The sequence below is a fragment of the Bradyrhizobium niftali genome, assembly GCF_004571025.1.
GTDB classification, from domain to species: domain Bacteria; phylum Pseudomonadota; class Alphaproteobacteria; order Rhizobiales; family Xanthobacteraceae; genus Bradyrhizobium; species Bradyrhizobium niftali.
On record NZ_SPQT01000017.1, the window covers coordinates 1 to 194,368 of the forward strand.

General features: G+C 64.1%; 181 protein-coding genes and 6 pseudogenes. 111 read left to right on the forward strand and 76 right to left on the reverse strand.

All coding sequences use genetic code 11. The features are described 5' to 3' along the window. Positions 1 to 606: 606 nt before the first annotated feature. Complete coding sequence (locus tag E4K65_RS47510; protein ID WP_167771165.1) at positions 607 to 801, reverse strand: hypothetical protein; 195 nt, start codon at positions 799 to 801, stop codon at positions 607 to 609. A 330-nt stretch (positions 802 to 1,131) separates the two neighbouring features. Between E4K65_RS47510 and E4K65_RS26440 the strand changes: the two genes are divergently transcribed. Then, complete coding sequence (locus tag E4K65_RS26440) at positions 1,132 to 1,317, forward strand: hypothetical protein (protein WP_027545902.1); 186 nt, start codon at positions 1,132 to 1,134, stop codon at positions 1,315 to 1,317. Between the two features lie 175 nt (positions 1,318 to 1,492). Here the strand turns inward: E4K65_RS26440 and E4K65_RS26445 are convergent, their stop codons facing one another. Together E4K65_RS26445 and E4K65_RS26450 are read right to left on the reverse strand one after the other, a co-directional pair. After that, positions 1,493 to 1,666, reverse strand: coding sequence for a DUF3606 domain-containing protein (locus E4K65_RS26445; RefSeq protein WP_135176616.1), 174 nt, complete (start codon positions 1,664 to 1,666; stop codon positions 1,493 to 1,495). 72 nt (positions 1,667 to 1,738) lie between these two features. Continuing rightward, complete coding sequence (locus E4K65_RS26450) at positions 1,739 to 1,930, reverse strand: DUF3606 domain-containing protein (RefSeq protein WP_235885733.1); 192 nt, start codon at positions 1,928 to 1,930, stop codon at positions 1,739 to 1,741. Between the two features lie 533 nt (positions 1,931 to 2,463). Here E4K65_RS26450 and E4K65_RS26455 point away from each other — a divergent pair. Then, complete coding sequence (locus E4K65_RS26455; RefSeq protein ID WP_235885740.1) at positions 2,464 to 3,711, forward strand: NRAMP family divalent metal transporter; 1,248 nt, start codon at positions 2,464 to 2,466, stop codon at positions 3,709 to 3,711. Positions 3,712 to 3,935: 224 nt separating this feature from the next. Further along, positions 3,936 to 5,150: a mandelate racemase/muconate lactonizing enzyme family protein gene (locus E4K65_RS26460; RefSeq protein WP_025576184.1), complete on the forward strand. Its 1,215-nt coding sequence runs from the start codon at positions 3,936 to 3,938 to the stop codon at positions 5,148 to 5,150. Between the two features lie 6 nt (positions 5,151 to 5,156). Here the strand turns inward: E4K65_RS26460 and E4K65_RS26465 are convergent, their stop codons facing one another. From E4K65_RS26465 to rocF, 4 genes are all read right to left on the reverse strand, one after another. After that, positions 5,157 to 5,441 carry a hypothetical protein gene (locus E4K65_RS26465; RefSeq protein ID WP_025576183.1) on the reverse strand — a complete coding sequence of 95 codons (285 nt, stop codon included), beginning with the start codon at positions 5,439 to 5,441 and terminating at the stop codon, positions 5,157 to 5,159. 113 nt (positions 5,442 to 5,554) lie between these two features. Beyond that, the gene (locus E4K65_RS26470; RefSeq protein ID WP_135176618.1) at positions 5,555 to 6,097 is read right to left on the reverse strand and encodes a c-type cytochrome; all 543 of its coding nucleotides are present in this window, start codon (positions 6,095 to 6,097) and stop codon (positions 5,555 to 5,557) included. Then, on the reverse strand, positions 6,084 to 7,355 hold the full coding sequence (soxC, locus tag E4K65_RS26475) for a sulfite dehydrogenase (RefSeq protein WP_135176619.1): 1,272 nt from the start codon (positions 7,353 to 7,355) through the stop codon (positions 6,084 to 6,086). Before soxC ends, E4K65_RS26470 begins: the two co-directional genes overlap by 14 nt. Before the next feature lie 160 nt (positions 7,356 to 7,515). Then, positions 7,516 to 8,493 carry an arginase gene (rocF, locus tag E4K65_RS26480; protein ID WP_027545896.1) on the reverse strand — a complete coding sequence of 326 codons (978 nt, stop codon included), beginning with the start codon at positions 8,491 to 8,493 and terminating at the stop codon, positions 7,516 to 7,518. 270 nt (positions 8,494 to 8,763) lie between these two features. On the opposite strand from rocF, the gene E4K65_RS26485 reads away from it, so the two are divergent. Next, positions 8,764 to 9,024, forward strand: a complete 261-nt coding sequence (locus tag E4K65_RS26485) for a hypothetical protein (RefSeq protein ID WP_135176620.1) — start codon at positions 8,764 to 8,766, stop codon at positions 9,022 to 9,024. A gap of 28 nt (positions 9,025 to 9,052) precedes the next feature. Here the strand turns inward: E4K65_RS26485 and E4K65_RS26490 are convergent, their stop codons facing one another. Together E4K65_RS26490 and E4K65_RS26495 are read right to left on the reverse strand one after the other, a co-directional pair. Next, complete coding sequence (locus E4K65_RS26490) at positions 9,053 to 11,791, reverse strand: EAL domain-containing protein (RefSeq protein WP_167771166.1); 2,739 nt, start codon at positions 11,789 to 11,791, stop codon at positions 9,053 to 9,055. 59 nt (positions 11,792 to 11,850) lie between these two features. Beyond that, positions 11,851 to 13,047, reverse strand: coding sequence for a FecR family protein (locus tag E4K65_RS26495; protein WP_135176622.1), 1,197 nt, complete (start codon positions 13,045 to 13,047; stop codon positions 11,851 to 11,853). A gap of 130 nt (positions 13,048 to 13,177) precedes the next feature. On the opposite strand from E4K65_RS26495, the gene E4K65_RS26500 reads away from it, so the two are divergent. The 3 genes from E4K65_RS26500 (at position 13,178) to E4K65_RS26510 (ending at position 16,553) form a co-directional block, all read left to right on the forward strand. Beyond that, positions 13,178 to 14,974: a ShlB/FhaC/HecB family hemolysin secretion/activation protein gene (locus tag E4K65_RS26500; protein ID WP_135176623.1), complete on the forward strand. Its 1,797-nt coding sequence runs from the start codon at positions 13,178 to 13,180 to the stop codon at positions 14,972 to 14,974. Positions 14,975 to 15,126: 152 nt separating this feature from the next. Then, a complete protein-coding gene (locus E4K65_RS26505; RefSeq protein WP_135176624.1) occupies positions 15,127 to 15,957 on the forward strand; it encodes an alpha/beta fold hydrolase in 831 nt (276 codons plus the stop codon). 281 nt (positions 15,958 to 16,238) lie between these two features. Continuing rightward, positions 16,239 to 16,553 (forward strand): c-type cytochrome, encoded by a 315-nt coding sequence (locus E4K65_RS26510; protein WP_135176625.1) that lies wholly within the window; start codon positions 16,239 to 16,241, stop codon positions 16,551 to 16,553. A 194-nt stretch (positions 16,554 to 16,747) separates the two neighbouring features. On the opposite strand, the gene E4K65_RS26515 is transcribed toward E4K65_RS26510, so the two are convergent. From E4K65_RS26515 to E4K65_RS26525, 3 genes are all read right to left on the reverse strand, one after another. Next, positions 16,748 to 17,089 carry a phasin gene (locus E4K65_RS26515; protein ID WP_135176626.1) on the reverse strand — a complete coding sequence of 114 codons (342 nt, stop codon included), beginning with the start codon at positions 17,087 to 17,089 and terminating at the stop codon, positions 16,748 to 16,750. Positions 17,090 to 17,229: 140 nt separating this feature from the next. Continuing rightward, entirely contained in the window at positions 17,230 to 17,415 is a 186-nt protein-coding gene (locus E4K65_RS47515; RefSeq protein WP_167771167.1) for a hypothetical protein, read from the reverse strand. A gap of 358 nt (positions 17,416 to 17,773) precedes the next feature. Then, on the reverse strand, positions 17,774 to 18,238 hold the full coding sequence (locus E4K65_RS26525; protein ID WP_135176627.1) for a hypothetical protein: 465 nt from the start codon (positions 18,236 to 18,238) through the stop codon (positions 17,774 to 17,776). A 194-nt stretch (positions 18,239 to 18,432) separates the two neighbouring features. Between E4K65_RS26525 and E4K65_RS26530 the strand changes: the two genes are divergently transcribed. Beyond that, positions 18,433 to 18,789 (forward strand): hypothetical protein, encoded by a 357-nt coding sequence (locus E4K65_RS26530; RefSeq protein WP_167771168.1) that lies wholly within the window; start codon positions 18,433 to 18,435, stop codon positions 18,787 to 18,789. Positions 18,790 to 18,835: 46 nt separating this feature from the next. On the opposite strand, the gene E4K65_RS26535 is transcribed toward E4K65_RS26530, so the two are convergent. After that, positions 18,836 to 19,396: a hypothetical protein gene (locus E4K65_RS26535; protein ID WP_135176629.1), complete on the reverse strand. Its 561-nt coding sequence runs from the start codon at positions 19,394 to 19,396 to the stop codon at positions 18,836 to 18,838. Positions 19,397 to 19,442: 46 nt separating this feature from the next. Continuing rightward, complete coding sequence (locus tag E4K65_RS26540) at positions 19,443 to 19,964, reverse strand: GcrA family cell cycle regulator (protein WP_135176630.1); 522 nt, start codon at positions 19,962 to 19,964, stop codon at positions 19,443 to 19,445. Between the two features lie 166 nt (positions 19,965 to 20,130). Between E4K65_RS26540 and E4K65_RS26545 the strand changes: the two genes are divergently transcribed. Together E4K65_RS26545 and E4K65_RS48815 are read left to right on the forward strand one after the other, a co-directional pair. Beyond that, on the forward strand, positions 20,131 to 20,739 hold the full coding sequence (locus tag E4K65_RS26545; protein WP_027545883.1) for a S24 family peptidase: 609 nt from the start codon (positions 20,131 to 20,133) through the stop codon (positions 20,737 to 20,739). Between the two features lie 102 nt (positions 20,740 to 20,841). Beyond that, positions 20,842 to 21,116: pseudogene (locus tag E4K65_RS48815) on the forward strand (hypothetical protein). Positions 21,117 to 21,154: 38 nt separating this feature from the next. Here the strand turns inward: E4K65_RS48815 and E4K65_RS26555 are convergent. Further along, complete coding sequence (locus tag E4K65_RS26555; protein WP_135176631.1) at positions 21,155 to 22,129, reverse strand: quinone oxidoreductase family protein; 975 nt, start codon at positions 22,127 to 22,129, stop codon at positions 21,155 to 21,157. Between the two features lie 224 nt (positions 22,130 to 22,353). Between E4K65_RS26555 and E4K65_RS26560 the strand changes: the two genes are divergently transcribed. The 3 genes from E4K65_RS26560 (at position 22,354) to E4K65_RS26570 (ending at position 25,031) form a co-directional block, all read left to right on the forward strand. Continuing rightward, positions 22,354 to 22,554: a hypothetical protein gene (locus E4K65_RS26560; protein WP_135176632.1), complete on the forward strand. Its 201-nt coding sequence runs from the start codon at positions 22,354 to 22,356 to the stop codon at positions 22,552 to 22,554. A 147-nt stretch (positions 22,555 to 22,701) separates the two neighbouring features. Then, complete coding sequence (locus tag E4K65_RS26565; protein WP_025576438.1) at positions 22,702 to 23,649, forward strand: AAA family ATPase; 948 nt, start codon at positions 22,702 to 22,704, stop codon at positions 23,647 to 23,649. Between the two features lie 5 nt (positions 23,650 to 23,654). After that, on the forward strand, positions 23,655 to 25,031 hold the full coding sequence (locus E4K65_RS26570) for a vWA domain-containing protein (RefSeq protein ID WP_135176634.1): 1,377 nt from the start codon (positions 23,655 to 23,657) through the stop codon (positions 25,029 to 25,031). 26 nt (positions 25,032 to 25,057) lie between these two features. Here E4K65_RS26570 and E4K65_RS47520 read toward each other — a convergent pair whose 3' ends face one another. Continuing rightward, positions 25,058 to 25,240, reverse strand: coding sequence for a hypothetical protein (locus E4K65_RS47520; protein WP_025576443.1), 183 nt, complete (start codon positions 25,238 to 25,240; stop codon positions 25,058 to 25,060). Positions 25,241 to 25,593: 353 nt separating this feature from the next. On the opposite strand from E4K65_RS47520, the gene E4K65_RS26580 reads away from it, so the two are divergent. After that, on the forward strand, positions 25,594 to 25,815 hold the full coding sequence (locus E4K65_RS26580) for a hypothetical protein (RefSeq protein WP_025576445.1): 222 nt from the start codon (positions 25,594 to 25,596) through the stop codon (positions 25,813 to 25,815). A 10-nt stretch (positions 25,816 to 25,825) separates the two neighbouring features. Here the strand turns inward: E4K65_RS26580 and E4K65_RS26585 are convergent, their stop codons facing one another. From E4K65_RS26585 to E4K65_RS26595, 3 genes are read right to left on the reverse strand one after another with little or no spacing between them, the layout of a single operon-like run. Continuing rightward, a complete protein-coding gene (locus tag E4K65_RS26585; protein ID WP_025576446.1) occupies positions 25,826 to 27,217 on the reverse strand; it encodes an NCS2 family permease in 1,392 nt (463 codons plus the stop codon). A 12-nt stretch (positions 27,218 to 27,229) separates the two neighbouring features. Continuing rightward, positions 27,230 to 29,095: an adenine deaminase gene (locus tag E4K65_RS26590; protein ID WP_167771169.1), complete on the reverse strand. Its 1,866-nt coding sequence runs from the start codon at positions 29,093 to 29,095 to the stop codon at positions 27,230 to 27,232. Positions 29,096 to 29,103: 8 nt separating this feature from the next. Then, positions 29,104 to 29,772 (reverse strand): TetR/AcrR family transcriptional regulator, encoded by a 669-nt coding sequence (locus E4K65_RS26595; protein ID WP_025576448.1) that lies wholly within the window; start codon positions 29,770 to 29,772, stop codon positions 29,104 to 29,106. Positions 29,773 to 29,969: 197 nt separating this feature from the next. On the opposite strand from E4K65_RS26595, the gene E4K65_RS26600 reads away from it, so the two are divergent. Then, a complete protein-coding gene (locus E4K65_RS26600) occupies positions 29,970 to 30,983 on the forward strand; it encodes a formamidase (protein WP_135176636.1) in 1,014 nt (337 codons plus the stop codon). A gap of 87 nt (positions 30,984 to 31,070) precedes the next feature. Further along, positions 31,071 to 32,390: a dicarboxylate/amino acid:cation symporter gene (locus E4K65_RS26605; RefSeq protein WP_135176637.1), complete on the forward strand. Its 1,320-nt coding sequence runs from the start codon at positions 31,071 to 31,073 to the stop codon at positions 32,388 to 32,390. A 10-nt stretch (positions 32,391 to 32,400) separates the two neighbouring features. Here the strand turns inward: E4K65_RS26605 and E4K65_RS26610 are convergent, their stop codons facing one another. Next, positions 32,401 to 33,606: a hypothetical protein gene (locus tag E4K65_RS26610; RefSeq protein WP_235885735.1), complete on the reverse strand. Its 1,206-nt coding sequence runs from the start codon at positions 33,604 to 33,606 to the stop codon at positions 32,401 to 32,403. 3 nt (positions 33,607 to 33,609) lie between these two features. Between E4K65_RS26610 and E4K65_RS48820 the strand changes: the two genes are divergently transcribed. Next, complete coding sequence (locus E4K65_RS48820; RefSeq protein WP_235885737.1) at positions 33,610 to 33,750, forward strand: hypothetical protein; 141 nt, start codon at positions 33,610 to 33,612, stop codon at positions 33,748 to 33,750. Between the two features lie 121 nt (positions 33,751 to 33,871). On the opposite strand, the gene E4K65_RS26615 is transcribed toward E4K65_RS48820, so the two are convergent. Then, positions 33,872 to 35,146 carry an allantoate amidohydrolase gene (locus E4K65_RS26615; RefSeq protein WP_167771194.1) on the reverse strand — a complete coding sequence of 425 codons (1,275 nt, stop codon included), beginning with the start codon at positions 35,144 to 35,146 and terminating at the stop codon, positions 33,872 to 33,874. A gap of 410 nt (positions 35,147 to 35,556) precedes the next feature. On the opposite strand from E4K65_RS26615, the gene E4K65_RS26620 reads away from it, so the two are divergent. The 6 genes from E4K65_RS26620 to E4K65_RS26645 all read left to right on the forward strand — a co-directional run bounded on the left by E4K65_RS26620 (position 35,557) and on the right by E4K65_RS26645 (position 41,484). After that, complete coding sequence (locus E4K65_RS26620) at positions 35,557 to 36,669, forward strand: BMP family ABC transporter substrate-binding protein (RefSeq protein WP_135176640.1); 1,113 nt, start codon at positions 35,557 to 35,559, stop codon at positions 36,667 to 36,669. Beyond that, positions 36,666 to 37,778: an ABC transporter permease gene (locus tag E4K65_RS26625; RefSeq protein WP_135176641.1), complete on the forward strand. Its 1,113-nt coding sequence runs from the start codon at positions 36,666 to 36,668 to the stop codon at positions 37,776 to 37,778. The genes E4K65_RS26620 and E4K65_RS26625 overlap by 4 nt, the downstream gene beginning before the upstream one ends. Further along, complete coding sequence (locus E4K65_RS26630; RefSeq protein WP_007612833.1) at positions 37,778 to 38,704, forward strand: ABC transporter permease; 927 nt, start codon at positions 37,778 to 37,780, stop codon at positions 38,702 to 38,704. The genes E4K65_RS26625 and E4K65_RS26630 overlap by 1 nt, the downstream gene beginning before the upstream one ends. 11 nt (positions 38,705 to 38,715) lie before the next feature. Then, positions 38,716 to 39,399 carry a biuret amidohydrolase gene (gene biuH, locus E4K65_RS26635; RefSeq protein ID WP_135176642.1) on the forward strand — a complete coding sequence of 228 codons (684 nt, stop codon included), beginning with the start codon at positions 38,716 to 38,718 and terminating at the stop codon, positions 39,397 to 39,399. Further along, positions 39,396 to 40,928 carry an ABC transporter ATP-binding protein gene (locus E4K65_RS26640; protein ID WP_135176643.1) on the forward strand — a complete coding sequence of 511 codons (1,533 nt, stop codon included), beginning with the start codon at positions 39,396 to 39,398 and terminating at the stop codon, positions 40,926 to 40,928. The genes biuH and E4K65_RS26640 overlap by 4 nt, the downstream gene beginning before the upstream one ends. A 70-nt stretch (positions 40,929 to 40,998) precedes the next feature. Further along, entirely contained in the window at positions 40,999 to 41,484 is a 486-nt protein-coding gene (locus E4K65_RS26645) for a nucleoside deaminase (protein WP_135176644.1), read from the forward strand. A 178-nt stretch (positions 41,485 to 41,662) separates the two neighbouring features. On the opposite strand, the gene E4K65_RS26650 is transcribed toward E4K65_RS26645, so the two are convergent. Continuing rightward, positions 41,663 to 42,769 carry a hypothetical protein gene (locus tag E4K65_RS26650; RefSeq protein ID WP_135176645.1) on the reverse strand — a complete coding sequence of 369 codons (1,107 nt, stop codon included), beginning with the start codon at positions 42,767 to 42,769 and terminating at the stop codon, positions 41,663 to 41,665. A gap of 582 nt (positions 42,770 to 43,351) precedes the next feature. Between E4K65_RS26650 and E4K65_RS26655 the strand changes: the two genes are divergently transcribed. The 4 genes from E4K65_RS26655 (at position 43,352) to E4K65_RS26670 (ending at position 48,057) form a co-directional block, all read left to right on the forward strand. Further along, positions 43,352 to 44,923, forward strand: a complete 1,572-nt coding sequence (locus tag E4K65_RS26655; RefSeq protein WP_135176646.1) for an ABC transporter ATP-binding protein — start codon at positions 43,352 to 43,354, stop codon at positions 44,921 to 44,923. Further along, complete coding sequence (locus E4K65_RS26660) at positions 44,907 to 45,998, forward strand: ABC transporter permease (RefSeq protein WP_135176647.1); 1,092 nt, start codon at positions 44,907 to 44,909, stop codon at positions 45,996 to 45,998. Before E4K65_RS26655 ends, E4K65_RS26660 begins: the two co-directional genes overlap by 17 nt. Next, the gene (locus E4K65_RS26665) at positions 45,985 to 46,902 is read left to right on the forward strand and encodes an ABC transporter permease (protein WP_135176648.1); all 918 of its coding nucleotides are present in this window, start codon (positions 45,985 to 45,987) and stop codon (positions 46,900 to 46,902) included. The genes E4K65_RS26660 and E4K65_RS26665 overlap by 14 nt, the downstream gene beginning before the upstream one ends. Positions 46,903 to 46,980: 78 nt before the next feature. Next, positions 46,981 to 48,057, forward strand: coding sequence for a BMP family ABC transporter substrate-binding protein (locus E4K65_RS26670; protein WP_027545861.1), 1,077 nt, complete (start codon positions 46,981 to 46,983; stop codon positions 48,055 to 48,057). Positions 48,058 to 48,163: 106 nt separating this feature from the next. Here E4K65_RS26670 and E4K65_RS26675 read toward each other — a convergent pair whose 3' ends face one another. Further along, positions 48,164 to 49,513, reverse strand: coding sequence for an 8-oxoguanine deaminase (locus E4K65_RS26675; RefSeq protein ID WP_167771171.1), 1,350 nt, complete (start codon positions 49,511 to 49,513; stop codon positions 48,164 to 48,166). A gap of 153 nt (positions 49,514 to 49,666) precedes the next feature. Here E4K65_RS26675 and E4K65_RS26680 point away from each other — a divergent pair, with 153 nt between their 5' ends. From E4K65_RS26680 to E4K65_RS26690, 3 genes are read left to right on the forward strand one after another with little or no spacing between them, the layout of a single operon-like run. Next, the gene (locus tag E4K65_RS26680; protein WP_135176650.1) at positions 49,667 to 50,494 is read left to right on the forward strand and encodes an FAD binding domain-containing protein; all 828 of its coding nucleotides are present in this window, start codon (positions 49,667 to 49,669) and stop codon (positions 50,492 to 50,494) included. Next, positions 50,491 to 53,214 carry a molybdopterin-dependent oxidoreductase gene (locus E4K65_RS26685; RefSeq protein ID WP_135176651.1) on the forward strand — a complete coding sequence of 908 codons (2,724 nt, stop codon included), beginning with the start codon at positions 50,491 to 50,493 and terminating at the stop codon, positions 53,212 to 53,214. The genes E4K65_RS26680 and E4K65_RS26685 overlap by 4 nt, the downstream gene beginning before the upstream one ends. 21 nt (positions 53,215 to 53,235) lie before the next feature. Further along, entirely contained in the window at positions 53,236 to 54,633 is a 1,398-nt protein-coding gene (locus E4K65_RS26690) for a nucleobase:cation symporter-2 family protein (RefSeq protein WP_135176652.1), read from the forward strand. Here E4K65_RS26690 and uraD read toward each other — a convergent pair whose 3' ends face one another. The 4 genes from uraD to E4K65_RS26710 form a co-directional block, all read right to left on the reverse strand. Beyond that, positions 54,634 to 55,521, reverse strand: coding sequence for a 2-oxo-4-hydroxy-4-carboxy-5-ureidoimidazoline decarboxylase (uraD, locus tag E4K65_RS26695; RefSeq protein WP_135176653.1), 888 nt, complete (start codon positions 55,519 to 55,521; stop codon positions 54,634 to 54,636). A 6-nt stretch (positions 55,522 to 55,527) separates the two neighbouring features. Beyond that, positions 55,528 to 56,463, reverse strand: a complete 936-nt coding sequence (puuE, locus tag E4K65_RS26700; protein ID WP_135176654.1) for an allantoinase PuuE — start codon at positions 56,461 to 56,463, stop codon at positions 55,528 to 55,530. Beyond that, a complete protein-coding gene (locus tag E4K65_RS26705; protein WP_008134648.1) occupies positions 56,464 to 56,877 on the reverse strand; it encodes a DUF3830 family protein in 414 nt (137 codons plus the stop codon). Positions 56,878 to 56,967: 90 nt separating this feature from the next. Continuing rightward, positions 56,968 to 57,246 carry a hypothetical protein gene (locus tag E4K65_RS26710; protein ID WP_167771172.1) on the reverse strand — a complete coding sequence of 93 codons (279 nt, stop codon included), beginning with the start codon at positions 57,244 to 57,246 and terminating at the stop codon, positions 56,968 to 56,970. A gap of 221 nt (positions 57,247 to 57,467) precedes the next feature. On the opposite strand from E4K65_RS26710, the gene E4K65_RS26715 reads away from it, so the two are divergent. Further along, the gene (locus E4K65_RS26715; RefSeq protein ID WP_167771173.1) at positions 57,468 to 57,686 is read left to right on the forward strand and encodes a hypothetical protein; all 219 of its coding nucleotides are present in this window, start codon (positions 57,468 to 57,470) and stop codon (positions 57,684 to 57,686) included. Between the two features lie 1,406 nt (positions 57,687 to 59,092). Here E4K65_RS26715 and E4K65_RS26735 read toward each other — a convergent pair. Then, on the reverse strand, positions 59,093 to 59,494 hold the full coding sequence (locus E4K65_RS26735; RefSeq protein WP_167771174.1) for a hypothetical protein: 402 nt from the start codon (positions 59,492 to 59,494) through the stop codon (positions 59,093 to 59,095). 295 nt (positions 59,495 to 59,789) lie between these two features. Between E4K65_RS26735 and E4K65_RS26740 the strand changes: the two genes are divergently transcribed. Further along, positions 59,790 to 60,038 (forward strand): DUF2798 domain-containing protein, encoded by a 249-nt coding sequence (locus E4K65_RS26740; RefSeq protein WP_027546509.1) that lies wholly within the window; start codon positions 59,790 to 59,792, stop codon positions 60,036 to 60,038. Between the two features lie 26 nt (positions 60,039 to 60,064). On the opposite strand, the gene E4K65_RS26745 is transcribed toward E4K65_RS26740, so the two are convergent. The 3 genes and pseudogenes from E4K65_RS26745 to E4K65_RS26755 all read right to left on the reverse strand — a co-directional run bounded on the left by E4K65_RS26745 (position 60,065) and on the right by E4K65_RS26755 (position 63,177). Continuing rightward, positions 60,065 to 61,852: a chloride channel protein gene (locus E4K65_RS26745; protein ID WP_135176659.1), complete on the reverse strand. Its 1,788-nt coding sequence runs from the start codon at positions 61,850 to 61,852 to the stop codon at positions 60,065 to 60,067. Between the two features lie 12 nt (positions 61,853 to 61,864). Beyond that, positions 61,865 to 62,518, reverse strand: a complete 654-nt coding sequence (locus E4K65_RS26750; RefSeq protein ID WP_209312092.1) for an L-fuculose-phosphate aldolase — start codon at positions 62,516 to 62,518, stop codon at positions 61,865 to 61,867. Positions 62,519 to 62,687: 169 nt separating this feature from the next. Next, positions 62,688 to 63,177, reverse strand: a pseudogene (locus tag E4K65_RS26755) (MarC family protein). A gap of 146 nt (positions 63,178 to 63,323) precedes the next feature. Between E4K65_RS26755 and E4K65_RS26760 the strand changes: the two are divergent. The 4 genes from E4K65_RS26760 to E4K65_RS47525 all read left to right on the forward strand — a co-directional run bounded on the left by E4K65_RS26760 (position 63,324) and on the right by E4K65_RS47525 (position 67,024). Beyond that, a complete protein-coding gene (locus E4K65_RS26760) occupies positions 63,324 to 63,893 on the forward strand; it encodes a YciE/YciF ferroxidase family protein (RefSeq protein ID WP_135176660.1) in 570 nt (189 codons plus the stop codon). Positions 63,894 to 64,080: 187 nt separating this feature from the next. Next, positions 64,081 to 64,464, forward strand: coding sequence for an Hsp20/alpha crystallin family protein (locus E4K65_RS26765; RefSeq protein WP_092188000.1), 384 nt, complete (start codon positions 64,081 to 64,083; stop codon positions 64,462 to 64,464). An 8-nt stretch (positions 64,465 to 64,472) separates the two neighbouring features. Beyond that, entirely contained in the window at positions 64,473 to 66,863 is a 2,391-nt protein-coding gene (lon, locus tag E4K65_RS26770) for an endopeptidase La (RefSeq protein ID WP_135176661.1), read from the forward strand. Between the two features lie 5 nt (positions 66,864 to 66,868). After that, positions 66,869 to 67,024: a hypothetical protein gene (locus E4K65_RS47525; RefSeq protein WP_167771175.1), complete on the forward strand. Its 156-nt coding sequence runs from the start codon at positions 66,869 to 66,871 to the stop codon at positions 67,022 to 67,024. A 70-nt stretch (positions 67,025 to 67,094) separates the two neighbouring features. On the opposite strand, the gene E4K65_RS26775 is transcribed toward E4K65_RS47525, so the two are convergent. The 3 genes from E4K65_RS26775 to E4K65_RS26785 all read right to left on the reverse strand — a co-directional run bounded on the left by E4K65_RS26775 (position 67,095) and on the right by E4K65_RS26785 (position 70,660). Continuing rightward, the gene (locus tag E4K65_RS26775) at positions 67,095 to 67,397 is read right to left on the reverse strand and encodes an HU family DNA-binding protein (protein WP_008139488.1); all 303 of its coding nucleotides are present in this window, start codon (positions 67,395 to 67,397) and stop codon (positions 67,095 to 67,097) included. A gap of 345 nt (positions 67,398 to 67,742) precedes the next feature. Further along, complete coding sequence (locus tag E4K65_RS26780) at positions 67,743 to 68,975, reverse strand: acetyl-CoA C-acetyltransferase (protein ID WP_135176662.1); 1,233 nt, start codon at positions 68,973 to 68,975, stop codon at positions 67,743 to 67,745. A 224-nt stretch (positions 68,976 to 69,199) separates the two neighbouring features. Further along, positions 69,200 to 70,660, reverse strand: a complete 1,461-nt coding sequence (locus E4K65_RS26785) for a GH1 family beta-glucosidase (protein ID WP_135176663.1) — start codon at positions 70,658 to 70,660, stop codon at positions 69,200 to 69,202. A 445-nt stretch (positions 70,661 to 71,105) separates the two neighbouring features. On the opposite strand from E4K65_RS26785, the gene E4K65_RS26790 reads away from it, so the two are divergent. From E4K65_RS26790 to E4K65_RS26800, 3 genes are read left to right on the forward strand one after another with little or no spacing between them, the layout of a single operon-like run. After that, a complete protein-coding gene (locus E4K65_RS26790; RefSeq protein WP_135176664.1) occupies positions 71,106 to 72,059 on the forward strand; it encodes a sugar-binding protein in 954 nt (317 codons plus the stop codon). A 29-nt stretch (positions 72,060 to 72,088) separates the two neighbouring features. Further along, on the forward strand, positions 72,089 to 73,606 hold the full coding sequence (locus E4K65_RS26795; RefSeq protein ID WP_135176665.1) for a sugar ABC transporter ATP-binding protein: 1,518 nt from the start codon (positions 72,089 to 72,091) through the stop codon (positions 73,604 to 73,606). Continuing rightward, a complete protein-coding gene (locus tag E4K65_RS26800) occupies positions 73,603 to 74,628 on the forward strand; it encodes an ABC transporter permease (RefSeq protein ID WP_135176666.1) in 1,026 nt (341 codons plus the stop codon). The genes E4K65_RS26795 and E4K65_RS26800 overlap by 4 nt, the downstream gene beginning before the upstream one ends. Positions 74,629 to 74,719: 91 nt before the next feature. Here the strand turns inward: E4K65_RS26800 and E4K65_RS26805 are convergent. Next, a pseudogene (locus E4K65_RS26805) lies at positions 74,720 to 74,989 on the reverse strand (family 1 glycosylhydrolase); the annotation flags it as partial. 630 nt (positions 74,990 to 75,619) lie between these two features. Here E4K65_RS26805 and E4K65_RS26810 point away from each other — a divergent pair. The 4 genes from E4K65_RS26810 to E4K65_RS26825 all read left to right on the forward strand — a co-directional run bounded on the left by E4K65_RS26810 (position 75,620) and on the right by E4K65_RS26825 (position 80,029). Then, positions 75,620 to 76,387, forward strand: coding sequence for a M48 family metalloprotease (locus E4K65_RS26810; protein ID WP_167771176.1), 768 nt, complete (start codon positions 75,620 to 75,622; stop codon positions 76,385 to 76,387). 536 nt (positions 76,388 to 76,923) lie between these two features. Further along, entirely contained in the window at positions 76,924 to 77,709 is a 786-nt protein-coding gene (locus E4K65_RS26815) for a hypothetical protein (RefSeq protein WP_135176668.1), read from the forward strand. Between the two features lie 69 nt (positions 77,710 to 77,778). Continuing rightward, positions 77,779 to 78,237, forward strand: a complete 459-nt coding sequence (locus E4K65_RS26820) for a hypothetical protein (protein WP_135176669.1) — start codon at positions 77,779 to 77,781, stop codon at positions 78,235 to 78,237. Between the two features lie 19 nt (positions 78,238 to 78,256). Beyond that, entirely contained in the window at positions 78,257 to 80,029 is a 1,773-nt protein-coding gene (locus E4K65_RS26825) for a S8 family serine peptidase (RefSeq protein WP_135176670.1), read from the forward strand. Positions 80,030 to 80,166: 137 nt separating this feature from the next. Here the strand turns inward: E4K65_RS26825 and E4K65_RS26830 are convergent, their stop codons facing one another. The 6 genes from E4K65_RS26830 to E4K65_RS26845 all read right to left on the reverse strand — a co-directional run bounded on the left by E4K65_RS26830 (position 80,167) and on the right by E4K65_RS26845 (position 85,736). Continuing rightward, on the reverse strand, positions 80,167 to 80,574 hold the full coding sequence (locus E4K65_RS26830; protein ID WP_135176671.1) for a hypothetical protein: 408 nt from the start codon (positions 80,572 to 80,574) through the stop codon (positions 80,167 to 80,169). A 60-nt stretch (positions 80,575 to 80,634) separates the two neighbouring features. Next, positions 80,635 to 80,802, reverse strand: a complete 168-nt coding sequence (locus tag E4K65_RS47530) for a hypothetical protein (protein WP_165448169.1) — start codon at positions 80,800 to 80,802, stop codon at positions 80,635 to 80,637. A gap of 289 nt (positions 80,803 to 81,091) precedes the next feature. Beyond that, positions 81,092 to 81,325 carry a hypothetical protein gene (locus E4K65_RS47535; protein ID WP_027546492.1) on the reverse strand — a complete coding sequence of 78 codons (234 nt, stop codon included), beginning with the start codon at positions 81,323 to 81,325 and terminating at the stop codon, positions 81,092 to 81,094. Beyond that, positions 81,322 to 81,621: a hypothetical protein gene (locus tag E4K65_RS47540; protein WP_027546491.1), complete on the reverse strand. Its 300-nt coding sequence runs from the start codon at positions 81,619 to 81,621 to the stop codon at positions 81,322 to 81,324. The genes E4K65_RS47535 and E4K65_RS47540 overlap by 4 nt, the downstream gene beginning before the upstream one ends. A 135-nt stretch (positions 81,622 to 81,756) precedes the next feature. Further along, entirely contained in the window at positions 81,757 to 84,228 is a 2,472-nt protein-coding gene (locus E4K65_RS26840) for a TonB-dependent receptor (protein WP_135176672.1), read from the reverse strand. A 149-nt stretch (positions 84,229 to 84,377) separates the two neighbouring features. Further along, positions 84,378 to 85,736, reverse strand: coding sequence for a histidine kinase (locus E4K65_RS26845; protein ID WP_167771177.1), 1,359 nt, complete (start codon positions 85,734 to 85,736; stop codon positions 84,378 to 84,380). A 210-nt stretch (positions 85,737 to 85,946) separates the two neighbouring features. Between E4K65_RS26845 and E4K65_RS26850 the strand changes: the two genes are divergently transcribed. Then, positions 85,947 to 86,567, forward strand: coding sequence for a response regulator (locus tag E4K65_RS26850; RefSeq protein ID WP_092188016.1), 621 nt, complete (start codon positions 85,947 to 85,949; stop codon positions 86,565 to 86,567). A gap of 78 nt (positions 86,568 to 86,645) precedes the next feature. Further along, positions 86,646 to 87,491, forward strand: coding sequence for an S-formylglutathione hydrolase (gene fghA / locus E4K65_RS26855; protein WP_135176674.1), 846 nt, complete (start codon positions 86,646 to 86,648; stop codon positions 87,489 to 87,491). Between the two features lie 42 nt (positions 87,492 to 87,533). On the opposite strand, the gene E4K65_RS26860 is transcribed toward fghA, so the two are convergent. After that, on the reverse strand, positions 87,534 to 88,103 hold the full coding sequence (locus E4K65_RS26860) for a DUF3280 domain-containing protein (RefSeq protein WP_135176675.1): 570 nt from the start codon (positions 88,101 to 88,103) through the stop codon (positions 87,534 to 87,536). Between the two features lie 59 nt (positions 88,104 to 88,162). On the opposite strand from E4K65_RS26860, the gene E4K65_RS26865 reads away from it, so the two are divergent. The 6 genes from E4K65_RS26865 to E4K65_RS26890 all read left to right on the forward strand — a co-directional run bounded on the left by E4K65_RS26865 (position 88,163) and on the right by E4K65_RS26890 (position 93,019). Further along, positions 88,163 to 89,344, forward strand: a complete 1,182-nt coding sequence (locus E4K65_RS26865) for an ABC transporter substrate-binding protein (RefSeq protein ID WP_135176676.1) — start codon at positions 88,163 to 88,165, stop codon at positions 89,342 to 89,344. A gap of 8 nt (positions 89,345 to 89,352) precedes the next feature. Next, complete coding sequence (locus E4K65_RS26870; protein WP_167771179.1) at positions 89,353 to 90,321, forward strand: YVTN family beta-propeller repeat protein; 969 nt, start codon at positions 89,353 to 89,355, stop codon at positions 90,319 to 90,321. After that, the gene (locus tag E4K65_RS26875; RefSeq protein ID WP_135176678.1) at positions 90,318 to 91,127 is read left to right on the forward strand and encodes an ABC transporter ATP-binding protein; all 810 of its coding nucleotides are present in this window, start codon (positions 90,318 to 90,320) and stop codon (positions 91,125 to 91,127) included. The genes E4K65_RS26870 and E4K65_RS26875 overlap by 4 nt, the downstream gene beginning before the upstream one ends. Next, complete coding sequence (locus E4K65_RS26880; protein WP_135176679.1) at positions 91,124 to 91,972, forward strand: ABC transporter permease; 849 nt, start codon at positions 91,124 to 91,126, stop codon at positions 91,970 to 91,972. The genes E4K65_RS26875 and E4K65_RS26880 overlap by 4 nt, the downstream gene beginning before the upstream one ends. Next, positions 91,969 to 92,583, forward strand: coding sequence for a hypothetical protein (locus tag E4K65_RS26885; RefSeq protein ID WP_135176680.1), 615 nt, complete (start codon positions 91,969 to 91,971; stop codon positions 92,581 to 92,583). Before E4K65_RS26880 ends, E4K65_RS26885 begins: the two co-directional genes overlap by 4 nt. Before the next feature lie 136 nt (positions 92,584 to 92,719). Beyond that, positions 92,720 to 93,019, forward strand: coding sequence for a copper-binding protein (locus E4K65_RS26890; protein WP_135176681.1), 300 nt, complete (start codon positions 92,720 to 92,722; stop codon positions 93,017 to 93,019). Between the two features lie 318 nt (positions 93,020 to 93,337). Here E4K65_RS26890 and E4K65_RS26895 read toward each other — a convergent pair whose 3' ends face one another. Both E4K65_RS26895 and E4K65_RS26900 read right to left on the reverse strand, forming a co-directional pair. Further along, positions 93,338 to 93,892 carry a PQQ-dependent catabolism-associated CXXCW motif protein gene (locus E4K65_RS26895; protein WP_135176682.1) on the reverse strand — a complete coding sequence of 185 codons (555 nt, stop codon included), beginning with the start codon at positions 93,890 to 93,892 and terminating at the stop codon, positions 93,338 to 93,340. Further along, positions 93,889 to 94,770, reverse strand: coding sequence for a substrate-binding domain-containing protein (locus E4K65_RS26900; protein WP_135176683.1), 882 nt, complete (start codon positions 94,768 to 94,770; stop codon positions 93,889 to 93,891). Before E4K65_RS26900 ends, E4K65_RS26895 begins: the two co-directional genes overlap by 4 nt. A 129-nt stretch (positions 94,771 to 94,899) precedes the next feature. Between E4K65_RS26900 and E4K65_RS26905 the strand changes: the two genes are divergently transcribed. Next, positions 94,900 to 95,826, forward strand: a complete 927-nt coding sequence (locus E4K65_RS26905; protein ID WP_135176684.1) for a quinoprotein relay system zinc metallohydrolase 2 — start codon at positions 94,900 to 94,902, stop codon at positions 95,824 to 95,826. A gap of 70 nt (positions 95,827 to 95,896) precedes the next feature. After that, positions 95,897 to 96,715 carry a quinoprotein dehydrogenase-associated SoxYZ-like carrier gene (locus E4K65_RS26910; RefSeq protein WP_167771180.1) on the forward strand — a complete coding sequence of 273 codons (819 nt, stop codon included), beginning with the start codon at positions 95,897 to 95,899 and terminating at the stop codon, positions 96,713 to 96,715. Positions 96,716 to 96,966: 251 nt separating this feature from the next. On the opposite strand, the gene E4K65_RS26915 is transcribed toward E4K65_RS26910, so the two are convergent. Continuing rightward, positions 96,967 to 97,326, reverse strand: a complete 360-nt coding sequence (locus E4K65_RS26915; RefSeq protein ID WP_167771181.1) for a hypothetical protein — start codon at positions 97,324 to 97,326, stop codon at positions 96,967 to 96,969. Between the two features lie 87 nt (positions 97,327 to 97,413). Here E4K65_RS26915 and E4K65_RS26920 point away from each other — a divergent pair, with 87 nt between their 5' ends. Genes E4K65_RS26920 through E4K65_RS26940 form a run of 5 tightly spaced genes read left to right on the forward strand, consistent with a single transcriptional unit; the run spans position 97,414 to position 101,097 of the window. Beyond that, positions 97,414 to 98,394 (forward strand): ABC transporter substrate-binding protein, encoded by a 981-nt coding sequence (locus E4K65_RS26920; protein WP_167771195.1) that lies wholly within the window; start codon positions 97,414 to 97,416, stop codon positions 98,392 to 98,394. Between the two features lies 1 nt (position 98,395). Next, entirely contained in the window at positions 98,396 to 99,133 is a 738-nt protein-coding gene (locus E4K65_RS26925) for an ABC transporter permease (protein ID WP_135176688.1), read from the forward strand. Beyond that, positions 99,123 to 99,851, forward strand: coding sequence for an ABC transporter ATP-binding protein (locus E4K65_RS26930; protein ID WP_027546472.1), 729 nt, complete (start codon positions 99,123 to 99,125; stop codon positions 99,849 to 99,851). Before E4K65_RS26925 ends, E4K65_RS26930 begins: the two co-directional genes overlap by 11 nt. Before the next feature lie 47 nt (positions 99,852 to 99,898). After that, positions 99,899 to 100,708 (forward strand): pentapeptide repeat-containing protein, encoded by an 810-nt coding sequence (locus tag E4K65_RS26935; RefSeq protein ID WP_167771182.1) that lies wholly within the window; start codon positions 99,899 to 99,901, stop codon positions 100,706 to 100,708. A 41-nt stretch (positions 100,709 to 100,749) separates the two neighbouring features. Then, the gene (locus tag E4K65_RS26940; protein WP_135176691.1) at positions 100,750 to 101,097 is read left to right on the forward strand and encodes a hypothetical protein; all 348 of its coding nucleotides are present in this window, start codon (positions 100,750 to 100,752) and stop codon (positions 101,095 to 101,097) included. 10 nt (positions 101,098 to 101,107) lie between these two features. Here the strand turns inward: E4K65_RS26940 and E4K65_RS26945 are convergent, their stop codons facing one another. The 4 genes from E4K65_RS26945 to lanM form a co-directional block, all read right to left on the reverse strand. Then, positions 101,108 to 101,317 carry a hypothetical protein gene (locus E4K65_RS26945; RefSeq protein WP_135176692.1) on the reverse strand — a complete coding sequence of 70 codons (210 nt, stop codon included), beginning with the start codon at positions 101,315 to 101,317 and terminating at the stop codon, positions 101,108 to 101,110. Between the two features lie 243 nt (positions 101,318 to 101,560). After that, positions 101,561 to 102,466, reverse strand: coding sequence for a DUF6662 family protein (locus tag E4K65_RS26950; protein WP_135176693.1), 906 nt, complete (start codon positions 102,464 to 102,466; stop codon positions 101,561 to 101,563). 25 nt (positions 102,467 to 102,491) lie between these two features. After that, the gene (pqqA, locus tag E4K65_RS26955; protein ID WP_012029362.1) at positions 102,492 to 102,572 is read right to left on the reverse strand and encodes a pyrroloquinoline quinone precursor peptide PqqA; all 81 of its coding nucleotides are present in this window, start codon (positions 102,570 to 102,572) and stop codon (positions 102,492 to 102,494) included. Positions 102,573 to 102,743: 171 nt separating this feature from the next. Further along, complete coding sequence (lanM, locus tag E4K65_RS26960) at positions 102,744 to 103,136, reverse strand: lanmodulin LanM (protein WP_135176694.1); 393 nt, start codon at positions 103,134 to 103,136, stop codon at positions 102,744 to 102,746. Between the two features lie 342 nt (positions 103,137 to 103,478). Here lanM and E4K65_RS26965 point away from each other — a divergent pair, with 342 nt between their 5' ends. From E4K65_RS26965 to E4K65_RS26990, 6 genes are all read left to right on the forward strand, one after another. Continuing rightward, positions 103,479 to 105,143, forward strand: a complete 1,665-nt coding sequence (locus E4K65_RS26965; RefSeq protein ID WP_135176695.1) for a methanol/ethanol family PQQ-dependent dehydrogenase — start codon at positions 103,479 to 103,481, stop codon at positions 105,141 to 105,143. Between the two features lie 10 nt (positions 105,144 to 105,153). Next, the gene (locus E4K65_RS26970) at positions 105,154 to 105,510 is read left to right on the forward strand and encodes a c-type cytochrome (protein ID WP_135176696.1); all 357 of its coding nucleotides are present in this window, start codon (positions 105,154 to 105,156) and stop codon (positions 105,508 to 105,510) included. Next, positions 105,507 to 106,430, forward strand: coding sequence for a substrate-binding periplasmic protein (locus tag E4K65_RS26975; protein ID WP_135176697.1), 924 nt, complete (start codon positions 105,507 to 105,509; stop codon positions 106,428 to 106,430). Before E4K65_RS26970 ends, E4K65_RS26975 begins: the two co-directional genes overlap by 4 nt. Positions 106,431 to 106,664: 234 nt before the next feature. After that, entirely contained in the window at positions 106,665 to 107,690 is a 1,026-nt protein-coding gene (locus E4K65_RS26980) for an FUSC family protein (protein WP_135176698.1), read from the forward strand. A 101-nt stretch (positions 107,691 to 107,791) separates the two neighbouring features. Further along, a complete protein-coding gene (locus E4K65_RS26985) occupies positions 107,792 to 108,781 on the forward strand; it encodes a Bug family tripartite tricarboxylate transporter substrate binding protein (protein ID WP_135176699.1) in 990 nt (329 codons plus the stop codon). Between the two features lie 147 nt (positions 108,782 to 108,928). Continuing rightward, entirely contained in the window at positions 108,929 to 109,354 is a 426-nt protein-coding gene (locus E4K65_RS26990; protein ID WP_135176700.1) for a hypothetical protein, read from the forward strand. 40 nt (positions 109,355 to 109,394) lie between these two features. Here the strand turns inward: E4K65_RS26990 and E4K65_RS26995 are convergent, their stop codons facing one another. Next, positions 109,395 to 110,363, reverse strand: coding sequence for a helix-turn-helix domain-containing protein (locus tag E4K65_RS26995; protein WP_135176701.1), 969 nt, complete (start codon positions 110,361 to 110,363; stop codon positions 109,395 to 109,397). Positions 110,364 to 110,878: 515 nt separating this feature from the next. Between E4K65_RS26995 and xoxF5 the strand changes: the two genes are divergently transcribed. The 7 genes from xoxF5 to E4K65_RS27035 all read left to right on the forward strand — a co-directional run bounded on the left by xoxF5 (position 110,879) and on the right by E4K65_RS27035 (position 118,842). Continuing rightward, positions 110,879 to 112,690: a lanthanide-dependent methanol dehydrogenase XoxF5 gene (gene xoxF5 / locus E4K65_RS27000; RefSeq protein WP_135176702.1), complete on the forward strand. Its 1,812-nt coding sequence runs from the start codon at positions 110,879 to 110,881 to the stop codon at positions 112,688 to 112,690. A gap of 111 nt (positions 112,691 to 112,801) precedes the next feature. Beyond that, positions 112,802 to 113,293, forward strand: a complete 492-nt coding sequence (locus tag E4K65_RS27005; protein ID WP_027546458.1) for a c-type cytochrome, methanol metabolism-related — start codon at positions 112,802 to 112,804, stop codon at positions 113,291 to 113,293. Positions 113,294 to 113,353: 60 nt separating this feature from the next. Next, the gene (locus E4K65_RS27010) at positions 113,354 to 114,463 is read left to right on the forward strand and encodes an S-(hydroxymethyl)glutathione dehydrogenase/class III alcohol dehydrogenase (RefSeq protein WP_011088955.1); all 1,110 of its coding nucleotides are present in this window, start codon (positions 113,354 to 113,356) and stop codon (positions 114,461 to 114,463) included. Between the two features lie 31 nt (positions 114,464 to 114,494). Beyond that, complete coding sequence (gene gfa / locus E4K65_RS27015) at positions 114,495 to 115,058, forward strand: S-(hydroxymethyl)glutathione synthase (protein ID WP_135176703.1); 564 nt, start codon at positions 114,495 to 114,497, stop codon at positions 115,056 to 115,058. Between the two features lie 653 nt (positions 115,059 to 115,711). Then, positions 115,712 to 116,164 (forward strand): (2Fe-2S)-binding protein, encoded by a 453-nt coding sequence (locus E4K65_RS27025; RefSeq protein WP_027546456.1) that lies wholly within the window; start codon positions 115,712 to 115,714, stop codon positions 116,162 to 116,164. Position 116,165: 1 nt separating this feature from the next. Continuing rightward, on the forward strand, positions 116,166 to 118,478 hold the full coding sequence (locus E4K65_RS27030; RefSeq protein WP_027546455.1) for a xanthine dehydrogenase family protein molybdopterin-binding subunit: 2,313 nt from the start codon (positions 116,166 to 116,168) through the stop codon (positions 118,476 to 118,478). 103 nt (positions 118,479 to 118,581) lie between these two features. Continuing rightward, positions 118,582 to 118,842: a hypothetical protein gene (locus tag E4K65_RS27035; RefSeq protein ID WP_135176704.1), complete on the forward strand. Its 261-nt coding sequence runs from the start codon at positions 118,582 to 118,584 to the stop codon at positions 118,840 to 118,842. A 264-nt stretch (positions 118,843 to 119,106) separates the two neighbouring features. On the opposite strand, the gene E4K65_RS27040 is transcribed toward E4K65_RS27035, so the two are convergent. The 5 genes from E4K65_RS27040 to E4K65_RS27060 form a co-directional block, all read right to left on the reverse strand. After that, the gene (locus E4K65_RS27040) at positions 119,107 to 120,834 is read right to left on the reverse strand and encodes a methanol/ethanol family PQQ-dependent dehydrogenase (protein ID WP_135176705.1); all 1,728 of its coding nucleotides are present in this window, start codon (positions 120,832 to 120,834) and stop codon (positions 119,107 to 119,109) included. A gap of 118 nt (positions 120,835 to 120,952) precedes the next feature. Further along, entirely contained in the window at positions 120,953 to 121,606 is a 654-nt protein-coding gene (locus tag E4K65_RS27045; protein ID WP_135176706.1) for a QcrA and Rieske domain-containing protein, read from the reverse strand. Positions 121,607 to 121,851: 245 nt separating this feature from the next. Then, on the reverse strand, positions 121,852 to 122,316 hold the full coding sequence (locus E4K65_RS27050) for a group III truncated hemoglobin (protein ID WP_135176707.1): 465 nt from the start codon (positions 122,314 to 122,316) through the stop codon (positions 121,852 to 121,854). A 284-nt stretch (positions 122,317 to 122,600) separates the two neighbouring features. Beyond that, a complete protein-coding gene (locus E4K65_RS27055; RefSeq protein ID WP_135176708.1) occupies positions 122,601 to 123,452 on the reverse strand; it encodes a 3-hydroxybutyryl-CoA dehydrogenase in 852 nt (283 codons plus the stop codon). Positions 123,453 to 123,727: 275 nt separating this feature from the next. Beyond that, positions 123,728 to 125,203, reverse strand: a complete 1,476-nt coding sequence (locus tag E4K65_RS27060; protein WP_135176709.1) for an FAD-binding oxidoreductase — start codon at positions 125,201 to 125,203, stop codon at positions 123,728 to 123,730. Between the two features lie 228 nt (positions 125,204 to 125,431). Between E4K65_RS27060 and hisC the strand changes: the two genes are divergently transcribed. The 6 genes from hisC to E4K65_RS27090 all read left to right on the forward strand — a co-directional run bounded on the left by hisC (position 125,432) and on the right by E4K65_RS27090 (position 129,426). Next, a complete protein-coding gene (gene hisC / locus E4K65_RS27065; RefSeq protein ID WP_135176710.1) occupies positions 125,432 to 126,484 on the forward strand; it encodes a histidinol-phosphate transaminase in 1,053 nt (350 codons plus the stop codon). A gap of 69 nt (positions 126,485 to 126,553) precedes the next feature. Further along, complete coding sequence (locus tag E4K65_RS27070; protein WP_135176711.1) at positions 126,554 to 126,898, forward strand: ArsR/SmtB family transcription factor; 345 nt, start codon at positions 126,554 to 126,556, stop codon at positions 126,896 to 126,898. A gap of 11 nt (positions 126,899 to 126,909) precedes the next feature. Further along, positions 126,910 to 127,392 (forward strand): ArsI/CadI family heavy metal resistance metalloenzyme, encoded by a 483-nt coding sequence (locus E4K65_RS27075; protein WP_135176712.1) that lies wholly within the window; start codon positions 126,910 to 126,912, stop codon positions 127,390 to 127,392. Positions 127,393 to 127,409: 17 nt separating this feature from the next. Beyond that, positions 127,410 to 127,820, forward strand: a complete 411-nt coding sequence (gene arsC / locus E4K65_RS27080; protein WP_135176713.1) for an arsenate reductase (glutaredoxin) — start codon at positions 127,410 to 127,412, stop codon at positions 127,818 to 127,820. Next, positions 127,820 to 128,512 carry an aquaporin gene (locus tag E4K65_RS27085; protein ID WP_135176714.1) on the forward strand — a complete coding sequence of 231 codons (693 nt, stop codon included), beginning with the start codon at positions 127,820 to 127,822 and terminating at the stop codon, positions 128,510 to 128,512. The genes arsC and E4K65_RS27085 overlap by 1 nt, the downstream gene beginning before the upstream one ends. Before the next feature lie 215 nt (positions 128,513 to 128,727). Beyond that, complete coding sequence (locus E4K65_RS27090) at positions 128,728 to 129,426, forward strand: ABC transporter permease (RefSeq protein WP_135176715.1); 699 nt, start codon at positions 128,728 to 128,730, stop codon at positions 129,424 to 129,426. Here E4K65_RS27090 and E4K65_RS27095 read toward each other — a convergent pair. Continuing rightward, positions 129,400 to 130,209, reverse strand: a complete 810-nt coding sequence (locus tag E4K65_RS27095) for an ABC transporter substrate-binding protein (protein ID WP_135176716.1) — start codon at positions 130,207 to 130,209, stop codon at positions 129,400 to 129,402. The two genes, E4K65_RS27090 and E4K65_RS27095, sit on opposite strands and share 27 nt — an antisense overlap. 333 nt (positions 130,210 to 130,542) lie before the next feature. Between E4K65_RS27095 and E4K65_RS27100 the strand changes: the two genes are divergently transcribed. The 4 genes from E4K65_RS27100 (at position 130,543) to E4K65_RS27115 (ending at position 135,561) form a co-directional block, all read left to right on the forward strand. Beyond that, on the forward strand, positions 130,543 to 131,826 hold the full coding sequence (locus E4K65_RS27100; protein ID WP_135176763.1) for a hypothetical protein: 1,284 nt from the start codon (positions 130,543 to 130,545) through the stop codon (positions 131,824 to 131,826). A gap of 62 nt (positions 131,827 to 131,888) precedes the next feature. Beyond that, on the forward strand, positions 131,889 to 132,161 hold the full coding sequence (locus E4K65_RS27105) for a TonB-dependent receptor plug domain-containing protein (RefSeq protein ID WP_209312093.1): 273 nt from the start codon (positions 131,889 to 131,891) through the stop codon (positions 132,159 to 132,161). 172 nt (positions 132,162 to 132,333) lie between these two features. Next, the gene (gene blaBJP, locus E4K65_RS27110; RefSeq protein WP_135176718.1) at positions 132,334 to 133,218 is read left to right on the forward strand and encodes a BJP family subclass B3 metallo-beta-lactamase; all 885 of its coding nucleotides are present in this window, start codon (positions 132,334 to 132,336) and stop codon (positions 133,216 to 133,218) included. 327 nt (positions 133,219 to 133,545) lie between these two features. Then, complete coding sequence (locus tag E4K65_RS27115) at positions 133,546 to 135,561, forward strand: putative bifunctional diguanylate cyclase/phosphodiesterase (RefSeq protein WP_167771183.1); 2,016 nt, start codon at positions 133,546 to 133,548, stop codon at positions 135,559 to 135,561. Positions 135,562 to 135,568: 7 nt separating this feature from the next. Here E4K65_RS27115 and hutU read toward each other — a convergent pair whose 3' ends face one another. From hutU to hutI, 3 genes are read right to left on the reverse strand one after another with little or no spacing between them, the layout of a single operon-like run. Then, complete coding sequence (hutU, locus tag E4K65_RS27120) at positions 135,569 to 137,239, reverse strand: urocanate hydratase (RefSeq protein WP_135176719.1); 1,671 nt, start codon at positions 137,237 to 137,239, stop codon at positions 135,569 to 135,571. Between the two features lie 13 nt (positions 137,240 to 137,252). Next, entirely contained in the window at positions 137,253 to 138,812 is a 1,560-nt protein-coding gene (gene hutH / locus E4K65_RS27125; protein WP_135176720.1) for a histidine ammonia-lyase, read from the reverse strand. Continuing rightward, positions 138,809 to 140,023: an imidazolonepropionase gene (gene hutI / locus E4K65_RS27130; protein ID WP_135176721.1), complete on the reverse strand. Its 1,215-nt coding sequence runs from the start codon at positions 140,021 to 140,023 to the stop codon at positions 138,809 to 138,811. The genes hutH and hutI overlap by 4 nt, the downstream gene beginning before the upstream one ends. A gap of 99 nt (positions 140,024 to 140,122) precedes the next feature. Between hutI and E4K65_RS27135 the strand changes: the two genes are divergently transcribed. From E4K65_RS27135 to E4K65_RS27170, 8 genes are all read left to right on the forward strand, one after another. After that, a complete protein-coding gene (locus tag E4K65_RS27135) occupies positions 140,123 to 141,481 on the forward strand; it encodes a formimidoylglutamate deiminase (protein ID WP_135176722.1) in 1,359 nt (452 codons plus the stop codon). Beyond that, positions 141,478 to 142,206 carry a histidine utilization transcriptional repressor HutC gene (gene hutC / locus E4K65_RS27140; RefSeq protein ID WP_027546434.1) on the forward strand — a complete coding sequence of 243 codons (729 nt, stop codon included), beginning with the start codon at positions 141,478 to 141,480 and terminating at the stop codon, positions 142,204 to 142,206. The genes E4K65_RS27135 and hutC overlap by 4 nt, the downstream gene beginning before the upstream one ends. A gap of 110 nt (positions 142,207 to 142,316) precedes the next feature. Then, positions 142,317 to 143,261 carry an ABC transporter substrate-binding protein gene (locus E4K65_RS27145; RefSeq protein ID WP_135176723.1) on the forward strand — a complete coding sequence of 315 codons (945 nt, stop codon included), beginning with the start codon at positions 142,317 to 142,319 and terminating at the stop codon, positions 143,259 to 143,261. A 70-nt stretch (positions 143,262 to 143,331) separates the two neighbouring features. After that, positions 143,332 to 144,105 carry an ABC transporter permease gene (locus E4K65_RS27150; protein ID WP_027546432.1) on the forward strand — a complete coding sequence of 258 codons (774 nt, stop codon included), beginning with the start codon at positions 143,332 to 143,334 and terminating at the stop codon, positions 144,103 to 144,105. Continuing rightward, positions 144,102 to 144,887, forward strand: a complete 786-nt coding sequence (locus E4K65_RS27155) for an ABC transporter ATP-binding protein (protein ID WP_027546431.1) — start codon at positions 144,102 to 144,104, stop codon at positions 144,885 to 144,887. The genes E4K65_RS27150 and E4K65_RS27155 overlap by 4 nt, the downstream gene beginning before the upstream one ends. Continuing rightward, on the forward strand, positions 144,880 to 146,112 hold the full coding sequence (locus tag E4K65_RS27160; protein WP_135176724.1) for a Zn-dependent hydrolase: 1,233 nt from the start codon (positions 144,880 to 144,882) through the stop codon (positions 146,110 to 146,112). The genes E4K65_RS27155 and E4K65_RS27160 overlap by 8 nt, the downstream gene beginning before the upstream one ends. 18 nt (positions 146,113 to 146,130) lie before the next feature. Then, a complete protein-coding gene (locus E4K65_RS27165) occupies positions 146,131 to 146,844 on the forward strand; it encodes a phosphoribosyltransferase (protein ID WP_135176725.1) in 714 nt (237 codons plus the stop codon). Positions 146,845 to 146,989: 145 nt separating this feature from the next. Then, positions 146,990 to 147,916: a catalase family peroxidase gene (locus tag E4K65_RS27170; protein ID WP_135176726.1), complete on the forward strand. Its 927-nt coding sequence runs from the start codon at positions 146,990 to 146,992 to the stop codon at positions 147,914 to 147,916. A gap of 19 nt (positions 147,917 to 147,935) precedes the next feature. On the opposite strand, the gene E4K65_RS27175 is transcribed toward E4K65_RS27170, so the two are convergent. Beyond that, positions 147,936 to 148,868, reverse strand: coding sequence for a helix-turn-helix domain-containing protein (locus E4K65_RS27175; protein WP_135176727.1), 933 nt, complete (start codon positions 148,866 to 148,868; stop codon positions 147,936 to 147,938). 259 nt (positions 148,869 to 149,127) lie between these two features. Then, positions 149,128 to 149,325: pseudogene (locus E4K65_RS27180) on the reverse strand (BamA/TamA family outer membrane protein); the annotation flags it as partial. A gap of 284 nt (positions 149,326 to 149,609) precedes the next feature. Here E4K65_RS27180 and E4K65_RS27185 point away from each other — a divergent pair. From E4K65_RS27185 to E4K65_RS27235, 9 genes are all read left to right on the forward strand, one after another. After that, positions 149,610 to 151,820 (forward strand): TonB-dependent siderophore receptor, encoded by a 2,211-nt coding sequence (locus E4K65_RS27185; protein ID WP_135176765.1) that lies wholly within the window; start codon positions 149,610 to 149,612, stop codon positions 151,818 to 151,820. Between the two features lie 1,158 nt (positions 151,821 to 152,978). Then, positions 152,979 to 154,385, forward strand: a complete 1,407-nt coding sequence (locus E4K65_RS27200) for a tyrosine-type recombinase/integrase (RefSeq protein ID WP_167771184.1) — start codon at positions 152,979 to 152,981, stop codon at positions 154,383 to 154,385. Positions 154,386 to 154,603: 218 nt separating this feature from the next. Next, a complete protein-coding gene (locus E4K65_RS27205; protein WP_135176731.1) occupies positions 154,604 to 155,383 on the forward strand; it encodes an outer membrane protein in 780 nt (259 codons plus the stop codon). 65 nt (positions 155,384 to 155,448) lie between these two features. Continuing rightward, the gene (locus E4K65_RS27210) at positions 155,449 to 155,754 is read left to right on the forward strand and encodes an addiction module antidote protein (RefSeq protein ID WP_167771185.1); all 306 of its coding nucleotides are present in this window, start codon (positions 155,449 to 155,451) and stop codon (positions 155,752 to 155,754) included. Continuing rightward, complete coding sequence (locus tag E4K65_RS27215; protein ID WP_135176733.1) at positions 155,720 to 156,061, forward strand: hypothetical protein; 342 nt, start codon at positions 155,720 to 155,722, stop codon at positions 156,059 to 156,061. The genes E4K65_RS27210 and E4K65_RS27215 overlap by 35 nt, the downstream gene beginning before the upstream one ends. Positions 156,062 to 156,345: 284 nt before the next feature. After that, positions 156,346 to 156,588, forward strand: a complete 243-nt coding sequence (locus E4K65_RS50045; RefSeq protein ID WP_135176735.1) for a DUF6894 family protein — start codon at positions 156,346 to 156,348, stop codon at positions 156,586 to 156,588. A 49-nt stretch (positions 156,589 to 156,637) separates the two neighbouring features. Further along, positions 156,638 to 156,778, forward strand: a complete 141-nt coding sequence (locus tag E4K65_RS47545; RefSeq protein WP_167771186.1) for a hypothetical protein — start codon at positions 156,638 to 156,640, stop codon at positions 156,776 to 156,778. A gap of 73 nt (positions 156,779 to 156,851) precedes the next feature. Then, a complete protein-coding gene (locus E4K65_RS47550; protein ID WP_167771187.1) occupies positions 156,852 to 157,112 on the forward strand; it encodes a hypothetical protein in 261 nt (86 codons plus the stop codon). 243 nt (positions 157,113 to 157,355) lie between these two features. Continuing rightward, on the forward strand, positions 157,356 to 157,739 hold the full coding sequence (locus E4K65_RS27235; RefSeq protein WP_135176736.1) for a PRC-barrel domain-containing protein: 384 nt from the start codon (positions 157,356 to 157,358) through the stop codon (positions 157,737 to 157,739). Between the two features lie 261 nt (positions 157,740 to 158,000). On the opposite strand, the gene E4K65_RS27240 is transcribed toward E4K65_RS27235, so the two are convergent. From E4K65_RS27240 to E4K65_RS27250, 3 genes are all read right to left on the reverse strand, one after another. Continuing rightward, positions 158,001 to 158,984 carry an ABC transporter substrate-binding protein gene (locus E4K65_RS27240; RefSeq protein WP_167771188.1) on the reverse strand — a complete coding sequence of 328 codons (984 nt, stop codon included), beginning with the start codon at positions 158,982 to 158,984 and terminating at the stop codon, positions 158,001 to 158,003. Positions 158,985 to 159,201: 217 nt separating this feature from the next. Next, a complete protein-coding gene (locus E4K65_RS27245) occupies positions 159,202 to 159,444 on the reverse strand; it encodes a cold-shock protein (protein ID WP_135176738.1) in 243 nt (80 codons plus the stop codon). Positions 159,445 to 159,709: 265 nt separating this feature from the next. Beyond that, a complete protein-coding gene (locus tag E4K65_RS27250; RefSeq protein ID WP_135176766.1) occupies positions 159,710 to 162,292 on the reverse strand; it encodes an autotransporter family protein in 2,583 nt (860 codons plus the stop codon). A 1,638-nt stretch (positions 162,293 to 163,930) separates the two neighbouring features. On the opposite strand from E4K65_RS27250, the gene E4K65_RS47555 reads away from it, so the two are divergent. From E4K65_RS47555 to E4K65_RS47560, 5 genes and pseudogenes are all read left to right on the forward strand, one after another. Then, positions 163,931 to 164,092 carry a hypothetical protein gene (locus tag E4K65_RS47555; protein WP_167771163.1) on the forward strand — a complete coding sequence of 54 codons (162 nt, stop codon included), beginning with the start codon at positions 163,931 to 163,933 and terminating at the stop codon, positions 164,090 to 164,092. A 67-nt stretch (positions 164,093 to 164,159) separates the two neighbouring features. Continuing rightward, the gene (locus E4K65_RS27260; RefSeq protein ID WP_135176739.1) at positions 164,160 to 164,420 is read left to right on the forward strand and encodes a hypothetical protein; all 261 of its coding nucleotides are present in this window, start codon (positions 164,160 to 164,162) and stop codon (positions 164,418 to 164,420) included. Positions 164,421 to 164,501: 81 nt separating this feature from the next. Next, positions 164,502 to 164,698 (forward strand): annotated as a pseudogene (locus E4K65_RS48835) (SOS response-associated peptidase); the annotation flags it as partial. 257 nt (positions 164,699 to 164,955) lie between these two features. Then, complete coding sequence (locus E4K65_RS27270) at positions 164,956 to 165,162, forward strand: hypothetical protein (RefSeq protein WP_135176740.1); 207 nt, start codon at positions 164,956 to 164,958, stop codon at positions 165,160 to 165,162. Between the two features lie 550 nt (positions 165,163 to 165,712). Continuing rightward, on the forward strand, positions 165,713 to 165,862 hold the full coding sequence (locus E4K65_RS47560; RefSeq protein WP_167771164.1) for a hypothetical protein: 150 nt from the start codon (positions 165,713 to 165,715) through the stop codon (positions 165,860 to 165,862). A gap of 667 nt (positions 165,863 to 166,529) precedes the next feature. On the opposite strand, the gene E4K65_RS27280 is transcribed toward E4K65_RS47560, so the two are convergent. Beyond that, positions 166,530 to 166,997 (reverse strand): SgcJ/EcaC family oxidoreductase, encoded by a 468-nt coding sequence (locus E4K65_RS27280; protein WP_167771189.1) that lies wholly within the window; start codon positions 166,995 to 166,997, stop codon positions 166,530 to 166,532. A 1,491-nt stretch (positions 166,998 to 168,488) separates the two neighbouring features. On the opposite strand from E4K65_RS27280, the gene E4K65_RS27285 reads away from it, so the two are divergent. Then, positions 168,489 to 169,169, forward strand: a complete 681-nt coding sequence (locus E4K65_RS27285; protein ID WP_135176743.1) for a helix-turn-helix domain-containing protein — start codon at positions 168,489 to 168,491, stop codon at positions 169,167 to 169,169. A gap of 384 nt (positions 169,170 to 169,553) precedes the next feature. Here E4K65_RS27285 and E4K65_RS27290 read toward each other — a convergent pair whose 3' ends face one another. Both E4K65_RS27290 and E4K65_RS49800 read right to left on the reverse strand, forming a co-directional pair. Next, positions 169,554 to 170,372, reverse strand: coding sequence for an alpha/beta fold hydrolase (locus E4K65_RS27290; RefSeq protein WP_135176744.1), 819 nt, complete (start codon positions 170,370 to 170,372; stop codon positions 169,554 to 169,556). A 275-nt stretch (positions 170,373 to 170,647) separates the two neighbouring features. Then, positions 170,648 to 170,746 (reverse strand): annotated as a pseudogene (locus E4K65_RS49800) (alpha/beta hydrolase); the annotation flags it as partial. A gap of 759 nt (positions 170,747 to 171,505) precedes the next feature. Between E4K65_RS49800 and E4K65_RS27300 the strand changes: the two are divergent. After that, on the forward strand, positions 171,506 to 172,006 hold the full coding sequence (locus tag E4K65_RS27300; protein ID WP_135176745.1) for a hypothetical protein: 501 nt from the start codon (positions 171,506 to 171,508) through the stop codon (positions 172,004 to 172,006). A gap of 366 nt (positions 172,007 to 172,372) precedes the next feature. Here E4K65_RS27300 and E4K65_RS27305 read toward each other — a convergent pair whose 3' ends face one another. Continuing rightward, positions 172,373 to 172,576: a hypothetical protein gene (locus E4K65_RS27305; protein WP_135176746.1), complete on the reverse strand. Its 204-nt coding sequence runs from the start codon at positions 172,574 to 172,576 to the stop codon at positions 172,373 to 172,375. A 1,461-nt stretch (positions 172,577 to 174,037) separates the two neighbouring features. Beyond that, positions 174,038 to 174,553 carry a GNAT family N-acetyltransferase gene (locus tag E4K65_RS27310; RefSeq protein ID WP_135176747.1) on the reverse strand — a complete coding sequence of 172 codons (516 nt, stop codon included), beginning with the start codon at positions 174,551 to 174,553 and terminating at the stop codon, positions 174,038 to 174,040. A 738-nt stretch (positions 174,554 to 175,291) separates the two neighbouring features. Here E4K65_RS27310 and E4K65_RS27315 point away from each other — a divergent pair. Next, on the forward strand, positions 175,292 to 176,452 hold the full coding sequence (locus tag E4K65_RS27315; protein ID WP_135176748.1) for an MFS transporter: 1,161 nt from the start codon (positions 175,292 to 175,294) through the stop codon (positions 176,450 to 176,452). Between the two features lie 2 nt (positions 176,453 to 176,454). Here E4K65_RS27315 and E4K65_RS27320 read toward each other — a convergent pair whose 3' ends face one another. After that, positions 176,455 to 177,444, reverse strand: a complete 990-nt coding sequence (locus E4K65_RS27320) for a Bug family tripartite tricarboxylate transporter substrate binding protein (RefSeq protein WP_135176749.1) — start codon at positions 177,442 to 177,444, stop codon at positions 176,455 to 176,457. Positions 177,445 to 177,738: 294 nt separating this feature from the next. On the opposite strand from E4K65_RS27320, the gene E4K65_RS27325 reads away from it, so the two are divergent. After that, a complete protein-coding gene (locus tag E4K65_RS27325; RefSeq protein WP_135176750.1) occupies positions 177,739 to 180,573 on the forward strand; it encodes an ATP-binding protein in 2,835 nt (944 codons plus the stop codon). Between the two features lie 45 nt (positions 180,574 to 180,618). Here E4K65_RS27325 and msrA read toward each other — a convergent pair whose 3' ends face one another. From msrA to E4K65_RS27345, 4 genes are all read right to left on the reverse strand, one after another. Beyond that, the gene (gene msrA, locus E4K65_RS27330) at positions 180,619 to 181,134 is read right to left on the reverse strand and encodes a peptide-methionine (S)-S-oxide reductase MsrA (RefSeq protein ID WP_135176751.1); all 516 of its coding nucleotides are present in this window, start codon (positions 181,132 to 181,134) and stop codon (positions 180,619 to 180,621) included. Between the two features lie 180 nt (positions 181,135 to 181,314). After that, entirely contained in the window at positions 181,315 to 181,737 is a 423-nt protein-coding gene (locus E4K65_RS27335) for an OsmC family protein (protein ID WP_135176752.1), read from the reverse strand. A gap of 128 nt (positions 181,738 to 181,865) precedes the next feature. Next, a complete protein-coding gene (locus tag E4K65_RS27340; protein ID WP_135176753.1) occupies positions 181,866 to 182,555 on the reverse strand; it encodes a VOC family protein in 690 nt (229 codons plus the stop codon). 152 nt (positions 182,556 to 182,707) lie between these two features. Next, on the reverse strand, positions 182,708 to 183,373 hold the full coding sequence (locus E4K65_RS27345; RefSeq protein WP_135176754.1) for a sensor histidine kinase: 666 nt from the start codon (positions 183,371 to 183,373) through the stop codon (positions 182,708 to 182,710). A 326-nt stretch (positions 183,374 to 183,699) separates the two neighbouring features. Here E4K65_RS27345 and E4K65_RS27350 point away from each other — a divergent pair, with 326 nt between their 5' ends. From E4K65_RS27350 to E4K65_RS27360, 3 genes are all read left to right on the forward strand, one after another. Further along, positions 183,700 to 186,543: an ATP-binding protein gene (locus tag E4K65_RS27350; RefSeq protein WP_135176755.1), complete on the forward strand. Its 2,844-nt coding sequence runs from the start codon at positions 183,700 to 183,702 to the stop codon at positions 186,541 to 186,543. A 118-nt stretch (positions 186,544 to 186,661) separates the two neighbouring features. Next, positions 186,662 to 187,369 carry a hypothetical protein gene (locus tag E4K65_RS27355; RefSeq protein WP_135176756.1) on the forward strand — a complete coding sequence of 236 codons (708 nt, stop codon included), beginning with the start codon at positions 186,662 to 186,664 and terminating at the stop codon, positions 187,367 to 187,369. Between the two features lie 350 nt (positions 187,370 to 187,719). Then, the gene (locus E4K65_RS27360; RefSeq protein ID WP_167771191.1) at positions 187,720 to 188,706 is read left to right on the forward strand and encodes a helix-turn-helix domain-containing protein; all 987 of its coding nucleotides are present in this window, start codon (positions 187,720 to 187,722) and stop codon (positions 188,704 to 188,706) included. A 204-nt stretch (positions 188,707 to 188,910) separates the two neighbouring features. On the opposite strand, the gene E4K65_RS27365 is transcribed toward E4K65_RS27360, so the two are convergent. Together E4K65_RS27365 and E4K65_RS27370 are read right to left on the reverse strand one after the other, a co-directional pair. After that, positions 188,911 to 189,411: a Dps family protein gene (locus E4K65_RS27365; protein ID WP_135176758.1), complete on the reverse strand. Its 501-nt coding sequence runs from the start codon at positions 189,409 to 189,411 to the stop codon at positions 188,911 to 188,913. A 382-nt stretch (positions 189,412 to 189,793) separates the two neighbouring features. Beyond that, on the reverse strand, positions 189,794 to 192,115 hold the full coding sequence (locus E4K65_RS27370) for a molybdopterin guanine dinucleotide-containing S/N-oxide reductase (RefSeq protein ID WP_167771192.1): 2,322 nt from the start codon (positions 192,113 to 192,115) through the stop codon (positions 189,794 to 189,796). Between the two features lie 433 nt (positions 192,116 to 192,548). Between E4K65_RS27370 and E4K65_RS27375 the strand changes: the two genes are divergently transcribed. Further along, positions 192,549 to 192,767, forward strand: coding sequence for a hypothetical protein (locus E4K65_RS27375; RefSeq protein WP_027546172.1), 219 nt, complete (start codon positions 192,549 to 192,551; stop codon positions 192,765 to 192,767). The last annotated feature ends 1,601 nt before the right edge of the window (positions 192,768 to 194,368 follow it).

A 194,368-nucleotide genomic window follows, 5' to 3' on the forward strand; every position in this document is an offset into this window, starting at 1 on the left:
ACAGGAACTGCGAGGTAGGAGGAGCATGCGATGACGTAACCCCATCAACAGGTTCCAGCCGAGGTCTGCGAGAGGATGAGACGAGATGGAGGTTCGGTCTTCCCGGCGCATGCGAACACTGGTGACCCAAATGGCCCAATCGAGGCCTGTCCGCTAATGAGAACGCACGCGCGCTGATATCCATGATGGCCCGGAGAAAATGCTCCAATCAAAGGCCGGATACATTGATGCAAGACCACTCACCACCTGATCGACGAACCTCTTGCTACGCACGGCCGGACCATACATGTGGGTCAAAGCTGGGCGTCGCAGTCGCAACGGCCAAGTCCGCAAGTGTGGGAAGCGGCCACGCGGGCCTCTTTGGAAAGGCCCGATGCTGCCATCATGCCAGTGCTTTGCCCGACGGAGCAACTTTGTTCAAATGCAGAAATGAAATCTCTTCGCGCCAGCGAAGGGACATGCTCTCCGCAAGGGCGCAATCGCGGGATTGCGGTGACAGTGCACTCAATCACCTGCTCGTCAGGCGCAAAACCTGTTCGCAATAGCAAGTTAAGTGTACGGTCACCGTAATCAAAGAGGTGAGACAAACCGTCAACGATAGCGCTCTCACTGCCTCTGGATGATGTCGGGCGAGTTGGTTGGCTGCGGTGGCGACGCGTCTTGGACCTGCGCAAGGTAGGCCTTGTCGTAATACGCCAAGGCGAGGATATGCATGGCCCTCGCTTTTTCTGGGTCGGCTTCTGCCAGTGCCATCCGGGACGCAATTTCGGCTTGCTTCAAATAGTACTCGGCGGTCGGCACGATGGTTTCTCCCCCAACGACGCCCTCTAACGCATGGAATTGCAACTTGTTCCCGGGATAGATTCAAATTTCCGAGGCGGGCTTACCTAATCTGCCCAGCGTCAAAAGCCGGCGTCGCAGTCGCAGCATCTAAAGTCCGCAAGGGTCAGAAGCGGCCCTGCGGGGCTCTCTGGGAAATGCCCGATGTTGCCATCATGCCAGTGTTTTGCCCGACGGCGCAACTTTATTCAAATGCAGCAAATCGGATTTGGCGGAACGAAATCTGTTCGCGCCAGGATGGGACATGCCCTCCCATGAGGGCGCAACCGGAAAGGTTCGGAGAGAACGTCGATGTACTACGTCGCCGCCGCATTGCTGGGGTTGTCGGGACTGTTCTATTCCGCGAGCCATCACGAGCTCGGCCAGTTCGGCGCGGACGTGTGCCGCTACGGCGGCGCGTTCTGCGACAATCCCGTGGTCGTCTTCACCGGCGCGGCGCTGGCCGCGGCCTGGGGCATGTTCGTCAGCATCAAGTAGCCGGACGCCGCCTCACGTCTCGTTGTTCTCATAGCGCTCGCGCACGATGCTGTCGGCGACATGCCGCTCGGTGCGGCTGCGGTAGCGGTTGCGCAGCACGCCATAGATCAGCGCCGCCAGCAGGACGAAGGCGCCGATGAAGACGACGGCTTCCAGGCCCCTCCGGCTATATCAGCTACACCGCGAGCTCCTTGCGGACGGCCGCGGCCGAATTGCCGACCTTGTCGACGGCCTTTTGCAACTCCTCTTTCGACACGCCGAGCGCATGGGTCCAGTATTTGACCTCGAAGGCCTCGTCCATGTTGATCTTGCTGCGGTCCGGCTGCGCGCGCTTCGTCAGATTGTCCATCGCCCAATTCCTCGCTTCCTGAAAACGGGAAACGTCGTCATCGGCACGCCGTTCCTAAATCCGGCCGGCGGCTTACGCCTCCAGCTTGCCGGGTCTCGCGGCGGCCACTTCCTTGACGAGGGCCGAGATCGAATTGCCTGATTTCCGAAGCGCATCGGCGAACTGATCGGGCGACAGCTTAAGGCGCTTGCGCAGGGTCTTGACCTGCACCTTGTCGCTCAAGTCGAGCGAATTGCGAAGATTGACCGGCTTGAGCCTGTTCATGTGCGTCTCTGCTGCCGAGGGGATGGGGCCGAACTGCGACAAAGCGAACATGACGCGCCGCCGTCGCGATGGTGACCGTCCCGCTCCTCGCGAAGAGGCGTCGCCACAAAGTCAACATGCGCGGCGAAGCGGCGTTCCTCCGCGTCCGGAATTATCGCTCAAAGGGAATGAACACCTCGCGGGTGCCGGAGAAGGCGTCAGCCCACCAGTGTGCGGTCCGTTTCGAACGGAGCTGCACAGGCGCAAAAGAAAAGCCCGCCACCGGTCACGGCGCGGGCTCGACGATGTCTGTGATGGTGCCACTCTGGAGATGTTTTGCCCGGCGCGTCAAACAAGACGGCGCAGCATCGGCTTCGGCGGACGGCACGACTCCGGCCACCGCAGGAACTTTGCGGCCATGAACGCGCTTAAGATCTGGATTCTTAAGACTTGGATTCTTAAAGATCTGGATTCGCAATTCCGGAAGGTCCGCCCTGAAACACCGCCCCGCCAAGAACGACAGCGCCGACGCACCGACGAAGTTCGCGCCGACGCTGCTGCAACGACTGGGCCCCGGCCTCGTCACCGGGGCGGCGGACGACGATCCCTCCGGCATCGCCACCTATTCGCAGGCCGGCGCACAATTCGGCTACGGGCTGCTCTGGACGGTGTTTCTGACCACGCCGTTCATGATCGCCATTCAACTCGTCAGCGCGCAGATCGGCCGGGTTACCGGAAAAGGGCTTGCCGCCAACGTGATGCGGATCGCGCCGCGCTGGGCGGTGCTGGCGCTCGTCGGCCTACTGGTCGCCGCGAACACCTTCAACATCGCCGCCGACATCGCCGCGATGGCCGAGGCGCTCTCGCTCGTCATCGGCGGTCTCAACCACGAGCACGCGCTGATCTTCGCGGCGGGCTCGACCCTGCTCCAGGTGTTCCTGCCCTATCGCCGCTATTCGCCGGTGCTGAAATTCCTCACCTTGGCGCTGTTCGCCTATGTCGCGACCGCCTTCACCGTGAAGATCCCGTGGAGCACGGCGTTGCTCGCCGCGGTGTGGCCGAAGGCGAATGTCAGCGCCGACTATTTCATGATGGTGGTCGCCGTGCTCGGCACCACCATCAGCCCCTATCTGTTCTTCTGGCAGGCCTCGCAGGAAGTCGAGGAGATGAACCAGGGCAAGCGCGACAAGCCGCTGCGCGAGGAGACGCGGCGCGGCGGCGATCCCGAGCTCGCGCGCATCAAGGCCGACACCACGCTCGGCATGCTGCTGTCGAACGGCATCGCCTTCTTCATCATCCTGACCACGGCGTCGGTGCTGAACGCCAACGGCGTCACCCGCATCAGTTCGGCGACCGAAGCGGCCGAGGCGCTGCGGCCGCTCGCCGGCGACTTCACCTTCGCCTTGTTCGCGCTCGGCATCATCGGCACGGGCCTGCTCGCGATCCCGGTGCTGGCGGGCTCGGCCGCTTACGGGGTTGCGGAGATCTTCGGCTGGCGCGCCACGCTCGAGGCAAAGCCCGAGAAGGCGGTCGGCTTCTACACCATCATCGCGGCCGCGACCGCGATCGGCTTCGGCCTCGGCTTCACCGGCATCGACTCGATCCACATGCTGGTCTGGAGCGCCGTGCTCAACGGCATCGTCGCCGTTCCGATCATGGCGATGATGATGCTGATCGTCTCGAGCCGCACGATCATGGGCCGTTTCAGGGCCCGGTCGTGGCTGGTCGCGCTGGGCTGGCTCGGCACCGCGCTGATGGCGCTGGCCGTCCTCGCTCTGCTCGGCTCGTCGGCGATGGGCTGACTAACCTTGCGACAATGCCGCCGAAATCTGCGATGCGACGACGAAGGCCGCAAACACGGCCGGCACGCTGATGAACCGCAAAAACTGGTCTATCGAAAGCAGATCATAGCTGTCCCCACCTGCTGCGGGCTTCACGCCGGTCCGTGGTTGGCTTAACAGTTGGCCAGGGTCGGGCCTGCGATTGGCCACAAGAAAAGAAGCCCGACCAGACGACAGGGAGCGACATGACCAAATCATCAAAAGCAACAAGCCTTGAAATCCTCGCCTGCGATGCCGGCTGGAGAAACTACCACTTCGTCAAGCTGACGACCGACGACGGCGTCGTCGGCTGGAGCGAGTTCGATGAAGGGTTTGGCTCACCCGGTGTTGGCGCGGCGATCCAGCGCCTGTCCACCCGCATCATCGGGCAGAATATCTTCCAGCATGAGCGCATCTACGCCGAGCTGTTCGCCGCCACGCGTCCCGCGGCCGGCGGGGTGGTAGCGCAAGCGCTCGGGGCGATCGAGAACGCCCTGCTCGATGCCAAGGCGAAGTCTCTCGGCGTGCCCTGCTATGAGCTGCTCGGCGGCAAAATCCGTGACCGCGTCCGGGTGTATTGGTCGCATTGCGCGACGTGGCGGATCAATCATCCGTCCTGGTACAAGCCGCCGATCGAAAGCCTCGACGGCGTCAAGGCGATGGGCCGCGAGGTGCGCGAGAAGAAGTTCACCGCGCTCAAGACCAACATCTTCTCCTACGACGACGGCAAGCCGACCGGCTGGCGGCCCGGCTTCGGCTCGCCCTTCGCACCCGAGATCAACGTCGACCGCAAGATCCTGCGCGACCTGCGCATGCATCTGGAAGCGATCCGCGACGGCGCGGGCCCCGACGTCGACATCCTGCTCGACTGCAACTTCAACGCCAAGACCGAGGGTTACCTGAAGATCCTGCGCACCATCGCGGACCTCGACATGTTCTGGATCGAGATCGATAGTTTCAATCCGGAGGCGCTCGGCTACATCCGCAGGCAGAGCCCGCATCCGATCTCGTCCTGCGAGACCCTGCTGGGCCTGCGTGAATTCCTGCCCTATTTCCATGAGCAGGCGATGGACGTCGCGATCATCGACACGCCCTGGAACGGCGTCTGGCAGTCGATGAAGATCGCAGCCGCCGCAGAAGCGTTCGAGGTCAACGTCGCCCCGCACAACTTCTACGGCCATCTCTGCTCGTTGATGAACGCGCATTTCTGCGCGGTCGTTCCGAACCTGCGCATCATGGAGATCGACATCGATCGCCTGTCCTGGGATCGCGAGCTGTTCACGCACGAGCCGGAAATCCAGAATGGCCATCTGATCATTCCGGATCGGCCCGGCTGGGGCACCGAGCCGAACGAGGAGGCGCTGCGCGCGCATCCGCCGAAGACGAGCGGGGGGCTTCTCAACTATGGTCGCAAGAGCTGACGAGAACTACGGCGTCACGGGATTGACGGTCGGGGACGTCTTCGGTCCCGGCCGCTCCGGCTCGACCGGCGATTTCGGTTCGGTGGGAAGCACCTTGGCGCCGGCAGCATGTGCCGCCTCACCTGTGGTCGCATACATCGCGACATGGGCCGGCTGCGTCTTGGCCCGGCTCCACGGCCCGTGATCCACGATCAGCATCGCAGCAATCGTCAAGGCGGCCACGATCAACGCGATCACGCCGGGATGACGAAGCGCCGTGGACATGGAGTTAGCGAAGCGATCAGCTGCCATCGAAGGATCCGTGCTTTTTCCTCTCGCAGGTTAATTCAATGACGTCCCGCGAGTTCCAGCTTCGCCGAAGCAAGTTCCAAGCCAGCGCAGGGGAACCTCGCCCCCGCGCCCGTTCACTTTTTGACGTCGGGCCGCGCATCGCCGACAAACCTGTCGCGGTTCGGCATCTTCACGGCCGCAAGCGATTTCGCGTCGAGCGTCGCGTCCGCTCCAACCAGCCCGTTCAGGTTCAGGACATAGGCGGAAACCGCATAGACATCCTCATCGCTCAGCGACTGCGGCGCATTCTGCGGCATGGCGCGACGGATATAATCGAACAGCGTCGGCGCATAAGGCCAATAGCTGCCGACAGTACGAATGGGCTTGGCCGCTCCGATCGTGCCTTGACCGCCGGCAAGCCGATCACCCAGGCCGCCCTCGCCTTTCTCGCCGTGACACGAGGCACATTGCTCGGCGAACACTTCACGGCCACGGCTGACTGAACCCCTCCCCTTCGGCAGATTGCTGCCGTCGCGCCCGATATCGATATTCCAACCCGCGATCTCGGCGGGCGTCGCCGGCCGACCGATACCATAAGGGCTTTGCGCCTGCGCTCCGCTCCCACAGGCACACAGCACGATTGCTAATGCGATACCGCACATCTCACGCAAGCGCATTGGTCACCTCGCCGTCCGCCGCGATGCGCCAGGGCCAGATCGCATTGTTGTGGTAGAAATAATTCTCGCCGCGCACCGCGAGCAGTTCGGCCAGCGTCGGCTGCACATAGCCGGTCTCGTCAATGGCGCGGCTCTGGATCACAGCGGGCTTGCCGTCCCATTGCCACGGCAAGCGGAAGCGTGTCAGGGCACGCGTCAGCACCGGCTCTTGCAATCGCGCGTCCTGCCAGTTCCTCCCGTCGTCGACGGACACCTCGACGCGGGCGATCTTGCCGTGCCCGCTCCAGGCGATGCCGGTGACCTCGTGGAAGCCGGGCGCGCTCAGACGCTGACCGCCGGATGGACGGGTGATGATCGACTTCGCTTCCATGTAGAAGGAGAACTCCCGTGCCGTGCCGTCAGGCAGGAGATCGGTGTATTTCGAAGTCTCCTCGCGCGAATACACGGGCTCGGCAGTCACATGCAGGCGGCGCAGCCATTTCACGCTCATGTTGCCTTCGAAGCCCGGCAGGAACAGCCGCAGCGGATATCCTTGCTGCGGACGCAGCCGCTCGCCGTTCTGGCTGTAGACCAGCATGGCGTCCTCGAGGCATTTCTCGATCGGAATGCTGCGCGTCAGCGCGGCCGCGTCGGCGCCCTCGGCAACCACCCATTTGGCCTCCGGCTTCAACCCCGCCTCCTGAAGCACCAGCTTCAGGCTGACGCCGGTCCATTCCGCGCAGCTCACCAGGCCGACGAGGTCCGATGCCGTCTTGCCATAGGGTTTGGTGTAACCGGGATTGCCGGAGCACTCGAGAAAGTGGATGCGCGACTCCGACGGGAAGCGCCGCAGATCGTCGATGGTGAAGATCAGGGGCCGTTCGACAAGGCCGTGAAGCATCAACCGGTGCTGCGCCGGATCAATGGTCGGGACGCCGCCATGATGCCGCTCATAGAACAGCCCGTTCGGCGTGATGATGCCGTCGAGCTCCTGCAGGGGCGTCCGGCTGGACGCCGAGATATATTGCTTGAGAGTCTTCGAGATGTTCTTGACGACGCCCTCCTCGAAGGGCGATGGCGCACCATAGAGCTGGCCTCCCGTCGGCTCGCCCGGCGCCTTCATCCATTCGGGAATGCCGGGAGGAAGGTTATTCGTCTCTGCCCCCGCGGCCGCGCCCGCGCCAAGAAGGGCGCCGCTCGCCACTGCGGTGCCGCCTTTCAGGAAGCGACGGCGTGTTGTTGGCGCAGATTTATCGTCGACGTCGATCGGGCTGCTCATTGCGGATCCTCGGCTGAAGCTCGACCCGCATGAAACCCTCGGCGAACTGCATTTGCAATTCGCAGCTGTTTCAAAAGCAGTCGATTTCGATCACGACTGATCTAAATCCGCCCGCAGTGACAGCAGTTCCCTTCTTTGCAATGCACAAACGGCGCGCACGTCACTCGCCCGGCGCGATCGCATTGCTTGGCGTCGGCCGGTCGGTGATCTGCTGTCCGAACAGGCTACCGATCAGCTCGACCGCGGTGCGCGCGGTTCGACCACGTTCGTCCAGGAATGGATTGAGCTCAACGATGTCGACCGACCCCACCACGCCGGAATCGTGCAGCAGCTCCATGATCAGATGTGCTTCGCGATAGGTCGCGCCACCCGGCACCGTGGTGCCGACCCCAGGCGCCACGCATGGATCGAGGAAATCGACATCGAAGCTGACATGCAGCACGCCATTGCTCGCCTTGACCCGCTCGATGACACGGCGGATCAGCACGGCGACGCCAAACTCGTCGATCTGGCGCATGTCGACAACCCTGATCCGGCGCGCGCGCATCAGCTCCTTTTCGAGCTTGTCGATTGACCGCGCGCCAAACAGATCGAGCCTGTCGGGATCGATCGACGCACGCGGGTCATCGCCGAGCAGGCCATCGAGGCCCGGCTCGCCACACAGAAACGCGGCCGACATGCCATGCATGTTCGCCGTGATCGTCGTCTCCGGCGTGTTGTAGTCGGCATGCGCATCGAGCCAGAGCACGAACAGCTCGCGTCCGCGCTCCTGCCAATGGCGCGCCATGGCATTGACCGAGCCCATTGATAGCGTGTGATCGCCGCCGAGGAAGATCGGGAGCGCACCGGTTTTCGCGATCTCATAACCTCTGCCGCTCAGCACGCGTGTCCAGCGCTGGATTTCACGGTAATGATTGGCTTTTTCTGGCGGCCTGTCGGCGAGGTCTCTGACCTCGGCCACGGAGAGATCGCCGTAGTCGACGACCTCGAAGTCCAGGCTCTCGAGCAGCGTCGCAAGGCCGGCGGTGCGCAGCGCCGCCGGGCCCATCAGTGTGCCGCGCTGCGAGGCCCCCATGTCGATGGGCGCGCCGAGCAAGGCGATGCGCCGGGCTCGATCCGGCATGGTCCGATCGGTCACGGCAGCCTCCTGACATCCACAAGGTGGTGCCAGCCTAACAGAGATTCGGACCCGTCGTTTCACGGGTATTTCCGGTGCAAAGACGCCGCGCGAGAAACCGTCCTGGAACTAAATCCCCTGCCCCGCATTTCCCCTGCAAGGCCGGCACCCGCCGTACATCACGGCGCCTGTCGCGGATAGCCAAAGGTCTTCGGACCCGCTAACGAGCGCTCGCGCGGATAGCCAAAGGTGCCGGCCTCATTCACTTCGTCAAGAGCGGAGTTCGCGAATTTGAGCACCGAAATTCCGCAGCCCCCGTCCCAGCCCGGCATGGCCGAGCGCGCCATCGACGCCGCGACCGACGTCTCCCACACGATCGGTGAGGTCGCGGGCGGCTTACGCGCCGCCGTCGACCGCTTGACCCATGTCATCGACGAAGCTCGAAAGCCGGGTAAACCGCTCGCGACGGTCGCCGCAATCACACGTGAAGCGCCGCTCGCGAGCCTGTTCGTCGCCTTCCTGTTCGGCGTTGCCATCGCCCGCCGGCGTTAGCAATCACAACCCGCGTGACGTGAGCCAGCTAGGCCGCGCTGACGGATTGAGGCTGCGCCAGGAACTGCCGTTCGAAGGCATCCGCGGGCATCGGCCGACCGAAGAAATAGCCCTGCCCTTCCTTGCATCCCATGCTGATGAGGAAATCGGCCGTAGCCCGGTTCTCGATACCTTCGGCCACGACGCTGAGCCCGAGCTGCTTGCTGAGGCCGATGGTCGAACCGACGATCGCGGCATCGTCGGAATCGGTAAGCAGATCGAGCACGAACGACCGGTCGATCTTGAGCCCGTCGAGCGGAAACTTCTTCAGATAGCTCAGGCTTGCGTAGCCGGTGCCGAAATCGTCGAACAGGACGCGGACGCCGAGCTCCTGGATCCGCTTGAACATGTCGAGCACGCGGCCCTCGTCATGGAGGAGGATATCTTCGGTGACCTCGAGCTCGAGCAACGCCGGCGTCAGCCCCGTCGCGTCGAGCAAGGCCGCGACCGCATGCGCGAGATCGCCGGAGTGCAACTGCGACGGCGAGAGGTTGATCGCGACGCGCACGCTGTTGCCGGACAATTCCCACGCACGCGCCTGCCGGCAGGCCGTCTCCATCACCCAGTTCGCGATCCGCTCGGACAGCGCTGAGGTATTGACCACCGGCATGAACTCCCCGGGGGAGACGTAGCCGCGCACGGGATGCCGCCAACGGATGAGCGCTTCCGCCCCGACCAGGTCGCCGTCGACCAGGCGAACCTGCGGCTGGTAGAACAGTTCGAACTCGCCGTGGTCCGCGGCAAGCGCCAGCTCGCTCTCGAGCGTCAAGCGGTTCTCCAGCTCCTGCCTGATCGCACTCTCGAAGATCACGTGGCTGCCGCGTCGCGTCGCCTTGGCGCGGCTCAGCGCGAGATGGCCGTTGCTCAGGAGGTCGTCCGCGTTGTATCCACCGTCGGGATAGACGGCGACGCCGATGCTGATCCGGACGCGGTGCTGCCGTGTGCCCGTTGCAAGCGGCGCTTCGAACGCAAGCGCGATCCGCTCGGCGAATTCCACAATCGGCTCGCCAGCCTCCGCGCAATCGAGCGCAATGGCGAATTCGTCGCCGCTGAGCCGGGCGACGACCGCTTTGCCATCGGCTTCGGACCGGAGCCGCTCGGCGACGGCCCGCAGCACGAGGTCGCCGGCCGAATGTCCAAGCATGTCGTTGATCTGCTGGAAGCCGTCGAGCCCCAGCACGAGCAGCGCGACGCCGGATGACCGCCGCTCGGCTGCTGCGATCAGGCTGGCAAGGCCGGCATGCAGCATATTGCGGTTGGCAAGCCCGGTCAGCGCGTCGTGTTCGGCAAGATATCTGACGCGTTCGACCTCGCGCTTACGGACCGAGATGTCGCGCAGGATCGCTCCATACTGGAAGCCGTCCGTTCCCTGCCAGCCCGAGAAGCTCGCTTCGACGGGGAAGGTTTCGCCATTCTTGCGCCGGCCCTCGAACTCGACGACGACCGCCCCGCCGGGGACGAGGAGGGCCTGGCGCGCGACATCGCGCATGGACGGCCTTGCGGCGCCGTCCGCCGGCGCGGCGCACAGGGTGTCGAACGGGCGGCCGATGATCTCGGCAGGCATATAGCCGAAGATCGCGCTCGCGCCGGGATTCCAGACCGTGATCCGGTGATCTGCGTCGGTGCAGACGAGACCGTCGCCGAGCGACATGGCGATACGATGAAAGCGGCTCTCGGCGATACGTCCCAGGAGACCGCGGAAATCGATCTCGTCCAGCGCGATCGCGGTCAGATAGGCGATGATCGCAATGTGGAATAGCGATGTGTCGACGACGAAGGGCCATCTTGCCTGCACAAGGGCCGCGGTCAGTTCGACCGCCGCCCCGGCTGCGATGAGGACCGCAACTCGATATCCCGATGCCAAGCGGCGCCACGAATACATCATCAGCAGGCAGATCACACCCAGGCCGAGGATCATGCCGGCATCGGACGTCCAGCGCAGCATCCGGTGCTGGAGGATCGATTCCGCGGCCAGCGCCTGCAGGACGGGCCCCGAGACGATGCCGCCATTTGGAACGCTGAACCGATCACCCAGCTCGAGCGCAGTCGCACCGACGATGATCTTCTTGTCTCTCAGCTTGTCGAGTGTGGCGGCATCGCCGTGCAGCACGTCGGCATAGGAGACACGCGGAATGGAGGCTGCTCGAATACTGAAGTCGATAAGGAAGGGGGACCGCCGACTGGCGTCCTGCCCAGCCAGCACGACGGCCATCGACGGCATCAACGCGTCGCCAAGCTTCTCGCCGACCGGATAACGGCGAACGAGCCCGTCGGATTCAACCGCGACATTGACGACGGCGGGCCACGACTGGTTGCTGAACGGCTTCAGGGGGCGATTGATGTGAGCCGCGCCACCATTGGGCGCCGGCTGCCTGAAGGACGGGAGGATCGTCGAGCCGCCGACCTCTCGAAGCGCCTTGACGAACGCCTCGTCGGAGGCCGGATCCGACGGCGTGCTGAAATCGACATCGAAGGCCACGTCCTGCGCACCGGCACTTTCGAGTTTGTGCAACAGCTCCGCGTGGAGCCGGCGCGGCCAGGGCCATACCCCGATCTGGTCGATCGAGGGCGCGTCGATGGCCACCACGACGACATTGCCGCTGGCGGCACGCGATTGCCAGGCGAATCGCAAATCGGTGAGCGCGTTGCGAAGCGCACCATGCCATCCCGTGGACAGCACGACCGCCAGCGCGATCACGACAAGAATATGCGGCCTGTAGCGTTTCACCCGATCCTCCTGCACACCCGCTTCGGCGAGTGCGCCCCCTCATCCCCTAGGAAATCGCCTTAGTGTCTGTTGTGACCGTAGGCATTTCCGTGGCCGTGGCTGCCGTTACCGCCGCCGTTGTTGCCTTTGCCGTTACCGGTGGCACCGTTGTTGTCGTGACCGTTGCTGTCCTTGCTATCCCCGTTGCCGCCCTTTCCGGAGCTTCCTCCGAACGCATCGTTGGTCGCCCCAGCGGTGGTCGCAACGGTCGTCGTCGCACTTGACGACGAGGATGTGGCACCGGCCGCAGATGCGCTGCTGCTCACGGAGCTGTTGGCAGCCGTGGTCGTCGTGCTCGCCTTCGTATCGCTCCAGACCGTCTCGGTACCGGTGTTCGCGTTGCGCACGCGCCCCGGTGCAATTGCGTCGTGGGCGAGCCCGTGCGTGACCTTATGGACGTTCAGCCTGACCTCGCCGAGCGAGCTCGAGATGCGCACGACACCGGCCCTGGGTGGCTGACCTCCGGCCGTCAGGTGCGATGGCTTCGGCGCACCGTTTGCCTTGGTCCCCTTGTCGATCGGACCGAGCGCATGGATCGCATGGCCGCTCGCCGCATTGCGCGGCGCCGACAGTCCCGATTTCGGCACAGGAATTCGCTCGATCGTCGAGGCCCGCGGCTTGCCATGTTCGATCGGGTTGAACGTCCCCGCACCGCTCAGGCTGAGGCCGGGCTTGCCATGCTCGAAGGCGATGGCCGCTTGTCCGGGCATGACCTGAGCGATCTGTCCCGTCTTGAAGTCGGAGACTTCGACCTGGCCGCGGAGCACGCCGACCCGGGTGCTGCCCGCATTCACGGTGACGCTGAACTGCGTTCCCTTGACCACGGCGGCGAGATAGGGCGTCTCGACCTCGAAATGCTTGACGTTGCGCTTCTCCACCTCGAGCAGGATCGAACCTGCTTGCTGGATGATGGTGGTCGAGAGACCCTCCTTCGTCTCGGCCGGCAAGCCGACCACCGAGTTGGGAGAGATCAGGATCGTTTCCTCGCCACGGACAAGCAGCACGCGCCCGTTACGTCCGGTGCGAATGGTGTCGCCGGGCTTGAGCGCGTCTTGCTGATTCAACGACACTTGCTGCGCGCCGTTGGTGGCGACCCAGACCTCGCCTGCGGCTTTGCTGACTGACCAGACGCCATCCTCCGCAGCGAGCGCACCGGAAGCCATTCCCAGGCTCAGCACCGCCGCGAAGGCGCACCACATTCCAATTCTGCCGAGCATGCCGATCCTCAGTCCGCGTTACAGCCAGACCTGAGGCGTATCCGAAATCACTCAAGAGAGAATTAGCGGGAACTGGCGAGCCGAGCGGCCGCATTAACCAATCATTGACCATAAAAAACTAAGAAAAATCATGCGACTAACGGACCCTTACCACCCTATGAGCAAATCTCCGTCAAACTACGGAGAGGGGTTCGCGGCGCGTGCTGAGAAGCGGTTCCTCGTTACCGCGCTGGTGCTGTTGGCACCTATTTTCACGGGAGCTCCGCAATCATTCGCACAACAGGCGAACCAGCCGGGTTTTGATCCGCGCCAGCCTGAGAAATACTTTGAAAACCAAACCGAGCGGGAAACGCTGAGCCGGCCTCCGGTCAAGCTACCGACGGTCGGCCAGCCCAACACCGGCGGCGATACCAAGCCTCAATTCGTGCTGCGCGGCATTAATGTCACCGGGGCCCACATCGTCTCCCGTGATCGCATCGCCGCGGTCTATCAGCCTTACCTCCGCAAGAAGGTCTCACAGGCGGACCTCGCCGCGATCGCCGGTGCGATCAGCGACCTCTACCGCGCCGATGGATTCCATCTGAGCAGGGCCGTCGTGCCGCCGCAGGACATTGCCGACGGCATGGTCCGGATCCAGGTGATCGAGGGCGCCATCGTGCAGGCTGAACTGAAAGGCGACGGCGCCGAGCAGTTCGGCGTGAGGCCGATGCTGGAGCCGGTTCTGGCCGAGCAGCCATCGCGCCTGGCAACGCTCGAACGCCAGCTTTTCCTGATCAGCGGCAGGCCGGGCGTCCGGATCGCCGATACCGCGTTGGAGGAGCTCGGCGGTGCGACCGGCCGCTTCCGCCTCACCGTTTATTTGAAAACCTGGCACGTGTTCACATCGTTCGGCCTGGACAATCTCGGCTCGTCCTCGGTCGGCCCTTGGCAGACCTATGCGACCGGCGCGTTCAATTCCTACCTCACGCCTGGCGACACGCTGGCGGTCAACCTGTCGACCATTGCCAACGACCCGCGCCAGCTTGGCTTCGCACGGCTGTCCTACGACGCGCCTGTCGGCGTCGACGGCGTGCGCCTCGGCGCGTCCGTCCTCTACAGCGCGGTCCGGCCGGGCGATGCCCGCCGCCTCGACAGCGACATCACGACGACCGAAGCTTTCGAGGTGCGGGCAAGCACCGTGCCCTTCATGTCGCAATCGTCGGCACTGACACTTACCGTGGCTGGGGCCTTCAGCAACGTGTCCGAGCACGATCTTTACGGACCCTGGTACAACGACCACATCCGGACCGCGAGCCTGACCGCCGACTACCGGCTCCAGGACCGCTTCGGCGGCACCAATTTCGCAACCCTGACCTACCGTCAGGGCCTCGACGTCTTCGACGCATCGCATTTCGACGACGATCTGTTGTCGCGCGACGGTGCCTCATCGAACTTCTCGGTGCTGAATCTCTGGTTCACGCGCTACCAGACGCTCAACGGCGCCTGGTCGCTCAAGCTCGCGGCGGCGAGCCAGACGGCATCGCGGCCGCTGTTCACCTCGCAGCAGTTCTATCTCGGCGGCCCGGCCTTCGGCCGGGGCTACGGCGCAGCCGAGATCAGCGGCGACAACGGTCTTGCCGGCTCGCTCGAGCTGCGCTTCGACCAGAAGCTCAATTTCCGCTACTGGACCGGCTACCAGCTCTACGCCTTCGGCGACGCCGGCGCAGTCTGGAACGACGGCTACCGGCTGAGCGACGGCCTGTCGCTGACATCGGCCGGAATCGGCGCGCGATTCTTCCTGTGGGACGATCTCCAGGCCGACCTCGGGGTGGCCGTCCCCTTGAGCTACCGGGCGCCAGACAACGAGCGCCGCAGCCCGCGTTTCCTGTTCACGCTGTCGAGCGCATTCCGGCTCTGCCCCGAACGCGGCAGGAGCGGCTGCCTCTAGCTGCAAACCCCTCATGCCGCGTACCCGGCATGCGGCCCTTTTCCGGCCTTGCTCACAGACTTGCCTAAATTTAATCCCGTAACCTGGTCACGATCGCTCGATCCGGGGGCTTCCAATGACCATCTTCAGTCGAATGTGATCGGGACGGAACCATGAAGAGGGTGTTTGCAATTCTGGCGCTTCTTTGCGTCCTCGGCGTCGGCGAATATTTCGTCGTCAGCCGGTTCGCGATCCGCCATGAGGTTTGGACCCTGTTCGACGCCTCGCGCCAGCGGCCAATCTCGGTCGAAATCGCGGTGCGGCGCGATTACGAGACCAAGGCCAATCTCGGTCTCTGGAAGCTGCCGCTCGCCATCATCAGCAACGGCAATACCGTCAAGGCCACCGAGTATTCCTTCCTCGCCAACGGGCTCGCGGCGCGGGGCTATCTCGTCGCCAGCATCCAGCAGGACCTGCCCAGCGATCCGCCGCTAATGACCCATGTCGGCCAGCAATTTGTCGGCCGGCGCGAAGTCTATATCCGCTGCGAGGCCAACATCCTCTTCACCCTGGGCGAACTGAAGAGGCGGCAGGAGAACGCCGACTACGACCACATCACCCTCGTCGGTCATTCCAACGGCGGCGACGTGTCCATGTATGTCGCCCATCAGCACCCGGAGCTGGTGTCGAAAGTGATCACACTCGACAATCTTCGGGTGCCCTTCGTGCTCAGCGACAACTTGAAGATCCTGTCGTTCCGCTCGAAGGATCCGCATTTCCTGACCGACCCAGGCGTGCTGCCGACGCCGGAAGAGGCCAAGGCGCGCGGCATCGACATCGTCCACACCGGTGCGCAGCACACCGAGATGAGCGATCGCGGACCCGACGCGGTCAAGGAGAAGATCCAGGCGACGCTCGACCGCTTCCTGCGTGACAGCGCCAGCAGCGCGCTCGCGCCGGCCGAAACGAAAAGTCCGATGATCATGAACCCCGGCGACTATTAACTAGCCGGGGACGCCTTGCGGCAGATCAAGGCGGCTCCGGGCCGGCCACGATAGACACGGTCTCACAATCTCGGAGAGGCACGTGTCGCACTACATCGAAAGCCTTGATACGAAACGGCTGGGCCTGCCGGCGACAAGGACGCCCGGATTCGTGCGGCATCTCTATCGTTCGACCCGCAGGCTGCTGCGGTCGATCATCGCCCGCATCGATCTCTCCCAATTTCCGGGATCATGCTGCGGATGAGCATGGTGGCCGCAAGCGAACGCATGAGGGTTGCCCGATGCACCAGCATTTGAGACGAATTTGCCTGCTGCTTGCCGTGGCCTCGAATTCCTCATCCGCTCTCGCCGCCGATGCCGGTCACGGTGCCGACCTGGCCAAGCGCTGGTGCGCAAGTTGCCATGTCGTGGCCAATGGCCAGGCGGAAGCCAGCGCCGACGTCCCTTCCTTCGCATCCGTTGCGCGCCGGCCGGACTTCAGTCCGGAGAAGCTCGCCTTCTTCCTGCTCGACCCGCATCCGAAGATGCCGAGCTTTCCCTTGAGCCGGATCGAAGCCGGCGACATCGCGGCCTATATCGGATCGCTGCGTCCATAGAGCGCCGGCCAATCGCGAAACTTGTCACAAAATGCAAATCCCTGCCGGAGGACCGACAGGGATCAGCAGAAAGGATGATGGACGGCGAATGAGAAACCATTCGGTGGCCCATCATGGACCTGCGCCAGCATCGAAATCCGGATCTCCATGCGGCGCAAGATCAATTTGTAGGCACGCAGCGCACAGACCGGGAATCAGGATTTGCCCTTGCCTGACTGCATGAGACTGCCGGTCATCTGGCGCATGTGGTCTCCGGCGCTGGTGAACTGGCTGCGCAGGAAGTCAGACTGGATTCGCATCGCTTCCTGAAGGTCGGTGGCATGAACGAGCTTGCGCGCATGCTCGAACGCCGACTTCATGTTCTGCTCGGTGAAAGCGAGCGCCTGCTTCGACACTTCCGTCCCTGCTCCGGGAACGGATGACATCGATTTGGTGGCGGCATCGAAAAACATGCCGAAAGCCTGTTCCGCCTGGTCGATCGTCTTCTCGGCCAAGTCGCGCAGTTCGGCCGGAACTTCGAGCTTCGGTTCGATCATGGTCATACTCCTCCCTTTTTCTTAGCTAAATACCACACTTGCCGGACCGCATTCCAGCGGCGAACCCGGGGGCAAACGTCCCCCGGCGGTCCGGCTTGGGCAGGAAAACGAAGGAAAAGGCGTTGGGACGTACGCCCGGCTCAGGACAGGGGGTGTTCGGAAAGGGTTTCTTCGGTGGCGAGGTCTTCAACGAGCTTGATGACCTCGAAGCGCTGGCGAGGCGCGAGCTTCAAAAAAGCGCGGAGCAGGCGCAGGCTTTCGACCGTGCCGCTCGCAGGCGCGCCGAGCTTGAGGTGCAGTTCAGCCGCGAAGTTGAGGTTCTTCATCTCGCACCCATCACAAGCATCGGCCTTCCTGATCGTCCCACTCGAGAGCCGAACACCATAACCGGGTGCCATGGAGAGGACGAACTCTCGGTTGGGGGGTCCGGCGGGCTAGCACGCTCGGGCTCAACCGAACAGGTTGTAGTTATGCCAAGAAACAACCCTTCCGGCAAGCCCGACCAACGGCTTAGCGATGCTTCGTCTGCATCGCACCACCGCGATTCCGGATAACAGGAATATGGACCGCCGTCACCCACCTGCGTCAAGAAGCGGCATCAGTCACGCACACGGCCCTGATTGCTGTCAACCAGCACAGCATTTCGCCTTGGTTCCGGCATGAATGGGCATTGACGCAGGCGATCTAACGCTTCTTCAGCGTATACACGTAATTGTTGAGTCCCACCTCGGCGGTTGTATCGTCGACGAAATGAACGTCGATCTCGCAGCCGGTCTCCAAAGTCCTGATCGGGACGCCAGCGAAGCCGAGCGAGGCGGCAAGCGCCTTGGGATCGGCCTTCTTGTCGGCACGTTGCATCTCGTCGAATGCGCCCTGGAAGATCATGTCGGGGCCATAATCCGTCACCTTGTACTGCGGCCTGGCGCAGGCAAACGGGCGCGGCCCCGAGATTTCCTTCGCCTTCAGGACGACTGTCTTGCCCATCAGCCGCGCCCGCTCCGTGTCGTCAGGCTTGCGTTGCGCATCGGCCCATGGCGCGACCACGGCAGCCGCAAATGTCCAGCTTCCGATGTAGAAGGGATCTGCCGCCGCGACGGTGCCTGCGACACCGGCAGACACAAGAAGGCAAACAATGCGGGCGAATTTCATCTGACGTATCCCCTCGAGCCCACTTTGGACTCGCTTCTTCGCATCAAGGTTCATCGCTCCCGACATGTTGCCGCCGATGAACCATCGTTCAAGATCGGACGACCAAGCGTTGCGATACGGCCACGCAGATCACGGGCGCCATGGCTGACGGACTCAACCGATTCGGGCGCGCGTCAGCACCAAAGGACGACGGCATGCTTTCTCGCTGCGATCTCATCAAGGGCGCCGCGGTTGCGCTCTTCACCCTCTCGATACAAGGCGCATGGGCGCAGGAGGCCAAGATGAATCTGTTCAAGATCGTCACCATCAAGGACGAAATTGTCGTCGGACTGTCGGCGGAGGAGCTCCAGGCGCTCGGCGGCAATGATGCGAGCGCGGTTGCGCACGCGCTGGCGCAGAAGGGTGACCTCACCGTCTGGCAATACAACGTGCATCGCGGCCCGAACGGCGAATTGCAGCAGGCACCGACCGCCAGGATCGGGCTTTTGGCCAACGCCTCGCTGCGTGTCGAGCCCTACACGACGCCTTACCAGATTGTACCGCATCCGTAAGCAGCAGACCGGCCCGCCGGCGGCCGAGACCGCCGGCGGGCCGCAATCATCTGCGCTGGTCTGCACGCTGCGTCCCCGCCTCCGTCGCGAAGCCGTAGATCAGCGCCAGCCGGTCCAGGCATTCGCGAAACCGCCGCGCAAAATAGTCGTTCCAGCGCTGCGTGCGGACGGCGCGACGCTGCCCGATCTGATCCATGGTCAGCCCCAGCACCAGCACGTCGTGCACCAGAGCGGCGCCGTCGGTGCCGAGTTCGCGCTCGATCCGGTTCAGCCGCAGCACCGCCTGTCGCTGGCTCTCGGTGACGGGCTCGCGCGTGCGGGCGCCATCGACATATTCGTGGGTTGGGTCCATCGCCTGACGCTCCCAATCGTTCTGGAAGGCGCGCCCGCCGCGGTATTGTGCCTCGTCGATCTGGTGGTGCGAGTGCAGGCGGCCGAGCGGATCGCTACGGATCGACCGGATTGCCATGATCTTCTCGCCGGGATCGAGCGCCAGCGGATTGTCGATCTCGACCTCCGCCACTTCCGCATTGAATGGCACCTCGCGCGACCGCCGGTCGTAGATCTGTGCCAGTTTGTAGGATCTATTGCGTCGGACACGTCCCACTCGGATACTCCTTGCAAGATTGACGATTGAACGGGCGAGCGCACTCTCAGGCGGCGGAGACCAGCCTCAGCACGACGGGACCCGCGACACGGGCGGACGCAGCCCCGGAGCGGCGCGTCAGGCGCGCATGCGGCGCGCAATAGCTGGAGGCCGGCTGGCGCGGGTGGCCGCAGAAGGCGATCTCCTCCCCGTCCTTGTCACCTCCATAGGGGTAACGGCAGTCGGCCGGCGCAAGATCGACCAGCTGGACGAGGCGCGGCTGAACGCCGACACAGCGCAACTTGGCCCGCGCGGGCTTCAGTGCAGACTTCGGCGGCAGATTTAACGCCGGCCGTCGCGGCGAAAGCAGACCGGTCTCGCCCGGCAGCGCAGGCACGATCGACGGGCTCGTCACCCGTTCCGGCGCAACGAGCCCGAGCCGCTTGGCGCGGCCAGCCACTGCGCTGCGCGTATAAGCCGTTCCAAACCTTGCGTTAATCCGTCTTCCGATCTCCGCATAAGATATTCCCTTGAGAAAATAGTCGCGAAGCGCGTCGGAGTGCTCCGACGGCCAATGACCCGGTTCCATGCTGCTGTCCTGTGATGCACCTCGTCCGATCGCACGACCGGGAGGCGAGACACACATTCCGGTATTCCGAAGCGAGAGTCAAGCCGTAATTCTGATATTCATAATTGCATCAATTCCGAATTTCGGATTACAAGAGGCGAGACGATGGGCAATCGAGGGAATCACCATGTTGGACGTTGCAATGATCGAGCGGGGCCTGGAGAAGACGGGCAAAAGCAAGGGGGGCCTGGCGGCAGCGATGGGCGTGCGCCCCGGCGCGGTCTCGGAGATTCTTGGTGGCGAGCGCCTGGTGAAGGCCTCGGAGATCATTCCGATCATGGAATATCTCGAGCTCAATCTCGCGCCGATCATGGGGCGCGTGGGTGCCGGCGCCGTGATTGAGCCGGACTACGAGCAGGTTCCTCCGGAGGGTCTCGGCGACATCGCGTTGCCCTTCCCGATCATGGAAGAGACGATTGCATTCGAGATCGTCGGCGATTCGATGCTGCCAAAATACGAGAGCGGCGACGTGATCGTGGTCTACAAGGACCAGCGTCATCCGCTGTCGAGCTTCTACGGCGAAGAGGCCGTGGTCCGGCTCAAGACCGGCGAACGCTATTTGAAGACCATCGAGCGGGGCAAATCCCCTTCCGTCGTCAATCTCACCAGCTTCAACGCCAAGCCGATCGTCGGCGTCAAGCTCGACTGGGTCGGGGAGATCTGCCTCTCCATGCCCAAGGGTCAGCTCGAACGGCTGCGCGCCAAGTCGGCGCGCCCCCGCAAGAAGGGCAAATAGGTCGCCGATTTCCGATTTTTGGAAATCGAACTTGACTTAATTCTGTTTTTCGGAAATACTCTGCCGCGCTCCCGACCATTGGGGCGCGGCAGGATCGTCTCCATGCAGTATTTCGTCGTAATGATCGACTACGGGCGGCGCGGCCGCGAGGCCGTCGTCGATCCTGAAATCACGAGGCGCGAGGTCATCGCCCGCGTTGCCTCGGTGAATACCAGAACATCTCGTTCATCCACGAGATCGCGGAGAGTTCGGTCGAGGACGTCACCGAGGCCATCCTGACCGAGGCCACCCTTCCCCACGTTCCGCCTGAAGATGTCGACCTCCAGGCGATCGGCCTCGATCACGTCCGCGACCTGCGCAAGCACGAACGGACGTGACGCAGACCCGGAGGTCTGCGTCAGCGTCCGGCAGAGCATCACACCAGGAGCACGGTCGATCCCGTCGTCTTGCGTGCCGCGAGATCGGCATGCGCCTTGGCCGCGTCCTTCAGCGGATAGGTCTGGTGCACCTCGATCTTGACCGCGCCGGACTTGACGACGTCGAACAGCTCGCCCGCCATCGCCACCAGGCTCTCGCGCTTGGCGGCATAGGTGAACAGCGTCGGACGGGTGACGTAGAGCGAGCCCTTCTGGGCGAGCAGGCCGAGATTGAGTGGCTCGACCGCGCCGGAGGACTGGCCGAACAGCGCAGCGACGCCGAGCGGCGCGAGGCAGTCCAGCGATTTCAGGAACGTGTCCTTGCCGACGGAGTCGTAGACCACCGGCACCTTCTTGCCGCCGGTGATCTCGTCGACGCGTTTCACGAAATCCTCGCGCGTGTAAATGATGACATGGTCGCAGCCATGCGCCTTGGCCAGCTTTGCCTTCTCGTCGTTGCTGACGGTGCCGATCACGGTCGCGCCGAGATGCTTGGCCCATTGGCTCAGGATCAGGCCAACACCACCGGCCGCGGCATGGAGCAGGATCGTGTCGCCGGCCTTCACCCGATAGGTCTGCCGGATCAGATATTGCGTCGTCAGCCCCTTCAGCATCATCGCCGCCGCCGTCTTGTCGTCGACGCCGTCAGGCAGCTTCAGCAGACGGTCGGCGGGGATCAGCCGCGCCTCGGAATAGGCGCCGAGCGGCGAGGCGCCATAGGCGACGCGATCGCCCGGCTTCAGATCGGTGACACCTGGCCCGATCTCCTCGACAATGCCCGCCGCCTCGCTGCCGAGCCCGCTCGGCAGCTGCGCCGGATAAAGACCCGAACGGTTGTAGATGTCGACGAAGTTGAGACCGACGGCGGTGTGGCGGATGCGCGCCTCGCCCGGTCCGGGCTTGGCGACACTGACCTCCTCCCAGACCAGGACTTCCGGCCCGCCGGTCTTGTGAAAGCGAATGGCATGCGTCATGGGGTTGCTCCCTTATCGTTGCAGTGAAGGTCCGAGAACCGGATCGGCCTGTGAAATAGGCATTTCATCTGCCCGTTACAGTACAGAGACGTAACAAGAATGTCACAGCGAACGACAAATGCCCGCCGTTCCGCCTCTGTTCGAAAGAGTTGATGACGGCCTCGGAGCAACCGGCAGTAGCTTTTGCGCGGGGTTTGGTGGTCGCCTGCGAAGGAGAAACCGAGATGCCGGCTTATGTACAGCATCATCAGGATGTCGAGATCGCGCCCGTGAATTGCCCCACCTGCATGGGGTTCCTGCCGATGTATGTGCGCGAGGTCGAACCGCATTGGAGCCTTGCCAAGATCGACTTCGTCTATGAATGCGCCGATTGCGGCGCCGAGGTCCGGCAGACGATCCGGAAGCCGGGGCCGCTGCGGCACTGACCGCGCGATCGGCAGACCGCTCAAGTATTTGCGCTAAGCGGAAAAAACGCCGTTCACGCGGATCTGATGTCTCCCAAAGGAGGCTTGTTCTTTGCCTGGAACGCAGGCAGAACAGGCTTCAAGCAAGACCTTTGGGAGCGCCCATTCGTGGCTGAACAGAAGCCCTCGACCGCGATCGAGGCAGTGGAGAGCGGCCTCGCCGCGCAGGGTTATATCGCGAGCCGCCAGATCGCGACTGCCGTCTATTTGTCGCAGCAGATCGAGAAGCCGATCCTGGTCGAGGGCCCTGCGGGCGTCGGCAAGACCGAGCTTGCCAAGGCGATCGCCGCCTGGCGCGGCATGAAGATGATCCGCCTACAATGCTACGAGGGCCTCGACGAGGCCAAGGCGCTCTATGAGTGGAAATACGCCAAGCAGCTTCTCTATACGCAGATCCTCAAGGACAAGCTCGGCGAGGTGCTCGGCGGCGCGCAGACGCTGCACGCTGCGCTCGATCAGCTCCACGATTTCGGCGACGTGTTCTTCTCCAAGGAGTTCGTCGAGCCGCGGCCGCTGCTCCAGGCGCTGGAGCAGCCGGGCGGTTGCGTGCTGCTGATCGACGAGATCGACAAATCGGACGCCGAGTTTGAATCGCTGCTGCTGGAAATCCTTTCGGACTTCCAGGTCACGATCCCCGAACTCGGCACCGTCTCCGCCATCACACCGCCGACGGTGATCCTCACCTCCAACAGCGAGCGCGACCTGGGCGATGCCCTGAAGCGGCGCTGCCTGCATCTGCATATCGGCTTCCCCGAGCAGCGGCTGGAGGAGCGCATCGTCGAGAGCCGCGTGCCCGGCATCTCGCAGACGCTGCGCCGGCAGATGGTCGGATTCATCCACGAGATCCGCTCGCTGGATTTGAAGAAGCTGCCCTCGGTCAGCGAGACCATCGATTGGGCGCGCGTGCTGGTGCTGCTTCAGGCTTCCGAGCTCGACACCGAGATCGTCAAGGACACGCTCAACGTGCTCCTGAAATACGAAGCCGATATCGAGGCGGCCCAGCCCCAGATCACGACCTTCATTGCCAAGGCAGCACGATCCAACGTCTTCGGTTGACGCCGATGCGCGAGAACATCCATCGTTTCTTTCGGGCAGCACGTGGCGCCGGCGTACACGTCTCGCCCGCCGAAAGCATCGATGCGATGCGCGCGGTTGCGCAGGTCGGTTTTTCAGACCGAACCATCCTGCGCGACACCCTGCTTCTGACGCTCGCCAAATCGCAGGACGAGAAACTCGCGCTCGGCGACTGCTTCGACCTGTTCTTCAGCCAGCCGGAGCCGCGGCAGGAGCAGCCTGAGGGCGCTGACGAGGATCCGTCGCAGGATACGGATCAAGCCCCCTCTTCCGCCGCGGCCGGTGATGCGGGCGGCGGTTCGCCGCAAGAGGAACTGGGCCCGCTCGCGCAGATGCTGCTGTCGCAGGATCGCAATGCGACCGCGGCCGCGATCGCCAGCGCGGCCGGCGCCGCGTCCCTGTCCGACATCCGCTATTCCACGCAGCGCGGCATCTTCTCCAGCCGCATCCTCGACGCCATGGGCCTTCAGCGCCTGCGCGACGACCTCGACCAGCTGACCGCAACCAATCCCGCGCTGGCCGAGCGCCTGCGCGCCGCGCTCGACGCCCTGCGCGAAGCGGTCCGCGACACCGTCTCGCAGGGGCTTGCGCTCTATGCCCGCGAAGAAGCCGAGAACCTCCGCAACGATATCCTGCGCAATGCGCCGCTTGCGCGCATCGAGCGGCGCCAGGTCGCCGAGATGCGCGCCCTCATCCACCAGATCGCGCGCCGCCTGCGCGAGCGCTATTCCAAGCCACGCAAGCGCCAGCGCCGCGGGCATCTCGACGTCCGCCGCACGCTGCGTCGCAACGCGGCCTGGGGCGGTGTGCCCTTCCTCACGGCGTGGAAGCGCAAGCATCGCGACCGGCCGAAAATCGTTGCGCTCTGCGACGTCTCCGGCTCGGTCGCGCAGGTCTCCGATTTCTTCCTGCTCCTGATCCACTCGCTGCACGAGGTGGTCGACGACGTCCGCTCCTTTGCCTTCTCCTCGCACCTGATCGAGGTCAGCGACATCCTGGAAGCGAAATCGCCGGAAGAGGCGATGGCTGAGATCATGTCCAAAGTCGGCTTCGGCTCATCCGACTACGGCTCGTCGCTGGTCGATTTCGAGAAGGATTTCATGAGCGCGCTGACGCCGCAGACGACGGTGATCGTGCTCGGCGATGCCCGCAGCAACAATCTCGATCCGCGCGCCGACATCCTGCGCCGGATCTCCGAGCGCTCGAAGCGGCTGGTCTGGCTCAATCCCGAGGGGCGACTCGCCTGGGGCTTTGGCGATTCCGAGATGCCGCGCTATGCGACCTTTTGCAGCGTGGTGCGCCAATGCGCCACGGCGCAGCAGCTCGAGCGCGCAGTGTCCGACATCGTGGCGACTTATCAGTAGACGGCGATCACATCCGTCGTCTGGCGTCAGGCGGCAGCCAACTCGGCCTGGACGAGGTTGCACTCTCGAAAGTGATAGGCGATTTCGTCGAGCGCGCGCTGCTCCCATTCCTGGGCCTGCGCGAGCCAGAACATCCGGCGCTCCGAATCCAGCGCGGCGCGCTCCCGGCAAAGAAATTCCTGACTGCGAATTTCCACCAGCCTGTTCATGCACTCACACCCCTGCTGTGTGAAGCCAATCCCCTGCGAATCAACCTAGCAGAGTCCCGTACCCCTCGCCTCACGATTTCTGTGCATATCGCGACGCAGAATGGGACAGCAATCCTTCCCGTGCACTGCGGTAGCTTTCACCCCACGATCAAGAGCCAATCATCAATTAGTGATCGCGGGTCGGGACGATATTCGTGCGCGAACGATCTTAACTCTTGTGGCGCAACGAAGTGCGGCAATTCGTGAAGAGAAGTTCTAAACCGCCCACCGAATTCCCGACTCATTGTCGTCGCATGGTCTTCATGCAGCGCCGTTAACAGAGGCGCGCGAACGGTACGATCGCTTGAGGCAACATGAGCAACGATTTCGACTTCGATCTTTCACCCGGCCAGTGGGAAGCGCTGAAGGCGCTTCGCAACCCGGTGTCGAACGGTCGCCTCGCGAAGGCTTATGTCGTCGAAAGCCTCGTCAAGCTCGGCCTCGTCGTCGTCGATGACGGCGCGCCCGCAATGACACCGGCCGGCCGCAAGGCGCTGGTGCGCGGATCGTGCAAATTGCTGGATCTCGCGGCGTAGCGCCCGCGCATCAAAAGATCTGGGCGATCACGATCGCGTAAGCGACGAACACGACGCCGAGCCCCCACACCATCGCCGGAATCTGCGACCGCCGGCCGACAGCCACTTCCAGGGCGATATAGCTCAGCGTGCCCAGGGCCATTCCGTTGATGAGGTTGTTGGTCAGAACGGTGACGAGCAGCGTCAGCACGATCGGAACTGCGTTGCCGAGATCGGTCATGTCGATGCGGGCAAGCCCCTGCATCATCAGCACACCGACCAGCACCAGCGCGGGCGCAGTCGCTTGTGGCGGGATGATGACGAAGACCGGCCAGAAGAACAGCGCGAGAAAGAAGAGTCCCGCAACGGTCAGCGAAGTCAGTCCCGTGCGGCCACCAGCCTGCACGCCGGTGATGGACTCGATGTACGCCGTGACGACGGAGGTGCCGAGCAGCGGGCCGACGATGGATGCCGTCGCATCGGTTGCAAATGCGGCGGTGGCGTTCGGGATCGAGCCATCGGGCTTGCGCAGATTGGCGGCGCCTGTGACGCCGATCAGCGTGCCAAGCGTCGAGAAGAACTCGGCACACAGGAAATAGAACAGCAGCGGCAGCGCCACCACGAAATGGCTGAAGAGATAGCCGAAGTCGAGCGCCATGAAGGTGCTGCTCGGCCAGCGGGGCCATGACATGATCGCCGAAGGCACCGACGTCACCATCTTGCCGTTGCCGCCGGGAACGAAGAAGCCGATCAGGGTGAGTACCGCGATCGACAGGATCAGCGCCGCCGGCACCCGGCGCGCCACCAGCACCGGCGTGAGCAGGAGGCCAAACAGCGTCAGCAGCACCGGCGGGCTGCGCAGCGATCCCATCGCGATGTAGGTCGACGGGTTCTGGACCACGAAGCCGGCGCCGCGCAACGCAATGAAGACGATGAGCGTGCCGACGGCCGCCTGGATGCCGATCTTCAGCGCCTCCGGCACGTCCTTCGCGACTTTCTCGCGCAGCTTCGACAGGCTGAGGATCAGGAACAGAACGCCGGTGAAGGCGACCATGGCGAGCGCGCCCTGCCAGGGCATGCCCATCTGCTTGACGATGACATAGGTGAAGATGACGTTCGATCCCATCGCCGGCGCAACAGCGAGCGGCAGATTGGCCCACAGCCCCATCATCACCGAGCCGACAATCGCGGCGAGTGCCGTGGCGCTGACCAGATCGGCACGATCCATTCCGGCGTTGGACATGATCGCCGGGTTCACGGCGATGATATAGGCCATCGCCGCGAACGTCGTCGCGCCGGCCATCACCTCGCGGCCGACGCTCGTGCCACGTTCGGTGAGGCCGAAGATGCGATCGAGCGGTCCAGCGGCTGCGCGCGGCGCCGGCTCCGTGGAGGCGGCTTGCGGCTTCGTCATCTCGTTCATCCCAATCCTCCCCTACCAGACCACCGGGTGTGCTTCGCCGGTCTGCACGTTGATGAAGCCGAGCGGCGCCTGCTCACACGGCGCCACCAGCACCCAGCTCCAGGGCGCGCAGGTCAGCGTCGCGAACATCAGCCGCTCGGGGAATCCCGGATACCAGCGAGGCCGGTAGGTCGGCTCATACATCCAGTCGACCTTGCGTCCCTCCGCGTAGAGCGCCTGCATCTCGGCATCGAGCGCTTGCGCCGAGCGGCAGCTCATCAGCCCGCCGACCTCGAAGCGCACGGTTGCAACCAGCTCGCCCTCGCGCACCAGCGCCCATCCGCCCTGAAGTTCGATCAGCGCGTTCACCGCCTTCGCCATCGCCGCGTCGGACGAGCCGACCACCCAGATATTGTGCTTGTCGTGCGCCACCGAGCAGGCAACTGCCGTCTCCGGCGTGCGCGGTCCACAACCGCGCCAGAACATCTTTGCGATGCGCCCGTCGCCCGAAAAGCGGTCGACGATCGCAAATTTGGTGATGGCCTCGCTCTCGTCGCGCTGCACGGCACCGTCGCGCACCGGCAGTTCGAGGGTGTAGAATTCGGGATGCCAATGGAAGGGACGGATCACGGCCGCCCTCATCGTGGTACGGCCGGGCTCGGCCCGCAGCTCGAAATCCTGAGGCTTGATCGAGCGCTTGATGTTGACCGTCTTCGTTGCCCAGTCCGGCCAGAGGATCTCGGGCACTTGGCCGAGGTAACGCTTGCCCTCGGAGATCTGGGCGCCATCGGCCCACACTTCGGCGATCGTGAGTTTGGCAACATCCGAGAGCAGCACCACGTCGCCGAAACGGCCTGGAGCCAGGCTGCCGACGAACGGCGTGAGGCGCATGTGGCGCGCCGGATTGATGGTGAGACACTGGATGGCGATTTCCGGCGCAAGGCCGGCCTCGATCGCGACCCGCGCATTGTGGTCGCTGGCGCCGAGCTCGAGCGTGTGGCTGGCACTGCGGTCATCCGTCGTGAACGCGATCTGCGACCAGTCCTGCAGACCCTTCGCGAGCAGCCATTTGACGATCTCGTCCATGGCATAGACGCGCAGCTCGACGAACAGGCCGCGGGTGAGCTTGTCCCAGGTTTCCTCCGGAGTCTGCACTTCGTGGTCGGACGCGAGCCCGGCCGCGGCAAAGGCGTTGATGGAGGGTAGATCCCGCAAGCCAGAGGCATGGCCTTCGACGACGCCGCGCGCCGCGAATGTCGCCTCGATCATGCCCCAGAGCCGCTTGTAGGACGGATTGTCGGGATTCCAGACCGCTGGCCAGTCCATGACCTCGTCGAGCCCGGTCACCATCAGGCTCTCGCTCATGAAGCGCGCCTGCTCATCGCGGCCATACCAGCCGCCGCCCCATTCATAGGCCGTGGGCGGCACCGCCGAGCCGGGCTGCGGAAAGATCTTGAGCGGCGAGCCGCGGCGACGCGCTTCGAACCAGAACTCGAGATTGCGCGCACCGTTGACGTTGGAGAACTCGTGGCTTGCCTCGCAGGTCCAGGTATTGCCATGCGGCAGCACCAGCGCGGCCTCCCATTCCGGCGTCAGGTGCGAGCTTTCGATATGCTTGTGCACCTCGCCGAAGCCGGGCACGGCGGCAAGATCCGGCCGATGCACGCGCTCGCGGACCTCGCCGGGATAGTCGCCGGCAGGCCCGACCCAGGCGATACGCCGGCCCTTGAAGACGATCTCCTGATCCTCGCTCCAGGTGCGGCTGTGCACATCGAGCAACCTGCCGACCCGCAAGGAGCGATCGGCCGGGCGGTGGCCGAGCGCCGTCAGCACCAGGTCCTGGCGGATGCGAACCTCGTCGGGCGCGTTGATCAGGAGGTCGTCGGGGATCGCATTCATGGCCTGCCTCACTCTACGCCGGTACGTTCGCGGATCGTGGTTCGCTTCCGCGGAGATTTGCCGGCCTTGCCGCTGCGCGCCGCGGCGGCATCGCGCTGCCGGACGTCCTTCAGGAGGGTCGTGAGCGCCCACTCGATGGCATCGGCGATCTCGCCGCTGGTCATGCCGAAATCCTCACGCATCGCATTCCAGGCCAGCACGTTGTTGAGATAGGACGCGAGCGCCTCCGCCTGACGGACCTCCTTCGCAGGGAGATGCTGCACCAGCGGCGCCATCGCCTTGCGATGCTGGTCGATCAGGTGCCGCCGGAAGCCGGCGCGCACCCGGCGGCCGGCCCGCGTCATCGCAATGGCGCGCGCCAGATGCGGATGGCGGTCGAACCGCTTGCACAGCTTGCGGAAGATCTCCGGCAGCTCGTCGGGCGAGGTGAAGGGAATGTAGCTGAAGACATTGTCCTCGATCCACTCGCCGGCCGCAGCAAACAGTTCCGCGCGGGTCTTGAAGTGCCGATAGATGGTTCGTTCAGCCACCTTCGCGCGCTTGGCCACTGCCGCCATGGAAATATCGTCGGCCGCCTCGTCCTCCAGCGTCTCGACGAAAGCCGCAACGATGCGCTGCCGCGTCATCTCGGCGTACTCGTCGCGAAGATTGGCGATATGTCGCTTTGCTGTACTCATGTCAGAAGTCTGACATCAGGCAATTTGGAGGGTCAAGCCGAGATTTGAGGCACGCCGCGCCGCAGCAATGGGCGTCGGCTCGCCCGGCCGCCCGCCTGAAAAATGGACTTTTGCGCGTCGTCAAAATCGGATTTGCTCTTCCACGAAACGATCGCACGCAACGGCGCGGCGCTCTGGTTCCAGCAAGGGAGCTGATCATGAACGGGCTTGGTGGGCTGAACAAATCGCCTGAGGGCGTGGTCATCGGGCTGGTGCAGTTGCAACTGCCGAACGTCGTCACTCGGGCCGATCTGGCAAGGCAGACCGAGCGTATCGTCTGGATGGTCGGCAAGGCGCGCCGCAACCTTTCCACCATGGATCTGGTGGTGTTCCCCGAATACTCGCTGCACGGCCTCTCGATGGACACCAATCCCGAGATCATGTGCCGGCTCGACGGGCCCGAAGTCACGGCCTTCAAGCAGGCTTGCGTCGACAACGGGATCTGGGGCTGCTTCTCCATCATGGAGTTCAACCCGCACGGCAATCCCTATAACTCCGGCCTGATCATCGACGATCACGGCGAGATCAAGCTGTACTACCGCAAGCTCCATCCCTGGATTCCGGTCGAGCCGTGGGAGCCCGGCGACATCGGCATTCCCGTGATCGAGGGGCCGAAAGGCGCCAGGATCGCACTGATCATCTGCCACGACGGCATGTTCCCGGAGATGGCGCGGGAATGCGCCTACAAGGGCGCCGAGATCATGATCCGCACCGCCGGCTACACCGCGCCGATCCGCGAAGCCTGGCGCTTCACCAACCAGGCCAATTCGTTCCAGAATCTGATGGTGACGGCGAATGTCTGCATGTGCGGCAGCGATGGCTCGTTCGATTCCATGGGCGAAGGCATGATCGTCAATTTCGACGGCACGGTGCTGGCGCACGGCACCACCGGTCGCGCCGACGAGATCATCACCGCTGAGGTGCGGCCCGACCTCGTGCGCGAGGCGCGGATCAATTGGGGCGTCGAGAACAACATCTACCAGCTCTGGCACCGCGGCTATGTCGCCGTGAAGGGCGGCGCGATGGACTGCCCCTATACCTTCATGCAGGACATGGTCGCCGGCACCTTCCGCCTGCCGTGGGAAGACCAGGTCAAGGTCACCGACGGCAGCTCCTGTGGCTTCCCGGTACCGACGCGGATGTTCGGCAAGACGGCGAAGGCGGCGGAATAGGGCCGTTTTCGGCGCCGACCGCGACATTCTGGCACGGTAGTTGCTCCTTTTTGACGTCCAAGACGCGTCAAATTGGGGGAGTTCACCATGTCGAGCATTGCCGCGGCCCCGGCCGCCGAGCGCAAGCCGCTTTACGCCTCGCTGTTCGTCCAGGTCCTGGCCGCGCTGGCGCTTGGCGTCATCCTGGGGATGGCGGTCCCGGACTTCGCCATCGGGCTCAAGATCCTCAGCGACGCCTTCCTGAAGCTGATCTCGATGATCGTGGCGCCGATCGTGTTCTGCGTCGTCGTCCACGGCATTGCCGGCGCCGGCGACCTCAAGAAGGTCGGCCGGGTCGGCGTCAAGGCGCTGGTCTATTTCGAGATCATGACGACGGTCGCACTCGTGGTCGGCCTGCTGCTCGCCTACCTCTTCGGCCCCGGCCACGGCATGAACATCGATCCCTCGACGCTCGACGCCAAGGCGCTCAACACCTACGCCGACAACGCCCACAAGCTGTCCGGCGGCGGCATCGGCGCCTTTCTGATGAACGTGATCCCGACCACCTCCTTCGATGCGCTGTCGCGCAACGACGTGCTTCAGGTGCTGTTCTTCGCGGTCCTGTTCGGCGTCGGTCTTGCGCTCGTCGGCGGCGAGAAGGGCGCGCTCGTCACCTCCATCATCGACGCGGCCTCCACCGTGCTGTTCCGCGTCATGGGGCTTATCGTCCGTGTCGCTCCACTTGGCGTGCTCGGCGCAGTCGCCTACACCGTCGGCAAATACGGCGTTGGCTCGCTGAAGCAGCTCGTCTCACTGGTGATGCTGTTCTACGTCTCGGTCGGCATCTTCGTGCTCGGCGTGCTCGGGGGCGTGATGGCGCTCGCCGGAATCAACATCCTCAAATTCCTTGCCTACCTGCGCGAGGAGCTCACCATCGTGCTCGCGACGGCGTCGTCGGACGCGGTGCTGCCCCAGATCATGAAGAAGCTGGAGCGGATGGGGGTGAAGGATTCCGTGGTCGGCCTCGTGATTCCGACCGGCTATTCCTTCAACCTCGACGCCTTCTCGATCTACCTCACGCTGGCCGTCGTGTTCATCGCGCAAGCGACCAATACGCCGCTGTCCTTCGGCGATCTCCTCTTGGTGCTCGGCGTGTCCCTGATCACCTCAAAGGGCGCGCACGGCGTACCGGGCTCGGCCATCGTGATCCTGGCCGCGACGCTCAATGCGGTGCCGAGCATTCCGGCGATCGGCCTCGTGCTGGTGCTCTCGGTCGACTGGTTCATCGGCATGGCCCGCGCGCTCGGCAACCTCGTCGGCAACTGCGTTGCGACGGTCGTGGTGGCGGCCTGGGAAGGCGACCTCGACCGCGCCAAGGCGGTCAAGGTGCTCGAAGGCGGCGAGCTGGTGGACGTGACGGCGGGATAGCGCCTGCGGATCAGTCATTCCACTGGAGGAGCGGCGTTCCATACGCCCTCCTCCAGACGGACAGGAAGCGCGGAAACCAGGAGTGGGCGACGGCGCCCTTGTAAGCCCAGGTGCGATATTTCAGGCCATGTTCCGAGATCAGCTCCTGATAACCGCCGTGGACCTCGGTCGCGGTCCGGATGTCCTTCAATATTCCCTGGGCGCAGGCCCGATAGGTATCGCCTCCCGAGACTTCATCATAGTCCAGCATGCGATCGGCAAATTCGACGTTGAACGTCGGCCAGGACGAACGCCCCTGATAGGCGGGAGCTGCGATCTTGTGGATCATCTTGTTCCGGGGATTATCTGCCGACACCAGGAAATGAAACGTGCTGGGGATGCGGAAACGCGGTTCGGCAATGATCAGATCCGTCGTGGCCGCAAACAGCGCGCGCTCGCTGGCCTCGCTCATATCCCAAAATCCGCGATGCACGCCGACGAAGTCGAGGGCGACCGATGACACCGGCGAGCTCGCGGGGCCATCCAGGGAGTGCCTGATATAGCCGCCCTTGCCGAACAGGCGGAGCAGGTCCTTCTTGTATTGCGCGAGGTCGCGTCCGAGCAGCCGCTTCAGCTCGTTCTCGTCGACGACCCCGAGCTGCACGGCCCACCCGAACGTCGTGTAGACGCAGGCGTTGGTGACGAAACGCCGTCGTTCGGCACGCGTGTCCGTCGCCGCAGACCGAGGGCCACTGGCATCACACAACAGATACCTGGTGCCGTCAGCGTCGAATGGCTCTAGCTCGCTTGCAAGCTTCAGGATCGCACGCTTCAGGTCTGTGCCATACTCGGCCAGCAACAAGCGGCCGGCATGGGCGCATTGTGACATCGCCAGATAGGACGACGCTCTCTCCTCGGCGGAGATCATCTGCCGGAGACCGGCGAGAATGCCGAGCAGCGTGTCCGACGGGCGCGAGAAATAGTTCACGCCGAGATACCGCGCGCGTCCCGCCGGGACGATGGTCGTCGTGACGACGTTGGCACGAACCGCCTCCAGCAACAGGCGGACGCTCCTTTCGAGCAGACGCACCCGCCGCACCGCGTCCTGCGAATCCCTGATGGTCTCGGGGTCGAGTACGTCGGGGTAGAACCAGGCGAAGTCACGCGGGTAATAGGCAGAGGCGTGCGGTGCGCCGGTGACCAGGAAAGCCTCTGTCACCGAAAAGGCGCTGTCCATCGAGTGTCGGTAAAGGTCTTCGATGGCCGACAACGAATGATGCGACTTTCTCAGGAAACGATCACCGAGGAAGTTGACCGCCTGAAGGGCATTGGCGACAAAGGTCGCAGCGACACCCTGGTAAAACCGATTTCCGCGATGTGACGGCAAGGAGATATCGCTATTCATTCGTGCCTGGTGTCTCGTGATTTCCGGCGATGGCCGGTCACCACTCTCAGGATGACTGATTCGTATCTCGCCCTGATGACATGCGGGCTCCCGAAAGTCAGATCGCGCCGGCGCGATCCTCCCGCGGCCTGAAATTCTCGATCACCCTGAGCAGCACCCGGGCGCCGGCGTCGGCGTCGGCGAGCTCGACATGCTCGTCCGGGTGATGGCTGACGCCGCCGCGGCAGCGGACGAAGATCATGCCGACATCGGCGATGTCGATCATGGCCATGCCGTCATGCCCGGCCCCGCTCGGCAGCTCGAACACGGAAACGCCTTCCGCGGCGATCGCCTGCGCGATCTGGTCCTTCAGCCAGGGCGCGCAGGGTACGGTGCGGTTCTCGTGGGTGACATCGAGCTGCAGCGCCAACTGCCGGCGCTTTGCAATCGCCTCGATCTGCCTGACGACGTCGGCGACCGCGCGCTTGCGGTGCATGTCGGTCGGCGCACGCATGTCGATGGTGAAGGACACCTCGCCCGGAATGACGTTGGTCGCGCCGGGCCTCGCCTGGATGTAGCCGACGGTGCCGACCAGGCCGCTCTCGTCGGTCCGGCAGAACTGCTCGATCGCGCCGATGCATTCGGCAGCTCCGGTGAGCGCGTCGCGGCGCAGCGCCATCGGCACGGTGCCGGCATGACCGGCCATGCCGTTCAGTCGTGCGGCCAGCCGTGTCGCGCCCGCAATCGCGGTGACCACGCCGACGGGCAGGTTCTGGGCTTCCAGCACCGGACCCTGCTCGATGTGCAATTCGAGATAGGCGAGCAGCTCGCGCCGGGCCCGCGCGGCCGCGCCGATATGATCGGGATCGAGGCCAAACCTGACCAGCGCATCGCGCATCGACACGCCATCGCGATCGCGCGTGTTGAGAACACTCTCGTCGAAAGTGCCGGCCACCGCGCGGCTGCCAAGCAGCGTCGAGGCGAAGCGCACCCCCTCCTCGTCGGCAAAGCCGATGACCTCGATCGCGAACGGCAGTCGCTTGCCGCGGCGGTTGAGATCGGCGACGCAGGCGATGGCCGTGATCACACCCAGCGGCCCATCCCATTTGCCGGCGTCGCGCACGGTGTCGTAGTGCGAGCCGAGCATCAGGCAGGGCGCCCCCGGCCGCTCGCCCTCATAGCGGCCGCAGACATTGCCGATCGCATCGAGATGCGCGCTCATGCCGGCCTCGCGCATCCAGCCGAGGATGAGATCCGCAGCCGCGCGCAGCTCCTTGCTGAGATAGATGCGGGTGAGCTTGTCGGTCTCTTCCGAAATCGCAGCGAGCTCGTTGATGCGGCGAACGATCTCCTTGCCGAGCGATGCATCTTGAACGGCGGTGGCAGCACCCATCTCGGTCGAGCTTTCCATCTTCTGGGACCGCGGCGGCGGCGGTCCTGGCGACAATCGATACAAGTTCGGTGCCAGCAAAATCGCGCCCGGCGCAGTCCCGATCAGCGCGTGGTTAGCATGAATGCGCCTTGCCGGCAGACCGTCCGACGCCGGTCATACACATGCGAACGCTGGTTAAGACTGCTTAACTCAACTGCATACAACCAGAAAATATTGCCTATAAATTAATCTGCCATTTTTTCCTCAGCAGGAATCTCGAGAGAACCATATCCATTATTTTTCAAATACTTGCCCCTAAATGCACGCTTCGTAGCCTCTGGCACAAAGCTTGCGACAACTTATCCAGGGCTCCGCCAACCCGGCGGTGGCCGCGAGATCAAGGCGGGACATCCGCCCAAGGGGAGCAAGCAATGGATTTTGGCAGGATTTCACGACGTCATTTGTTGCAGGGCGGCGCGGCCCTCACCCTCGGCGCGGCGGCCGGCGCCCGCCCGGCCTTCGCGGCCGACACCACCATCGGCTTCATCTATGTCGGCTCGCGCGACGACTACGGCTACAACCAGGCGCATGCGCAGGGTGCGGCAGCGCTGAAGAAGATTCCCGGCCTCAAGGTCGTCGAGGAAGAGAAGGTGCCGGAGACCGACGCGGTCGAGAAGACGATCGAGTCCATGATCAATCTCGACGGTGCCACCCTGCTCTTCCCGACCTCGTTCGGCTACTACAATCCACACATGGTCAAGATGGCCAACAAGTACCCGAAGCTGCGCTTCGAGCACTGCGGCGGCCTCTGGACCGACAAGGACCCGAAGAACGCCGGCAGCTATTTCGGCTATATCGACGAAGCCCAGTACATCTCCGGCGTCGTCGCCGGCTACACCTCCAAGAGCGGCAAGCTCGGCTTCGTCGCCGCAAAGCCGATCCCGCAGGTGCTGCGCAACATCAACGCCTTCACCCTCGGCGCCAGGCTCGCCAACCCGAAGGCCACGACGCAGGTGATCTTTACCGGTGACTGGTCGATGCCGGTCAAGGAAGCCGAAGCCACCAACAGCCTGATCGACCAGGGCGTGGACGTGCTCACCTGCCACGTCGACGGGCCGAAGACGATGGTCGAGAACGCGGCGCGCCGCGGCGCCTTCGTCTGCGGCTATCACACCAACCAGTCGCCGCTTGCGCCGAAGGCGTATCTCACCGGCGCCGAGTGGAACTGGGAAGCGCTCTATCCGAAGTTCGTCAAGATGATCGCCGCCGGCGAGAGCATCCCGAACTTCTTTCGCGGCGGCCTCAAGGAAGAGATCGTCAAGACCTCGCCCTATGGCGAAGCCGTCTCCGCCGAGGCGCGCAAGCATGCCGACGACGTCAAGGCCAAGTTCTTGTCGGCCGAAGGCTACACGATCTTCAAGGGAGGCCTCGTCGACAACAAGGGCAAGACGGCGATCCCTGCCGGCACCGATCGCGGCCAGAAGGATCCCGAACTGGAGAAGATGGACTATCTCGTCGAAGGCGTGATCGGAGCGACTTCGTGACCACGGAAGCGGCGGATTCTGCCGAGGTGGCCGGGACAATTGCCCCGGCCGCCGACCCCGGCTTTCTCCAACGCCACGGCGGCACGATCGAATATGTCCTGATCCCGGGCGCGGCGCTCGCCGGCGCGCTGGTGGTCTTCGGCATCTTCGTCGCGATGTTCGGCAAGAATCCGCTCGACCTCTATTTCTACATGTACTACGGCGCCTTCGGCACCTGGTTCTCCTGGCAGAACACGCTGACGCGTGCTGCGCCGCTGATCCTCACCGCGCTCTGCACCGCGCTGCCCGCGCAGCTCGGCATGGTCATCATCGGCGGCGAAGGCGCGCTGCTGATCGGCGCGCTGTCCGCGACGAGTGCTGCGCTCGCACTCCAAGGCATGCCGCCGCTCGTCGTGCAGATCGCGATGATCATCGCCGGCGTGATCGGCGGCGGATTGTGGATCATGCTGTCCGGTGCGCTGCGGCAGTATCGCGGCGTCAACGAGACCATCTCGAGCCTGCTGCTCGTCTATATCGCGCTCGCGATCCTCAACCATCTCGTCGAGGGGGCGATGCGCGATCCTGCCAGCCTCAACAAGCCCTCGACCCGCGAGATCGGCGCCGCCAACATGATCGGCAGCATTCCCGGCACCGACGTGCATTGGGGCCTCGTCTTCGGCCTGATCGCCGCGATCGCCGCCTACATCCTGATCTACCACACCGTGTTCGGCTTCGCCGCGCGGGTCGCCGGCGGCAACATCCGCGCCGCGAAGATCGTCGGCCTCGGCGTCAGCAAGCTGATCCTGACCGTTTGCTTCCTCGCCGGCGGTGCGGCAGGCCTTGCCGGCATGGTCGAGGTCGCCGCCGTGCAGGGGCGCACCAACGCCAATCTCGCGGCCGGCTATGGCTTCACCGGCATTCTCGTCGCGTTCCTCGCGCGGCAAAATCCGCTCGCCATCATCCCCGTCGCGATCCTGCTCGGCGGCATCAGCGCCAGCGGCGGCCTGTTGCAGCGTCGCCTGGGACTGCCCGACGCGTCCGTGCTGGTGCTCCAGGGCATCATCTTCGTCTTCGTGCTGGCCAGCGATGCGCTCTACGGCCGCATCGGTTTTCTGAAAGGCAAGTCCTGATGGCAGACGGATCGATCGGACTCTGGACCGTCCCGCTCGCCGTGCTCGGCGGCGCCATTCGCGTCTCCACCCCGTTCCTGTTCGTGAGTCTCGGCGAATGCATCACCGAGCGCTCGGGCCGCATCAATCTCGGCCTCGAAGGCACGCTGGTGATGGGCGCGATGAGTGCCTACGGCATCTCCTACCTCACGGGATCACCGTGGCTGGGCGTGCTCGCCGCCGGCATCACCGGCGCGCTGCTGGGCGCACTGCACGCCGGCATCTGCTCGCTGCCGCGCGTCAACGACGTCGCGGTCGGCATCGCCTTGATGCTGTTCGGAACCGGGCTTGCCTTCTATCTCGGCAAGCCGCTGATCGAGCCCACCGCACCGCGACTACCCGCAATCGATTTCGGCTGGTGGAGCGACATCCCGCAGGTGCGCGCGGCGCTACGCGTCAATGTCCTGTTCCTGATCGGCGTCGCGCTCGCGCCGATCCTGTACTGGGCCTTCCGCACCACGCGCTGGGGCCTCTTGATCCGCACCGCCGGCGAAAGCTCGGACGCCGCACGCGCCATGGGCCACTCGGTGCTGCTGATCCGCCTGCGTGCCACCATGGTCGGCGGCTTTCTCGCCGGCATCGGCGGCTCGTTCCTGTCGCTGTTCTATCCCGGCAGCTGGAACGAGGGCCTGTCCTCCGGACAGGGCATCACGGCCGTCGCGCTCGTCATCTTCGCGCGCTGGGATCCCTTGCTGTGCCTGTGGGCCTCGCTCGCCTTCGGCGGCGCCGCGGCGCTGGGACCGGCGCTGCAATCGGTCGGCGTCACCTCCGGCTATCACCTCTTCAACGCCGCGCCCTACATCCTGACGCTGGCGATCATGATCATCACCTGCTCGCCGAAACGCACACTGACCGGAGCCCCGGCCGAATTGTCGATCACCCGCTAGAGAGCGAAGTCATGCCCGAGCGCTACATCAAGTCCGAGCCCTACGCCTGGCCTTATAACGGTGACCTCCGCCCCGAGAACACGGCGCTGATCATCATCGACATGCAGACCGATTTCTGCGGCGTCGGCGGCTACGTCGACAAGATGGGCTATGACCTCTCGCTGACGCGGGCACCGATCGAGCCCATCAAGAAGCTGCTCAGCGTCATGCGCGCTCAGGGCTTTCACATCATCCATACCCGCGAGGGCCATCGCCCCGATCTCTCCGACCTTCCCGCCAACAAGCGCTGGCGCTCGCGCCAGATCGGCGCCGGCATCGGCGATCCCGGCCCCTGCGGCCGCATCCTCGTGCGCGGCGAGCCCGGCTGGGACATCATCGAGGAGCTTAGCCCCCTGCCGGGCGAGCCTGTTATCGACAAACCGGGCAAGGGCTCGTTCTGCGCCACCGACCTGGAGCTGATCCTGCGCGTGCGCGGCATCGAGAACATCGTTCTCACGGGCATCACCACCGACGTCTGCGTCCACACCACCATGCGCGAGGCCAACGACCGCGGCTTCGAATGCGTGCTGCTGCACGATTGCTGCGGCGCCACCGACAAGAGCAATCACGATCATGCGCTGAAGATGATCAAGATGCAGGGCGGCGTGTTCGGTGCGGTCTCCACCTCCGACGCCTTCATCGGAGCGATTTCGTGATCATCGGCGAAACGCCCCCGCCCTCAGGTGCGTTCGGCGTCGACGCCATCGCCATGACCATGCGCTTCGGCGATTTCCTCGCGCTCGACAATGTCGAGCTGAAGGTGCGGCCGGGGTCATTCCATGCGCTGCTCGGCGAGAACGGCGCCGGCAAGTCGACGCTCGTCAAATGCATCATGGGCTATTACCACGCAACCGAGGGCGACATCATCGTCGGCGGCCGCGAGCAGGCGATCGCCAACCCGAAGGACGCTCACGCCCTCGGCCTCGGCATGGTCTACCAGCACTTCACGCTGGTGCCAGCCATGACGGTCGCCGAAAACCTCGTGCTGGCCCGCGACAATGTGCCGGCCGTGGTGGACTGGTCGAAGGAGATGAAGGAGCTCGAGGCCTTCCTCGCGCGGATGCCCTTCAAGGTCCCGCTCTCCGCAAAGGTCTCCGACATCTCGGCCGGCGAACGGCAGAAATGCGAGATCCTGAAACAGCTCTATCTGAAGCGCCGCTTCCTGATCCTGGACGAGCCCACCTCGGTGCTAACGCCGGCGGAGGCCGACGAGGTGCTCGGCATGCTCCGCGACATGGTCGTCAGGGGCGAGCTGACGATCCTGATGATCACGCACAAATTCCGCGAGGTCATGGCCTTCGCCGACGAGGTCACGATCCTGCGCCGCGGCAAGCTCGCCGGAGCCGGCAAGGTCGCTGAGCTCACGCCAGACGCGATGGCCCGCACCATGATCGGGGCCGAGGAACTGACCGTGCAGCCGCCACGCACCGGCGAAGCCGGCCAGGCGCGGCTGGAACTGGAAAAAATTCGCGCGCTCGATGACGCCGGCGCCATTGCCGTCCACGACGTTTCCCTGACCGTGCGCGCCGGCGAGATCGTCGGCATCGCCGGCGTCTCCGGCAACGGCCAGCGCCAGCTCGTCGAGGTGCTGGCCGGCCAGCGCGAGGCCGAGAGCGGCGAGATCCGTGTCGCCGGCGATCCCTATCACGCCAGCCGCGAGGAGATGCGGCGCCACAAGATGTCGCTGCTGCCCGAGGAGCCGCTGAAGAACGCCTGTGTCGGCGGCATGAGCGTCGCCGACAACATCGCCTTCCGCGAGTTCGACCGCGCGCCGTTCGCCAGCGGCGGCTGGTGGCTCAATCGCAGCGCCTTCCGCAACGACGCCAGGAAGAAGATCGGGCAGTACAAGATCAAGACCCGCACGCCCGATACGCCGATCTCGGCGCTGTCGGGCGGCAACGTCCAGCGCGCCGTGCTCGCCCGCGAGCTCGGCGGCGACGTCGAGGTGCTGATTGCCGCCAATCCCTGCTTCGGTCTCGACTTCGCGGCGGTGGCGCAGATCCACGCGGAGATCATGGCGGCGCGCAACCGCGGCGCGGCGGTGCTGCTCGTCAGCGAAGACCTCGATGAACTGCTCGAATTGTCCGATCGCCTCGTGGTAATGTTCCACGGCGCGTTCGTGTATGAAGCACGGACCAGCGAGGCCGATCTCACCGTGGTCGGCCGGCACATGGCGGGACACTGACCAATCGTTTGAGCATGATCTTTTCGGAAAACCGCTGCACACTTTTCCGGATCATGCGTTGGGAGGACCGATGGACGGCGCAGACGAACGCGACGAGCACTTTCTGCGTCTGTCCTTTGCGGTCGCCCGCCGTTCCCTCACCCATGGCAACCATCCCTTCGGCTGCATCGTCGTCGATGCGGACGGCAAGGTGCTGATCGAAACCGAGAACGGCTACTTGCCGGACCGTGACGGCACTGCGCATGCCGAGCGCCTTGCGGCTACGCAGGCCTGCCGCTCGCTCGGCCGGGACGTGCTGGCAAAGGCCACGCTCTACTCCTCGGCAGAACCGTGCGCGATGTGCGCCGGGGCGATCTACTGGGCCGGCATCGGCCGCGTCGTCTACGGCCTCAGCGAGCACCGCCTGCGCGGCGTTACCGGCAACCATCCGGAGAACCCGACCCTCGACCTGCCCTGCCGCGCGGTCTTTGCCAGCGGTCAGCGACCGACGGAGGTCGTCGGGCCGCTGCTGGAGGCCGAGGCCGAAGCGCTGCACGACGGCGTGTGGACGAAGTAGCTCGATTTCGTAGGGTGGGTTAGCCGAAGGCGTAACCCACCTCTTCTGTTTCCGCAGACAAGAACCGTGGTGGATTACGCCTTCGGCTAATCCACCCTACATCACAGCACTCCAAAAACGAATGGCGCCGCGCGGGTCATGCGCGGCGCCATCGTTCTAGCTTGGAGACTTCAGTCGATCAGAACTTCACCGTGATGCCGCCGTAGACCGTGGACTCGGTGCAGCTCTTTGTGCTCTGGCCAGTCGGCGCGATCGTGCAGACGCCAGCCATGGCGTTGTGGTCGAGGCCGAACTTGTTCTGCCAGTAGCGGTAGGCAACCCACAGGTCGACGAAGTGCGAGTACTTGTCGCCCCAGACCGCCTTCGAGGCATCGAAGGTCAGGCGGATCGGCTCGCTGTTCAGCTCGGTCTTGGACTTGGTGCTGAAGATGCCTGTGCCCGACAGCGCGGGAAGGCCGTTCGAGTCACCCTTCGGTCCGTACCAGCCGGCGCGACCGCTGATCGACCAGAACTGCATGTTCGGCGGCAGGAAGCCGAGGTCCATGTAGTAGTTGATTTCGACGGCCCAGGTCGGGTTGTAGCTGACATTGCCGTCGGAGTTACAGGTCACGCCGGGGACGCCGGCGCCGAACAGGCCGCACTGGGTGAAGGCGTTGTGGTTCGAGAACTCCCAGTACATCAACGGAGCGACGTTGATGTAGCCCTTGTAGGGAAGGTCGAAGGCGAACTGGAGACCGGCGACGACGTCGCGCTTGGCGGGCGCGAGGAAGTTGTTCTCGGTGTTGGCATCCATGCCGACTTCGAACGAAATGTTGTGCAGCGGCCCCATGGTGAAGGCCTTGGTGTTGAAGATCTCGTTCCAGCCGAAGGTCGAACGGAACAGGCCGTAGATTTCGGTGGCGCCCGCGCAATCGCTGGCGGTGCCGGCGATGTTCACGCCCGGCGCAACGCAAGGCGAGGCAGGGTCGTTATGACCCGACTTGAACATCGAGATGGTGAAGAAGTTGGTGCCGTAGGCCCAGAGGTCGAAGTGGGTGAAGGAGTAGACCTGCTTGGCGGTGGTGCCGTTGATGCTGCCGTCCGGACGGACGCTCCACATGCCGGGGTCGGTACCCTTGGGCATCCACGAGAAGGACACGCGGTTGTCGATCACCAGGAAGAACGGGAGGTCGGCCGCCTTCTTGGCAGCCTTGACCGGCAGATCCGCCGCCTGGGCCAGGCCAGAGGTAGCGAGCGTAGCAAGTGACAGCGCGGCGGCTGCAATTGCCTTGAAGCGAAACGACATCCTGAATACCCCCAAGTTTGGACACGTAAAAATGAACGTCCCTTGGGTGCGACACTTGCGCCGATCTCCCGGGGTGAGAAGCCTCAACTTCTTTCAAGGCATGCCGCTTGTTTCGGCACGCGGCGGCATTTCACTGCGGAATTCCAGGGATTCTCGCGCGCTCCCTTCCGCCGGCCTACGACAAGGCAAGGCGGGCTATTGCCGGACATTCCCGTTTGATTTTGTTCGGCTTTCATGTCGGAGCGAGCGTGCAAGGCATGATGACCGACGGCCATCGTCGCATCGGTCCGCAAATGCATACGCGCGGTGGCGCGACTTTGCTCAACTTCAGGTCAAGCCTGCACAGCCGGTTCCGATTTGGTTTGAACCGTCACAAATTTGCAACAGACGTCACGCGCAAGCCGCGCCCGCAAGGACAGTCGCGAGGCGCTGGAGCACGATCCGCACCGGCCGGAGCGGCGACTCGCCGATATCAACCGCCTGCCGAAGCGTTGAGCAAGGGATGACGCTTTTCACACCTTACGCGGCGGTTCAAACTAGCTCACTATTGAGACACTTCACCCCATGCAAGCGCATCAGCGAATGTTAGATCCGACGCCTAACGGCCTGCATTCTGGCGAGTCCCCGCTGCTTCAGACGCTCGGGCTCACCAAGCGCTATGGGGATTTTCTCGCCAATGATTCCATCGACATCGACATCTGGCCGAAGGAAATCCACGCGCTGCTGGGCGAGAACGGCGCCGGCAAGTCCACGCTGGTCAAGGCGATCTACGGGCTGATCCAGCCCAGCGCCGGCGAGATTCGCTGGCAGGGCCAGCCGATCGTACTGTCCGGTCCGTCGGAAGCTCGCAGCCGCGGCATCGGCATGGTGTTCCAGCATTTCTCGCTGTTCGACAACCTCACCGTCGCCGAGAACGTCGCGCTCGGCCTCGACGGCAAAGAGTCCTTCAAGGACATGTCGGCGCGGCTGGAGCAGGTGTCGAAGACCTATGGACTGCCGCTCGATCCCAAACGCGAGGTCTGGCAATTGTCGGTTGGCGAGCGCCAGCGTATCGAGATCGTTCGCGCGCTGATGCAGGATCCGAAATTCCTGATCCTGGACGAGCCTACCGCCGTGCTGACGCCGCAAGAGGCCGACCAGCTCTTCATCGTGCTGGAGCGGCTCAAGGCCGAAGGCCGTGCCATCCTCTACATCAGCCACAAGTTGGAGGAGGTGAAGCGCCTCTGCGACACCGCCACGATCCTGCGCGGCGGCAAGAAAGTGGACACCTGCAATCCCCGGCTCGAGACCGCCGCCTCGCTCGCGCGCATGATGGTCGGCGGCGAGATCAAGGAAGTCAAAGCGCCCGCCGGCCGCAAGACCACCGTGCCGCGGCTCGTCGTCAACGACCTCACGCTCGCACCGAGCGAAGCGCACGGCGTTCGGCTTGAGCACATCTCGTTCGAGCTGAAGGGCGGCGAGATTCTCGGCGTCGCCGGCGTCGCTGGCAACGGCCAGGACGAGCTGTTCGCCGCGCTTTCCGGCGAGCGGCTGTCCAAGGACCCCGGCACGGTGGTGATCGAGGGCATCGCCGCCGGGCATCTGTCGATCACGCAGCGGCGCAAGCTGGGGGCCGCCTTCGTTCCCGAGGAACGGCTCGGTCACGGCACCGCGCCGCGCATGAAGCTGTCGGAGAACGCGCTGCTGACCGGGCACGCCGCCAGCGGCATGGTCCATCGCGGCTTCATCGACACCGCGGCCACGCTGAAGACCGTCGACCGCGCGACCGAAACGTTCGACGTGCGCAAGGCCAAGCGCGATCCGGAGGCTGCGAGCCTTTCCGGCGGCAATCTGCAAAAGTTCATCGTCGGCCGCGAGATCCTGCGCAATCCGGCGGTGCTGGTGGTGAGCCAGCCCACCTGGGGCGTCGATGCCGGCGCTGCCGCCGTCATCCGCCAGGCGCTGCTCGATCTCGCAACCGCCGGCGCTGCCGTGCTGGTGACCAGCCAGGATCTCGACGAGCTCGCAGAGATCGCCGACCGCATCGCCGTGATGTTCCACGGCCACCTGTCCGCGCCGCTTGCAACAAGCGAGGCGACCCGCGAAAAGCTCGGCCTTCTGATGGGCGGCAGCAGCCTGGAGCCGAAGGAGGCCGCGCATGCAGTTGGTGCTTGAGAAGCGCGCCGAGCGCTCCAACACGATCGCGCTGGTCTCGCCGCTGATCGCGATCGGGCTGACGATCGTCACCATGACCGTCCTGTTCGCGATCCTCGGCAAGAATCCGCTCCTCGCCCTGCATGCCTATTTCATCGCGCCACTCACTGACAGCTATTCGCTCCAGGAGATCGCGGTGAAGGCGACACCGCTGGTGATGATCGCGATCGGCCTGTCGCTCTGTTATCTCGCCAATGCCTGGAACATCGGCGCCGAAGGGCAATTCCTCATCGGCGCGGTCGCCGGAAGCTGGATTGCGGTGAAGACACAAGGCACCGACGCCGGGGCATGGGTGTTGCCGGCCATGCTCGTGCTCGCAGCCGCGGCAGGCGCGCTCTATGCGCTGATCCCGGCGATCTGCAAGGTGAAGTTCGGCGCCAGCGAGATCCTGACCAGCCTGATGCTGGTCTATGTCGCCGATCTCTTTCTCGACTATCTCGTGCGCGGCCCCTGGCGCGATCCGCAAGGCTTCAATTTCCCGACCACCGCCGAATTCGATCCGGTGGCGACGGTCCCGCTGCTGATCGAAGGCGGCCGGCTGCATCTCGGGTCGATCATCGCCCTGCTCGTCGTTGCGGCGGCGGCGATCCTGCTCGGACGAACCATCAAGGGATTCGAAATCCGGGTGGTTGGCGCGGCGCCGCGCGCGGCGCGGTTCGGCGGCTTCAACGCCAACCAGCTGATCATCCTGACCTTCGCGGTGTCCGGCGCGCTGGCCGGCCTTGCCGGCATCATCGAGGTCGCAGGCCCGGTCGGACATCTCCAGCCCGGTATCTCGCCAGGCTACGGTTTTACCGCGATCATCGTCGCTTTCCTCGGCCGGCTGAATCCCCTTGGAATATTAATTGCAGGCCTTTTTCTCGCACTGACCTTTATCGGCGGCGAGCAGGCGCAGATCGCGATGAAGATCCCGTTGGACGTCACCAAGGTATTTCAGGGCATCCTGCTGTTCTACGTGCTCGCCTGCGACTCCCTCATTCTCTACCGCTTCAAGCTGGTCTTCCCGAACCGACAGGTGGCCCGTGGAACTGGTTGAAGCCATCATCCTTGCGGTGCTCGCCGCCTCGACGCCGCTTCTGATCGCGGCGACCGGCGAGCTCGTGACCGAGCGCTCCGGCGTGCTCAATCTCGGCGTCGAAGGCATGATGATCGTCGGCGCGGCCTGCGGCTTTGCCGGCGCCTGGCTGACCGGCTCGATCTTCATCGGCGCGCTGTTCGGCATCGTCGCGGGCACGCTGATGTCGCTGATCTTCGCGCTGATGGCGCTCGGCCTCGCGGTCAACCAGGTCGCAACGGGCCTGGCGCTGACCATCCTCGGCATCGGGCTCTCCGGCCTGATCGGCGCCGGGTTCGTCGGCGAGCGCATCACGCCGGCGGTGCATCTTGCCATTCCCGGCCTCACCGGCATCCCGCTGATCGGCCGCGTGCTGTTCGGCGAGGACGCCTTCGTTTACTTCTCCATCGCGCTCATCATCGGCGTCTGGTGGTTCCTGTACCGCACGCGGGCGGGCTTGATCCTGCGCGCCTGCGGCGACAATCACGTCTCCGCGCACGCGCTCGGCTATCCCGTGCTGCGCATCCGCACTTTCGCCGTGATGTTCGGCGGCGCCTGCGCCGGGCTTGCCGGCGCTTACCTGCCGCTCGCCTACACGCCGTTCTTCATTCCCGGTATGACCGCGGGCCGCGGCTGGATCGCGCTGGCGCTGGTGGTGTTCTCGTCCTGGCGGCCCGGCCGTCTCGTGGTCGGTGCTTATCTGTTCGGCGCGGTGACGATCCTGCAACTGCACGCGCAGGGCTGGGGCGTCGGCATTCCCTCGCAGTTCATGTCGGCGCTGCCTTACCTTGCGACCGTCATCGTCCTGGTCCTGTTGTCCCGGGCGCGCACCGGCGGCTCGACCGCACCCGCTGCGCTCGGCACCGTGTTCGTGCCTGACCGCTGAGTTTTCAATTCCGCGGCGGGCGCGATGGGGCGCGCACGCTGCGGATCGTGGCTTTCCCCGACTATCTGGAGATCGATGATGAGAAAATCACTTCTTGCACTGGCTGCCGGGCTTCTGCTTGCCGGAAGCGTCAGTGCCGCCTCCGCCGCCGACAAGCTGAAGGTCGGCTTCATCTACCTCGGCCCGGTGGGCGACCTCGGCTGGACCTACCAGCACGAACAGGGACGTCTGGCGCTGGTGAAGGAATTGGGCGACAAGATCGAGACCACCACGCTCGAGAACGTCCCTGAAGGTCCCGACGCCGAGCGCGCCATCGAGCAGCTCGTTCGCGCCGGCAACAAGCTGATCTTCACGACGTCGTTCGGATACATGGATCCGACGCTGAAGGTCGCCAAGAAATACCCGAACGTGCATTTCGAGCACGCCACCGGCTACAAGCGCGACAAGAACATGTCGACCTATTCGGCCAAATGGTATCAGGGCCGCTACATCCAGGGCCTGATCGCGGCCAAGATGTCGAAGTCCGGCGTGCTCGGCTATATTGGCTCGTTCCCGATCCCCGAGGTCGTCTCCGGCATCAACGCGACGATCGTCGCGGCGCAGACGATCAACCCGAACATCAAGGTCAAGATCATCTGGGCCAACACCTGGTTCGATCCGGGCAAGGAAGCCGACGCCGCCAAGGCGCTGATCGACCAGGGCGCCGACGTCATCATGCAGCACACGGACTCGCCGGCGGCGATGCAGATCGCCAGCGAACGCGGCAAGCTCGCCTTCGGCCAGGATTCCGAGATGATCAAGTTCGGGCCCAAGACCCAGCTGACCTCGATCCTCGACACCTGGGGCCCCTACTACATCGAGCGCGTCAAGGCCGAGCTCGCCGGCACCTGGAAGTCCGAGGACACCTGGGGCGGCCTCGACAGCCACATGTTCGCGATGGCGCCCTACACCAACATGCCCGACGACGTGAAGAAGATGGCCGAGGATGCCCAGGCCGCGATCACCGCCGGCAAGCTGCATCCGTTCAAATGCCCGATCGTTGGGCAGGACGGCAAGGAGGTCGAGTGCAAGGGCGGCGCCAATCTCGCTGACGGCCAGATCCTTGGCATGAATTTCTACGTCAAGGGCATCGACGACAAGCTGCCGGGCAAGTAGCACGCTTCTTGCATTGCCTGGATCACCTGCTCCTCCCGGAGGAGGTTCGGAGGGGGTAGCCACAAGCACCCGGCACTTGTGGTTGCCCCCTCTTTCTATTTTGCCCCTATCCGGCCTGCATCGCCCGCGCCGCGGAACCGTGGCGGCGGATGAGATCGGCGACATCCAGTCCCGGAATCGCGCCGTCGATGACGGCCCATTGTCCTGCCACCATGACCCGGTCGGCCCGGTGCGCCCCGCACAGCACCAATGCGGCCAGGGGATCGCCATGGCCGGAGAAGCGCAGCTCGTCGAGCCTGAACAGCGCGAGATCGGCCGCCTTGCCGACGGCAATCTCACCGAGTTCCGGCCGGCCGACACAGGCCGCCGAGCCCTTGGTGGCCCAGCGCAGCGCATCCTTGTGGCTGACCTTCGTCACCCCGTAGCGCGCCCGTTGCAGCAGGAACGCGGCCCGTACCTCCTGCATCAGGTTCGACCCGTCGTTCGAGGCCGAGCCGTCCACGCCGATGCCGATCCCGACACCGGCCTCCTCCATCTCGCAGACCGGGCAGCAACCGGATGCCAGAAGCTGATTGCTGCAGGCGCAATGGCTGACGGTCGTCCCGGCCTTGCCGAGCCGCTTCATCTCGTCCGGATTGAAGAAGATTCCGTGGGCGAGCCAGGTCCGCGCATTGAGCCAGCCGCATTGCTCCAGATAGTCGAGCGGACGGCAGCCATACATCTGCTGGCAGAACTTGTTCTCGTCCTCGGTCTCGGCGAGATGGGTGTGCAGGCGCACGTCGAGCTTGTGGGCGAGATCGGCGGTCGCGCGCATCAGGGAGGTCGTGACCGAGAACGGCGAGCAAGGCGCGAGTGCGATCTGCACCATCGCATCCGCACCGCGCTGGTGATGCTTTGCGACCACGCGCGCGCTGTCGGCGAGAATCGTGTCCTCGTCCTGCACGACGCTGTCGGGCGGCAGACCACCGTCGCGCTGCGACAGGTTCATCGAGCCGCGCGTCAACAGCACGCGCATGCCGAGCCGTTTTGCGACTCCGACCTCGATATCGACGGACTCCTCGAGCCCCGCCGGAAACACGTAGTGATGATCGGTCGTGGTGGTGCAGCCCGACAGCAGCAGTTCGGACATCGCCACGGTCACGCCGAGCTCCAGCGCATCAGGCGTCATCCTCGCCCACACCGGATAGAGCGCCTGGAGCCAGGGAAACAGCTCGCGGTCCATCGCCGCCGGCAGCGCCCGCGTCAGCGTCTGGTAGAAATGATGATGGGTGTTGATGAGGCCCGGCAGCACGACGTGTTCGCCCGCGTCGAACACCGCGACATCCGTGGTCGCAGGCACGCCGCCGGCCGGCACGAGCTCGACGATTCGGCCATCCTTCACCACGATCCCGCGCCCGGCGCCGTCGGCGAGGATGGCCAGCGGATCCCTGATCCAGATCGGCTTTGCGTCGCTCATGATCCTGCTTCTCCCCACATCCGCTGACGGCAGACCGGCAAGCCGGAGGCCAGCCCGATCGCGTTCCAGCTGCGACTTCTTGTTGCGACTTGGCTCTGGTCTTGCAAGACTTTCCCTCGGTACAAATCACTCGGTGCAAGCGCTGGCGCAGCCATGGACTTGAATACCATCACAGCCGTAGCCCATCCGCAAACGCGCGCGCAGCTGCCCGTTTGGACGCCAGGTGATGCTTGGCTCGCAGGCGGCACGTGGCTGTTCTCGGAGCCGCAAGCGCAGCTGACACGGCTGATCGATCTCACCGATCTGAAATGGCCGGCGCTGACGATCACCGAGAGCCATCTCGGCATAGCCGCAACTTGCACTGTCGCGCAGATCGATGGGCTCGCCTGTCCGCCCGACTGGCTCGCGGCGCCGCTGATCAACCAGTGCTGCCGCGCCTTCCTTGCTTCGTTCAAGATCTGGAAGACCGCAACCGTCGGCGGCAATCTCTGCATGTCGCTGCCGGCGGGTCCGATGATCTCGCTCACATCAGCGCTCGACGGCGTCTGCACGATCTGGAAGGCCGGCGGCGGCGAACAGAAGATTCCCGTCATCGACTTCGTCACCGGCAACCAGCGCAACCGCCTGACGCCGGGCGACTTGCTGCGGCAGATCGATATCCCGATTGCCGCGCTGAAGCGCCGCACGGCGTTTCGTCAGATCTCGCTCGCCCCGGTCGGCCGCTCGGCAGCGCTCCTGATCGGCAGCCTCGATCCCGATGGCACGCTGGCGTTGACCGTCACCGCATCGACGGTGCGGCCGATCCGGCTCTCCTTCCCCAAACCGCCGGACGCGAACGCGCTTCGCGACGCGATCGTGCAGCAGATCACGGATGATCTTTACCACACCGACATCCACGGCAAGCCGCTCTGGCGCAAGCACATGACGGTGCGGCTCGCCGAGGAGATTCGCGGCGAACTCCTGGGGGCAACGCCCTCATGAGCTTCGAGATCAACGGCAAGACGTTTCCGCAGCAGCCACGCGCCGGCCAGTGCCTGCGCACGTTCCTGCGCGAGCTCGGTCATTTCGGCGTCAAGAAGGGCTGCGATGCCGGCGATTGCGGCGCCTGCACCGTGCTGCTGGACGGCGAGCCGGTGCACAGCTGCCTGATCCCGGCATTCCGCGCCGAGGGGCGCACCGTCACCACGATCGAGGGCCTCGGCGGCGACCACGGCGCGCATCCGCTGCAGCAGGCCTTCCTCGATGCGCAGGGCTTTCAATGCGGCTTCTGCACCGCCGGCATGATCCTGACCTGCGCCGCGCTGAACCAGGCGCAGCGCACCGATCTCGGCGCCGCGCTGAAGGGCAATATCTGCCGCTGCACCGGCTATCGCGCGATCGAGGACGCGCTGCTCGGCAAGATCAATGTCGAGGAGAGCGTCGAGGCCGGTGCCGCCTTCGGCCGCAGCCTTCCGGCGCCAGCAGGTCCCGATGTCGTGCGCGGCAAGGCACGCTACACCTTCGACACGCAGATTGACGGCCTGCTGCACATCAAGCTGCTCCGCTCGCCTCACGCCCACGCCAGGATCACCGCGATCGAAAAGTCCGCGGCGCTCGGCGTTCCCGGCGTGCATGCGGTGCTGACGCATGAGGATGCGCCATCCGTTCTGATCTCGACCGCGCGGCACGAGAAGGACTGGATGGACCCGGAGGACACCCGCATCCTCGACGACGTCGTGCGCTTCATCGGCCAGAAGGTCGCCGCCGTCGTCGCCGACAGCGAGGGCGCTGCCGAGGAGGCTTGCCGGAGGCTCAAGGTCACTTACGAGATCCTGCCTGCGCTGATCGATCCAGAGCAGGCGATGGCGTCCGGCGCGCCGGTCATTCATCCCGACCGGACCACCGAGAACCGGGTCGCCGACGCCCAGCGCAACCTCGCGGCCGAGACCCATGGCGAGTTCGGCGATGTCGCAGCAGCACTCGCCACATCCGCCGTCACCTACGAGGCCACCTTCCACAGTCATCGCGTGCAGCATGCGGCGCTGGAGACCCATGGCGGCCTCGCCTGGCTCGACGCTTCCGGTGTGCTCAACGTCCGCACCTCGACGCAGGTGCCGTTCCTGACCCGGCGCGCGCTGTCCGACATCTTCCAGCTGCCCATGGACAAGGTCCGCGTGTTCTGCGAGCGCGTCGGCGGCGGCTTCGGCGGCAAGCAAGAGATGTTCGTCGAGGACATCCTTGCGCTCGCTGCGCTCAAGACCGGACGGCCCGTGAAGCTCGAGCTCACCCGCGAGGAGCAGTTCATCGCGACCTCGACGCGGCATCCAATGCGGGTCCACATCAAGGCCGGTGCCGATGCCGACGGCATGCTCACCGCACTCCAGCTCGACGTGCTCTCCAACACCGGCGCTTACGGCAATCACGCCGGCCCGGTGATGTTCCACTCGCTGTCGGAGTCCATCGCCGTCTACAATTGCCCAAACAAGCGAGTGGACGGCTACGCCGTCTACACCAACACGGTGCCATCGGGCGCGTTTCGCGGCTATGGCCTGCCGCAAACGTTGATCGCGATCGAGGCCGCGATCGACGAGCTGGCCAGGCAGCTCGGCATCAGCCCCTACGACATGCGCCGGCGCAACATCGTCAAGCCTGGCGACCCCATGCTGTCGCCGCCGCCGTCCGAATTTCACGACGTGCTCTATGGCTCCTACGGGCTCGACCAGTGCCTCGATCTCGTCGAGCGCGCGATGCAGGCCGATGGCCCGCAGCCGGAGCTGTCGCCGGAATGGCTGATCGGCGACGGTGTCGCGCTGACCATGATCGACACGGTGCCGCCGGCCGGCCACATCGCGGACGCCATGATCGCGCTCAACGACGACGGCGGCTTCGACCTCACCGTCGGCACCGCAGAGTTCGGCAACGGCACCAGCACGGTCCACCGCCAGATCGCGGCGACGACGCTTGCGACCACCGTCGACAGGATTCGCCTGCGCCAGTCCGACACCGCCCATGGCGGCCACGACACCGGCGCCTATGGCAGCGCGGGCACTTTCGTCGCCGGCAAGGCGACGCATGCAGCCGCCATGCAGCTTGCGACCGAGCTGAGGGCCGCGGCCGCAGACGCCTGGCTCTGCGACGTCGAAAGCTGCTCGCTCGAGGGCGAGACCGTCGTCAGCGGCGTACGACGGATGTCCTTTGCTGAACTGGCGACGCTTGCACGCGAGCGTGGTCAACCGCTCGAGGCCAGCGGCAATTCCGGCGGCACGCCGCGCTCGGTCGGCTTCAACGTGCAGGGCTTTCGCGTGGCGGTGAACAAGGGCACCGGCGAGCTCAAGATTCTCAGAAGCGTGCAGGCGGCAGATGCCGGCATCGTCGCCAACCCGATGCAGTGCCGCGGCCAGGTCGAGGGCGGCGTCGCGCAGGCGCTTGGCGCTGCGCTCTACGAGGAGATGGTGATCGACGCGACCGGCCGCGTCACCAACCCGAAGTTCCGCGACTACCACCTGCCTTCTTTCGCCGACGTGCCGCGCACCGAGGTCCTCTTCGCCGAGACATCCGACACGGTCGGCCCCCTGGGCGCGAAGTCGATGAGCGAGAGTCCGTACAACCCGGTCGCCGCCGCGCTCGGCAATGCGATTGCAGACGCCACCGGCATCCGCTTCACGGCGCCGCCTTTCAAGCCGGACCGGCTGTTTCCGGCGCTGCACGACAAATTTGGTTAGGCTGTTTCGGGGGATTCATTCATGAGCAGCGAGGTCCATCCCGTCGACGAGGTCCTGCCGGTCCCGCGCCTGCTCGCACTCGGGCTCCAGCACGTGCTGGTGATGTATGCCGGCGCGGTCGCGGTGCCGCTGATCATCGGACGCGCGCTGAAGCTGCCGCCGGAGGACGTTGCCTTCCTGATCAGCGCCGACCTGTTCGCCTGCGGGATCGCGACGCTGGTCCAATGCCTCGGCTTTCCCGGCGTCGGCATCCGCCTGCCGGTGATGATGGGGGTGACGTTCGCCTCGGTCGGACCGATGCTCTCGATGGCGGTCGCACCCGATATCGGCCTGCTCGGCATCTACGGCTCCGTCATCGCCGCCGGCATCTTCGGCATCGTCGCCGCGCCCTTCGTCAGCCGGCTGCTGCCGTTGTTTCCGCCCGTCGTCACCGGCAGCATCATTCTCGTCATCGGCATCTCCTTGATGCGGGTCGGCATCAACTGGGCCGGCGGCGGCCTGCCGACGCTGACGAAGGTGGTCGATGGCGTCGCCGGCAGCTTTCCCAATCCAGCCTATGGGCAATTGCAGGGCCTTGGCATCTCGCTGTTCGTGCTGCTCTTCATCCTCGGCCTGATCAAATGGGGCACCGGCTTCCTCGCCAACGTTTCCGTGCTGCTCGGCATCGTCGCCGGCGCCGTACTCGCAACCATTCTGGGCGTGATGCATTTCGACAAGGTCACTGCCGCCTCCTGGGGCGCGCTGGTGATCCCCTTCCGCTTCGGCATGCCGCAATTTCATCTGGTGCCTGTTGTCACCATGTGCGTCGTCATGATCGTGGTGATGATCGAGTCGCTCGGCATGTTCCTCGCGCTCGGCGACATCACCGGCAAGGCGGTCGACCGCGAAGCCCTGAGCCGGGGCCTGCGCGCTGACGGCGTCGGGACGCTGCTCGGCGGCATCTTCAACACCTTTCCCTACACCTCGTTCTCGCAGAATGTCGGCCTGGTCTCAGTCACCGGCGTGCGCTCGCGCTGGGTGACGGTGACGGGCGGCTGCATCATGCTCGGGCTTGGCCTGCTGCCGAAGCTCGCGGCGCTGGTCGAGGCGGTGCCGCTGGTCGTGCTCGGCGGCGCGGGCCTCGTGATGTTCGGCATGGTCGCGGCAACAGGCGCGCGCATCCTCACCTCGGTCGATTTCCGCACCAACCGCTACAATCTCTTCATCGTCGCGATCTCGATCGGCTTCGGCCTGATCCCGCTCGCCGCGCCCGGATTCTTTCGGAACCTGCCGCATGATCTCCAGCCGTTGCTGGAGTCCGGCATTCTGCTTTGTGCGGTGGTCTCGGTGCTGCTCAATGCTTTCTTCAACGGCTTGAGCGGTGGCGCTGCGGCCGAGACAGATGCAGCGGCAGCCGCATCATCGGCACAACATGTCTAGCTAGCTGCCGCGATAGGTCGCGTAGCTCCAGGGCGTGACCAGCAGCGGCACGTGGTAGTGGTTTTCCGGCTCGCTGATCGCAAAGCGCAGCGGGATCTCGTCGAGGAACGCCGGCTCTGACAGCGGCACGTTGCGCTCGGCGTAATATCTGGCGACGCGAAAGCGAAGCTCGTAGCGGCCGATCGGAAGCGGGCGCCCGCCGATCAGCGGCTGGTCGGTCCGCCCATCAGCATTGGTGACGGTGCGCGCGATGACGCGGCTCTCGCCGAGACTCGCGAGCTCGATCAGCTCCACGGGGATGCCGGGCGCAGGTTTGCCGGCGTGGTTGTCCAGCACATGCGTCGAGAGCCGGCCGTGCACCTTGAGCTTGTCGTCGGCGACGACGAGCTGATCGAGCCGCAGCGCCGAGATGCGGCCAATCTCCTCGATCGCACGTCGCGTCTCGGTCTTGGCAATATTGAGCAGCCGCGTCTCGAAGTCGCGCAGCACGGAATCCTTGGTGTGGCGGCGCACGCAGACGATGTAGGGGAAGCCGAACTTTTCACGGTACGCATTGTTGACGCGCTCGAACGCGGCATATTCGGCGTCCGACAGCCGGTCGAGCCCGGCGCTGTTCTGCTCGTCGGTCGATTCCGCCGTGAGGCCCGCGGCGCGCTGGGTCTTGTTGGCGAGATCGGGATGCGCCCGGATCAGCGCCAGCTGCACGTCGGGTTCGGCGCTCTGGATCGCTGCCATCAGCGCGGTGTGCAACTGGTTGATGCCGGTGAATGGCCGCTGCCCGGCGAGCTTCTCCGCAATCCACGGCGAATATTCGACGACATTGGCGAGCGCCGCGACGAAGCCGGCTTTGTCAGCGGCGTTGAGATCGGCGAGCGGGATTTGCGACATCGTAGCTTACCCGATCTCGAACGCGTCGGCGGCCAGGTGCGCGTGCTTGTCGTGCCAATGCTGCGCGATCTGGAGCCGCGTCGGCACCCAGACGCGCTCGTGCTTGCCGATGTAATCCAGGAAGCGGATCAGCCCCGCGGCGCGACCGGGCCGGCCGGCGAGGCGGCAGTGCAGCCCCACCGACATCATCTTCGGCGCGGCCTCGCCTTCGGCGTAGAGCACGTCGAAGGCGTCCTTCAGATAGGTGAAGAACTGCTCGCCTTCGGCAAAGCCCTGCGGGTTGATGAACCGCATGTCGTTGGCGTCTAACGTATAGGGGATGATGAGCTGCTTGCCCCTGGCGCCCTTGACCCAATAGGGCAGATCATCGGCATAGGAGTCGCAGAGATAGAGGAAGCCACCCTCCTCCATCAGGAGACGGTTGGTGTTGATCGAGGAGCGTCCGGTGTACCAGCCGAGCGGCCGCGATCCGGTCGCCTCAAGGTGGACGCGGATCGCCTCGGCGATCTCGGCGCGCTCCTGCGCCTCGGTCATGTCCTTGTGCTCGATCCATTTCAGGCTGTGGCTCGCGATGTCCCAGCCGGACTCCTTCATCGCGGCAACGATGTCCGGATTGCGCTTCAGCGCGGTGGCGACGCCGAACACGGTGGTCGGCCACTTCCGTTCGTTGAACATCCGCCACAGCCGCCAGAAGCCGGCGCGCGAGCCATATTCGAACATCGATTCGATATTGGCGTGGCGCTGGCCCGGCCAGGGCTGCGCGCCGAGCACGTCGGACAGGAAGGCTTCCGAGGCGCGGTCGCCGTGCAGGATGTTGTTCTCGCCGCCCTCCTCGAAATTGACGACGAACTGCACCGCAACCCGCGCGTTGCCCGGCCATTGCGGATGCGGCGGGTTGCGGCCGTAGCCGCGGAGATCGCGCGGGTAGCGGGTATCAGTCACTCAGACTTCCTCGAAGCGGATCGGCAGCGCGCCCTTCCACAGCACGCTCTTGCCCAGCGTCGCGAGATTCTCCAGCCCCGAGGTCACCGTGATGAAGTGATTGCCGGCGAGCTGGCCCATCTTGCTCGCGAAGCTCACGCCGCCATACGCCATCAAGATCTCGGTCTCGCTGATGCCGCCGGGATAGAGGATGATCTGGCCGGGCGCGGGATAGCTGGTGTGGTTCTCATAGCCGACGCCGAAATCGAGGTCGCCGAGCGGCATCCACACCGCCTCGCCGCTCCAGCGCACGTGGATGATGTGGCTTTCGAACGGCATGGCCTTGCGGAACGCGGCAACGGTCTTGGGCGCCGCTTGCTCCTCGAAGCGGGCATCGAAGGTGTAGTCGCCGGCACGGATAACGAGTTTGCTCATCTCATCTCTCTGGATCGGGGGCTAAAGGCCCCACGGGGAACTTTCAAGCAAAGAGCATTCCATCGGGCTTCGCGCAAGGGGCGCGACACCTCACCTGCGGTCGTAGGACCAGCCGAAAATGCCGCTCCGCCGCGTTTCCGGCTCGGGCTCGGCGACAGGCGGCGGCGCCTCCTTGAGTTCCGCCTGCGGCGGGGGTGGAGGCGGTGCGGGAAGGTTCTCGCATTTCATCGAGTAGACCAGCTTGCCGTCCGCGGTCCGCCCGATCGGCGCGCAGGGGTCCGGATGCGCCGCCGAACTCCTCGGAGTGGGCTTGACCTGCGCCGCAGCCGGCGCCGCGATCAGGAGAAGGACCAGCAGATATTTCGACATCGTTGTCGCCTGAAAACCAATTCGCCCCATTCAACCGGATTGCCGGGGGCAAGTCCATCGGGCCCGACCGGCCTATTGCCGAATATTTAGCCGGGACCAGAAAAATGGCTCGCCGCAACGTGAAGGTGGCGCCGCTGATATTCGCCAGGTCCCATCGCCATGTCAGCCGCGACGACGAACACATTTCTCACAGCCGGAGCGTCGTCACGGGAGAAACAACGATGCAAAAAACTTTCGCCATTCTCGGCGCCACGCTGATTGCCGCCGCCACCATCCAGACCGCCGCTGCGAGCGACCGCCACCACGGCCGCAAGGCACAACCGGCCCCCATCACCCAATCGGTGCGCGACTCCAACGCCGCGCTCTGGCCGTCGCAGCCAACTACGCCCGACTGGTCGCGCTACACCAACGGCGCCATGTCGGCACCGGCGGGACGGTAGAAGGTGGACGATCTCACCATCTCCATCACGGTCACCCCCGCGCAACGCGGGGGTGACCGTGATGAATTGGGACTCGCCGCCTCCACATCGTCATTGCGAGCGGAGCGAAGCAATCCAGAGTCTTTCCACGGAGGGATTCTGGATTGCTTCCGCCTTCGCTAGAGCTTCGGGACAAGTCGCTTCGCTCGCAATGACGGAGCATGAGGCATCGACGTCGTCCTCCAAATACAACTGTCATTCCCAGCCTTGTGCGCACTGGGGCGGGGAATCCAGTACGCTGCAGCTTCTCGATTCAATCACCGCCGTCTCAGAGTACTGGATCGCCCGGTCAAGCCGGGCGATGACGCCGAGTGTTGGGCGAACTGTCTCCACACCGTCATTGCGAGCGGAGCGAAGCAATCCAGAGTCTTTCCACGGAGGGATTCTGGATTGCTTCGCTTCGCTCGCAATGACGGAGCATGAGGCATCGACGTCGTCCTCCAAATACAACTGTCATTCCCCGCGAAGGCGGGGAATCCAGTACGCTGCGATCTCTCGGCTGAACCACAACTGTCTCGGAGTACTGGATCGCCCGGTCAAGCCGGGCGATGACAGCGAGCAGTTGGATGCAGACACGCCTTCGCAGCCTCGCGGCGGATTTCGCCCGAGCTTTGTTTTGTCGCTCCACCCTCTTTGTCCAAGAGGGCGCAGGGAAGGCCGGGTGCTGACCTGGCACCCGCGGTCTGCTGCGCGAGGTGGTGCGAAGAAACCGCACAGCAGCATACAGGTGTAGCCAATCACTCGGCCTTCCCTGCGCAGTGGTTGGACGGCTTATGCCGTGCTCTCCCGGGAGCCGAGTTCGTTCTGGCCTCCCTCGCCTTCGCGGAATTCACCGACGCCGCGCCGGTTGACGCGACTGCCGCCTCCGCCAAGGCTTGACCGTAGCAACGACGGCCAGGACCACACGGTTTTGCCGTACGCACGGCTCGCCATTTCGCCGCAGTCTTCCCAGCCCTGTCGACGGAGCCGGAAACTTACAAACGAGACGAACCTGACAGCGCCGCTCGTCTGGCACGCAGCCTTGGGCTCACGGAGAGCAATCCGCCCTGCCCTTGGCCTCTCGCGCCCGACGCTGCCGCGTCCACCGCAAGCCCGGCTCGCGAAAATGACGACCACATGATCGCCCCTCAAGGATGAGCCGGGATGGGCGACACATACGACAAATCCGAATTTCGGTAAAGCGGAATATATTCATGGAAGGGCATTGACAGGCGGGCGAAACAGGACGGACGGCGGGCCAGCCCGTCCCCGAAGCAACAAAGGGGCGGTGCAAAGCACCGCCCCTTTGGCGAAATCGGTGAACCTTCCCGCGGATCTGACGATGACCTCGGATTGCACTCCGTCCAGGCCAAGGCGAAAACGACCGCCTAGTAGGGCTGATAATAATAGCGCTGGCCGTAGTAGGGACCGCCGCCGTAGTAGCCCGGGCCGCCGTAGTAAGGACGCTGACCATAGTAATAGTTGTCCTCATAGTACTCGCGGCGCCGCTGCTCGGCGATCACCCCGCCGATGATGCCCGCCGCGGCACCCATGACCGCAAGGCCCGCAGCGTTCGGTCCGCGTCGATAGTAGCGACGTCGGGCTGCGCTGAAATCGGTGACGTCGGAGGCGGCCTGCCCCGCCGTGACGACCTTTGCGGACACCGCCTTGGCCGGTCCCGCGGACGCGGCAGCCGAGGGCGATGCAGAGGTTGCGACCAGTGCCAGGCTGGCGACCGCGGCCAGTACAATGCTGCGGCCAGCCGCGGAATTCATCGGTCCATCACTCATTTTGTTTTGACCTTCCTCTGCTCTCGCCCAAATTGACCTATGCAAACGATATATAATGCGCAAACCGCTGAAATGGTTCGTGATCGCGGCAATCTGCCACGCTTTGAACGATTGTAAACCGAACGACCAGATGCAGCTTGAACCACTCAACCTGAGCGGATAATGAACAGCCGCGCCGTTTTTCGGTCGCCGTAAGCGTTTCACGTGAACCAACGCATCAACCGACGCCGTCGGGATCGATGCCATTTGCAGGGTTCAACGTGACTGACGCGTCCTTTTCCGTAAGAGAAATCAGATGATTGCGGTTCGCAAACTGCCGGCGCGCTATGCGCCGATCGTAATGCCTTTTGTGCTGTCCATCCTCATGACGGCCGTGGTGTCGGTCATTTCGACGCTTCGAAGCCTCGGCGCAACGCCGGCCTTCCTCGCGACTTGGCCGGGCGCCTGGGCGCTGTCATGGCTGGTCGCCTTTCCAACGCTGCTGATGGTGTTGCCACTGGTCCGCCGCATCGTGGCGTGCGTCGTTGCTTCTCCGTCTCAGTGAACCGGAAAAGCGCTTGGCATCGCGCTCTACGACAGCGCCCCGAGCACGCCGCGCGTCGCCTTGTCGATCTCCTCGACATAGCGGCGGCGGGCGAAGTTCTCGGTGAGGAAGCCGACCACCTTGCGGCTGTCGGTGGAATCGACCACCGCCAGCATCTCGGCTTCCGCCTCGTCGAACACCGCCATCGCCGACTTCACGTTCATTTCCGGGATCAGCACGATGTCGATCAGACGGGCGAGCTCGATCACCTGGATGTCGTCGGCGATGGTGTCGAGGTCGCTGGAGAACAGATCGGGCAGCAGGACGAGGCCGACATATTCATCCGCATTGTTGACGATGACGATTCCGGGCCGCGAGCCCAGCGCGAATTCGCGCCGGACGGCAGCGATTGTCGTGGTCGACGGGACCTTGCCGACGTCGGAGCGCATCAGGCGCTCGACGGTCAGATTACGCAGCCAGCCGACGTCGTTGGCGCTGCGGATGGTCTCGCCGCGCAGATGCAGGCGCCAGGTCGAGAACGAATGGCCGAACATGAAGCGCACGCAGATCGAGGTGACGATGCAACCGGCGAGCACGACGGCGGTGACGTCGACATTGCGGGTCATCTCGAGCACGAGGAACGACATGGTCAGCGGGCCGCCGACAATGGCGACGCCGAGCGTCGCCATGCCCGTCAGCATCGCGACCAGCGGATCAATCACGAATTCCGGGCTGATGAGCAAAAGGATTCCGGCAAAGAACTTTCCGATCAGGCTGCCGACGAACAACGAGGCAAAGAACAGACCGCCGCGGAAGCCCGAGGCGAGCGAGATCAGGCAGGCCGTCAGCTTCAAAGCGATGATGATCGCGACCAGGCCGATCGTCATGTCGTGAAAGAGGTCGAGCACCATGGCACCGTGGCCGGCCGCCAGCACCTGCGGCGTGACGATGGCAAAGCTGCCGACGATGAGGCCGCCAATCACCGGGCGCAGCCAGACCGGTAGCCAGGCAAACAGGCGCTCGAACATCGAAGACGACCGCATCACGGCGATGCCGACGCCGCTGGTGATGAGGGCGAGACCGATCAGGGCCAGGTACTGCTCGACGCCGACGGCGCTGACCTTCGGTATCTCCAGCGAATACGGCGCGCCGCCGAGCCATTGCGCGGTCAGGGCCCCGGCGAGCGAGGCGGCCAGGATCGGGGCGGCGCTGCTGACCGAATAGACGCCGACGATCAGCTCGCAGGCGTAGAAGGCGCCGGTGATCGGCGCGCCGAACGCCGCGGCGATCGCGGCGGCCGCGCCGCAGCCGACCATCAGGCGCAGATCGTTGCGGCGCAGATTGAAGAACTTGCCGAGCAGCGAGGCGATGCCGGAGCCGATCTGGGTATAGCCGGCCTCGAGGCCGACCGAGGCGCCGCAGCCGTTGGAGATCAGCGTCTGGCTCGATACCACCAGGCTGTCGCGCATCGACAGATTGCCGCCGCGCAGCGCATTGGCCTCGATCGGATCGACCGCGCTGGAGATCTTCATCCGCCGCCGCGACCATTCCATGATGCCGAGCGCCAATCCGCCGAGCGCAGGCGCGATCAGCGCCGCCCAGGGGCTGACCCAGGCGTTGGCCGACAGGCGGACGTCGACGGGAATGCCGTAGATGAGCATATGGGCAATCTGCGCGATCTCGGCCATCAGCGTCACGATGGCGCCGGCCAGCGTGCCGATCACCAGCGCGAGCGGGATCAGGTAGAATTCGTTGCTGCGCAGGAGCGCGCGCAGGCGAACCATGACGCGGTTCGATCCCTTGCGATCGACGAGATGTCTGATCCGCACGAACACCTTCTGCTCGCCCTACCCTTCCGACATGCCGTAGCCGGCCATGCGCTGGCGAACCCGCTCGATCTCGGCGCTAGAGAGCAGCGGCGGTTTCCCGATCTGGAGGCAGCCGTGATATTGCCGCGCCAGGGTCTCGACCTCGACGGCGAGCCACATCGCCTTGTCCAGCGTCTTGCCGATCGCGATCATGCCGTGATGGTCGAGCAGGCAGGCAAGCCGCCCCTCCAGCGCCCGCACCGCGTGTTCCGACAGTTCCTCCGTTCCGAAGGTGGCATAGGGCGCGCAGCGGATGCTGTCGCCGCCTGCGGCCGCGATCATGTAGTGCACGGGCGGGATCTCCATGCCCATGATGGCCAGGATGGTGCAATAGGTCGGATGGGCATGGACCACGGCGTTGACGTCGGGCCGGGCCTTCAGGATGTCGCGGTGGAAGCGCCACTCGCTGGACGGCCTCTGATCGGGCGCGTGCGAGCCGTCCTTCGCCATGAACACGATCTGGTCGGGCGTCATGGCCTCATAGGGCACGCTGGTCGGCGTGACCAGCAGCCCGTCCACATGCCGGACGCTGATATTGCCCGAGGTGCCCTGGTTGATGCCGAGCGCATTCATGCGGCGGCAGGCGTCGATGATGGCCTGTCTCTTGGCGGGCTCGTCCGCGATCATCGACATCTCGATTTCTTCTCGGCTTCTTGGCGATGGGCGTTTGTCAGACCGGAAGTACGTCAAAGCAATATGGCAGCGCAAGCGAAAGCGACCGGATCGCCCGTCGTTTCGCCGGCTGGGCCGCGGCTCCACGAAATAGACCGTGGAATCAACGGATTAACGGATCGTCGCAATCCTACGGCAGGCTCGCCCGGACGGCCGCGATGCCGTTGATCACGAACTGCACGGAATAGGCGGCGAGCAGCATGCCGAGCACGCGCGACAGCACCGCATTTCCGGTGCGCCCGAGGGTGCGGGCGATCAGGCTCGCGGAGAGGAAGCACAGCATGCAGAGCGGACGCGTGCTCCGAGGTCGCCTTGTCGGCCTCGCGGGCCTCGCGATGCGGGCGGTCGCCGAAGATCATCTGGTAGGAGACGCCGAACAGCAGCAGCCCGCCGGCGATCTGGAACGCGGGGATGCCGATCCCGAGCCGCCGCAGCAGCCAGTTTCCGACCAGCGCGATCACCACCAGGATCGAGGCCGCGATCAGCGGCGCGCGCAGCGCGATCGTACGCTTGACCGTGTCGGACATGCCCCCGGTCGCGGCGAGGAAAGCCGGCGCAAGGCCGACGGGATCGACCACCAGCAGCAGCGTCACGAAGGCGGACAGAGCGAAGTCGAGCATGCGGGTGGGTCTCACGCGAGGTGGAGCCGCAATCCATATCGGCTCGAGGCGGCCTTCGCGAGGAACATTTGCCCTCCCAGAGTCTTGGTCGCGCGAGGATTGAGGAGGGCATCGCCTTCCCGTGTCACCTCGAGAGGAGGGTTTTTATGGCCAAACGAACAAAGAAACGTGCGAACGCGAAAAAGACCGCGGCGCGCCGCCCACGTCAGGCGCCGAAGATGCTGAGCGACCTGTTCCTGGAGACGCTGAAGGACATCTATTTCGCCGAGAACAAGATCATCAAGACGCTACCGAAGATGGCGAAGGCGGCGCACTCCAAGCAGCTCTCCGCTGCCTTCAACAAGCATCTGCGCGAGACGCAGGGCCAGGTCAAACGCCTCGATCAGATCTTCAAAATGCTGGGCAAGCCCGCGCGCGGCAAGCCCTGCGAAGCGATCAACGGCATCACCGACGAGGGCGCCGAGATCATGAAGGATTTCAAGAACGCCCCCGCCCTCGACGCTGGCCTGCTCGCCGCGGCTCAAGCCGTCGAGCACTACGAGATCTCCCGCTACGGCACACTACGCACCTGGGCCGAGGAGCTCGGCATGCCGGACGCCGCCAGGCTGCTCCAGGCGACGCTCGATGAGGAAGAGGCGACCGATCGCACGCTGACCGAGCTCGCCACCTCCGTCATCAACCTCGAAGCGGAAGAGGAATACCGCGCCGCCGCCTGATCGGCGCGCCGCGCCTAACTGTTGCCTTCGACGCCGCGGAACATCTCCGCGGCGTCGTGGCGTCTGACTGCAAGGGCCTCCTCGGGTTCGAGGGGACAGGCATGCTCCAAACGCGCGATGCTGGAATTCCGGGGAACCGTCCCCATATGCTGGTCTTCCAAACGCAGCGCCTTTCCCGAGTCTTGCCATGCAACCCAAAAATCCCCTCGACTGGATGCTGTCCGAAGCCCTGGACTCGCTGACCCGCGCCGACCGGCTGCGGCAGCAGTTCGGCCGCCAGGAAGCCTGCTGGGAGCCGCCGATCGACGTGCTCGAAACCGAGCATGAGCTCCTGATCCTGGTCGCGCTTCCCGGCGTCAATCCCGACAATGTCGAGACGGTGATCCATGACGGCGCGCTCGTGATCTCCGGCCAGCGCACGCTTCCGCCGGAGCTTCGCAACGCCCGCATCCACCGGCTCGAGCTACCGCAGGGCCGCTTCGAGCGGCGCATCGCGCTTCCCCTTGGCCGCTACGCCATCAGCCGCTTCGTGATGGACGGCTGCGTCGCGCTGCGCCTCGCCAAATCCTGAGGTCGATCATGGCCACCGAACAGATGAATACCCAGACCAATTCCGAAAACAATTCCGACGTGAAGATTCCCGACGACGCGCTGATCATCATCCCCGTGCGCGAGATGGTGCTGTTTCCCGGCGCCATCGCGCCGATCGCGATCGGCCGGGCGAAGTCCATCGCCGCCGCGCAGCAGGCGCTGCGCGAGCAGCGGCCGGTCGGCATCGTCCTGCAGCGCAGCCCCGAGATCGAGGAGCCCGGGCCGGACGATCTCTACCGGGTCGCGACCATCGCCAACATCGTGCGCTACATCACCGCGCCCGACGGCACGCATCACATCGTCTGCCAGGGCGTGCAGCGCGCGCGCATCCTCGACTTCCTGCCGGGGACGCCGTTCCTGGCCGCGCGCTTCCAGCAGATCCCCGAGCCGACCACGAGTTCGCCCGAGATCGAGGCGCGTGCGCTGAACCTGCAGCGCCAGGCCATCGAGGCGGTCGAGCTGCTGCCGCAGGCGCCGCCCGAGCTGGCCGCGATGTTCCAGGGCACGACAGCGCCCGGCGCGCTGGCGGACCTGGCGACCTCGTTCATGGACATCAAGCCGCAGGACAAGCAGGAGGTGCTGGAGACCATCGATCTCGCCTTGCGGGTCGAGAAGGTGTCGAAGCATCTGGCCGAGCGGCTGGAGGTGCTGCGCATCTCCAACGAGATCGGCCAGCAGACCCGCGCCAGCTTCGACGAGCGGCAGCGCGAGGCGATCCTGCGCGAGCAGATGGCGACCATCCAGCGCCAGCTCGGCGAAGGCGACGGCAAGGCGGCCGAGGTCGCCGAGCTGACCGCTGCCATCGCCAAGGCCAACATGCCGCCGGAGGCGGAGGCACACGCCAAGAAGGAGCTGCGCCGCTACGAGCGCATGCCGGAGGCTGCCGGCGAAGCCGGCATGGTCCGCACCTACCTCGACTGGCTGATCGAGCTGCCCTGGGAGCTGCCCGCGGAGAAGCCGATCGACATCAAGGAAGCGCGCCGCATCTTGGATGCCGATCATTTCGGCCTGGAGAAGATCAAGAGCCGGATCATCGAATATCTGGCGGTGCGCAAGCTCGCCCCGCAGGGCAAGGCGCCGATCCTGTGCTTCGTCGGCCCGCCCGGCGTCGGCAAGACCTCGCTCGGCCAGTCCATCGCACGCGCGATGGATCGCCCGTTCGTGCGCGTCAGTCTCGGCGGCGTGCATGACGAGGCCGAGATCCGCGGCCACCGGCGCACCTATATCGGCGCGCTGCCCGGCAACATCATCCAGGGCATCAAGAAGGCCGGCACGCGGAACTGCGTCATGATGCTGGACGAGATCGACAAGATGGGCCGTGGCGTGCAGGGCGATCCTTCCGCTGCCATGCTGGAGGTGCTCGACCCCGAGCAGAACGGGACGTTCCGGGACAATTACCTGGGCGTGCCCTTCGACCTGTCGCGCGTGGTGTTCATCGCGACCGCCAACATGCTGGACCAGATTCCGGGTCCGCTGCTGGATCGCATGGAGCTGATCAGCCTCGCCGGCTACACCGAGGAGGAGAAGCTGGAGATCGCGCGGCGCTATCTGGTGCGGCGTCAGCTCGAGGCCAACGGCCTGACGGCCGAGCAGGCCGAGATCGAACCGGAGGCGCTGAAGCTGGTCGTCAAGGGCTACACCCGCGAGGCCGGCGTGCGCAATCTTGAGCGCGAGATCGGCAAGGTGTTCCGCCATGCCGCGGTGCAGGTCGCCGAAGGCACGGCCGCCAAGATCGTGGTGAGCCCGAAGGACATCGCCACCGTGCTCGGCCAGCCGCGCTTCGAAGGCGAGATCGCGCAGCGCACCAGCATTCCGGGCGTGGCCACCGGCCTTGCCTGGACGCCGGTCGGCGGTGACATCCTGTTCATCGAGGCCTCGCGCGTGCCGGGCCGCGGCGGGATGATCCTGACCGGCCAGCTCGGCGACGTCATGCGCGAGAGCGTGCAGGCCGCGATGACGCTGGTGAAGAGCAAGGCCAGCCAGCTCGGCATCGATCCACAGCTGTTCGAGAAGAGCGACATCCACGTTCACGTCCCGGCGGGCGCAACCCCGAAGGACGGGCCGAGCGCGGGCGTTGCGATGTTCACGGCGCTGACGTCCCTGCTCACCAACCGCACGGTGCGCAGCGACACCGCGATGACCGGCGAGATCTCGCTGCGCGGCCTGGTGCTGCCGGTCGGCGGCATCAAGGAGAAGGTGGTGGCTGCGGCCGCCGCCGGACTGAAGCGGGTCATGCTGCCGGCGCGCAACAAGCGGGACTACGACGACGTCCCGAAGAGCGCGCGGGACAACCTCGAATTCATCTGGCTGGAGCGCGTCGACGAGGCCATCGCCGCGGCGCTCGAGCCGGCCGAGGCCAAGGTCGAAGCGGCGGAGTGAATGCGATGAAGAAACTGCTGGAAAGAGCGAAGAAATCGCGCAAGACGCAGCGGCTGCGCCAGCTGCTCGATCGCGCCATCGACGGGATTCGCGATGCGCTCGCGGGACCCGAGCCGCGGCTTCAGCCGGTCCCGGTCCGGGGCAGGCGCCGCAAGAGCTGAACCCCTCCGCTTCAGCCCTCGCGGTCGTCGAACATAAAAGGCCCCCTCCTGCGAGGGGGCCTTTGCTTTATCAGGCCACGGCGTCCTTGGCAGCCTTGACCGGGCGGGCGCGGACGATCTTCCGGGCCGGCTTGGCCTTGAACATCATCTCTTCACCCGTGAACGGGTTGGTGCCCTTGCGCGCCTTGGTCGCGGGCTTCTTGATGACCACGAACTTGGCGAAGCCCGGCACCAGGAACAGGCCGTTCTTCTTGAGCTCCTTGTGACCGACGTCGGTCAGCGTCTCCATGACGCTCTTGACGTCGCGCTTGGAAAGCTCGGTGGCGGTCGCAATCTTTTCGATCAACTGCGATTTGGACATTTGGGCTGGCATCGTGTCTCCTCTGATTCGTTGCCGGTTGCATATTAGACCAACCGGCGAAGGCCTAGAGCCTTCTGCACAGTTTTGTCGCGATTTTACGGGCTTTTTTGGCCCTCTGTGGCAAAAAACCCTGCTTTTTAGCTACTTCCGGAGCGGGAGGAGCCTCTGGCAGCGGATTTTACCTTGTTTCAAAGGCCCGCACGCAGCCTTGCTAAAGCTGATTCGCTGCTTTCGACAAGCGACGACCGGCCTCTTTGTGCAAGGCCGGTCGCGATTCACCCTGAAAAATAAGGCTAGATTGCATCGCCGAGACGATCCGACCTCTCCCCGCAAGCGGGGAGAGGTGAAGAAAGAAGGTTAGATGCGCTCGATGACGATGGCCGGCGCCATGCCGCCGGCGGCGCACATGGTGACGAGGCCGCGCTTGAGGTCGCGCCGTTCGAGCTCGTCGAGCACGGTGCCGATCAGGATCGAGCCGGTCGCGCCGATGGGATGGCCGAGCGCGATCGAGCCGCCATTGACGTTGACCTTGGCGCGGTCGAGCTTGAGGTCGCGGATGTATTTCTCCGCCACCACCGCGAAGGCCTCATTGATCTCGAACAGGTCGATGTCGTCGATGGTCAGCCCCGCCTTCGCCAGCACCTTGCGCGTCGCCGGCACCGGCGCGTTCAGCATCAAGGTCGGCGAGTCCCCCATGTTTGCCATCGCCACCACGCGGGCGCGCGGCTTGAGGCCGTGCGCCTTGGCGTAGGCGGGCGAGGCCAGCAGGATCGCGGCGGCGCCGTCGACGACGCCGGACGAATTGCCGGCATGGTGCACGAAGTCGATGTCGAGGTCCGGATATTTCTGCAGGATCAGGCTGCGATAGGTGGTGCCCTTGTCGTCGAGCGCATAGTCGGCAACGGCGGGGAAAGCCGGCTTCAGGCTGCTGAGGCCTTCCATCGTGGTCTGCGGCCGCGGATACTCTTCGTGGTCGAGCGCAAGGCTGCCGTCTTCGCGATGAACGGGCACGAGGCTCTTCTTGAAGTGCCCGTTCGCCATCGCATGCGCGGCGCGCTTCTGGCTCTCCAGCCCGAGCGCGTCGACGTCCCGCCGGGTGATGCCTTCCATGGTCGCGATCGCATCGGCGCAGACGCCCTGATGCGACTGCGGATGCCGCGCGCGCAGGCGCAGATTGCCGCCATCCATCATCATCGGACCGCCACCGCGGCGGCCCTCCATCGACATCATCTCGCAGCCGCCGGCGATGACGAGGTCTTCGGCGCCCGCCATGATCGAGCTTGCGGCCATGTTGACGCTGGTGATGCCGCTTCCGCAGAAGCGATCGAGCGTCACTGCGCTGGCGCGCACGTCGTAGCCGGCATCGAGCGCCGACATGCGGCCGAGATCGCCGCTTTGGGTGGCGACCTGCGCGCTGCAGCCCCAGACGATGTCGTCGACGTCGGCCGTATTGATGCCGGTGCGATCGGCGAGCGCGCGCAGCACGGTTGCGCCCAGTTGCTGCGGATGAATGCCCGAGAGCGCTCCCTTGCCGGCCTTGCCGACGCCCCGCGGTGTCCTGCAAGCATCGATGATCAGCGCATCAGCCATTGGCGTTGTCCTCTTGTTATGAGTGTTGAGGACGGTTTTGAATAACGGGAAGAGTGGAGTCAATGCGGGACCTTTGCGCCCCTCACCCGGATTTTCCGCTGCGCGAAAGCCTCTGCGACGTCATGGCCGGGCTTGTCCCGGCCATCCACGCCTCGCCGCACGGCACGAAGAACGTGGATGCCCGGGACAAGCCCGGGCATGACGACCTCTACACGAGGGAGCAATCACACCCCCGCCGCGTTCCTTGCGATCACGTTGCGGTAGTAGCTCGCGCTGAGCTTTGCCGTGCGGACCTGGGTGTCGAAATTGACGTGATAGAGCCCGAAGCGCTTGCTGAGCCCGAACACCCATTCGAAGTTGTCCATCAGGCTCCAGAGGAAATAGCCGCGCACCGGCACGCCTTCGGCGGTGGCGCGCTGGAGCTGGGCGAGATAGTTGCGCAGGTACATGATGCGGTCGGTGTCGTAGATCTTGCCGTCGGGCGTCACCACGTCGTCGCCGGAGGTGCCGTTCTCGCTGATATAGATCGCATCCGTCTTCCATATCTTGGCAGCCAGCTTCGGCACCCAGTAGATCGTCTCCGGCGCGACGCGGAGCCAATCCGAGTTCATGTGCGGGAAGGATTTCGGGATCGGCAGCGGCATGAAGCCGGCGCCCTGGTCGGACGGCACCACATAGTGCTGCGGCGCGTAGATGTTGAGGCCGAGGAAGTCGACCGGCGAGGAGATGATCTTCAGCTCGGCATCGGTGTATTTCGGCGCATTGGCGCCCGCGTATTTCAGGAACGCGTCGGTGTAGCTGCCGGTCATGATGACGTTGAGATAGCCGGCGTTCATCTCGCGCAGCGCGATCTCGGCGGCACGGACGTGCTCGGGCGTGTCGATCGCGGGAACGCAGACGTCGATGTTCTCGGCCGGCCCGACCCTCGTGCCGCGGCGGCCATGGGCGCGCACCGCCTGCACCGCAAGCCCGTGCGCGAGCGCGCTGTTGTGCCTGACCTGGTTGACCTCTGCTTGCGGCAGCGTCACGCCGGGCGCATCGATGCCGATACCATAGCCGAAGTGCACGAAGCGGCCGCTCTCGTTCAGCGTGAACACATTCTTGACGCGATCGGTCAAACGCTCGGCGACATAGGCGGCATAGTCGCCGAAGATCTTGCAGGTCTCCGTCGAGCGCCAGCCGCCAAAGCGGTCCTGGAGCGATTGCGGCAGGTCCCAGTGATAGAGCGTCATCCACGGCTCGATGCCGTTCTTCAGCAGCTCATCGACGAGGCGATTGTAGAAGTCGAGCCCTGCAGGATTCGGCTTGCCGTCGCCGTCGGGAAACACCCGCGGCCAGGCGATCGAGAAGCGGTAGGCCTTGCAGCCGAGCTCCTTGATGAGCGCGATATCGTCCTTGTAGCGGTGATAGTGCTCGTTGGCGCGATCGCCGGTCGAGCCGTCCTCGATCTTGCCGGGGATGCGGACGAACCTGTCCCAGATCGAGGCCCCTCGCCCGTCCTCGTTGACCGCGCCCTCGACCTGATAGGACGAGGTCGCCGTGCCCCAGACAAAGCCTGCCGGAAAGCCGCTGTCGCGCGAGGCCGCAGCCGCCGGCTTGGCGTCGGCGACTAAGGGATTTGCTACCCCGGCAGCGGACAGCCCCGCGATTTTCGCAAACTGGCGACGCGAGACCTTGTCCGACATTGATATTGCCCCGAGATGATTGATGCGGCGGCACAATGACGGCACGCAACCGGTTTGAAAAGCGCCGGCGCCGAAGCTTGAGGATGCAGAATTGCGCTGCCGGTGTCGCGACATGCCGGGTCGTCCAGGGTTCCCTGACAATTCCCTGACTTCAAATATTGCGATGCAACCATATGCGGCTGCGCCCCCTTGCCTGCACGATGGTCGGCGGTGCGGCGCCGAGCACTGCGGTCCCCCGTCGCGTATTCCGCCTTCAATTTGCACGCGTGGTGGGCTTCTGCTACGCTGAGGTACGCGCCTCATTTCACCTCGCGGATTGCCCGTTGACGGGCCACCGCCGCAAAAGAAGCGGATGGCGGCCGTTCCGCGTGCACCGTGGAGAGGGGGCATGCGCTCAAGCAGAGTTGGCCTGCATCAAGGGCCGGCCACCTAAGGGAGGATGGTAATGAAGCGACTCTTGGTTGCAGGTGTATCTGTTGCTTTCGCAATTGCACTGGGTACCGGCTCGGCCGTCGCGGCGGACAAGAAGGTACTGGCCTTCGTCGTCAACGGCGCGTCCGACTTCTGGAAGATCGCCGAGGCCGGCGTGAAGAAAGCCCAGGGCGAGCTGCCCAATTACGACCTCCAGCTCAAATATCCGGAGCAGGCGGCGGCTGCCGTCCAGCAGCGCATGATGGACGACCTCGTCGCGGCTGGCGCTGCCGGCATCATGGTCAGCGCGGTCGATCCGAAGAATCAGGTCGAGCATCTCAACAAGATCGCCTCGCAGGCGTTGCTGTTCACCACTGACAGCGACGCGCCGAACTCGAAGCGCATCGCCTATATCGGCTCTTCCAACGTCGATCTCGGCAAGGACGCCGGCAAGCTCATGCTCAAGGCGCTGCCGAACGGCGGCAAGTGCGTCGGCTTCGTCGGCCTTCCCGGCGCCGACAATGCCCGCGAGCGCATCGAGGGCGTCAAGGAGACGATCAAGGGCTCCAAGGTCGAGCTCGTCGACGTCCGCGGCGACGAGATCGACCAGACCCGCGCCAAGCGCAACGTCGAGGACATCCTCGCCGCCATGCCGGACATCAGCTGCATGGTGGGCTTCTACTCCTACAACACGCCGCGTATCTACGAAGTGCTGAAGGAGGCCGGCAAGCTCAACAAGATCCAGATCATCGGCTTCGACGAGGATCCGATCACGCTCGGCGGCGTCAAGGAAGGCGCCATCTCCGGCACGGTCGTGCAGCAGCCATTCGAGTGGGGCTATCAGGGCATGAAGCTGATGGCGAAGTACATCGAGGGCGACAAGTCCGGCGTGCCCGCCAACGGCATCATCATCGTTCCCGGCAAGGTCATCGACAAAACCAATGTCGACGACTTCATGGCCTCGATGAAGACGATGCTCAAGAAGTAGGAGACGTGCGGCGTTGCCCGCAAGCGTCAATGCCTGAGCCGTTTCTCGAACTGGTCGATATCAGCAAGAGCTATCCCGGCGTGGTCGCACTCGACCACGTCGGCCTTGCCGTGTCGCCGGGCGAGGTGATCGCGCTGATCGGCGAAAATGGCGCCGGCAAGTCCACCTTGATGCGGGTGCTCGGCGGCGTCGTCGAACCGAGCGGCGGCACGATCCGCGTCGATGGCGCCGAGCGGAGCGCGCTCACGGTGGCTGAGGCGATCGCCGCGGGCATCGCCTTCGTCCATCAGGAGCTCAATCTCTTCGACAATCTCGACGTCGCCGGCAACGTGTTCATCGGCCGCGAGCCCGTGCATGGCGGGCCGCTGCGGCTGATTGACCGCAAGGCGCTCTACGCAAGGACGCAGCCGCTGCTGGACCGCCTGGGGACTGATTTCGCACCGGACGCGCTGCTTGCCGATCTGTCGCTGGCACAGCGCCAGCTCGTCGAGATCATGAAGGCACTGTCGCTCGAGGCGCGCCTTGTCATCATGGACGAGCCGACCTCGAGCCTCACGCTGTCCGAGACCGATCGGCTGATGCGGGTCATCGCCGGCCTCAAGGCCGACGGGGTCAGCATCATTTTCATCACCCACCGCCTCAACGAGGTGATGCAATGCGCCGACCGCGCGGTGGTCCTGCGCGACGGGCGCATGGTCGGTGCGCTGACCCGTGCCGAGCTATCTCCTGCGGCGATGATCCGTCTGATGATCGGACGCGACCTTAAATCACTCTACGTACCGCCGGCCGCCCCGCCGGGCGAGGCTGTGCTCGACATAGTCGAGGCCGTCACCGACACCTATCCGGAGCGCCCGGTGAGCCTGTCGCTTCGCCGCGGCGAGATCTTGGGGCTGGCAGGCCTGGTCGGCTCCGGCCGCACCGAGCTGGCGCGGGTGATCTTTGGTGTCGATCCCTTGCGCGGCGGCGTGATCAGGCTCGAAGGCGACCCAATCCGGGTCGCGAGCCCGCGCGCGGCGATCGACCACGGCATCTACCTGATCCCGGAGGACCGCAAGGGCTGCGGGCTCTTGCTCGACGTATCCATCGCCGAAAACATCTCGTTGCCGGACTTGTCGTCCTATCTGCGCTTCTTCCTGGTCAACACCGCGCAGGAGACCGAGAATGCGCGGACGCAACGCGAGCGGCTGAATATCCGGGCGCCCGACGTCGGAACCACCGTCGGCTCGTTGTCCGGCGGAAATCAGCAGAAGGTCGTGCTCGCCAAATGGCTGTCGATGCGTCCGAAGGTCCTGATCTTCGACGAGCCGACGCGCGGCGTCGACGTCGGCGCCAAGCAGGAGATCTACGAGATGCTGCGCCGTCTGGCCGACGCCGGCGTCGCGATCCTGATGATTTCGAGCGACATGGAGGAGGTGATCGGGGTCAGCGACCGGATCGCCGTCATGCACGAGGGCGCGATCTCGGGCTTCCTTGATCGCAGCCAGTTCAGCGAACACAATGTGCTCCAGTTGGCCGTCGGCCACGCGGTTGAGATGAGGGTGCCTTGAACAAGAAAGATCTGAGCCTTCTGGTCCTGATCCTCGTCGTCGGAGCGGTCGTGGCCTTCATCAATCCGCGCTTCCTCTATGTCGGCAATCTCTCCAATACTTTGAACCAGGTCGGGATGTTCGGCATCTTCTCGATCGCAGAGGCCTTCGTCATCATCATCGGCGGGATCGAGCTCTCGGTCGGATCGGTGATCGCGCTGCTCGGCGTTATCTTCATCGATCTCATCGTCAATCACGACGTCAACTGGGTCATCGCCGTCGCCGCGGTCATCGCAGGCGGCCTCGTCATCGGCCTCGTGCACGGTGCGCTGGTCACCCGTATGCACATCCAGCCCTTCGTGGTGACGCTGTGCGGTCTTTTGATCTATCGGGGTGCCGCGCGCTACTACACCGAGGATGCGACCGCGGGCTTCGGCTTCGGCGCCAGCTTCCCGACCCTGGAATGGCTGACCGCGGGCCGCACCAACGTGCTGGGCTTTCCGCTGCCGCACAGCGTGATAGCGCTCGTCATCGTCGCCGGCGTGGCCTGGGTGCTGCTGCACCGCTCGGTGTTCGGCCGATATCTCTACGCGGTCGGCAAGAACGAGGAGGCGGCGCGCTATTCCGGCATCCGCTCGGAGCGCGTGATGATTTCGGCCTATGTCATCTGCGGAGGACTGACCGCGTTTGCCGCCATCCTGTTCGCGATGTACACCCGCTCGATCTCGCCGGCCGTGCACGGCTCCTTCTACGAGCTCTATGCCATCGCCGCGGCCGTGCTCGGCGGCTGCTCCTTGCGCGGCGGCGAAGGCTCGATCATCGGCGTCGTGCTCGGCACCGTGCTGCTCCAGGTGCTGCAAAACCTGGTCAATCTGCTCGGCATCCCGAGCTCTCTGAACTTCGCAGTGATGGGCGCGGTGATTCTGATCGGCGTGCTCGCCGATCAGTATCTTGTGCAGCGACGACACCACGTGAGCCCGGCCAAAGGCCGGGGGCAGACGAGTGTGGCGGCCGCGCCGCTCGAGCGGGTGAAGGTGGAGTGAGGGACGGACGGTCTCGCGCCAGATTGGGCCTACTCTTCAGCATCTCCTGGCAGCTTGCCGCGCAGCGCCGACATGACGCTTCGCGTGGTTTGGCGCGATCGCCGGTCGAGCCGTCCTCGATCTTGCCGGGAATGCGGACGACCCTGTCCCAGATCGAGGCCCCTCGCCCGTCCTCGTTGACCGCGCCCTCGACCTGATAGGACGAGGTCGCCGTGCCCCAGACAAAGCCGACGGGAAAGCCGCTGTCGCGCGAGGCCGCTGCCGCCGGCTTGGCGTCCGCGAGCTCGAGCGGACCTGTCATTCCGGCTGCGGACAGCCCCGCGATTTTCGCGAACTGGCGACGCGAGACCTTGTCCGACATTGATGCTGCTCCACTTCTCTTGGTTTCGGACCGGCACAATGACGAGTTCCGGCCGATTTGAGAAGCAGTGTCCCTGGTTGTCACGACTGCAACCGACGCTCACATCTGTCGTCCCCGACGTGGAGCGCCGATAAGGCGTTATCGAACCAAACCATTGTTTAGCTTGAATGGAACCCGGTTCCCGAGGTCTCATCTAGACGGTTCACACCGAAGCGAATCGGATGCCCCCGTGTGGATACCGGGATTTCCTGTGTTCACGGCATGAAACTCGCATGACATGGCACCGGGATATCCGTAACTTTTGCTTTGAACGCGCACGAGGGGACAAGGGTGATTCACGCTGGCGTAAGCCCGATGGCGTTGCGTGGTGATCGGCACGGCCAAGATGTCGCTGCCGACCTCACGCCGAGCGTTTCGTTCGCTCTGGTGCGCCATGCGCCGCGGGAGATGCTGCGCGTTTTACGGTGTGGCCCTGCCGTCGCCGTGGAGATCCATTGGCCGTCGGGAGAGGCAGGCCTCTTCCTACGATGCCGTATCGAGCTGAGCTCGAGAGACCAGTGGCGGTTACGGCATCGGCGGCACGCCCATCAGACTGTGAACCATCAATCATCTCAATTGGCGATCCTTGCCATGACATTGCTGCTCGCCGTCTGCGGCTGGAGCGTCGGCGGAGCCGAGGGCATGCAGCGGGCGCTGTTGGGAAGCACGCCCCGTCCCGACGAAACGGTCATCTCGCGCGAGAACGTGTATCGCTGGTTCGGCGCCCGCCTGCTGTCCCCTGCGGAGGTGCCGGACCTGTTCGCCGTTCTGACAAAAGTTTGCAGCAGGGCCGGGCTGGTGCGATTACCGGATCTCTACTGTCTGCCGGCACCGCGCGACATGAATGCCTATGCGCTCGGCGGACCGGAACGCAGTGCCATCGTGTTAACCGAAGGCCTGCTACGCGGCATGACGCGCGACGAAGTTGCCGGGATATTGGCCCATGAAGTCGCTCATATCCGCAACAATGATGCCTGGACGATGGGTTGGGCGACAGCGTTGCGACGCGCGATCGATTGGACCTCGCTCGCTGGTCTCGCGTTGCTGCGAACCGGCCATCATCACGGTGGCATGACATCAAGCCGGCCATTGGCGATGCTGCTGAGCGCAGCACCAGCTCTCGGCCAGCTCCTTGGACTTGCTCTGTCGCGAGTTCGCGAACTGGATGCAGATGCAACGGCGCTCGAACTGACCGGCGACTCGCGAGCGCTGATCGCCGCACTCGACAAGCTGGAGCGCCATCACACCGGGTCCGCACCAAGCCGCACGTCCGCATTCGTGCATGATCCGATGCACTTGCTTCGCAGCCATCCCGCCACCTCCGAGCGCGTCGGCACATTGCTCAACCTCGCCTATTAAGCACTCGCTTAAGTGAGCATCTGCGCACATCGGAAGGCTCGCTGACCAGGCAAAGAGTGCTGACGAAGAATCCGCGCGGCTTGAAATTTCTGCGGAGTTTGATCGCCGCCAAAATATCGCCGCGCTTTCGCGAAACTATTTCGACGTGAGTACGTTTTCCGCGTCTCTGCTCATTGCAGCACTGGGGAGAAACCAGCGTAATTGCCAAGCGTTCGAGCGGACGTGAGACATAAATGATAAATGGCTGGCCATCGTGCCAGCGAGGAAAATCCGCTCCCACCTTTTTCGACGGCAATGATTTTGCCGCTCTAAAACATCTCACCGTCGGCTTGTCACCTTGAGGGGACGCATCTCGCGCCTCCCAGGCGGGCGACATTGCCTGCGGCCGAGACTTCCGTGCCAAGCATTCGAACTTGAAGCTCCAACGCCGTCGCACCGGCGTGACGAACCGCTATTGCCAGCGAAGGGGTCGCGCATGCGACCGGCCTTGGCAGAATCTTGGGCTGAGGGCACCACCATCGCAAGGAGACCAAGCGATGACGTATTATGACACCCCGCAACAGAACCAAGCGCAAGGTTCACCATTCGGACAGTCCGGTCCGCAGCAATGGGGACCGGGAGCATTCGGTTCGCAAGGCGGCCAACAGCAAGGCAGCCAACAGCATGGAGGAGGCGGCCTTGGATTGGGCCAGGCGGCCTATGGACAGCAATACGGACAGTTCGGCGGTCAGCCAACCTTTGGCGCGTCTGGATATGGCCCCGGCGGGGGCGGGCAAATGGGCTGGGGTCAGCAGCCGGCTCAGCAGACTTGGGGCGGACAACAGCGCCAGCTTTCGCAGCAGGACGTGAGCGAGGTCGTGCGGCAATTAATACCGGCGCTGCCTCAAATTCTCGCGCAGGCTCAGACTCCGTTCGCAGGAATGGGCTATGCGGCTTACGGCCAGGCGCCGCGGCAGCTAAGTCCGCAAGACGTGAGCGAGGTCGTGCGGCAGATCCTGCCCATCGTGCCGCAGATCGTGGGAATGCTGCAAAACCAGCCCCAAATGCAGCATTCGGCCATGCACGGCGGTCCCGGTCAGGGTCAATTCGGAGGCCCCGGTCAATTCGGTCTTGGCTATCCCACGCAGACTCAGCCAGCGCAGATGTGGGGTTCGCAGTTCGGCGCGCCGCAGTTCCAAGCGGCATTCGGCGGTCAGACGGGCTTGGGCCAGCAGCGACAACTGACGCAGCAAGACGTCGCCGAAATCACCCGCCAGCTGATCGGCGTCATACCCCAGGTCATCGGCAACCTTCAGGCCTACGGCCAGCAGCGCATGATCTGACCGCGCGGTAAGGCGCGACCGCCGCCAAAAGCGGCGGTCGCGCCGCGCATCCTCCGAAGGAGAACCCTCATGTCGGATTCCAATCCCTCCGCGGCATCCGCGTCACATCGCCACTCCTCAGACATTCAGCAGCTCGTAGGCCTGCTCAGCAATTTGATGCCGCTGCTCTTGCGCCTGCAGTCGCAACCGTTCGAGCAGCCGTTCCGAACCATGCCCGGCAACTTCCTGATGCCGAACCCGGTGCTCGATCATCAGGCTGCGGAAAACATGATCGGAGACATGATCGCGGAATCGCTGCGCTCGCTCTCCTCCTATCTCGAGGCCAACGCGGCACAGCATGCGGGCCTGGAAAACTGCGTCTCGATCGTCACCCAGGCAGCCAACAAGTTTACCGAGCGGGATTTTCCGCAGGCCTTCAACCTGATCTATTTCGCCTATCGCGCGATCGAAGCCGCCCGCGCAGCCGATCCCCGCCTTCCGTTACCGCGACAGGCTTCGATCGATCGCACGCAATCTTCTATCCACTGAAATCAACGGAGGCCACGCCATGGCAACAAGTCCAGATGATGCGCGACCGACCTCGAGCGACAATCGACGCAAGCCAGTGCGCACCACTCAATACATGATCGCGCCAGCGGGCGCCGGCATCAGTGCTCAAACGCTGGCCGAACAATTGAATCGGTTCGGCAACATCCTGTGGACCCACGACCAGCGCGGCGTCAGCGGCCCGCCAATTGCGATCGTGCGCATGCCTGACGAAACCGCCGAGGCCCTGCGCCGTTCCACGGGAGGTAGCCTTATCATCGAGCCGGACAGCCATCTGCGAGCAGCATCCTTTGCCGGGCCAACCTCCTCTTTGATCCCGACCACGACGATGACCGCGCTCGGGCCGGACTTGACGGTGACGATCCGGGTCCTCAGTGAAGCCGGAGCGCCTGTGGAACAGGCAATTGTACGGCTCGTTGGCGGGCAGGCGTCAGCTCAAGGACGGACGGACCGTGATGGCAACGTCGATCTTGCGCTGCGCGACGAAGTGCCGGAAACAGTCGCCGCCATTTTCGTCAGCCCACGCTCCGGCCATTGGGGCTTGTGGCAACAGCAGCCCTATATCGAGGCCGATGCGGTGAACACCCTCACCCTGAAACCGTTGCCGCTACCCGGCCGGCTGGATTGGGGCGGCGAAGCGATGCGCTTCGGTCAGGTTCCCGACCACTGCCGTGGAGCCGACGTCAAGATCGCGCTCATCGACAGCGGCGTGACGACCAGCCACAAGCAATTGGCGCACATCAAGCACGGTATCGATGCCCGAAGTGGCGAAGATCGCTTATGGTCGAAGGACGTCACTGGCCACGGCACACCTTGCGCAGGCATCATCAATGCGGCAGCACAGGCAGATTACGGCATCCGCGGCTACGCCCCGGACAGCGAGCTGCATGTTTGCAAGCTTCCCCCAGATGCCCGTTGCAGCGACCTGATCGCGGCGCTCGATGATTGCCTGCAATACGGCATCGACGTGGCGTGCATCGGAGTCGGTTGCGAGCGCGGCTCCGTGCTGGTTGAGCAGCACATTGCCATGGCCAAGCAGCAAGGCGTCAGCATCATCGCTGCCGCCGGCAACTCCGGAGAGGGCATACTGTTTCCGGCCTGTTCTCCGCATGTCGTAGCGGTCGGTGCGGTCGGACAGGTGGGAAGCTTCCCGGAAGACAGTCTCCAGGCGGCGCAGGCCGCAGCCGCCACTGCGGCGGCGGGTGGGTTGTTTGTACCGCCGTTTTCCTGCCGCGGGTCCGAACTCGACCTGTGCGCGCCCGGTGTTGCCGTCATTGCCTGCCAGTCGCCGGACGGCTACGCGGTCTGCGACGGCACCTCGCTTGCAGCGGCTTACGTCGCCGCGCTTGCAGCCTTGATCCTCGCCGACCACGCCGACTTCAAGGGCAGCTTCGCCGCAAAGGATGGCCACCGGGTCGAACGGCTGTTCCAAATTCTGAAGGATACTGCGCAGCCCATTGGCCATCCATGGCAGACCGGGGCCGGGTTGCCGGATGCAGCCCGCGCACTCGGCGTCCGATCCGATCAGCGGCCCCTCGCCATGCCTCTGAATGCCGGATTGCGCGAAATGCGCAACGCTATTCGGCAGCTCGATCGGATTCCATTCAGCGCAAGCCAGGCGATGAGATTCGAGCCGCCGCGCGGCCCGGCCAACGTGACGCGGCTTCCGCTGAATCCGGCCCCTCTGGCGTTCCAGGCTACCGGCGCGGAAACAGCGACGGTGCATGAACTCAGAGCAGCCATGGCGCTCGCGGGTCTAGCGGAAGGACCTTAGGGGATGATCGGGACCCCGCAGTCCTAGAACGTCGCGCCCAAGCCTGCATAAGGGCCCGCGCCGGATGCAGAATTGCGCTGCAAGGGCCGCGACATATGGATGCGGGCGCCCCGGCCAGCCGGCAATGGCTCCCGCGATCAGCGCGAGCGCTTCGGCAGCTTTGGAAGCTTGCTGGGATTGAACGCGGGGACCTGTCCGGCTTGTTCAGGTGCCGGCTGCTGCTGTTCCGTCAGAATGAGCGTTCCCTGCAGGATCATTCCCGGCACTTGTTGTGCCGTCGCCGTGTAAGTCGCGATCTTGCCGGGGCAGTGTCCCTCGATGTCCAGCGTGAGTTCATCATCGATGCCGAAGACCGTCGCACGTCCATCGGTATGACGCTTCGTCAACACGGTTGCGGTGAAGCGATCGCAGTCGACCTTGCAGGAGCCGTGATACGTCATCAGGCTGTCACGGCCCCAGATCTGGCCGTCGGCGACATGGACGATACCGGTCCCCTGATCGAGGGGCGTCTTGTACCACGCCGTGTAGGTGCCATCCTTCAGCATGGGAGGCGTCTCCCTGGTATTCCCCCGCAAACAATCCGCACCATTAGCGCTAAGAAAGCGTTAATCGCGCGGCCCGTGCCAATCCGGTCGGTCCCTGCGCAGCTCGGCTTCAAGGTCCTCGATGATGCTATGAAGCAGACACGCGGCAAGCGGGTCGGTCACTTCCCGTTCCAGATGCCGATAACGCGCGATCCGGGATTCCTGTTCTCTCAACTGGTGCTCTGTCATCAGACGGGCCCTCCGGTAAACCGACGCGGAGACAGCCGAACAGTTTCGTTAAAATTTTCGGATCATTTGCTGTGGTTTCTGAACGGTTAACGCGTGCGGTCGGACGCCGCCATCAGTGCGGCCGCATAGGACGGTTCCCTGGCTGACGGGCTGGGCAGGATGGCCTCCGCCCTGTTGTTGACCGTTGCTCGACATGGGCATCGCTTTCATGCCGCAGGAAATCGTGGCCGACGAGCTCGCAGGCGGCCGGCTGCGCCGCATCCTGAGAGGCCCGAGCGAATGCCTGACCTCACGGCACGTCGCCGGCCTTGCGACTCCCGCCGATGCTGTGCGGCTTGTTGAGGAAGAACTCCCGATTGCCGAGAGCCGCCTCCGCATACTGATCGATCGCGACCTGGATGGCCTCGATGTGCATCCGGCACCAGCCTTCGTAACATGACAGGCGCCGCGCATGATCGAGCGCCTTCAGGAATTCCGGCGGCTCTTGCATGTCGGAGAAGTAGGTCGGCCTCTCGCCCTTCATGCCTGTGCCACCTCTCGCGGCGGGACAAGACGGCGCTTCTCGACATGGCCGCGCGGCGGCGTTGGCCGCCGGCGGGGAATGAAGAGGCTGGCGACGACAATCGGGTCGGTGTCACCAAGCGCGGCCCGCTCCTGGACAAGCCCGCTCATCACGGTGCGCATCTTCATGACCTCGTGGGCCACGAAAGTGCAGTCCTCGTCCCGGTTGATCTGTTCATGCATGATCGCTTCGGCCTCACGCATGCTGACACGTAACGCTCTGATGACTCTGCGGATTTCATTGATGCGGTTGTCCATGGCTCGCTCCTTGGCTGGACGGCCAGCATAAGAACAAATCATGAACATTGTGTCAATCGGCCTAAGGTAGAACGGGCCGATGCCGACACCCATGACAGGCTGGGCGACAGGTAGATCCGCTTCGCCGCGCCGAGCTCAGAACGTCACCCGCATCCCCGCATAGAACGCGCGCGGCCTTGCCGGGCTCAGCGAGCGCGGGTCGGTGAAGGCGTTGCCGCCATTGGTGAAGTTGGGCACGGCACCAGTGTCGAAGAACTGTCCGTAGGTCGCGTAGCGCTTGTCGAAGATGTTGTCGACCTTGCCGTAGAGCTGGATGTTCTTGGTGACCTGGTACGAGGTGTGGAGATTGAACACCGTATAGGACGGCAGTTTCGTGTATTGGTTGGACTCGTCGCCGACGAGATACTGGCCGGAGACGAACAGCGCATTGCCGCCGACTTTCCAGACGTCGGTGACGTTGTAGTCGACGCCCAGCTTGACGCGGTGGCGCGGGATCGCCGGGATCTGGTTGCCGGGCGAGACGTGGATGGTCTCGGTCACAGGGTCCCTGAACGGGCTCTCCGAGCCGAGTTCGAGCGCGTCGAGGAAGCGTGCGTAGACGAAAGCATAGCTCGCCTGGAATTGCAGAGTGGGCGACTTGATGTTGACCTCGGCCTCGAGGCCTTGCCGCCTGGTCCGGCCGACATTGGAGAAGTAGCCGAAGCCGGTGCGTCCGACCGCAGGAACGGCGACGATGTCGTCATAATTGGTGGCACGGAAGCCGCCGATCTTCCATCCGAGCGTGCCGATGTTCAGCTCCTTGCTGCCGCGCAGGCCCGCTTCCACGGTCTTGGACACGACCTGCTTCAATGGCGGATCCGAGACGAGAAACGCCGCGATCAGACAGGGACGGATTGGATCGGCGCAGCCGAGCTCGAGCGGCGTCGGCACGCGATTGGCCTCGGAATAGCCGGCATAGGCGGTCAGCTCGGGCGTGATCTTGTAGGTGCCGCCGATCACCGGATTGAAGCGGGTGAAGGTGTGATCGCCGTTGAGATCGGTGCCGAGCTGGTCCTCCAGCGTGATGCGCGCCACGTTGAAGCGGCCGCCGCCGGTGACGGCGAAGGCATCGGTGATGTTGAACGTGTCCATCGCGTACAGGCCGTTATATTGGTTGACGGTCCGCAGCGAGACGGGACCGGCAACGGGGGCTGGCGTGCCGGTCGCGCCAAGGAAGACGCCGCTGCCGCTGACGACGTAGTTTTCTCCGATCGAACCGATCTCGGCGGTGGCGTCGTAGCGCGTGACGCTGGCGTCATAGGTTGCGCCCACCACGAAGCGGTTGTCGTGCCCGAGCAGCTGATCGGTGTTGGTGGCCTGCCCCGACACGCCGAAGGTGATCGACCGTATCGAGCTGCGGTCGATCTCGCCGAGGATGGTCCCCGAAGGAAACGGATTGGCAAGCTGCACGCCGTTCGTGCCATTCGCCGGCGTCGTATCGTCGCCGAAGCACAGCAGACCGGCGATCGCGCATTCCTGCACGTCGGTCGGGTTGCCATCGACCAGCTTCTGCTCGTACCGGCGCACATGGGCGGTGCCTTCGAGCGTCCAGGTCGGCGTCGCATCGACCTTGCCGGTAAGGTTCAGATAGCCGACGCGGTTGGAGGTGGTCTGCGGCGTCGTGTAGGTCGCGCCCCAATATTTGTCGAGCAACTCGGCCGGAACGGTGGCGCTGGCGCCGAAATCGTTCTTGGCCACCCCCATGTTGGCGTGGAATTCGCTGTCGCCGGCCTTGTAGCCGACATCGCCGTAGAAGCGCCGCACGGTTGATTGCGAGAAGTTGCGGAAACCATTATCGCGCAGGCCTTCGAGCGCGGCGTAGACGCCGTAATTCTTGTCGATCTGCTTGCCCCATTGCGCCGCGCCCTGGATGCGGCCGAACGAGCCGCCCATGACGTCGAGCTCGGCGCCCTGATAGGTGAAGCCGTCCTTCATTTGCAGGTTGAGCGCGCCGCCCAGCGCATTGAGGCCGAAGGCGGGGTTGTTGGTCACGAGCGTCACCGACCTAATCGCGGCGGTCGGGATCAGGTCCCAGTTGACGGCGTCCGAGAAGGCTTCGTTGATGCGGACGCCGTTCTGGTACACGGCAAGGCCCTGCGGCGTGCCCGTCACCGGCGAGGCGACGAAGCCGCGGAATTCGACATCCGGCTGAAACGGATTGCCGGTGACTTCGGTGATGTTGACGCCGGCGATGTTGTCGCGCAGCGCGTCGGTGACGTTGAGCGAGCCGGTTCGCTTGATCTGGTTGGCATCGACCGCGTTGATCGCCGACGGAACCTTGTCGACATCGAGACCCCTGCCGGTGCCCGGCGCGGTCGGGTAGACGTAGATGCGTGTCTTGGGGCGGTTCGACGACGATGCCCCCGCTTGCGCCACCGGCCGCGACGACACGTTGCGCCTTGTCGTCGCGGGCGGCGGTGCCGTCACCTCGACCGGCGGCAGGTTCTGAACGTTGGTCTCCTCGTCCTGGGCGGCCCCGGCAGGGCCCGCAAAGACCAGGCCCGACAGCAGCCCCGTCGAAACCGAGGCCATCCACAAACGACGCTTGAACCAAAGACGCGTGCCCATCCCAGCCTTCCCATCCGTGACCGCCGGCTGTTTTGATTTTTCGCCGTTTGGTCGAGACGAGTGTATTCGGCGGCAGCTCACGCGCCAGCCACAAAAGATCGGGCGATATCCGCACCCGTTTTCCCGACGAAATCGGGAATTTTTCCCGATCAGGTCGCCGCCGTCGGCACCAGCGCCTCGACGGTCAAGCCGCCGTCGCCGGAGACGACGTTGAGCGTGCCGCCCAGCGCCAGAATCCGCTCGCGCATGCCGACGAGGCCGAAGCCCAGCTTCTGGCCCGGCTCCATGCCGCGGCCATTGTCGCTGACCCGCACCCGGGCACAGCAGCGGCCATCGCGCGTGAGCTGCTCTGCCGGCTCGATGACGACATTGACCGCCGTCGCGCCGGCATGGCGGAACACGTTGGTGAGCGCCTCCTGCACGACGCGGTAGATGGTGAGGTCGGCGGTCTCTCCGGTCGCCCCGAGCCCGGACGAGATCGTGGTCTGGATCGTGACGTCGGGATGCGACTCCCGCCACAGCCGCGACAGCGATTCGAGGGCCTGGTCGAGGCCGAGTTCGGCGAGGCCGACGGGACGCAGCCGCTCCAGCACGCGGCGGGTGAACTGCTGCAGCGCGTTGATCTGCTCCAGCAAGGCGCTGCCGTGCTTGCGCACCGCCTCCGCGCTCGGCGCCCGCCCGTCCGCGAGCTTCGCCAGCGCGCTGGCATGCGCGCGAAGCGAGAACAGATACGGCCCGAACTCGTCATGCAGCTCGCGCGCGATCTCCTTGCGCTCCACGTCCTGGAGCGACACCGCGCGCTCGGCAAGGCGCCGCTTGTCCTCGACCGCCTCACCGAGCGTTGCCGCAAGATGGTTGAGCTTGGTGCAGATCGCCGCGAGCTCGGGCGCGCCGCCCGGCGCGACGCGCGCCTCATAGTGCCCGCCCTCGAGCTCGGTCATCGCCTCCGCCAGCGACTGGAGCGGCGCCAGCGCCCGGCCGACCACATTCATCATCACCAGGAACAGCGCGAGCGCGATCACCGAGCCGACCTCGAGCTGGGTCACGATGCCGTCCCAGATCTCGGCGATCTCGTCGTCCGGATGCGAGGTGATCCGCAGCGAGCCGGGCCTGCCATGGATCGAGACGGGCACGCTGACCGCGGTCTGCTCGGGATGAACCAGGCTGACGAACCAGGCCGGCGGCCCGCGCGTATCGTCATCGGCGTCGGGCCGGGGTGGCGTCAGCGGGTTCCCGCCGGAATCGTGAAGCGCGATGCTGACATGGCGCAGCCGGCTGAGATCGCGCGCGATCTGGTTCAGCCTCGCATCCGGATCGGGCGCCTCGTTCAGGTCCGCGACGATCATCTCGATGAATTCGCGCGCGAGCCGGATCACGCTCTGGTCCTCGGCCTGCACCCGCGGCCCCGCCTCCGTGACCTGGCGGCCGATGTTGACGGCGAGCCCCAGCGCCAGCAAAAGCGCCAGCAGCAGGTTGATGCGCGCGCGCAAGGATAGATTTTGCCACATTGGTGTCGCCTGTGCCTCGCGAAGCCTGGCCCGCACCTGTCCGATGACGTTGACAGAGGCGAAGCGCCCGATATCTAATCGAAAGCGTACAGCAATCCCGGCCGGGTTGCATGAGGCGACATGAGACGCGCGTGGTTCTCCTGTCCGGTATCATGCGGCGCAAAACAGGCAGGTTCTATCACGGGGAACGCGCTGTCGCGGGGAACGCCTATGCGCATTCTGATCGTCGACGATCATCCCATCGTGGCCTCCGGCTGCCGTGCCGTGCTGGCCGACGAGGGCGAGATCGAGATCCTGGAGGCCGCCGACGCCGAAGACGGCGAGTGCGTCTTCATCGTCGAGCGCCCCGACCTCTGCGTCATCGACATCAACCTGCCGACCGTCTCCGGCTTCGAGCTGGCGCGCCGCATCCTCGAGCGCGCGCCCGAGGCCCGCATCATCATGTTCAGCATGAACGACGACCCCGCTTTCGCCGCGCGCGCGATCGAGTGCGGCGCCAAGGGCTACGTCTCCAAGACCGGCGACCCCGACGATCTCGTCGAGGCGATCCGCACCGTCGGAGGCGGAGGCACTTACCTTCCGAGCGCGATCGCGCGCAGCATCGCCTTCGCAGGGCCGGCGCTGGCGCAAAGCCCGCTGTCCAAGCTGAACGCGCGCGAGATGGAGATCCTGCGGCTGCTCAGCGCCGGAAAGAGCCTGTCCGAGATCGCCTGGCTGGTGCAGTCGTCCTACAAGACGGTCGCCAACACCTCGTCGATCATGCGCCAGAAGCTCGGGGTCAAGACCTCGGTCGAGCTGGTGCGGCTGGCGATCGACAGCGGCGTCGCCTGACGCGCGGGCGGCCGCCACACATTCGGTCACACGAGCGTTGCAATGTTGATGTGGTTAAGTGCCACTGGAGCTTAGGGCATGACGATTCAGACTGTCTCGACCAACAAATCCTACGGCGGCGTGCAGGGCGTGTACCGCCATGCGAGCCAGGCGACCGGAACCGACATGGTGTTCTCGGTCTACGTTCCCCCGCATGCGGACGGCGCCAAGCTTCCCGTGGTCTGGTATCTGTCCGGCCTCACCTGCACGCATGCCAACGTCACCGAGAAGGGTGAATTCCGCAAAGCCTGCGCCGAGCTCGGCCTGATCTTCGTCGCGCCCGACACCTCACCGCGCGGGCCGGACGTCCCGGGCGATCCCAACAATGCCTATGATTTCGGCCTGGGCGCCGGCTTCTATGTCGACGCGACGCAGGAGCCGTTCGCACGCAACTATCGCATGTGGAGCTACGTCACCGCCGAGCTGCCGAAGCTGGTCGCCGAGAACTTTCCGGTCGATGCCAGGCGGCAGTCGGTGATGGGCCATTCGATGGGCGGCCACGGTGCGCTGACGGTGGCGCTGCGCAATCCGCACCGCTATCGCGCCGCGAGCGCGTTCGCGCCGATCGTGGCACCGTCGCAGGTGCCCTGGGGCATCAAGGCGCTGACCGGCTATCTCGGGCCGAACAAGGACAATTGGCGCGGTCACGACACCGTGGCGCTGATCGAGGACGGCGCGAAATTCTCGGGCTTCCTGGTCGACGTCGGCGATGCCGACAATTTCCTGAAGGAGCAGCTCAAGCCGGAGCTGCTGCAAGCCGCCTGCACGAAAGCGAGCATCCCGCTGACGCTGCGACGGCAGGCCGGCTACGACCACAGCTATTATTTCATCTCGACCTTCATGGGCGATCATCTCAACTGGCATGCGGAGAGATTGAAGGGGTGATGTCTTCTCCCTCTCCCCGCTTGCGGGGAGAGGGAGAAGATCTCACGGCCTGCCGTAATTCGGCGCCAGCAAACGGTTGCGGATCAGGTAGCTCATCGTGCGCGTCCAGGATTCGTCGGTGTTGCCGCGCATGTCGGCGCTCGCCGCCGTGATCATGGCGCCGGTCTTGACGTCGCGCAGGTAGATGTTGAGGTTGATGATCAGGTTCGAGACCTTCTGCACCATGCCGGTGATCTCCAGGTCGGCACCCAGCTGCCCGGCGAGCTTGAGGTCGCAGCCGCCGCAGGCCTGCAGATTGGCGCGACGGGCGGCGTCCCTGACCGGCGCGATGTCGAGCACCTGGAACCGGCCGGAATCAGCCAGCTCCTTGCGCAGCTGCTCGCTGATGCGATCGAGCCGTACCAGCTCCGGCTTGGAGCCGTAGAACTCGCCGGGCAGGCTGGTGTCGATCAGCTCGAAATCGAACACGGCGAGCTTCGGCGGATCGGCGAGCGCGACCGAGCCCGTCAACAGCAAAGCGGCGAAACACAGCAGCGCTCGCATGATCGTGATTCCGCGTCCTCGCGTCGCGAGGACGAAATGCGGGGTTGCATGGCCTGACAAATCGGTCATGCTTTAGCAGAGACAATTCTCCATCGGCGGTCAAGCCGGGGAGGACGTTTGGAGGAAACATGATCCGATGGTTGGTCGGCCTGATCGGCCTGGGTCTTGCTGCGACGAGCGCGTCCGCGGCCGACCCTGTCATGATCGGCGTCGGCTATCTCGGAATCGCCGGCACCAGATCGACGCTGTCGCTGGTCGAGCAGCCCACGGAGAATGACGGCGTTGCGGGCGCGCGCCTCGCCATCGAGGACAACAACACGACGGGAAAATTGCTGGGCCAGCGCTTTGCGCTGGAGGAGCGCCGCATCAGGGAAGGCGAAGATCCGGTCCAGGCTGCGACTGCGCTTGCCGAGAAAAACGGCTTCATCATCGCCGACCTGCCTGCCGACGCGCTGCTGAAGGTCTCGGATGCCTTGCGCGATCGCGGCACGCTGCTGTTCAACGCGGGGGCGATCGACGAGCGGCTGCGCGAGGCCGATTGCCGCGCCAATGTCATCCACACTGCGCCGACGCGCGCGATGCTGGCCGATGCGCTCGGCCAGTATCTGGTGTGGAAGCAGTGGAAGCGCTGGCTGCTGGTGGTCGGCTCGCACGACGAGGACAAGCTGTTCGCCGACGCGCTGAGGCGCACCGCCACGCGGTTCGGCGCCAAGATCGTGCAGGAGCGCACGTTTGAAGACGCCGGCGGTGCGCGCCGCACCGACTCGGGCGTGACGCTGATCCAGCGCCAGATGCCGGTGTTCACGCAGCAGGCGCCGGCTTACGACGTGCTGGTCGCCGCCGACGAGAGCGAGGTGTTCGGCGCCTACCTGCCCTACCGCACCTGGGATCCGCGGCCCGTGGCGGGCTCGGCGGGCCTCGTGCCGCGCAGCTGGGACGCCGCGCAGGACCAATGGGGCGCGATCCAGATGCAGAACCGTTTCATCAAGCTGAATTCGCGGCGGATGACGGCGCTCGACATGCAGGCCTGGACGGCGGTGCGCATGATCGGCGAAGCCACCTCGCGCACCAATTCCGGCGATGTGAAAAAGGTCGCCGATTTCATCAAGGGGCCGGATTTTTCCGTCGCCGCCTTCAAGGGCACGCGGCTGACGCTGCGTGACTGGAATCTCCAGCTGCGCCAGCCGATCCTGCTGGTCGACGGCCGCATGGTGGTGTCAGTGTCGCCGCAGGAAGGTTTTCTGCACCAGGTCTCCGAGCTCGACACGCTCGGCTATGACCGTCCGGAGAGCAAATGCAAATTGAAGTGAGGACACGGATGTCGCGCACGTGGCGTGTTGGGCTTCTCTCCGGACTGGCGCTTGCGGCGGCGCCTGCGCATGCCTTCATCGCCTATGTCTCGAACGAGAAGAGCAACACGGTCTCGGTGATCGACACCGACAGCTGGACGGTGACCAAGACCATCAAGGTCGGCCAGCGCCCGCGCGGCATCGACTTCACCCGCGACGGCAAGTTCGTGATGGTCGCGGTCGGCGACGACGACACCATCCAGGTGATCGACGCCAAGACGCAGAGCATCGTGGACAGCCTGCCCTCCGGCCCCGACCCCGAATTGTTCGCGCAGGATGCCGCCGGCAAGATCCTCTATGTCGCCAACGAGAACGACAACACCGTGACCGTGATCGATCTCGAAAAGCGCGCCCGCCTCGGCGACATCCAGGTCGGCGTCGAGCCCGAGGGCATGACCATCAGCCCCGACGGGAAGATGCTGATCAACACGTCCGAGACGACCAACATGGCGCATTTCATCGACACCACCTCGCGCCAGATCGTCGCCAACGTGCTGGTCGACGCGCGGCCGCGCTTTGCCGAGTTCAAGCACGACGCGTCCGAATTGTGGGTGTCCTCAGAGATCGGCGGTACGGTCTCGATCATCGATCCCAGGAAGCACGAGGTGATCGGCAAGGTCACGTTCGAGATTCCGGGCCTGCGGAAAGAGGCCATCCAGCCGGTCGGCATCGGCATGACCAGGGACGACAAGACCGCCTTCGTCGCACTCGGTCCCGCCAACCGTATCGCCGTGGTCGATGTCGCCTCGCGCAAGGTGACGAAATACCTGCTGGTCGGGCAGCGGGTCTGGCACATGGCGTTCACGCCGGACGAAAAATACCTGCTCACCACCAACGGCGTGTCGAACGATGTTTCCGTGATCGACGTCGCCGCGCAAAAGGTGATCAAGACCATTCAGGTGGGCGAACTGCCCTGGGGCATCACGATCGCGCCATGACCAGTCCCGCTCCCATCGCCGAACCACGCGAGAGCGCGCCGAAGCTAGATCCGGCGGCGGTGCCGGCGCTGTCGATCGACGCTGTCAGCCACGCCTATGGCCAGCGCCGGGCGCTGATGGACGTCTCCTTCAACGTGCAGCCCGCGAGCTTCACCGCGCTGCTCGGCCTCAACGGTGCCGGCAAGAGCACGCTGTTCTCGCTCATCACGCGGCTGTTCGGCATCCAGTCCGGCCGCGTCGGCATTTTCGGTCACGACGTCAGCAAGAGCCCCGGCGAGGCGCTGCGGCTGCTCGGCGTCGTGTTCCAGCCGCGCACGCTCGATCTCGATCTGTCGCTGACGCAGAACCTGCTCTATCACGCAGCCCTGCACGGCATCAGCCGCCGCGAGGCCGCCGCGCGCAGCGCCGAGCTGCTCGGCCGCATCGGCCTCTCCGAGCGCGCCGGCAGCAAGGTGCGCGATCTCTCCGGCGGCCAGATGCGGCGGCTCGAGATCGCACGCGCGCTGCTGCACCGGCCGCGCCTGTTGCTGCTGGACGAGCCGACCGTCGGCCTCGACGTCAAAGCGCGCGCCGACATCATCAGCCACGTCCGCCAGCTCGTCACCGAGCAGGGCATCGGCGTGCTCTGGGCCACGCATCTGTTCGACGAGATCATGGCCGGGGACGATCTCGTGGTGCTGCACCAGGGCAAGGTGCTGGCGCAGGGGCCGATGAGCCGCGTCGTCACCGAAGCCGGCGCACAGGACGTCAACACCGCCTTCATGCGCCTGACCGGCGCGCAAGTCATGCCGGGAGGCGGCGCATGAGCAGCATCACCACCCGCGAGGCGCCGCGCGGCTTCTCGTTCGCCGAGTACATGACCTGCCTCACCGGCATTGTCTGGCGCGAGGGCCTGCGCTTCCTGCATCAGCGCGAACGCTTCGTCTCGGCGCTGGTGCGCCCCTTGGTGTGGCTGTTCATCTTCGCCGCCGGCTTCCGCCAGGTGCTCGGCATCTCCATCATCCCGCCCTACGAGACCTACATCCTCTACGAGGTCTATATCGCGCCGGGGCTGATGGCGATGATCCAGCTCTTCAACGGCATGCAGTCCTCGCTCTCGATGGTCTATGACCGCGAGATGGGCAATATGCGCACGCTGCTCGTGAGCCCGCTGCCGCGCGGCTTCCTGTTGTTCTGCAAGCTGCTCGCGGGCACCGCGGTGTCGCTGCTCCAGGTCTATGCGTTCCTCCTGATCGCGTGGTTCTGGGACATCACCCCGCCATCATCCGGCTACCTCACCGTGCTGCCCGCGCTGATCCTGTCCGGACTGATGCTGGGCTCGCTCGGCATGCTGATCTCCTCCGGCATCAAGCAGCTGGAGAACTTCGCCGGCGTGATGAACTTCGTGATCTTCCCGATGTTCTTTGCATCGTCGGCGCTCTACCCGCTCTGGCGGGTGCAGGAGGGCAGCCCGTATCTGTACTATCTCTGCGAGGCCAATCCGTTCACCCATGCGGTCGAGCTGATCCGTTTCGCGCTGTACGGACAGGTCAACTGGATCTCGCTGGCGGTGGTTGCGAGCTGCACAATCGTCTTCATGATCGGTGCGATTCTGGCCTATGATCCCTCGCGCGGGCTGGCGCGACGGGGCCCTGCGGGAGGCGAAGGATGAAGGTTCGGATCGTGACCATGGCCGTTCTGGCGCTCGCCGCCACGGGGACGGCCGCGCACGCGGCCGATCCGCGCTATCCGGACTGGCCCTGCACGCAGGCGAAAGTGCCGGAGATCTCGCTCGCCGCGGTCTGGGCTGGGCCTGCGCTCGACGATGTCCAGACCAAGTGGAAGGACGATGCCAAGGTCAGCGCGCTGGTCTCAAAGCTGTCGGCGCGCAAGACGCCGCTGGACGAGGCCGAGAAATCGGTGAAGGAATTCCTGGCCGGCTCCGCCACCGACAAGACCACGAACGCAAAGCTCCTCTTCGCCGGCCTGTTCGAGACCCTGAACGCCCAGCGCGCCCAGGTCATGATCGGGCTCGAACGTGTCAGCCGCAAGCAGCGCGACGCCGCCGACAAGATCCGCGAGGAAACGCTGGCGCTCCAGGCCCTCCAGGGGGTGACACCGCGCGACGAGGCCAAGGTCGAGGCGCTCAGCAACGAGCTGATCTGGAAGACGCGCATTTTCGAGGACCGCCACAAGGTGGTGCGGTTCGTGTGCGAGGTTCCGACCTCGATCGACCAGCGCCTGTTCGCGCTCGGCCGCGTGATCCAGCAGGAATTGGAATAGCGTCAATCTCGCTGACGACTCCGCAGAAGTTCCCGCGATCTCATTGCAACTATTAACGTTTGCAACGCTATCTGCCGGAACCAAATCGCTCTAGGATGTCTTGTCGATGTGAATCTCGAAATGCCGGGAGGCCTCGATGGGAACCACCAGATTTATCCTCGCAGGCGCTGCGGTCCTCAGCATGCTCGGATCCAGCGCTTTTGCTGACGACATGACCGGAATGGTCACCAGGATCGACCGTCTCAACGGCACGATCTCGATCCAGCAGACGCAGAAGGGAACGGTCGGCGGCAGCGCAGGCGGCGCCGGCGCGCTCCAGGAGTACAAGACCAAGGACGCCGCGATGCTGGATTCCGTCCATGCCGGCGACAGGGTGAGCTACTCTGCGACGGACAATAACGGCACCGGGACGCTGACCAAGCTGCAGAAGCAGTAGTGTCACCTTCACCTCTCCCCGCTTGCGGGGAGAGGTCGGGTTGCATCGAAGATGCAATCCGGGTGAGGGGGAGCCTCCGCGAGTCCGTCCAGTCGACGTCCGCGCAAAGCTCCACCCACATCGTCATTGCGAGCGGAGCGAAGCAATCCAGAGTCCCTCCGCGGAAACATTCTGGATTGCTTCGCTCCGCTCGCAATGACGAGGAGGAGGCAAAGTGTCTCTCTCTGACACCACTCCCGCGGAGACTCCCCCTCACCCCAACCCTCTCAGCGCGAGCGAAGCTCGTGGCGCCCGCAAGCGGGGCGAGGGAGAACACCTTCATTGATCCGGGCGCGGCTGCGGCTGCGCTTCTTCGGTCGGCAATGCCGCACGCTCCCAGCCGTCGGTGCCATCGGGATACCAGGCGATGTTGGAATAGCCGTACGCCAATGCACGCTTGGCGGCGTTCCAGGACATCCAGCAGTCGGCCAGGCAATAGATCACGAGCAGCGCGGCCTTGTCGCCTCGCGACGCTTGCGCGAGGCCGCGCTGCAAATAATCGTCCATGGCTGGCGGCAAATTCCCGTAGCCGGTATCCGGCAGCCACAGGCTGCCGGGAATGTTTCTGCGCGGCGCATCGCGCCAGACGGTGCCTTCGGGAAGATTCTTCGGCTTCGGCGCGCGCGGCATCACGTCGATGAACGTGCCGCTCTTCGCGCGCCAGATCGCCTCGGCTTCGGCTGTGGTGAGCACGCGCGCGCCGGCGAGCGTCGCCGGCACCGGCGCGCGGTAATTGTCGGTGCGGTAGCCCTCGGGCTCGAACGGCTCCTGCTGCGCCCATGCCGGCGCCGCCAGAACGGCGGCGATCAGCGCAGCGGCAACGCGCCGCCTCATGGCGCCTTCTTGGCCGTCTCCGCGCCGAGTGGCCGGTCGCTCTCGTCCAGCAAGGGAACGCCGAAGTCGAGCAGGATCTTGTTGATCTCGCCCTGGTTCTCCTGGATCAGCTTGTTGAGCTGCCGCTTCCAGTTCTGGTCGGCGGGACGCACGCCCATGCCGATGCGGTAGACCAGCTTCGGACCGGTGGTTTCCTTCACCAGCGGCGTGACGTGGAGCGAGCCGGCCTTCTTGGCATAGAAGCCCGCCATCGGTCCCCACAGCACGCCGGCGTCGATCTTGCCGGCCGAGAGGTCATCGATCATCGCCTGCGCGGAATTGTCGAAGCGCGTATCGATCATCAGCGGATAGGGCTTTGCGTCGCCCATCAGGCCGGCGATCGCCATGTTGGTCGCAGGCGGCGTGCCGGCGACGATGCCGACATGCTTGCCCTTCAACTTCGGGTCCTCAAGCGTGTCGACGTCCTCGAGCCCGCTGCCGGCCTTTGCGACCAGCGCATAGGTCGTGCGGTAATAGGGATTGGTGCCCTGCACGAGGTCGTCGCCTTGCGGGAAGCCCATGATGACGTCGCAGCGATGCGCTCCCAGCGTCATCCGCACGAAGCCTGTGGCCTGCGGGAAGAAGACGTAGTCGAGCTTCTTCCCGAGCTTGTCGGCGAACAGCTTGGCGAGCTTGTTCTCGAACCCCTCGCCCTTCTCGTTTGAGAACGGCAGATTGCGCGGATCGGCGCAGACCCGCAGCACCTTTGGGTCGACCAGCTCGAACGAGAGGTCTCCGGTCTCGCTGGTCTGCGCCATGGCGACGTCGCCCAGCGCACAGGACGCAACCAGACCCCACAGCAAGAACAACCAGCGACGATGTCGTCCGGCCTCCGTCATCGCGCTTCCTCCTCGTTTTGTTTGAATGTTATCCATGCAACGCATGACGCGCCATGTTTTGCCAAACTTTGTGCTGGCTTCCCTTTGTTACAGTGCAATGCAGCAAACCCTTTGAACTGAGGCGGAAAAGTGTCTCACATCGCTTCAAGGATCGCCGCCCTGACCCTGCTCGGGATAGCGACGCTAGCACGCACGGAAGCAGCCGAATTGCCTGTAAGCGAAGTCGCGCCGGGAATCTTCGTACACTCCGGGACCATCGCCCTGATGACGCGCGAGAACGAGGGCGACATCGCCAATGTCGGCTTCATCGTGGGCGCTGATGCGGTTGCCGTAATCGACACCGGCGGCAGCCTCCGCGAAGGCGAGGCGTTGCTGGCGGCCGTGCGGGCCCGCACTGAGAAGCCGATCCGCTACGTCATCAACACCCACGGCCATCCCGACCATGTCTTCGGCAATGCGGCCTTCCTTGCGGAAGGAACCAGCTTCGTTGGCAACAGCAAGCTGCCGCAGGCCCTGGCAGCGCGCGGGCCCTACTATCTCGACAATTTCAGACGCATCATGGGCGGCGAGCTGATCGATCCCGTGAAGATCGTACCGCCCACCCTGCTCGTGTCGGACACGATGACGCTCGATCTTGGATTGCGCCGCCTGACCTTGCGGGCCTGGCCCGCCGCGCACAGCGACAGCGATCTGACGGTGTTCGACGAGACGACCAAAACGCTGTTCACGGGCGACCTCGTCTTTCTCCGCCACATTCCGGTCATGGACGGCAGCATTCGCGGCTGGCTTGCCCTGCTCAAGGAGCTTGAAACGGTTCCGGCAACCCGCGTCGTTCCCGGTCACGGCCCCGTGAGCGATTGGCCTGCGGCGCTCGCCGATGAACGACGTTATCTCACGACGATGCTGTCCGACGTCCGCACACTCAACAAGAAGGGCGCGTCGATCCGAACCGCCGCGGACAAGGCAGCTGAATCGGAACGGACGCACTGGCAGCTGTTCGACGACTACAACGCCCGCAACGCAACCGCAGCATTTTCGGAAATTGAATGGGAGTAGCGGGCGCGCTACGCTATGCCAGGATCAGCTTCGCGGACCCTGACTGCTTCGTCCGCACGGGACCATGACCATGACGGGATGCATACGCCGCCTGCCCCTGATCGCCCTGCTCCTCGGCATCGCCTTCGCCGCGCCGGCGAATGCCGAAGAGGCCTACGATCCCTGGCCGGGCCTGGTGCAGGACATCTTCAGCAACCGCCCGATGAACGACGGCGCCGACGTGATCGGCATCGAGATGCCGTATCGCGCCGAGGATGCGGCCATCGTGCCGGTGACCCTGCGCAGCAAGCTCTCGCCGGGCGATGCCCGCCGCATCCGTTCGATCACGCTGGTCATCGACCGCAACCCGGCACCGATGGCGGCGAAGTTCGAGCTCGGGCCGGATGCCAATGTCAGCGAGATCTCCACGCGCGTGCGGGTCAACAACTACACCGACGTCCACGCGGTGGCCGAGCTCAGCGACGGCCAGCTCTACGTGTCGAAGACCTATGTGAAGGCCTCCGGCGGCTGCTCCGCGCCGGCTGGAAAGAATGTCGAGGAAGCGAAGAACCGGCTTGGGCAGATGCGCTACCGGCAATTCGCGCGCGAGGACGCGCCGGCGAGCCGCGTCCGCGAGGCGCAGATCATGATCGGCCATCCCAACAATTCCGGCCTGCAAATGGACCAGGTCACGCAGCTCTATATTCCCGCCTTCTTCGTCAACCAGTTGAAGCTGACGCAGGACGACAGCCCCGTTCTGTCGATGGAAGGCGGCATCTCGATCTCCGAAGATCCCAATCTGCGCTTCATCTACGTGTCGAACGGCGCCAAGCGCTTCCGCGCGGAAGCCAAGGACACGGATGGGCACGTGTTCCGCAATGAGTGGGACGTGGAGAAGCCGGGGACGTAGTCGCGAGGCTTGCGCTGACTTACCCTCTCCCCTTGTGGGAGAGGGTGGATCGCCGCGTAGCGGCGAGACGGGTGAGGGGTATGCTTCCGCGAGCGACACTCTCAAACGACTGGGCGTGAGGAGAGATACCTCTCATCCGGCGCCATAGCCGATGCGAAGTATCGGTGTTCTCAAGAACGGCGGCCGAAGGCCGCCTTCGCCACCTTCTCCCACAAGGGGAGAAGGGATTGCACCGTCTATGCGGCGCTAAATCAGAAACACCTCACCTCGGCCTCGGCCTGCGCCCGCCTCAAATCATTCACCGCCGAATTCGCCTGCTCCGAGGTGCGAAACTGGACGCCGAGATTGCCGCGGACCTGGGACATGCTGAGCGCGGTCTCGGCGGTGACGTAGCGCTCATAGGTGACGATCGAGGCAACCACGTCGATCGAGCAGGAACATTGCTCGATCGCGGCCCGTGTCTCGCCATTGGCCTTCATGCAGCCATAGACGTACTCCGCACGCGCCGACGTCGGATAGTCGTTGGCCTCCTCGGCGCGCGCCGTGGACACGGCCGCCACCAGCACCGCCAATGCGGCGACAATCGGTCGTAGCTGTCCCGCCAGATTCATGAGCGTCCTCCCGCTGGTTGCGACGAAAGCTATGCTATGCGTATTGTCCTGAAAAGCACTCCCTTCGAGGAAACGGCTCACAAGGTGATGAGAGCACTTGGTCGAACATTGGCGCTCGCGGTGACGCTGGCGCTGACACAGGTCGCAAGCGGCCGCGCCGCGGATAGCATCCGCCTTGCGGTGCAGAAGACCGGAACATTCTCCTGGGAACTGGCCGCGATCCGCGCCAGCGGCCTCGACAAGGACGCCGACCTGTCGCTGGAGGTCACCGAGCTTGCGAGCCCCGAAGCCGGCAAGATCGCGCTCCGCGCCGGCAGCGCCGACATCATCCTGTCGGACTGGCTGTGGGTGTCGCGCGAGCGCGCCCTCGGCGCCAAGCTCACCTTCTACCCCTATTCCAGCGCACTCGGCGCGGTAATGGTGCCCGCGGCCTCGCCGATCAAGACGCTCGCCGACCTCAAGGGCCGCAAGCTCGCCGTCGGTGGCGGCCCGATCGACAAGAGCTGGCTGCTGCTGCAGGCGCGGATGAAGCAGGACGGCATCGACCTGAAGTCGGAAGCGACCATCGTCTATGGCGCGCCGCCTTTGATCGCCGCCAAGGCGCTCGACGGCGAGATGGATGCCAGCCTCAATTTCTGGAATTTCTGCGCCCAGCTCGAGGCCAAGGGCTTTCGCCGCCTCGCCGGCATCGAGGACATCCTTCCCAAGCTGGGCGCCAAGGGAGCAGTCTCCGCGGTCGGCTATGTCTTCGACGAGAGCTGGGCGGCAAGCCATCGCGAGGCGGTGGCGCGCTTCATCGCGATGACCCGCAAGGCCAAGCAATTGCTGGTCACCTCCGACGCGGCCTGGGAGAAGATCGCGCCGCTCACCGGCACGAGCGATGCCGTCATGCTCAAGACCTACCGTGACCGCTATCGCGACGGCATTCCGCGCCGAAGCATCGCCGACGAGGAGGCGGATGCGCGCGTGCTCTATCGCGTGCTGGCCGAGACCGGCGGCCGCGACCTGGTCGGGCCGGCGGCCGAGCTCGATCCCGGCACCTTCTATCACGCAGTCCCCGGAGACTGAGGTGCTGCGTCTTCTCTCGTTTTCCCTGTTCCTCGCGACCTGGTGGATTGCAGCGCTGTTCGTCGGCGGCGCAAAACTGCCCTCCCCGCCTGCCGTGCTCAACGTCATCATCGCGGAAGCGTCGAGCGGCGCGCTGTTCCTGCATCTCGGCGCCACGCTGGCCCGCGTCGCACTCGCCTTCGTGCTGGCGATGTCGCTCGGCAGCGCCATCGGCTACCTGATGGGACGGGTAAAGCTTGCCGACCGGCTCGGCGATCCCTGGCTGATCCTGCTGCTCAACCTGCCGGCGCTGGTCGTGATCGTGCTGGCCTATATCTGGGCCGGTCTGACCGAGGCGGCCGCGATCGCCGCAATCGCCATCAACAAGCTGCCGACCGCCATCGTCACCTTGCGCGAGGGCACGCGCGCGCTCGACCGCTCGCTGGACGAGATGGCGAGCGTGTTCGCGATGCCGCGCTGGCGCGCCTTCCGCCATGTCGTGCTGCCGCAGCTTGCGCCCTATATCGCAGCCTCGGCCCGCTCCGGCCTGTCGCTGGTGTGGAAGATCGTGCTGGTCGCCGAACTCTTGGGACGGCCGAACGGCGTCGGCTTCGAGATCGGGGTCGCCTTCCAGCTGTTCGACACCCCGCGGCTGCTCGCCTACTCCCTGACATTCGCGGCCGTCGTGCTCGTGATCGAGACGGTGCTGGTGCAGCCGTTCGAGGCCCGTGCAACAAGGTGGCGGCCCCGTGCGGCTTGAGGTCGACATCACAGGCAAGGCGTTCAGGAACGCGGCGGGCGGGACGCAGGACGTGCTGGCGCCAATCAAGTTCGCGCTTCAATCCGGCGAGGTCGGCGTGCTGATCGGACCCTCCGGCTGCGGCAAGAGCACGATGCTGCGTATCCTCCTCGGGCTCGACCGCGACTTTCACGGGACCATCGCGCGACCACCGGAGGCGCGGATCGGCATGGTGTTCCAGGAACCGCGGCTGTTGCCGTGGCGCTCGGTCGAGCAGAACGTGCGGTTGGCTGCGCCCGGCATTTCCGATGCGAAGCTGTCGGAGCTGTTCAGGATCCTGGAGCTGGAGGCGCACCGCAGCCACTTTCCCGGCGAATTGTCGCTGGGCCTTGCCCGCCGCGTCGCGCTCGCCCGTGCCTTCGCGGTCGAGCCCGATCTGCTCGTGCTCGACGAGCCCCTCGCCTCGCTCGACGACGCGCTCGCAGGCCGCCTGCGCGACGAGATCGCCACGCTGGTGGCAAGCCGCCCCGTGATGACGCTGCTCGTCACCCACAGTATCGACGACGCGATCCGCCTCGGCGACCGCCTGTTCTTCCTGTCGCCGCGGCCGGCGCGCATCGTGGCCGAGGTGCCTATCGGCATCCCGCGCGACACGCGCGGCGAAGCCGAGATTGCCGCGATCAAGGCCGACCTCGCCCGACGAACTCAAGGCGACCGCGCCGAGCGAGATGTCTCATAGCCGGTCGCCCGGCAGACGTGCTAGACAGGCCGGCGGCGGAGTTGATGATGACGCGGACGGTCGCCCTCGCAACGCTTGGTCTTGCGACGCTTGGCCTCGCACTCGTCGCGATGACGGCGCGCGCGCAGGACATGATGCGTGACGTCGACCTCACCTCCCCCGCGATGGTCTCAGCCGAAATGACCAGGCCGGAGGTCGAGGCCGTGCTGGCCAAAGCGAGCGCCGCGCAGCCTGCCGATTTCACCGGCAAGCGCCTGTCGGGCCTCGATCTGTCGGGGCTGGACCTGTCCAACGCGATTTTCCGCGCCGCGCGGCTCAACAAGACAATACTCCGGGACGCCAGGCTCGACCGTGCGATCCTCGATCAGGCCTGGCTGCTGGATGCGGATCTTACCGGCGCAAGCCTGAAGGGCGCCAATCTGTTCGCGTCGCAAATGGCCCGCGCGCGCCTCGACGGCGCGAACCTGTCGGGAGCGCGCATCGCTGCCGACCTCACCGGCGCAAGCCTGGTCGGCGCCTCGATCGCGGACGCGCATCTTGGCGCCGATATGCGCAACCAGTCGATGGGGCTGATGCGCGCGGTGCTGAGATCCGCCAACCTGGAGCGGCTGAACGCGCGCAACGCCGATTTGTCACGCGTCGATCTTGAATTTGCCTCCCTCAAGGGAGCCGACCTGACCGGTGCGTCGCTCAAAAATGCTCAGCTCGGCGGCGCCGACCTGACCGGAGCCACCGTCACCGACACCGATTTCGATGGCGCTGATCTTACCTCAGCGAAGCTGATCGCGCCGATCGGCCTTGACCGCGCCCGGAATTTCGACAAGGCAAAGAACCGCGAGCGCCTGATCAGACAATAATGGCGTCGCCTTGGGTGGACGATCTTTGGGAGGACGATTTGATGCGTTGGGGTCTGGTGCTGATCACGTTGCTGGCGCTTGCCGGCGAAGCCGCCGCACAAAGCAAGGGCAAGGGCATCCGGCTCTGGAATCTGACCACGGAAACCATCACCGGCTTCCAGCTATCGCCGGTTGGCAAGCCCGAGTTCGGCCCGAACCAGACCTTGAACGACAAGGACAAGGAGGTCGATCACGACGAGCGGCTGCGCATCACCGGCATCGAGCCTGGCCGCTATGACGCCAAGGTCACCTTTCCCAATGCGCGCCAGTGCTTCGTCCTCGGTATCGAGATCAAGGCGGATGCTGTGTTCTCGATCGCCGACAAGGACCTGAAGGACTGCACGAAATAGGACGGCCGCGTCACGCCTTGTCGTTCGCGTGCGGATATTCGCAGCGCCACCGCACCGCCTGCCACTTCGGATGCTCGCCGACCCATTGCGCGATATAGGGTGGCGCGGCCATCGCGCATTGCCGCGGCGACCCCGCATAGTTGAACACCAGATGCTGTTCCTCGCAGGTCGCAGGCGACAGCACCGCACACACGGTCACCACCAGGTCGATCGGGTTCATGCCGGAATCCTCTCGCGGGACGATGGAATTTAGCACGAAAGGTTACGTTTCAAGGAGAAGGAAGTTTCAATCCGGCGTGAGGGATGGATGGGCTGGTTTCCGTGTGACCATCCTTCGAGACGCCCGCTTTGGCGGGCTCCTCAGGATGAGGTCTTGTTGCGAGCCGAAATCTTAGACCCTCATGGTGGGGAGCCCGCCAAAGCGGGCGTCTCGAACCACGAGCCCAAGCACTTTCAACCCACCTTAGAAATTCACCCCGAACACCAGCCGCGCCTGATGGCGCTCGAAATTGACGAGGTCGAGATTGGCGCCCGATCCGGCCGGACGGCCCCAGGCCTGCATGCTCCAGCTTAGTGTCAACCGCGATCGCTCCGAGAGCTGGAAATAGGCGGTCGGGCCGACGAACAGGGCCTGGCCCGAAAACTCGCCGAGACCGATGCCCTCGTACTGCCGGAAGTAGCGCAGCTCGCCGCCGAGCAGCATGTTGGGCCTCACCCGCACGAGGCCGGCGAAGGCCGCGCCGATCGTGGAGCTTTTCTCGGACAGTCCCGCCACCTCGAAGCGCGCCCATTCGGGCTGATAGATCAGGTTGAGGGCGCCGATGGCGAAGTTCGGGATCAGTTCGCGGTCGAAGGCGAGCGTGAAGTCGGTGCCGTACATCCGCCCCTTGGCGCCGCTGGTCTCGTCAATGCGGTCGCCGTGGAGCTCGGCGGCGACGGTCAGGCCAAACGGCGCGTGCTCGCGGTCGAGCAGGCGATAGCGCAGGTCGAGCGACGCGCCCTGGAAATTGAACTGACGGCGATCGTCGATATCGGGGACGCCGGTGATGTCGTGCAGGCTTGCGGTACCACCGACCTCGACGCGGAAGTTCGGCAACGGCACCACCTCGATCTCGACCTCCTGCGCGAGGGCGCGATAGGTGCCGCCGCCCTTGCCGAACCGCCCCGTGGTCTGGGTCTGGAATTCGCGCTCGCCGGGATTGCCGACATCGGTGCCGATCATGAAGCCGAAGATGTGCTCGGTATCGAAGCCCTCCTCGGCGCTGGCACATGCCGGTGCAAGCACGACACCACACGTAACCGCCGTCCAGATTGTGAGGGCTCCAATGCGCATCGCCGACACTACCACGGCTTCGACGGCGTGTGCCATCGAAGCCGTGGCAGGTCCGTCAGTCTTACTTGCGCGCAGCGCAGGCGTACATGTTGATTTCCATGCCGACCGGCACTTCCACGATCTTCGGAGCTTTCCAAGCCATCCGGGGTCTCCCAAGGTATTGAGCGCGACATCGCGCGGGGCAAAACCTAGGGCTGCGTCAGGAGCAGCGCAAGCCTGGAATTGAACGGCAGATACAGCGAACTGTCGCATTTAGCCCGCGAATTTCCCTCTCGGGCAAATCACCTTCGCTCCCAGTCAAGCACTGCCGCTCTCAGCGCAACAGGCGCAGCAGCGCGCGGCCGGCGCGCGAGTTCAATTCCTTCGCATCCAGCGTCCCGTCCTTGTCCGGATTGGCGGCGTTGAAGCGCTGCTCCACCACCGACAGATATTCGTCGAGCGTGAGAGTCCCATCATGATCGGGATCGGCTGCTGCGAGTTCCTTGGCCGTCAATCGTCCGCGCAGCTCGCGGGCATCCAGCGTGCCGTCGCGATCGGGATCGAGCTTGGCGAACAATGCAGCGGCCGCCTTCTTCACCTCGGCAAGATCGAGCGTGCCGTCATTGTCGGTATCGAACATCTTGATCGCGTTGCCGGAGGCCGACCACGCCGGACCGGACAGCAGTGCAATCGTGAGCGCAAGCGCAACAGAGCGACGCGAAATCATCAAAACCTCCCTGACCAAGAGCCCCGATTCGAGCGGGATCGAAACGACATAAGTCCACAAGCAAGCCCCGGTTCAAGTCCGGAATTGCAACCTGCGCGCCGCACAACTCGCGGAACCAGACTGCCCTAACCCGGCGGCCTGCGCTCGGCACCGCTTCATGCCACGGAATTTTTCCAGCGCCTGCGCACAAGTGAGAGGCGCCTGTAAGGTTTCCGTCAGGTGACCGGCACCTGCCGTCTAACATATCGGCGTCTCGATTACGACTTTCGTATTGACGCGTTTTGCATTCCGGCGGAGTGTTGCTGTCGCAGCGTCAAAAGGCGCGCATATTGGGAGGAACGGATGAAACGCTTTGCGATGGCCGCGAGCCTCGTCATGCTTGCATCAACGTATGCAGACGCCCAGACCACCGAGCAATTGGTCAAGGGTGCGACCGATACATCGAACGTTCTCAACTACGGGATGGGCTACAATCTCCAGCGCTTCTCGACCCTGAAGCAGATCAACAAGGACACGGTCAAGAACCTCGTCCCGGTCTGGAACTACTCCTTCAACGACGATCGCAGCGAAGAATCGCAGCCGCTGGTGTACCAGGGCGTGATCTACGTGACCTCGCACAACGCGACCATGGCGGTCGATGCCAAGACCGGCAAGCAGATCTGGAAGAGCAAGATAGAGTATCCCGCCGAGACGCCGCGCATCGTCTGCTGCGGCATCATCAACCGCGGCGCCGCGCTCTACGACGGCAAGGTGTTCCGCACCACCCTCGACGCCAACGTGATCGCGCTCGACGCCAAGGACGGCAAGGAGCTGTGGCGGCAGAAGGCGGCCGACATCAAGGAAGGCTATTCGATGACGGTGGCCCCGCTGGTCGCCGACGGCGTCGTCATCACCGGCATCTCCGGCGCCGAGTTCGGCACCCGCGGCTTCATCGACGGCTGGGATCCGGCGACGGGCAAGCATCTGTGGCGCACCCATTCGATCCCCTCGCCCGACGAGCCCGGTGGCGACACCTGGAAGGGCGACACGTGGAAGCTCGGCGGCGGCTCGACCTGGATCACCGGCTCCTACGATCCCGAGCTGAACACGGTCTATTGGGGCATCGGCAATCCCGGCCCGTTCAACTCGGCGGTGCGCCCCGGCGACAACCTCTACACCTGCTCCGTGCTAGCGATGGATCCCAAGACCGGCAAGATCAAGTGGCACTACCAGTTCTCGCCGAACAATCCGTTCGACTATGACAGCGTGGCCGAAATGGTCCTCGCCGACATGAATGTCGAGGGCAAGCCGACCAAGGTGCTGATGGATGCCAACCGCAACGGCTTCTTCTACGTGCTCGATCGCACCAACGGAAAGCTGCTCGCGGCCAATCCTTACGTGAAGGTGAATTGGGCAACCGGCATCGACATGAAGACGGGTCGCCCCATCGAGACCGACGTTTCGAAGGACGCGCGCGAGGGCAAGAAGGTCACGGTCTATCCGTCGATCCTCGGCGGCAAGAACTGGGAGCCGATGTCGTTCAATCCGCAGACCGGCCTTGCCTACGCCAACACGCTCGCCTTCGGCGGCAGGTACAAGACCGAGCCCGTCACCTTCAAGCAGGGCGAATGGTATCTCGGCATGGACCTCACCGATCTCTGGGAATGGGGTGACGGCCCGCGCGGTCATCTGAAGGCGATCGATCCCATGACCGGCAAGGCCAAGTGGGAAGCGCCAAGCGACATCCCGCGCTTCTCGGGCGTGCTGTCGACCGCGGGCGGCGTCGTGTTCTCGGGCGCGCTGACCGGCGAGTTCGAGGCCTTCGACGCCGACACCGGCAAGAAGCTCTGGCAGTTCCAGACCGGCTCCGGCATCGAGGGGCAGCCGGTGACGTGGCAGCAGGACGGCGTGCAGTATGTTGCCGTCACCAGCGGCTATGGCGGCGTCTACTCGCTGTTCTCCGGCGACGAGCGGCTTGCCAAGGTGCCGCCCGGCGGCTCGCTGTGGGTCTTTGCAGTCAAGCAGTAACCACGGCACGATGCTGAAGGACGAAGCTCACAAGACGGTGGCGACCATCGCCACCGTCGCGGTGCTGACGGTCGCGCTTGCGGCGACCGTTCGTGCCGCGGACGACGCAGCCGGCAATCCCGTGCAGGCACAGATCGACCTTGGCAAGTCGACCTATGCTTCAAAGTGCTCGCACTGCCACGGTCCCAACATGATGAACTCCGGCACCATCACGCCGGACCTGCGCGCCTTTCCCGACGACAAGACGCGCTTCATCACCACCGTGAAGAACGGCAAGAACAACAAGATGCCGCCCTGGGGCGATATCCTCAGCGACGACGAGATCGGTGATCTCTGGGTCTTCATCTCGAGCCGGAGGAAGCCATGAGGCGCTGGCTCGCCGCCTGGAGCCTCGCCGCGATCCTCGCGGCCAGTGCTGCGCATGCGGCCGATGATCCCTTGAATGTCTGTCTCGACGAGGATCGGCCCCCGCTCTCGGTGCATCACAAGGGCAAGCCGGACTCCGGCTTCGACGTGCTGCTGGCGCAGGCGATCGCGGAGCGGATGGGGCGACCGCTGAAGATCCAGTGGTTCGAGAGCAAGCTGGATGAGGATTCCAGCCCGCAGCTCGAGGCCAATGCGCTGCTCTCCGACGGACGCTGCTCGCTGGTCGGCGGCTACGCGCTGACGACGGATTCCCTCGTCAAACCAGGCATGAAGACGGCGCGCCTGCCGGATTTCGCTGGCGCCACGCGCGAGGACCGGCGGCGCCGCGTCGCGCTCGGCGTGCTCGCGCCGAGCCAGCCTTACGTCTATTCGCCGATGACGGTGGTGCTCGGGCCGAAGGCGAAGGGGCGCAAGATCGCCGACATCGGCGATCTTGCCGGACTCCGCCTCGCCATCGAGAGCGGATCGCTGGGCGATGCGATCCTGATGACCTTCGACAAGGGGCGCCTGATCGACAACATCACGCATCTTGTCCCCGGCCGCGACGATCTCCTTGGCGCGCTGGCACGTGGCGACTACGACGCGACACTGATCGACCTCGGCCGCTTCGATGCCCATCGCACCGCGCATCCGGATGCGCCGATCACCGCGTCCGGCTACTATTATCCGATCGGCGCCAATCGCGGCTATGTCGGGCTCGCCGGCGATCCCGCATTGATCGACACCGTCAACAAGGCGCTGACCGAGCTCGCCGCTGAAGGCAAGATCGCCGAATTCGGCAAGCAGGCCGGCCTCACCTATTTGCCGCCGCGCGAGCCCGCGATCCTCGGCGACGTCTGGATGAAGATCATTCAGCGGTGACGCCTGTTCAGCGAGAGCGGTCGCGCCTCGTTCTCTGCCGTCATGCCCCGCGAAGGCGGGGCATCCAGTACGCCGCGGCCCATCGGTCCGAACACAACCGTCTCGGAGTACTGGATCGCCCGGTCAAGCCGGGCGATGACAGCGAGAATGTGGCGAGACTGTCGTCCCACGCCAAAGCACTGATTTCGTTTCCGTGTTATGTGTCGTGCTTCATTTCGACGCGCTGGTGTCATCGTGAACTCCCCGACCATCCCGTCCGCGACCGGTCTGCGCGCCGCCCTTTCCCGCGAAATCAAGACCGGCGAGCTGCTGCGCGCGTTGATCGTCGTTGGTCCGATGGTGGCCGCCTATTTCATCGCGCGCGAGACGGCGCTGCTGAACCTGGGGCTGGTCGCGGTCTCGTTGCTCATTCCCGCGCTGAGGCTGCACCTGCCGCCAAGAGTGATCGCGTGGCACTGTCTCGCGATCCTCGTCACCTTTGCCGCGCTTTTCCTTGCAGCGCCCGTCAAACCGCTATTCGTGGTGCTGACGGCGCTTGCCGGCTTCCTTGCAGTGGCGGTGACGCGCTATGGTGAACATTTCCGCACGCTCGGCAATTGGGTGTTCATCCCCGCCGTCTATCTCGCCTGCGAGGTGCGGGAGGGCGTCAGCGCCTCGGAAGCCCTCCGCCATGCCGGCGTGATCATCGTCTCCTCTCCGATCGCACTGGCGCTCGTCTGCGCGATCCAGGTTTACGACCAGCGGCGACGTGACGCTGGCGCGGCGACCTCGTTCGGACCGCCCGCGGCCGAATGGTTTCTGCCCGCGGCGGCGACCGCCATGGCGGTGTTCGCCGCGGCGGCGCTGGTCGAGATCCTCGACCTTGCGCAGGGGCAATGGGTGATGTGGTCGGCTGCAAGCGTCGTGGTCGGCGATCTCTCGGCGTCCACCGGCAAGCTGAAGCAGCGGGCGATCGGCGCGCTCGTCGGCGTGCCACTCGGCTTCCTCGCCGGAATCGTGCTGCCGCAAAGTCGGATCGGCTATGCACTCGCGGTGCTCGCAGCCACCCTCACGCTGATCTCCTTCTCCCGCTACATCGTCGGCTTCGGCCTGCGCTGCTTCTTCATTGCGCTCGCCGCGTCCTTTGCCGGCGGCGCCAGCGGCATTGCGGAGGAGCGCATCGTCAACGTGCTGATCGGCGGCACGTTCGGCCTCGTTGCGGTGGCCCTGACCGAGATCGTCTGGCTGCGCGTGATACGGAAGGCCCGATCGTCCGGGTGACGCGAGGATCGGCGACGTCGAATGCGCCAATCTGTCTCGCCTGTCGCCCATGGCAGCGGCGGCATGATGCAGTACTTTCGACAAAAATCCGGGAGAGAATCATGTCCGAAGAACTCGATCGCCGCCATTTCATCGCCGCCGGTACCAGCGCACTCGCGATGCCTTTCGTCGCGCGCAGCGCCTCCGCACAAGCTGCGTGGCCGTCGCGGCAGATCCGCATGATTTGCAGCTATCCCGCCGGCGGACAGACCGACCTGCTCGCGCGCGCCTATGGCGAATTCATCTCCAAGCAGGTCGGCAAGACCGTCGTCGTCGAGAACAAGCCGGGCGCCTCCGGCGCGATCGGCACGGCTGAGGTCGCCCGCGCCGAGCCCGACGGCCACACCGTGCTGTGCTCGATCTCGACCACCTACATCATGAACCGTGTGGTGATGAAGAATCCGGGCTACGACATGGACAAGGACCTGGCGCTCGTCAGCGTCATTCCCGGTGCCGGCCTCCTGCTGGTCGCGAACCCCAAGACCGGCGTCAAGACGCTGGAGGATTTCGTCGCCTTCGCGCGCAAGAGCGGCAAGGTCAATTTTGGCACCTACAGTGCCGGCTCGGCCCCGCACATGACGATCAACGAGCTCAACAACCAGTATGGCCTCAACATCGAGCCGGTCCACTACCGCGGCGAAGCGCCGATGTGGACGGGCATGCTGGAAGGCACGCTCGATGCCGCGATGGGCAGTTACACAGCCGCGCAATCCGTCCTGCAAAGCGATCGCGGCACTGTGTTCGCGGTGCATTCGAAGAAGGTCGACGCGATTCCCGCGATCAAGACCCTCCCCGAACAGGGCGCGACGTCGAAATTCTTCACCGTCAGCGGCTTCACCGGCTGGGCGGTGCCGAAGGCGACGCCGCAGCCGGTGGTCGATCGCCTGGCCGAGCTCTGCGTCGCCGCCAACAACGATCCGAAAGTGAAGGAAGTGCTCGCGACCTTCGTGCTCGAACCGGCGATCGGCTTCAAGGAGAGCAACGCCCTTTATCAGCGCGAGCTGCCGATCTGGATCGAGAGCGCGCGGTCGCTCGGCCTCGAGCCGGCCTGAACCGCAAGCCATGGCGCGGCGCGCCGGGTGCTCCCTTCGCGGCCCGGCGTCCGACCAAAGCCTAGTGTCGGAAGCGCATTTTCCCGCTATGATTGTGCGCGCTGCCGGAAGCCCTCACCGGGGCCGACAACAAGAAGGGCCGATCGTATGACACCGGACGGAGTCGCAATTGCCGTTATGGTCATCCTGCTCTTTCCGATGGGCTATTTCACCCTGGCCTCGCCGGCCTTTCTGCTGGTGAAGCTCGATATCCAGCCCGTCGCCCAGCTATTGCGTGGGATGTTCAACGCCCATTTTCTGGTAATGCGCGTTGCCGGCGTGATCGGGGCGCTGGCTTTCCTGCTCGACGGTCGCCTGATCGCCGCGATGGGCGTTGGCCTGATCGCAGCCTTGGCCATCTGGGGGCGCCGCTGGTTCATGCAACGGATCGACGACCAACTCCGCGCGAGGGACGCGGGCGACGCTGAAGCCCCGCACCGGCTGCGGCGGCTGCACTGGAGCGGAATGCTTGGCAACGCGGTGCTGCTCGTCGCTCTCGTGACCAGCATTCCCTACGTCGCAATATCGGCCTGAGAGATATCGCCGCGCGGCCTGCGTCGGTCGCGGCGCTCGCCTAATGCTCGCCCGAGGCCGCAGTGCCCTGCTGCGCCTTGTGGATCGAGGACGGCACCACGCCGAAATATTTCCGGAACACCCGGCTGAAATGCGATGAGCTGGAGAAGCCCCAGGAGAACGCGACGTCGGTGATGGTCTTGCCGGCGTGGGCCTCGAGCTCCTGGCGGCAGTTCTGCAAGCGCGCCTGCCAGATGTAATCGCTCACCGTGGTGCCGCGCTCGGAGAACAGCATGTGCAGATAGCGCTTGGAGCAGCCTAGCTCGGCGGAGATCTGGTCGATGCACAGATCCGGATCGCGCAGATGCTCGCGGATGAAGAACTGGGCGCGCACATACATCGCCTCGGGCCCGACCCGATCGAACATCGTGTCGGCTTCGCGGAGCGGCAGCAGCAAGAGGTCGATCAGCGAATCGGCGACGCCGACCGCGCTGTTCGCCGACAGCTTGGCCGCCTCGTCGAACGTCGCGTGGACGAAATCGTGGGCGATCCGTCCCGTACCCGTCTTCGCCGACAATTTGCAGGCCGGCATCCGCTGTGATGGGAAACCGCGGTCGCGCAGCAGCGACTTCGGCACGATCACCACGTCGTGACGGGTGAAGGCGGGGCTGATGATCGAATGCGGGCAGGAGACGTCATAGGCGATGATGTCGCCCGGATTCAATTCGATGTGGCGGCCTTCCTGCTCGAAATAGGACACGCCGTAGGTCTGGAAGTGGATCTTGATGTACGGGTGCTCGTTGGCCTTGGCGCGCGCGAGCGTGTGCGCGATGCGATGCTGGCTGACCTCGATCTGGCACAGCTTCAGGCGCGAGACCGAGGTGTAGTCGATGCGGCCTTCGAGCGAGGAGGCCTCCAGCGGATCGACGTCGAAATGCCCACACAGGCTGGTCAGCCCGTCGATCCAGCTCTGGACCTGGCGCTTCGGCGTCATTCCAGTCGTCGAGAGCGTATGAATTGTGTCGGACATTAATCCAGCCACTGGTTTGATTCGGAAATTCGACGCGAATCGCGACCAGCGCTGCCGGAGCCCTCGGCCGAGATTGCGTGACGTTTACCTCGAATGTGAGCGGTCTTTTGCAACGAGCGCCATCGTTTCATTGCCACCCTTGAACATTAATCCTCCGCCTTAGTTGCAGCGCCGTCAAGGGGAACCTGAGCGCTGAACGTGGTCCCGACGCGGTGCGGAAGCCGCTGAATTCGCTACTGCAAAATCAAAATCTTCGCGTCCGTGCGCTGTCAAGCAAACCGGCTTCTCTCTTGGGCAAGTTTCCCGTTGACGAAGTCGTTAGGGATTGCGGCAGGAACAACAAGAACGGGCCGCTCCTGCACGTGGACCCGTGGCTCTCATCAGGAGGAGGAAACACCACACCATCGTTTCTGGTCCCAATCGTGACCGCCCTGCACGAGCAGACGCCGGACGAGAAGCCCGGTGATTGAGCAACGCTTCGGAAACAATAAACGATACCAACGGAGGAAATGACTATGCGCAAGGTGCTACTGGCGACCTATCTTGGCTCCGCGGCGGCTCTCGCCGTCGGCAGCGCTTCAGCCAATGACGAGCTGATCAAGATGTCGCAGAACCCGAAAGACTGGGTGATGCCGGCGGGCGACTACGCCAATACCCGGTATTCCAAGCTGAACCAGATCAACGCACAAAACGTGGGCAAGCTCCAGGTCGCCTGGACCTTCTCGACCGGCGTGCTGCGCGGCCATGAAGGCGGACCGCTGATCATCGGCAACATGATGTACGTCCACACCCCGTTCCCGAACAAGGTCTACGCCATTGACCTTTCAAACGAGAACAAGATCGTCTGGAAGTACGAGCCGAAGCAGGATCCGAACGTCATCCCGGTGATGTGCTGCGACACGGTCAACCGCGGCCTGTCCTATGGCGACGGCAAGATCATCCTGCATCAGGCCGACACCAACCTCGTCGCGCTCGACGCCAAGACCGGCCAGGTGGCGTGGTCGGCGACGAACGGCGATCCGAGCAAGGGCCAGACCGGCACCTCGGCGGCGCTGGTCGTCAAGGACAAGGTCCTGGTCGGCATCTCCGGCGGCGAATTCGGCGTGCAGTGCCACGTCACCGCTTACGATCTCAAGAGCGGCAAGCAGGTCTGGCGCGCCTTCTCCGAAGGTCCGGACGACCAGATCAAGGTCGACCCGGCCAAGACGACGTCGCTCGGCAAGCCGGTTGGAGCCGATTCCTCGCTGAAGACCTGGCAAGGCGATCAGTGGAAGATCGGCGGCGGCTGCACCTGGGGCTGGATGTCCTACGATCCGGCTCTGAACCTCGTCTATTACGGGTCGGGCAACCCCTCGACCTGGAATCCGAAGCAGCGTCCGGGCGACAACAAGTGGTCGATGACCATCTTCGCGCGCGACGCGGATTCCGGCTCGGCCAAGTGGGTCTATCAGATGACGCCCCATGACGAGTGGGACTATGACGGCGTCAACGAGATGATCCTCTCGGATCAGCAGATCAACGGCCAGCCGCGCAAGCTGCTGACCCATTTCGACCGCAACGGCCTCGCCTACACGATGGACCGTGAGAACGGCGAACTGCTGGTTGCCGAAAAGTACGATCCGAAGGTGAACTGGACCTCCGGCGTCGACATGGACAAGAACTCGCCGACCTATGGCCGTCCGAAGGTGCTCGACGCAGCTTCGACCGACAAGGCCGGCGAAGACCACAACGTGAAGGGCATCTGCCCGGCCGCGCTCGGCACCAAGGACGAGCAGCCGGCAGCCTACTCGCCGGACACGCAGCTGTTCTACGTTCCGACCAACCACGTCTGCATGGACTACGAGCCGTTCAAGGTGAGCTACACCGCGGGCCAGCCCTATGTGGGTGCGACGCTCTCGATGTATCCGCCGCAGGGTGAAAGCCACATGGGCAACTTCATCGCCTGGGACGGCAAGACCGGCAAGATCGTCTGGTCGAACAAGGAGCAGTTCTCGGTCTGGTCGGGTGCGCTCGCAACCGCCGGCGGCGTGGTGTTCTACGGCACGCTCGAAGGCTACCTGAAGGCGGTCGACGCCAAGTCCGGCAAGGAGCTCTACAAGTTCAAGACTCCCTCCGGCATCATCGGCAACGTCACGACCTATGAGAACGGCGGCAAGCAGTATGTCGCAGTGCTCTCGGGCGTCGGCGGCTGGGCCGGCATCGGTCTGGCAGCTGGTCTGACCGATCCGACCGCCGGTCTCGGCGCAGTCGGTGGCTACGCGGCTCTCAGCAACTACACGGCACTCGGCGGTACGCTGACCGTGTTCTCGCTGCCGGCGGCGAACTAGCCTCACCTTCGTGTCGCTCCGGCGCGTGGACCAACTCCACGCGCCGGCTCGTCTCCACCTGATGCCTTCGAGGATAATCTCTTGCGTAAAATCTGCTTTGTCATTGCTGCGATGATCTTCGTAACCTCGGGGGGAATTGCTGTTGCGGACGGTCCGGGCGACCCGACCGCCGTCAAGAAGGAAGACGACGGAAAGTGGCTCGATAAGGAAGGAAATCCGACCTACAAGATTTCGGCCGACGGCACCGTGGACTGGTTCACCTATTCCGGATATCGCCGCTATCACTCCGACTGCCACGTCTGCCATGGCCCCGACGGCATGGGATCCACCTACGCACCGGCGTTGAAGGATTCGGTCAAGACCATGAGCTATGGCGACTTCCTCGGCGTCGTCGCCTCCGGTCGCAAGAACATCTCGACCGCGCAGGAGAACGTCATGCCTGCCTTCGGCGACAACCCGAACGTCGCCTGCTACATGGACGATCTCTACGTCTATCTGCGCGCCCGCTCCGACGAGGCGTGGGGTCGGCAGCGTCCCTCCAAGAAGGAGGAGAAGAACGAGACCTACACCAAGGCGGAAGACGCCTGCATGGGCAAGAAATGAACGCTACGAGGACTGCCGAGACTACGTCTTGGCGCCCTGCGAGAATCTGAGGAGTTTACGATGAAGACACGTGCCGCCGTCGCTTTCGAGGCGAAGAAGCCGCTTGAGATCGTCGAGGTCGACCTGGAAGGACCGAAGGCCGGCGAGGTCCTGGTCGAGATCAAGGCGACGGGCATCTGCCATACCGACGCCTACACGCTCGACGGCTTCGACAGCGAGGGAATCTTCCCGTCGATCCTGGGCCATGAGGGCGCCGGCATCATCCGCGAGATCGGCCCCGGCGTGACCTCGGTGAAGCCGGGCGACCACGTCATCCCGCTCTACACGCCGGAATGCCGGCAGTGCAAAAGCTGCCTGAGCCAGAAGACCAATCTCTGCACCGCGATCCGCGCGACGCAGGGCAAGGGCGTGATGCCCGACGGCACCAGCCGCTTCTCCTACAAGGGCAAGCCGATCTACCACTACATGGGCTGCTCGACCTTCTCGAACTTCACCGTGCTGCCGGAGATCGCCGTCGCCAAGATCCGCGAGGACGCGCCGTTCGACAAGAGCTGCTACATCGGCTGCGGCGTCACCACCGGCGTCGGCGCCGTCGTCAACACCGCCAAGGTCGAACCGGGCGCCAACGTGGTCGTGTTCGGCCTCGGCGGCATCGGATTGAACGTGATCCAGGGCGCCAAGATGGCCGGCGCCGACAAGATCATCGGCGTTGACGTCAACGATTCCAAGGAAGACTGGGGCCGCCGGTTCGGCATGACCCACTTCGTCAACCCGAAGAAGATCACCGGCGACATCGTCCCGCATCTCGTCAACCTCACCGACGGCGGTGCCGACTACACCTTCGACTGCACCGGCAACACCACCGTGATGCGCCAGGCGCTGGAAGCCTGCCATCGCGGCTGGGGCACCTCGATCATCATCGGCGTCGCCGAAGCCGGCAAGGAGATCGCCACCCGCCCGTTCCAGCTCGTCACCGGCCGCAACTGGCGCGGCACGGCCTTCGGCGGCGCGCGCGGCCGCACCGACGTGCCGAAGATCGTCGACTGGTACATGAACGGAAAGATCCAGATCGATCCGATGATCACCCACGTGCTCAAGCTCGAAGAGATCAACAAGGGCTTTGACCTCATGCATGAGGGCAAATCCATCCGTTCCGTCGTCGTCTACTAGCTCACTGCCAACCCCCCAGGAGGATCGTCCCATGACTGTTGCACTCCACCCATCGATCGACAACGGCCTCAAGCAGGGCAGCGGCAGCTTCGCCGGCGGCACGCTTGCCTGCAAATGCAAGGACCATCAGGTCAAGGTCGGCATCAAGGGCGACGTCGCCCACAACCACGCCTGTGGCTGCACCAAGTGCTGGAAGCCGCAGGGCGCGACGTTCTCCGTCGTGGCCGTGGTGCCGCGCCAGAACGTCACCGTGCTCGAGAACGGCGACAAGCTCCAGATCGTCGACGCCTCCGCGGTGATCCAGCGCCACGCCTGCAAGGCCTGCGGCACGCACATGTATGGCCGCATCGAGAACAAGAACCATCCGTTCTACGGCCTCGACTTCATCCATCCCGAACTGTTCCAGGAACAGGGCTCGCAGGCGCCGCAATTCGCCGCCTTCGTCTCCTCGGTGATCGAAGCCGGCGTGAAGCCGGAGCAGATGGCCGGCATCCGTTCGCGGCTGAAGGAGATCGGGCTCGAGCCCTACGACTGCCTGTCGCCGGCGCTGATGGACGCGATCGCGACCCACGTGGCGAAAGCCAAAGCAGCCTGACGAGGGCCGCCTGAACGAGGCGGCCCGAGCAGGGCCGCCAGACCCACGCCACGTCCGCTCGCTGGTCCCGACCAGCACCAGCGAGCCGGACGGAGGTGCCTTCCCATGATCGCAGCGAAGCCGCTGCTTCTGCACTCTGCGTCTACGAGCTGCGTCTGCGAGGGCCACGTGCTCCCTCAGTCCTGGTCTCTGAATGACTGCGCAGTGCCGTCCGCTTCCCGCCTGAAGCCCGCGGCAGCTGCGTTTCTCCCTCCCTCGACTGAGGCATCCTGCTTCGTCCGTACAGTCTTTCTGGCGGACGAAGCTTTTTTTGTTGCGATCCGCTTTGCAGTTGCGCAATGCGCGCGGCGCAATGCCGCGCCCTGCTTTTGACAAACCACAGATGCAATCTCCGGACGCTGAGAACACCCGGCTGTGAACGCCGGGCCGGCGCGATCGCTGCTACGATCGCGCCGTCACGATGCCGCGCGAAGTTCAATCAAAGAAGAACAAAACGGGAGGTATCGAGTACATCCAGACATCGCTATGGCGTTCCTGCCTCCCTCCGGGATTTGCCCGCGAGGGATGACGGCGGGACGTTGCGACGACGCACGAGCCCCGCCGGCGCATGCCGGCGTATTTCAATTCATGCTTATGAAGAGCGAGGGACGATCATGATCAAGGTGAAGATCAACGGCCAGGAACAGAGCTGGGACGGCGACCCGAATCTCCCGCTACTCTGGTTCCTGCGTGACGAGGCCGGGCTGACCGGCACCAAGTTCGGCTGTGGCCAGGCCCTGTGCGGCGCCTGCACCGTCATCGTCGACAAGGAGGCGGTGCGCTCCTGCATCACGTCGGTCAACGACGTCGCCGGACGCGAGGTCACGACGATCGAGGGATTGCATCCGAACGGCGATCACCCGGTTCAAAAAGCCTGGCGCCAGGTCAACGTGCCCCAATGCGGCTTCTGCCAGGCCGGCCAGATCATGCAGGCCGCGGCGCTCTTGATGGACAACCCGAAGCCCTCGCACGACCAGATTCGCGAGGCCATGTCCGGCAACATCTGCCGCTGCGGCTGCTACCAGCGCATCGAGAACGCGGTCCATCTCGCCTCGACGGGAGTGTGACATGAATTTCATCGACAATCCCCGGAAGCTTCACAGCTTCGAAAAGAACATCCGTGTCGAGAAGGTCTCGCGCCGCAGCATCCTGAAGGGGCTCGGCATCACCGGCGGCTTCGTGCTCGCCGCGCCCGTGATGTCGCGCCAGGCGTTTGCCTATGAGACCGGCGCCGGAAAGATGCCGCACGGCGTCGTGGTCGATCCGCGCGTGTTCGTCGCGGTCGCGCCCGACGGCATCGTCAGCATCGTCGCCCACCGCTCCGAGATGGGCACCGGCGTGCGCACCAGCCTGCCCCTGATCGTGGCCGAGGAGATGGAGGCCGACTGGTCCAGGGTCAAGGTGCAGCAGGCCCATGGCGACGAGGTCAAGTTCGGCAACCAGGACACCGACGGCTCCCGCAGCACGCGGCATTACCTGATCCCGATGCGCCAGATCGGCGCTGCCGCCCGCACCATGCTGGAGCAGGCCGCCGCCAAGCGCTGGGGCGTACCCGCGACCGAGGTCAAGGCCGTCAATCACGAGGTCGTCCACAGCGCCAGCGGACGCAAGCTCGGCTTCGGCGAGCTCGCCGCCGACGCCGCCAAGGAATCGGTGCCGAGCATCGAAGGTCTCAAGCTGAAGGACCCCAAGGACTTCCGCTACCTGACCAAGGGCCAGATCGGCATCGTCGATCTCCACGACATCACCACAGGCAAGGCGCAATACGGCGCCGACGTGCGCCTGCCGGGGATGAAATATGCCGTGATCGCGCGCCCGCCGGTGACCGGCGGCAAGCTTACCTCGTTCGATCCGGACGCGGCGTTGAAGGTGCCCGGCGTCGAGAAGGTGATGCAGGCGCGCGGCTGGCCGTGGCCGTCGAAATTCCAGCCGCTCGGCGGCGTCGCGGTGATCGCGCGCAACACCGGCGCGGCGATCAAGGGCCGCGACGCGCTGAAACTGGTCTGGGACGACGGCGCCAACGGCAAATACGACTCCGTCGCCTACCGCAAGGAGCTCGAGGAGGCCTCGCGCAAACCCGGCCTCGTCGTGCGCAAGGAGGGCGATGCGGACGCCGCCCTGAAAGGCGCCGACAAGGTGATCGTCGGCGAGTACTACGTCCCGCATCTCGCCCATGTCGCCATGGAACCGCCGGTGGCGGTCGCCGACGTCAAGGGCGACAAGGCGGAGATCTGGGCGCCGGTGCAGAGCCCGGGCGGCACCCGCGAGGACGTCGCCAAGACTCTCGGCATCCCCGAGGAGAACGTCACCGTCAACGTCACGCTGCTCGGCGGCGGTTTCGGCCGCAAGTCGAAATGCGACTATGCGCTCGAAGCCGCGTTGCTGTCGAAGGAGCTCGGCGCGCCGGTGAAGGTGCAGTGGACGCGGGAGGACGACATCCACAACGGCTTCCTGCACACCGTCTCGGTCGAGCGGATCGAGGCCGGCCTCGACAAGAGCGGCAAGGTGATCGCCTGGCGCCACCGCAGCGTGGCGCCCAGCATCGCCTCGACCTTTGCGGCCGGTACGGTGCACCAGGCGCCCTTCGAGCTCGGCATGGGCCTCGTCGACATGCCGTTCGAGATCGCCAACATCTCCTGCGAGAACCCGGAGGCCGCGGCGTTCACCCGCATCGGCTGGTTCCGCTCGGTCTCGAACATCCCGCGCGCCTTCGCGGTGCAGTCGATGGTCGGCGAGATCGCGAACGCAACCGGCCGCGACCAGAAGGAGACGCTGCTCGCGCTGATTGGCAGCCCGCGGATCGTCAAGCCCGCGGTGAAGGACTTGTGGAACTACGGCGAGCCCCTGGACAGCTACCCGATCGACACCGCGCGCCTGCGCAAGGTGGTCGAGCTGGTGGCCGAGAAGGGCGAATGGGGCCGTCAGGTGCCCAAGGGCCACGGTCTCGGCATCGCGGTACACCGCAGCTTCGTCAGCTACATCGCGACTATCGTCGAGGTGGCCGTCGACGACAAGGGCAAGCTGACGGTGCCGCGGGTCGACACCGCGATCGATTGCGGCACCTATGTCAACCCCGAGCGCATCGCCTCGCAGATCGAGGGCGCGGCGATCATGGGCCTCAGCCTCGCCAAATATGGCGAGATCACCTTCAAGGACGGCAAGGTGCAGCAGAAGAACTTTGACGACTTCCAGCTCGTCAGGATCGACGAGTCTCCCCTGGTGACCAACGTCTACATCGTGCCGCCCGCGTCAGGCACGCCACCGAGCGGCGTCGGCGAGCCCGGCGTTCCGCCGTTCGCACCGGCTCTCATGAATGCCATCTTCGCCGCGACCGGAAAACGCATCCGCGCGCTGCCGATCGGCAAGCAATTGGAGGCGTGAGCGCATGGAAGCTCAAACAAGAAGGAGCGCGATAGAAGTCTATCGCGCTTAGGAACATCAGGCGGCCATGCGCCGTTTGCATCGATCTCACAGGAGCAGATCGATGATCAACATCACGAAGGCGCTCGCAGTCTCGCTGCTGTCGGGCGCCTTTCTTTTGACCGCTGGCGGCGCCTTCGCCCAGAGCAACACGACGCCGCCGACCACGGCCACCCGCCCCACCGCGCCGGACCAGAACTCACTGCCCAACGCCACCGCCCCGCCCGCCTCGACCACCCAGACCACCGGGCAGAGCAGCACCGATCCAAAAGTTCAGGAGATGAACCAGAAGGAAAAGGACAAGGTGGATCGCCAGGGGAAGTAGTCGACATCGATGTGCCCTCTCCCCTTGTGGGAGAGGGCAGCGACGCTGGCTGATACAACCTCGCTTGGGTGAGGGGTTTGTCTCCGGGAATCTCTCACATCATGATGCGCGGATAGAACCCCTCATCCGTCGCGCGCAAAGCGTACGCCACCTTCTCCCACAAGGGGAGAAGGGAAGACGCCCACACAAAATGCGGCGGACGTTTCCGTCCGCCGCATTCGCCACCCCCCTTGCTGCTCCGCTTCTTTCGATCCGCCCGCGGAGCTATTTCTTCAGCGCGAACACCCAGACCACGCCGCCCTGGGGCACGTTGGCCTCGATGCCGATGTTGTTGGTCACGAGCGCATCCTGGATCCGCTGCGCGTCCACACCCCATCCCGACTGGATCGCGATGTATTGGGTGCCGTCGATCTCATAGGAGACCGGCATGCCCATGATGCCGGAGTTGGTCTTCTGCTCCCACAGCAGCTCGCCGGTCTTGGCGTTGAAGGCGCGGAAGTTGCGATCGTTGGTACCGCCGGCAAAGATGAGATCGCCCGCGGTCGCCGTCACCGAGCCGAACAGCTGCGACTTCGGGAAGTTGTGCTGCCACACCTTCTTGCCCGTGACGGGATCCCAGGCCTGCAGTTCGCCAAAATGATCCGCGCCCGGCTTTGTCTTCAGCCCAATGTCTTCCGGCTTGGTGCCGAGCCAGAGCTCGCCCGGCTTGAGTGCGACCTTCTCGCCGGTGAAGCCGCCGCAGAAATTCTCGTTGGCGGGCACGTAGACGAGGCCGGTCTTCTGGCTGTAGGCCGCCGACGGCCAGTCCTTGCCGCCCCACAGCGACGGACAGAACTCCACGCGCTTGCCAATTACCGGCTTGTGCGCGGGATCGACGATCGGCTTGCCGGTTTCGGCATCGATGCCCTTCCAGACGTCGGTGGAGACGAACGGCCAGCCGGCCACGTAGTTGATCTTGGTCGGCGTGCGCTCGAGCACCCAGAAGATCGCGTCGCGCCCCGGATGGACCAGGCTCTTGATGTTGCGACCGTCGCGTTGCAGGTCGATCAGCATCGGCGCCTCGACCTCGTCCCAGTCCCAGGAATCGTTCTGGTGGTACTGGTGATAGGTCTTGATCTTGCCGTTGTTCGGATCGAGCGCAAGCACCGACGAGGTGTAGAGATTGTCGCCCGGATGCGTCTCGCCCGGCCACGGCGCCGCGTTGCCGACGCCCCAATAGATCGTCTTGGTGTCCTTGTCGTAATTGCCGGTCATCCAGGCCGAGCCGCCGCCGTTCTTCCAGTCGTCGCCCTGCCAGGTGTCGTGACCGGGCTCGCCCTCGCCGGGAATGGTGTAGGTCCGCCACAGCTCCTTGCCGTCCTTGGCGTCATAGGCGGCGACATAGCCGCGCACGCCGAACTCGCCGCCGGAGCCGCCGACGATGACCTTGCCGTCGACGATCAGCGGCATCAGGGTCATGTACTGGCCCTTCTTGTAGTCCTGCACCTTGGTGTCCCACACCACCTTGCCGGTCTTGGCGTCGAGCGCGACGACATGATCGTCGGTGGTGGCGAGATAGAGCTTGTCCTCCCAGAGGCCGACGCCGCGACTGGTCGGATGCAGCTGGAACAGATCGTCGGGGAGCTGCCGCTTGTAGCGCCAGTATTCGTCGCCGGTTTTCGCGTTCAACGCGATCACCTGCCCCATCGGGGTCGCCACGAACATCACGCCATTGTTGATGATCGGCGGCGCCTCGTGGCCTTCGACGACGCCTGTCGCAAACGTCCAGACCGGCGTGAGACCCTTCACGTTCGAGGTGTTGATCTGGTCGAGCGGGCTGTAGCCCTGCCCGTCATAGGTGCGCCGATAGAGCATCCAGTTGCTCGGTTCCGGATTCTCCAGGCGCTGCGCGGTGACCGGAGAATAATTCTCGATCGGGCCAGACACGGCGGCGGTCGAGGCAAGACAGGTGAAGGCGACGAAGCCGGACAGTAACCATTGCTTCCTGGTCATGGACGTTCCCCTTTTTCATCCGTTTGAATTCTTGCGTTGAATTCTTGTCGTTCGTCCCGTCGTCCGCCCATCGGCGGATGCGGCCTCTCGTGACGCGGGCATGACCCGCCACCGTCCATCATCCTGGCTGCGCGCCACCTACCTTTCCGACGAAGTTTCCGGCGACGCTGAGCGAACCGTCAGCGAACGCCAGCGGCAGCGCCGCGAGCCGTCGCGGTGCCGGCCCGAACACGACCTGCGCGCCCGCGCGAGGATCGTATTCGGAGTTGTGGCACATGCACTTGAGCACCTCCTTGTCGCCGACGTCGCTCTTCACCCAGGCGGTGACGGGACAGCCGGCATGGGAGCAGATCGCCGAATAGGCGATGATGCCGTCGACGGCGCGCGCGCGGGTCTGCTCGTCGAGCTCGGCGGGATCGAGCCGGATGAGCAGGATCTCGTTGAGCCGCGAGGCGCTGCGCACCACCGATGTCTTGGGGTCCTTCGGCCAGGCATGCACGGGCGGCCCGCCGGCCGGCAGGTCGGCCGCGGTGATCAGCTTGCCCTCCTGGTCACCGTCGGAGAAGACGAGCACATCGCCCTTCTGCGGCCGTTCGTCGGAGCCGGGCGGATCCTCGCCTGCGCGCGCCGATGTGGAACAGCCGAGGCAGGCCGAGGTGGCGAGCGCACCCAGCAGCAGCGTTCGCCGCGTCTGCTCCATGGCCGCGTCAACTTCAGGCTCCGCAGAATTCTCGGAGGATGGGGAATTGATGTTGAACGATGCGCGCGACATGCACGTTAGCAGGCGCTGGAACTCTGCCGAAAACAAGGCGAAGAATTGGCGCCGCAGTGCATCAATATGGCTATGCTCGCTTTGATTGAACGAGAGTGAACGCGTTCAAACGTATTTTCACAGTTTTACATCGCACCACGCGAGCGGCATGATGATTTTGCAGACCAGACCGATGATGTTGGAATTGGTGCGACGCGCCATCGCGCGATGTGAGCTGCACGTTTCTCAGGCAGGCATTTGGTATTTCACGATCTGAGCACGTGACGCGGCGAAGCGATGCGGCCTGCGACCGTTGCCGACGCCATTTCAAAACTGTCGGCGATGCGGCGTGCCTTGTCGATGAAGAGCGCGGCCGCCGCGGGCGGACAGACGTCGCGCGCGGTCTGTTCGAACAGATCGAGCCAGCGGTCGAAATGATCGCCGACAAGGCTGAGCGGCAGATGCGCCCGCATCGGTGAGCCATGATAGCTGCCGCTCATCAGCACGACTGACGACCAGAAATCCCCGAGCTTGGCGAGATGCTCGTCCCAATTCTGCACGACCGCGAATACCGGCCCCAGGAGCGCGTCCTCGCGCACGCGCCCGTAAAAGCGCGCAACGAGTTCCGCGATCATCTCTTCGGTGATCCCGGTGCGCTCGATCGCATCCTGGGTCAGCAAGTTCCGGCGCGCGGCCGCCGCTTCGCGCTCGGCCTTCAGTCGATCCGACATATGCTCTTCGTCCGTTTTCGTCTTCCCCTCTCCCCTTGTGGGAGAGGGTGGCTCGCCGCAAGCGCGGCGAGACTGGTGAGGGGTTATGTCCGCGCACTCCTCAACCATTGGAGCTCGCGGAACCAACCCCTCATCCGGCGCTTTTGCGCCACCTTCTCCCACAAGGGGAGAAGGAAGAACGCGCCCGCATCCATAGTGGAGCCAATTGCGCGCGGCGTCTTTGTCGCAGCGCAAATTGCGGGACGGGCGGCGGGCTCGAACGCCCCGCCGCCTACGCCGTGTCATCAGGCGCCGTAAGTGTAAAAACCCTGCCCGGTCTTGCGGCCGAGATGCCCGGCATCGACCATTTCCTTCAGCAAGGGGGCCGGACGGTATTTCGGGTCGTTGAAGCCTTTGTAGAAGACCTCCATCACCGACAACATCGTGTCGAGCCCGACGAGATCGGCCAGCGCCAGCGGCCCGATCGGATGGTTGCAGCCGAGCTTCATGCCGGCGTCGATCTCTTCCGCCGTCGCGATCCCCTCCTGGAGAGCGAAGATCGCCTCGTTGATCATCGGGCACAGGATGCGGTTGACCGCGAAGCCCGGGCTGTTCTTGGCCGTGATCGCCACCTTGCCGACGCGCTGGGCGAAATCGAGCGCCTTGGCGTGGGTGTCGTCGGAGGTCTGCAGGCCGCGGATGAGCTCGAGCAGCGCCATCACCGGCACAGGATTGAAGAAGTGCATGCCGATGAAGCGGTCGGGGCGATCGGTCGCGGCGGCAAGCTTCGTGATCGAGATCGACGAGGTATTGGTTGCAACGAGCGTGCGCGGCGACAGCGTCGCGCAGAGGTCCTTCAGGATCTTGACCTTGAGCTCCTCGTTCTCGGTGGCGGCCTCGATCACCAGGTCGCAATCGGCCAGCTTCGCCCGGTCGGTGGTGCCGGTGATGCGCTTGAGCGTCGCCTCGCGGTCGGCCGCCGACATCTTCTCCTTCTTGACCAGGCGCTCGAGGCTGCCGCCGACGGTCGAAATCCCGCGGTTCACCGCCGCATCGGAAATGTCGACCATCACGACCGAGAGCCCGGCCGCGGCGCAGATTTGCGCGATGCCGTTCCCCATGGTCCCTGCCCCGATGATGCCAACGGTCTGGATCATTGCGTCACATCCTTCTCATCCTTGCGGGCGTGCCGCTAGCGGCCCGGCCCCATTGTTCCTGCATCAGGCTCTAGCACCGCCAGTCGCCGGGTGCGACCTGATCCTGCCCCTTCCTTAAACCATCCATGGCGGGAATAAAGCCGCAGAAGGGGATGATTTCGCGGCCTCGCAGCCCGTTTGGCCCGAGCCATGCGGCGCAAGCGCCGGCCCAAGAGCGCCGCGGGTGCGGCGACCGGGGTCGATCGGCGGGGGAAGCTGCGGTGTCAGGCCTCGCCTCATTCGAGACGCAGCACCTTGCCGGGATTCATGATGTTCTTGGGGTCAAGGGCCCGCTTGATCGTGCGCATGATGTCGAGCTCGGTCCTGGAGCGATAATGCTGGAGCTCGTCGAGCTTCTCGATGCCGATGCCGTGTTCGGCGGAGATCGAGCCGGCCATGGAGGTGATGAGGTCGTTGACGACCCGCGTGATCGCCGCAGAGTACTGGGTGAGCGTGTCGCGATCCATGCCCTTCGGGCCCATGAAGGAGAAGTGCAAATTGCCGTCTCCGATGTGGCCAAGCGGATAGGGGCGGATCGTCGGCAGGATGTCGAGCACGGCCTTGAGACCCCTGTCGATGAACTCGGGAATCCCCGAGATTGCGACCGACACGTCGTAGCTCAGGCCCGGCCCCTCGGCGCGCGATGCCTCGGCCACGCTCTCGCGAATGCGCCACATGTTGCGCGACTGCGCTTCGGTTTGCGCAATCACCGCATCCAGCACCCGGCCCGCCTCGAGCTGATCGGCCAAGAACTGCTCCATCCTGTCCGACATGCCCGCGCCGTCCTGCCGCGGCCGGGCCGACGACCATTCGAGAAGGAGATACCATTCGGTCTCGGCCTTGAGAGGGTCCTGGGTGCCGGGAATGTGGCGCAGCACCATGTCGGTGCAGGCGCGGCTCATCAGCTCGCAGGAGCCGACATTGTCGTCGGAGGCGGCATGCGCCTCCGACAGGAGCTCGATCGCCGCCCTGGGATCGCGGATCGCGAGCCATGCCGTGCAGACGTCCTTCGGCGCGGGCCAGAGTTTCAGCACCGCCTTGGTGATGATGCCGAGCGTTCCTTCGGCGCCCATGAACAGATGCTTGAGGTCATATCCGGTATTGTCCTTCTTGAGTGCGCGCAGCCCGTCCCAGACCTCGCCGCTCGCCAGCACGACCTCGAGACCCAGCACCAGATTTCGCGCATTGCCGTAACGCAGCACCTGCACGCCGCCAGCATTGGTCGACAGATTGCCACCGATCATGCACGAGCCCTGGGCACCCAGGCTGAGCGGAAAGAAGCGATCATGACGCGCGGCCGTCTCCTGGAGCGTCTGAAGGATGCACCCCGCCTCCACCGTCATGGCGTAGCCGACGGGATCGACATTCAGCACACGATTCATGCGACCGAGCGACAGCACGATGCCGCGGTGCGCGGGCCACGGCGTGGCACCGCCCATCAGGCCGGTGTTGCCGCCCTGCGGCACGACGGCAATGCCGCTGTCGTAGCAGAGCTTGATGACAGCCGAGACTTCCGCGGTGTTGGCCGGACGCACGACCGCCGCGGCCTGCCCCGCCAGCTCGCCGCGCCAATCGGTCACGAACGGGCGCTTGTCCTGCTCGTCCAGGATCAGGCCCTTGTCGCCCACGATAGCTCGCAAGCGGTCGAGAATGGCTGGCGTCACGGGCGCGGTCGGAATGGAGGGAGCGGTGACAAGGGCTGCACCCGGCATGTGTTCCTCGCTTTGCGGCTCTTCTGCGCAGCCCTGGGGCGCGCCGGCCTTCGTTCTTGTTTTCGATTCTGGACGTTTGCGCGATGAACCTAGCATGAAGGTCGCGTTTGCGGGAACGTCCCCGGCTGCGACGCTTGTGCAGACCTGCCTCGGCTGCCGAACCGGAAGCGCACTTCCGTCGACGCCCGCCGTGCCCTACTGTGCCGCGATCAACCTGGATTGGGGATCATGAGCCGCTTCTGGAGTCCGGTCGTCCACACGCTTTCGCCCTACGTCCCGGGCGAGCAGCCGAAGCAGGATGGCATCGTCAAGCTCAATACCAACGAGAATCCCTATCCGCCCTCGCCGCGCGTGCTGGCGGCGATTGCGTCGGCTGCGGAGCGGCTACGTCTCTATCCAGATCCGCGCGCCACGCGCCTGCGCGAGGCGATCGCAGCGTATTGCGATGTTGCGGCCGAGCAGGTGTTCGTCGGCAACGGCTCCGACGAGGTTCTGGCCCACACCTTCCCGGCCCTTCTCAAGCACGACAGGCCGCTGCTGTTTCCCGACGTCACCTACAGCTTCTACCCTGTCTATTGCCGCCTCTATGGCGTAGCTCACGAGGAGGTGCCGCTCGATGCCGCGATGAGGATCGAGATCGCCGGCTACAGGCGGCCATCGAGCGCCATTCTTCTCTGCAATCCGAATGCGCCCACCGGCATCGCCCTTCCGCGCGAGGCGATCGCGGCGCTGGTCGCCGAAAATCCAGACCGGCTGGTGGTGGTGGACGAGGCCTATGTCGATTTCGGCGCCGAGAGCGCGGTGCAGCTCGTTGCGCGCCACGACAATCTGCTCGTCATCCAGACCTTCTCGAAATCGCGCTCGCTCGCCGGTCTGCGCGTCGGCTTTGCCATCGGCCAACCGCCGCTGATCGAGGCGCTGGAGCGGGTGAAGGACAGCTTCAACTCCTATCCCGTCGATTGTCTCGCCATCGCCGGCGCCGTCGCCGCCATCGAGGACGACGGGTGGTTCCTCGAGACCCGCGCCCGTATCGTCTCGAGCCGCGAAGCACTGACCCGCGATCTCGGACAACTCGGCTTCGAGGTGTTGCCGTCGCTCGCAAACTTCGTGTTCGCGCGTCACCGAAGCCGGAGCGGAGCCGATCTGGCGGCCGCACTTCGCCAGCGCGGCGTTCTGGTCCGCCATTTCAAGAAGCCGCGCATCGAGGATTTCCTGCGCATCACGGTCGGAACCGAGGAGCAATGTGGCCGGCTGATTGAAGCGCTGCGCGGCCTGATCTGATCCAAGGGCGCGTGACGGACGCCGTCCGTCCGGTTGACAGGGCCCCATTATTTCAATAATCGTTGAAATATGGAAACGACAGACGCCGTCACGGCGCTCGCCGCGCTGGCCCAGGACAATCGCCTCGACGTCTTCCGTCTGCTGGTGCAGGCGGGCCCCGACGGCATGACTGCCGGCTCGATCGCGGAAGCGCTGGATCTCGCCCCCAACACGCTGACGTTCCACTTCGACCGGCTGCGGATGGCGGGTCTCGCCACCGTCCGGCGCGAGGGCCGCTCGATGATCTATGCAGCGCGGTTCGAGACCATGAATGAGCTCGTCGGCTTCCTGACCGAAAATTGCTGCGGCGGAACGTCATGCGCTCCGGCCGCCGCCTGCAAGCCCGCGCGAAAGCGCAGCAAAATTCCGGCCTGAAAGGACGAACCATGAAGCGCCTGCACGTTCACCTGTCCGTCGAGGATCTCCCCCGCTCCATCGGCTTCTACTCGGCTTTGTTCGCGACCCAGCCCTCGGTGGTGAAATCCGACTACGCCAAATGGATGCTCGAAGACCCCCGCGTGAACTTCGCGATCTCGACGCGCGGACGCGAGCCCGGCCTCGACCATCTCGGCATCCAGGTCGAGACCGGTGACGAGCTTCAGGAGGTCTACGCGCGGCTGCGCCAGGCCGGCGGCGACATCATCGAACAGGGCCAGACGACCTGCTGCTATGCGAGGTCCGAGAAATCCTGGATCGACGATCCCGCTGGAATCGCCTGGGAGACCTTCCACACCACGGGCGAGAGCACCGACTATGGCGACGGCACCGGTGAGAATGGCGCGCGGGTTGCCCATGAAAGACAACCGGAGAAGCAATCGGCTTGCTGCGCGCCGCAGGCGGCGCCAAAGCAACAATCGCCCTGCTGCTAGGAACGAAGTGCTTGGTCATGGATGCGATCATCTACCACAATCCCGCTTGCGGCACCTCGCGCAATACGCTCGCGATGATCCGGAGCGCCGGCATCGAACCGCATGTAATCGAGTATCTGAAGACGCCCCCATCGCGGGCGCTGTTGCAACAACTGATCGCGCGCATGGGACTGCCCGTGCGCGCGTTGCTTCGGGAAAAGGGCACGCCCTATGCCGAGCTCGGGCTCGGCGACGCGGCGCTGACCGACGATCAGCTTCTCGACGCGATGATGGTGCATCCCATCCTGATCAACCGGCCGATCGTGGTCACGCCGAAAGGCGTCAAGCTCTGCCGCCCCTCGGAGCTGGTGCTGGACCTCCTGCCGGCGCAGCAGGGCGAATTCGTCAAGGAAGACGGCGAGCGCGTCCGGCTGGACCGCGGCGCCTGATGCCGGGGCTTGCGCAGCGCGCCTTCGCCGAGTGGCTCGGGACCGCGTTCCTGCTGGCCGCGGTGGTCGGCTCGGGGATCATGGCCGCGAAGCTCTCGGGCGGAAACGTCGCGCTCGCGCTCCTGTGCAACACGATCGCCACCGGCGCCATCCTGGTCGCGCTGATCCTCACCTTCGCCGCCATGTCGGGCGCCCATTTCAATCCGGCGGTGACGCTGGCCTTCGCCCTGCGCGGCGAAACAGCCTGGAGGGACGCGGCGATCTACATCGCCGCACAGATCTCCGGCGCGATCATCGGTGTGTGGATCGCACATCTGATGTTCGAGCTTCCACTTCTCCAGCTTTCGCTGACGCAGCGCTCGGGAGCCGGACAATGGCTTGCCGAGGCCGTGGCGACCTTCGGTCTGCTGTTGACGATCCTCGGCGTCGCGTCTCGAACGCCCGCCGCCGTTCCTTACGCGGTCGGCCTCTACATCACCTCGGCGTACTGGTTCACGGCCTCGACGTCCTTTGCCAATCCGGCGGTCACCATCGCCAGGTCGCTGTCCGATACCTTCGCAGGGATCGCCCCGCAGGGCGTGCCGGCCTTCATCGCTGCGCAGATCGCCGGGGCACTTCTCGCCGTTCCGCTCGCAGGCTGGCTGTGGGGCGGTGCCCCGGCGAAGCGGGACGCCCGGCCGCTCGCGTCCTGACGCCCGATCCCGCAGCTGCGGCATTTGCGGCCGAATGAAGCGGGTTTTCAAAACGCTCCTGCCAGGTATTCTGTGAGCCGCCTCCCATGGCGGCGGTGCCTCGCTGCTGTTGCTCCAGACGACGAAACTTGCAGGGACCAGCCCGTGATGCGCTTTTGCAGCCTCGACCTCGACGCCCCGGAGGCCTACGCCCGACCGCTGATGTTCAGGCGCGGATGAACGACTTCGCACGATCCGCGGGTGCCGCCTTTGCACTGATTGGCGAGGCCGATTCCGAGCTTATGGGCATCGTCGCCTTGTCGGTGCGTGTCAGCCTGACCGCGAGCATCGTCGCGCTGCTGATCGGTGCACCGTTCGGCGCCTTGCTGGCGATCGCCCGTTTCCGCGGACGTCAGGTCATCATTGTGCTGACCAATGCGCTGCTCGGCCTGCCGCCGGTCGTGGTCGGGCTCGCGCTCTATCTGCTGCTATCACGGTCCGGCCCGCTCGGGGCGGCCGGCCTGCTGTTCACGCCGGCGGCCATGGTGATTGCGCAGACACTGCTCGCGACACCGATCGTGGTGGCGCTGGTGCATCGGCCTGCGAGCCTGCTCTGGGCGGAGTATGGCGACCTGGCGCGGATCGACGGGCTGTCGTTCCTGCGCAGCATGGGGCTCCTGTTCGCGCTGGGACGGACCTCGCTGCTGACGGCCTTTCTCGCGGCCTTCGGGCGTGCCATCGCCGAGGTCGGCGCCATCATCGTCGTCGGCGGCAACATCCGTGGCTTCACGCGCACGATGACGACCGCCATCGCGCTGGAAACCAGCAAGGGCGACCTGCCGCTGGCGCTGGGGCTCGGGCTGATCCTGCTCGCGCTCAGTGTGGCGGTGTCGACCGTCGCATTCTTGCTAGTTGGCCGCGTTGGGGAAAAATAGCTGCTCGCCGCCGACCTTGTAGCCGGCTATCGCCTGCTGTCCCTTCGGGGAGACCAGCCAGTCGATGAAGGCCTGCCCATCCTGCGCCTTCACGTTGGAATGCTTTGCCGGATTCACCAGCATGACGCCGTACTGGTTGAAGAGCCGCTTGTCGCCCTCGGTCAGGGCGGCGAGCTCGCCGCGGTTCTTGAACGACAGCCATGTGCCACGATCCGACAGAAGATAGGCGTTCGAGGACGAGGCCATGTTCAGCGCCGGGCCCATGCCCTGGCCGATCTCGCGATACCAGCTGTCCTTGCCGGCACCGAGATCGACGCCCGCCTCTTTCCACAATCTCAGCTCGGCCGCGTGCGTGCCGGACTTGTCGCCGCGCGAGATGAACGGCGCCTTGGCTGCCGCGATCTTGCGCAGCGCATCAGCGACGTCCTTGCCGCCGGCAATCTGCGCCGGATCGCTCTTCGGCCCGACGATGACGAAGTCGTTGTACATGACGTCGAAACGCTTCACGCCCTGCCCTTCGGACATGAACTGATCTTCAGCGGGCCTGTCATGGACGAACACCACGTCGGCATCACCTCGCCGCCCGATATCCAGCGCCTGGCCGGTGCCGACGGCAACGACCTTCACGCTGATGCCCTCGGCCTTCGAGAACAGCGGCAGCAAATAGCCGAACAGGCCCGACTGTTCCGTCGACGTCGTCGAGGCCACGGTGATCGTGCGATCCTGCGCGAATGCGATGGTGGACCAGAGCAGAACCGCTCCGATGGCGACTATTTTTCTCATGCGTCGTCCTTACACCAGATGCCGGATGTTCCAATCTACCCTCGACTGAGCGGCGCAGGGAACCCAGACGTTTGGTGCAACGCGCCCATGGCGAGGTGCCTCGCGGCGCGTGTCCGCGTTCCGTGCAGTTGCACTGTGGTCGTCCACACCGTGGCCTCATGACGATCGCAGCTTCTCTCGCGAGCGATGGTGTGCGGATGTTCTGCAATTGGTCCCACCCAGATTGACATCGGTGTGACGGCCGGGGCAGTTTTTCACATTGCTGGCGAATCAGCGATTGCCTCACGCCGAGTACCTCTTGGACAACTCCCAGTGCTTTCGAGACTGATATCGTTGCTGCGCCGCATCCCTGCGGTGAAATGGGCGTTTACGAGGCTTCGGCCCTTGCCGCTCGGCGGCAGCATCGACCTTTCGCCGATCGCCACGAATGATTCGCCTGCCATCGCCGTCGACGTTGCAGAAGCCGCGCGCACTCCCGACATCAGCATCAACGCTAATCCACTGCTCAACGACGCAGGAGTCGCGGTCGCGGCGCCGGTCGCCGAGGACGACACCGCGACCTCCGTCATCGCGGAGAACCCGCCGGCGGCGCAGACAGAAACGACCGGCGTCAGTGACGATCCATCTCCGGCGGTGCCGGCGGAAGCCGAGCCGGCCGTCGTGGAGGAGGCTTCGGTCTCGCCTGTCGACGTCTTGCCTGTGGAGGCGGAGACTGGGCCCGTTGCTGTTCCTGAACTCGCCGCCGGCAACGTCCTGCCTGCGGAACTCCCAACGATTGTCGAGTCGGTCGGCACGGAAGAGGCCTCAGTCCGGCCAGTCGCCATCGATAGCGCGCCGGTCGACATTCCCGAGCTCGCCGTCAGCGGCAGTCCAGCTCGCGAGCTCGCGACCGACGTTGAGCCCGTCGTCACGGAGGAAACAGCGGTCTCGTCTGACGATGGCGAGACCGCTCCGGTTGCTACGCTCGACCTCATCGTCAGCCACGAGCCATCCTCAGACGTCCTCGTCGATATCGAGCCGGCCATCGTAGACGACCCGCATGTCGCCCTCGCCGCCATCGAAGTCTCTATGTCTGATATCCCTGCCGTGAGCATCGACAGCGGTCCATCCGCCGACGTCGCCATGGAGATCGAGCCCGTCCCTGCAAGCGATCTCGCACCGGTCACAGCGGTCGCTACGGAGGACGCTTCTGCCGACACCTCCGGCGTCGTCGCGGACATCGCGCCGGAGCCGATCCTTGCGTCTCCCGCACCAGAGATCCGTAGCGCAGCGAAAGTTCGCGCAAGGGCCACGGAACCCGCCGATCGCGCGGAGCTGATCCGGCAGCGCTGGGCGGAGACCGGGATCAGGATGTGGAATCCGCGGCTTCACGGCACCGGCGATGCCACGCTGAACATCCAGGGCCGTGTCGAGCTGCTGCCGCCCGCGCCCGGCGAGACGATGCCGCGGTACGACAAGCTCGAGTTCAGGATGCTGGGCGGGCAGATCGTCTGCGAGGGCGTCATCGTCGAGGCGCCCGCACAGGCGAGCCATCGCAGCTTTACCCGGCTCGCCGAGCCTGGGAAGCCAGACCGGGTCCGCGAGTCGGTGCGGGAACGCCAGGCCGCTCTCGCCTGACCTTTTCGTCAACGACGACGCTCGCCATATGCTAGGCTGATGTCCTGGATCTGGGAGCTCGCATGCCCACAAAATCATTGCGATTGATTGTGATCGTCGCCCTCTGCGTCTCGCAGGGAGCCTTTGCCGCTTCCAGCAAGCGGCCGCGCCATGCGCCCGCCACCGATCCGGCCGCACACTACAAGGCCGACCGGCTCTCGTCCTCGCGCGGCGAGACGATCCTGAACACGCCGGGCCAGACCACCGTGCTGACGCGGCAGGTCCTCGACGACATGAACGCGAGAAGCCTCCGGGACGCCATGCGCTCGACCGCCGGCGTCACGATCGGGCGGTGACACGCTGACGCCCGGCGCCGCGATGAAAAGTGCGCCGCTATTCCCGCGCGGTCCCCGAAATATTCCCGCCACGAAGTCGTTGCTGCCGCACCGCGCACGACGTAGCTTGCGCACCGGTCGACGCAAATGTCGCGTCCGATCGAAACGACAAGAACACTTTGGGAGGCAAACTATGAGAAAGCTCACGGCCGCGCTATGCGCGTTGGTATTGTTCGTACCGGCTGCGCAGGCGCAAACCATCAAGGACTTTCTGGCAGTGGCCATGAAGAAGTGGACGGCGCCGTTCGAGCCGTTCCAGCTCATCGACAACATCTATTATGTCGGAACCGACGGTATTGCCGTCTATGTCATCAAGACATCGCAGGGGCTGATCCTGATGGACACGGCAATGCCCCAGTCCACCGGCATGATCAAGGACAACATCGCGAAGCTCGGCTTCAAGGTTGCCGACATCAAGATCATCCTCAACACGCACGCGCATCTCGACCACACCGGCGGCTTCGCCGAGATCAAGAAGGAGACCGGTGCGCAGCTCATCGCCGGCGAACGCGACAAGCCGCTGCTCGAAGGCGGCTATTATCCGGGCGACGAGAAGAACGAGGACCTCGCCTTCCCCGCGGTGAAGGTCGATCGCGCGGTGAAGGAAGGCGACAAGGTCACGCTCGGCGACACCACGCTGACGGCACATGCGACGCCCGGCCATTCGCCGGGCTGCACGAGTTGGGAGTTGACCGTCAAGGACGGCAAGGAGAACCGCGAGGTGCTGTTCTTCTGCAGCGGCACGGTGGCGCTGAACCGGCTGGTCGGCCAACCGACCTACCCCGGCATCGTCGACGACTACCGCGCGACCTTCGCCAAGGCCAAGGCGATGAAGATCGACGTGCTGCTCGGGCCGCATCCGGAAGTCTATGGCATGCAGGCCAAGCGCGCGGAGATGAAGGAGGGCGCGCCGAACCCGTTCGTCAAGCCGGGCGAGATCGTGACCTACGCGACCGGCCTGTCGGAGGATTTCGACAAGCAGCTCACCAAGCAGACCGCGGCACTGGAGAAGAAGTAGCGGCCCTGCGCGCTCTCACCTCTCCTCCCGCGGGGGAGAGGTGAATCGCGTGGGTCGGCTGACCGCGCGGCAATCATCTGCACCCCGCCGTCACTGACGCGCATGCTTAACAGATCGTAGCTGCGGCGATTGCGGGCGAAACAGTGCCCGAGACACCCGCCACCGCCGCTGGATATCGTTAACGCCGCCTCACCAATGCACGCGGCCGGAAACTCTGCGGTAGCGTGCAACCTGCGCTGGCCATCGCCGGGAACCCGATCTAACGCGCCCTTTACCCCGCCATGCAAGATCCTCCGCGTTTTGAAAGGATCCGGGGCGCGTATTGCAATGCCTGCTGTCGATTTGAAATCACACTTTGCCGCCGCCATGCAGCTGTTTCGCGTGCCGGCCGACAACCCGGATCTGACGCGCGCGCAGTTCGACGCCTTCTCCAAGCAGATCCCGCTGCTCTACTTCATCCTCATGAGCAACACGATCGCGGTCGCCTATACGTATGTGAACGTGGCGCCGGACTGGCTGACGATGATCGTGCCGGGCGTGCTGACCGTGCTCGCCGCGCTCCGGACCTACTGGTGGCTGCGCCAGCGTCACCTCGTGCGCAGCGATGCCGACATCCTGCGCAATCTGCGCGCCACCAACTGGCTGACCGTGCCGATCGGTGCCGGCTTCACCGCCTGGTCCTTCGCGCTCTACCCGTACGGCGATCCCTTCGCCAAGAGTCAGGTCGCCTTCTACATGGCGGTGACCGTGATCGGCTGCATCTTCTCGCTGATGCACCTGCGCTCGGCGGCGCTGATCGTGACGCTGATCGTCGACGTGCCCTATGTGCTGTTCTTCTTCGCCACGGGCGAGCCGACATTGAAGGCGATCGCGGTCAACAACCTGCTCGTCTCCGGCGCGATGGTGACGGTGCTGTTCATCTATTACCGCGACTTTGCCGATCTCGTGTCGAGCCGCAAGTCGCTGCTGGCGCAGCAGGCGGCCACCCAGGCGCTTTCGGACGAGAACTTCCGCCTCGCAAATCTCGATTCCCTCACCGAGCTGCCGAACCGCCGCCGCTTCTTCGCCGAGCTGTCGAGCGCCTTCGCCGATGCCGAGCGCAGGAATGTTCGCGTCGCGGTCGGGATCATCGACCTCGACGGCTTCAAGCCGATCAACGACAACTACGGCCACAGCGTCGGCGACCGCGTCCTGATCGAGGCGGGCCGGCGCATCCGCGAGGTCTGCGAAGGTTTCGGCCCGCACCGCGTCGAGTTCGCGCGGCTCGGCGGCGACGAGTTCGGCCTCGTGGTGTGCGGCGATCCCGACGACGACGATCTGATGCGGCTCGGCCAGCGGATCGGCGACCTGGTCAAGCTGCCCTACCAGCTCGACACCGCCCATACCGGGCTGTCGTGCTCGATCGGCTTCGCGCTGTTCCCACATTCGGCGACGACTGCGGAAGCGCTCTGTGAATGCGCCGACTATTCGCTCTATCACGCCAAGCGCCACCTGCGCGGCCGCACCGTGATCTTCTCGAGCGAGCTGGAGGCCGAGATTCGCAGCCGCGGCGTCATCGAGAACCTGCTGCGCACCTCCGACTTCGACACCGAGATGGAGCTGGTGTTCCAGCCGATCGTCGATGCCATGAGCGAGCACACCGCAGGCTTCGAGGCCCTGGCGCGCTGGCACAGCCCTCGCCTCGGCCAGGTCTCACCGGCTGATTTCATCCCCGCCGCCGAGCGCATCGGCCTGATCCGGCCGCTGACGCAGGCGCTGCTCGTGCGCGCGTTGGCGACTGCGAAGACGTGGCCCGACGATCTCTGGCTGTCGTTCAATCTCTCCGCCCACGACATCTGCTCGCCCGAAGGCATCCTGCCGTTGATCACCATCATCGAGAAGAGCGGCGTGCCGACGCGCCGGATCGATTTCGAGATCACCGAGACCGCTGTCACCTTCGACTTCGTGCGCGCCCAGCAGTCGATCGCCGCGCTGAAGGCGATGGGCTGCGGCATTTCCCTCGACGATTTCGGCACCGGCTATTCCTCGCTCAGCCACGTGCACCGGCTGCCGCTCGACAAGATCAAGGTCGACCGCAGCTTCGTCGCCGACATCAACGAAAATCCGGTCAGCCACAAGATCATCAAGTCGCTCACGGGCCTGTGCGACGACATGGAGATCGCCTGTGTCGTCGAGGGCGTGGAGACCCGCGCCCAGCTCGACAGCCTGCGCCGGCTCGGCTGCGACTACATTCAGGGCTATTATTTCGCAAAACCCATGCCGCGCGATGCGATCGACGACTACCTCGCGAAGGAATGGCAGCGCCTCGACGGAGCGACGCACGGGACCAAGGTCCTGGCCTGAGGCGCGGCTACTTGGCCAGGCTCGGCAGGTCGAGCCCCTTGTCACGGGCGCAATCGATCGCGGTCTCGTAGCCCGCATCGGCATGGCGCATGACGCCGGTGGCCGGATCGTTCCAGAGCACGCGCTCGATCCGCTTTGCAGCTTCCGGCGTGCCATCGGCGACGATCACCATGCCGGCATGCTGGGAATAGCCGATGCCGACGCCACCGCCATGATGCAGCGACACCCAGGTCGCGCCGCTGGCGCAATTGAGCAGCGCATTGAGCAAAGGCCAGTCGGACACCGCATCCGATCCGTCCTTCATGGCCTCGGTCTCGCGGTTCGGACTTGCCACCGAGCCGCTGTCGAGATGGTCGCGGCCGATCACGATCGGCGCCTTGAGTTCGCCGCGCGCGACCATCTCGTTGAAGGCAAGGCCGAGCCGGTGACGATCGCCGAGGCCGACCCAGCAAATCCGCGCCGGCAAGCCCTGGAATTTGATGCGCTCCTTGGCCATGTCGAGCCAGTTGTGCAGGTGCTTATCGTCAGGCATCAGCTCCTTGACCTTGGCGTCGGTCCTGAAGATGTCCTCGGGATCGCCCGACAGCGCAGCCCAGCGGAACGGCCCGACGCCGCGGCAGAACAGGGGGCGGATATAGGCGGGAACGAAGCCCGGAAAATCGAAGGCGTTCTTCAGGCCCATGTCCTGCGCCATCTGGCGAATGTTGTTGCCATAATCGAGCGTCGGGATTCCTTGCGCGTGGAAGTCCAGCATGGCCCGGACATGCTCGACCATCGAGGTCTTCGACGCGCGCTCGACTTCCTTCGGATCGGAGGCGCGTTTCGCCTCCCATTCGGCGAGCGTCCAGCCTTTGGGGAGATAGCCGTTGATCGGATCATGGGCGCTGGTCTGGTCGGTGACGATGTCGGGCTTGACGCCGCGACGCACCAGCTCGGGAAAAATCTCCGCGGCATTGCCGAGCAGGCCGACCGAGACCGCCTTCTGCGTCTTGGCAGCATCGGCCATGATCGCGAGCGCTTCGTCGAGCGTTGCAGCCTGGCGATCGAGATAGCCGGTGCGCAGCCGCATCTCGATGCGGCTCGGCTGGCATTCAACCGCGAGCATCGAGGCTCCGGCCATGGTCGCGGCCAGCGGCTGCGCGCCGCCCATGCCGCCAAGGCCGGCGGTGAGGATCCATTTGCCCGCCAGGCTGCCGCCATAATGGCGACGGCCGACCTCGACGAAGGTCTCGTAAGTGCCCTGCACGATGCCCTGGCTGCCGATATAGATCCAGGAGCCGGCCGTCATCTGGCCGTACATCATCAGGCCCTTGCGGTCGAGCTCGTTGAAATGGTCGAGCGTCGCCCAATGCGGCACGATGTTGGAGTTCGCGATCAGCACGCGCGGAGCATCGGCGTGGGTACGGAAGACGCCGACCGGCTTGCCGGACTGGATCAGCAACGTCTCGTCGTCTTCGAGCTTGCGCAACGCCGCCGTAATCCGGTCAAAGCTCTCCCAGTCGCGCGCGGCGCGGCCGATGCCGCCATAGACGACGAGTTCGCTCGGGCGCTCCGCGACATCAGGATCGAGATTGTTCATCAGCATGCGCAAGGGGGCTTCCGTCAGCCAGCTCTTGGCGCTGATGTCGCTGCCCCGGGGCGCGCGGATGGTGCGGTCGTTGTCCAGTCGGCGGTTCATGCGGAACACCTCATCAGGCAAGTCTCGGAAATGGATCAGATGAAAGCACGCCGATCGCAGCCGCCGGCAGCGCGTCGGCCTCGACGAGTGCGGCTGCCTTGGCGAGATCGCCGGCCATGTAGCGGTCGGCGCCGAGCGCGGGCACCTGTTCGCGAAGCGCGGCGATGACGGCGACGAGCGGCGCGCTGGTCGCATGCGGCGCGCGCAGCGTAATGCCTTGCGCGGCGACCAGGAGCTCGATGCCGAGGATGGCGGCGAGATTGTCCGTCATATCGGCGAGGCGCCGTGCCGCATGCGCGGCCATCGACACGTGGTCTTCCTGGTTGGCGCTGGTCGGCGTCGAATCGATCGAGCAGGCGAGCGCACGCTGCTTGTTTTCGGCATAGAGCGCAGCCGCCGTGACCTCCGCGATCATGAAGCCGGAATTGATGCCGGGATCGGGCGTGAGGAACGGCGGCAGACCGAAGTTCAGCGCGGGATCGACCAGCGTCGCGATGCGCCGCTCGCTGATCGCGCCAATTTCCGACAGCGCCAGCGCGAGTGTATCGGCCGCAAACGCCACGGGCTCGGCGTGGAAATTGCCGCCGGAGACGATCTCGCCGGTCTCGACCAGGACGAGCGGGTTGTCGGTGACGGCATTGGCCTCGACGATCAGGGTTCGCGCAGCCTGCGTGATCAGATCGAGCGCGGCACCTGCGACCTGCGGCTGGCAGCGCAGGCAATAGGGATCCTGCACACGTTCGTCGCCTTCGAGATGCGACAGGCGGATGTCGCTGCCGTCGAGCAGCGCAGTCAGCGTCGCGGCCGCGGCGATCTGCCCGGCATGGCCGCGCAGCGCCTGGATTTCAGGGCGGAACGGCGCCGTGGAGGCCATTGCCGCATCGACCGACAGCGCGCCAGTGACAAGCGCTGCACGGGCCAGATGAAACGCGCGCAGCACGCCCGAAATGGCATAGGCGGTCGAAAACTGCGTTCCGTTGATCAGCGCGAGCCCCTCCTTGGGGCCGAGCGTCAGCGGCGCAAGCCCGGCGGCAGCGAGTGCCTCGCCGCCCGACACGGTCTTGCCGTCGACAATCGCCTGCCCCTCGCCGATCATGACGGCCGTCATGTGCGCGAGCGGCGCGAGGTCACCGGAGGCACCGACCGAGCCCTGCTGCGGCACCAGCGGACAGACACCCCGCGCCAGCATTCCCTGCAACTGCTCGATCACCTCGCGGCGAACGCCCGAGGCGCCGCGCCCGAGCGAGATGATCTTCAGCGCCATCATCAGCCGCACGATCGGCTCCGGCGTCGCCGGACCGACACCACAGCAATGCGAGACGATGAGGTTGCGCTGGAGCAGCGCGGTCTGGTCAGGCGGGATGCGCTTCGAGGCGAGCTTTCCGAAGCCGGTATTGATGCCGTAGACGGGGGCGTCTGCTCGCGCCGCCTTGGCGACGATCGCCGCGGCCGCCTCGACACGCGGCCAGAACGACGGATCGAGCACGACGGGCTGTCCGGCAAGCACGCGCGCGAGATCGTCCAGGCTGACCGTTCCCGGTTTGACGACGATCGCGGTGCCCTGGTCCGTCACTGTCCCCTCCATACCCGGCGGTGCAGCGGATTGAAGCCGATGCGATAGACGAGCTCGGCGGGACGCTCGATATCCCAGATCGCGAGATCGCACCATTTGCCGGCCTCTAACGTACCGGTCTCCTGGAGCAGGCCGAGCGCCCGCGCGCCTTCGCGGGTGACGCCGGCGAGGCATTCGGCCACCGTCATCCGGAACAACGTCGCCCCCATGTTCATCGCCAGCAGCAGCGAGGTCAGCGGCGAGCTGCCGGGATTGCAGTCGGTTGCGAGCGCCATGTGAACGCCGTGCTTGCGGAACGCCTCGACCGGCGGCTTTTGTGTCTCGCGAATGAAATAGAAGGCGCCGGGCAGCAGCACGGCCACCGTTCCGGCCTTCGCCATCGCGGCCGCACCTGCTTCATCGGTATGCTCGAGATGATCGGCCGACAGCGCGGAGAATTTTGCCGCGAGCGCAGCACCGCCGAGGTTCGACAATTGGTCGGCATGGAGCTTGACCGGCAGCCCAAGGCCCCTCGCCGTCTCGAACACCCGCACGGTCTGCTCGGCCGAGAACGCGATGCCCTCCATGAAAGCGTCGACGGCATCGGCAAGGCCGGCCTTTGCGACCGCGGGCAGCATCTCCTTGCAGACGAGATCGATGTAGCGATCCTTGTCACCATCGGCTTCCACCGGCAGCGCATGGGCGCCGAGGAAGGACGTGCGGATCGCAACCGGCCGCTGGCGGCTGAGGCTGCGCGCAGCCGCGAGCTGCCGCATCTCGGTCTCGGCATCGAGGCCGTAGCCCGACTTGATCTCGACCGTGGTGGCGCCCTCGCCAATCAGCGCATCGAGCCGCGGCAGCGCGCTTGCGACGAGCTCGGCCTCGCTCGCCTTGCGCGTCGCGGCCACCGTCGAGACGATGCCGCCGCCGGCGCGCGCGATCTCCTCGTAGCTTGCACCCTTCAGACGCAGCTCGAACTCGTGTGCGCGGTTGCCGCCATAGACCAGATGGGTGTGGCAGTCGACGAGGCCCGGCGTGATCCAGCGCCCTGCGCAATCGGTCCGCTTGATGGCATCGGCGTCAGCCGGAAAGTCCGCCGCGGCACCCGCATAGACGATGTGGCCGCCGCGCGCGGCAATCACGCCGTGCTCGATCTCGCCGAGATCGGGGCGATCGGCCCGCATCGTGGCGAGGCGGGCATTGTGCCAGATCCGGTCGAAGCGCTCTGCCATGCAACTGTCCCTTCGCGGATGTCCCTGCGCCCTGGGATGCTTGACTTATATGTCTAGACATATAATCGTAAGCCGGTTCTGTCCAGCCGGCGTGTAATCATGACCCGACTGCATTTCGCCTCCGCGCTCCTGCCCTCGGGCTGGGCCAATGACGTGCAGGTGGTGATCGCCGCCGGCGCGATCGCGGCGGTGACACAGGGCGTGGCACCGGCCGTCGGTGACGAGCGCCACCAAATCGCACTTCCGGGGCTGGCGAGCCTGCACAGCCACGCCTTCCAGCGCGGCATGGCGGGACTTGGGGAACAGCGCGGCGATTCGACCGACACGTTCTGGACCTGGCGCGAGACGATGTATCACTTTGCGCTGGCGATGACGCCGGACGATGTCGCGGCCGTCGCAACGCTGCTTTATGTCGAAATGCTGGAGCAGGGATTTACCCGCGTCGGCGAATTCCATTATTTGCATCACGATCGCGACGGCTCGCCCTACGCCGACCTCGCCGAAATGGCTACGCGCATTGCACAGGCTGCCGAAGCGTCGGGTATTGCGCTGACGCTGCTGCCGAGTTTTTATGCGCATGGCTCTTTTGGGGGCGCGGCACCACATGCCGGCCAACGCCGCTTCATCTGCTCGGTCGATCGGTTCGCGGCGCTGATGGCTGCGTCGCGTAGAGCGATCGCAGCATTGCCAGGAGCCAATATCGGCATCGCGCCGCACAGTTTGCGCGCGGTGGCGCCGGACGAGCTCGCGGCGATCATTCCGCTCGCCGACGGCGGCCCTGTGCACATTCACGCCGCAGAGCAGGTCAAGGAAGTCGAGGATTGCCTGGCATGGTCGAGCCGGCGCCCGGTGCAATGGCTGCTGGAGCACGCACCGGTCGATCAACGCTGGTGCCTCATCCACGCGACCCACACGACGAACGAGGAGGTCATCGCGCTCGCCAAGACAGGCGCCGTTGCCGGCCTCTGCCCCATCACCGAAGCGAGCCTCGGCGACGGCATTTTTCCAGCCCGCGAATTCCTCGATGCCGGCGGCCGGTTCGGCGTCGGCACCGATTCCAATGTGCTGGTCGGTGTCGCCGACGAGCTGCGCCAGCTCGAATACGGCCAGCGGCTGAAGCATCGCCAGCGCAACGTGCTCTCCGGCGGCGCGCGCGCCTCGACCGGACGCACGCTGTTCGATCAAGCCCTCGCCGGCGGCTCGCAGGCACTTGCGCAGCCGACCGCCGGTCTGACCCCGGGCGCGCGCGCCGACATCGTCACGCTCGACTCCGCGGATCCGTCGCTCGCAGGGCGTCAGGGCGATGCGGCCATCGATGGCTGGATCTTTGCGGCAGGCAGCGGCGCGATCGATTGCGTCTGGGCCGGCGGCGACAAGGTCGTCGAGGGCGGACGGCACCGGCTGCGTCAGGCCGCGCGCGAGCGCTTCAACGCATCGGTGCGGAGGCTCCTCGCATGAGCCTCGCCACGGACGGCGCCGACCAGCCGACGCTCTACAAGCGCATCCGCGCCGACATCGAGAAGCGCATTTTGACCGGCGAGTGGCCGCCGGGTCATCGCATTCCGTTCGAGCACGAACTGGTGGCACGCTACGGCTGCTCGCGCATGACCGTAAACAAGGCGCTGTCGGAACTCGCGCAGGCCGACCTGATCGAGCGGCGGCGGCGCGCCGGCTCCTTCGTGCGCCGGCCGCAGCATCAGTCGGCGGTGCTCAAGATTGCCGATATCCGCGCCGAGATCACCGCACTCGGCCGCGCTTACGGCTACGAGCTGATCCATCGCAAGCTGCGCATGGCGACCGCCGCCGACCGCGACCGTCTCGGCGTGAAGAAGGCCGGCAAGGTGGTCGCGATCGCCTGCCGCCACAGCGCCGACAACGTGCCGTTTGCCGTCGAGGACAGGCTGATCGATCTCTCGTCCGTGCCGAATGCCGCGACCGCGGACTTCTCGCGCGAACCGCCTGGCTCGTGGCTGCTTCACCATGTCCCATGGACAGAGGCCGAGCATACGATCAGCGCCATCGTTGCGGACGATCGCGCGGCGCAGGCGCTCGACATCGCCGTCGGCGCGCCCTGCCTCGTGATCGACCGCTACACGTGGCGCAGCACACGCACGATCACCGCGGTGCGGCTGCTCTATCCCGGTGACTCTCACCGCCTTGTCGCCCGATTCAAGGGAGGCTGAGAGACCAATGTCGGCACAATTCGTGCAACGCTTCGGGCAACGGTCTGCATGGACCGACACGAACAGATCAACAGGACGTCAATCCATCGATCGGCAAGAGGACGACAATCATGCGTAGTTCAAAGGTATTTGCGACAATCATTGCCCTTGCGGCCTCCACCCCGGTGCTCGCCGACGACGTCAAGGTCGGCGTCGGCATCTCCGGATGGACCGGCTTCGCGCCGCTGACGCTGGCCAAGGAAGCCGGCATCTTCAAGAAGAACGGCCTCGACGTCACGATCAAGAAGATCCCGCAGAAGGACCGCCACCTTGCGATTGCCTCCGGCGACATCCAGTGCGCGGCGACCACGGTCGAGACCTGGATCTCCTGGAACGCCAACGGCGTCGCCACCAAGCAGATCTTCCAGCTCGACAAGAGCTATGGCGCCGACGGCATGGCCGTGCGCAACGACATCGCCGCGATCAAGGATCTGAAGGGCAAGACGGTTGCGGCCTCCGCGCCCGGCACCTCGCCGTATTTCGCGCTGGCCTGGATGCTCAAGAAGAACGGCCTCACCTCGAAGGACGTGACCGTGGTGAATCTCGAGCCCGCCGCGGCGGCGCAGGCCTTCGTCTCCGGCCAGAACGACGCCGCGATGACCTACGAGCCGTATCTGTCGACCGTGCGCGCCGCACCCGACAAGGGCAAGATCATCGCCACCACGCTGGACTATCCGATCGTGATGGACACGTTTGGCTGCACGCCGAAATTCCTGAGCGAGAATCCGAAGGCCGCGCAGGCGCTCGCCAACAGCTATTTCGAGGCGCTCGACATGATCGCCAAGGACCAGGCCAAGGCCTATGAGATCATGGGCGCGGACGTGAAGCAGACCGGCGAGCAGTTCGGCAACTCGGCGAAGTACCTGCGCTGGCAGGACAAGGCCGCGAACCAGAAGTTCTTCGCCGGTGACTTCCTGACCTTCAACAAGGACGCGGCCGAGCTCCTGCTCGAGATCGGCATCATCAAGGCCGCGCCGAAGGTCGAGGACCTCTACGACGCCAGCTTCATCAAGTAACTTCTGCAAGCTGCCGGTTCCGCCACGAGGCGGAGCCGGCGCCTGATCGACTATTCGGATAGACAGTTTGATGCGTCCCCTGGATCCCGTGACATCGAGGCAACGCGTGGCCTATGGCCTCGCGTTCTTCGTGCTGTTCGTTGCCCTCTGGTCGTGGGCGACCTTCGGCGGCCATGTGTCGAAGACCTTTCTCGCCAACCCGTTGACGATGGTGCAGGAAGGTTTCGACCTGCTGACGAAGCAAGGCTTCGTGTTCGACATCGGCATGACGATCTGGCGCGTCGTCGGCGGCTTCGCGCTCGCCGCGATCATTGCAGTGCCGTTCGGCGTGCTGATGGGCGCCTACAAGCCGGTCGAGGCCTTTCTCGAACCGTTCGTCTCCTTTGCGCGCTACCTGCCCGCCTCCGCCTTCATCCCGCTGCTGATCTTGTGGGCCGGCATCGGCGAGCTGCAAAAGCTGCTCGTCATCTTCATCGGCTCGGTGTTTCAGGTGATCCTGATGGTCGCGGTGACCGTCGGCGCGACGCGCCGCGACCTGGTCGAAGCGGCCTATACGCTCGGGGCCAGCGACCGCGGCATCATCCGCCGTGTGCTGCTGCCCTCCTCCGCGCCCGAGATCGCCGAGATCCTGCGGCTGGTGCTGGGCTGGGCCTGGACCTATGTCATCGTCGCCGAGCTGATCGGCTCGTCCTCCGGCATCGGCCACATGATCACCGACAGCCAGGCGCTGCTCAACACCGGCCAGATCATCTTCGGCATCATCGTGATCGGGCTGATCGGCCTCGTCTCCGACTTCCTGTTCAAGGCGTTCAATGCCTGGCTGTTTCCGTGGAAGCTCGCATGACGACGCTGAAGATCGAACAGGTCTCACGGACCTTCCCCGCGCGCCACGGCAATGCGCCAACGAGAGCGCTCGAGCCGACCGACCTCACCATCGGCAACAACGACTTCGTCACCATCCTCGGCCCCTCCGGCTGCGGCAAGTCCACGCTGCTTCGCATCGTCGCCGGCCTCGACCGGCCGACCGGCGGGCGCGTCACGCTCGACGGGCGCGAGGTGACCGGCCCGGGCGCGGATCGCGGCATGGTGTTCCAGTCCTACACGCTGTTTCCCTGGCTCACCGTGCGCGAGAACATCGCCTTCGGCCTGCGCGAGCGCGGCGTATCGCAGGACGAGCGGCACAAGATCGCCGACGCCTTCATCCGCCAGGTCGGATTGTCCGGCTTCGAGAACCACTGGCCCAAGCAGCTCTCCGGCGGCATGCAGCAGCGCACGGCAATCGCCCGCGCGCTGGCCAATGATCCGAAGATTCTGCTGCTCGACGAGCCCTTCGGCGCGCTCGACAACCAGACCCGCGCCTTGATGCAGGAAATGCTGCTTGGGATCTGGGAGCGCGATCAGAAGACTGTGCTGTTCGTGACGCACGACATCGAGGAGGCGATCTTCCTCGGCAGCCGCGTCGTCGTCATGAGCGCGCGCCCCGGCCGCATCAAGGCCGAGATTGCCATAGACCTGCCGCATCCGCGCTCCTACAAGATCAAGACCACGCCGGAATTCGTCCAGCTCAAGGAACGGCTGGTCGAGGAAATCCGTACCGAGGCGTTGAAGGTTGCCGAACATGCCTGACAATCGTCCCTCCTTCGACGGCGCGCGCGTCCTCGCCGACCTCAATGCGCTCCGTGCCATCGGCGCCTACAAGACCGGCGTGCACAAGCCGACCTTCTCCGAGCCGCACAAGCTTTCACTGGACTGGCTGGCGCAGAAGCTGCCCGATGCGGGTCTCTCCGCCGCTGTTGACGGCATCGGCAATGTGTTCGGGACAAGCACCAAGCCCGGCGCGAAGCTTCTGGCGGGCTCGCACCTCGAAAGCCAGAACTACGCCGGCTGGCTCGATGGTCCGCTCGGTGTCGTCTACGCGCTCGAGGCCGCGCGGGTGCTCAATGCCGATCCTTCCGTGAAGGGCGCGGTCGAAGTCGCCGCCTGGTGCGACGAGGAAGGACACTTCGGGCATTTCCTCGGCTCGCGCTCCTATGTCGGGCAAGTGACCGAGGCCGATATCGATGCTGCGCGCGACCGCACCAGCGGCCGCACCATGCGCGATGCGCTCGCCGACATGGGGCTCGCCGGACGCCCACGCATCGCCGCCGAACCGGGACGGCACGTCGGATATCTGGAGGCGCATATCGAGCAGGGTGATACGCTCGAAAGCGGGCGGCTCGCGGTCGGCGTCGTGACCTCGATCGTCGGCATCTGGCAGTACCAGATCAATTTCGTCGGCGAGCAGAACCACGCCGGCACCACCCGCATGGCTGCACGCAAGGATGCCGGCCTCGCGCTGGCCAAATTCTGCGTCGCGATCGACGAGCGCTTCCCGGCCGCGTGCGGTCCGCGCACGGTCTGGACCACGGGCCGCATCACACTCGACCCGGGCGCGCCGAGCATCATTCCGGGTGGCGCCGAAATGCTGTTCCAGATCCGCGACGACAACCCGGCGGTCATCGCGCGGCTGGAGGGATTGCTGAAGGCCATGGCGGACGAGGTCAACGCGAGCGGTCGCTGTACCGTGAGCGTGGAGAAACTGCGGACCGGTGCACCCGCCATGATGAACTCCGGTTTTCAGGACGCGATCGAAGCTGCGAGCAAGGCCGTCGCCGGCGGACGGTCGATCCGCATGCCCAGCGGCGCCGGCCACGACGCGCAGTTGCTCGCGACCATCATGCCCGCGGGGATGCTGTTCGTGCCGTCGATCGGCGGCATCAGCCATCACTGGACCGAGAACACCGCGGACGCCGACATCGTCACGGGCGCGCAGGTGTTCGTCGACGCCTGCCGGCGAATCCTCGGGGGTTAGGCGTCTGATGCCGGCATCATGACCGCAAGTGAACCCTATACCGAGGCTACGACGGGCTATTGGCAGGATCTGACGCCGGAGATCCCTGCACGTTTCCCGGCGACGCCCCCCTATCGCTTCGGGTATCCCGCCACCCTGCCCTGCGGCCGCGCCCTCGTCTTGCCGCTGCGCGAGTTGCCCGATGGCGATCGCGCCGTCGCCTCACTCATTGCCAATCAAGCTTCAAACCTCGTTGTGGCGGCGCTGGCGGACCATATGGCGACGCAGGCGCGCACATTCGATGCCGAAATCGTTGTCGGGCTCCCGACCCTTGGTCTTGCCTTCGCATCGGAGGTCGCCGAACGGCTCGGACAGCCGCGCTATGTCCCGCTCGGCTATTCGCGCAAATTCTGGTACGACGACGCGCTGTCCGAGCCCGTGAGTTCAATCACCAGCCCCGACGCCGGCAAAAAGCTGCGGCTCGATCCGAACCTGCTGCCCCTGATCGAGGGCCGCCGCGTGGTGCTGATCGACGATGCGATTTCGACCGGCGCGACTGCGCTCGCGGCGGTGCGCCTGTTGCAGAAGGTCGGCGTCGAAATTGCCGGCATGGTCGTCGCGATGAAGCAAACCAATCGCTGGCAGGCCTCGACCACGGCGCTTCCGGTGCGCGCAGTCTTCGGCTGCCCGCTCTTCCAACGTGGCGAGGGCGGCTGGATACCGCTGGCGGCGACGCAACCCGACATTCCCTGATTGGTCTGGCGATTGCGAGCATCGGCACGCGGGCCGGCGCGAGGCATGTGTCTTGAGCAGGATCGGGCAAAACCTGACCGCTTTGGGAAAGATCGCGGGTCCGCATTGCGGTTAGAATCCGGCTCGCAGATGCGAGAGATCCACCATGGCCGAAAGCCCGAACGATGCCGCAACGCCCGCTTCCATCGTCGACGCTCTGAAGGCCGTCGCCGGCAACCCGCCAAAGGTGCGCGCCAGTTTCGCCAAGGGCTGGTGCGTTCGCGGTACCTACACCCCGTCGGACCGGGCGGGAGAAGTCACGCGATCGCAGAGCTTCACAGGACCATCGCGGGTGCTGGCGCGCTTCTCGGTCGGCGGCGGCAATCCCAGCGTAGCCGACACCAACAATCTGGTGCTGCGCGGCTTCAGCTTCAAGCTTGGCGATGGCGATCACCGCTCGGATATTCTCGCGGAAAGCGCGCCTGTGCACTTTGCTCGAACGCTCGACCAGATGCTGGCCTTCCTCGAGGCGCGCATCCCGGGACCTGATGGCAAGCCGGACATGGCGAAGGTCAAGGCTTTCTCGGCGGCCAATCCCGAAACGCTCAACCAGGCCAACTACGTCGCCGCGCGTCCGCTGCCCGGAAGCTTTGCCGGCACGACCTATTGGGGCGTGCATTCCTTTCCGGCGACCAATGCGGAGAATGAGACGCGCTTCATCAAGTTCAAGGTCGTCCCGGCCCGCGGCGAGATCACGCTGACCGAGGACGAAGCCAGGACGAAGCCGGCCGACTTCCTGCACGACGATCTCGGCACGCGGATCGCTGCGGGCAATGTCCGCTTCAACGTGATGGCGCTGCTCGACCGCCCCGGCGACCCCACCATGGACGTGACCATGCGCTGGCCGGACGAGGATCATCGCGAAGAGGTGCGCCTGGGCACGATCGTGATCACGGGCCTCGAGCCGGACCAGGCCTGCGACGCCTCCATCTTCAATCCGGCCAATCTCGCCGATGGCATCGGTCATCCGCCGGACGAGATCTTTGCGGCGCGGCGGGCCGCCTACGCGATCTCACTCGCGAAACGCCGCTGAGGACGGAAGGCGCCCGGCTTCACGTCTCGCCGTTCGACGCGCCGAGCGACTCGCGGCGCCACGCTGCCGGGCTGACGCCGACGATCGAGGAGAACACGCGCGTGAAGTGACTCTGGTTGGCAAACCCGGCCGAGATCGCGATCTCCGACAGCGGCAGGTCGCGGACGCTCATCAACTGCTTGGCGGCCTTCACGCGTTGCTGAAGCAGCCATTGGTGCGGCGGCACACCGACCGAGATTCGAAACGCGCGGGAGAAATGGCTGACCGAAAGGTCGAGCTCGGCCGCGATCCTCTGCAACGAGAGCTTGCCGCCGAGGTCCGACTCGAGCCTCTCGCAGGCGCGTTTCGCCTGCCATGGCGCGAGACCGCCGCGCGCGAGCCCGGACGTGCGCTGGAGCCCGCCATAGGTCTGGGCGACATGGGCGGTCAGCCCGAGCATCATGTGATCGATGAAGAGCTGATTGGCCTCGTCCGGCCGGCGCAGGCCCTCCCGCAGCGAGGCGCCGATGTGGCGGACGATTCGGTCGTCATGGCCAACACCGATCTGGCAGTCGAGCTCGTCAACCCGCGGCGCGTTGCACTGTTCGGCGACGCTGTCGAGCGCCGAACGTGGAATGTAGAAGAACAGGGAGTGGAACGGCTTGTCGATCACGTAGCGCGGATCGCGCTTGAGGTCGTACAAATAGGTCGTCCCCGCATGGACGTCCGCGGTCATGATGCATTTGCCGCGCTCCCAGAGCTCGCAATCCGGGTAGTCGTGGAGCTTCAGGCTGACGAGAAAGGCGTCTTCGGCGGCGAGCGATCCGGACAGGCCAGGCTCGGGGTGGTCATTCCGGGTTTCGGTGATCGCAAGCTCGGCGCTGCGCAGCGAGCGGGTGACCAGCGAGGGCGGCGCATCCTTCAAGCGCAGGAACTGCCCGAGCCTCTGTCCGTAGGCGCCTGCCTGTGTCATCGGGCCATTCCTTCTGTGGAAGAGCGCAGGCCACAGCGCCCCACAATTACCGGAAATGCATTATCCGACATCCGCCAATGGCTGTCCACACGCGCGCGAGACAAACAGCAGTCGCTTCGGCACGTTCACCATCAGCGAAACACGACGATTTCGCGGCAACTTCAACCTGGTTTCATATTTCGCCCATCCGGAAAGCCGATCACGCATTTTCACAAATGCACGACAAAATGCCGCGACGTCCCGTGCAGGTATCGCAGCGCTAGAACGAGGTGCCGCCGCCGCCCTTCGTCAGCGGCACGGCATAGTCGAAGCGCAGCGGCCCGAACGGCGAGGCCCAGATCAGGCCGACGCCGACCGACGAGCGCACCACGTTGCCGTCGTCATGATCATGCCGCATGCGGCAATGCTCCGCCGAAGCAAGGCCGCGATCGCTCGCGAGCGGAGACGACGCCCGCGTGCGCACATCTGCCGCATGCGACATGCGAGCGCCTCGAGTTTTCCAAACGCATCTTGAACCATTCCAATCTCGCTCACCGCACGTTCAAGCAATTCTATTCTGCGCGTGTGGAATTCCGATCGCTTCACCAATAGAAGTCCGCATCGTTCGACGCGCGCCAGCATGCAACTGCGCGCGTTCGCGCGATGTCAGTTCGGCGAAATTGGGGATCATCATCGGTGGGCGTTGCTTTGTGGGAAAGGAAACATCGTTGGTTTGGCACCGCAGCTGCGATCAACATGACGATGCTTGGTTCGGTCGCATTCGTATCTGTTGAACTCTCGCCTTCCCAGGCGCAGGCCCAGAGCAGCAATTTGCCACCGGTCACCGTCGAAGCGCCGGACGCACCGAAGACGCGCAGCACCGCCGCGTCCAATCGGCGCCCACGATCTTCGCCTGCGGCCTCGACGAGCCGGCGCGCCAACGCGGCGGCCGATCCGAACCGGACTCCGCAGGCGGCCGGAGGCGCGAATGGTGCGACGACCGGCTATGTCGCGACCAGCAGCGCTGCCGGCACCAAGACCAACACGCCGCTGATCGAGACGCCGCAGTCTCTCTCGGTCGTGACCAGGAAGGAGCTCGAGGATCGCAACGTCCAGACGCTCAAGGACGCCGTCAACTACACGCCCGGCGTCACGACCTCGGCATTCGGATACGATCCGCGCTTCGACAGCTTCTACATTCGCGGCTTTGACGTGACCTATACGGGCATCTATAGGGATGGCCTGCGTCAGGGCGGCGGCAATTTCGCCATTCCCAAGATCGAGCCCTATGGGCTCGAGAGCGTGTCGATTCTCCGGGGGCCGGCCTCCGGCCTTTACGGCCTCGGCTCTCCGGGCGGCATCGTCGATGTCACGACGAAGCGGCCGCCGATGACAGCGTTCGGCGAAGTCCAGTTGCAGACCGGCAATTACGATCGCTACCAGGGCAGCTTCGACGTCGGCGGACCGGTCCCCGGCAGCGACCAATTGTACTACCGGCTGACGGGCTTGCTGCGCGACGCCAAGACCTGGTTTCCCGGCAATGACGACGACCGCGCCTACATTGCACCTGCCCTGACCTGGAAGCCGAACCTCGATACGTCGTTCACGATCCTCGGCGAATATCAGACCAGCCGCACCGCTGCGAGCATCGGAAACGCTCGTACAGCCGATGGCAAGCTGACCAACATCTACTCGAACGACCCGGCGTTCAGCGCCATGGACCAGCAACAGTTCCGTATCGGTTATGCGTTCGAGCACAACGTCAACGACACATGGACCGTACGGCAGAATTTCCGGTTCTATCAGGTCAACACGGACGCGAAATACGTCCAGATTGACAAGATCGACGACGCGACCCACACCGCGACGCGTTCGGCCTGGCGAATCCAGGACAATTTCAGGACCGCGACTCTCGACAATCAGGCCGAAGCCAAGTTCACGCTCGGCTCTGTCAAGAATACCGTCCTGTTCGGCACCGACTACAGTCATTCCTACTACGACGACAGGATCGGATGGGGAGCGGCGCCAGATCTCGACCTTCTGACCATGAACTACGGCGCGCAGGCGATCGCCTCGCCGGCTTTCTCGATCTTCACCAAACAGTCGATCGACGAGATGGGGGTCTATGTGCAGGAGCAGGCCAGGCTCGGAAGATTCATTCTGACGCTCAATGGCCGCCAGAGCTGGGTCTCGCAGAGCACGACGACGACTCTCGACGGAACTCCGGTCACCCAGAAGCCTTCGGCCTTCACCGGTCGCGCCGGCCTGAGCTATCTGTTCGACAGCGGCGTTGCGCCCTATGTCAGCTACGCCACGTCGTTCAGCCCACAAACCGGCGTCGATGTGACGGGGGCCACGTTCAAGCCGACCACGGGCGAGCAGACGGAAGCGGGCATCAAATATCAGATGCCTCATGTCCCGCTGCTGCTGACCGGCGCGGTCTTCAACATCAAGCAGGACAACGTTCTGCGCACCGATCCAAACGCCATTGCGTTCCTGGCAGCAACCGGACAGATCGAGTCCAAGGGGGTGGAGCTCGAGGCCAAGCTGGCGCTCAAGCCGGGCTTCGATCTCACCGCGGCCTATACCCACCTCAGCGTCGTGATCACGCGCGGCAATACCGATACGACGGGCAACGAGTATTCCGGCATCCCGAGAGACTCGTTCGCGGCCTTCGGTAAATACACGTTCCAGTCCGGCACGCCGGTGGAAGGACTGGGACTGGGCCTCGGCGGGCGCTACATCGGCGCCAATTTCGGCGACGACCAGAATACGTTCGAGAATGCGGCCGTGACGCTGTTCGACGCCGTCATCGACTATGATGTCGGCAAGCTCGACCGGAGATTCCAGGGGGCCTACATGCGCTTGAACGCCACGAATCTGTTCGACAAGAAGTATGACACTTGCCAGTCCGGTTATTGCTACGCTGGCGCGCGGCGTCAGGTGATCGGGACGCTGAGCTATCGGTGGTAACGGGATTCGCGCGGCATCGTCATTGCGAGCCAACGGGTCCGCGCGAAGCGCGGCCCGATGACAGGCTCCGCGAAGCAATCCAGAAATGCGCCCGCGGAGACAGTCTGGATTGCTTCGTCGCAAGAGCTCCTCGCAATGACGGAGTATGAGGCAAGAGCATCGTTCTCCAAGTACCGCTGTCATTCCCCGCCTTGTGCGCACTGGCGCACTGCGGCGGGGAATCCAGTACGCCGCAGCTTCTCGATTCAATCACCACCGTCTCAGAGTACTGGATCGCCCGGTCAAGCAGGGCGATGACACCGAGTGTGGGGCGAAACTGTCTCCACACCGTCATTGCGAGCACAGCGAAGCAATCCAGAATCTTTGCGCGGTGGCAGTCTGGATTGCTTCGCGGAGCCTGTCATCGGGCCGCGCTTCGCGCGGACCCGTTGGCTCGCAATGACGGAGTATGAGGCATCGACTTCGTCCTCCAAATACAACTGTCATTCCCCGCCTTGTGCGCACTTGCGCACTGGGGCGGGGAATCCAGTACGCCGCGGCCTCTCGGCTGAGCCACTACTGTCTCGGAGTACTGGATCGCCCGGTCAAGCCGGGCGATGACAGCGAGCAGTTGGATGCAGACACGCCTTCGCAGCCTCGCGGCGGATTTCGCCCGAGCTTTGCTTCGTCTCTCCACCCTCTAAGCCAAGAGGGCGCAGGGAAGGCCGGGTGCCAGCTGGCACCCGCGGTCCGCTGCGCGAAAAGCACACGCAGGAAGAACCGCACAGCAGCATACAGGTGTAGCCAATCACTCGGCCTTCCCTGCGCAGTGGTTGGACGGCTTATGCCGTGCTCTCCCGGGAGCCGAGTTCGTTCTGGCCTCCCTCGCCTTCGCAGAATTCACCGGCATCGCGCCGGTTGACGCGACTGCCGCCTCCGCAAGAGCTTGACCGTAGCAACGACGGCCAGGACCACACGTCTATATTTTGGCATTCGGTGAAACACGCCGAAACTAAGAAATCACTTTAAAACAAGCGCTTTTCGAATAGCCTGATGCGGGCTGTTTCAGCGGGCTTCACCAAAATAAGGGCCCGGCCCTAAGCCTTTCAGCGTCCGCACGACAAACTGAAAGCCCCAAAGCCGAGCCCTTTGGTCTCAAGCCTTAGGAGCCGAAACCACATGGATACTAGCATTGTCCCCTCCCTAGCCGGCAAGCGGGGCCGCAATAGCAGCGTCATTCTGACCGACCGCACGTGCGAAAAGCGGGTCGCCAAACGGACCAAGTTCTACGACCGCAAATGCCCTGGTCTCTACGTCAGCATCACGACGGCGGGGGTTGCGACCTTCTCCTTCAAGTTCACCGACCGGCAGACCGGCAAGCAGCGCACCGGCTGGCTTGGCATCTACAATCCGGAGACCTTCACGGTCGAGGACGCCCGCAGCAAGGTCTACGGCCTCAAGGGCATGGGCGGCAATTCCCTCGCTGAGACGTTCCGCGACCAGAAGGCAGCAAAGGCCAAGCGCGGCAAGACCGTCGCCGAGATCATCGACGAGCGCATCGCGTGGATGAAAACGCTGGTCAAAAAGCCGGATGGCGAGATGCGGCCCCGACTGGAAAGCTGGGAGAACACGGCAAGCCACCTCAACCGCTTCATCCGCCCCCGTCTCGGTAAGAAGTTGGCCATGGAGGTCACCAAGCACGACATCGCGACACTGTCGAACGACATCGTCGAGGGCAGTTTCGGCGTTCCGTCGCTCAGTAATGCGCGGCACATGCGAAAAGCCGCCTCCGGACTTTTCAACTGGGCGGCAGAAGCGGGCCGCGACTATGTGACGGCCAGTCCCTGCGTCAACCTGCCGAAGCTAGACCCCGAGCATCCCCGCACCCGAGTCCTCTCCGAGGATGAGATCAGGATGTTCTGGCATGGCCTCGACCGCAACGACCTGCCTTGGGATCGCAAGACCCGCCTCGCGCTCAAGTTCGAGCTGGTCACCATGCTGCGCTCACGTGAATTGCTTGGCGCCCACCCGGATGAACTGTTCGACCTGGATGGCGATAATCCCCGCTTTGACGTACCGCTCAAACGCGTCAAGAAGCGGCGCGTGATTCAGCAGCCGTTGTCGGATCTCGCCGTGGAGATCATCAGGGAAGCGCTAGCCTCCGTGGACCAGCAGTTCATCTTCGAGAGCCCCGTGTACAAGGGCCAGCCGATCCATCGGAAAGCGATGGCCGCCGCGCTGCGAGGCACCAAGCACGAGACAAACAAAGACAAGACCAAGACACCAGGGCTCTGTGAGCTATTGGGGCTTAAGCCGTTCACGCCACACGACCTCCGCCGGACGGCAGCGACCTTGGCCGGCGACCTCGGCTTCGACGACGCGTGGATTGCGAAGTGCCTCGACCACGTCGCCAGCAAAAAATCGGAACAGATCGTGCCGACCGTTACCGGCAAGGTCTACAGCCACTCGAAGCGGATGAAGGAGAAACGCGCGGTGTTGGACGGCGTCGCGGCCGAGCTGAGGCGAATCGTCGGCGTGCCTCTCGCTAAGGCCCTGGAGCAGAAGGAGCCACGGGTCGCTGCCTGATTGCGTTCCCGCCTCTGGAGCGCCCAACACCGCCCGTGCGCACCCCGCGGGCATTCAGTTCCATCCAACTACTTAACATGTATTGGGAATTTCCTCTCATCTTTGGCAGCAGGTGTTGTATGGCGGCTACAGCAATTTCAAGGCGAGCGACTTACTCTTTGCGGGCAAGCGGGCGAACACGCCGATAATTGAACTCGTTAGTCTGGGGAGATACTCGCATGAAAAAGCTTTTTGCGGCTGCGGCCGGAACTTTGGCTCTGGCACTGGCGGCTCCCGCAAGCGCGGCGGATCTAGCTGCGCGTCCCTACACCAAGGCTCCGGCCCCGATGGTCGCCGCCATCTACGACTGGAGCGGCTTCTACATCGGCATCAACGGTGGCTGGGGTACGAGCCGAAATTGCTGGGACTTCGTGGATACGACTGGCGTTGTGACGGGCGTCGTCGGCACGCTGGTCGACGACGGCTGTCATGACTCATCGGGCGGCACGGTTGGTGGTCAGGTCGGCTACCGCTGGCAGTCAGCCAATTGGGTGTTTGGCGTGGAAGGCCAGGGTAACTGGGCCGACTTCAGCGGAAACAACATCAGCCCGACTGCCCTGGGTCAGCAGAACCGTACGCGGATCGATGCCTTCGGCCTGATTACCGGCCAGATCGGCTATGCCTGGAATAACGTTTTGTTCTACGTGAAGGGTGGCGCCGCCGTGGTCGACGACAAATACGACCTCATCGTCGCGCCAGGATTCGTGGGTGCAGGCACTGTCTTCGGTTCGGCCCGCGACACCCGCTGGGGTGGAACGGTCGGCGCGGGTGTCGAATTTGGCTTCGCCCCGAACTGGTCGGTGGGCGTCGAGTACAATCACATCTTCCTTGGCGATCGTAACGTCGACTTCAACTTCGCCGGCGCGTTCGTTCAGACCGAACGCGTCCGCCAGGACGTCGATATGGCTCTCGTCCGCGTGAACTACCGTTGGGGCGGCCCCGCGATCGCCAGGTACTGAGTAACTCATCGCATTAACAAGGGCCGGCTCTTTGAGCCGGCCTTCTGCTTTTTGGGAAACCCCGCGTGACAAAGACTCACAAGCCGGTCATCCCTTCGCAGCTCGCCGATGAGCTAAACCAAGCATTCGCATCGGCTGAAGCTCACACAATTTGCAGGGCGATCGGGCAGGCACTCAGAGATTTCAACGTCTCAGAAATCTCCAAAAAAACCGGAGTGCAGCGTACGAGCATCTATCGTGCTTTCGGCAACGAACAGCTTCCTAATTTTTCTACCGTCCTCGGGGTGCTCACGGCCATGGGCTTGCAGTTAAAGGTTACCCCCATGCGAGGCGGCCATGAACGAACTCCTGCTCCGCCGGATCAGAACTAGCGCCGGACAATCGGCTCCGCTGGGGAGCGTCTCCGCACCAAACGCCCAAAAAATCCGTCGATTATTCAGCCTGTTATCGAGCCAGCAAAAGGCTGATATACACTCTGCTCCACACTTGGCCGAAGCGTTTGTAAAGGAATTTAGTCTCATCGAACAAGTTGCGAACGCGAATGTATCGGTTACCGGACACCGTATTCTCTCGGGAGCGCGCCGCCTCAATTTGCGCGGAACCCGTTCCGAGCATTTGCAGTTGAATCGCTGGTTCATCTTCATGGAGAAAGGCCATGGGATCGCGCCGGAGATCTAAGCAATCTTCCCCTCTCGGGGAGCGACTTGCCGAAGAAGCGAAAAGCCTACGTGAACTAGCCAAGACACTGCCGCCGGGGGCCCAGCGAGAAGCTTTATTACGAAAAGCGCGACAAGACGAAGTCGGCGCGCACATAACTGAGTGGCTTACGTCGCCCGGTTTGCAGCCGCCGAAGTAAGGCCGGCCCAGTTGGGGCTCGCTTTCTTGTCCACCCATCTGGTCGGCGCTGCGCCGCCCTTATGTTGGCGGAAAGAACAATTTGAGGTCGGCGTCGTTCTGGCCTTATGAAACGGTACTATTTTGACCTCAGAGAGGGTGACGAGATTTTCCCGGATGAGGAAGGTCTGGAACTCTCAAGCTTAGCGAAGGTGCAAGAAGAGGCGGCTCGCTCGCTGGCCGATATGGCCCGAGATTCTGTGCGCAGCCTAGGGGGCGGTAGCCATCAGCTGTCGATTGAGGTCCGGGACGACAGCGGTCCGGTACTCCACCTCAAATTCACATTCGAAGTCGAACGTCGAAGGCATTAAGGTCGCCCTCGGCCAGTACCTATTCCGGCCAGTACCCAAAACGCTTGGCATGACTGCTCCCATCTCGATCAAACGCCACGAAGCCGTCCCGGACACCGGCAGCTATGAGGTCCACTTCGCGGACGGTCGGCCGAGCGTCTATTTCTACTGGGACGACCTGACCGGGCGGCGCTGCGGCCGGATCTGCTGACGCGCAGCGAGGCCGAGGCGAAGGCCAAGGAGCTGGCACGCATCGAACGTGACAAGCTCGCCTGCGCCAGTGCATGAAGCACGCTGAGAATCGCCCCTTCGCAGATGCGCAAGTCGCCGCGCGCAAGCTCCTCGAGCTCGCCGCCGGCGTCGAGCCTATAAACGGGCGCATCCACATCGAGAAGATCAACGCGCCGTTCCTGTCGAAGAACGGCTGCAAGGGCACCGGCGCGGAATTCGGCGCCGGCATTCGCTACGCGGTCGAGAAAGGCTGGCTCGAACTGCATGAGAGCGGCACCTTCGTGACGCTGCTTCGCATAATTCGCATAAATTGAACTGGCCCGCCGGGCTGGCTTGCCCCTTCCGGCCCAGCCTGGAGAGGCAGGCGGCCCTACCGCGCGATCAGCGAGGCGGGGTCGCTGCGCGTCATTTACTCGCGGATGAGCCCTTCGCAGGGCGCTGCTTCAACCCATACCGGCCACGATGGTCGGCGGGTATCGGTCCGTGATTTGTCGGAACTAGGAACGAGCTCGTCGCGGCCGAGTTATGGCGACAAACTCACTATGAGGGAGGAAGCCATGGCCCGTGCAACAGCCCATCCAGATCATCACTGCATCTCAAGCGAAGACATTCAAGGAACCGAAGTTTATGGGGCAGGTGGAAAGAATATCGGAGAGATTGATCACCTCATTATCGACAAGGTGTCAGGTCGTGTGGCCTATGCCGTCATGAGCTTTGGCGGATTTGTTGGGTTAGGCCACAGCCATTACCCCATACCTTGGGGCGCTCTGACATATGATTCGTCGCTTGGTGGTTTCCGAACAAATATCACCGAGCAACAGTTGAGGGATGCGCCTGAGTTCAGTGATGACTCGTGGCAGGATCGAGACTGGGAAACGCGGACCCACCAGTACTACGGGACACCTAGTTACTGGGAGTCGCGAGGTGGCTCAGTACGCTAGGCAGCGCATGAGCCAGCCCATTAAAAGGCCCGCAGTGTTGAAAACACTGTGGGTCTTTTTGTGGCCAGCTGGATGTCCGCTTCGTCCGATACCGACCGCGTTTGGTGCAATTGCAGCAAATGTCGCGATGGGTCATGAGCGTCGGTTTGGCGCAGGGTTGCAAACTTCCGGTCTACCCCTCTGAACCGACATATATCGGCACCGCTTCAACGGTAGCGAAGGGCCACAAGCGGACTCCTGCAATTGCAGCATTAAGGACTCTTACTCTATTACCTCGTCCGCGCTGTCGAGCAATTCCTGAGGCACCATCACACCCAGCGCCTTGGCGGTTTTTAGGTTGATGAGGAGCTCAAATCTGGTGGGTTGCTCCACGGGCAATTCAGCGGGCTTTTTACCCTTTAAGATGCGATCCACGTAAACCGCCGCACGGCGAGCCATCGCACGCTGGTCAACTCCATAGGAGATAAGACCTCCAGCCTCAAGAAGCTCCCTTACGTAGCCGCAGCTCGGCAGATTACGCGCAAGTGCCAGGTTCGCGATCACTTTCCTGGCCTGAAAGATCAAGCTTTCGCCGTTAGCGACTACGCCTTGCATGCCAACCTTTACCATCGCATCAAATACGGGCTCGAAGTCGCTGAGCGAGCGCACCTCGAAACTTTGGGTATCAACGCCGAGCTTGATCCCGGCCTCCGTCGCCTCTTGAACATACAGGCTCGATATTTTGACATTTGGGTTGATGAGTAATCCAACGCGCGTAACCGTCGGGACAATCTCTTTGAGATACTGCAACCGCTTCGCACTTAGCTGGACGGAAAAATTCGACAATCCCGTAACATTCCCACCGGGTCGTGCAATGCTTTCGACTAGACCGGCTCCGATAGGGTCAAAACCGAACATGAATACTATTGGAATTGTTTTTGTCGCCTTCTTCAAGTGCGACGCAGCTGCCCCAGCGCCAACCAATACATCACACTTTAAAGATACAAGCTCGGCCGCCATCGTGCCGAAAACCTCGGGTACTTCATTAGGAAAGCGATGTTCTAGCGTTATGTTCTGTCCGTCGACGTAGCCGAGTTTCCTGAAACCCTCGACCAGTGACTGATAGTACGGAGTCTCTTGTTCTATGTTTGCGGCATGCCAGAGAACGCCAATTTTTGGGATGCGACCCGGCGCTTGTGCGTGCAGCGCGAGCGGCCACGTCGCGGCCGCGCTACCGAGCAATGTGATGAACTCACGCCGTCGCATGTGCCCCTCCGAGAGCGGGCCTTGCGCAATCCCGAAACTATAGCAGCTTCGAACCGTCGAGCGAGCGGCCAAATGTCGCGAAACCGGTGTCGGAAACTGATCAGGCTCCATGTCCGAGTCGGGTCAACAGCGCCGGTTTCGGCGGTAGCCAGTCAGGTCCGGTCTACCCGCAACTTCGGAAATGGCCGGCGACCGCGCGGAAGAAAGCCGCGACGGTCTATCCGCTGATCAGCTGACTAGATTCCTTAGATTCCTGGATGCCGACTCGCAGCTGACTGGCTGTTACCTTGCCTGCAACGGAAGCGAGCTCGTAGCTCACTCTCTGCCCTTCAATCAACGTCGGAATGCCGGCTTCCTCGACAGCGGACATATGAACGAATACATCCTTGCCTCCGCCGTCGGGCCTTATGAATCCGTAACCCTTAAACTTATTGAACCAGACTACGAAACCGTTAGCCAAGGTTCCTCCGGCATCCGCATGATCTAGGACATGTAGAGTTCGATTTCTAATCGCAACCGTGGGGTGATTGCAAGCCGGTCGCAATCTGGATTCGCCGTGAGGTCGGTTGTTGGTCATCGGCTGCCTTGGCCCAGCTTGCATACCCTGTTCGGGTCACCATCGGAAAGCAGACCTCACGGCGCCAAAAGCTGAGGTCAGCCACGGGCCAATTCCGGACCTGCGTGTGTCACGACCAAGAACGCGAAGCGAACAGAGGCCCCGACATTCACCAGGTGACGCGGAAGCCACCAGTGCCTCTGTAGCTGTGGTTTTCGCTGGGGTCTTCGAGGCTCGCGCGATAGGTGATTTCGCCGAACACGGCATAGCGACCGTTTGCCCAGCTATAGCTGCCGCCGCCGCCGATGCTGCCCCACAGCCGGTCGTTGGCGCTGCCGAAACCGGTGCCGGCCACATCAATTCGGCTGCCGTCCAGAAACTCGTAGTGAAGATTGCCGATCGCATAGAGGTCCGAGCGAACGATTCCCGAACCGTCGTTCCACGTCCTCTGGTGATCGACTGACAATCCGACGCGGCCGAGCAGGCTGTCGGCCCTGCTCAAGGAGACGAGCGCGCCAAACCGATCGGTAAAGGCATCGAAGTCGACCTTCGAATAGGACAGTTGCGCCTGCGGCGTCAGCCAGAAGCCGTTGCCGACTGCGATGCGCCTGCCGCCTTCCGCGCTGAAGGTGTAGCCGAAACCTTCATTGCCGTGGGTCATGCTGCCGGCCAGGGCCGACGACAAGTCGCTGTGATAGAACATGGTCTGCGCCTGACCGTCGACATAGAAGCCGTCATATCCGTACCAGGTGGCAGTCGCTCCGACGCCCGTTCCCTCGGCACGTATGCGCCCGTTGCCGAAGAACGAGCTGACATCGGCGTTGGTCAGGCCATATTGCGCGGTCAGGCCGACGATCAATCGGCCACGGCCGTTGTCGAGCGCAATGCCGTCGAGGCCGGTCTGTGCCTTTACCTCGTCAGCCTTATAGGTGGAGCTTGTGGTGTTCGTGGGCTGCAACGCAAGTTGACCGCCCTCGATGCGGCCCCAGAACGCCGATTGCGTCCACGAACCATCCGAAGCCTGCGTGTTGGATACGCCGGCACGCGCCATCGCTTCGCTGCCGCCCCAATAGCGGCTGCCGACGCGCTGGCGCAGGCTCGGCGCCTGGTTCATCCCGAGCAAGACTTGTCCATAGTTCTCGTAGAGGGGAACACCGGGCTGGTAGAGCGGTCCGGCAGGTGGCGATGTCGGCGGATTAATGAGACTTGAACGCAGATACCAGTCGCCATCCGCCGGCGTGCTGACCCCGTTCTTCTGCAGCGTATAGGCGTAGGCACCGCCGACGACGGCCTGCTGCCCTTGCAGCACGTAATTGCCCTGCAAGACGAAGCTCCCATTTGAGGCACCGGCGATGTCGATCACCTTGATGCCTTCGACTGTCTGCGCGCCAGCGCCGCCAACATTGGTGATCCGCAGGGTGGAGAAACCGGACGTGTTTCCCTGCACCACCAGGCGATCCGTGACCGAACTGTCGCCGCCGAGCGCGGCGTTGAGGAGCAGCGTGCCGCCGTTTCCGACATAGTTTCCGGTCACCGTCAGCGTGGTCCCCGGCGCGCTGCCGAACCGCAAGGTGCCGGCGTTATCAAGCGAGGCCACCGTCTGATTGAAGCCGTTCAGGTCTAATGTCGTGCCAGCGTTTGCGACGGTGGCGGAAGCGGCACTGAAAGCGCCCGCAGCGCCGGCTCGTAGCGTGCCCCCGCTCAACGTGGTCGCGCCGGTGTAGGTGTTGCCCCCCGCCAGCGTCTGCGTGCCGCTCGCGAGCGTCAGTCCGCCGCTGCCGTTGATGGCTCCGGCGAACGTATCGTTCGCATTGGTGACGATCAGGTCTTTGGCGCCCAGGTTGACGGTGCCGGTGCCGGCCAGACTCTGAATATGCGAGCCGGCACCTATTATCGCCGAAATATCGAATGTTGCGTTCGCGACCACGCGGCTCGAGTTGGCGAGGGCATCAGTGGCAGAGCCGGCCGGGCCCGCCAGCGCAAGCGTGCCCTGCTGGATCACCGTTTCGCCGGTATACGTACTGGCGGCGCCCAGCGTGAAGGTCCCCGCGCCGATCTTGGTCAATCCACCGACGCCGCTGAATCCAAGCGTTTTGACGTTGAACCCATTGGTATCGAACGTCAGTCCGCCGGCGGCAATATTGATCTGGTTGATGCTTCCACCAAAAAAAGCGGCGCTGTTGGCCAATGCCCGGACAGTGGCGTTATCAAAGTTCATCTGCCGCGCTCCGGCGCCCGCAACCAGACCGGTTGTCTCCAGGACGCCACCGCCGCTGATGTTGAGCGTGCCGAAACCTGCGGCAAGGTTTCCGAGCCTCATCCCGTTCTGGGCGACGACGGTCGCTCCATCCGCAATGTTGAGTGTGCCGTTGCCGGCATTGCCGATGAGGAACGTCGTACTGGATACGATCCACCGCGATCCGGCGCCGGTCACCGTCACGATGCCGGTGCTTCCCGTGCCCACGCCGACCTGAGACAGGGTGCCGCCGCTCGTCAGCGTGCTGCCGTTCTGAATTGTGAGGCTGCCGGACGTTGCAGATGACTGAGCGACACCGAAGCTGCCCACCGCAGCCGACGCAGCACCGCTGACCCCGAGGATGGTCGGATTGGGGGACACTGTATTGATGCCGGCCGAGGCACCGGCACTGGGCAGAATTCCGCCTGCCCAGTTGGCTGCCACGGTCCAGTCGGAACTCGTGCTGCCGTTCCAGCCCTGCGCTGCCACAGGTCGCGGCAGCAGCGCCGATAGCATGGCCACCGAGACGCTCATCAGCAGCAGACGGTGATGTCCAATGCGCTTAGGCGATCGCCGAGTCCCATGCGGACTCATTCTCTTCATCTGATCCGATTGGGGTCGAACCAGTGCAGCCCCGATGCATTCGCGCATCTTATCTCAGCCTCTCAACGAGCCGCGCTTGTAGTCACAGGCGGATCGCGACCTGTTATCGACCACAACGGTAAATGACGCAGGTAGGTTCGACAACGACGCTGCGCGTTATTCGAAGCAAAAACATGCATTGTATCTTTGATGCAACGTAAGCGCGACTGAGTTAATGAATTGGCAACCAGCGCTGCAGCGTGCTGCGGGCATTTGCCTAACTGTGCTGCATCGGGTCAAAAGCGGCGGTCCAGCGCTCGCATACACTCCGTGCGCCCATCTCCCAGTAGAGTTCGCGCAATAATCGGGACGGCGTGCACGCCCACCTCGTGAGCCCCACAGCCGCCGCACCGCTGAGCCTCGTGGCGGGCAGGCACCACCCGTAAATTTCCCAAGTGTCGGCAACTAGGCGCACCGGCTAAGTGGTCGGCAGGTCTTGAGCGCCGCACCATGAAAACACCGAAGCCAAAACAATGGGACGAGCAGGAAGTCCGACGATTGGTCAGGCTCGCCCGGGCACGCGCTGGCGTATCGAAGATAGCAGCCGAGCTGGGCCGTCACGCAGGATCAGTGAAGCGAATGGCGCGAACACTAGGGATACTGTTGAAGAAGTAGTCCCAAAGTGATCTTGAGCGCAGCGCGGCTGACCTACAGCCCAAAGCCCGGCCGCCGCGAGCTGGCCTGCAATTCGCGCGGAGCTAGAACTTAGATCGTCTGCAGCAATATGACCCCCACGACGGTCAAAAAGAAACCGATTGCCGTCACGGCGGCGAAGCACCGCTCTACGCTATCCATGAACGCCCCCCTGCCAAAAAAATTAGTCCAGCTTTTTCGTGATTTACCGCTATTCCAACCGCTGCCTCGCACGTACGCCGCGAGGAAAATTGAGACCTGCTCCTCCAGAACAAGACGATCTGCAAAGGGTCGCCGTGACCCTCAAGGGGACTCCGGCGCCAAGAGCGCTCATGCCGCCATACTGTGGGCCGATTGCGTAGTGTTCGCATCATCTCCGATTGCTGGGAGCGGGCAGGCAGATGTGCACGACTGAGCGCAGCGCATCGTTGGCTAAATGCTCCCAATACTCAGCTTCGGCGAGCAGTTTCCAACTTCTGTCGGGGTGATGCGCGGCAGTCTGACGGCACAGCGATGCCATCGCGCGCAGGCGACACACAGTATCCATCTACTCCTCCCATCATTTTTTTGTTTTTTGCACCCTATTTTCTATTTTTACGTCGGAGTCATTATGATTATGACACAGAACCAAATTTTACTTTCCGAAGCGCGATTCGGCTTTCGTTACGCTTCAGATCGCGTCCCGAAACAACGGAACGCAATCCCGCGCTTCTTATTTCGCGCTCAATTGTCGAGCACCTGCCAAAGTGGTTCTTGGATGCCGCAAGGCCTCGCCATGGGCCGTAATTCTACGGAGATTGCGCATCCGCAGCGTTTGGCATCTACTTCAGATTGATTTTGTAGCGAGTTGAATTTGAGCGGCCCATGAGCGTTAGAGCCATGATGGCAACGATCCTTCAGAAGCAAATGGTATTGCGAGGCGTACATTCACTGACGCCTTCTGACTACGATGAAATCGTCAAAGGGCTGGTCGAACAGCTCAGAGAGCTGGAGCTTGGCTTGGCCGCTCGCGAGTTAGCGGACAAGCAGAAGCCGAAGTAGCCTCACATTCTGACACCGCAGATGTGCTTGGTCATCGACGGCGACTCAATATATCGATTTGTCCGCCATGAAACACGCCTCTGCTCGCCCCTTAACTGACCCAGAAGTCGCCGCCCGCAAGTTGGTTGAAATTGCCAGCGGCATCCAGCCCGTGCACGACGGACGCATCTTCATTGAGCTGATCAACGTCCCCTTCTTGAAGCAGGGCGGGACCGGCAAAGAATTCCGTACCGCAGTCGCGTTGGCGCAGGAGCGAGGCTGGTTGGAACTGCATGAGAGCGGCACGTATGTGCGGCTGGTGGCACGTAGCGGGTCTAGCATATCCTGAAGCTGCCGACGACTGCCCGGAGCGACGTTCCGACGTGGCCATAGTTTGGGAAGGCGCGCACAGATCAACGATCAAATAAGCCCCTTCCTGACCTGCGAGCCTAACGCGGAGGTGAAGCGCGTGCACCCGAAGGCCATGCCGGTCATCCGCCCCAAGAATACGACGCCTGGCTGCGCGCACCTTGGGACGACGCAAAGGCGCTGCAGCGTCCACTGCGGGATGGGGCTCTGAAGATTGTCGCGACCGAAGACCCGCCGCCGGCGGGGGAAGGATCTTAAGTTACACGGTCATCATCGGTGCCGACTAAGTCGCCTCCTGCCTTCGGCGCGAACCAGCTTGCAGACGCGCCGGGTTTATCACGTCGGACGTCTCGCCTGCGGTCGCACCAAGGATTGGCACCAAGTGCACTAGCCAAACGCTGTGGTTCTGCTTGTCTGGAGCGCGCCTTGCCGATCTTTCCAGCCCCCAAGCTGCCTTCCCAGATAGGCGAGCACATAGAAGGTCTCGGAGCTTCGCCGCGGCTGGTTAACGCTGGATGGCCCGGACGATGGACGCGGAGGAAGATCGACAACGCGGTTTGGAGTTGGGCCGCCGCTGGGCGGAGCACGCTCCGGCACATGAGCTTGCGACCATGGTGAGCGGCTCGTTCGACGATCTCAGCCAATTTCTGCCATCGGACGTATCTGATCAGTTCGTCGGGGGCTTTCGCGAAAGCGTGTTGCGCGTCTGGCGCGGAGCTTAGGCCTCAGCACAGGGCGAGGCAGCGAGCGTGCGCCGGGGCCCGCTCTCCGATAATTTGCCCGCCATAGTTTTGCAGGAAACGGCCCATTAACCCCCAATGTCCGTCATTATCCTGTCTAGCGCATAGTCGTTATCAACGAACTCACACAGGAGCCGTCGCTGATCTCAACCCGGCGACGGCCCTTCTGTTAATTGGACCGATGGACTATCGAGCTTTCACGAACGACAGTATCACCATGATGTATGAGAGTGTTCGCGGCGCTCTCGCGTCGGACGATGCTCAGAAGGCTGCCGGAGAGAAACCTCGCTTCCAAGTTCGCGAAACGTCTGATTGGCAAGAACATGCCGCCAATCTAGAGACCGAAATGCTTCGGCGGGGTATGTTCTTCGAGATTATTGATTGGTCCGAAGATCAGGGGCGGTTGCCTCTCTAGTTCTGCTTTACGGAAATTTAATGGATCGTTGCCAACGTTGAGAGCATTGCAATCGTCGCGGCGGCGACGCCCGTCTCGCTAACTATTGTCTAGACGTGCTCGGTTGGCAGTCTCTTCATGGGAGAGACCGTTATGCTCAAAGGTTGCATGATTGCTGCTTTCGCGCTGCTTTTTCTGATGCTGTGCGATCATGAAGTATCAAATGGCAAGTATACTGACGCGGTTATCGTCATGGCGAAGCAGATCACGCGTTCGTTCGGCGTCTGACCTTCGTGGCGTCATGAGCGAGACAGATACCCTTGAAGCACTAAACGTCGGAAAATGTCCGGATTGCGGATCGAACAAATTGCGATCCGGGTTGCGTGTTGATATCGCCGAGCACCTGACCTGCGTGACATGCGAAGCGCGTTTCTACGTCGCGCCGCGACCCCCGCTTGCCACGGTGTTCATTCGGCAATAACGGGCGACCGGTGACTTCGTCAGGGGCCTTGCCGAAAATAAGCATGCTTGCAGGGGAGTTTTTCTCCCCCTCTGGGATTGCTGATCCTTGCCCAAGGTCGAGCGGATGAAGCATGCTTATGGCAACGGAATTCGATAATTTCGCGGCGCCTGTGATTTCGCGCCGAGTAAGCTGCGCCCAGCGTATCCGTCGGATACATCAGCAAAATTCTACCGCTCATCCCCTGATAGCAGACATTCTCAGAGGCAGGCGGCAGGTCTCGAAAGGGCCAACAGCGGAAATTGCGCGGTCGATTGTAGGACGATGCGCTGCCGCCGCAGCATTCTGGTGATATGGTCATAAGCGGATCGAGGCTGGGCTGATCGGCCCGGCTTACTTCGCGCAAAAAGCGGGACACCAGGCCGACCATTTCCCGTGGACCAGGACAAAACAGCAGTTTGCTGGCTGTTGTCTATCAACTCCACCGCAGCTGGACTACTTGTTTGCTGAGCTTGAACCGACAGTCGCCGGAGGGGGCGGCATCATGTTCCAGGTGTCGGCGCGATATTTCCAATCTGCGCCATCCCGGACGATGACGCTCATATAGGTTCCTTTGATCTGCTGGCTTCCGGCATCAGCAGACCAGGTACCGGCTTGATAAAGTGAGTTTGGGTCTATCATGTTCGCCTGCGCGACCGGCAGAACCATGTTTTCGAGTTTCTCATTCACCATCTGATCCATGAATTTGCGGATATTCTCAGTGCCGATGATGGGTTGATCCACACCTTGCGGCAACAACACGGCGTCGGCCGTGTATAGCGCGGTGAGAGCGGCGGCATCTTTCTTGTTGAAGGCTTCGATCCACTTGTCGTCGACACGCTGTGCAATTGTTTTGGCGTCGTCCGCGAAGGCGAGTACGACAACGGCGAATGTCACTGCCAATACGCAAAGCATTTTGTTCATGGCTTGCACTCCTTGCATGTGGTTACCTCTAGAAATGCCAGTGCCGCGTCGCGCTTCGAGCGTACTGCTGGAGCTTGTCCAGATGCTTTTCATCGGAGCCTCAATGGCCACGTGGCAAACGAACACATGATTCAGAATGGGCTCCGAGAAAGGCGGAGTACGGAGGTGTCGTTTAGAAAATTTTGAGCCGCGGCTACACCTTCGGCTTCATCTCTTGTCTCTTCGCATTCAGCAAGCGAACGGAAATGATCTCAGGATCAGGTCAGTCATTGCCGAACCCTGATCCATTGCTCATGGCTCGCGGGACAACGAATATTTATTAGACCGGTGATTGACACCAGACAAGACTTAGCACCGGCGCATTGCCGTTCCGGAGAAGTACGGTCAGGAGGATTGACGCACGAGCGCAAGGCGACGCGAACTTCCGGTTCGGGTCATGAGCGTCGGTTGGCCTCTGAGGTGACGACTTCCAGTCTGACCGGATAAGCGGACATCGTGAGATCGAACAGGGATGTCTCGAACAAGCCAGCTCAGTCGATTCGTCGCTGCGGCGCCTAGTCCGCTAGGTCAGGCCCGCGGGTCTCCAACGGAGTAGCCCCTTTTGGGCAGTCATGTTTTCCACTTCATCGGCGTATATTTAACTCGCCAGCCGGGCCGGTTCAGCCCCTTCCAGCCCCAGCCCGGAGAGGCAGGCGGCCCTACCACGCGCGAAGCGAGGCAGGGTCGCTGCGCGTCATACACTCGCGGATGAGGAACGAGGACAAAACTGATCGGTCGGCGCTTGGTTACTGAAAGCCGGTTGCATTCCCGCCTGCCCAGCAAGGGAGGGAGTCGTGATCAAACAACCTCATTTCGACCCTTACTCGGTCCCAGCACGCATCTGTTTTGCCGTTGCGGTTGTCGGTGGCGCGCTGCTCATCGCGGTGGCGATTGTGAGTATCTATTTGATGTAGGCATAGTCGCCTTTGGGTTACAGGCGGACGATCGAAGTTAGGCCAGCAACTGCCTTGAAGGCGGACCATTGCTCCGCGCTCAGCCGGGACAGCTTCGGGCCAGAAGCGGAAGTTTAATTACGCCTCGGTGTCGTAGTCCCTGGGTGTGCCGTCGGCATACACGCTCTGCAATTCGGAGGGGCGCAAACCGCCAACTTTTTTGACGCCGTTTTCGTATCAAGTGCAGTCGTGAGGCGCGTCGTGAATCCCAACGCCATCGGCCTTCATCTCCCTGATCTTCGCGGCATCGATGCTCGCCTTGTGCCCTTTAGACGCATTAAAGTTGCGCCTGTGGTTCACTGCGGCGGTGTGTGACACGCCAATGTACGCCGCTATCCGCCAGGCAACTTGACGCTTCAACGAGCTTAACACTTCGCGCTGTAATTGTCCTTTGGGACAATGTTGATCCAAAGTACATCCATCATCTAACCTCTCCAGCGAACGTGGCGACGTTTTTCTCAATCCGCGCACCAAATCGCATTCGATTTTGGAGGCAACAGTGTTTGTTCGCATCACAGATAGGACTTACCGCCCTAATTCTCTCTCAGACTTCGGCATGACGACCAGTACAAATCAGATCGTCAGCCTAAGCGAGTTCACCTACAAGAAGGGCCGAGAAATTTTCGGTGAGAAGGAGCCCGCTGAATTTGTGTTTCAGGTCAAGCAAGGAGCGGTGCGCACCTACAAACTTCTTTCCGACGGTCGCCGCCAGATCAGCGCGTTTCACTTAGCTGGAGACATCTTCGGACTCGAGAACGGAGCGGTCCATCGCTTTACCGCTGAGGCCGTCACCCAAACCACTGTCCGCTTGGTCCGGCGGCAAAGTCTTGAAGCGGGAGCGGAGACGGATGCAGTCGTCACCCGTAATCTAATCACCATGACGACCGATAATCTACAGCACGCGGAAACCCACATGTTGCTTCTTGGTCGCAAGAACGCGTTGGAACGCGTCGCTGCCTTCTTATTGGAAATGGATCGGCGAATGGTACCTGGGAGCCAAATGTCGCTTCCGATGTCCCGGCGGGACATTGCTGATTATCTAGGCATAACGCTCGAAACGGTTTCGCGGGCACTCTCGCGCTTGAAAGCCGAAAACGTCATCGGCTTCGTCGGTGAGAACCACCGCGAAATTGTGCTCACGGACCGCATTCGGCTCGAGACATTCGATATGCCAGCGTAGCGCTGCGTTCAGTCTTCCTTGAACTTAGCGGTCGGTACCCACCAGCCTTGAACCGACCGTAATCGGCGCGCGGCTGCCAGTGGCGATGCGCATCAACTCCGGTTGCTCCACCCGCGCGACGCGCTCGTCGAGTTCGGCGGCGTGGCAGGCCCGCAAAGGCGTCAACGACTTTGCTGTACTCGGCGGCCTCGCTGGGCGTGACGCTCCCAATTGCCGAAAACACTCATGCTTGCCGGGGAGTTTTTCCCTCCCTCGTTGGGTTGCCGATTCCTGCCCAAGGTCTTGCGGATAAAGCATGCTTACCGTCTCTTGAACTGGAAGGAGAGGCCGCCTTGCAAACGGCATCTCCTTCGTGCGGGAGGCGATGATGGATGAGCGATGTCGTCAAGACCTGATGAACGAAAGCAGGTCGGGGTTGAGGACATCCGCATGTGTGGTGAGCATGCCATGGGGGTAGCCTGGATAAGTTTTCAGCGACCCGTTCTTAAGCAGCTCGACCGCACGCGGCACCGAACTTGCGAACGGGACGACTTGATCAGCCTCGCCATGCATCACCAGCACCGGCACGGTGATCTTCTTCAGGTCTTCGGTATAATCTTCGAGCCAAGAGTCGACGGTTGCGTAATGAGCGAGGGCACCGCCGGCCATGCCTTGACGCCACCAGTTCGCAATGATCGCCTCCGAAGGCTTCGCTCCATCTCGGTTGTAGCCGTAGAACGGATTCTCAGGGACGAAACGGTAGAACTCCGACCGGTTGCCCAGCACGCCTGCCCGGATCGCTTCGAACCACTCCGGCGGTTGACCGGACGGATTGTCATCGCTCCGGTACATGTTCGGCGTCAGTGAAGCGACCAGCGCCGCCTTCGCGACGCGCGCCTGGTGGTGAGCGACATAGCGAGCCACCTCACCGCCACCCGTGGAGTGGCCGATGTGGATCGCGTCGCGCAGGTCGAGGTGTTCAGTCAGGGCCGCGAGGTCGGCAACCCAAGTGTCCATGTCGTTGCCGGTGTTGGGCTGGTCGGACCGGCCGTGGCCGCGCCGGTCGTGGGCGATCACCCGGTAGCCGTGGCGAAGGAAGAACATCATCTGGGCATCCCAGTCGTCCGCTGTCAGCGGCCAGCCGTGGCTGAAAACGATCGGCTGTCCTGAGCCCCAGTCCTTGTAGAAGATGTTTACGCCGTCTGTAGTCGTGATCGTCGACATCGAGTCGCTCCATCTGCGCTGTTAGATCTTTGTTGAAAAGTTTGCGGACGGGGGTCTAAAAAAAGCCGGCAGTCCCAAGCTGATCAGGCCACAGATCGCGCCCCCTGGCTTTCCAAAAGACACGATGTTCAGCGGCCTCGCCGGCGAGCCCTTGCCGTGGCAACACCCGATCGCCGACGCGTTATCGCCGGATCCGGCGCGGCGCTATTCCGCTCCTGCGCATTCGCGCGCGTTTCCCGCTAAATGAGGGACGCCCCTCTCGATCGCGCTGCAGAATTGTCGAGGCCGTACTGAATTGCGATCACGCCGTGCCTATCGGCCTGGAGTGCTGGGATCACTTTGCTGAAGACGATACTATGCTTCGGCGAAGACATTGTTCGTTGTCCTTTTTTTGGTTGAAGACTGCGAAACGGTAATTCCCTCTTTGGCTCCTGACCAAGACCTTGTAGGCTTCGAGCTATGCCTGGAAGATATACGAGGGATCATGGAGCTCCGGCACCTGCGCTATTTCGTTGCCGTCGCTGAAGAAGGCCTTGCCATGGGCAATTGCGGCCAATCGGGAATAGTCCAGGTCGAGCTGTACAACACACGCTAACCCAACGCATGGCAAGATTGCCGCAAGGTGCACCGGTCCGCTTTAGTGCTGCACACTTCCGGAACCCCGGCCGTCCAGGCTTGAACCGGTACTTGGCGACAGATCCATGCCACGCAGCATTCCCTGATCCAGAGGTTCGAGGCATTTAGGCCTCCATGCCGTGAACATGGCACATGCTAAACCTAAACGCCTTTGCTCCTAAAGGGCCATCTTAGCCTCGGTTGGAGTTGTTGCCACTTCGTCGGGGGGATCAAATGCCGCAAATGTCGAATATTCAATTCGCGGTATTTCCGGCATTTGTGCATCTAAAGACAGCCCTTCAGTCCGCACCTACGCGAGCCGACTTAGCCCTCGGATCTACAATCAGTTTCGCTCCCGTTTCGGCGGGCTCTTTGCCCAAACAATTTGATAGCTCTGCGTGGTTTCTGACCACCTTCGTTGACCGGTATTCGCTGGAACAGGCCCGCGCGCTCGTTGCGGCCACGATCGCGGGCGAGACTATCATTATCGGCCCGGTCGCGCGCAGCGGTGCGAGCCGATGATCCCCGACACCAAGAGCGGCCTTCCGGAAATGGCCTGCGTCTCGGCGATGCAGAAGGCGATCAGGCGCAGTCTTGAGCGCGAGGCGATGGTATTCGCCGTCGAACTGATGCACACGTCGCGCGGCTTTCACTCGATGGTCTGCAACAGACTGGAAGTGATCTGCCACGAAGACCTCGACACCGTTGCGGCGCCATGGGTCGTGCCGTTCGTCGCGACGGCGCTGGCGCGGTCCAGAGAGCGCTACAGCAGCAAGATCGGCGAGGCCCGGCTGATGGTCGGCAACTGCACCAGGATCATGTGCAGGGCTCCCAAGAGCCGCGCGGGCTGCCACTTCGCCGCCGCGATCGGACTGCGGTCAATGCTTGAGGATTTCGCGCCGACGATCCCCGACTGGGCCAACGATCAGCACACACTGCAAGGCCGCAAGATGGGTCGCGGCCTCGATCACTTCCGCAAGGAGGGCGCCAAGCTGATCCCGCCGCCGAAGGGTGAATGATCCCTACGAGGATGAAGCCTATCGGTTGCGGGACATCAAACGGCGCAGCAAGTAAGACCTGGACACAAGCAGGACCACGTTTTGCTCCTTCCAACATCACCTTTGTTGGCGGCACCACGTTGCTCCCGCGAACATCATCGTTGTGCGCGGGAGCCCTGCCGCTGACAGTTAGCGGCGGCTTGTTCGATCCGACAATCTGACCTCCCGCATTTTCTGCGGCAGTTTTCCCCGACATTGCCAGCCTCCTGCGGGCGGCGGGCGAAGCTGCCGCCGGGCCGAACAGGGACGAGGCCGATGGCGGCTAAGGCGTCGACCGACCGGACGCGGGGCAAGCCAGCAAGTGGCAGCACTGATTGGGCGACTTAATCAATGGCTATAAAGATGCCGATAATAATCGCTAGCGATACGACGATCACCAGCAGGCTGGTCGTGAGCCACTGGGGTATGCGCTTCGCGGGTTGTTGGGTCATGTATGGCCATAAAGAGGCCGATAGTCGCCAGCGATACGACGATCACCAGCAGGTCGATCATGAGCCACTGGGGTATGCGCTTCGCGGGTTGCTGGGTCATGGCTTGTTCCCTCCGCGAGCCGTATTCTGCCGGAAGAGCGCAAGTGGTTATGAACCAGTTCACATTTGGGGATTGATTTGGGCATCGGCGGCGAGTTGGTTGAGGGTTACCCCAGCGCCCTCCAGCAGTGCCGCTGTGGGTCAACGCGCCAGCAGCAGCGCCACCGCGACCATGACGACGACCAGCGCGATGAAGAACAGGGCTTAGTGCGGAAGTGGTCGGCTTCAAGGGCAACCTTCGTATGGTTCCGTGGCCCCTTTAGATGCCCGACGTTTACGTTTGTTCAATTGAACCGCTGATCGCGATCCTCTTAGCTAGGGTATGCGGTAGCGCTTCGCTATCGCTGCCCTCCTTGGGCGTTTCCTCCCTAGACTTGGGCCGCTTGTGGCAACGCAGGCAGCCTTTCTTTTTGTGTATGCCGTCACGTCCGCAGAGCAGTGTGAGGTCGAGCGCGGCTCTGCTCGTACTTGTCCCGGCCCACTGCCATCGCGCTCACATCGCGCAAGGCCATTGTGTACGAGATGGTACATAAGTTAGGCCGCTGCGAGCATTTGCAATATATTTACGCGGCGCGATCGCGCGGTCCCCGCGCTTTGGTGCGCTCTCCAAGGGACCCTGCCGACCGATTGCGGAGGGACCGCTACAACTTCACGCGCCCGGACAGCGTCACGCGCCGCACGTCATCACGATCACGACACTGCCAAGCTTACCTGTTCCGTTAACTTTTCATTAACCGGGTCCGCGCACCATCGATCCCGTTCTGAGGGGACACTGCGTCGCTTCTTGTCTTGTCGCCACGCATCGTCACCACGACGCGACCGTGCGTCAGCATCAAGCGCACGACCCTCACCAATCCCTCCCGCTGGTTTCCGGCGGAACGGCATCACGCCACCGGGTCACCATCGCCAGCGCTCGCGCGCATCGCCTGATTTGGTTGTTAACAATTCGGCGATCTGAGCAATATTGACCAGCGGCGGCGGAACTCGAAGCGCATGCTGAGGCCATCACCGCCCCGCCATCGGCATCCATCGGTGACTGAGAGATCGGTAACGCTCCCGCCCAACTAGGGGAGAGCATTATGCCCACGACGCATTCCGACGTACTCTTCAGTCGCGCTGAGACCGGAATTATACCCTGTCCGCGTTGCAGCGAGCCCATGAGGCTGACTTGCATCACGCCCGGTGCGGAAGGCTACGATCTAAGGACCTTTGATTGCGAAAGGTGCGATAGATCGAAATCCTTCGTGGTCAAAATCTAACTCGGCGACGGCCTAACCCACCCTTCGCGCGCAAATCGCGTCATCGCGACCGACGACGACAACAGCGCCATCACGGCGCGGACAGGCGCGGCATCACGGCATCGCGTCACGTCGAGCGCGCCAGCATCACGACGACGGACAGGCGACCGGGAGCGACGGGCAGGCGTCTGGCGTCAGGCGCGAGGCCGTACAACGGGCCGTTGTCAAATGAGCTGCATCACAAGGTGAATGACCTGCGGCTCCCGGCTGGGCGCAGGCTGGAACCCGAACTTGCTAAACACCTTCCGCATGGCGGTGTTCTCCGGCAGCACTTCCGCGATCAATTCCGTCAACCCGGCGTCGCGCGCAATGCCCGCCAGATGCCGCATCAGATGCGACCCGATGCCTTGCCCCTGATAGCCGTCCATGACCATGAAAGCCACCTCGGCACTGCCGGGTTCAACAACGATGTAGCGCCCACCGCCGACGATGGTGGGGCGGCCATCCTCGTCAGCCAGCGCAATCAGGGCGACGTGATTGCGGAAGTCGATCCTCATAAAGAAATCGATTTCCTTCTGCGGGAAGCCGCGTTTCGCCACGAAGAAACGCCGCCGTAGCGCCTCCGTGCTCGTGCGCCCGATTGCCGCGAGCATGTCGTCCTCGTCATCCGGCAGAAGCGCCCGGATTTCAATCGGACGCCCATCGCGGAGATGTTCGATGGCGCGATAGCTATCAGGCATGATTATCTCCCTGCTGTCCGCGAAGATTAGAAGCTGCCACGCCGGCGTCGAGCGCGCCACCATCGCGCCAGCGTCGAGGCCGCAGAAAGGCCGCTCCGGGCAAACCGGGACCGCCAGCGCCATGTGAAACTAGGGCCTATTAGGGCCCGGCAGGTTCGGGAGGGCCTTTAGTTGAACGGAGCCAGACGGAATATGCCTACGTTTTCAGTACTTCCGCCGCTTTCAACAGACCGAAGAAATAGCTGGCGGAAAGGACCACACGGTTTTGCCGTACGCACGGCCCGCCATTTCGCCGCGGTTTTTCCAGCCCTGTCGACGGAGCCGGAAACCTGCTGGCGAGACGAACCTGACAGCGCCGTTCGTCCGCACGAAGCCTTGGGGCTCACGGAGAGCAATCCGCCCTGCCCCACGCCTCTCGCGCCCGACGCTGCCGCGTCCACCGCAAGCCCGGCTCGCGAAAATGACGACCACATGATCGCCCCTCAAGGATGAGCCGGGATAGGTGAACACATACGACAAATCCGAATTTCGGTAAAGTGGAATATTTTTGTGAAAGGGGATTGACCGGGCGGCGAGACAGGGCCGGTGTTATGCCCGACGGGCGAGCCCGGGGACCTGCGCTCCCTTGCAGCGTTCGGGGAACTGCTGCGACAAATCGTGCACATCAGGACATAAAGTCGCGGCAATCGTCGGGCTTGTCGACCGCGCCCTCCTTGCCCCCTGCTTTCCGGAGTTCTCATGATTTCTGCCGACCGGCCGGCGACACGGCTTGCGACGCGACTTGCCTTCCTCGTCGCGGGCTTCGGCATCGCGTGCTGGGCGCCGCTGGTGCCGTTTGCGAAGGCGCGGCTCGGCGTCGACGACGGCGTTCTCGGCCTGCTGCTGCTCAGCCTCGGCATCGGCTCGGTCGTCGCAATGCTTCTGACCGGAATCATGAACGCGCGCTACGGCAGCAGGCCGATCATCATCGCCGGCGGGCTCGGTCTCGCCCTGGTCCTGCCTCTGCTGGCCATCGCGAGCTCACCGGCAGCGCTGGCGCTCGCACTTTTCGGCTTCGGCGCCGCGCTCGGCTCCATCGACGTCGCCATGAACATCCACGCGGTGGAGGTGGAGCGCGCAGCGAGACGTCCGCTGATGTCCGGCTTCCATGCGCTGTTCAGCATCGGCGGCTTCGCCGGATCCGCGCTGATGACCGCGCTGCTCTCCTTGCAGTTCGGCGCCCTCGCCTGCACGCTGATCTGCTCCGTCCTGATGCTGATTGCGATGCTGGTCACCTGGCCGCGCCTGCTCCGCTCCGTGCAGGTGCAGGAAGGGCCGCTGTTCGTGCTGCCGCACGGCTCCGTGCTTCTGCTCGCGCTGCTCGGCGCCATCACGTTCCTGGTCGAAGGCGCGGTGCTCGATTGGGGCGCACTGCTCGTCATCGGTGCGGGCCTCGTCTCCGAGTCGCAAGGCGGGATCGGCTATATCGTGTTCTCGATCGCGATGACGATGGGTCGGCTCGGCGGCGACGCCGTGGTCGCGCGCATCGGGGATCGCACGACACTGTTCTGGGGGAGCATCATCGCGGTTGCGGGCTTCGCGGTGCTGCTCACGGCTCCGGTTGCGGCGGTCGCCATGGCCGGCTTCCTGCTCATCGGCCTCGGCGCCTCGAACCTCGTGCCGGTGCTGTTCCGCCGGGCAGCCCGGCAGACGGCGATGCCCACGGGGCTCGCTGTCGCGGCGATCACGACCGCAGGCTACGCCGGTATCCTCGTTGGTCCCGCCGGCGTCGGCTTCGTCGCACGTATCGGCGGATTGCCGACGGCGTTCTGGCTCCTGGCTGTGCTGATGGGACTGGTCACGCTGTCGGCGCGCATCGTCACGGCGGAGCAGCGCGAGGTATCACCAGTCGACGCGTGAGCTCATGACTTGCTCAATCCAATCGATCTGATCACGGGCGCCAGGCTTGCCGTTGTCGCATCGATAATGCGCTGGAATTTATCCGGACTTGAATCGCTGTCCGGCTCCATGCCCTGGGCGCGGTAGTTCGCCTGAAGCGCCGGATCGGCCATGGCGAGGCGCGTCGTCTGCGCGATCCGATCGATGATCGCATCGTCGGTGAGTTTGGGAGCAAAGATGCCGAACCAGCCCTCATATCTGAGATCCGGCATGCCGGATTCGACGGCGGTCGGAATATCAGGCGCGCCGCTCAGCCGCTTTTCGGTCGTGACCGCAAGCAGCCGGATCTTGCCGGCCTCGCTCAGCTGCTGCAACTGGACCGACATCACGGCAATGACGAGCGAGATCTGGCCGCTGACGAGGTCGTTGGTCGCCTGCGAGACGCCTCGGTACGGCACATGGACCATGTCCAGCGCGCCCGCCTGCTGCTTGAAGGATTCACCGACCAGATGATTTCCCGTGCCGATGCCGGGCGTCCCGTAGGACAGCTTTCCCGGATTGGCCTTCGCGTAGGCGATCAGCTCGCGCAAATTCGCGGCAGGGACCGACGGATGGACGGCGAAAACCAGCGCACTGCTGATCAGGCGGTAGATGGCGCGGAAATCGTCAGCGGAATAGCCGGGATTTGCCGAGGTCAGGGGAATGATGACCTGCGTGCTGCCGTTTCCGAGCAGCAGCGAGTAGCCGTCGGGATCCTCGCGCGCCACCGCGGCAGCCCCGATCGCGCCGCCCGCACCGCCGATATATTCCACGAAGGTCGGCCCGAGCAACGACGACATCTTGTCCACCCAGGGACGCCCGATCTGGTCACCCGCTCCGCCGGCTCCGTACGGCAGCACCAGACGAATGGAGCGAGATGGATAGTCGGCGGTCTGCCCGCTGCGCGGAATCGCCGCCAGCGCCGCTGCGCCTGATAACGCATGGACGAATCGTCGCCGCGAGAAGGAAGGCATGTCCGAATTCCGGAAGTCGGTTGTCATTGTCGAGGCGGGACCGGCTCCCGAACCAACCAATCGCAGCAATCCGCCACCGGCGTCAATGCTCCGCCCCGACAAGTCCCGGCGCGGTCGCCATGGCATGGCGACCTAACCCCTTACGTTCCAAGTCTTATTTCGGCGAGCCGGTGACGATCCAAGCGATCTGCGCAGGTCTGCCAGCCATGCTGCTTTCGGACAGTTTACTGTACGCTTCGTTCTGGTAGACCAAAAAGTAATACCTTTTGACTCCCGTGGTGGGGGCGATGGCGCGTGCCAGAGCATAACGAAGACTCGGCCATTTCGTTTGGGCCCTTTCGGCTGTTCCCAAAGTCCCGGCTCTTGGAGAAGGAGGGCTCGCCGCTTCATGTCGGCGGCCGCGCGCTCGATATTCTCATCTTCCTGGCCGAACGCCCCGGTGTAGTCGTCGACAAGAGGGAGCTGGTCAAGCGCATCTGGGCCGACGTCAATGTCGACGAAGGCAGCCTGCGCTTCCATGTCGCAGCGCTGCGCAAGGCGCTCGGCGACACCGGCAAGTCCGCCCGTTATGTCGTCAATGTGCCCGGCCGCGGCTATTGCTTCGTCGCCTCGCTCGCTAAGGCGGCCCCTCCGGTCGCGCCGGTCTCCTCCGACATCGCCCCTCCCCGCCTGCCCGTTCAGCTCGCGAAGATGATCGGACGAGAGGAGGTCATCGAGAAGATCTCCAACGGACTGTCGCTCTATCGCTTCATGACCGTGGTTGGCCCGGGCGGGATCGGCAAGACCGCGGTCGCCGTCACCGTCGGGCATCGGCGTTCCCAGGATTTCGGCGGCCGCGTCTTCTTCGTCGACTTCGGCCCACTGAGGGATGCCAGCCACATAGCAACCACCATCGCCTCCGCGCTCGGGCTGACCATCAACGCGGAGGATCCGACGCCGGCCTTGCTGACATTTCTCAACACCGGGCCGGCCCTGCTGATCTTCGACAGCTGCGAACACGTGCTGGATGATCTGGCCCCGCTGGTCGAGCGCATCGTTCGCGAAGCGCCGCAGCTTCGTGTTCTCGCCACCAGCCGCGAGTCGTTCCGGAGCGATGGCGAGCGGATCTTCCGGCTGTTCCCGCTGGATTGTCCGCCGGAACGCGAAGACCTTGGTGTCGCCGAGGTCCTCACCTACCCCGCGGCCCAACTCTTCGTCGAGCGTATTGCCCAGAGCTCGGGTCCGTTCCAGCTCAGCGCAGAAGAGGCCCCGCTCGTCGCGAGCATCTGCCGGCGCCTCGACGGCATTGCGCTGGCGATCGAGCTCGCGGCGGGCCGCGTCAATGCCTATGGCATCGCAGGCACGGCTTCCCTGCTCGACAGCCGTTTTTCGCTGCAATGGCGCGGACGGCGCACGGCCGTGCCGCGGCACCAGACACTCGCCGCAGCCCTCGACTGGAGCTACGACCTGCTGCCCGCGGCCGAGAGCGCCACCTTGCGGCGACTGTCGGTATTCGCCGGGCCCTTCGCGCCGGAGGCCGCTGCCACGGTCGCGGCCGGCGACGGCGTCAGCGAATCGGAGACTTTAGAGGCGATCGACAGCCTGGTCACCAAATCGCTGATCTCGCCGTCGGGCTCGCGCACGCTGCGCTATCGCCTGCTCGACACCACGCGCACCTACGCGCATGGCAAGCTCAACGAGCTCGGTGAAACCAGGCAGTTCGCACGGCGCCACGCCGAGCATTTTCGCGATTTCTTCGAGCGCGCCGAGGCCGACACGTCGACGCCGCTGCCCGAATGGCTGCACGTCTACGGCGCGGAGCTGGACAATGTGCGCGCCGCGCTGAACTGGGCCTTCGGGCCCGACGGCGATCCGGCGCTGGGAATCGCGCTGACGGCCGCCGCGGTCACGCTGTGGGTGCGGCTTTCGCTGTTCGCCGAATGCCGCGAGCGCACGAGAACGGCACTCGCCGCGCTCGGAGACGGCGGCGACGACCGCGTCCGCATGCAGCTCCTGTCGGCGCTCGGCTGGTCGCTGATGTATGGCGAGGGCCGTGCGCGCGAAGCGCGTCCGATCCTCGAGACGACTCTCGAGCTCGCCGACAGGCTCGACGACAAGGACTTTCGCCTGCGCGCGCTCTGGGGCCTGTGCATCGACCAGTTCAACAACGGACAGTTCGGCAAGGCCCGCGCACTCGCCGATCGTTTTGCGAACGCGGCGGCGAATTCTCACGACAAGTCCGACCTCATGCTGGGCGACCGGCTGATGGCCGTCGCGCTGCATTATCTCGGTGACCAGAACGACGCGCGGGAACATATCGACCGGGTGAACGCGTCGCTGCATGTGCTGGCGGAGAAGCCGAAGATCTTCCCGCTCGATCTCAGGATATCGACGCAATATTTCCGGGCCCGCATTCTCTGGCTGCAAGGCCTCGCCGACCAGGCGCAGGCGCTGGCCGCGCGAAACATCGAGGAAGGCCTCGCCAACGGCCACGCGCTGACCTTCTGCAGCGTGCTGGGTCAGGCGGCCTGCCCGATCGCCTTCTGGGCCGGCGATTTCGACGCCGCGGAACGCCACGGCACCGAGCTGCTCGAACACGCCGAGCGGCACGCGATCCGGCTGTGGGGCCTGTGGGCACGCGCCTTCAACGCGGCAGTCGTTGCCAAGCGCGGCGACGCCGCGACCGGCCTGCCGCTGCTGCGCGAAGAGCTCAACCGCGCCGGCGATGCGCGCTTCCTGCCGCGCTTTCTTCCTCTGCTTGGTGAACTCGCCGCGTGTTTCGGCGAGGCCGACCAGGCTGATCGCGGCCTGGAGATGATCGAGGACATCCTGGCGCGTTGCAACGACCGCCAGGAGCGCTGGTATCTGCCGGAGCTGATCCGCATCAAGGCCGAATTGATGCTCAAGCAGACGAAGGGCCTGCCCGCCGCCGAAGCGGCTTTTCGCGAGGCGATGGACATCGCAACGCAGCAGGGCGCGCGATCGTGGGAGCTGAGATGCGCCATCAGCATTGCCCGGTTCAGGCTGGGACAAGGCCGCGATGCAGAGGCGCTGGAGGTTCTGGAAACCATTTGCCGGCCGCTGACCGAGGGATCCCGCACCGCCGACATGCGCGAAGCCCAAGGTCTGATTGCGCAGCTCCGGAGCTGAGGCTCACCGCTCGGCCTGTCCCCCGACCATGCGCGACGATGCGGTCTAGCCTCCCACGGCGGCCGCGCGCCGCGGCAGCTTCCAGCCGGGCCGGATGAAGTGACAGGTGTAGCCGTCCGGATAGCGTTCGAGATAATCCTGGTGCTCCGGCTCGGCCTCCCAGAAATCGCCGGCGGGCGTGACTTCGGTCACCACTTTGCCGGGCCACAGATGCGAGGCCTCGACGTCGGCGATCGTGTCCTCCGCGATCCGCCTCTGCTCGTCGCTCGTCGTGAAGATCGCGGAGCGATAGCTCGTGCCCCAGTCATTGCCCTGACGGTTGAGCGTGGTGGGATCGTGGATCTGGAAGAAGAACTCCAGCATCGTCCGATAGCTCGTTTTCGCCGGATCGAAGATGATCTCGATCGCCTCGGCGTGGCCCTCATGATTGCGATAGGTCGCGTTCTTCACCTCTCCGCCGGTGTAGCCGACGCGAGTCGAAATCACCCCGGGCTGCTTGCGGATCAGATCCTGCATGCCCCAGAAGCAGCCTCCCGCCAACACTGCGCGCTCTGTCGTCATATCTCCGCTCCCAATTGATCGTTCGGCTCGCTCGCACCAGCCATTCGATACGCTCTATATCACATGGCGTGAGCCGGGCATTCCCGCAAATCTCCATCCGGCTCTTCTCGGGCTACCGAAGCTTGCGCAGCTTCAGTTTTCCCGATCAGGGCCGGATGGGCAACTTGTTTGACGACGCGGTCAGGTCAGCTTGGCGTCGAGCGTGATCGCGGCGTTGAGCACCTTCGACACCGGGCAGTTCTTCTCGGCCTCGCCGGCGATCTTGGCGAAACCGGCGTCGTCAAGGTTCGGCACCTTGGCGCGCAGCGTGAGCGCCGACTTGCTGATCTTGAAGCCCTTGCCTTCGGGCTCGAGCGTGACGGCCGCTTCGGTCGAGAGCTCGTCCGGCGTGAAACCGGCGAGCTGAAGACCGAAGGCCAGCGCCATGGTGAAGCAGCCGGCATGGGCCGCTGCGATCAATTCCTCGGGATTGGTGCCCTTCTCGTTCTCGAAGCGCGTCTTGAACGAATACGGCGTCCCGGCGAGCACGCCGGATTCACTCGACAGCTGGCCCGTGCCATCGCGACCGGTGCCCTTCCAGACTGCTGTTGCCTTGCGGATCATCTCAATTCTCCTTGTTTAATTTCAGCACCGGCGCTCGGTACCGGCCGAAGGCGACATCAGCGTGACCGCCTGTCGCCGGCGCGCGATGACCAAGTCATCGCGCGCCGCGAACGGAGAATGCCGCAATTTCAGGACGGCAGCGGCTGACCGGCCTGCTCGCGCACGATGTAGTCGGCGTACCAGTCCGCCCAGTTGTCGTCGTGTCCGCCGGTTCGCTTCTCGTGCTCGCCATGCGCCACTGACGCGCTGCGCAGTGCCGCCGCCAGATCGGTCTGCGAGGGGAAATTCGTGCCGTCGCCTGCGATGCGTCCGGGCAGTCGTGTGGTGACCTCCTGGAACAGCCAGCCATTGCCGTCGGGATCGCTGAACGCGGCGAAGGAGCCGTAGCTGCCGCGCATCGGGTCAGCGCCGCTGACCCGGATACTGCCGAACAGGTATGGCTCGTCCGGCCCGGCATGAACGTCGCCGCCGCCGTGGAACGGCTCGCTGACCGCTATGCCGCGGTCGAGCAGATCTTGTCGCGCGGCCTCCAGATCGGAGACGATCAGATACAGGCCTCGCGCCGAGCCGGCCGCTGCCGCCGTGACGTTCCTGCCGAAGATCACCGAGCAGGCCGAGCCCGGCGGCGTGAACTGGATCACGCGCCAGTCGCCGCCAGAGGCAAAGTCGGCGTCCAGTCGCCAGCCGAGGCGCATGTAGAACGCCTTGGCGCGGTCGACGTCGGACACCGGGATGACGACGACCTCGAGCTTCAGATCAACGCTGCGCGATGGCGAGGGCTTGGTCCCGGCTTCGCGATCGATTTCGAGTGTAGCCATGTCGAACTCCCTGGTGTGAGGCACGGGTTCGCAACCGAACCCATTCAATGCAGGCTCAACTTTGCTTTACAGGCTCAACTTTGCGCAGAATGGCGAATGCCGCTCGTTATCGAATGCCTGGGCTCGTTAGCGGTTCCGGACACAGTCGAACTTCAAGCAGCCGGCATCACGATGGTCACCCGCGTGCCGCCCTCCCCCGCCTCGCCATGCAGCCGCGCGTGGATGCTGCGTGCGAGCCCTTCGAGAATGCGGCTGCCGGTGCCCTGAAGCGGCCCGATGGCGCCGATCCCGTTGTCGGCCACCGTGCAGACCCAGGCGCCGTCGCAGTTGGCGAGGTCGATGCGGATCAGCGCACCATTCTTGTTCGGGAAGGCATGCTTTGCCGCGTTCGTGACCAGCTCCGTCAGCATCAGCGCGAGCCGATGACATTGCGATGCCGGCAGCACGCCGTTCTCGATCGCGGCCTCGCAGCGGATGCCCGCCGGCTCCAGCACGGCCTCGGAGATCGCTCCGCAGAGATTTTCGAAGAAGGCCCCGACGGGGACCATCGATTGATCGCCGTTGTCGGACAGAAGCTGATAGAGCCTGCCGAACGCCACGACGCGCCGCTCGAACCGATCCACCGCAAGCGACACGTCCCTGGTGCCGGCCCGCGTGAAGTCGCGACGGACTGACGCACCCAGCAGCGTCAGCGTGTTCTTCATGCGGTGGTGGGACTCCCGCAGCACGAGTTCCCAATCGCGCGACTGATCGTCAAGGCTGCCGACGAATTGCGATCGCGCGGCGCTGCCGTTCGACATGGAGCCGATAGCGGACATGATAGCCTCCCCGTTGGAACAGGACCTAACTCGAAGGCCATACTGGATGCATCGCGCGCGATTTGCCCGTTAGACGTTGCAAGATTTTGTTATGATCGGCGGCATCACACCTGTCGGCAGAAGCTGTTGTCGCGACGGTCAAGCCTGCTGACGAATTGTCGCAGTCGCGTCGTAAACCGCTCGCGTTTAAGCAAAATTTGCGACGGATATGCCGCCTGCGTTCGGCGATACCCACGCGATTTCGCCACTTTCGGTCCGTTTACTGATAACTTCGCTCTGTTCAATCAAAGCGCAGACGCCAGCCCTTTCACTGGAATCATTGGCCCTTGCCGGACACTAACGACCAGGATTCGGCCATTGCCTTCGGTCCATTCCGGCTGCTTGCAAAGTCGCGGCTGCTGGAGAAGGACGGCGCGCCGCTTCACCTTGGCGGCCGTGCGCTCGACATTCTCATTTTTCTCGCCGAGCGCGCCGGCGAGGTCGTTGACAAACGAGAGTTGATCAAGCGGGTCTGGTCCGGCGTGACGGTCGACGAAGGCAGCCTGCGCTTCCACATCACGACGCTGCGCAAGGCCTTGGGGGATGCCGGCGAAGGTGCCCGCTACGTCGTCAACGTCCCAGGACGCGGCTATTGTTTCGCCGCCCCGCTGCATCACCCTGCACCCTCGGAGAGCCGGACCAGCCCGCCTGTCTCGTCGCCCCACGCGCTGCCCTCGCCGCTTGCGCGGATGATCGGGCGGGACGAGGCCGTCGAGAAGATTTCGGCCGAGCTTGCCCTGCATCGCTTCGTCACAATCGTCGGCCCCGGCGGGATCGGCAAGACCTCGGTCGCACTTGCCGTCGCGCATCGCGAGTTCACGGCCTTCGACGGCCAGGTGAGCTTCGTCGATTTCGGAGCGCTGACGGATGCCCGGCTGGTTCCCGGAACGATTGCGGCCACCCTGGGCCTGACCGTCAATTCCGACGACCCGATGCCGGGCCTGCTGGCGTTCCTGCGCAGCCGGCGGACGCTGCTGGTGTTCGACAGTTGCGAGCACATCCTCGACGAGCTCGCGCCGGTGGCCGAACGCCTCGTTCAGGAGGCGCCGAAGCTGCATATTCTCGCCACCAGCCGCGAATCCTTTCGCAGCGAAGGTGAGCGCGTCCATCGGCTGTTTCCGCTGGATTGTCCCCCAGAGCGCGACGGGCTCGGCATCGCCGACATCCTTGCCTATCCCGCAAGCCAACTCTTCGTAGAACGCATTGCCGAGAGCCTGAGCGAATTCGAGCTCAGCGAGGAGGACGCGCCGCTCGTCGCCGAGATCTGCCGGCGGCTGGACGGCATCGCGCTCGCGATCGAGCTCGCGGCAGGACGTGTGAACGCCTATGGCATTGCCGGGACCGCCTCGCTGCTGGACAGCCGCTTCTCGCTGCTGTGGCGGGGACGGCGCAGCGCAATCCCGCGGCACCAGACCCTGAGCGCGGCACTCGCCTGGAGCTACGATTTGCTGCCGGCAGCCGAAAGCGCAACGCTGCGCGGATTGTCGGTATTCGTGGGACCCTTCACCCTGGAAGCCGCGCTTGCCGTCGCGTCCTGCCAGGGCATCGGCGAATCCGAGGCCGTCGAAGCCATCTCGAACCTGCTCGCCAAGTCCCTGATCGCGACCTCGCCCGCGGAACGGCGGCTGCGCTATCGCCTGCTCGACACCACCCGCGCCTTCGTCGGCGACAAGCTCGTCGAGCACGCGGAAGCGGCCCGCGTCGCGCGCGCCCATGCCGAATATTTCCGCGATTTCCTGCGCGACATCGCGCTCAAATCCACCGGCATGCAGAGCGCGGGCGGCTTCCTTCCCTATGCCGACCACCTGCCCAATGTGAGGGCCGCGCTGACCTGGAGCTTCGCGGACGGCGGCGACCGGGCGATCGGCGTGGATCTGGCGGCCTCGGCGGCTCAGTTCTTCCTCGAGCTGACGTTGCTGACGGAATGCTACCGCTGGACACAGCAGGCGCTGGTGTCTCTCGATACGGGCGCGATCGACAGCCGCCAGGAGATGACGTTGCAGGCCGCGCTCGGCGTCTCCGTGATGTTCACGCAGGGCAATACGGAGGCGGTCCGCTCCGCGTTCACGCGCAGCCTCCAGCTTGCCAGAGAGCTCGAGGACCTGCACTGGCATCTCTGGCTGCTGCGCGGCCTGCACATCTACCTGACCAGGGTCGGAGATTTTCACGGCGCGCTCGGAACCGGCGAGCAGGGCGAAGGCGTCGCGCGGAAGCTGAATGATCCAGCCGCCGCACTGAACGTGGAATGGATGCTCGGCGTCGCCCACCATCTGATCGGCAACCAGGACAAGGCCGTGCAGTTCTGCGAGAGCGCGGTGGTGCACAATCCCGGCTCGCAGCGGCTGAACATCAGCCATCTCGGTTATGACGACCGCATCGTTGCACTGGTGGCGCTGGCGCGCGGGCTCTGGCTCACCGGCCGGCCCGATCGGGCGATCGAGGCGGCCAGATACACGGTGCGCGAGGCCGAGCTGCTCGAACAGCCGCTCACCCTCGGCATTGCCCTGATCTGGACCATCTACGTGTTCCTCTGGGTCGGCGACTGGGCCAGTGCCGAAAGCCTGATCGAGCGGCTGATCGACCATTCGGCGCGGCATTTTCTCGGCCCCTATCACGCGGTCGGCATCGGCCAGAAGGGCGAGCTGCTGCTGCGCCGCGGCGACGTCACCGGCGGGATCGAGCATCTTCGCCGCAGCCAGGCCACGCTTTACGCCACGCGGCACCGGATCATGACGACGGTGTTTGCGACCGCGCTCGCGGAGGGGCTTGCCTCCGAGAACCGGCCCGACGAGGCCTTGCGCACGATCGATGAGGCCATCGCCCAGATTCCCGATCACGGCGAATCCTTCGACATGCCGGAGATGCTCAGGGTCAAGGGCGACATCCTGGCCCGATCGGGCAATGCCGCCGAGGCCGAGAATTACTTCCGGAAATCGCTCGATCTATCACGCCGGCAAGGCGCGCTCGGCTGGGAGCTGCGGGGGGCGATCAGCCTCGGCCGCGTCTGGCGTCATGCCGGAAAGGCTGGCGAGGCACGCGATCTGCTCGCGCCGCTCCTCGTGCGGTACCAGGAGGGCCTCCAGACCCGCGATCTGTTAGCTGCCAGGGAGCTCCTGGGTACCCTGAATTGAGAGTATCTTCAACGAGATACCGCCATACTGCCTGCTCGCAACTCCTAACAACTTCTAACACGCCAAGCCGCATGCGCCCCGCCATGGTGGTGGCGTTTCACGGTGGATATGGCGGGACATGGCTCTCCTTGACGATGTAATCGATGCCAGCGGCGGTTTGGACCGCTGGAGCAGCTTGAACCGTTTCACGCTCCACCTTTCCGTCGGCGGAACGCTGTTCTCCAGTGCCGGACACGCCAGAGAATTCAAGGATGTGACCGCGGAAGGTTCGACCCGGACGCAATCCGTCCGCTTCACCGGCATCACCGGGGGAGAACACTCAGGCTCCTTTCAGCCGGACGCGATCACGATCGAAAGCCTGGATGGCGAGGTGCTGCGGACCTGGCGCAATCCGAGCCTTGCGTTTCCCGCGGCCAGTGCCCCCGCGCTTGCGGACGAACTGCATCTCGTCTTCTTCTGCGGCGTCGCGATCTGGAATTACCTGACGATTCCATTCCTGCTTGCTCATCCCGATGTCGTGTTGGAGGAACTGTCGCCCCGGTCTGAAGGCACTGAGACCTGGCGGCGGCTGCGGGCGCAATTCCCCGCGCACCTGATCACGCTCGCGCCCGAGCAGATCTTCTATTTCGACCAGAACGCTTTGCAGCGGCGGACGGATCACGATCTCTTCGGGATGAAGGTCGCGCATCATTCCTGGGCCCATGACAATTTCGGCGGCATTGTGGTGCCGACGCTTCGGCGCGTGCAGACGCTGCAGGCTGATGGAACCCAGATTGCCAAGCCCGTGCTGATGGACGTCGAGATCTTCGACGCCGTGTTCGAGTAGCAGCGGCGACACGCCGCCCTCGCAATGTCTACGCGAGGCCCAGTGAACGCAGAGCACGAAACTCACACCAGTGTGTCGATCGCCGCGTCGCGTCCCGCCTGCCCTCGCACTACGCCAATCGGCGCAAAGAATTGAAAAAGCTGACAAAGTCGGCCTCTCTGCGACGGGCTGTCACACCATATTCGCGCACACAAAATCTAACACATCCTAATCATCACTAACGGGCTTCTTGTCCGGCTCACGCCTATCCTCCGAGCATCGAAAACCTTCCTGAAAGCCCTGTTGAAAGCTTTGGGCTTGAGAGTTTGCCGGTCGCCGCCAGCGGCCGTGGTGCCAAGAGAGGACGAGCGATGTTTACCGACTTGCATGCGGCGCCTGCCTGGATTGATCTTCAGGCCGCCCCACGCGATCACCAGGTCCGCCAGGCGGCACAGGCGATCCTCAGGGAACGCGGATGGCGCCGCATCGACCGCAGCCCGGAGGCGGCGGTCGAGGACATCACGATTTCGCGGTGGGAGGATCTCAGAGACGGCTCGTCGCACGACGCGACGACGCCGGAGGATCGCTACTTCGTCGGCATTGCCCTGAAGACCACGCGCGCGAAATTGACCCGCGACCGCCAGGTCATCTTCGACGGCACCATGCCCGCAGGGACACTTTATGTCAGCGCGCCGTCGAAGCCTCTCGCCGCACAATTCCAGGCGCCTTGCGCCTTCCTGCACTTCCACATCTCCGCTGATCATTTCCCGGCGCCATTGCCTGCCGCTGAAGGACTTGGCGACCTCGTCCTGCTGCGCGACCCGCTCGCCGCCGAGCTCGCCAAGGCGCTGACCGAGCACAGCGATGCCGCGGACCAGCAGTTCGCACGCTGCATCGGCAAGACCCTTGCGATGCACCTGGCCCGGCTGGAGCCGCCGCGCGCCAGGGTCAACGCCTTGCCGAAATGGCGGCTGCGGCGCGTCGAGCAATACATCGCGGACAATTTCGACCGCTGCATCAGCCTGTCCGAACTCGCCAATGTCGCCGGCCTGTCCAGGATGCACTTTGCAGCACAATTCCGCGCGGCGACCGGCTACCGTCCGCGCGAATATCTGCTCAATCACCGGATCGAGCACGCGAAGACGCTGCTCGCAACGACCGGCCGGCCATTGGCCGAGATCGCGCTTGCAGTCGGTTTCAGCACGCAGGCGCATTTTTCGACCGTCTTCAAGCGCATCAGCGGCCAGTCTCCGGCACGCTGGCGCCTCGCCAGCAAGGCCGAGCCTCTCGCAGTCGAAGCGCTGCCGCGGCGCCGTCCTGCTGCGGACAGGGATTGGATGGCCAGCGCGGCCGCGTAGCGCGTCCTTATCGACACGCGCGACATTGGAATTGCGGAATACGCCTCTGGTTTGGTCTGCAACGTTTCGAACGCAAGTGCCCCTCCACTTGCGCCGGCTCGCGCCCTCCTCCCGGGCCTACGAGCCACTCGGGGCCGTCCCTGCTCCCCCACAGGACGGCCCCTTTTCTTTGTATCGCTGCAACCGCCACCGCGGCGCGCGGCATCACGCATGCGGACCGGTGCGGCCGGACTCGTACAGGAACCAGACCCGGCGCTCGGCCTCATCGATCCAGTTCTCGATCAGGCTTGCGGTTGCGACATCGCCATATTCGTCGCAGAGCTCATGTACGCGCCGCATCTCCCGCGTCAGCTGCTGATTGTCGCTGCGCAATTCCGCCAGCATGTCCAGGGGGTCGACATAGTCCGCGTCGTTGTCGAGGATGCGCTGCTCGCGCGCGATGTGGCCGATCGAGCGCAGCGTCGTGCCGCCGATCTTGCGCGCGCGCTCCGCGATGTCGTCGGTCATGGCGAAGATCTGGTCGGCCTGCTCGTCCAGCAGCAGGTGATAGTCGCGAAAATGGCTGCCCGACATGTGCCAGTGGAAGTTCTTAGTCTTCAGATAGAGCGCGAAGACATCGGCGAGCAGGGCGCGCAGCGCGGCGGGAATGTCCCGGTTCGCGTTGGCGCCGAGATCGGTCGGGCTTTGGAGGTCTGCCTTTGTCATGTTCGTTGATCCTTGCCTGGAATCACGAATCCTTAGCAGCGCGGCGCGCGAGCTTTCTTTCGTCATGCCCGGGCCGATTTCAAATTCGCACGGGTGGGCTACGCCGCTCTCGTGTCCCGGACGCGCTGCAACGCCCCTTAGCGTTGCTGCGCAGAGCCGGGACCCGGATGGCGACACGGTAGGGCGCGGTGGGCCCCGGCTCTGCAGCGCACCGCTGAAGGGCGCTGCGCTGCGTCCGGGACACGAAAATGTTGCCTCACACAACGCAAGGATCTGTAGCCCGGATGGAGCGGAGCGCAATCCGGGAAAAGTGCTACGCCGACCGAGCGGCCCCGGATTTCGTTGCGCTCCGTCCGAGCTACGTCGCTACGACCACACTCCGCTACACCGGATCGAACGCGCGTATCGGCGGCAGATTGCCGGTGAACTTCTCCACCTCCACCGTCGTCAGCTGCCCCGTGCAGCCCTGCGCGAAGGACGATGTGCCGATGTCGCGGGTGAGCACGTTCGGATTGCCGTGGACGCAGAGCGGCGCGTCGTCCTCGGGATCCATCGGGTCGTACCAGGCGCCGGTCGGGAGCTGGACCACGCCGGGCGCGATGCCGTCGGTGACGTGGACCGCGGCGAGGCAGGCGCCGCGCGCGTTGAACAGGCGGATGATGTCGCCGTCCTTGATGCCGCGCGCGTCGGCATCGCGCGGGTTCATGCGCGCGACCTCGCGTCCCCGATGTTTGCTTTGAAGCGAATGTCCGCCGAAGTCGAGCTGGCTGTGCAGGCGCGTCACCGGCTGGTTGGCGACGAGGAAGCACGGCGCGCCGGGCGTGGGCATGTCGGTCTTCTCCAGCCAGACCGGATGGCCCGGACAATCCGCATCGCCATGGCCTTCGATCTTCGCAGAGAAAATCTCGATGCGGCCGCTCGGCGTCGGCAGGGCGTGAGCGACCGGATCCTCGCGGAAGCGGCGCAACCGGCCGCCGTCGTCGGGCTGTTGCGGCACGACCAGGCTGCCGCGCTGCCAGAATTCGTCGAAGCCTGGCGCCTCGAGGCCGCGCGCTTCGAGCGAGGCCCGGGTCGGCTCGTAGAGATGCTCCAGCCATTGCCGCGACGTGCGTCCCTCGGTGAAGGGCTCGCGCGCGCCGAGACGTTCGGCAAGATCGGCAAAGATCTCGTAGTCGTCCCGCGCCAGGCCAAACGGCTCGGCGATCCGGTGCATCGCAACCATGAGGGGATCGTTGGTGGAATAGCCGATGTCCTCGCGTTCCAGCGTCATGGTCGATGGCAGCACGATGTCGGCATGCCGCGCGGTGGCGGTCCAGGCCAGCTCGTGCACGACCAGCGTGTCGAGCTTGGCGAAGGCCTTGCGCAGGCGGTTGATGTCCTGATGGTGATGGAAGGGATTGCCGCCGGCCCAGTAGACGAGGCGGATGTCCGGATAGGTGCGCGTCTCGCCATTGTAGCGATAGGTGGTTCCGGGATTGAGCAGCATGTCGGCGATGCGCGCGACCGGGATGAAATCACGGACGCCGTTGCGGCCCTGGCCGAGCGTCGGCCCCGGCACGTCGTTGACGCGGCGGCCGTAATAGCCGATCGCCCCCAATGAATAGGCGTAGCCGCCGCCGGGCAAGCCGATCTGGCCGAGGGCTGCCGCCAGCACCATGCCCATCCACACCGGCTGCTCGCCATGCTCGGCGCGCTGCAGCGAATGCGAGACGGTGATGAGCGCGCGCTTTCCGGCAAGGCGGCGGGCGAGCGTGCGGATCGTGTCCGCGCCGACGCCGGAGATCGCGGCAGCCCACTCGGCGCTCTTCGACTGTCCATCGCTGTCGCCGGTGAGATAACGCAGGAAGACGGGCCAGCCCTCGGTGTAGCGGTCGAGGAAGGCCTGATCGTGCAGGTTCTCGCTGACCAGCGTGTGGACGATGCCGAGCATCAGCGCGGTGTCGGTGCTGGGCAAGCAGGTCATCCACTCGGCTCCGGCCTCGACCGGCAGGTCTTCACGCAACGAGCTGACCAGGATGAACTCGCAGCCGCGCCGGCGCGCCGTTTCCATCGCGCCGCGCTCGACATGCTTGCTGATCGAGCCGCCGGCCACCATGGAGTTCTTCAGCGCCATGCCGCCGAACGCCAGCACGATGTCGGTCTCAGTCGCAATCTGCTCCCAGGTGACGTTGCGCTTGGTGATGTCCTCGTAGCCCGCCAAGATCTGCGGCAGCAGCACCGAGGACGCGCCGGAGGAATAGGTGTTCACCGAGCGCACATAGCCGCCCATCGCGATGTTGAGGAAGCGATGCACCTGGCTCTGCGCGTGGTGAAAGCGGCCCGCGCTCGACCAGCCATAGGAGCCGCCGAACACGGCGCCGGGCCCGCGCGTGTCGCGGATGCGGCCGAGTTCGTCGCCGAGGAGGTCGAGCGCCTTCTCCCAGCTCACGGAGACGAATTCGTCGCGGCCGCGGCGATCGTCCGGGCCGGGACCTCGCTCGAGCCAGCCGCGGCGAATCGCCGGCTGGGCGATGCGCGCCTGGTGCCGCAGCGCGCCGGGGAAATTGTCGATGATGCCGTTCGGATCAGGATCGCCTGCATAGGCCCTGACCTCAAGGCCGGCTGCACTATTACGAGCCGAGAACACGCCCCAATGCGAGGTGTGCGGCTTGAAGCCGTCGGACAGGTCGAGGCCGGGGTCGGGGAAGCCAATCGTATCGTCCATCGTCTGATCCTTGTTCCGGTACATGGCGGCAGTATACCGATCCACGTCCCGATGTCGTCGAGATCAGGGTTGACGGAAACGCTGGGCTCCCGCGCGCGACGCAGGCAGGTGGGGATCTGTGGCGGAACGATCGGCGACGGATCCGAGATGCTCGTGCACTGCCAGTTCGAGCCGATGCTCTAAAGCCCGGGCGGCGCACCAGCGCTCGAACCTGGGGCCCGCGGAACGAGAGCAAGCTACGGGCTAAGGACAATCAACGGCTTGCCGCGGTCGCCCCCAGGGCTTATCCGGCCGAAAATGGGCATCCGTCGCACGTTCCGGAAATTCTCGCTCCACAGCACGCAGGTATCCGTACTAACATGACAGCCAAGTCGTTGGTTTCCGACCGCGGCTTGTTATTTGTGGATGTGTCACTCTCGAGGTCCGTCGTTGCATGCAAAAGAGCAACATCAAAGAACTTGAAAAGACGGCGCGTGCTTTGGCCGAGGGAGCTTCCGCCGAAACTCGAAATGCCATTGAGACCGTCATTCGAGAAGCCAGGAAGTACGAAACGGTAAGAGAATCCAACCCCGTCCGCTTACCGCTCTACTTGAAGCTATCGTTGTGTCTTGCTGCGTTGATTACCGCGTTGCTGCTGATAGTGATGCGGTGAAGCGGGTCTGGCGTCTGCTATGGCGGATCGTTCATCATTCGCGCAGTACGCTTAACCGATGCAAAGGTCGACGGCTCCTTGTCCGCGAACATCAGAGGCGGGAACGCCACGCGCAGATGGCGTTCAGTCGCTCAGTTCGCTTTTTGAGAAATCGAGCCGCGTTGTAATTCCGCGAACGCTTCCATGGGCTCGACGAAAACGAACCCAGCACAGAATTGCCAAATGCGGGGCAACATGAATTTCCCGACGCGTTGCAGCTTCCAATTCGAGTAACGAAATTTACTTAGTCGAATCAGCGCGTTGGCTGTGGCTGGGGCGGGAGGGTCCTCAGCCAGCTCGCCGACCCTCTCAGGGGCCTGAAATCACTACAGAAATCGGAGCGAGACGAGGAGTGTGTAGCAGCTCTGTGCGCTACCTCGCAAGCCAGTAAGAACCTGTGTTCCGACGACCTCTTTAGGTAGCGCGCGACCCGTCCGCCTCGGGCGGCGGGGCGGCAGCACACGGAACGGACAAGTCATCAGCCGGTTAGCAGCCGGGACTCCCCGTTTGCGTGGGCGGGCCCGCCGCCTCCGCTTCATCCGGCTCCTCGGCCGGGGCGATCGCCGACACCTCGGCCTCCGTCGACCAGCGGCGCATCGAGCGACGCAATCGACGGCGCCTCAGCTTCGATAACCGCTGCACCGATCGCGATGCCCTACCGCATCGAGACAGCCAGAAAATCTGCTCGCCCCGCCCCACGCTGGCGAGCTGGCCACAGAACTGGCGGCCATCAGCTTTCAGGCCGAATGTGATCATCCCGATGCCGCAGCCTTGTCACAGTCGGCGCCAGATCGGATGGTGTAATCGGCGACATCAATGATAAGAGGCACGGCGGAGGTACCCCTATCAGGATCTTGAAGGGCCCGACGTGCAACACAGCCGGGGCCGTCTGCTTGTTTACCTAGCCGACGGAAGCCGCCTGCATTGGTCGGCTCAACAGGCGGCGGCCTACCTATCGACGTTATCCCCGCGGGTTGCGAACCGTTCGTCAACTGGCGTTGGCTGCCGCCGGGGTTCGTAGCGCTGCACTAAGTTCAAAAGGCGCTTTTTGATGAATGGGTCGGCTTGCTCTGCGAGTTCACGTAATATTTCCGCACGTTGCTTATTGAATTCGTCGTCCAACATAGGCGTCCCCATTATAGAATAAGAAGATCGCAATAGTATAAGAGTAGCGGCTTAGGCTTCGCGAGAAGCTTCCGACTAATTCGCCTGCACGACTAATGGCAGGACGCACGGCTTACCTAGCGAAGCCGCGCGTTACAGAGTCGCCCGTGAAGAATTCGGAAGCGATTGATCTGTCGCTGTGATTTGTCGTGAGCAAGTATTCGATTGTGCAAGAAAGCCGTGGGTAGGTGTTGGTTTTCTTGCGTTTCAAGATTCCGGATTTGGCGACTTCGTGATTCCTTTGACGGCGAGATTCGCTGTTGGGGAGAACCCATGAGCCATCCGCGCGACGATCGTCAGGACGATCTGTTTCGTCCATCTCTGGAGAAGATCATCAACCTTCGCCATCCGTTGGTGCGTCTGGCGGCGGAGATCGATTGGGACTTCCTGGCGGGACG

Bases quoted from the DNA above. Each gene is read 5' to 3' on its own strand.
- E4K65_RS26840 (WP_135176672.1), bottom strand. From the start codon at position 84,228: ATGGGCACGCGTCTTTGGTTCAAGCGTCGTTTGTGGATGGCCTCGGTT.
- E4K65_RS27115 (WP_167771183.1), top strand. From the start codon at position 133,546: ATGCCTGCTGTCGATTTGAAATCACACTTTGCCGCCGCCATGCAGCTG.
- E4K65_RS27090 (WP_135176715.1), top strand. From the start codon at position 128,728: ATGAACGACTTCGCACGATCCGCGGGTGCCGCCTTTGCACTGATTGGC.
- E4K65_RS26750 (WP_209312092.1), bottom strand. From the start codon at position 62,518: ATGTCGATGATCGCGGACGAGCCCGCCAAGAGACAGGCCATCATCGAC.
- E4K65_RS26500 (WP_135176623.1), top strand. From the start codon at position 13,178: ATGCGACTAACGGACCCTTACCACCCTATGAGCAAATCTCCGTCAAAC.
- E4K65_RS27235 (WP_135176736.1), top strand. From the start codon at position 157,356: ATGGCCCGTGCAACAGCCCATCCAGATCATCACTGCATCTCAAGCGAA.
- E4K65_RS26530 (WP_167771168.1), top strand. From the start codon at position 18,433: ATGCTTTCTCGCTGCGATCTCATCAAGGGCGCCGCGGTTGCGCTCTTC.
- hutC (WP_027546434.1), top strand. From the start codon at position 141,478: ATGAGCCTCGCCACGGACGGCGCCGACCAGCCGACGCTCTACAAGCGC.
- E4K65_RS27155 (WP_027546431.1), top strand. From the start codon at position 144,102: ATGACGACGCTGAAGATCGAACAGGTCTCACGGACCTTCCCCGCGCGC.
- E4K65_RS26525 (WP_135176627.1), bottom strand. From the start codon at position 18,238: ATGAAATTCGCCCGCATTGTTTGCCTTCTTGTGTCTGCCGGTGTCGCA.
- E4K65_RS26790 (WP_135176664.1), top strand. From the start codon at position 71,106: ATGAAGCGACTCTTGGTTGCAGGTGTATCTGTTGCTTTCGCAATTGCA.
- blaBJP (WP_135176718.1), top strand. From the start codon at position 132,334: ATGAGAAAGCTCACGGCCGCGCTATGCGCGTTGGTATTGTTCGTACCG.
- E4K65_RS47540 (WP_027546491.1), bottom strand. From the start codon at position 81,621: ATGGACAACCGCATCAATGAAATCCGCAGAGTCATCAGAGCGTTACGT.
- E4K65_RS27370 (WP_167771192.1), bottom strand. From the start codon at position 192,115: ATGGACGATACGATTGGCTTCCCCGACCCCGGCCTCGACCTGTCCGAC.
- E4K65_RS27365 (WP_135176758.1), bottom strand. From the start codon at position 189,411: ATGACAAAGGCAGACCTCCAAAGCCCGACCGATCTCGGCGCCAACGCG.
- E4K65_RS26645 (WP_135176644.1), top strand. From the start codon at position 40,999: ATGGACGGCGCAGACGAACGCGACGAGCACTTTCTGCGTCTGTCCTTT.
- E4K65_RS26615 (WP_167771194.1), bottom strand. From the start codon at position 35,146: ATGGGTGCTGCCACCGCCGTTCAAGATGCATCGCTCGGCAAGGAGATC.
- E4K65_RS26540 (WP_135176630.1), bottom strand. From the start codon at position 19,964: ATGGAACCGGGTCATTGGCCGTCGGAGCACTCCGACGCGCTTCGCGAC.
- biuH (WP_135176642.1), top strand. From the start codon at position 38,716: ATGCCCGAGCGCTACATCAAGTCCGAGCCCTACGCCTGGCCTTATAAC.
- msrA (WP_135176751.1), bottom strand. From the start codon at position 181,134: ATGACGACAGAGCGCGCAGTGTTGGCGGGAGGCTGCTTCTGGGGCATG.
- E4K65_RS47555 (WP_167771163.1), top strand. From the start codon at position 163,931: ATGATGGCAACGATCCTTCAGAAGCAAATGGTATTGCGAGGCGTACAT.
- E4K65_RS27105 (WP_209312093.1), top strand. From the start codon at position 131,889: ATGCCCACAAAATCATTGCGATTGATTGTGATCGTCGCCCTCTGCGTC.
- E4K65_RS26785 (WP_135176663.1), bottom strand. From the start codon at position 70,660: ATGTCGGACAAGGTCTCGCGTCGCCAGTTTGCGAAAATCGCGGGGCTG.
- E4K65_RS26610 (WP_235885735.1), bottom strand. From the start codon at position 33,606: ATGGACAGCGCCTTTTCGGTGACAGAGGCTTTCCTGGTCACCGGCGCA.
- E4K65_RS27045 (WP_135176706.1), bottom strand. From the start codon at position 121,606: ATGTCGCGCGCATCGTTCAACATCAATTCCCCATCCTCCGAGAATTCT.
- E4K65_RS27315 (WP_135176748.1), top strand. From the start codon at position 175,292: ATGATTTCTGCCGACCGGCCGGCGACACGGCTTGCGACGCGACTTGCC.
- E4K65_RS26650 (WP_135176645.1), bottom strand. From the start codon at position 42,769: ATGTCGTTTCGCTTCAAGGCAATTGCAGCCGCCGCGCTGTCACTTGCT.
- E4K65_RS47515 (WP_167771167.1), bottom strand. From the start codon at position 17,415: ATGAAGAACCTCAACTTCGCGGCTGAACTGCACCTCAAGCTCGGCGCG.
- E4K65_RS26875 (WP_135176678.1), top strand. From the start codon at position 90,318: ATGACCAGTCCCGCTCCCATCGCCGAACCACGCGAGAGCGCGCCGAAG.
- E4K65_RS26670 (WP_027545861.1), top strand. From the start codon at position 46,981: ATGAGAAAATCACTTCTTGCACTGGCTGCCGGGCTTCTGCTTGCCGGA.
- E4K65_RS26705 (WP_008134648.1), bottom strand. From the start codon at position 56,877: ATGAGCAAACTCGTTATCCGTGCCGGCGACTACACCTTCGATGCCCGC.
- gfa (WP_135176703.1), top strand. From the start codon at position 114,495: ATGACTGTTGCACTCCACCCATCGATCGACAACGGCCTCAAGCAGGGC.
- arsC (WP_135176713.1), top strand. From the start codon at position 127,410: ATGGATGCGATCATCTACCACAATCCCGCTTGCGGCACCTCGCGCAAT.
- E4K65_RS26515 (WP_135176626.1), bottom strand. From the start codon at position 17,089: ATGATCGAACCGAAGCTCGAAGTTCCGGCCGAACTGCGCGACTTGGCC.
- E4K65_RS26680 (WP_135176650.1), top strand. From the start codon at position 49,667: ATGGACTTGAATACCATCACAGCCGTAGCCCATCCGCAAACGCGCGCG.
- E4K65_RS26560 (WP_135176632.1), top strand. From the start codon at position 22,354: ATGCCGGCTTATGTACAGCATCATCAGGATGTCGAGATCGCGCCCGTG.
- E4K65_RS27010 (WP_011088955.1), top strand. From the start codon at position 113,354: ATGAAGACACGTGCCGCCGTCGCTTTCGAGGCGAAGAAGCCGCTTGAG.
- E4K65_RS47545 (WP_167771186.1), top strand. From the start codon at position 156,638: ATGACTGCTCCCATCTCGATCAAACGCCACGAAGCCGTCCCGGACACC.
- E4K65_RS26570 (WP_135176634.1), top strand. From the start codon at position 23,655: ATGCGCGAGAACATCCATCGTTTCTTTCGGGCAGCACGTGGCGCCGGC.
- E4K65_RS26660 (WP_135176647.1), top strand. From the start codon at position 44,907: ATGCAGTTGGTGCTTGAGAAGCGCGCCGAGCGCTCCAACACGATCGCG.
- E4K65_RS26865 (WP_135176676.1), top strand. From the start codon at position 88,163: ATGATCCGATGGTTGGTCGGCCTGATCGGCCTGGGTCTTGCTGCGACG.
- lanM (WP_135176694.1), bottom strand. From the start codon at position 103,136: ATGATTTCGCGTCGCTCTGTTGCGCTTGCGCTCACGATTGCACTGCTG.
- E4K65_RS26825 (WP_135176670.1), top strand. From the start codon at position 78,257: ATGGCAACAAGTCCAGATGATGCGCGACCGACCTCGAGCGACAATCGA.
- E4K65_RS27215 (WP_135176733.1), top strand. From the start codon at position 155,720: ATGAACGAACTCCTGCTCCGCCGGATCAGAACTAGCGCCGGACAATCG.
- E4K65_RS27135 (WP_135176722.1), top strand. From the start codon at position 140,123: ATGACCCGACTGCATTTCGCCTCCGCGCTCCTGCCCTCGGGCTGGGCC.
- E4K65_RS26795 (WP_135176665.1), top strand. From the start codon at position 72,089: ATGCCTGAGCCGTTTCTCGAACTGGTCGATATCAGCAAGAGCTATCCC.
- E4K65_RS26605 (WP_135176637.1), top strand. From the start codon at position 31,071: ATGTCGAGCATTGCCGCGGCCCCGGCCGCCGAGCGCAAGCCGCTTTAC.
- E4K65_RS26685 (WP_135176651.1), top strand. From the start codon at position 50,491: ATGAGCTTCGAGATCAACGGCAAGACGTTTCCGCAGCAGCCACGCGCC.
- E4K65_RS27040 (WP_135176705.1), bottom strand. From the start codon at position 120,834: ATGACCAGGAAGCAATGGTTACTGTCCGGCTTCGTCGCCTTCACCTGT.
- E4K65_RS27280 (WP_167771189.1), bottom strand. From the start codon at position 166,997: ATGAACAAAATGCTTTGCGTATTGGCAGTGACATTCGCCGTTGTCGTA.
- E4K65_RS26935 (WP_167771182.1), top strand. From the start codon at position 99,899: ATGACGCGGACGGTCGCCCTCGCAACGCTTGGTCTTGCGACGCTTGGC.
- E4K65_RS26975 (WP_135176697.1), top strand. From the start codon at position 105,507: ATGAGGCGCTGGCTCGCCGCCTGGAGCCTCGCCGCGATCCTCGCGGCC.
- E4K65_RS26985 (WP_135176699.1), top strand. From the start codon at position 107,792: ATGTCCGAAGAACTCGATCGCCGCCATTTCATCGCCGCCGGTACCAGC.
- E4K65_RS26440 (WP_027545902.1), top strand. From the start codon at position 1,132: ATGTACTACGTCGCCGCCGCATTGCTGGGGTTGTCGGGACTGTTCTAT.
- E4K65_RS27070 (WP_135176711.1), top strand. From the start codon at position 126,554: ATGGAAACGACAGACGCCGTCACGGCGCTCGCCGCGCTGGCCCAGGAC.
- E4K65_RS26760 (WP_135176660.1), top strand. From the start codon at position 63,324: ATGGCCAAACGAACAAAGAAACGTGCGAACGCGAAAAAGACCGCGGCG.
- E4K65_RS26815 (WP_135176668.1), top strand. From the start codon at position 76,924: ATGACGTATTATGACACCCCGCAACAGAACCAAGCGCAAGGTTCACCA.
- hutU (WP_135176719.1), bottom strand. From the start codon at position 137,239: ATGAACCGCCGACTGGACAACGACCGCACCATCCGCGCGCCCCGGGGC.
- E4K65_RS26775 (WP_008139488.1), bottom strand. From the start codon at position 67,397: ATGCCAGCCCAAATGTCCAAATCGCAGTTGATCGAAAAGATTGCGACC.
- E4K65_RS27005 (WP_027546458.1), top strand. From the start codon at position 112,802: ATGATCTTCGTAACCTCGGGGGGAATTGCTGTTGCGGACGGTCCGGGC.
- uraD (WP_135176653.1), bottom strand. From the start codon at position 55,521: ATGTCGCAAATCCCGCTCGCCGATCTCAACGCCGCTGACAAAGCCGGC.
- E4K65_RS27240 (WP_167771188.1), bottom strand. From the start codon at position 158,984: ATGCGACGGCGTGAGTTCATCACATTGCTCGGTAGCGCGGCCGCGACG.
- E4K65_RS26740 (WP_027546509.1), top strand. From the start codon at position 59,790: ATGATTGCGGTTCGCAAACTGCCGGCGCGCTATGCGCCGATCGTAATG.
- E4K65_RS27340 (WP_135176753.1), bottom strand. From the start codon at position 182,555: ATGGCTACACTCGAAATCGATCGCGAAGCCGGGACCAAGCCCTCGCCA.
- xoxF5 (WP_135176702.1), top strand. From the start codon at position 110,879: ATGCGCAAGGTGCTACTGGCGACCTATCTTGGCTCCGCGGCGGCTCTC.
- E4K65_RS26630 (WP_007612833.1), top strand. From the start codon at position 37,778: ATGGCAGACGGATCGATCGGACTCTGGACCGTCCCGCTCGCCGTGCTC.
- E4K65_RS26945 (WP_135176692.1), bottom strand. From the start codon at position 101,317: ATGAACCCGATCGACCTGGTGGTGACCGTGTGTGCGGTGCTGTCGCCT.
- E4K65_RS26895 (WP_135176682.1), bottom strand. From the start codon at position 93,892: ATGAGGCGGCGCGTTGCCGCTGCGCTGATCGCCGCCGTTCTGGCGGCG.
- E4K65_RS26545 (WP_027545883.1), top strand. From the start codon at position 20,131: ATGTTGGACGTTGCAATGATCGAGCGGGGCCTGGAGAAGACGGGCAAA.
- E4K65_RS26970 (WP_135176696.1), top strand. From the start codon at position 105,154: ATGCTGAAGGACGAAGCTCACAAGACGGTGGCGACCATCGCCACCGTC.
- E4K65_RS27290 (WP_135176744.1), bottom strand. From the start codon at position 170,372: ATGTCGACGATCACGACTACAGACGGCGTAAACATCTTCTACAAGGAC.
- E4K65_RS27200 (WP_167771184.1), top strand. From the start codon at position 152,979: ATGGATACTAGCATTGTCCCCTCCCTAGCCGGCAAGCGGGGCCGCAAT.
- pqqA (WP_012029362.1), bottom strand. From the start codon at position 102,572: ATGGCTTGGAAAGCTCCGAAGATCGTGGAAGTGCCGGTCGGCATGGAA.
- E4K65_RS26445 (WP_135176616.1), bottom strand. From the start codon at position 1,666: ATGGACAATCTGACGAAGCGCGCGCAGCCGGACCGCAGCAAGATCAAC.
- E4K65_RS47560 (WP_167771164.1), top strand. From the start codon at position 165,713: ATGGGAGAGACCGTTATGCTCAAAGGTTGCATGATTGCTGCTTTCGCG.
- E4K65_RS26450 (WP_235885733.1), bottom strand. From the start codon at position 1,930: ATGAACAGGCTCAAGCCGGTCAATCTTCGCAATTCGCTCGACTTGAGC.
- E4K65_RS26910 (WP_167771180.1), top strand. From the start codon at position 95,897: ATGACGGGATGCATACGCCGCCTGCCCCTGATCGCCCTGCTCCTCGGC.
- E4K65_RS26850 (WP_092188016.1), top strand. From the start codon at position 85,947: ATGCGCATTCTGATCGTCGACGATCATCCCATCGTGGCCTCCGGCTGC.
- E4K65_RS26590 (WP_167771169.1), bottom strand. From the start codon at position 29,095: ATGAATGCGATCCCCGACGACCTCCTGATCAACGCGCCCGACGAGGTT.
- E4K65_RS26675 (WP_167771171.1), bottom strand. From the start codon at position 49,513: ATGAGCGACGCAAAGCCGATCTGGATCAGGGATCCGCTGGCCATCCTC.
- E4K65_RS26600 (WP_135176636.1), top strand. From the start codon at position 29,970: ATGAACGGGCTTGGTGGGCTGAACAAATCGCCTGAGGGCGTGGTCATC.
- E4K65_RS26620 (WP_135176640.1), top strand. From the start codon at position 35,557: ATGGATTTTGGCAGGATTTCACGACGTCATTTGTTGCAGGGCGGCGCG.
- E4K65_RS26890 (WP_135176681.1), top strand. From the start codon at position 92,720: ATGGGAACCACCAGATTTATCCTCGCAGGCGCTGCGGTCCTCAGCATG.
- E4K65_RS47520 (WP_025576443.1), bottom strand. From the start codon at position 25,240: ATGAACAGGCTGGTGGAAATTCGCAGTCAGGAATTTCTTTGCCGGGAG.
- E4K65_RS27270 (WP_135176740.1), top strand. From the start codon at position 164,956: ATGGCCCGGACGATGGACGCGGAGGAAGATCGACAACGCGGTTTGGAG.
- E4K65_RS27145 (WP_135176723.1), top strand. From the start codon at position 142,317: ATGCGTAGTTCAAAGGTATTTGCGACAATCATTGCCCTTGCGGCCTCC.
- E4K65_RS27355 (WP_135176756.1), top strand. From the start codon at position 186,662: ATGGCTCTCCTTGACGATGTAATCGATGCCAGCGGCGGTTTGGACCGC.
- E4K65_RS27075 (WP_135176712.1), top strand. From the start codon at position 126,910: ATGAAGCGCCTGCACGTTCACCTGTCCGTCGAGGATCTCCCCCGCTCC.
- lon (WP_135176661.1), top strand. From the start codon at position 64,473: ATGGCCACCGAACAGATGAATACCCAGACCAATTCCGAAAACAATTCC.
- E4K65_RS26765 (WP_092188000.1), top strand. From the start codon at position 64,081: ATGCAACCCAAAAATCCCCTCGACTGGATGCTGTCCGAAGCCCTGGAC.
- E4K65_RS27345 (WP_135176754.1), bottom strand. From the start codon at position 183,373: ATGTCCGCTATCGGCTCCATGTCGAACGGCAGCGCCGCGCGATCGCAA.
- E4K65_RS27150 (WP_027546432.1), top strand. From the start codon at position 143,332: ATGCGTCCCCTGGATCCCGTGACATCGAGGCAACGCGTGGCCTATGGC.
- E4K65_RS26870 (WP_167771179.1), top strand. From the start codon at position 89,353: ATGTCGCGCACGTGGCGTGTTGGGCTTCTCTCCGGACTGGCGCTTGCG.
- E4K65_RS26780 (WP_135176662.1), bottom strand. From the start codon at position 68,975: ATGGCTGATGCGCTGATCATCGATGCTTGCAGGACACCGCGGGGCGTC.
- E4K65_RS27050 (WP_135176707.1), bottom strand. From the start codon at position 122,316: ATGTCGGATCGACTGAAGGCCGAGCGCGAAGCGGCGGCCGCGCGCCGG.
- E4K65_RS47530 (WP_165448169.1), bottom strand. From the start codon at position 80,802: ATGACAGAGCACCAGTTGAGAGAACAGGAATCCCGGATCGCGCGTTAT.
- E4K65_RS26830 (WP_135176671.1), bottom strand. From the start codon at position 80,574: ATGCTGAAGGATGGCACCTACACGGCGTGGTACAAGACGCCCCTCGAT.
- E4K65_RS26495 (WP_135176622.1), bottom strand. From the start codon at position 13,047: ATGCTCGGCAGAATTGGAATGTGGTGCGCCTTCGCGGCGGTGCTGAGC.
- E4K65_RS26845 (WP_167771177.1), bottom strand. From the start codon at position 85,736: ATGTGGCAAAATCTATCCTTGCGCGCGCGCATCAACCTGCTGCTGGCG.
- E4K65_RS26950 (WP_135176693.1), bottom strand. From the start codon at position 102,466: ATGGCACACGCCGTCGAAGCCGTGGTAGTGTCGGCGATGCGCATTGGA.
- E4K65_RS26885 (WP_135176680.1), top strand. From the start codon at position 91,969: ATGAAGGTTCGGATCGTGACCATGGCCGTTCTGGCGCTCGCCGCCACG.
- E4K65_RS26555 (WP_135176631.1), bottom strand. From the start codon at position 22,129: ATGACGCATGCCATTCGCTTTCACAAGACCGGCGGGCCGGAAGTCCTG.
- E4K65_RS27205 (WP_135176731.1), top strand. From the start codon at position 154,604: ATGAAAAAGCTTTTTGCGGCTGCGGCCGGAACTTTGGCTCTGGCACTG.
- E4K65_RS26995 (WP_135176701.1), bottom strand. From the start codon at position 110,363: ATGTCCGACACAATTCATACGCTCTCGACGACTGGAATGACGCCGAAG.
- E4K65_RS26510 (WP_135176625.1), top strand. From the start codon at position 16,239: ATGCACCAGCATTTGAGACGAATTTGCCTGCTGCTTGCCGTGGCCTCG.
- fghA (WP_135176674.1), top strand. From the start codon at position 86,646: ATGACGATTCAGACTGTCTCGACCAACAAATCCTACGGCGGCGTGCAG.
- E4K65_RS27035 (WP_135176704.1), top strand. From the start codon at position 118,582: ATGATCAACATCACGAAGGCGCTCGCAGTCTCGCTGCTGTCGGGCGCC.
- E4K65_RS27305 (WP_135176746.1), bottom strand. From the start codon at position 172,576: ATGACCCAGCAACCCGCGAAGCGCATACCCCAGTGGCTCATGATCGAC.
- E4K65_RS27160 (WP_135176724.1), top strand. From the start codon at position 144,880: ATGCCTGACAATCGTCCCTCCTTCGACGGCGCGCGCGTCCTCGCCGAC.
- E4K65_RS50045 (WP_135176735.1), top strand. From the start codon at position 156,346: ATGAAACGGTACTATTTTGACCTCAGAGAGGGTGACGAGATTTTCCCG.
- E4K65_RS26655 (WP_135176646.1), top strand. From the start codon at position 43,352: ATGTTAGATCCGACGCCTAACGGCCTGCATTCTGGCGAGTCCCCGCTG.
- E4K65_RS26940 (WP_135176691.1), top strand. From the start codon at position 100,750: ATGCGTTGGGGTCTGGTGCTGATCACGTTGCTGGCGCTTGCCGGCGAA.
- E4K65_RS27175 (WP_135176727.1), bottom strand. From the start codon at position 148,868: ATGACACAGGCAGGCGCCTACGGACAGAGGCTCGGGCAGTTCCTGCGC.
- E4K65_RS26920 (WP_167771195.1), top strand. From the start codon at position 97,414: ATGAGAGCACTTGGTCGAACATTGGCGCTCGCGGTGACGCTGGCGCTG.
- E4K65_RS26990 (WP_135176700.1), top strand. From the start codon at position 108,929: ATGACACCGGACGGAGTCGCAATTGCCGTTATGGTCATCCTGCTCTTT.
- E4K65_RS26810 (WP_167771176.1), top strand. From the start codon at position 75,620: ATGACATTGCTGCTCGCCGTCTGCGGCTGGAGCGTCGGCGGAGCCGAG.
- hisC (WP_135176710.1), top strand. From the start codon at position 125,432: ATGAGCCGCTTCTGGAGTCCGGTCGTCCACACGCTTTCGCCCTACGTC.
- E4K65_RS26585 (WP_025576446.1), bottom strand. From the start codon at position 27,217: ATGAACGAGATGACGAAGCCGCAAGCCGCCTCCACGGAGCCGGCGCCG.
- E4K65_RS26580 (WP_025576445.1), top strand. From the start codon at position 25,594: ATGAGCAACGATTTCGACTTCGATCTTTCACCCGGCCAGTGGGAAGCG.
- E4K65_RS47550 (WP_167771187.1), top strand. From the start codon at position 156,852: ATGAAGCACGCTGAGAATCGCCCCTTCGCAGATGCGCAAGTCGCCGCG.
- E4K65_RS27335 (WP_135176752.1), bottom strand. From the start codon at position 181,737: ATGATCCGCAAGGCAACAGCAGTCTGGAAGGGCACCGGTCGCGATGGC.
- E4K65_RS27030 (WP_027546455.1), top strand. From the start codon at position 116,166: ATGAATTTCATCGACAATCCCCGGAAGCTTCACAGCTTCGAAAAGAAC.
- E4K65_RS27085 (WP_135176714.1), top strand. From the start codon at position 127,820: ATGCCGGGGCTTGCGCAGCGCGCCTTCGCCGAGTGGCTCGGGACCGCG.
- E4K65_RS26505 (WP_135176624.1), top strand. From the start codon at position 15,127: ATGAAGAGGGTGTTTGCAATTCTGGCGCTTCTTTGCGTCCTCGGCGTC.
- E4K65_RS26820 (WP_135176669.1), top strand. From the start codon at position 77,779: ATGTCGGATTCCAATCCCTCCGCGGCATCCGCGTCACATCGCCACTCC.
- E4K65_RS26715 (WP_167771173.1), top strand. From the start codon at position 57,468: ATGCAAAAAACTTTCGCCATTCTCGGCGCCACGCTGATTGCCGCCGCC.
- E4K65_RS27095 (WP_135176716.1), bottom strand. From the start codon at position 130,209: ATGAGAAAAATAGTCGCCATCGGAGCGGTTCTGCTCTGGTCCACCATC.
- E4K65_RS27300 (WP_135176745.1), top strand. From the start codon at position 171,506: ATGATCCCCGACACCAAGAGCGGCCTTCCGGAAATGGCCTGCGTCTCG.
- E4K65_RS26915 (WP_167771181.1), bottom strand. From the start codon at position 97,326: ATGAATCTGGCGGGACAGCTACGACCGATTGTCGCCGCATTGGCGGTG.
- E4K65_RS26900 (WP_135176683.1), bottom strand. From the start codon at position 94,770: ATGACGGAGGCCGGACGACATCGTCGCTGGTTGTTCTTGCTGTGGGGT.
- E4K65_RS26735 (WP_167771174.1), bottom strand. From the start codon at position 59,494: ATGAGTGATGGACCGATGAATTCCGCGGCTGGCCGCAGCATTGTACTG.
- E4K65_RS26880 (WP_135176679.1), top strand. From the start codon at position 91,124: ATGAGCAGCATCACCACCCGCGAGGCGCCGCGCGGCTTCTCGTTCGCC.
- E4K65_RS26460 (WP_025576184.1), top strand. From the start codon at position 3,936: ATGACCAAATCATCAAAAGCAACAAGCCTTGAAATCCTCGCCTGCGAT.
- E4K65_RS27025 (WP_027546456.1), top strand. From the start codon at position 115,712: ATGATCAAGGTGAAGATCAACGGCCAGGAACAGAGCTGGGACGGCGAC.
- E4K65_RS26965 (WP_135176695.1), top strand. From the start codon at position 103,479: ATGAAACGCTTTGCGATGGCCGCGAGCCTCGTCATGCTTGCATCAACG.
- E4K65_RS26470 (WP_135176618.1), bottom strand. From the start codon at position 6,097: ATGCGCTTGCGTGAGATGTGCGGTATCGCATTAGCAATCGTGCTGTGT.
- E4K65_RS27170 (WP_135176726.1), top strand. From the start codon at position 146,990: ATGGCCGAAAGCCCGAACGATGCCGCAACGCCCGCTTCCATCGTCGAC.
- E4K65_RS26860 (WP_135176675.1), bottom strand. From the start codon at position 88,103: ATGACCGATTTGTCAGGCCATGCAACCCCGCATTTCGTCCTCGCGACG.
- E4K65_RS27250 (WP_135176766.1), bottom strand. From the start codon at position 162,292: ATGCTATCGGCGCTGCTGCCGCGACCTGTGGCAGCGCAGGGCTGGAAC.
- soxC (WP_135176619.1), bottom strand. From the start codon at position 7,355: ATGAGCAGCCCGATCGACGTCGACGATAAATCTGCGCCAACAACACGC.
- E4K65_RS26690 (WP_135176652.1), top strand. From the start codon at position 53,236: ATGAGCAGCGAGGTCCATCCCGTCGACGAGGTCCTGCCGGTCCCGCGC.
- E4K65_RS47525 (WP_167771175.1), top strand. From the start codon at position 66,869: ATGAAGAAACTGCTGGAAAGAGCGAAGAAATCGCGCAAGACGCAGCGG.
- E4K65_RS26710 (WP_167771172.1), bottom strand. From the start codon at position 57,246: ATGTCGAAATATCTGCTGGTCCTTCTCCTGATCGCGGCGCCGGCTGCG.
- E4K65_RS27260 (WP_135176739.1), top strand. From the start codon at position 164,160: ATGAAACACGCCTCTGCTCGCCCCTTAACTGACCCAGAAGTCGCCGCC.
- E4K65_RS27320 (WP_135176749.1), bottom strand. From the start codon at position 177,444: ATGCCTTCCTTCTCGCGGCGACGATTCGTCCATGCGTTATCAGGCGCA.
- E4K65_RS27165 (WP_135176725.1), top strand. From the start codon at position 146,131: ATGACCGCAAGTGAACCCTATACCGAGGCTACGACGGGCTATTGGCAG.
- E4K65_RS27375 (WP_027546172.1), top strand. From the start codon at position 192,549: ATGCAAAAGAGCAACATCAAAGAACTTGAAAAGACGGCGCGTGCTTTG.
- hutI (WP_135176721.1), bottom strand. From the start codon at position 140,023: ATGGCAGAGCGCTTCGACCGGATCTGGCACAATGCCCGCCTCGCCACG.
- E4K65_RS26595 (WP_025576448.1), bottom strand. From the start codon at position 29,772: ATGAGTACAGCAAAGCGACATATCGCCAATCTTCGCGACGAGTACGCC.
- E4K65_RS27055 (WP_135176708.1), bottom strand. From the start codon at position 123,452: ATGATCCAGACCGTTGGCATCATCGGGGCAGGGACCATGGGGAACGGC.
- E4K65_RS27310 (WP_135176747.1), bottom strand. From the start codon at position 174,553: ATGCCTGATAGCTATCGCGCCATCGAACATCTCCGCGATGGGCGTCCG.
- E4K65_RS47535 (WP_027546492.1), bottom strand. From the start codon at position 81,325: ATGAAGGGCGAGAGGCCGACCTACTTCTCCGACATGCAAGAGCCGCCG.
- E4K65_RS27360 (WP_167771191.1), top strand. From the start codon at position 187,720: ATGTTTACCGACTTGCATGCGGCGCCTGCCTGGATTGATCTTCAGGCC.
- E4K65_RS27060 (WP_135176709.1), bottom strand. From the start codon at position 125,203: ATGCCGGGTGCAGCCCTTGTCACCGCTCCCTCCATTCCGACCGCGCCC.
- E4K65_RS26465 (WP_025576183.1), bottom strand. From the start codon at position 5,441: ATGGCAGCTGATCGCTTCGCTAACTCCATGTCCACGGCGCTTCGTCAT.
- E4K65_RS27185 (WP_135176765.1), top strand. From the start codon at position 149,610: ATGCTTGGTTCGGTCGCATTCGTATCTGTTGAACTCTCGCCTTCCCAG.